At 52.6% G+C, this 230,686-nt stretch carries 211 protein-coding genes, 7 tRNA genes and 1 other RNA gene (2 of these 219 cut by a window edge); 151 read left to right on the plus strand and 68 right to left on the minus strand.

Annotation, left to right across the window (positions count from 1 at the left end; genetic code table 11):
- The 3 genes in view from D3A97_RS11500 to D3A97_RS11510 are tightly spaced (at most 48 nt apart) and all read left to right on the plus strand, a layout consistent with a single transcriptional unit that may run on beyond the window.
- On the plus strand, nucleotides 1-739 hold the 3' end of the coding sequence (locus tag D3A97_RS11500) for a tetratricopeptide repeat protein (RefSeq protein WP_119078656.1). Its footprint begins 749 nt before the window's first position; only the last 739 of its 1,488 coding nucleotides appear in the window; its start codon lies beyond the left edge, outside the window; the stop codon is at nucleotides 737-739.
- 9 nt (nucleotides 740-748) lie between these two features.
- A complete protein-coding gene (gene recN, locus D3A97_RS11505) occupies nucleotides 749-2,401 on the plus strand; it encodes a DNA repair protein RecN (RefSeq protein ID WP_119078657.1) in 1,653 nt (550 codons plus the stop codon).
- Nucleotides 2,402-2,449: 48 nt separating this feature from the next.
- Entirely contained in the window at nucleotides 2,450-3,262 is an 813-nt protein-coding gene (locus tag D3A97_RS11510) for an enoyl-ACP reductase FabI (protein WP_119078658.1), read from the plus strand.
- A gap of 117 nt (nucleotides 3,263-3,379) precedes the next feature.
- On the opposite strand, the gene D3A97_RS11515 is transcribed toward D3A97_RS11510, so the two are convergent.
- Nucleotides 3,380-3,601, minus strand: a complete 222-nt coding sequence (locus D3A97_RS11515) for a DUF2795 domain-containing protein (protein ID WP_012794455.1) — start codon at nucleotides 3,599-3,601, stop codon at nucleotides 3,380-3,382.
- A 99-nt stretch (nucleotides 3,602-3,700) separates the two neighbouring features.
- Between D3A97_RS11515 and D3A97_RS11520 the strand changes: the two genes are divergently transcribed.
- Nucleotides 3,701-4,354 (plus strand): ABC transporter ATP-binding protein, encoded by a 654-nt coding sequence (locus tag D3A97_RS11520; protein WP_119078659.1) that lies wholly within the window; start codon nucleotides 3,701-3,703, stop codon nucleotides 4,352-4,354.
- A 2-nt stretch (nucleotides 4,355-4,356) separates the two neighbouring features.
- Here the strand turns inward: D3A97_RS11520 and rfbD are convergent, their stop codons facing one another.
- From rfbD to D3A97_RS11550, 6 genes are read right to left on the minus strand one after another with little or no spacing between them, the layout of a single operon-like run.
- Nucleotides 4,357-5,208 carry a dTDP-4-dehydrorhamnose reductase gene (rfbD, locus tag D3A97_RS11525; RefSeq protein WP_119078660.1) on the minus strand — a complete coding sequence of 284 codons (852 nt, stop codon included), beginning with the start codon at nucleotides 5,206-5,208 and terminating at the stop codon, nucleotides 4,357-4,359.
- A 3-nt stretch (nucleotides 5,209-5,211) separates the two neighbouring features.
- Nucleotides 5,212-5,772, minus strand: coding sequence for a dTDP-4-dehydrorhamnose 3,5-epimerase (rfbC, locus tag D3A97_RS11530; RefSeq protein ID WP_119078661.1), 561 nt, complete (start codon nucleotides 5,770-5,772; stop codon nucleotides 5,212-5,214).
- Nucleotides 5,772-6,827, minus strand: coding sequence for a dTDP-glucose 4,6-dehydratase (rfbB, locus tag D3A97_RS11535; RefSeq protein WP_119078662.1), 1,056 nt, complete (start codon nucleotides 6,825-6,827; stop codon nucleotides 5,772-5,774). Before rfbB ends, rfbC begins: the two co-directional genes overlap by 1 nt.
- Before the next feature lie 26 nt (nucleotides 6,828-6,853).
- Nucleotides 6,854-7,798, minus strand: a complete 945-nt coding sequence (locus D3A97_RS11540; RefSeq protein ID WP_119078663.1) for a UDP-glucuronic acid decarboxylase family protein — start codon at nucleotides 7,796-7,798, stop codon at nucleotides 6,854-6,856.
- A gap of 13 nt (nucleotides 7,799-7,811) precedes the next feature.
- Entirely contained in the window at nucleotides 7,812-9,125 is a 1,314-nt protein-coding gene (locus D3A97_RS11545) for a UDP-glucose dehydrogenase family protein (protein ID WP_119078664.1), read from the minus strand.
- Between the two features lie 7 nt (nucleotides 9,126-9,132).
- Nucleotides 9,133-10,260 carry a DegT/DnrJ/EryC1/StrS family aminotransferase gene (locus D3A97_RS11550; protein WP_119078665.1) on the minus strand — a complete coding sequence of 376 codons (1,128 nt, stop codon included), beginning with the start codon at nucleotides 10,258-10,260 and terminating at the stop codon, nucleotides 9,133-9,135.
- A 101-nt stretch (nucleotides 10,261-10,361) separates the two neighbouring features.
- Here D3A97_RS11550 and D3A97_RS11555 point away from each other — a divergent pair, with 101 nt between their 5' ends.
- The gene (locus D3A97_RS11555) at nucleotides 10,362-11,624 is read left to right on the plus strand and encodes a 3-deoxy-D-manno-octulosonic acid transferase (RefSeq protein WP_119078666.1); all 1,263 of its coding nucleotides are present in this window, start codon (nucleotides 10,362-10,364) and stop codon (nucleotides 11,622-11,624) included.
- A 31-nt stretch (nucleotides 11,625-11,655) separates the two neighbouring features.
- Here D3A97_RS11555 and D3A97_RS11560 read toward each other — a convergent pair whose 3' ends face one another.
- Nucleotides 11,656-12,519, minus strand: coding sequence for a DUF8457 domain-containing protein (locus D3A97_RS11560; protein ID WP_119078667.1), 864 nt, complete (start codon nucleotides 12,517-12,519; stop codon nucleotides 11,656-11,658).
- 89 nt (nucleotides 12,520-12,608) lie between these two features.
- Here D3A97_RS11560 and D3A97_RS11565 point away from each other — a divergent pair, with 89 nt between their 5' ends.
- Together D3A97_RS11565 and D3A97_RS11570 are read left to right on the plus strand one after the other, a co-directional pair.
- Nucleotides 12,609-13,178 (plus strand): thymidine kinase, encoded by a 570-nt coding sequence (locus tag D3A97_RS11565; RefSeq protein ID WP_119078668.1) that lies wholly within the window; start codon nucleotides 12,609-12,611, stop codon nucleotides 13,176-13,178.
- A 156-nt stretch (nucleotides 13,179-13,334) separates the two neighbouring features.
- The gene (locus tag D3A97_RS11570) at nucleotides 13,335-13,757 is read left to right on the plus strand and encodes a GtrA family protein (protein WP_232825941.1); all 423 of its coding nucleotides are present in this window, start codon (nucleotides 13,335-13,337) and stop codon (nucleotides 13,755-13,757) included.
- 72 nt (nucleotides 13,758-13,829) lie between these two features.
- On the opposite strand, the gene accC (D3A97_RS11575) is transcribed toward D3A97_RS11570, so the two are convergent.
- Nucleotides 13,830-15,320, minus strand: coding sequence for an acetyl-CoA carboxylase biotin carboxylase subunit (gene accC, locus D3A97_RS11575; RefSeq protein WP_119079540.1), 1,491 nt, complete (start codon nucleotides 15,318-15,320; stop codon nucleotides 13,830-13,832).
- 37 nt (nucleotides 15,321-15,357) lie between these two features.
- Between accC (D3A97_RS11575) and D3A97_RS11580 the strand changes: the two genes are divergently transcribed.
- From D3A97_RS11580 to D3A97_RS11595, 4 genes are all read left to right on the plus strand, one after another.
- A complete protein-coding gene (locus tag D3A97_RS11580; RefSeq protein WP_119078670.1) occupies nucleotides 15,358-16,020 on the plus strand; it encodes a heme exporter protein CcmB in 663 nt (220 codons plus the stop codon).
- Between the two features lie 61 nt (nucleotides 16,021-16,081).
- Complete coding sequence (gene ccsA, locus D3A97_RS11585) at nucleotides 16,082-16,831, plus strand: cytochrome c biogenesis protein CcsA (RefSeq protein WP_498365910.1); 750 nt, start codon at nucleotides 16,082-16,084, stop codon at nucleotides 16,829-16,831.
- Complete coding sequence (locus D3A97_RS11590; RefSeq protein WP_157986491.1) at nucleotides 16,824-17,081, plus strand: CcmD family protein; 258 nt, start codon at nucleotides 16,824-16,826, stop codon at nucleotides 17,079-17,081. Before ccsA ends, D3A97_RS11590 begins: the two co-directional genes overlap by 8 nt.
- A gap of 68 nt (nucleotides 17,082-17,149) precedes the next feature.
- Entirely contained in the window at nucleotides 17,150-18,586 is a 1,437-nt protein-coding gene (locus D3A97_RS11595) for a Glu/Leu/Phe/Val family dehydrogenase (protein WP_119078673.1), read from the plus strand.
- A 158-nt stretch (nucleotides 18,587-18,744) separates the two neighbouring features.
- On the opposite strand, the gene D3A97_RS11600 is transcribed toward D3A97_RS11595, so the two are convergent.
- Nucleotides 18,745-19,218, minus strand: coding sequence for a type I restriction enzyme HsdR N-terminal domain-containing protein (locus tag D3A97_RS11600; protein ID WP_119078674.1), 474 nt, complete (start codon nucleotides 19,216-19,218; stop codon nucleotides 18,745-18,747).
- Nucleotides 19,219-19,282: 64 nt separating this feature from the next.
- Between D3A97_RS11600 and D3A97_RS11605 the strand changes: the two genes are divergently transcribed.
- From D3A97_RS11605 to D3A97_RS11620, 4 genes are all read left to right on the plus strand, one after another.
- Nucleotides 19,283-20,053 carry an AMP nucleosidase gene (locus tag D3A97_RS11605; RefSeq protein WP_119078675.1) on the plus strand — a complete coding sequence of 257 codons (771 nt, stop codon included), beginning with the start codon at nucleotides 19,283-19,285 and terminating at the stop codon, nucleotides 20,051-20,053.
- Nucleotides 20,050-21,780 (plus strand): ABC transporter ATP-binding protein, encoded by a 1,731-nt coding sequence (locus D3A97_RS11610; RefSeq protein WP_119078676.1) that lies wholly within the window; start codon nucleotides 20,050-20,052, stop codon nucleotides 21,778-21,780. Before D3A97_RS11605 ends, D3A97_RS11610 begins: the two co-directional genes overlap by 4 nt.
- 66 nt (nucleotides 21,781-21,846) lie before the next feature.
- The gene (gene queA, locus D3A97_RS11615) at nucleotides 21,847-22,896 is read left to right on the plus strand and encodes a tRNA preQ1(34) S-adenosylmethionine ribosyltransferase-isomerase QueA (RefSeq protein ID WP_119078677.1); all 1,050 of its coding nucleotides are present in this window, start codon (nucleotides 21,847-21,849) and stop codon (nucleotides 22,894-22,896) included.
- A 162-nt stretch (nucleotides 22,897-23,058) separates the two neighbouring features.
- Nucleotides 23,059-23,733: a 2-C-methyl-D-erythritol 4-phosphate cytidylyltransferase gene (locus D3A97_RS11620; protein ID WP_232825942.1), complete on the plus strand. Its 675-nt coding sequence runs from the start codon at nucleotides 23,059-23,061 to the stop codon at nucleotides 23,731-23,733.
- Nucleotides 23,734-23,764: 31 nt separating this feature from the next.
- Here the strand turns inward: D3A97_RS11620 and D3A97_RS11625 are convergent, their stop codons facing one another.
- Nucleotides 23,765-24,736 carry a Gfo/Idh/MocA family protein gene (locus D3A97_RS11625; protein ID WP_119078678.1) on the minus strand — a complete coding sequence of 324 codons (972 nt, stop codon included), beginning with the start codon at nucleotides 24,734-24,736 and terminating at the stop codon, nucleotides 23,765-23,767.
- 92 nt (nucleotides 24,737-24,828) lie between these two features.
- Between D3A97_RS11625 and D3A97_RS11630 the strand changes: the two genes are divergently transcribed.
- Nucleotides 24,829-26,844 carry a T9SS type B sorting domain-containing protein gene (locus D3A97_RS11630; RefSeq protein ID WP_119078679.1) on the plus strand — a complete coding sequence of 672 codons (2,016 nt, stop codon included), beginning with the start codon at nucleotides 24,829-24,831 and terminating at the stop codon, nucleotides 26,842-26,844.
- Between the two features lie 66 nt (nucleotides 26,845-26,910).
- Here the strand turns inward: D3A97_RS11630 and radC are convergent, their stop codons facing one another.
- Nucleotides 26,911-27,660 carry a RadC family protein gene (gene radC, locus D3A97_RS11635; RefSeq protein WP_232825943.1) on the minus strand — a complete coding sequence of 250 codons (750 nt, stop codon included), beginning with the start codon at nucleotides 27,658-27,660 and terminating at the stop codon, nucleotides 26,911-26,913.
- A 162-nt stretch (nucleotides 27,661-27,822) separates the two neighbouring features.
- On the opposite strand from radC, the gene D3A97_RS11640 reads away from it, so the two are divergent.
- The 4 genes from D3A97_RS11640 (at nucleotide 27,823) to D3A97_RS11655 (ending at nucleotide 30,864) form a co-directional block, all read left to right on the plus strand.
- Complete coding sequence (locus D3A97_RS11640) at nucleotides 27,823-28,770, plus strand: ribose-phosphate pyrophosphokinase (protein ID WP_119078680.1); 948 nt, start codon at nucleotides 27,823-27,825, stop codon at nucleotides 28,768-28,770.
- A 38-nt stretch (nucleotides 28,771-28,808) separates the two neighbouring features.
- On the plus strand, nucleotides 28,809-29,399 hold the full coding sequence (locus D3A97_RS11645; RefSeq protein ID WP_119078681.1) for a 50S ribosomal protein L25: 591 nt from the start codon (nucleotides 28,809-28,811) through the stop codon (nucleotides 29,397-29,399).
- Between the two features lie 84 nt (nucleotides 29,400-29,483).
- Entirely contained in the window at nucleotides 29,484-30,059 is a 576-nt protein-coding gene (gene pth, locus D3A97_RS11650) for an aminoacyl-tRNA hydrolase (RefSeq protein WP_119078682.1), read from the plus strand.
- A 193-nt stretch (nucleotides 30,060-30,252) separates the two neighbouring features.
- A complete protein-coding gene (locus D3A97_RS11655) occupies nucleotides 30,253-30,864 on the plus strand; it encodes a fumarylacetoacetate hydrolase family protein (protein ID WP_119078683.1) in 612 nt (203 codons plus the stop codon).
- Between the two features lie 59 nt (nucleotides 30,865-30,923).
- Here the strand turns inward: D3A97_RS11655 and D3A97_RS11660 are convergent, their stop codons facing one another.
- Complete coding sequence (locus D3A97_RS11660; protein WP_198673967.1) at nucleotides 30,924-31,358, minus strand: MarR family winged helix-turn-helix transcriptional regulator; 435 nt, start codon at nucleotides 31,356-31,358, stop codon at nucleotides 30,924-30,926.
- Nucleotides 31,359-31,427: 69 nt separating this feature from the next.
- Here D3A97_RS11660 and D3A97_RS11665 point away from each other — a divergent pair, with 69 nt between their 5' ends.
- Nucleotides 31,428-33,500 (plus strand): alpha-ketoacid dehydrogenase subunit alpha/beta, encoded by a 2,073-nt coding sequence (locus D3A97_RS11665; protein ID WP_232825944.1) that lies wholly within the window; start codon nucleotides 31,428-31,430, stop codon nucleotides 33,498-33,500.
- Between the two features lie 86 nt (nucleotides 33,501-33,586).
- On the opposite strand, the gene D3A97_RS11670 is transcribed toward D3A97_RS11665, so the two are convergent.
- Both D3A97_RS11670 and D3A97_RS11675 read right to left on the minus strand, forming a co-directional pair.
- The gene (locus tag D3A97_RS11670; RefSeq protein ID WP_119078684.1) at nucleotides 33,587-36,013 is read right to left on the minus strand and encodes a TonB-dependent receptor; all 2,427 of its coding nucleotides are present in this window, start codon (nucleotides 36,011-36,013) and stop codon (nucleotides 33,587-33,589) included.
- An 84-nt stretch (nucleotides 36,014-36,097) separates the two neighbouring features.
- Entirely contained in the window at nucleotides 36,098-36,310 is a 213-nt protein-coding gene (locus tag D3A97_RS11675) for a hypothetical protein (RefSeq protein WP_157986492.1), read from the minus strand.
- Between the two features lie 104 nt (nucleotides 36,311-36,414).
- On the opposite strand from D3A97_RS11675, the gene D3A97_RS11680 reads away from it, so the two are divergent.
- Nucleotides 36,415-36,978 (plus strand): hypothetical protein, encoded by a 564-nt coding sequence (locus D3A97_RS11680; protein ID WP_157986493.1) that lies wholly within the window; start codon nucleotides 36,415-36,417, stop codon nucleotides 36,976-36,978.
- Between the two features lie 41 nt (nucleotides 36,979-37,019).
- Here D3A97_RS11680 and D3A97_RS11685 read toward each other — a convergent pair whose 3' ends face one another.
- The gene (locus D3A97_RS11685) at nucleotides 37,020-37,793 is read right to left on the minus strand and encodes a MerR family transcriptional regulator (RefSeq protein WP_119078687.1); all 774 of its coding nucleotides are present in this window, start codon (nucleotides 37,791-37,793) and stop codon (nucleotides 37,020-37,022) included.
- A gap of 90 nt (nucleotides 37,794-37,883) precedes the next feature.
- Here D3A97_RS11685 and D3A97_RS11690 point away from each other — a divergent pair, with 90 nt between their 5' ends.
- The 4 genes from D3A97_RS11690 to D3A97_RS11705 all read left to right on the plus strand — a co-directional run bounded on the left by D3A97_RS11690 (nucleotide 37,884) and on the right by D3A97_RS11705 (nucleotide 41,659).
- On the plus strand, nucleotides 37,884-38,645 hold the full coding sequence (locus D3A97_RS11690; protein WP_119078688.1) for an NIPSNAP family protein: 762 nt from the start codon (nucleotides 37,884-37,886) through the stop codon (nucleotides 38,643-38,645).
- A 163-nt stretch (nucleotides 38,646-38,808) separates the two neighbouring features.
- Nucleotides 38,809-39,726, plus strand: a complete 918-nt coding sequence (locus D3A97_RS11695) for an ROK family protein (RefSeq protein ID WP_119078689.1) — start codon at nucleotides 38,809-38,811, stop codon at nucleotides 39,724-39,726.
- A gap of 13 nt (nucleotides 39,727-39,739) precedes the next feature.
- On the plus strand, nucleotides 39,740-40,885 hold the full coding sequence (locus D3A97_RS11700) for an MFS transporter (protein WP_119078690.1): 1,146 nt from the start codon (nucleotides 39,740-39,742) through the stop codon (nucleotides 40,883-40,885).
- A gap of 12 nt (nucleotides 40,886-40,897) precedes the next feature.
- The gene (locus D3A97_RS11705; RefSeq protein ID WP_119078691.1) at nucleotides 40,898-41,659 is read left to right on the plus strand and encodes a sugar isomerase domain-containing protein; all 762 of its coding nucleotides are present in this window, start codon (nucleotides 40,898-40,900) and stop codon (nucleotides 41,657-41,659) included.
- 57 nt (nucleotides 41,660-41,716) lie between these two features.
- On the opposite strand, the gene D3A97_RS11710 is transcribed toward D3A97_RS11705, so the two are convergent.
- On the minus strand, nucleotides 41,717-43,567 hold the full coding sequence (locus D3A97_RS11710; protein WP_119078692.1) for a M56 family metallopeptidase: 1,851 nt from the start codon (nucleotides 43,565-43,567) through the stop codon (nucleotides 41,717-41,719).
- A gap of 20 nt (nucleotides 43,568-43,587) precedes the next feature.
- Nucleotides 43,588-43,980, minus strand: coding sequence for a BlaI/MecI/CopY family transcriptional regulator (locus tag D3A97_RS11715; RefSeq protein ID WP_119078693.1), 393 nt, complete (start codon nucleotides 43,978-43,980; stop codon nucleotides 43,588-43,590).
- Nucleotides 43,981-44,170: 190 nt separating this feature from the next.
- Between D3A97_RS11715 and D3A97_RS11720 the strand changes: the two genes are divergently transcribed.
- The 9 genes from D3A97_RS11720 to D3A97_RS11765 all read left to right on the plus strand — a co-directional run bounded on the left by D3A97_RS11720 (nucleotide 44,171) and on the right by D3A97_RS11765 (nucleotide 57,042).
- Nucleotides 44,171-44,641 (plus strand): group II truncated hemoglobin, encoded by a 471-nt coding sequence (locus D3A97_RS11720; RefSeq protein ID WP_119078694.1) that lies wholly within the window; start codon nucleotides 44,171-44,173, stop codon nucleotides 44,639-44,641.
- Between the two features lie 104 nt (nucleotides 44,642-44,745).
- Nucleotides 44,746-44,819: transfer RNA gene (locus tag D3A97_RS11725), tRNA-Met, on the plus strand.
- A gap of 337 nt (nucleotides 44,820-45,156) precedes the next feature.
- Nucleotides 45,157-45,753 carry an RNA polymerase sigma factor gene (locus tag D3A97_RS11735; RefSeq protein WP_157986494.1) on the plus strand — a complete coding sequence of 199 codons (597 nt, stop codon included), beginning with the start codon at nucleotides 45,157-45,159 and terminating at the stop codon, nucleotides 45,751-45,753.
- A gap of 163 nt (nucleotides 45,754-45,916) precedes the next feature.
- Nucleotides 45,917-46,858: a FecR family protein gene (locus tag D3A97_RS11740; protein ID WP_198673968.1), complete on the plus strand. Its 942-nt coding sequence runs from the start codon at nucleotides 45,917-45,919 to the stop codon at nucleotides 46,856-46,858.
- A 258-nt stretch (nucleotides 46,859-47,116) separates the two neighbouring features.
- Nucleotides 47,117-50,380 carry a SusC/RagA family TonB-linked outer membrane protein gene (locus tag D3A97_RS11745; protein WP_157986495.1) on the plus strand — a complete coding sequence of 1,088 codons (3,264 nt, stop codon included), beginning with the start codon at nucleotides 47,117-47,119 and terminating at the stop codon, nucleotides 50,378-50,380.
- Nucleotides 50,381-50,526: 146 nt separating this feature from the next.
- Complete coding sequence (locus D3A97_RS11750; RefSeq protein WP_119078699.1) at nucleotides 50,527-51,027, plus strand: discoidin domain-containing protein; 501 nt, start codon at nucleotides 50,527-50,529, stop codon at nucleotides 51,025-51,027.
- 37 nt (nucleotides 51,028-51,064) lie between these two features.
- On the plus strand, nucleotides 51,065-52,168 hold the full coding sequence (locus D3A97_RS11755) for a PKD domain-containing protein (RefSeq protein WP_119078700.1): 1,104 nt from the start codon (nucleotides 51,065-51,067) through the stop codon (nucleotides 52,166-52,168).
- 42 nt (nucleotides 52,169-52,210) lie between these two features.
- Complete coding sequence (locus D3A97_RS11760) at nucleotides 52,211-55,315, plus strand: SusC/RagA family TonB-linked outer membrane protein (RefSeq protein ID WP_119078701.1); 3,105 nt, start codon at nucleotides 52,211-52,213, stop codon at nucleotides 55,313-55,315.
- An 11-nt stretch (nucleotides 55,316-55,326) separates the two neighbouring features.
- The gene (locus D3A97_RS11765) at nucleotides 55,327-57,042 is read left to right on the plus strand and encodes a RagB/SusD family nutrient uptake outer membrane protein (RefSeq protein WP_119078702.1); all 1,716 of its coding nucleotides are present in this window, start codon (nucleotides 55,327-55,329) and stop codon (nucleotides 57,040-57,042) included.
- 89 nt (nucleotides 57,043-57,131) lie between these two features.
- Here the strand turns inward: D3A97_RS11765 and D3A97_RS11770 are convergent, their stop codons facing one another.
- From D3A97_RS11770 to D3A97_RS11785, 4 genes are all read right to left on the minus strand, one after another.
- A complete protein-coding gene (locus D3A97_RS11770; protein WP_119078703.1) occupies nucleotides 57,132-58,283 on the minus strand; it encodes a serine hydrolase domain-containing protein in 1,152 nt (383 codons plus the stop codon).
- Nucleotides 58,284-58,406: 123 nt separating this feature from the next.
- Nucleotides 58,407-59,957 (minus strand): M61 family metallopeptidase, encoded by a 1,551-nt coding sequence (locus D3A97_RS11775; RefSeq protein WP_119078704.1) that lies wholly within the window; start codon nucleotides 59,955-59,957, stop codon nucleotides 58,407-58,409.
- Between the two features lie 126 nt (nucleotides 59,958-60,083).
- The gene (locus D3A97_RS11780) at nucleotides 60,084-61,034 is read right to left on the minus strand and encodes a right-handed parallel beta-helix repeat-containing protein (protein WP_157986496.1); all 951 of its coding nucleotides are present in this window, start codon (nucleotides 61,032-61,034) and stop codon (nucleotides 60,084-60,086) included.
- A gap of 295 nt (nucleotides 61,035-61,329) precedes the next feature.
- Nucleotides 61,330-61,728 (minus strand): hypothetical protein, encoded by a 399-nt coding sequence (locus D3A97_RS11785; RefSeq protein WP_157986497.1) that lies wholly within the window; start codon nucleotides 61,726-61,728, stop codon nucleotides 61,330-61,332.
- Between the two features lie 174 nt (nucleotides 61,729-61,902).
- Here D3A97_RS11785 and D3A97_RS11790 point away from each other — a divergent pair, with 174 nt between their 5' ends.
- Nucleotides 61,903-62,724 (plus strand): hypothetical protein, encoded by an 822-nt coding sequence (locus D3A97_RS11790; RefSeq protein ID WP_119078707.1) that lies wholly within the window; start codon nucleotides 61,903-61,905, stop codon nucleotides 62,722-62,724.
- On the opposite strand, the gene D3A97_RS11795 is transcribed toward D3A97_RS11790, so the two are convergent.
- The 3 genes from D3A97_RS11795 to D3A97_RS11805 all read right to left on the minus strand — a co-directional run bounded on the left by D3A97_RS11795 (nucleotide 62,721) and on the right by D3A97_RS11805 (nucleotide 67,365).
- Nucleotides 62,721-63,857 carry an FG-GAP repeat domain-containing protein gene (locus D3A97_RS11795; RefSeq protein WP_119078708.1) on the minus strand — a complete coding sequence of 379 codons (1,137 nt, stop codon included), beginning with the start codon at nucleotides 63,855-63,857 and terminating at the stop codon, nucleotides 62,721-62,723. The genes D3A97_RS11790 and D3A97_RS11795 overlap by 4 nt on opposite strands.
- Nucleotides 63,858-63,918: 61 nt before the next feature.
- Entirely contained in the window at nucleotides 63,919-64,392 is a 474-nt protein-coding gene (locus D3A97_RS11800) for a DUF4265 domain-containing protein (RefSeq protein WP_119078709.1), read from the minus strand.
- Between the two features lie 33 nt (nucleotides 64,393-64,425).
- Nucleotides 64,426-67,365, minus strand: a complete 2,940-nt coding sequence (locus tag D3A97_RS11805) for an endopygalactorunase (protein ID WP_157986498.1) — start codon at nucleotides 67,363-67,365, stop codon at nucleotides 64,426-64,428.
- A gap of 101 nt (nucleotides 67,366-67,466) precedes the next feature.
- Between D3A97_RS11805 and D3A97_RS11810 the strand changes: the two genes are divergently transcribed.
- A complete protein-coding gene (locus tag D3A97_RS11810; RefSeq protein WP_119078711.1) occupies nucleotides 67,467-68,492 on the plus strand; it encodes a phosphotriesterase family protein in 1,026 nt (341 codons plus the stop codon).
- An 8-nt stretch (nucleotides 68,493-68,500) separates the two neighbouring features.
- Here D3A97_RS11810 and fabF read toward each other — a convergent pair whose 3' ends face one another.
- On the minus strand, nucleotides 68,501-69,745 hold the full coding sequence (gene fabF / locus D3A97_RS11815; RefSeq protein WP_119078712.1) for a beta-ketoacyl-ACP synthase II: 1,245 nt from the start codon (nucleotides 69,743-69,745) through the stop codon (nucleotides 68,501-68,503).
- Nucleotides 69,746-69,812: 67 nt separating this feature from the next.
- Between fabF and D3A97_RS11820 the strand changes: the two genes are divergently transcribed.
- Nucleotides 69,813-70,415, plus strand: a complete 603-nt coding sequence (locus tag D3A97_RS11820; protein WP_119078713.1) for a TetR/AcrR family transcriptional regulator — start codon at nucleotides 69,813-69,815, stop codon at nucleotides 70,413-70,415.
- Here the strand turns inward: D3A97_RS11820 and D3A97_RS11825 are convergent.
- On the minus strand, nucleotides 70,410-71,072 hold the full coding sequence (locus D3A97_RS11825) for a DedA family protein (RefSeq protein ID WP_119078714.1): 663 nt from the start codon (nucleotides 71,070-71,072) through the stop codon (nucleotides 70,410-70,412). The two genes, D3A97_RS11820 and D3A97_RS11825, sit on opposite strands and share 6 nt — an antisense overlap.
- A gap of 109 nt (nucleotides 71,073-71,181) precedes the next feature.
- On the opposite strand from D3A97_RS11825, the gene D3A97_RS11830 reads away from it, so the two are divergent.
- Nucleotides 71,182-71,529, plus strand: coding sequence for a DUF488 domain-containing protein (locus tag D3A97_RS11830; RefSeq protein WP_119078715.1), 348 nt, complete (start codon nucleotides 71,182-71,184; stop codon nucleotides 71,527-71,529).
- 138 nt (nucleotides 71,530-71,667) lie between these two features.
- Here D3A97_RS11830 and D3A97_RS24830 read toward each other — a convergent pair whose 3' ends face one another.
- From D3A97_RS24830 to D3A97_RS11840, 3 genes are read right to left on the minus strand one after another with little or no spacing between them, the layout of a single operon-like run.
- Nucleotides 71,668-71,838: a hypothetical protein gene (locus tag D3A97_RS24830; protein WP_157986499.1), complete on the minus strand. Its 171-nt coding sequence runs from the start codon at nucleotides 71,836-71,838 to the stop codon at nucleotides 71,668-71,670.
- 54 nt (nucleotides 71,839-71,892) lie between these two features.
- Nucleotides 71,893-73,209 carry an ABC1 kinase family protein gene (locus D3A97_RS11835; RefSeq protein ID WP_119078716.1) on the minus strand — a complete coding sequence of 439 codons (1,317 nt, stop codon included), beginning with the start codon at nucleotides 73,207-73,209 and terminating at the stop codon, nucleotides 71,893-71,895.
- A gap of 8 nt (nucleotides 73,210-73,217) precedes the next feature.
- Nucleotides 73,218-73,844, minus strand: a complete 627-nt coding sequence (locus D3A97_RS11840) for a TetR/AcrR family transcriptional regulator (protein ID WP_119078717.1) — start codon at nucleotides 73,842-73,844, stop codon at nucleotides 73,218-73,220.
- A 187-nt stretch (nucleotides 73,845-74,031) separates the two neighbouring features.
- On the opposite strand from D3A97_RS11840, the gene D3A97_RS11845 reads away from it, so the two are divergent.
- On the plus strand, nucleotides 74,032-74,409 hold the full coding sequence (locus D3A97_RS11845; RefSeq protein WP_119078718.1) for a VOC family protein: 378 nt from the start codon (nucleotides 74,032-74,034) through the stop codon (nucleotides 74,407-74,409).
- Between the two features lie 46 nt (nucleotides 74,410-74,455).
- Here the strand turns inward: D3A97_RS11845 and D3A97_RS11850 are convergent, their stop codons facing one another.
- The 4 genes from D3A97_RS11850 to D3A97_RS11865 form a co-directional block, all read right to left on the minus strand.
- Nucleotides 74,456-75,715: an MFS transporter gene (locus tag D3A97_RS11850; RefSeq protein ID WP_119078719.1), complete on the minus strand. Its 1,260-nt coding sequence runs from the start codon at nucleotides 75,713-75,715 to the stop codon at nucleotides 74,456-74,458.
- A 46-nt stretch (nucleotides 75,716-75,761) separates the two neighbouring features.
- On the minus strand, nucleotides 75,762-76,007 hold the full coding sequence (locus tag D3A97_RS11855; RefSeq protein ID WP_119078720.1) for a hypothetical protein: 246 nt from the start codon (nucleotides 76,005-76,007) through the stop codon (nucleotides 75,762-75,764).
- A gap of 41 nt (nucleotides 76,008-76,048) precedes the next feature.
- Entirely contained in the window at nucleotides 76,049-76,639 is a 591-nt protein-coding gene (locus D3A97_RS11860) for a TetR/AcrR family transcriptional regulator (RefSeq protein ID WP_119078721.1), read from the minus strand.
- Between the two features lie 425 nt (nucleotides 76,640-77,064).
- The gene (locus D3A97_RS11865) at nucleotides 77,065-77,433 is read right to left on the minus strand and encodes a hypothetical protein (protein ID WP_157986500.1); all 369 of its coding nucleotides are present in this window, start codon (nucleotides 77,431-77,433) and stop codon (nucleotides 77,065-77,067) included.
- Between the two features lie 38 nt (nucleotides 77,434-77,471).
- On the opposite strand from D3A97_RS11865, the gene D3A97_RS11870 reads away from it, so the two are divergent.
- The 11 genes from D3A97_RS11870 (at nucleotide 77,472) to D3A97_RS11920 (ending at nucleotide 94,244) form a co-directional block, all read left to right on the plus strand.
- Nucleotides 77,472-77,978, plus strand: coding sequence for a cupin domain-containing protein (locus D3A97_RS11870; protein ID WP_119078723.1), 507 nt, complete (start codon nucleotides 77,472-77,474; stop codon nucleotides 77,976-77,978).
- Nucleotides 77,979-78,032: 54 nt separating this feature from the next.
- Entirely contained in the window at nucleotides 78,033-78,728 is a 696-nt protein-coding gene (locus tag D3A97_RS11875; RefSeq protein WP_119078724.1) for a FadR/GntR family transcriptional regulator, read from the plus strand.
- A gap of 563 nt (nucleotides 78,729-79,291) precedes the next feature.
- Nucleotides 79,292-82,651, plus strand: a complete 3,360-nt coding sequence (locus D3A97_RS11880) for a SusC/RagA family TonB-linked outer membrane protein (RefSeq protein ID WP_232825945.1) — start codon at nucleotides 79,292-79,294, stop codon at nucleotides 82,649-82,651.
- 11 nt (nucleotides 82,652-82,662) lie between these two features.
- The gene (locus tag D3A97_RS11885) at nucleotides 82,663-84,153 is read left to right on the plus strand and encodes a RagB/SusD family nutrient uptake outer membrane protein (RefSeq protein ID WP_119078726.1); all 1,491 of its coding nucleotides are present in this window, start codon (nucleotides 82,663-82,665) and stop codon (nucleotides 84,151-84,153) included.
- 17 nt (nucleotides 84,154-84,170) lie between these two features.
- The gene (locus D3A97_RS11890; protein WP_119078727.1) at nucleotides 84,171-85,097 is read left to right on the plus strand and encodes a dihydrodipicolinate synthase family protein; all 927 of its coding nucleotides are present in this window, start codon (nucleotides 84,171-84,173) and stop codon (nucleotides 85,095-85,097) included.
- A 10-nt stretch (nucleotides 85,098-85,107) separates the two neighbouring features.
- Complete coding sequence (locus tag D3A97_RS11895; RefSeq protein ID WP_157986501.1) at nucleotides 85,108-87,681, plus strand: sodium:solute symporter family protein; 2,574 nt, start codon at nucleotides 85,108-85,110, stop codon at nucleotides 87,679-87,681.
- Between the two features lie 141 nt (nucleotides 87,682-87,822).
- Nucleotides 87,823-88,956: a sialidase family protein gene (locus D3A97_RS11900; protein ID WP_119079545.1), complete on the plus strand. Its 1,134-nt coding sequence runs from the start codon at nucleotides 87,823-87,825 to the stop codon at nucleotides 88,954-88,956.
- Between the two features lie 126 nt (nucleotides 88,957-89,082).
- Complete coding sequence (locus tag D3A97_RS11905) at nucleotides 89,083-90,501, plus strand: glycoside hydrolase family 125 protein (protein WP_119078729.1); 1,419 nt, start codon at nucleotides 89,083-89,085, stop codon at nucleotides 90,499-90,501.
- A 55-nt stretch (nucleotides 90,502-90,556) separates the two neighbouring features.
- Nucleotides 90,557-90,907, plus strand: coding sequence for a PadR family transcriptional regulator (locus tag D3A97_RS11910; RefSeq protein ID WP_119078730.1), 351 nt, complete (start codon nucleotides 90,557-90,559; stop codon nucleotides 90,905-90,907).
- A 13-nt stretch (nucleotides 90,908-90,920) separates the two neighbouring features.
- Nucleotides 90,921-92,417 carry a glycerol kinase GlpK gene (gene glpK / locus D3A97_RS11915; protein WP_119078731.1) on the plus strand — a complete coding sequence of 499 codons (1,497 nt, stop codon included), beginning with the start codon at nucleotides 90,921-90,923 and terminating at the stop codon, nucleotides 92,415-92,417.
- Nucleotides 92,418-92,696: 279 nt separating this feature from the next.
- On the plus strand, nucleotides 92,697-94,244 hold the full coding sequence (locus D3A97_RS11920; protein WP_119078732.1) for a glycerol-3-phosphate dehydrogenase/oxidase: 1,548 nt from the start codon (nucleotides 92,697-92,699) through the stop codon (nucleotides 94,242-94,244).
- A 9-nt stretch (nucleotides 94,245-94,253) separates the two neighbouring features.
- Here D3A97_RS11920 and D3A97_RS11925 read toward each other — a convergent pair whose 3' ends face one another.
- The 4 genes from D3A97_RS11925 to D3A97_RS11940 are packed head-to-tail and all read right to left on the minus strand — an operon-like array spanning nucleotide 94,254 to nucleotide 96,351.
- The gene (locus D3A97_RS11925) at nucleotides 94,254-94,826 is read right to left on the minus strand and encodes a nitroreductase family protein (protein WP_198673970.1); all 573 of its coding nucleotides are present in this window, start codon (nucleotides 94,824-94,826) and stop codon (nucleotides 94,254-94,256) included.
- A 1-nt stretch (nucleotide 94,827) separates the two neighbouring features.
- A complete protein-coding gene (locus D3A97_RS11930) occupies nucleotides 94,828-95,259 on the minus strand; it encodes an acyl-CoA thioesterase (RefSeq protein ID WP_119078734.1) in 432 nt (143 codons plus the stop codon).
- The gene (rdgB, locus tag D3A97_RS11935; protein ID WP_119078735.1) at nucleotides 95,259-95,837 is read right to left on the minus strand and encodes an RdgB/HAM1 family non-canonical purine NTP pyrophosphatase; all 579 of its coding nucleotides are present in this window, start codon (nucleotides 95,835-95,837) and stop codon (nucleotides 95,259-95,261) included. Before rdgB ends, D3A97_RS11930 begins: the two co-directional genes overlap by 1 nt.
- Nucleotides 95,838-95,853: 16 nt before the next feature.
- Nucleotides 95,854-96,351, minus strand: a complete 498-nt coding sequence (locus D3A97_RS11940; protein WP_119078736.1) for a hypothetical protein — start codon at nucleotides 96,349-96,351, stop codon at nucleotides 95,854-95,856.
- Nucleotides 96,352-96,476: 125 nt separating this feature from the next.
- On the opposite strand from D3A97_RS11940, the gene D3A97_RS11945 reads away from it, so the two are divergent.
- The 4 genes from D3A97_RS11945 to rpsG all read left to right on the plus strand — a co-directional run bounded on the left by D3A97_RS11945 (nucleotide 96,477) and on the right by rpsG (nucleotide 99,363).
- Entirely contained in the window at nucleotides 96,477-97,583 is a 1,107-nt protein-coding gene (locus tag D3A97_RS11945; protein ID WP_232825946.1) for a branched-chain amino acid aminotransferase, read from the plus strand.
- Between the two features lie 462 nt (nucleotides 97,584-98,045).
- Nucleotides 98,046-98,345: a hypothetical protein gene (locus D3A97_RS11950; protein WP_119078737.1), complete on the plus strand. Its 300-nt coding sequence runs from the start codon at nucleotides 98,046-98,048 to the stop codon at nucleotides 98,343-98,345.
- A gap of 136 nt (nucleotides 98,346-98,481) precedes the next feature.
- Nucleotides 98,482-98,862, plus strand: coding sequence for a 30S ribosomal protein S12 (gene rpsL / locus D3A97_RS11955; RefSeq protein WP_026751391.1), 381 nt, complete (start codon nucleotides 98,482-98,484; stop codon nucleotides 98,860-98,862).
- 33 nt (nucleotides 98,863-98,895) lie between these two features.
- Nucleotides 98,896-99,363: a 30S ribosomal protein S7 gene (rpsG, locus tag D3A97_RS11960; protein WP_119078738.1), complete on the plus strand. Its 468-nt coding sequence runs from the start codon at nucleotides 98,896-98,898 to the stop codon at nucleotides 99,361-99,363.
- 171 nt (nucleotides 99,364-99,534) lie between these two features.
- Here rpsG and D3A97_RS11965 read toward each other — a convergent pair whose 3' ends face one another.
- The 7 genes from D3A97_RS11965 to D3A97_RS25250 all read right to left on the minus strand — a co-directional run bounded on the left by D3A97_RS11965 (nucleotide 99,535) and on the right by D3A97_RS25250 (nucleotide 109,192).
- Complete coding sequence (locus D3A97_RS11965; RefSeq protein ID WP_198673971.1) at nucleotides 99,535-102,411, minus strand: beta strand repeat-containing protein; 2,877 nt, start codon at nucleotides 102,409-102,411, stop codon at nucleotides 99,535-99,537.
- 11 nt (nucleotides 102,412-102,422) lie between these two features.
- Entirely contained in the window at nucleotides 102,423-102,815 is a 393-nt protein-coding gene (locus tag D3A97_RS11975) for a hypothetical protein (RefSeq protein WP_119078739.1), read from the minus strand.
- Between the two features lie 24 nt (nucleotides 102,816-102,839).
- Nucleotides 102,840-103,997, minus strand: a complete 1,158-nt coding sequence (gene porV, locus D3A97_RS11980; RefSeq protein WP_157986502.1) for a type IX secretion system outer membrane channel protein PorV — start codon at nucleotides 103,995-103,997, stop codon at nucleotides 102,840-102,842.
- Between the two features lie 32 nt (nucleotides 103,998-104,029).
- Nucleotides 104,030-104,536: a T9SS type A sorting domain-containing protein gene (locus tag D3A97_RS11985; RefSeq protein ID WP_157986503.1), complete on the minus strand. Its 507-nt coding sequence runs from the start codon at nucleotides 104,534-104,536 to the stop codon at nucleotides 104,030-104,032.
- Nucleotides 104,537-105,026: 490 nt separating this feature from the next.
- On the minus strand, nucleotides 105,027-106,184 hold the full coding sequence (gene porV, locus D3A97_RS11990; RefSeq protein WP_119078742.1) for a type IX secretion system outer membrane channel protein PorV: 1,158 nt from the start codon (nucleotides 106,182-106,184) through the stop codon (nucleotides 105,027-105,029).
- An 18-nt stretch (nucleotides 106,185-106,202) separates the two neighbouring features.
- Nucleotides 106,203-106,697, minus strand: a complete 495-nt coding sequence (locus tag D3A97_RS11995; RefSeq protein WP_119078743.1) for a T9SS type A sorting domain-containing protein — start codon at nucleotides 106,695-106,697, stop codon at nucleotides 106,203-106,205.
- Between the two features lie 5 nt (nucleotides 106,698-106,702).
- Nucleotides 106,703-109,192, minus strand: a complete 2,490-nt coding sequence (locus tag D3A97_RS25250) for a DUF8740 domain-containing protein (protein WP_157986504.1) — start codon at nucleotides 109,190-109,192, stop codon at nucleotides 106,703-106,705.
- 379 nt (nucleotides 109,193-109,571) lie between these two features.
- Between D3A97_RS25250 and fusA the strand changes: the two genes are divergently transcribed.
- Nucleotides 109,572-111,716 (plus strand): elongation factor G, encoded by a 2,145-nt coding sequence (gene fusA, locus D3A97_RS12015; RefSeq protein ID WP_119078746.1) that lies wholly within the window; start codon nucleotides 109,572-109,574, stop codon nucleotides 111,714-111,716.
- A gap of 57 nt (nucleotides 111,717-111,773) precedes the next feature.
- On the opposite strand, the gene D3A97_RS12020 is transcribed toward fusA, so the two are convergent.
- A complete protein-coding gene (locus tag D3A97_RS12020) occupies nucleotides 111,774-112,892 on the minus strand; it encodes a PQQ-dependent sugar dehydrogenase (RefSeq protein ID WP_119078747.1) in 1,119 nt (372 codons plus the stop codon).
- A gap of 227 nt (nucleotides 112,893-113,119) precedes the next feature.
- On the opposite strand from D3A97_RS12020, the gene D3A97_RS12025 reads away from it, so the two are divergent.
- Nucleotides 113,120-113,686: a hypothetical protein gene (locus D3A97_RS12025; protein ID WP_232825947.1), complete on the plus strand. Its 567-nt coding sequence runs from the start codon at nucleotides 113,120-113,122 to the stop codon at nucleotides 113,684-113,686.
- A gap of 208 nt (nucleotides 113,687-113,894) precedes the next feature.
- Here the strand turns inward: D3A97_RS12025 and D3A97_RS12030 are convergent, their stop codons facing one another.
- A complete protein-coding gene (locus D3A97_RS12030) occupies nucleotides 113,895-114,722 on the minus strand; it encodes an energy transducer TonB (protein WP_119078748.1) in 828 nt (275 codons plus the stop codon).
- A 189-nt stretch (nucleotides 114,723-114,911) separates the two neighbouring features.
- Here D3A97_RS12030 and rpsJ point away from each other — a divergent pair, with 189 nt between their 5' ends.
- The 32 genes from rpsJ to carA all read left to right on the plus strand — a co-directional run bounded on the left by rpsJ (nucleotide 114,912) and on the right by carA (nucleotide 134,123).
- Nucleotides 114,912-115,217, plus strand: a complete 306-nt coding sequence (gene rpsJ / locus D3A97_RS12035) for a 30S ribosomal protein S10 (RefSeq protein WP_012789286.1) — start codon at nucleotides 114,912-114,914, stop codon at nucleotides 115,215-115,217.
- Between the two features lie 170 nt (nucleotides 115,218-115,387).
- Nucleotides 115,388-116,011, plus strand: a complete 624-nt coding sequence (gene rplC, locus D3A97_RS12040; RefSeq protein WP_119078749.1) for a 50S ribosomal protein L3 — start codon at nucleotides 115,388-115,390, stop codon at nucleotides 116,009-116,011.
- 1 nt (nucleotide 116,012) lies between these two features.
- Nucleotides 116,013-116,660, plus strand: coding sequence for a 50S ribosomal protein L4 (gene rplD, locus D3A97_RS12045; protein ID WP_119078750.1), 648 nt, complete (start codon nucleotides 116,013-116,015; stop codon nucleotides 116,658-116,660).
- A 66-nt stretch (nucleotides 116,661-116,726) separates the two neighbouring features.
- Nucleotides 116,727-117,026: a 50S ribosomal protein L23 gene (gene rplW, locus D3A97_RS12050; RefSeq protein ID WP_119078751.1), complete on the plus strand. Its 300-nt coding sequence runs from the start codon at nucleotides 116,727-116,729 to the stop codon at nucleotides 117,024-117,026.
- A gap of 93 nt (nucleotides 117,027-117,119) precedes the next feature.
- Nucleotides 117,120-117,953: a 50S ribosomal protein L2 gene (gene rplB, locus D3A97_RS12055; protein WP_119078752.1), complete on the plus strand. Its 834-nt coding sequence runs from the start codon at nucleotides 117,120-117,122 to the stop codon at nucleotides 117,951-117,953.
- Between the two features lie 62 nt (nucleotides 117,954-118,015).
- Nucleotides 118,016-118,282, plus strand: a complete 267-nt coding sequence (gene rpsS / locus D3A97_RS12060; protein WP_119078753.1) for a 30S ribosomal protein S19 — start codon at nucleotides 118,016-118,018, stop codon at nucleotides 118,280-118,282.
- Nucleotides 118,283-118,398: 116 nt separating this feature from the next.
- A complete protein-coding gene (gene rplV / locus D3A97_RS12065; RefSeq protein ID WP_119078754.1) occupies nucleotides 118,399-118,749 on the plus strand; it encodes a 50S ribosomal protein L22 in 351 nt (116 codons plus the stop codon).
- Between the two features lie 55 nt (nucleotides 118,750-118,804).
- Nucleotides 118,805-119,599 (plus strand): 30S ribosomal protein S3, encoded by a 795-nt coding sequence (gene rpsC / locus D3A97_RS12070; protein WP_119078755.1) that lies wholly within the window; start codon nucleotides 118,805-118,807, stop codon nucleotides 119,597-119,599.
- Between the two features lie 52 nt (nucleotides 119,600-119,651).
- Nucleotides 119,652-120,071, plus strand: a complete 420-nt coding sequence (gene rplP, locus D3A97_RS12075) for a 50S ribosomal protein L16 (RefSeq protein WP_119078756.1) — start codon at nucleotides 119,652-119,654, stop codon at nucleotides 120,069-120,071.
- 54 nt (nucleotides 120,072-120,125) lie between these two features.
- Nucleotides 120,126-120,326 carry a 50S ribosomal protein L29 gene (gene rpmC, locus D3A97_RS12080; protein ID WP_119078757.1) on the plus strand — a complete coding sequence of 67 codons (201 nt, stop codon included), beginning with the start codon at nucleotides 120,126-120,128 and terminating at the stop codon, nucleotides 120,324-120,326.
- Nucleotides 120,327-120,426: 100 nt separating this feature from the next.
- Nucleotides 120,427-120,684 (plus strand): 30S ribosomal protein S17, encoded by a 258-nt coding sequence (gene rpsQ, locus D3A97_RS12085; protein ID WP_119078758.1) that lies wholly within the window; start codon nucleotides 120,427-120,429, stop codon nucleotides 120,682-120,684.
- A 76-nt stretch (nucleotides 120,685-120,760) separates the two neighbouring features.
- Nucleotides 120,761-121,129, plus strand: coding sequence for a 50S ribosomal protein L14 (rplN, locus tag D3A97_RS12090; protein WP_109698268.1), 369 nt, complete (start codon nucleotides 120,761-120,763; stop codon nucleotides 121,127-121,129).
- Nucleotides 121,130-121,326: 197 nt separating this feature from the next.
- Nucleotides 121,327-121,665 carry a 50S ribosomal protein L24 gene (gene rplX, locus D3A97_RS12095; RefSeq protein WP_119078759.1) on the plus strand — a complete coding sequence of 113 codons (339 nt, stop codon included), beginning with the start codon at nucleotides 121,327-121,329 and terminating at the stop codon, nucleotides 121,663-121,665.
- Nucleotides 121,665-122,240, plus strand: coding sequence for a 50S ribosomal protein L5 (rplE, locus tag D3A97_RS12100; RefSeq protein ID WP_119078760.1), 576 nt, complete (start codon nucleotides 121,665-121,667; stop codon nucleotides 122,238-122,240). Before rplX ends, rplE begins: the two co-directional genes overlap by 1 nt.
- A gap of 6 nt (nucleotides 122,241-122,246) precedes the next feature.
- Nucleotides 122,247-122,516 (plus strand): 30S ribosomal protein S14, encoded by a 270-nt coding sequence (rpsN, locus tag D3A97_RS12105; protein ID WP_119078761.1) that lies wholly within the window; start codon nucleotides 122,247-122,249, stop codon nucleotides 122,514-122,516.
- A 92-nt stretch (nucleotides 122,517-122,608) separates the two neighbouring features.
- The gene (gene rpsH / locus D3A97_RS12110) at nucleotides 122,609-123,007 is read left to right on the plus strand and encodes a 30S ribosomal protein S8 (RefSeq protein WP_119078762.1); all 399 of its coding nucleotides are present in this window, start codon (nucleotides 122,609-122,611) and stop codon (nucleotides 123,005-123,007) included.
- A gap of 118 nt (nucleotides 123,008-123,125) precedes the next feature.
- On the plus strand, nucleotides 123,126-123,680 hold the full coding sequence (rplF, locus tag D3A97_RS12115) for a 50S ribosomal protein L6 (RefSeq protein ID WP_119078763.1): 555 nt from the start codon (nucleotides 123,126-123,128) through the stop codon (nucleotides 123,678-123,680).
- Nucleotides 123,681-123,817: 137 nt separating this feature from the next.
- A complete protein-coding gene (gene rplR / locus D3A97_RS12120; protein WP_119078764.1) occupies nucleotides 123,818-124,174 on the plus strand; it encodes a 50S ribosomal protein L18 in 357 nt (118 codons plus the stop codon).
- 54 nt (nucleotides 124,175-124,228) lie between these two features.
- Nucleotides 124,229-124,747 carry a 30S ribosomal protein S5 gene (gene rpsE, locus D3A97_RS12125; RefSeq protein ID WP_119078765.1) on the plus strand — a complete coding sequence of 173 codons (519 nt, stop codon included), beginning with the start codon at nucleotides 124,229-124,231 and terminating at the stop codon, nucleotides 124,745-124,747.
- Nucleotides 124,748-124,825: 78 nt separating this feature from the next.
- Nucleotides 124,826-125,011 carry a 50S ribosomal protein L30 gene (gene rpmD / locus D3A97_RS12130; protein ID WP_119078766.1) on the plus strand — a complete coding sequence of 62 codons (186 nt, stop codon included), beginning with the start codon at nucleotides 124,826-124,828 and terminating at the stop codon, nucleotides 125,009-125,011.
- Between the two features lie 95 nt (nucleotides 125,012-125,106).
- Nucleotides 125,107-125,553, plus strand: a complete 447-nt coding sequence (gene rplO, locus D3A97_RS12135) for a 50S ribosomal protein L15 (protein ID WP_119078767.1) — start codon at nucleotides 125,107-125,109, stop codon at nucleotides 125,551-125,553.
- 80 nt (nucleotides 125,554-125,633) lie between these two features.
- Nucleotides 125,634-126,974 carry a preprotein translocase subunit SecY gene (gene secY, locus D3A97_RS12140; RefSeq protein ID WP_119078768.1) on the plus strand — a complete coding sequence of 447 codons (1,341 nt, stop codon included), beginning with the start codon at nucleotides 125,634-125,636 and terminating at the stop codon, nucleotides 126,972-126,974.
- A gap of 149 nt (nucleotides 126,975-127,123) precedes the next feature.
- Entirely contained in the window at nucleotides 127,124-127,933 is an 810-nt protein-coding gene (gene map, locus D3A97_RS12145; RefSeq protein ID WP_119078769.1) for a type I methionyl aminopeptidase, read from the plus strand.
- Between the two features lie 255 nt (nucleotides 127,934-128,188).
- Complete coding sequence (gene infA / locus D3A97_RS12150; protein ID WP_012789309.1) at nucleotides 128,189-128,407, plus strand: translation initiation factor IF-1; 219 nt, start codon at nucleotides 128,189-128,191, stop codon at nucleotides 128,405-128,407.
- Between the two features lie 31 nt (nucleotides 128,408-128,438).
- Nucleotides 128,439-128,555 carry a 50S ribosomal protein L36 gene (gene rpmJ / locus D3A97_RS12155; protein ID WP_072360626.1) on the plus strand — a complete coding sequence of 39 codons (117 nt, stop codon included), beginning with the start codon at nucleotides 128,439-128,441 and terminating at the stop codon, nucleotides 128,553-128,555.
- A gap of 46 nt (nucleotides 128,556-128,601) precedes the next feature.
- Nucleotides 128,602-128,982 carry a 30S ribosomal protein S13 gene (gene rpsM / locus D3A97_RS12160; protein ID WP_119078770.1) on the plus strand — a complete coding sequence of 127 codons (381 nt, stop codon included), beginning with the start codon at nucleotides 128,602-128,604 and terminating at the stop codon, nucleotides 128,980-128,982.
- A 108-nt stretch (nucleotides 128,983-129,090) separates the two neighbouring features.
- The gene (gene rpsK, locus D3A97_RS12165; RefSeq protein WP_119078771.1) at nucleotides 129,091-129,489 is read left to right on the plus strand and encodes a 30S ribosomal protein S11; all 399 of its coding nucleotides are present in this window, start codon (nucleotides 129,091-129,093) and stop codon (nucleotides 129,487-129,489) included.
- A 176-nt stretch (nucleotides 129,490-129,665) separates the two neighbouring features.
- Nucleotides 129,666-130,271: a 30S ribosomal protein S4 gene (rpsD, locus tag D3A97_RS12170; RefSeq protein WP_119078772.1), complete on the plus strand. Its 606-nt coding sequence runs from the start codon at nucleotides 129,666-129,668 to the stop codon at nucleotides 130,269-130,271.
- A 70-nt stretch (nucleotides 130,272-130,341) separates the two neighbouring features.
- The gene (locus tag D3A97_RS12175) at nucleotides 130,342-131,337 is read left to right on the plus strand and encodes a DNA-directed RNA polymerase subunit alpha (RefSeq protein WP_119078773.1); all 996 of its coding nucleotides are present in this window, start codon (nucleotides 130,342-130,344) and stop codon (nucleotides 131,335-131,337) included.
- Between the two features lie 110 nt (nucleotides 131,338-131,447).
- A complete protein-coding gene (rplQ, locus tag D3A97_RS12180) occupies nucleotides 131,448-131,957 on the plus strand; it encodes a 50S ribosomal protein L17 (protein ID WP_119078774.1) in 510 nt (169 codons plus the stop codon).
- Between the two features lie 147 nt (nucleotides 131,958-132,104).
- Nucleotides 132,105-132,911: a hypothetical protein gene (locus D3A97_RS12185; protein WP_119078775.1), complete on the plus strand. Its 807-nt coding sequence runs from the start codon at nucleotides 132,105-132,107 to the stop codon at nucleotides 132,909-132,911.
- Between the two features lie 132 nt (nucleotides 132,912-133,043).
- Nucleotides 133,044-134,123, plus strand: coding sequence for a glutamine-hydrolyzing carbamoyl-phosphate synthase small subunit (carA, locus tag D3A97_RS12190; RefSeq protein ID WP_232825990.1), 1,080 nt, complete (start codon nucleotides 133,044-133,046; stop codon nucleotides 134,121-134,123).
- Between the two features lie 751 nt (nucleotides 134,124-134,874).
- Here carA and D3A97_RS12195 read toward each other — a convergent pair.
- Nucleotides 134,875-136,068, minus strand: a complete 1,194-nt coding sequence (locus D3A97_RS12195; protein ID WP_119078776.1) for a pyridoxal phosphate-dependent aminotransferase — start codon at nucleotides 136,066-136,068, stop codon at nucleotides 134,875-134,877.
- A gap of 96 nt (nucleotides 136,069-136,164) precedes the next feature.
- Nucleotides 136,165-136,569 (minus strand): DUF1573 domain-containing protein, encoded by a 405-nt coding sequence (locus D3A97_RS12200; RefSeq protein WP_119078777.1) that lies wholly within the window; start codon nucleotides 136,567-136,569, stop codon nucleotides 136,165-136,167.
- Nucleotides 136,570-136,789: 220 nt separating this feature from the next.
- On the opposite strand from D3A97_RS12200, the gene D3A97_RS12205 reads away from it, so the two are divergent.
- From D3A97_RS12205 to D3A97_RS12225, 5 genes are all read left to right on the plus strand, one after another.
- On the plus strand, nucleotides 136,790-139,165 hold the full coding sequence (locus tag D3A97_RS12205) for an alpha-ketoacid dehydrogenase subunit alpha/beta (RefSeq protein ID WP_232825948.1): 2,376 nt from the start codon (nucleotides 136,790-136,792) through the stop codon (nucleotides 139,163-139,165).
- 115 nt (nucleotides 139,166-139,280) lie between these two features.
- On the plus strand, nucleotides 139,281-140,216 hold the full coding sequence (locus tag D3A97_RS12210; protein WP_119078779.1) for a DnaJ C-terminal domain-containing protein: 936 nt from the start codon (nucleotides 139,281-139,283) through the stop codon (nucleotides 140,214-140,216).
- A 100-nt stretch (nucleotides 140,217-140,316) separates the two neighbouring features.
- The gene (locus D3A97_RS12215; protein ID WP_157986505.1) at nucleotides 140,317-140,664 is read left to right on the plus strand and encodes a damage-inducible protein D; all 348 of its coding nucleotides are present in this window, start codon (nucleotides 140,317-140,319) and stop codon (nucleotides 140,662-140,664) included.
- A gap of 561 nt (nucleotides 140,665-141,225) precedes the next feature.
- Complete coding sequence (locus D3A97_RS12220; protein ID WP_119078781.1) at nucleotides 141,226-141,477, plus strand: hypothetical protein; 252 nt, start codon at nucleotides 141,226-141,228, stop codon at nucleotides 141,475-141,477.
- 37 nt (nucleotides 141,478-141,514) lie between these two features.
- Entirely contained in the window at nucleotides 141,515-142,468 is a 954-nt protein-coding gene (locus D3A97_RS12225; protein ID WP_119078782.1) for a D-2-hydroxyacid dehydrogenase, read from the plus strand.
- A 253-nt stretch (nucleotides 142,469-142,721) separates the two neighbouring features.
- Here D3A97_RS12225 and D3A97_RS12230 read toward each other — a convergent pair whose 3' ends face one another.
- Both D3A97_RS12230 and D3A97_RS12235 read right to left on the minus strand, forming a co-directional pair.
- Nucleotides 142,722-143,432, minus strand: a complete 711-nt coding sequence (locus tag D3A97_RS12230) for a YebC/PmpR family DNA-binding transcriptional regulator (protein ID WP_119078783.1) — start codon at nucleotides 143,430-143,432, stop codon at nucleotides 142,722-142,724.
- Nucleotides 143,433-143,550: 118 nt separating this feature from the next.
- Nucleotides 143,551-145,005 (minus strand): amino acid permease, encoded by a 1,455-nt coding sequence (locus D3A97_RS12235; RefSeq protein WP_119078784.1) that lies wholly within the window; start codon nucleotides 145,003-145,005, stop codon nucleotides 143,551-143,553.
- Between the two features lie 204 nt (nucleotides 145,006-145,209).
- Between D3A97_RS12235 and D3A97_RS12240 the strand changes: the two genes are divergently transcribed.
- From D3A97_RS12240 to D3A97_RS12250, 3 genes are all read left to right on the plus strand, one after another.
- Nucleotides 145,210-146,589: a dicarboxylate/amino acid:cation symporter gene (locus D3A97_RS12240; RefSeq protein ID WP_119078785.1), complete on the plus strand. Its 1,380-nt coding sequence runs from the start codon at nucleotides 145,210-145,212 to the stop codon at nucleotides 146,587-146,589.
- Nucleotides 146,590-146,788: 199 nt separating this feature from the next.
- A complete protein-coding gene (locus tag D3A97_RS12245; RefSeq protein ID WP_232825949.1) occupies nucleotides 146,789-147,385 on the plus strand; it encodes a DedA family protein in 597 nt (198 codons plus the stop codon).
- Between the two features lie 87 nt (nucleotides 147,386-147,472).
- Nucleotides 147,473-148,726: an MFS transporter gene (locus D3A97_RS12250; protein ID WP_119078787.1), complete on the plus strand. Its 1,254-nt coding sequence runs from the start codon at nucleotides 147,473-147,475 to the stop codon at nucleotides 148,724-148,726.
- On the opposite strand, the gene D3A97_RS12255 is transcribed toward D3A97_RS12250, so the two are convergent.
- The 4 genes from D3A97_RS12255 to D3A97_RS12270 all read right to left on the minus strand — a co-directional run bounded on the left by D3A97_RS12255 (nucleotide 148,723) and on the right by D3A97_RS12270 (nucleotide 151,592).
- Nucleotides 148,723-149,184: a MarR family winged helix-turn-helix transcriptional regulator gene (locus D3A97_RS12255; RefSeq protein WP_119078788.1), complete on the minus strand. Its 462-nt coding sequence runs from the start codon at nucleotides 149,182-149,184 to the stop codon at nucleotides 148,723-148,725. The two genes, D3A97_RS12250 and D3A97_RS12255, sit on opposite strands and share 4 nt — an antisense overlap.
- A gap of 85 nt (nucleotides 149,185-149,269) precedes the next feature.
- Nucleotides 149,270-149,851: a YceI family protein gene (locus D3A97_RS12260; protein ID WP_119078789.1), complete on the minus strand. Its 582-nt coding sequence runs from the start codon at nucleotides 149,849-149,851 to the stop codon at nucleotides 149,270-149,272.
- 214 nt (nucleotides 149,852-150,065) lie between these two features.
- Nucleotides 150,066-151,004, minus strand: coding sequence for a malate dehydrogenase (gene mdh / locus D3A97_RS12265; RefSeq protein ID WP_119078790.1), 939 nt, complete (start codon nucleotides 151,002-151,004; stop codon nucleotides 150,066-150,068).
- 90 nt (nucleotides 151,005-151,094) lie between these two features.
- The gene (locus D3A97_RS12270) at nucleotides 151,095-151,592 is read right to left on the minus strand and encodes a peroxiredoxin family protein (RefSeq protein ID WP_157986506.1); all 498 of its coding nucleotides are present in this window, start codon (nucleotides 151,590-151,592) and stop codon (nucleotides 151,095-151,097) included.
- A 165-nt stretch (nucleotides 151,593-151,757) separates the two neighbouring features.
- Here D3A97_RS12270 and efp point away from each other — a divergent pair, with 165 nt between their 5' ends.
- From efp to accC (D3A97_RS12285), 3 genes are all read left to right on the plus strand, one after another.
- Nucleotides 151,758-152,324: an elongation factor P gene (gene efp / locus D3A97_RS12275; protein ID WP_119078792.1), complete on the plus strand. Its 567-nt coding sequence runs from the start codon at nucleotides 151,758-151,760 to the stop codon at nucleotides 152,322-152,324.
- Between the two features lie 67 nt (nucleotides 152,325-152,391).
- Nucleotides 152,392-152,874 (plus strand): acetyl-CoA carboxylase biotin carboxyl carrier protein, encoded by a 483-nt coding sequence (gene accB / locus D3A97_RS12280; protein ID WP_119078793.1) that lies wholly within the window; start codon nucleotides 152,392-152,394, stop codon nucleotides 152,872-152,874.
- Nucleotides 152,875-152,955: 81 nt separating this feature from the next.
- Nucleotides 152,956-154,293, plus strand: a complete 1,338-nt coding sequence (gene accC / locus D3A97_RS12285; protein WP_119079549.1) for an acetyl-CoA carboxylase biotin carboxylase subunit — start codon at nucleotides 152,956-152,958, stop codon at nucleotides 154,291-154,293.
- 147 nt (nucleotides 154,294-154,440) lie between these two features.
- Here accC (D3A97_RS12285) and D3A97_RS12290 read toward each other — a convergent pair whose 3' ends face one another.
- Entirely contained in the window at nucleotides 154,441-155,130 is a 690-nt protein-coding gene (locus tag D3A97_RS12290; RefSeq protein ID WP_119078794.1) for a DUF4890 domain-containing protein, read from the minus strand.
- A 120-nt stretch (nucleotides 155,131-155,250) separates the two neighbouring features.
- A complete protein-coding gene (locus D3A97_RS12295; protein WP_119078795.1) occupies nucleotides 155,251-157,446 on the minus strand; it encodes a glutamine synthetase III family protein in 2,196 nt (731 codons plus the stop codon).
- A gap of 257 nt (nucleotides 157,447-157,703) precedes the next feature.
- Here D3A97_RS12295 and purL point away from each other — a divergent pair, with 257 nt between their 5' ends.
- Complete coding sequence (purL, locus tag D3A97_RS12300; RefSeq protein ID WP_119078796.1) at nucleotides 157,704-159,923, plus strand: phosphoribosylformylglycinamidine synthase subunit PurL; 2,220 nt, start codon at nucleotides 157,704-157,706, stop codon at nucleotides 159,921-159,923.
- Between the two features lie 723 nt (nucleotides 159,924-160,646).
- Here the strand turns inward: purL and D3A97_RS12305 are convergent.
- On the minus strand, nucleotides 160,647-161,888 hold the full coding sequence (locus D3A97_RS12305; protein WP_119078797.1) for an aminotransferase class I/II-fold pyridoxal phosphate-dependent enzyme: 1,242 nt from the start codon (nucleotides 161,886-161,888) through the stop codon (nucleotides 160,647-160,649).
- 139 nt (nucleotides 161,889-162,027) lie between these two features.
- Between D3A97_RS12305 and pafA the strand changes: the two genes are divergently transcribed.
- The 3 genes from pafA (at nucleotide 162,028) to D3A97_RS12320 (ending at nucleotide 165,374) form a co-directional block, all read left to right on the plus strand.
- Nucleotides 162,028-163,704: an alkaline phosphatase PafA gene (pafA, locus tag D3A97_RS12310; RefSeq protein WP_119078798.1), complete on the plus strand. Its 1,677-nt coding sequence runs from the start codon at nucleotides 162,028-162,030 to the stop codon at nucleotides 163,702-163,704.
- Between the two features lie 174 nt (nucleotides 163,705-163,878).
- The gene (locus D3A97_RS12315; RefSeq protein WP_119078799.1) at nucleotides 163,879-164,652 is read left to right on the plus strand and encodes an enoyl-CoA hydratase/isomerase family protein; all 774 of its coding nucleotides are present in this window, start codon (nucleotides 163,879-163,881) and stop codon (nucleotides 164,650-164,652) included.
- Between the two features lie 59 nt (nucleotides 164,653-164,711).
- A complete protein-coding gene (locus D3A97_RS12320) occupies nucleotides 164,712-165,374 on the plus strand; it encodes a hypothetical protein (RefSeq protein WP_157986507.1) in 663 nt (220 codons plus the stop codon).
- A gap of 250 nt (nucleotides 165,375-165,624) precedes the next feature.
- On the opposite strand, the gene D3A97_RS12325 is transcribed toward D3A97_RS12320, so the two are convergent.
- Nucleotides 165,625-165,957 (minus strand): hypothetical protein, encoded by a 333-nt coding sequence (locus tag D3A97_RS12325; protein WP_119078801.1) that lies wholly within the window; start codon nucleotides 165,955-165,957, stop codon nucleotides 165,625-165,627.
- 264 nt (nucleotides 165,958-166,221) lie between these two features.
- On the opposite strand from D3A97_RS12325, the gene D3A97_RS12330 reads away from it, so the two are divergent.
- From D3A97_RS12330 to D3A97_RS12340, 3 genes are all read left to right on the plus strand, one after another.
- Nucleotides 166,222-167,601: a tetratricopeptide repeat protein gene (locus D3A97_RS12330; protein ID WP_232825950.1), complete on the plus strand. Its 1,380-nt coding sequence runs from the start codon at nucleotides 166,222-166,224 to the stop codon at nucleotides 167,599-167,601.
- A 165-nt stretch (nucleotides 167,602-167,766) separates the two neighbouring features.
- A complete protein-coding gene (locus D3A97_RS12335; protein ID WP_119078803.1) occupies nucleotides 167,767-168,531 on the plus strand; it encodes a phosphosulfolactate synthase in 765 nt (254 codons plus the stop codon).
- Between the two features lie 59 nt (nucleotides 168,532-168,590).
- The gene (locus D3A97_RS12340; RefSeq protein WP_119078804.1) at nucleotides 168,591-169,322 is read left to right on the plus strand and encodes a shikimate dehydrogenase family protein; all 732 of its coding nucleotides are present in this window, start codon (nucleotides 168,591-168,593) and stop codon (nucleotides 169,320-169,322) included.
- 93 nt (nucleotides 169,323-169,415) lie between these two features.
- Here the strand turns inward: D3A97_RS12340 and D3A97_RS12345 are convergent, their stop codons facing one another.
- Nucleotides 169,416-170,216 (minus strand): class I SAM-dependent methyltransferase, encoded by an 801-nt coding sequence (locus tag D3A97_RS12345; RefSeq protein WP_119078805.1) that lies wholly within the window; start codon nucleotides 170,214-170,216, stop codon nucleotides 169,416-169,418.
- Nucleotides 170,217-170,279: 63 nt separating this feature from the next.
- Between D3A97_RS12345 and D3A97_RS12350 the strand changes: the two genes are divergently transcribed.
- The 13 genes from D3A97_RS12350 (at nucleotide 170,280) to D3A97_RS12410 (ending at nucleotide 189,193) form a co-directional block, all read left to right on the plus strand.
- On the plus strand, nucleotides 170,280-170,972 hold the full coding sequence (locus D3A97_RS12350; protein WP_157986508.1) for a hypothetical protein: 693 nt from the start codon (nucleotides 170,280-170,282) through the stop codon (nucleotides 170,970-170,972).
- A gap of 110 nt (nucleotides 170,973-171,082) precedes the next feature.
- An RNA gene (gene ffs, locus D3A97_RS12355) (signal recognition particle sRNA small type) lies at nucleotides 171,083-171,182 on the plus strand.
- A gap of 130 nt (nucleotides 171,183-171,312) precedes the next feature.
- On the plus strand, nucleotides 171,313-171,963 hold the full coding sequence (gene fsa / locus D3A97_RS12360; protein ID WP_119078807.1) for a fructose-6-phosphate aldolase: 651 nt from the start codon (nucleotides 171,313-171,315) through the stop codon (nucleotides 171,961-171,963).
- Between the two features lie 223 nt (nucleotides 171,964-172,186).
- Nucleotides 172,187-173,686: a glycerol kinase GlpK gene (glpK, locus tag D3A97_RS12365; protein ID WP_119078808.1), complete on the plus strand. Its 1,500-nt coding sequence runs from the start codon at nucleotides 172,187-172,189 to the stop codon at nucleotides 173,684-173,686.
- Nucleotides 173,687-173,718: 32 nt separating this feature from the next.
- Nucleotides 173,719-174,486, plus strand: a complete 768-nt coding sequence (locus D3A97_RS12370; protein WP_119078809.1) for an MIP/aquaporin family protein — start codon at nucleotides 173,719-173,721, stop codon at nucleotides 174,484-174,486.
- A gap of 100 nt (nucleotides 174,487-174,586) precedes the next feature.
- Nucleotides 174,587-175,153, plus strand: coding sequence for an RNA polymerase sigma factor (locus D3A97_RS12375; RefSeq protein WP_119078810.1), 567 nt, complete (start codon nucleotides 174,587-174,589; stop codon nucleotides 175,151-175,153).
- Nucleotides 175,154-175,219: 66 nt separating this feature from the next.
- A complete protein-coding gene (locus tag D3A97_RS12380; protein WP_119078811.1) occupies nucleotides 175,220-176,347 on the plus strand; it encodes a FecR family protein in 1,128 nt (375 codons plus the stop codon).
- 256 nt (nucleotides 176,348-176,603) lie between these two features.
- Nucleotides 176,604-179,960, plus strand: a complete 3,357-nt coding sequence (locus D3A97_RS12385) for a TonB-dependent receptor (protein ID WP_198673973.1) — start codon at nucleotides 176,604-176,606, stop codon at nucleotides 179,958-179,960.
- 32 nt (nucleotides 179,961-179,992) lie between these two features.
- Complete coding sequence (locus D3A97_RS12390; RefSeq protein WP_119078813.1) at nucleotides 179,993-181,747, plus strand: RagB/SusD family nutrient uptake outer membrane protein; 1,755 nt, start codon at nucleotides 179,993-179,995, stop codon at nucleotides 181,745-181,747.
- 33 nt (nucleotides 181,748-181,780) lie between these two features.
- Nucleotides 181,781-184,603, plus strand: a complete 2,823-nt coding sequence (locus D3A97_RS12395; protein WP_119078814.1) for a SusC/RagA family TonB-linked outer membrane protein — start codon at nucleotides 181,781-181,783, stop codon at nucleotides 184,601-184,603.
- A 10-nt stretch (nucleotides 184,604-184,613) separates the two neighbouring features.
- A complete protein-coding gene (locus D3A97_RS12400) occupies nucleotides 184,614-186,257 on the plus strand; it encodes a RagB/SusD family nutrient uptake outer membrane protein (RefSeq protein ID WP_119078815.1) in 1,644 nt (547 codons plus the stop codon).
- A gap of 10 nt (nucleotides 186,258-186,267) precedes the next feature.
- Nucleotides 186,268-187,677, plus strand: a complete 1,410-nt coding sequence (locus D3A97_RS12405) for an arylsulfatase (RefSeq protein WP_119078816.1) — start codon at nucleotides 186,268-186,270, stop codon at nucleotides 187,675-187,677.
- Nucleotides 187,678-187,852: 175 nt separating this feature from the next.
- Nucleotides 187,853-189,193 carry an NAD(P)/FAD-dependent oxidoreductase gene (locus tag D3A97_RS12410; RefSeq protein ID WP_119078817.1) on the plus strand — a complete coding sequence of 447 codons (1,341 nt, stop codon included), beginning with the start codon at nucleotides 187,853-187,855 and terminating at the stop codon, nucleotides 189,191-189,193.
- On the opposite strand, the gene D3A97_RS12415 is transcribed toward D3A97_RS12410, so the two are convergent.
- Complete coding sequence (locus D3A97_RS12415) at nucleotides 189,190-190,476, minus strand: type IX secretion system plug protein (RefSeq protein WP_119078818.1); 1,287 nt, start codon at nucleotides 190,474-190,476, stop codon at nucleotides 189,190-189,192. The two genes, D3A97_RS12410 and D3A97_RS12415, sit on opposite strands and share 4 nt — an antisense overlap.
- A 43-nt stretch (nucleotides 190,477-190,519) precedes the next feature.
- Between D3A97_RS12415 and D3A97_RS12420 the strand changes: the two genes are divergently transcribed.
- On the plus strand, nucleotides 190,520-191,740 hold the full coding sequence (locus D3A97_RS12420) for an ABC transporter permease (protein WP_119078819.1): 1,221 nt from the start codon (nucleotides 190,520-190,522) through the stop codon (nucleotides 191,738-191,740).
- A 54-nt stretch (nucleotides 191,741-191,794) separates the two neighbouring features.
- Here the strand turns inward: D3A97_RS12420 and D3A97_RS12425 are convergent, their stop codons facing one another.
- The gene (locus tag D3A97_RS12425; RefSeq protein WP_119078820.1) at nucleotides 191,795-192,526 is read right to left on the minus strand and encodes a TrmH family RNA methyltransferase; all 732 of its coding nucleotides are present in this window, start codon (nucleotides 192,524-192,526) and stop codon (nucleotides 191,795-191,797) included.
- Nucleotides 192,527-192,610: 84 nt separating this feature from the next.
- On the opposite strand from D3A97_RS12425, the gene tamL reads away from it, so the two are divergent.
- Nucleotides 192,611-195,034 (plus strand): translocation and assembly module lipoprotein TamL, encoded by a 2,424-nt coding sequence (gene tamL / locus D3A97_RS12430; RefSeq protein WP_157986510.1) that lies wholly within the window; start codon nucleotides 192,611-192,613, stop codon nucleotides 195,032-195,034.
- Here the strand turns inward: tamL and truB are convergent.
- From truB to D3A97_RS12445, 3 genes are read right to left on the minus strand one after another with little or no spacing between them, the layout of a single operon-like run.
- Nucleotides 195,022-195,708, minus strand: a complete 687-nt coding sequence (gene truB / locus D3A97_RS12435) for a tRNA pseudouridine(55) synthase TruB (RefSeq protein ID WP_119078822.1) — start codon at nucleotides 195,706-195,708, stop codon at nucleotides 195,022-195,024. The two genes, tamL and truB, sit on opposite strands and share 13 nt — an antisense overlap.
- 38 nt (nucleotides 195,709-195,746) lie before the next feature.
- Nucleotides 195,747-196,733, minus strand: coding sequence for an NAD(P)H-dependent flavin oxidoreductase (locus D3A97_RS12440; protein WP_232825951.1), 987 nt, complete (start codon nucleotides 196,731-196,733; stop codon nucleotides 195,747-195,749).
- The gene (locus D3A97_RS12445) at nucleotides 196,730-197,335 is read right to left on the minus strand and encodes a riboflavin synthase (RefSeq protein WP_119078824.1); all 606 of its coding nucleotides are present in this window, start codon (nucleotides 197,333-197,335) and stop codon (nucleotides 196,730-196,732) included. Before D3A97_RS12445 ends, D3A97_RS12440 begins: the two co-directional genes overlap by 4 nt.
- A 114-nt stretch (nucleotides 197,336-197,449) precedes the next feature.
- Here D3A97_RS12445 and rpsU point away from each other — a divergent pair, with 114 nt between their 5' ends.
- From rpsU to nusG, 11 genes are all read left to right on the plus strand, one after another.
- Nucleotides 197,450-197,647, plus strand: coding sequence for a 30S ribosomal protein S21 (rpsU, locus tag D3A97_RS12450; RefSeq protein WP_119078825.1), 198 nt, complete (start codon nucleotides 197,450-197,452; stop codon nucleotides 197,645-197,647).
- 86 nt (nucleotides 197,648-197,733) lie between these two features.
- A complete protein-coding gene (locus D3A97_RS12455; protein ID WP_119078826.1) occupies nucleotides 197,734-198,663 on the plus strand; it encodes a tyrosine-type recombinase/integrase in 930 nt (309 codons plus the stop codon).
- 261 nt (nucleotides 198,664-198,924) lie between these two features.
- On the plus strand, nucleotides 198,925-199,224 hold the full coding sequence (locus tag D3A97_RS12460; protein ID WP_119078827.1) for an HPF/RaiA family ribosome-associated protein: 300 nt from the start codon (nucleotides 198,925-198,927) through the stop codon (nucleotides 199,222-199,224).
- 289 nt (nucleotides 199,225-199,513) lie between these two features.
- Nucleotides 199,514-199,587 (plus strand) — tRNA-Thr (locus D3A97_RS12470).
- Between the two features lie 47 nt (nucleotides 199,588-199,634).
- Nucleotides 199,635-199,717, plus strand: a tRNA-Tyr gene (locus D3A97_RS12475).
- A 105-nt stretch (nucleotides 199,718-199,822) separates the two neighbouring features.
- Nucleotides 199,823-199,895: transfer RNA gene (locus D3A97_RS12480), tRNA-Gly, on the plus strand.
- Nucleotides 199,896-199,908: 13 nt separating this feature from the next.
- Nucleotides 199,909-199,980, plus strand: a tRNA-Thr gene (locus D3A97_RS12485).
- A 206-nt stretch (nucleotides 199,981-200,186) separates the two neighbouring features.
- A complete protein-coding gene (gene tuf / locus D3A97_RS12490) occupies nucleotides 200,187-201,374 on the plus strand; it encodes an elongation factor Tu (RefSeq protein WP_119078829.1) in 1,188 nt (395 codons plus the stop codon).
- A 105-nt stretch (nucleotides 201,375-201,479) separates the two neighbouring features.
- Nucleotides 201,480-201,553, plus strand: a tRNA-Trp gene (locus D3A97_RS12495).
- An 82-nt stretch (nucleotides 201,554-201,635) separates the two neighbouring features.
- The gene (secE, locus tag D3A97_RS12500; RefSeq protein ID WP_119078830.1) at nucleotides 201,636-201,830 is read left to right on the plus strand and encodes a preprotein translocase subunit SecE; all 195 of its coding nucleotides are present in this window, start codon (nucleotides 201,636-201,638) and stop codon (nucleotides 201,828-201,830) included.
- Nucleotides 201,830-202,396 (plus strand): transcription termination/antitermination protein NusG, encoded by a 567-nt coding sequence (nusG, locus tag D3A97_RS12505; RefSeq protein ID WP_119078831.1) that lies wholly within the window; start codon nucleotides 201,830-201,832, stop codon nucleotides 202,394-202,396. The genes secE and nusG overlap by 1 nt, the downstream gene beginning before the upstream one ends.
- 63 nt (nucleotides 202,397-202,459) lie before the next feature.
- On the opposite strand, the gene D3A97_RS12510 is transcribed toward nusG, so the two are convergent.
- Both D3A97_RS12510 and D3A97_RS12515 read right to left on the minus strand, forming a co-directional pair.
- A complete protein-coding gene (locus tag D3A97_RS12510; RefSeq protein ID WP_119078832.1) occupies nucleotides 202,460-203,023 on the minus strand; it encodes a DUF1579 domain-containing protein in 564 nt (187 codons plus the stop codon).
- Nucleotides 203,024-203,129: 106 nt separating this feature from the next.
- Nucleotides 203,130-204,209: a lactonase family protein gene (locus tag D3A97_RS12515; protein ID WP_157986511.1), complete on the minus strand. Its 1,080-nt coding sequence runs from the start codon at nucleotides 204,207-204,209 to the stop codon at nucleotides 203,130-203,132.
- Between the two features lie 491 nt (nucleotides 204,210-204,700).
- On the opposite strand from D3A97_RS12515, the gene rplK reads away from it, so the two are divergent.
- The 12 genes from rplK to D3A97_RS12575 all read left to right on the plus strand — a co-directional run bounded on the left by rplK (nucleotide 204,701) and on the right by D3A97_RS12575 (nucleotide 221,261).
- Entirely contained in the window at nucleotides 204,701-205,144 is a 444-nt protein-coding gene (gene rplK / locus D3A97_RS12520; RefSeq protein ID WP_119078834.1) for a 50S ribosomal protein L11, read from the plus strand.
- A gap of 45 nt (nucleotides 205,145-205,189) precedes the next feature.
- Nucleotides 205,190-205,879: a 50S ribosomal protein L1 gene (gene rplA, locus D3A97_RS12525; protein ID WP_119078835.1), complete on the plus strand. Its 690-nt coding sequence runs from the start codon at nucleotides 205,190-205,192 to the stop codon at nucleotides 205,877-205,879.
- Between the two features lie 48 nt (nucleotides 205,880-205,927).
- The gene (rplJ, locus tag D3A97_RS12530) at nucleotides 205,928-206,458 is read left to right on the plus strand and encodes a 50S ribosomal protein L10 (protein WP_119078836.1); all 531 of its coding nucleotides are present in this window, start codon (nucleotides 205,928-205,930) and stop codon (nucleotides 206,456-206,458) included.
- A 105-nt stretch (nucleotides 206,459-206,563) separates the two neighbouring features.
- Nucleotides 206,564-206,938: a 50S ribosomal protein L7/L12 gene (gene rplL, locus D3A97_RS12535; RefSeq protein ID WP_119078837.1), complete on the plus strand. Its 375-nt coding sequence runs from the start codon at nucleotides 206,564-206,566 to the stop codon at nucleotides 206,936-206,938.
- 222 nt (nucleotides 206,939-207,160) lie between these two features.
- The gene (gene rpoB / locus D3A97_RS12540) at nucleotides 207,161-210,970 is read left to right on the plus strand and encodes a DNA-directed RNA polymerase subunit beta (protein WP_119078838.1); all 3,810 of its coding nucleotides are present in this window, start codon (nucleotides 207,161-207,163) and stop codon (nucleotides 210,968-210,970) included.
- A 117-nt stretch (nucleotides 210,971-211,087) separates the two neighbouring features.
- Complete coding sequence (gene rpoC / locus D3A97_RS12545) at nucleotides 211,088-215,383, plus strand: DNA-directed RNA polymerase subunit beta' (RefSeq protein ID WP_119078839.1); 4,296 nt, start codon at nucleotides 211,088-211,090, stop codon at nucleotides 215,381-215,383.
- A 237-nt stretch (nucleotides 215,384-215,620) separates the two neighbouring features.
- A complete protein-coding gene (locus D3A97_RS12550; RefSeq protein ID WP_157986512.1) occupies nucleotides 215,621-216,658 on the plus strand; it encodes a glycerophosphodiester phosphodiesterase in 1,038 nt (345 codons plus the stop codon).
- Between the two features lie 176 nt (nucleotides 216,659-216,834).
- Nucleotides 216,835-217,437 (plus strand): OmpH/Skp family outer membrane protein, encoded by a 603-nt coding sequence (locus D3A97_RS12555; protein WP_119078841.1) that lies wholly within the window; start codon nucleotides 216,835-216,837, stop codon nucleotides 217,435-217,437.
- A gap of 83 nt (nucleotides 217,438-217,520) precedes the next feature.
- Complete coding sequence (locus D3A97_RS12560) at nucleotides 217,521-218,942, plus strand: APC family permease (protein WP_119078842.1); 1,422 nt, start codon at nucleotides 217,521-217,523, stop codon at nucleotides 218,940-218,942.
- 562 nt (nucleotides 218,943-219,504) lie between these two features.
- Nucleotides 219,505-220,110, plus strand: a complete 606-nt coding sequence (locus D3A97_RS12565; RefSeq protein WP_119078843.1) for a DUF4254 domain-containing protein — start codon at nucleotides 219,505-219,507, stop codon at nucleotides 220,108-220,110.
- Nucleotides 220,094-221,104 carry a glycosyltransferase family 9 protein gene (locus D3A97_RS12570; protein ID WP_119078844.1) on the plus strand — a complete coding sequence of 337 codons (1,011 nt, stop codon included), beginning with the start codon at nucleotides 220,094-220,096 and terminating at the stop codon, nucleotides 221,102-221,104. The genes D3A97_RS12565 and D3A97_RS12570 overlap by 17 nt, the downstream gene beginning before the upstream one ends.
- Before the next feature lie 86 nt (nucleotides 221,105-221,190).
- Nucleotides 221,191-221,261: transfer RNA gene (locus D3A97_RS12575), tRNA-Gln, on the plus strand.
- Between the two features lie 146 nt (nucleotides 221,262-221,407).
- Here the strand turns inward: D3A97_RS12575 and D3A97_RS12580 are convergent.
- Nucleotides 221,408-222,373: a DUF6438 domain-containing protein gene (locus D3A97_RS12580; RefSeq protein ID WP_157986513.1), complete on the minus strand. Its 966-nt coding sequence runs from the start codon at nucleotides 222,371-222,373 to the stop codon at nucleotides 221,408-221,410.
- Nucleotides 222,374-222,525: 152 nt separating this feature from the next.
- Here D3A97_RS12580 and D3A97_RS12585 point away from each other — a divergent pair, with 152 nt between their 5' ends.
- The 6 genes from D3A97_RS12585 to D3A97_RS12610 form a co-directional block, all read left to right on the plus strand.
- The gene (locus D3A97_RS12585) at nucleotides 222,526-223,590 is read left to right on the plus strand and encodes a LacI family DNA-binding transcriptional regulator (protein ID WP_119078846.1); all 1,065 of its coding nucleotides are present in this window, start codon (nucleotides 222,526-222,528) and stop codon (nucleotides 223,588-223,590) included.
- Nucleotides 223,591-223,936: 346 nt separating this feature from the next.
- Nucleotides 223,937-225,334: an aminotransferase class I/II-fold pyridoxal phosphate-dependent enzyme gene (locus D3A97_RS12590; RefSeq protein WP_119078847.1), complete on the plus strand. Its 1,398-nt coding sequence runs from the start codon at nucleotides 223,937-223,939 to the stop codon at nucleotides 225,332-225,334.
- Between the two features lie 67 nt (nucleotides 225,335-225,401).
- Nucleotides 225,402-226,748, plus strand: coding sequence for a neutral/alkaline non-lysosomal ceramidase N-terminal domain-containing protein (locus D3A97_RS12595; RefSeq protein ID WP_119078848.1), 1,347 nt, complete (start codon nucleotides 225,402-225,404; stop codon nucleotides 226,746-226,748).
- 19 nt (nucleotides 226,749-226,767) lie between these two features.
- On the plus strand, nucleotides 226,768-227,724 hold the full coding sequence (locus tag D3A97_RS12600; protein ID WP_119078849.1) for an amidohydrolase family protein: 957 nt from the start codon (nucleotides 226,768-226,770) through the stop codon (nucleotides 227,722-227,724).
- A 12-nt stretch (nucleotides 227,725-227,736) separates the two neighbouring features.
- Nucleotides 227,737-229,047: a ligand-binding sensor domain-containing protein gene (locus D3A97_RS12605; RefSeq protein ID WP_119078850.1), complete on the plus strand. Its 1,311-nt coding sequence runs from the start codon at nucleotides 227,737-227,739 to the stop codon at nucleotides 229,045-229,047.
- A gap of 7 nt (nucleotides 229,048-229,054) precedes the next feature.
- A protein-coding gene (locus D3A97_RS12610; RefSeq protein ID WP_119078851.1) for a PVC-type heme-binding CxxCH protein crosses the window boundary here: on the plus strand, nucleotides 229,055-230,686 show its 5' portion. It continues 519 nt past the right edge of the window; the window shows 1,632 of its 2,151 coding nt (coding positions 1-1,632); its start codon is at nucleotides 229,055-229,057; its stop codon lies beyond the right edge, outside the window.

Genomic DNA, 230,686 nt, shown 5'->3' on the forward strand with positions numbered 1-230,686 from the left:
GGCCAACCTGTCTATGAACACCCAGCAGGCCGCGCAGGGCATCAAGGTGCTGGAAGATTTTAACGATACGCCGGAATACGCTGAAGTGCATTATCATAACTATGTGATGGGCATCATGAAGCTGGAGCGCCAGGATGATGACGCCATTGCCTATCTGGAAAAGTTCGTGAACAATTTCAAGGGCAAGTTCTATGTGAAAGAAGCCCTGCAGCGCCTGAGCTGGGCCTATTACCTGAAAGGCAATATGGCCATGGCCAATAAATACCGCTCCCTTGTGACCAAACGCGGCAATACGGAAACCGACGCGGACAAACAGGCCCAGAAAGAAGCCAAAAGCGGCCAGTGGCCCAACCCTGTGCTGCTGAAGGCCCGCCTGATGAGTGACGGGGGGCAATACACCGCCGCGCGTGACCTGCTGTTGGCCAAACGCGCAGGAGACTTTGCCACCGTGGCGGAAAAACTGGAATATGCCTACCGCCTGGGCCGTATTTATGACGAAATGGGGCTGGATTCCAACGCCATGCGCCTCTATGAGACCACCATCAGGCTCGGCAGCAACCGGCCTGAATATTTTGCCGCCCGCTCTGCCCTGCAATTAGGCTATATTTATGAAAAAGCGGGAGATAAGGCCAAAGCCCGGCAAAGTTTCCAAACCTGCCTGGACATGCAGGGGCATGACTATAAAAACTCGCTGGACCAAAGGGCAAAAGCCGGGTTGCTCCGGCTAGACGGAAAATAAATTTGACATATGTTATTCCGCTTAATCATTCAGAATTACGCGATCATTGAGCAACTGGAAGTAGATCTTTCCGCTCACCTCAATGTGATCACCGGGGAAACGGGCGCCGGTAAATCCATCCTGCTGGGGGCGCTCAGCCTGATATTGGGAGAGCGGGCAGACCCTTCGGTGTTATTTGACAAAACCCGCAAATGCGTGATAGAGGGGCAGTTCAAAGTGAAGAAAGAACAGGTGCAGGGCTTTTTTGAGGCCCATGAGCTGGACATGGAAGAGAGCGTGATCATCCGCCGCGAAATATCATCCGCCGGCAAATCCCGCGCATTCATTAACGACACGCCGGTAAACCTGGGCCAGCTTCATGAACTGAGCGGCCTGCTGGTAGACCTGCACCAGCAGTTCGATACGCTGGAACTGGAAAAATCAGGTTTCCAGCGGGAAGTGATAGATGCGCTGGCGGGCCACCAGGAAGCCCTGCAGGCCTATGCCCGCTCCTTCAGGGAGTACGCGCGCCGGCAAAAGGAACTGAAAGACCTGCAGCAGCAGCGTGACCATGCCAATAAAGAATCCGACTACAACAAGTTCCTGCTGGACGAGCTGCTGGAAGCAGCCCTGCAGGAAGGCGAAATAGAGGCCCTGGAAGCCGAACAGCAGCTGTTAAGCCACGCGGAGGAGATCAAGGGCACCCTCAACCGCATCTGTTTTCAGCTGGGGGAAGACGAGCAGCCTATTTTGCAGCAGCTGCGGCAGTTGCAGGCTTCCCTGCAATCGCTGGCCGCCTACCATAAAGATGTGCCCGCCCTGGCGGAGCGCATGCAAAGCAGCTATGTGGAGCTGCAAGACATTGCCTCGGAAATAGAACAGCTCAATGACCACGTGCAGTTTGACGGGGAGCGGCTGGAGCAGTTGAACGAGCGCCTGAACCTGGCCAACCGCCTGCTGAAAAAGCACGCCGTGCAGAACACGGCCGCCCTGCTGGCCATACAGGCGGAGCTGGAGCAGAAGCTGGAAGGCATGCTCAACCTGGACGACCGCATGCAGGAGCTGGAAAAAAGCATAACAACATTACAGCAGCAACTGGAAAAGGAGGCCGCCGGTATCACCAAAGCCCGCCAGGCGCAGGTAGCGCCGTTTGAGCAAAAGGTGAACGCCCTGCTGGCACAGGTAGGCATGCCCAATGCGCGTATCAAAGTGGATATGCAACAGGGCCCGCTGCAGCCATACGGGCAGGATGCCATAGAGTTCCTGTTTGACGCCAACAAGAGCAACCAGTTCGGCCCCATCCGGAAGGTGGCTTCCGGCGGGGAACTGAGCAGGCTGATGCTTTGCATCAAATCACTGGTGGCCCGCTCTGTGGCGCTGCCCACCCTGATATTTGACGAAATAGATACCGGTATTTCCGGTGAGGCGGCCCGGCAGGTAGGCATTATCATGAAAGAACTGGCCCGCGGCCACCAGGTGGTGTGCATCACCCACCAGCCGCAGCTGGCCGGCAAGGCAGACGCACATTACTTTGTATACAAACAGCTGGAAGGGGAGCAGGTACGCACGCACGTGCGGCTGCTGACCCAGGAGGAACGCATCACCGCCATTGCCAAAATGCTGGGCGGGGAAAAGCCCACGGCCGCCGCTTTGGAGAACGCCCGGGAGATGGTTATGCAATAACATTTCAATTTTCGGTTTAAACGGCTAAATTTGCCCAAATTTTAATCAATGGCTCATAACTTATTACAAGGGAAGAAAGGTATCATCTTTGGAGCACTGGACTCAAATTCCATTGCGTGGAAAACCGCGGAGCGCTGCGTACAGGAAGGCGCGGAGATAGTGCTGACCAATGCCCCTATTGCGCTGCGTATGGGTGAGCTGAACAAGCTGGCCGAAGCCTGCAAGGCCCCGGTTATAGCGGCAGACGCCACCAGCATGGATGACCTCAACAACCTGTTTACCAAATCTATGGAGCACTTTGGCGGAAAGATCGACTTTGTGCTGCATTCCATTGGTATGAGTGTGAACGTTCGTAAAGGGAAACCCTATACTGACCTGGACTATGACTTTTTTCACAAAGGGCTTGACATTTCAGCGCTCTCCCTGCACCGCGTGCTGCAAACGGCCTATAAGCTGGATGCCATCAACGAATGGGGCTCTGTGGTAGCGCTCACCTATATTGCCGCGCAGCGGGTATTCCCTGACTATGGAGACATGGCAGACGCCAAATCCATGCTGGAGTCTATTTCCCGCAGCTTTGGCTACCACTATGGCGTGAAAAAGAAAGTGAGGATCAATACCATTTCACAATCTCCCACCCGCACTACGGCCGGCAGCGGCGTAAAAGGCTTTAATGATTTTATCAGCTATGCCGAAAAAACCAGCCCGCTGGGTAATGCCACGGCAGACCAGTGCGCGGATTACACCGTTACCCTGTTCTCAGACTACACCCGCATGGTGACCATGCAAAACCTCTTCCACGATGGCGGTTTCTCCTTTACCGGAGTTTCTGCGGCCGTTATTGAAGAAATGAACAAATAGATCTATTGCATTGACAATAAAAAAAGGAAAGCGTAAGAAGTGAATACTTTTTACACTTTCCTTTTAATTTTTTTCAGCATAGGTAAACGCTGAGGGCAGTTAAGGTACAGGTGGCGGCTAATATTCGTCTTCGTTGAAGAAGAAGTCGTCCTGAGACGGATAGTCAGACCATATATCCTCAATACCTTCATAAATTTCCCCCTCATCTTCCAGTTCCTGCAAGTTTTCGATAACTTCGATAGGTGCACCGGAACGGATGGCGTAGTCTATGAGTTCGTCTTTTGTAGCGGGCCATGGAGCGTCCTCCAGGTACGAAGCTAATTCTAGGGTCCAGTACATCGTATATAAATTTTTACTTTTCCAAATTTTCGCAAAAGTATTATTTAATTTGAAATAAACAACTATTACTATTTTAACGGTTAATTACTTCGTTCGGTTATGCTTGTTGCTCGCAATGTTACCAAAAATTATTCCAACCTTTCGGTTTTGAAGGGGGTGGATATTTCTGTCAGTAAGGGTGAAATAGTGACCATTGTAGGCTCTTCCGGGGCGGGCAAAAGCACGCTCCTGCATATTTTGGGCACGCTGGACGAGCCTTCCGGCGGGGAAATCCTCATAAACGGGGTATCAACGGGGGCTTTACAAGGTAAAAAGCTGGCAGACTTCCGGAACCGGCATATTGGCTTCATTTTCCAGTTCCACCACCTGCTGCCGGAGTTCAGCGCCCTGGAAAACGTGTGCATACCGGGTTTTATAGCCGGGGCTAAAAAGAGCGCGGTAAAGGAGCGGGCGGTGTACCTGCTGGAAACCCTGGGGCTGGGGGAGCGGCTGGAGCACCGCCCCAATGAGCTGTCTGGCGGCGAGCAGCAACGGGTGGCCGTAGCCAGGGCCCTCATTAACAACCCGGACGTGATCATGGCAGATGAGCCCACCGGCAACCTGGACTCCCGCAACGCCCGGGAACTGCACCAGCTTTTCCTGCAACTCCGCGACCAGTTCGGTCAAACCTTCATTATAGTGACCCATAACGAAGAACTGGCGACCCTGAGTGATCGCCAGTTAGTGATGAAAGACGGTAAAATAGTCAGTTAAGATTATTTTGCCAGGCAAACTGCCAAACTGTCTTTCCAGTAAGGTATGGTTAACCCGTATACCGATTTTATTTTCCCCTTGTTTAACACGCTGTAGGCAGGCCGTTGCGCCGCGGTAGGGAACTGGTCAGAGGTGACCGGCTGAATGGCGCAGGCGGCCCCCGTAAGGGCTTTAATGGCCACTGCAAAGTCGTACCAGCTGGCTACCCCCTCGTTGCTGTAGTGGTAAATTCCGCCGCGTTCTTCTGCCGGCTGCTGTAAAATGGTAAAAATGGCTGCGGCCAGGTCTGGCGCATAGGTGGGGGTGCCCGTTTGGTCAAAGACCACGTTCAGGCTTTCTTTTTCCTGCATCAGCTGCTGCATGCGGAGCACAAAATTGACGCCGTTGCGGGAATACAGCCAGGAGGTACGCAGTACAACGGCCTGGGGGTGAATGCCCAGCACGGTGGCTTCCCCGCGGAGCTTGGAGCTGCCGTAGATGCTCTGGGGAGACGTATCGTCCGTTTCCGTATATGGCCGGCTGCCGCGGCCGTCAAATACATAATCAGTTGAAATATGAATAAAGCCAGCGTTATGCTGCATAGCGGCCTCCGCCAGGATAAGCGGCGCCTGGAAGTTGAGCCGGAACGCCGCCTCTTCATCCTGTTCCGCTTTATCTACCGCCGTGTAGGCGGCGCAGTTCACTACCGCATGGATGGGCTGTTGTTCAAAAAACGCGTTCACAGCGGTGGCGTCCGTTATATCCAGTTCCTCTTTGTCCGTACACAGCAGGTGGAAGTCAGGGTACCCGCCGGCAATAGATTGCAGTGCCAGGCCCAGCTGGCCTTTCGCACCTGTAACCAGGATGTTCTTCATGCTTTATGATTTGTATACAAAATTATGTTCGCAATTGGCCAGCACCGGCAGCACCAGGTCTTTTTCAGACACTTTTGCAGCGGCGGAGGGAATGCCCCAGTCAATGGCCAGCGCCGGATCATTGTAAATAATACCGCCCTCGCTCGCCTTGTGATAGAACTGATCGCATTTGTACATCACTTCGGCTGTTTCGCTCAGTACGGAGTAACCGTGTGCAAAACCTTTGGGTACCAGCAACTGGCGTTTGTTTTCGGCGGAAAGTTCTATGGTGTATACTTTCCCGTAGGCCGGCGAGCCTTTGCGGAGGTCTACCACCACATCCAGTATGGCGCCTTCCAAAACCCGGATGAGCTTGGTCTGCGCATACGGCTCCCGCTGAAAATGAAGGCCCCGCAGTACGCCATAGCTGGAGCGGGCCTGGTTATCCTGCACAAATACAATGTTCACGCCGCCTTCGCGGAAGGTGTTGGCATTGTAACTTTCAAAAAAATATCCCCGGTGATCTCCATGCACAACAGGCTCGTAGATCAGCAGATCCGGTATACCGGTTTCAATAAATGGCATTAGCGCTGCTGGTATTGTGTTTCGTAATATTGTTGATAGGCCCCGCTGGTTACATGCTGCAGCCATTCTTCGTTGGCCAGGTACCAGTCTACCGTTTTTTCCAGCCCTTCTTCAAACTGCAGGCTGGGCGCCCAGCCCAGTTCCTTGTTGAGTTTGGTGGCGTCAATAGCATACCGGAGGTCGTGCCCGGCACGGTCTTTCACAAAGGTGATCAGTTGTGCGGAGGTACCTTCCGGCCGGCCCAGTTTGCGGTCCATAATGGTGCATAGGAGGCGGATAAGGTCAATGTTCTTCCACTCGTTGAAGCCGCCAATGTTGTAGGTCTCACCGGTGCGCCCTTCATGAAAAATGGTGTCAATGGCCCGGGCGTGGTCTTCCACAAACAGCCAGTCGCGTACGTTTTCGCCTTTCCCGTACACCGGTACGGGCTTATTGTTCCTGATATTATGAATGGCCAGCGGTATCAGCTTTTCAGGAAAGTGATGCGAGCCGTAGTTGTTGGAGCAGTTGCTCAGTACCACCGGCAGGTGATATGTATGGTAATACGCTTTCACAAAGTGGTCTGAACTGGCTTTGGAAGCGGAATACGGGCTGCGCGGATCGTAGGGGGTTTCTTCGGTGAAGAGGCCTTCTTCGCCCAGCGAGCCATACACTTCATCTGTAGACACATGGTAGAAGCGTTTGTTCTCCATATGGTCTTTCCAGTACTTTTTGCAGGCGTTCAGCAATACCGCGGTACCCAGCACATTGGTTTTGATAAATGCCAGCGGGTCAAGAATAGAGCGGTCTACATGGCTTTCTGCGGCCAGGTGTATAACGCCGTCAAACTGATATTTTTCAAAAAGAGCGTTCACGGCGTTCTCTTCCGTAATATCTACCTTCTCGAATACATAGTTAGGCTGGCGGCTAACGTCTGCCAGGTTTTCCAGGTTGCCCGCATACGTCAGCGCATCTCCGTTCACAATGCGGTAATCAGGGTATTTGTTAACAAACAGCCGTACCACATGAGAACCGATAAAGCCAGCTCCGCCGGTGATCAAAAGGTTTTTCTTCATAGTTCGAAGTTATCGGGAATTTGCAATTATTTTCCCAATGCCTGTTTAAAATATTCGAAAGTGATCTTCAGGCCGTCTTTCCTGTCTACTTTCGGCTCCCAGCCCAGCAGCTGTTTGGCCTTGGTAATATCCGGCTTGCGCTGCTTGGGATCATCCTTGGGCAGGGGCTGGAAGATGATCTTCTGTTTGGTGCCGGTGAGGGCAATAATTTCTTCCGCAAACTGCAGCAGGGATATTTCTGCCGGGTTGCCGATGTTCACGGGCAGGTGATAGTCGCTCATCAGCAGGCGGTAAATGCCTTCCACCAGGTCATCTACATAGCAGAAAGACCGGGTTTGAGAGCCATCTCCGAATACGGTGAGGTCCTGGCCGGTGAGGGCCTGGCTCATGAACGCCGGCAGGGCGCGGCCGTCATCCAGCCGCATGCGGGGGCCGTAAGTGTTGAAAATACGGATGATGCGGGTATCTACGCCGTGAAAATTATGATAGGCCATGGTAATGGACTCCATAAAACGTTTGGCCTCGTCGTACACGCCGCGCGGCCCTACAGGGTTCACATTGCCCCAGTATTCTTCCGGCTGGGGGTGAACATTGGGATCGCCATATACTTCCGAGGTAGACGCCACCAGGATGCGGGCCTTTTTTTCCTTGGCCAGCCCCAGCAGGTTATGCGTGCCCAATGAGCCTACCTTCAATGTCTGGATCGGCATTTTCAGATAGTCTATAGGGCTGGCGGGGGAGGCAAAGTGCAGGATGTAATCCAGTTCTCCCGGTACATGTACAAATTTGCTCACATCGTGATGGTAATATTCGAACTGTTTCAGGGGAAACAGGTGTTCAATATTCCGGATATTGCCCGTGAGCAGGTTGTCCATGCCTATTACATGGAACCCTTCTTTTATAAAACGGTCGCACAGGTGCGATCCGAGGAAACCGGCGGCGCCGGTGATCAATACACGTTTGTTTGTCATAACAGGCAAGGTTTTAAGGTTTAGCTGCCAGGCGGCCCACGCTTTCGTAATAGTATCCCAATTCTGCCATGCGCGGTACCTCAAAGAGGTTGCGGCCGTCAAAAATGGCTTTCTGTTTCAGGGTGGCGGCTATTTTATCAAAGTCAGGGGTGCGGAACACGCTCCATTCCGTAGCAATGATCAGCGCATCGGCATTTTCCAGCGCGGCATACTGGTTGTCTGCATACTGCACCTTGTCACCGATCAGTTGCTGTACATTACCGGCCGCCTCCGGGTCAAATACGCACAGCGTGGCGCCGGCGGCCACCAGTTGGTCAATGATATATAACGCGGGCGCTTCCCTGATATCGTCTGTATTGGGCTTGAAGGCCAGGCCCCACAGGGCGAAGTGTTTGCCTTTGAGATCGTTGTTGAAATACGCCTGTATTTTGGGCAGGAGGAAGAGTTTCTGTTTTTCGTTCACGTCCATAACGGCTTCCAGTATCCTGAAATCGTATTGCGCCTCCTGGGAGGACCTTACGAGGGCCTGCACATCTTTAGGGAAGCAGCTGCCGCCGTAGCCGATGCCTGGGAACAGGAAGCGTTTGCCAATACGGTCGTCGCTGCCAATGCCCCTGCGTACCATGTCTACGTCCGCCCCCAGTTTTTCGCAGAGGATGGCAATTTCATTCATGAATGAAATTTTGGTGGCGAGGAAGGAATTGGCGGCATACTTGGTCAGTTCCGCAGACTTTTCATCCATAAAAATAACCGGGTTGCCCTGGCGTACAAAGGGGCCGTACAGGTCTCCCATGAGCTTGCGCGCTCTTTCAGATTGCGTGCCTATCACCACGCGGTCAGGCTTCATAAAGTCTTCCACGGCTACCCCTTCCCGCAGGAACTCGGGGTTAGACACCACGTCAAACTCCACTTTGGCATTTTTAGCAATGGCCGCATGTACTTTTTCCGCGGTGCCCACGGGCACGGTGCTTTTGTCTACGATCACCTTGTAATCAGCCAGCAGGCTACCCAACTGGTCTGCCACCCTGAGTATGTAGGAGAGGTCTGCAGAGCCGTCTTCTCCCGGAGGGGTTGGCAGCGCCAGGAAGATCACCTGCGCGTCTTTAATGCCTTCGGCCAGCTGGGTGGTAAAATGCAGGCGCCCTTCTTTCAGGTTCCTTTCGAATAACTTTTCGAGGCCGGGCTCATAGATAGTGATCTGGCCGGCGGAGAGTTTGTTTACTTTGTTAATGTCAATGTCAACGCAGGTAACGTCATTGCCTGTTTCTGCAAAGCAGGTGCCGGTAACCAATCCTACGTAACCAGTGCCTACAACGGTAATTTTCATCTGGGGCTTAGTTTAAAAATGATTGAACTGAGGTTATTATGTGAGAAAGCTGATCCTCATCCATTTCGGTATGAATAGGCAGGGATATCACTTTTCCGGTCAGGGTGTCTGTAACCGGCAGGTGCTGATGCAGGTCAGCCATGCCCTCGAACATTTTCTGGCGGTGCGCCGGTACAGGGTAATATATCATGGAAGGCACCTGTTTTTCCTGCAGGTATGCCTGTAACTTGTTGCGGTCCGCGCCTTCCAGCTGCAGGGTATACTGGTGGTACACGTGTAACTGGTTAGGTGCTTCGTACGGTGTAACGATTTGCGGAATGCCGGCAAACGCTGTTGTGTACGCGTTCGCTACGGCGCGGCGGGCGGCAATGTACTCGTCCAGCAGCTGGAGCTTGATGCGCAGCACTACGGCCTGCAGGGTATCCAGGCGGCTGTTGACCCCCACCGTGTCGTGATAATACCTTTGAGATTGCCCGTGGTTGGCTACCATCCTGATCTTGTCCGCCAGCGCATCGTCATCCGTGAAAATGGCGCCGCCATCCCCGTAACAGCCCAGGTTTTTGGAAGGGAAAAAGGAGGTACAGCCGATGTGGCCGAAAGTGCCCGTTTTTTTAGTGAGCCCGCTTTGTGTAGTATAGTGGCTGCCAATAGCCTGGGCATTGTCTTCGATCACATACAGGCCATGACGGTCGGCAACGTCCATAATAGCTTCCATGTTAGCGCTGTGGCCGTACAGGTGTACCGGTACAATGGCCCTGGTTTTGGGCGTGATGGCTTTTTCAATAGCCTGCGGGTCTATGCAGTAGGTCTGCGGGTCTATATCTACAAATACCGGTTTGAGGCGCAGCAGGGCTATTACCTCGGCTGTGGCAATAAATGTAAAGGAAGGCGTGATCACCTCATCGCCCGGTTCCAGGCCCAGCGCCATCATGGCTATTTGCAGCGCATCCGTGCCGTTGGCGCAGTTGATCACATGTTTGGAGCCCAGGTATTGGCCCATCTCCCCGGCAAACTGCTGCACCGGGGCGCCGTTGATAAAAGCGGCGCTTTCCAGCACTTCCTGGATGGCAGCGTCAACCTGCGGCTTAATTTTGCTGTACTGGCGTTTCAAATCCACCATCTGAATAGGAACCATGAAGGATATCTTTTTTTGAGTCCGCAAATTTACAAATTTTGAGTTAGGCAGTAGGACTATCTTTGTGAGGTAACCGATTTATTGAGTTAAGGATCAATTCTGTGGATTTATCGCTTTTTTTATATAACACCGGTATCCGCCTGTACAAGGCGGCCGTACGGCTTTCGGCTTCTCCCGGGAAGAACAGAAAGGCGCAACAGTGGCTGAATGGCCGTGAAAACAACTGGCCGTCCCTCAAAGCCGCCATGCAGGGCAGGCAGCCTGTTATATGGGTGCATGCCGCCTCGCTGGGGGAGTTTGAGCAGGGCCGGCCCATACTGGAGGCCATGCGCAAGGCCTACCCGGCCCATAAGATATTGCTGACCTTCTTTTCCCCCTCCGGCTACGAGGTGCGGAAAAACTACCCCGGGGCGGACCACGTCTGTTATCTCCCGCTGGATACCGCGGCCCATGCCGCCCGTTTCCTGGACATTGTACAGCCCCGGCTGGCGGTTTTCATCAAATATGAGTTCTGGTACCATTACCTCAGCACCCTGCACGCCCGGAAGGTGCCGGTGATGCTGATTTCCGGCATCTTTCGGCCGCAGCAGGTGTTCTTTAAGTGGTATGGCGGCCTGTTCCGCCGGCTGCTGCGGCAAATGGACCATCTTTTTGTGCAGAACGAGGCCTCGCTCACGCTGTTGCATAACATTGGCGTTCAGCAGGTAACGTTGGCGGGAGATACCCGCTTTGACCGCGTTTGGGCGTTGCGGCAGCACCCGGTGGCCCTCCCGGAAATAGAAAGGTTCATTACCGGCGCCAGGGTACTGGTGGCCGGCAGCACCTGGCCGGCAGACGAAGAGCTGCTGGCGCAATGGTGGTATGACGGCGGGCAGGGAGGCCGGCAACTGGTACTGGCCCCGCACGAAATTAATGAGGCCCACCTCCGGGATATTACCCGCCTCTTCCCGGATGCCGTGCTGTATTCTGCCTTTGCCGGCGGGAGCGGCGCGGGGGGAAAGGTGCTGGTGATAGACAATGTAGGCATGCTGTCCGCTCTTTACCGCTACAGCAGCATTTCCTATGTGGGCGGCGGTTTTGGGAAGGAGGGCATCCACAACATACTGGAACCGGCTACCTACAGCAAACCGGTGATCATCGGGCCCATCTACCACCAGTTCAATGAAGCGGAAATACTGGTACACCTGCGCGGGGCCATTGTGGTCAACGACGTGACCTCCTTGCGGGAGAGCATTGAAGCGCTCAATGATGCGTATTACTACCAGCAGGTGGCAGAAATAACGGGGCGTTTTGTGGAAGAACACCAGGGAGCTACAGAAAAGATCATGCGGTATATCCAGGAAAAACGTTTCCTGGAGGAGTAGGCAGCAAAGCGCTTCAGCAAGCGGTCTGCATTCAGGAGAACCGTTTCCTGACGAGCAAATAGAAGTGTTGCACCAGCTGGTCATTTTCATTCCAGCCCAGTTTGATCTTCAGTTCCCGCTCGATCCAGTATACGGCTTCCTGCAGGGAAGTACTTTCATTGATGGTTTTAATAGAACGCTCGTACATAGTTTTGTCTCCCCGGAAAAGCTCCTGTATGAACTGGAATTTGTCGTTAATGCCAATGGCGTTTTTCAGGTCGTTCACGCCCAGGCCGCCCAGTTTTTCTCCCAGTTCCACATTGCCGGCGCTACGCAGCGAATCGTTAAGGGAAGGGGCGTGTTTGCCCACCAGCTCATTCAGCTCCTGGCGGATGTTACCATTGTCATGACCGGTTTTTTGCGGCGGAGGCGGATCAAAAAGGGTGGCGGCTACCGGTTTTTCCTTTACAGGCACCCGGTCTGGCGCGTAACCGTTACCATGGCCGTTTGAGGCCGGTGAAGGCGGGGCTGCCACGGGTGTTTTCTCCGGGGGCACTACCTGCGTGGTTGCCGCGGGCGCGGAAAATGTTCTTTCCGGCGGCGTTGCGGCGGGAGAGAAAGGTGCCTGTTCAGGCGCGGGCTGCGGTGTTTCCGGCGGCGCTGTTTCCGTAGCGGGGGCCGCTACGTCTGCTGCCGGAGGAGGAGGTGCGGGCGCCGGTTTTTCCAGCACTGGCGCATGCGCGGGCATTATGACCGCTACATGGCCATTTCCCCTCAGTTCCTGCTGCTTCTGCACATTGCGCTGGTGGAGTATTTCCGCCTGCAGCAATTGTGTATAGTAGGATATGGTTTGCAAACCTGCATTGGAGTTTTTTAATTCCTGCAGTTTGTCAATTAATGCACTTATCTTTTCCATGCCTTAATTGTTAACGCCATCTGATAGAAATTATTTTATTTGCACTAAGTTATACTTTTTTAACCACTTAGTAATCAAAATACTATAATATGTTTATTGAACCTTCTCTTACAGGAGGTCGCCGGGGATGGATAGAAGTGATCTGCGGGTCTATGTTTTCCGGTAAAACGGAAGAGCTGATACGCCGCCTCAAACGGGCGCGCATCGCCAACCTGTCTGTAGAGATCTTCAAGCCGGCCATGGATACACGGTATGATGAGCAAAACATCGTTTCGCACGATGAATCGAAGATATTGTCCACCCCGGTAGAAAGCTCCCAGCAAATATTGCTGCTGGGGCAGGGGGTAGACGTGGTAGGCATAGACGAGGCGCAATTTTTTGACATGGAGCTGCCCGCCGTGTGTGACCAGCTGGCGCTCAGCGGCATCAGGGTGATCGTGGCGGGGCTTGACATGAACTTCCAGGGCGCCCCCTTTGGCCCCGTGCCTGCGTTGCTGGCCCAGGCGGAATACATCACCAAGCTGCACGCCATTTGCGTGCAATGCGGCAATATTGCCACGCACTCTTTTCGTAAAAGCGCAAACACCAGTACGGTGCTGCTGGGAGAAAAAGACCTGTACGAGCCGCGCTGCCGGTATTGTTACCATCATGTGCCCTGAGCCGGGCTGAATTTTACGATGCGGCCGGTCATATTGTTAAAATCTGCCTGCAATACCCTTTATTTAGCAATTCATTTGTAGCTTTGCCGCGTTTTCAGCATGAAGCAGTTGATCATCAATATCCTGGCTTTTTTTTATAGGCCTTTTGCGAAAATTATGCCTTTCCAGACCTTCCGCTACCTGGCCTGCGGGGGCGGTAACACCCTGCTGGATATTTTCCTGTTCTTTATCTGCTACAACTTCATCCTGGACAAGGAAATGGTGCATTTGCCCTTCATTACGATCAGCGCGCATATTGCGGCCGTGCTGATGGCTTTTTTTGTGAGTTTCCCTACCGGTTTCCTGCTGAACAAGTACATTGTGTTCTCCGAATCCAACCTCCGCGGGCGTACGCAGCTCGTGCGCTACTTCATACTGGTGGGCGTTTGCCTGCTGTTTAACTACGTGTTTATGAAGTTGTTTGTGGAATACTGCCGGTTTTACCCTACCATCGCCAAAATCCTCACCACTATACTGGTGGTGTGTTTCAGCTACATTACACAAAAGAAGTTTACGTTCAAGGTGAAGGCGGAGCCTTAACGCCCATTCAAGTTTTGATGCAAACAGGAGGCGCTGTTCCTGCCGGCTCGTTCTCCCGTTGTTCAATGGTGTTTATCGCAGTCTCCTCCGCTGTTTCCATCGGGAGAGGCCGTTCTGGCCGCCATTTGCTACAGGTGTTTGCGGTTTTACGGCCTTTTGCCACAGTTGCGCCGCCAGTATGGCCGCTGCTTTTTCTTCCTCCTCATTCTGCCCGTTGAGCGCCTGGGGGGTGAAGTATTTGCCGATGAAATTGGTGTCGAACCGGCCGTTAATGAAAGCGGGCTGCTGCAGCGCCCATTTGCCGAAAGGAAGGGTAGTGCGGATGCCGGTAACGTGATATTCGTCTATGGCCCGCAGCAGCCGCAGCCTCGCTTCTTCGCGGGTGGCGCCCCAGGCAATGAGCTTGGCGATCATGGGGTCATAAAAAATAGGGATGTCCATGCCCTGCTCGTACCCGTCATCTACCCGTACGCCGTAACCCTGCGGGCGGATGTAAATTTCCAGGCGGCCGGTGTCTGGCAGGAAGTTGTTGGCGGGGTCTTCCGCACAGAGGCGCAGCTCTATGGCATGGCCGCTGATCCGCAGCTGCTCCTGGGTAATAGAGAGCTTTTCGCCGCGCGCTATCCGGATCTGCTCTTTTACAAGGTCCAGGCCGGTGATCATTTCCGTAACGGGGTGCTCTACCTGCAGGCGGGTGTTCATTTCGAGGAAATAGAAGTTCAACTGCTCGTCTACCAGGAACTCTACCGTACCGGCGCCGTAATAGTCACAGGCGCGGGCCACGTCTACCGCGCATTTTCCCATGGCCTCGCGGATGGCAGGGGTGAGCACGGACGACGGGGCTTCTTCTATCAGCTTCTGGTGGCGCCGCTGAATGGAGCATTCCCTTTCAAACAGGTGTACGCAATTGCCATGCTGGTCTCCCAGCACCTGTATCTCAATATGGCGCGGGGCGCCCACGTATTTTTCAATGAACACGGCATCGTCTCCAAAGGCGCTGAGGGCTTCGCTTTTGGCAAGGCGCACCTGCTCTTCCAGCTCGGCCTCCTGCTGCACCACCCGCATGCCCTTGCCGCCGCCGCCGGCGGAAGCCTTGATCAGGATGGGGAAGCCGGTCTTTTTCACTACTTCCCGGGCCTCGTCAATACTGCGGAGCGGGGTTTCCGTGCCGGGCACCATGGGTACGCCAAAACGCTGGGCGGCTTGTTTGGCGGCCAGTTTGCTGCCCATTACCTCTATGGAAGAGGGGGAGGGGCCTATAAATATCAGTCCTGCGTCTTTTACGGCCTGCGCAAATTTTGCGTTCTCACTGAGAAAACCGTAGCCCGGGTGTATGGCATCCGCGCCGGTATCCCTGGCGGCGGCTATGATCTTGTCTCCCAGCAGGTAGCTCTGGCTGCTGGGGGCGGGGCCTATGCACACCGCTTCGTCTGCATATTGCACAAAAGGCATGTTCCGGTCTGCTTCTGAAAACACCGCTACAGTGGCTATTCCCATTTCCCTGGCTGAACGCATCACCCGCAGCGCTATTTCTCCGCGGTTGGCAACTACAATTTTTTGCATACGCGAATATAAACCAAACGAGGTTATCTTTGCCGGCGTGAAAAGTTCTCTTTCCCGCATAGTGGCCCTCGTCAAAAAAGACCTCCTGCTGGAGTGGCGGCAGCGCCACGCCCTGTTTGGCATACTCCTGTACGTATTTTCCACCGTGTTCGTGATCAACCTGATGGTGGGCCAGCCGGAAGAGCGGATATGGAACGCCCTGTTTTGGGTGGTACAGCTGTTTGTATGCGTGAATGCCGTGGCCAAGAGCTTTCTGCAGGAAAACCGGGGGCGCCTGCTATATTACTATTCGTTGGTACATCCCCGTTATTTTATTACGGCGAAGCTGATCTATAACCTGTTGCTGATGACGGTCATGAGCCTGGTATCTTACGTGTGCTGCATCATTTTCCTGGGCAACCCGCTCATTCACCCCCTGTATTTCCTGGGAGTGGTGGTACTGGGCGGCGTCAGCCTGTCCCTGCTTTTCACCATGTTGGCCGCCATTGCCGCCCAGGCCAGCCAGAACGCGGCCCTCATGGCCATCATGGGTTTTCCCCTCATCATGCCGGTGCTGATGCTGCTGGCCAACATTTCGCGCAGCGCCTTTATTCCCGTGGTACAGCCGGGCCTGCCGGGCATGTTCCTCCTGCTGGGGGGCATGGACGTGCTGGTAATAGCCCTGGCCCTGATCCTTTTCCCGTATCTCTGGAAGGAATAACCATGCTTTTTTTAACAAAACGGCCCCGGCAGTAAAGGTTTTTCAAGCATTCCGCTTTCTGCTGCACCAAACATCAAAATCCCTTTTTCGCTTTGCGGTTAACGCTAAAACCTGTAGGTTTGCCTCCACATATTTCTTTAGAACAATGGCTAAACATTGGTGGAAAATTTTGGCGGTGGTACTGCTGCTGTACGTTATCATCGGCGGTTTTCTGATAAAAGTGCCTTCCATCGGCAACAACCAGCAGGCGGCACGCAGTATTTTCTTTCACTTGCCCATGTGGATGAGCATGTACACGCTCTTCTCTATTTCGGTGGTCAACTCCATCTGGTACCTCTCTACAAATGACCTGCGGCGGGATATCCGCGCTTCCAGCGCCGCCAGTGTGGGCGTGCTGTTTGGCGTTATGGGCTTCCTGACCGGCATGCTGTGGTCTACCTACACCTGGGGCGGCACCATCGTGAACGATCCCAAACAGATGACCACGGCTATTGCCCTGGCCATTTACATGGCCTACCTGGTGCTCCGGCTTTCTTTTACAGACCTTGACAAAAGGGCCCGCGTATCTGCCATTTTCAACGTATTTGCCTTTGCCCTGCTGATACCGCTTACCTATATCATCCCGAGAATGGTGGAGTCTTTACACCCCGGCAGCGCCAGCAGCCCGGGTTTCAGCTCCCAGGATACGGCCGGCACCATCAAAATGGTACTGTGGCCCGCCTTCATCGGGTGGACGCTGCTCGGCATCTGGATCTATACCTTACGGAACCGTTATAAAAGACTCGAATTAAAAAATATTCTTCATGGCTAACAGATTTAGCTTTTTACTTTTGGCCGGCCTCATGTTTCTCTGTACCGCCGTTCTCGGCCAGGACACCGCCACCCGCGTAATAGACGGCGCTACCCAGCAACAGAACACCGAAACCGGCCCCGTCAACGAATTTTTCAGGAGCAACTCAAAAATTTATGTGGCCGTGGGCCTGCTGGTGATCATTTTCATTTGCCTCGTGTTATACCTGGTGAGGCTGGACAGGCGCCTTACCAGGCTGGAAAAAGAATAAGCAAGCCCATAGCCATACCATACAGCAAAGCACCAAAACACCAAAACAACATATCTAAACCGTTTTTTATGGCTAAAGCAAAAGCGCTGGCGCAAGAACAGCACTATAACTTTTTCCACAGCGTGGAAATGAGTTTCGACAAAGCTGCGCAGTTTACCAAATGGAGAAACGGGATACTGGAACAGATCAAGGCCTGTAACGCAGTATACCGCATCAAATTCCCGGTACGGGTAGGAGAGAATATCGAAGTAATTGAGGCCTACCGCGTACAGCATTCCCACCACAAACTCCCCTGTAAAGGCGGCATCCGTTTCAGCGAAGAAGTGAACCAGGACGAAGTGATGGCCCTGGCCGCCCTCATGACCTACAAATGCGCCATTGTAAATGTGCCGTTCGGTGGCGCAAAGGGCGGTATCAAGATCAACCCCCGCAACTACAGCCCCTTTCAGCTGGAAAACATTACCCGCCGCTATACCGCTGAACTGGTGAAAAAGAACTTCATTGGCCCCGGCATAGACGTACCGGCGCCTGACTATGGTACGGGAGAAAGGGAGATGAGCTGGATACTGGATACCTATATGAGCCTGCGGCCCGGTGAAATAGACGGCTATGGCTGCGTAACCGGCAAACCCGTATCCCAGGGCGGGGTAAGGGGCCGCAAGGAAGCTACCGGCCTGGGCGTATTTTACGGCCTGCGGGAGTTGTGCAATGTGAAGGAAGACATGAAGCGCCTGGGCCTGGAGCCCGGCCTGGATGGCAAAACCGTGATCGTTCAGGGGATGGGGAACGTGGGCTACCACGCGGCCAAGTACTTCCACGAAGCGGGCGCCAAAGTGATCTGCCTGATAGAATATGACGGCGCCATCTACAATTCCAAAGGCCTCAACCCTGACGCTGTGCTGAAGCACCGGAACGAAACCGGCTCTATTGTAGGGTTCCCCGGCGCCAAAAACCTCAAGAAAAATACGGACGGCCTGGAGCTGGAATGCGACATTCTCATACCCGCCGCGCTGGAAAACGTGATACATGAAGAAAATGCGCCCCGCGTAAAGGCAAAGATCATCGGCGAAGCGGCCAATGGCCCGCTCACGCCCGAGGCAGACGAGATACTGGCCAAAAAAGGCGTGATCGTGGTGCCGGACATGTTCCTGAATGCGGGCGGCGTTACCGTATCCTACTTTGAATGGCTGAAAAACCTGAGCCATGTGCGTTATGGCCGCCTGGGCAAACGGTTCGACGAAAACATGAACATTCACATCCTGGGCCAGATAGAGGAACTGACCGGCAAGAAGGTGTCTGAAAAGGAAAGAAAGTTCATTGCACACGGCGCCGATGAGGTAGACCTGGTGTATTCCGGCCTCGAAGAGACCATGATCACCGCGCTGCACGAAGTGCGCGAAAAATCACTGGAGCATAAAAAGATCAAGGACATGCGCACGGCCGCGTACGTTTGCGCCATAGATAAAGTGGGCGCGGCTTACGAACAGCTGGGCATTTTCCCCTGATGATAATATTCTTTCAGGAAGCGGGTATGGCGCAGTTGTGCGGCATGCCCGCTTTTTTTTCGGCGTGCGTGGCCCCATAACGCGGAGAGCAGTGGTATGCATTGGCCATGCAGGCCTGCCTGGGCTTTTGGTGAAATTGCCCACCGGGCATCCAGGTACTATAGCGCCTGTTCTTCCGGCGGCGCCAGCGCCGGATAGTCCGGCAGGTCCTCCACAAATTCCCAGCTGCCTCCCGCCGGGTTTAGCCGGCAGCACCAGGTATGCGTACCGTTGGTTATGACCAGGAAAGCGGCCGGCAACGCCATGTGATACCTGACGATCTGCTCCAGCACCGGCATGCCCAGCGGCACGCCCATCTCCTTGCATTCAACGATCATCCAGGGCTCCGCCTCGCGGGAATACACCACAATATCACAGCGTTTGCGCAACTCACCCAGGTTCATTTCCTTTTCGATGCTCATCAGCGCGCCGGGGTACTCGCGGCTTTTCACCAGGTAGTTGAGAAAGTTCTGGCGCACCCATTCTTCGGGCGTAAGCACCACGTACTTCTTGCGGAAAGGGTCAAAAATCATATCCTGCCCTTGCCGGGCTACAATGCGGAAATCAGGCGGGGGAAAACTGATGCTGATCATGCCGTAAAACTACTGAACGCTGGCTGATTCGTGAAAAAACATTACATTCACTTGTCAAAAGGCTATGAAGACGAAAGAAGAGATAGTAGCTAACTGGCTTCCCCGGTACACCGGTGAGAAGCTGGAGAACTTCGGTTCCCATATTCTCCTGACCAATTTTTCCAACTACGTTACCATGTTCGCCCAATGGAATAAAGCCCGCATCATTGGGACGGATAAACCTATGCAATGTTGCACGGCGGATGATATTACCATCATCAATTTCGGGATGGGCAGCCCCGGTGCGGCCACCGTTATGGACCTGTTGAGCGCCATTATGCCCAAGGCGGTGCTCTTTCTCGGGAAATGCGGGGGGCTGAAGAAGAAGAACAGCATTGGGGACCTCATCCTTCCCATTGCGGCCATCCGCGGGGAAGGTACGTCTAACGACTATTTTCCGCCAGAAGTGCCTGCCCTGCCTGCTTTTGCCCTGCAAAAGGCCATTTCAACCACCATCCGGGAATACGGATGTGACTACTGGACGGGTACCTGCTACAGCACCAACCGCCGGGTGTGGGAACACGACGGGGATTTCAAGAAATACCTGGAACGCATCCGCACCATGGCCATTGACATGGAAACGGCCACTATTTTTTCCGTAGGGTTTTATAACAAAATACCCACGGGCGCGCTGCTGCTGGTATCCGACCAACCCATGGTGCCCGAAGGTGTGAAAACGGAGGAGAGTGATAAAAAAGTAACGAACGAGTACGTAGAGCGCCACCTGAAAATTGGGGTAGATTCTCTCAAGAACCTCATCAACAGTCACCAAACCGTTAAACACCTGCGCTTTTGAGCCATTCCCAGCCTTTCATTTCTATCCGTGACCTGGCGGTTACCTTCCATTCCGAAGAGGAAACGGTTACGGCCGTCAATCATATTTCGCTGAACATCATGCCTGGTGAAATACTGGGTATTGTGGGAGAGTCCGGTTCCGGGAAGTCTGTTACGGCGCTCAGCCTCATGCGGCTGATACAGGCCCCTGGCCGCATCAGCTCCGGAGAGATCATCTACCAGCCGCCGGGGAAGCTCCCCGTTAACCTCCTGCAATTGCCGCCCGCTAAAATGCGGGCGTTCCGGGGCGCCGAAATTGCCATGATCTTCCAGGAACCGATGACCTCGCTGAACCCGCTGCACACCTGCGGCCACCAGGTAGCGGAAGCCATCCGCCTGCATAAACAGGTGCCGGCCGGCGAAGCGCGGCGCCAGGCCATTGCCCTGTTTGAAAGGGTGCGCATTCCCCACCCGGGGGAAGCCTATGAGAAATACCCGCATGAACTGTCAGGCGGCCAGAAACAAAGGGTCATGATCGCTATGGCCATCAGTTGTGGCCCGCGGCTGCTTATCGCAGACGAGCCCACCACCGCGCTGGACGTTACCGTACAGAAAACCATCCTGGAACTGCTGCGGGAGCTGCAGCAGGAAATGGGGATGAGTGTGGTGTTTATTACCCATGACCTGGGCGTGATAGCAGAAATAGCTACCCGGGTGGCGGTGATGTATAAAGGAAATGTGGTGGAGGAAGGAGCGGTGGCGGATATTTTCAGCCATCCCCAACATCCATATACCAAAGGCCTGCTGGCCTGTCGCCCGCCGCTGGAATTGCGCCTGCGGCGCCTGCCGGTGGTGGGAGACTTCCTGGAAGAAGGCCGCGCAGCCGATGTAGATGCTTTTGTACGCTCGCTTGTGCTGCCGGAAAAAGACCTTGCCGCCCGCGCCGCCATGCTGGAAGAACGCCCGCCGCTGCTGAAGGTAGAAGGCCTCAGCACCTGGTTCCCACGCCGGCGCAGCCTGTTGGGAAAAGTACGGCAGTGGACGAAAGCCGTAGACGATGTGAGCTTTGAAGTGCGGGAAGGGGAAACCCTGGGCCTGGTGGGTGAGTCCGGTTGCGGCAAAACCACCCTGAGCCGGACGCTGCTCAGGCTGATAGAGCCTACGCACGGGCAGATCATCTATAAAGGGCGGGACCTCCGCAGCCTTTCTCCCGCAGACATGCGGGAAATGAGGCGGCATGTGCAACTGATCTTTCAGGACCCGTATTCCTCCCTCAACCCGCGCATCACCGTAGGCCAGGCTATTATGGAGCCTATGCAGGTGCATGGTCTTTATGCCGGTGACCGTGCCCGCAAGGAAAAAGTGCTGGAACTGCTGGAAAAGGTAAACCTGCGCCCGGAACATTACCACCGCTACCCCCACGAGTTTTCGGGCGGGCAACGCCAGCGCATTGTGATAGCCAGGGCCCTGGCGCTAAACCCCGAGTTCATTATTTGTGACGAGTCCGTTTCCGCGCTGGATGTCAGCGTACAGGCGCAGGTGCTCAACCTGCTGGTACAACTGCAGCACGAGTTTAACTTTACATATATATTTATTTCACATAACCTATCTGTGGTACATTTTATGAGTGACCGCATGATGGTGATGAACAAAGGCAAAATTGAGGAAATGGGGCCGGCAGGGGAGGTGTATCACCGGCCGCGGTCTGCCTACACCCGGCAGTTAATTGCCGCCATACCCGGCCGGTAGACTTTTTTTGATGAAGTACGGTATATTCCGTACCTTTGCACACTTTAAATTCATTCATACCGTAATATGAAATTATCACAATTCAAGTTCGATCTCCCGTTAAACCTGATCGCACAGCATCCTTCCAAAACAAGAGACGAGAGCCGTTTGATGGTGGTGAACCGCGCCACCGGCAAGATAGAACACAAGGTTTTTAAAGACATTCTCGGTTATTTTAACGACAAAGACGTAATGGTGGTGAATAACACGAAGGTGTTCCCCGCCAGGCTCTATGGCCGTAAGGAAAAGACCGGCGCAAAAATCGAAGTGTTCCTGCTGCGTGAGCTGAACAAACAGAACCGCCTCTGGGACGTAATTGTTGACCCCGCCCGCAAGATCAGGGTAGGCAACAAGCTGTATTTCGGGGACGATGAAAGCCTGGTGGCCGAAGTGATAGACAATACCACTTCCCGCGGCCGTACCATCCGTTTCCTGTTTGAAGGCAATGACGAGGAGTTTAAAGCCGTGCTGGACAGCCTGGGTGAAACGCCGCTGCCCAAGTACATCAAACGCAAGCCCGAAGAAGAGGACAAGGAGCGCTACCAGACCGTGTACGCCAAGTACGAAGGCGCCGTGGCCGCACCTACCGCAGGCTTGCACTTCAGCCGCGAGCTGATCAAACGCCTGGAGATCAAAGGCGTGAAATTTGCGGAAGTAACCCTTCACACCGGCCTGGGCACCTTCCGCCCTATTGAAGTGGAAGACCTCAGCAAACATAAAATGGACGCGGAATATTTCCACATAGATGAGTATGCCGTGAAAATTGTGAACAAGGCGAAGGAAGACAACCGCAAGATCTGCGCTATTGGCACTACTACCGTAAGGGCCATAGAATCTTCCGTAACCGCGCAAAACCATCTGAAAGCGGCAGAAGGCTGGACGAACACCTTTATTCACCCGCCTTACGATTTTTCCATTCCCAACGCGCTGGTAACCAATTTCCACCTGCCTAAAACAAGCCTGCTCATCATGGTTTGCGCCTTTGCAGGGTATGACCTGATCATGGACGCCTACCAGCAGGCCATCAAGGAGAAATACCGCTTCTTCAGCTATGGCGACGCCATGCTGATCGTCTGAGGCAATACGGACCGACAATTTTTTGGGCAAATAGCAGCAATGCTGTTTGCCCTTTTCTTTTAAATATGCTTACTTCGTGCTGCGGTGCAGTGAAAGGTATGAGGTCATAGCCCCCATAAACCGCTGCCCCCTGATTCGTAATTCCTAATTCGTATTTCGTCATTGAAACAGAAGATAGCCGTTATTGTTGCCGGAGGCTCCGGCCAGCGCATGGGCAGCGCCACTCCCAAACAATTTCTTGCACTGGCTGGCAAACCCGTATTGTACCACACCATTGCGGCATTCAGGGCGGCATATGAAGATATGCACATTGTGCTGGTAGTGCCGGAGGCGCATCAGTCGCAAATAGCGCATGTACTGGCCGCGTTTGACCGGCCGCCGTCTGTTGCCCTGGTAACGGGGGGAGCAACCCGCTTTCATTCCGTACGCAACGGGTTGCAGGTAATAAAGAGCGAGGCGGTAGTGTTTGTGCATGATGGCGTGCGCCCGCTGGTATCCCCTTCGTTGATCCGTACCTGTTATGAACAGGCATTGGTGCAGGGGAGCGCGGTGCCGGCCATTGCGCTGAAAGACAGTATCAGGGAGGTAGACGAGGAGGGCAACATGGCGGTAGACCGCGCCCGCTTCCGGATCATCCAAACCCCGCAAACTTTTTTATCTGACCTGCTGATACCGGCTTTTGAGCAACCATATGATCCGTTGTTTACAGATGAGGCTACTGTGGTGGAAAGGACCGGGCACGCCATTCACCTGGTAGAAGGGGAAGAGCATAATATCAAAATAACCCGGCCGGCAGACCTGGCCATTGCGGCGGCGTTTTTACAGGGAATAGATTGAGTGCTGCCCGAGGCGGATACCTGTATACGGGTTACTCGGATTGCCCCTTGCTGATCTTTTGCAATATCTGGTGGGCTGCTTCCAGCGCCTGAAAGCCGTCTATCACATTCACCGTTACCGGTTTGTTTTCAAGAATACTGTCCCGGAACAGCTCCAGCTCCATGCGGATGGCATTGGATTGTTTGATTTCCGGGTTGTCTATGGCAATGGTCTTTTTGCCGGAGTTGGTGGCAATGTCCAGCGTAAAGAGCCCTTCGTCTTCCGGTGTTTTCAGCTTGATGATCTCGGTCTTTTTATCGAGGAAGTCTATACCGATGTATGCGTCTTTCTGGAAGAGGCGCATCTTGCGCATTTTTTTAAGGGAAATGCGGCTGGAGGTCAGGTTGGCAACACAGCCGTTGTGAAATTCTATGCGTACGTTGGCAATGTCCGGCGTATCGCTCATAACAGCCACGCCACTGGCGGAAATACGGCTGATGCTGGATTTGACGATACTGAGCACAATGTCTATGTCGTGTATCATCAGGTCCAGTATTACGCTCACATCTGTGCCGCGCGGGTTAAATTCCGCCAGGCGGTGCACCTCAATGAACATGGGTTTAAGGTCATATCCCTTCAGGGCCAGAAAAGCCGGGTTGAAGCGCTCTACATGCCCTACCTGGAACTTGATGCTGGCCTCGTCTACCAGTTTCACGAGCAGCTTGGCCTCTTCCATGGTATTGGTCATGGGCTTTTCCACAAAAACGTGCTTGCCGTTGCGGATAGCCATTTCACACAATGCAAAATGCTGGGTGGTAGGGGCCACAATGTCTATAGCATCAGATGCGTTGATGAGCGCTTCCGCCGAGGTAAAGCGTTTGATCTTGTATTGCTCCTGCACGCCATCCGCATGGGCATCATTCGGGTCAAAAAAGCCGGTTACCTCAACATCTTTCATGGTAGCCAACTGGGATAAGTGGATTTTGCCTAAATGCCCTACACCGAACAAGCCTATTTTGAGCATGAGTGATTTTTTTTGTGGAAAATTCCTGCAAATGTAACAAAAGCGACCATTATTACTTTATATAATAATTCTATATTGTCCTTCCGTTTTACATGTACCGTTTTGTTTTCACCATATTAACCCTTTTATGGGCTGCACAGCAGGCAGTTGGGCAATGCAATACGCTGGGACAGTCTCCGCAGAGCGCTTTCCCCGTTTGCGGCACCCGGGCGTTGCAGCAGGTGCAGGTGCCGCCCTGCGCCGGCCGCTCTATTCGTGTGCAGGGGTGCTCCAACCAGGTAGACTTCCGGGACGTGAACGCCTTCTGGTATAAATTTACCTGCTACGATGCCGGTACGCTGGGTTTCTCCATCAGGCCGGCAGATGCCAATGATGACTATGACTGGCAACTGTTTGACGTAACGGGTCGCAACCTCAACGATGTTTATACCAACGCGAACACCCAGGTGTCCGGCAACTGGAGCGCCATTCCCGGAGAAACAGGCGCTTCCGCCGCGGGTACCGTGCAGATAGCCTGTGAGGGCTATGGACAGCCCAAATGGAGCCGGATGCCCACACTCATTGCCGGCCACCAGTACCTGCTGATGGTCAGCAACTTTTCCGAGTCCCAAAGCGGCTATGCCCTGTCTTTCCAGGGCGGCACCGCCAATATTACCGATCCGCTGCCCGGCGCGTTCAAAGAAGCGGCGTACCGCTGCCTGAATAACCGCATCGGTATCAAGCTGAACAAACGCTTCCAGTGCTCCACGCTTACTGCCGCCGGCAGCGAATTTGAGATAGTGGGTGCCGCGGCCGTGGTAACAGGCGCTCAGGCAGTAGGCTGCGGCGCCGGCTTTGACATGGACTCCGTAGTGCTGGAACTTGACCGGCCTTTGCCTGCCGGCAATTATACGGTGCGTATGCGCAACGGTACTGACAATAACACCCTGCTGGACGCCTGCGATAATCCCATCGCCGTGGGCCGTGAGGTGGCTTTTACAGTACCGGTTCCGCAATATGTGCCTTTTGACGCGCAGAGCGTTCGCCCTCCGGGCTGCCGGCCTGATAAAATAATGGTGCGGCTGCCGGGGCCTGTACGCTGTGCTTCCGTAGCGGCAGATGGCAGTGATTTTGCATTGGGAGGAACGGGCCCGGCCGTGAGCATTGTGGCCGCCAATACCTTCTGCAACGGGCAGCTGACAGACAGTATAGAACTGATACTGAGCAATACCATATACGAAAACGGTAATTTCTCCATCAACCTTGTAAGGGGTATTGATGGCAATACCCTCATTAGTGAATGTGGTGTGGAAACACCGCCGGGCGCCAGCGTGCCCTATATTACCGCAGACACCGTCAACGCCCTGTTCTCTTACCGTACCCGGCTGGATTGTGTGTATGACACCATTTTCCTGCAGCACAACGGGGCCCATGGCGTGAATGACTGGCAATGGTCTTTTGAGGACGGTTCCACCATGACGGGGCCTGCACCCGAAAAAGTGTACACCGTGTTTGGCGCCAAAACCGTTACGCTGGCCGTCACCAATGGCGTTTGCCAGGATGAACATATGGAACAGGTCCTGCTGGACAACGAACTGAAAGCTGACTTTGCCGTTAACACCCCGGTGCTTTGCCCGCTGGACATGGCGTCTTTTACCAATAACAGCATCGGTAACATTGTTTCCCATCACTGGGACTTTGCATTCGGTTCCGGATCACGCATGGTAACGCCGCAGCCCTTCCGTTACCCGCTGGAAAGCCGTGAGCGCACTTACGAGATCAGGCTGATAGTGGAAGACAACCTCCAGTGCCGGGATACGGTGGTGCACACCCTCAAAACGGTACCCAGTTGCCGGGTAGCCGTACCTACCGCCTTTTCACCCAATAACGACGGCCTGAACGATTTTCTATACCCCATCAATGGCTACAAAACTGCTGACCTGTATTTCCGGGTTTTTGCCCGTAATGGCCAACTGGTATTTGAAACCCGCCAGTGGACGCAGAAGTGGGACGGTACGATCAATGGTACCCCCGCTGGTGTAGGTACCTATGCCTGGGTGCTGGAATATACGGATACCGAATTGGGCATTCGCGTATTCCAGAAAGGGGTGACCACACTGGTACGTTAGTTGCCCAGCCCGCTGCATGATCTCTCCCGGACTTTTGGCAGGGGCGCCCCTGGCTTTCCCCGCAGGTTATAACAGCCCGTCTTCCCGCAAACTGAAATACCCTGTAGGCGCTACGATCAGGTGGTCCATGATCTCAATGTCCAGCAGGCGGCCGGCCTCCTTCAGGCGTTGCGTCATGGTAATATCTGCTTGGCTGGGCCGCAGGTTGCCGGAAGGGTGGTTGTGGCAGAGCAACAGGCGGGTGGCCCGGTGAAGCAGCGCCGCCTCAAATACCAGGCGTGGGTCTACGGTGGTGGAAGTACGCCCGCCGGAGCTGAGGCAGCCGTAACCAAGCACTTTATTGGCGTGATTCAGGTATACGGCATAAAAACTCTCATGCTGCTCGTCTTCCAGCAGGGGTTTCAGGAGCGCCGCCGCGTCTGCGCTGGAGTACAATACCGTTCTGTTGCTGGTCAGCCCCGCCGTTTGCCGCCTGCGTGCCAGTTCCAGCGCTGCCAGTATGGTAACGGCCTTGGCATCGCCAATGCCCGGGAACTGTTTTAAATGGTGTGGCCCCAGCCGCCCCAATTCCGCAAGGTCATTGCCGCAAGACAGCAGGATGGACTGGGCCAGCTCCACCGCAGATTGGTCTTTATTGCCAGAATTGATCAGGATAGCCAGCAATTCTGCATGGCTGAGCGCACGGGGGCCCTTGCATAACAGCTTTTCCCGGGGCCTGTCATCCTCGGCCCACTTGCGGATAGACGGCAAGCTCCGCCCGGTACCGGTCAGGTACCTCGAGATAGGGGGTAAGAAAGTAGGGTTAACGTCCATCATCGTCCTTTTAATCCTAAGATACTAATATCTTTAGTAAATAGCCCCCATTATTCTTAGTATTTTATTCCAGTTGAGCTACTGTAAAGGGTTTGAAGGGACCGGTTGATTTTTTTTCTTCTTATCTCATATAAAGTCATAGTTTTGCAACCTCTTTTCTTCATCATGAATCCAAAGGTAAAAATCTTCACAGGTAACAGCAATCCCGAGCTGGCAGCGCGTATTGCAACCCGGTACGGCAACGGTCTCGGCAAGGTGAATATCCAGAAATTCAGCGACGGTGAATTTCAGCCGGTTTTTCTTGAGAGCATCCGCGGCGACTATGTTTTCCTGGTGCAGGGTACCAATGCCCCCACCGAGAACCTTATGGAGCTGCTGCTCATGATAGATGCCGCTAAAAGGGCCTCTGCCGGATATATTACGGCTGTAATCCCTTATTTCGGGTTTGCCCGGCAAGACAGAAAGGATAAGCCCCGCGTGGCCATCGGCTCCAAGCTGATTGCCAACCTGCTCACCGCGGCAGGAGCTAACAGGGTGATTACCATGGACTTGCATGCTCCGCAGATTCAAGGGTTCTTTGACATCCCGGTAGACCACCTGGACAGTTCGGCTATTTTTATCCCTTATATAGAGAATCTGAAGCTGAAAAACCTTACCTTTGCGTCCCCAGACGTGGGTTCTACCACCCGGGTGCGTGAAGTGGCCAGCTTTTTCAATGCGGAAATGGTGATCTGCGACAAGCACCGTAAAAGGGCGAACGAAATTGCGTCTATGGTGGTGATCGGTGATGTAAAGGACAGAGATATTGTACTGATAGATGATATCTGCGATACCGCCGGCACGCTCACCAAATCAGCCGCCCTGCTGGTGGAAAAAGGAGCAAGAAGCGTCAGGGCATTCTGTACGCACCCTGTATTCAGCGGTAAAGCGTACGAGAATATTGAAAATTCTGTGCTGGAGGAACTGGTGGTATGTGATACCATCCCGCTGAAGAAACAAAGCGCTAAAGTGAAAGTGATCAGCGTGGCAGACCTTTTTGCAGTGGCCATCCGCAACATGCACGAAAACAAATCAATCACAAGTTTGTTTGTGCACAGTCAGCGCAGGATGTAAGGAGTAGTATTTTTTTTATTTCTATAAATGTTTAAACAATGAAAACAATAACCATCGAAGGACAACTCAGGAGCGAATTCGGCAAACAAGCCACCCGCCTTCTCCGTTCTGAGGAAAAAGTGCCTTGCGTTATTTATGGGGGTGCGGAAACTATCAGCTTTTCTGCTGATGCCACTGCATTTAAACCACTGGTGTACACACCTGATTTCCAACTTGCTGAGATCAAGATCGACGGAAAAACTTACCGTTGCATTCTGAAAGACCTGCAGTTTGACACCGTTACAGACGAGCTGACGCACGTTGACTTCCTGGAGCTGACAGAAAACAAGAAAGTAGTGGCCACCCTGCCGCTGAAAGCCGTGGGTTCTTCCATTGGCGTTAAAAGCGGTGGTAAGCTGGTAGTGAAAATGAAAACGCTGAAAGTGAAAGCTTTACCGAAAGACCTGGTAGAGAGCCTGGAAGTAGACATCACTAACCTGGACCTGAACGAGAACATCCGCGTGGAAGATGTAAAGGCTCCCGGCATCGAGATCCTGAACTCTCCCCGTATCCCGGTTGCTTCTGTGGTAATGACACGTCAGTTGAAACAGGAAGAAGCTGCTGCCGAGAAGGAAGCCAAGAAAAAATAAATAGGCGAAATAATTATATTAGGAAGCCCGGCGGAATATCAGCCGGGCTTTTTATTTTTGGCATCCCGATCAATAGTTTATGTTATGAAGTATCTCATTGTTGGACTAGGAAACATTGGAGCGGAGTATCAGCATACCCGTCACAACATCGGTTTTGATGTGGCAGACGCACTGGCCCGTAAACACGGTGTGAGCTTCCGCAGTGACCGGCTGGCGGATGTGGCGGAGATCAGGTGGAAAGGCAGAGTACTGGTGGTGATCAAACCCACTACCTACATGAACCTCAGCGGCAAAGCCGTAAAATACTGGATGGACAAGGAAAAGATACCGGTAGAGAATGTGCTGGTAGTGCTGGATGAACTGGCCCTGCCGCTGGAAGTGCTGCGCCTGCGGCCCGGTGGCAGCGATGCGGGCCACAACGGCCTCAAAAGCATACAGGAAGCTATTGCCACCAACCAATACCCCCGGCTCCGTTTCGGTATCGGCAACGACTATCCGAAAGGCCGCCAGGTAGATTATGTGCTTGGAAAATGGAACAGCAGGGAAGAGCCCGTTGTGCTGCAAAAAACAGATAAATGTGTGGAGATCATTGAGAGTTTTGCGACCATCGGCCTGGAGCGCTCCATGAACAATTATAACAAGCTTACTTTTCCATTATAGAAGTAAATTGTATATTTCATGCCTAAAAGGTACCCCTACCTTTACCGCTATAGGTCATGATCCGTGTACCAACGATTCGCTATATCCTGCGGAATTACAGCAGTCATCCGGATGATAGTGCGTACGTTGGGCAATGTATTGTGGACTATGGGTCAAACCATAGGCTTTATTAACCTTACAAAATACACGCATTATGAAAATTATCTGCGTTGGAAGAAACTATGCCAAACATGCAGAAGAATTGAAAAACGAAGTGCCCTCCGATCCCGTGATTTTCATGAAACCGAAGAACGCCTTGCTGCAAAACAATCATCCCTTTTACTATCCGGAGTTTACGGACAACCTGCATTATGAATGTGAACTGGTGCTCCGGATTTCCAAAAACGGGAAACATATACAGGAACGCTTTGCTTCCAAGTATTATGACAGCATGTCTGTTGGCATAGATTTCACTGCCCGGGACCTGCAGGAAAAACAAAAAGCCAAAGGGCTACCCTGGGAAATAGCCAAATCGTTCGATAATTCTGCCGTAGTGGGAAAGTTTATTCCCATCACTGAAACAACAGACCTGAAAGACACCAATTTCGTTTTGTACAAGAATAAAGAACTGGTGCAGCATGGTAACACCAAAGACCTCCTGTTCAATTTCGATAAACTGATTGCCTATATCTCCCGCTTTTTTACGCTGAACATTGGGGACCTGGTGTTTACCGGTACCCCTGAAGGGGTGGGCGCCGTTGAAATTGGCGATACACTGGAGGCTTTTATTGAAAATGACAGTCTGTTGGAATTTATGGTGAAATAACCAACAAAAAGGCCGGCTGAAAAACGTCTCTTCTTTTCAGCCGGCCATTTTCCCGAGGCTCAGGGAATATTGCCGTAAATCACATCCAGGATGCGGGTCAGCTCCTGGTAATCCTTTTCTGTCAGGTCTTTCCAGCCCGTTTTCCGCATTTCCAGCACCATGGGCCGCACGTCTTTATATTTGTTCACCCCCGCCGGCGTTAGCTGCACGTACACCTTCCGCCGGTCGTCCGTAGACCCCTGCCGCTCCACCAGCTCCTTCTTCACCAGTAATTCAATGATGCGGGACACTGTAGTAATGTCTTTGGAGGTGAGCCTTGCCAACTCATTGTGAGTAATGCGTTTATGCTTGTAAAGGTTTTCCAGCAGCAGCCACTGGTCTACCGTAATGTCCTTTCCCTGCGCATCAAAATTCTTCTGCCAGTAGTTCCGTATTTTTTTCAAGGTAGCATCCAGCTTAAAAAAAGATGGATTACTCACAAAAGTGTCGTGCATATTAATTAATTTGCAGTAGCAATAGTTGTTATAGCAACTATTTGGTTTTGACCGCCAAAACAGTTTTACGTGCTTAAAGATAACATAAGCGTACCTACTTTGAAAGCCACCATTACACACAGGGAGCATGACGCTGACTTCCAGGCGTTACTGCAGCAGGCCTACCGGCTGATGTGCCTTGCGCGGAACATGGCTGTAAAGTACGAAGCCAACCGCGCTATCTGCAAATATGTTCACTCTACTTCAGCCGGCCATGAGGCCATACAGGTGGCGGCCGGCCTGCAACTGCAGCCGTGGGACTATGTAAGCCCCTATTACCGGGATGATGGTATGATGCTGGCCATGGGCTTTTCTCCCCTTACGCTGATGCTGCAGCTGCTGGCCAAAGGAGAAGACGTGTTCAGCGCCGGGCGTTCCTACTATTGTCATCCCTGCAGCAGGGAAGCGAACAAGCCCGTCATCCCCCACCAGAGCAGCGCCACCGGCATGCAGGTAATACCGGCCACCGGCATGGCGCAGGGCCTGCAATACCTTGAGCAAACGGGGTTGGCGGACGCCGCTAAACAGCCCGTGGTGCTTTGTTCGCTGGGAGACGGCAGCGTGACGGAAGGGGAGGTCAGCGAGGCCCTGCAGTTTGCGGTGCTGAAAAAGTTGCCCATTATTTACCTGGTACAGGATAATGACTGGGGTATATCCGTGAGCGCGGCGGAAGCCCGTGCCATGGATGCATATGAGTACGCCGGCGGTTTCAAGGGGCTGGAAAGAACGCGGGTGGACGGCAGCGATTTTGAGGCGGCCTACCAGGCCATGGCGTCCGCTATCCGGTATGTTCGCGCGGAAAGGATGCCTATACTTGTGCATGCCACCGTACCGCTGCTCGGGCATCATACTTCCGGTGTAAGGAAAGAATGGTACCGTACGGAAGAAGACCTGCAAAAACATGCGGACAGAGATCCCCTGCTGCTATTGAAAAACAGGCTGGCCCATACCGGTAAAATTGAAGAAGAGGCCGCCGCAGAAATAGACCTTGCTTTTGAAATGGCCTGCAACAGCCCGGAGCCTGACCCTGCCACCGTCAAAAACCATGTATTTGCGCCCACGCCGGTGAAAGAGGAAACCGGCACCCGCATGCCGGTTGACGGTAATAAAGTGGTGATGGTAGATGCGGCCCTGCATGCCATAGAAGAGATCATGCAGCAATTCCCGGAGGCCATCCTTTTCGGGCAGGATGTTGGCCGGCGCCTGGGCGGCGTATTCCGCGAAGCGGCCACCCTGGCGGAGAAGTTCGGGGACCACCGGGTATACAATACCGCCATACAGGAAGCATACATTATTGGCAGCACGGCAGGCCTCTCTGCGGTGGGCGTCAAACCCATCGTGGAAGTGCAGTTCGGCGATTATATCTATCCGGGCTTTAACCAGCTCGTGTCTGAAATTTCAAAAAGCTGTTACCTCACCGCCGGCAAATTTCCGGTTCAAACCCTTATCCGCGTGCCGGTAGGCGCTTATGGCGGGGGAGGGCCGTACCATTCCGGTTCCGTGGAAACTACTTTACTGAGCATTAAAGGTATCAAGATAGCTTTCCCTTCCAACGCGGCAGACCTGAAAGGCCTTATGAAAGCTGCTTTTCTTGACCCCAACCCCGTGGTGATGCTGGAGCATAAAGGCCTTTACTGGTCAAAAGTGCCGGGCACGCAGGCAGCTATGACCATTGAGCCTGCGGCAGATTATGTATTGCCTTTCGGCAAAGCCAGCATTGTACAGCCCGCGGAAGACGGCGTGTGCGTGGTGACTTACGGGATGGGGGTATACTGGGCAAAGGCCGCAGCGGAAAGTTTTCCCGGCAGGGTAGAGATCGTTGACCTGCGCACGTTATTCCCGCTGGATGAAGCGCTGGTATTTGATACGGTGCGTAAACACGGCAAATGCCTGGTGCTCACGGAAGAGCAGCTAAATAATTCCTTCGCCCAATCACTGGCCGCGCGCATTTCAGAAGCCTGCTTCCACTGGCTGGACGCCCCCGTGCAAACCATGGGCGCGCTAGACCTGCCGGCCGTACCACTGAATATGACGCTTGAAAAAGAAATGCTGCCTAATGCAGAAAAGGTGGCGGAAAAAATCAGCCGCCTGCTTGCCTACTGAAAAAGATTGATACCTGCCTTTTGAGAAAAAATAATCCCCGGCCGTAGCGGCCGGGGATTTGTATGCAGGGAAGAAGGTCGATCTTATCAGAACCGGAAAGCCGCGCTGGCGGAAAGCCGCCTGGGCAGTTGCTTTTCAACGGTGGTCCACCCGCCGAAGTACTCCTTATTGGCCAGATTATCCAGCTTTATGCCCAGGCGGTAAGATTTTGCCTGGTAGAAGATGGTAGCGTTGAGCACAGTGTAAGAGGGCAGGGTGAAAATGCCGGTAGCAGCATCGTTGGTGATCAGGTTCTCGCTGGCGTAGTTGCCGCCAAAACCTGCGCCCAGGCCTTGCAGCGGGCCGCCCGGTGTGGTGTAGCCGATCCAGAAGTTGGCAAGGTGCTCAGGGCCTGCGCTGGTGGGCCTTCTACCCTGGATGTTGGCGGCAGATTTTACCATTTTGCTGTCGTTATACCCGTAACCGGCTACAATGTTGAGGCCGGTTACCGGGGTGGCAGACAGGTCCAGCTCAATACCTTTACTTTTTTGTGTACCGTCTTGTATGGTATAATTATAATCTACACCATCATCACCCTTGCCGGTTACCTGGCGCGTCATGTTAGACACCAGTATGTCGTAGTAGCTGGCAGTGAAGTTCAGTTTATGGTTGAGGAGGTCCAGCTTCACGCCGCCTTCTATCTGGTTGGCCTGTTGTGGTTTGTATTTGATATCCAGGCCCAGGGCAGGGTTCGGCTGCGCGGCGGTTACGTTCCTGAAACCGTTCATATAGTTGGCAAATACGCCTACTTTATCTTTCACGATCTGGTACACAAGGCCGAATTTCGGAGACACGGCGGTTTGGCTGTAATTTCCGGTGAGCGCGCCGTTCAGGAAGTTTTTGGTGCCTTTGTTGTCAAAATGGTCTACCCGTACGCTCATCATGGCAGAGAGCGCTTCCGTGATATTCAGTACATCTGAAATATAGGCACTGTAAGTATAGTTGGTAGCGGAGTTTTTCGTGTAGCCGCTTGTGAGCGCGCCTAGTTTGGCGTCTACCGCCGGGCGGGTCAACTGGCCGTAACGCGGGTCATTTTTGTTGACCGCGTTTACATTGTCAAACATGGCATAGGGAGAATAATTGTTGGTGGCCTGCTGGCTGAGGAAGTCAATCCCGACTACCACCCTGTTCCGCAGGCTGCCTATCCTGAAATCGCCGATGAAGTTCTGCTGGATGTCTGTAGTGATGGCCTGGGAATATTGTGTGTACACGTAGCGGTTGAATAATGTATCGTTCGGGGCAACGCCGGCGTCGAGGAACATTACATAGGAATAATAACCGTCACTTTTGCGGATGCTGTGGGCGGCCACGGTTTGGGATGTCCACTGGTCAGACAGTTTGTAATTGATCTGGCCGGTGAGGTTAATGGTGGGTGTTTTGTAGCTGATATCGTTGCTGGTGAATGAACGGTTAAAGTCGATGCCCAATTCAGCCGGTGTTCTGGCAATCAGCTGGCGGCTGCGGTTGAGGAACACCATCAGCGTGTTGGTGCTTTCTGCGTTGTAGATCTCGGTATTGATATCGAACGTAAGCCTGTCACTCGCCTTGTAGGTGAAGCTGGGAGCAAAGAAGAAAGACTTTTTAAAACCTGCGTCCTGGAAGCTGCCTTCGTTATGGTAGGCAGCATTTACCCGCAACAGCGCTGTTTTATCTTCGTTCAGCGGGGTGTTCACATCCGCCGTTACGCGGTTCAGCCCAAATCCGCCGCCGGTGTAGCTGATGTCTCCGCCAAAATGATCGTACGGTTTTTTGGTAACAATGTTGATGAGCCCGCCGAAGGAGATGAGGCTACTGCCGAAGAGCGTACCGGAGGGGCCTTTGATGGTCTCAATGCGTTCTATATTGGCGGGGTCTACACCACCATTGGTAAGGCCGGCAATACCGTCAATAACGGTAGGCTGCACGCTGAAGCCCCTCATGGTAAAATACCCTGCGCCATCGCCGGGGCGGCCCGTAGATGACCAGAGGCGGCTTACGCCCGGGGCGTTTTTCAGGGCGTCATCAAACGTAACAATACCCTGTTCGCGCAGCAGCTCTTTGTTCACCACGTTGTATACCTGCGGGTTTTCAATGTTTTTGATGGGAAGGCGGGCCACAAAATCGCTTTCTTTTTTACCTGTACGCGCCTGGTTACCCTTGATAATCACCTCCTTCAGCTGGGTGTCAGACACTTCCAACCGGATGTTGACAGTGGAGGTTTCCGAGCCGTTGACCCTTACTTCCTGCTCCGCGGTCTGATACCCTACCAGCGATATCTGTACGGTGTAAGTGCCCGGTTGCAGGCGGCGGAAGGTAAATTCTCCTTTCAGGTCGGTTACAACGCCCCGGTTGTTATCCTTGATCAATACACTTACAAAAGGCGCCGGTTGCCCGTCACTTGTGTGAACGGTACCCTTGATAACACCTGTAATATTTTGAGCTGCAATACTTTGTGCGCAGAACAGCAGCAATATGAACGGTATGAGTTTTTTCATGGCGCAAAATTCGCGCGAAAGCGGGGCTACCGTTTACTCAAACGGGAAAATTATTTACGAAATCGGGAAAAAGATGGCTTTTACCTACCGTGCCAGCAGAAAAAGCGCAAATAGGCCTATGCCCACTGTGCCGCCCAGGATGCTGGCAATGGCGTCCTTTATTTCATAATGCCCTTTGCCGGTAACCAGGGAAACCAGTTCAAATCCATAACTGATGGCGCAAACGGCCGAAAAAGCCAGCAGGTACATAAGCGGCGGGTACAGGTACCAGGCCACCGCCTGCAATACCATCCCCATAGGGATGCCTGTTAAAAAATGTTTCCATTTATCAGGAGCAATATTGAGCATATCTGCAATAATACTAAGTTTCGGCTGGTATGGTAATTGCATTTCAGAAATTGATGAAAAAGTTGATATATGTACTGGCATGCTGCTCCCTGCTGGCCTGCGGAAACAACAACAGGGAAAAACAGCCGCAGCAAACGGCCGTACCTCCCATGGAAGATTCCGCCATACAGACCACCGGCGCCAACCCGCCGCCGGTAAGTACAGACGAGCAGCAGTTCAGAACGTTCTTCGGCTCGTTCCAGCATGCGGTAACCGGCACGCATGACACGCTTTTGCAGAGCATGATCCGCTTTCCCCTGCCGGTAGACAATGCGGGCACGGAACTGAAACGCGCCGAGTTCAGGAGCCGGGAGGCCCAGATATTCAACGGAGATGTAATAAGACTGCTCCCCACGGCAGGCGATGCGAATATTACCGAAATTGACGGGAACAATGCCACCGCTTACTATAAAAAGCTGCGGGCCGGTACAGACCCTGGTACGGCCATGTATGAAGTACATATGGAATACCCTGACCAGAACAGCAGCAAACAGGGTTTCTTCACTTTTGTGTTTGGCAAGGTAGGCGGTCAATATAAGTTGATAGGGTACCACCGGAACATGCCGGTGAAAGCGTAACGGGACTGCCCTCTCCTGAAGGGAGAAGGCAGCCCGTTCCTTTATTTTGCAATGTGGGTGGCGTACCATTGCATACCCTCGCTGATGAAAGCGGCGTATGCGGGATCAGCCTTACCATCCGGCGTTTGCGTGTACCGTTCATCGTCTACATACAACTGCGCCAGGCCCTTGTAAGCCGCCAGCCGTTCTTCTTCCGGTACTGCATTCCCCCAAAATTGCGTGATGAGCTCAAAATGCGTGTGTATCACTTTCTGCACTTTGGGGTGGGAAGGGGGCAGGTGCATTACCTCCTGCAAGGCTATGCGGATGTTCACAAACTCGTCTTTCAGTTTCAGAAAAGCTGCTTTGTCCATTTTACGAAGATTGTTTTCACTGTTTTCCACCGCCTGGCTGCCCCATTTGGCAATAGCTTCCTCACGGTAGGTGTTTCCCTGCGGGAAACCTTCATATAGCTCTTTATCTGTTAACATAACTGGTCCTCCTTTTAAAGTTGAAAGTGTGTTATCAATTGTTTTGATCAAGGTGGAAATACGCTTGCGCCGTGCCTGCAGGGCTTTTTTATGCGCTTCAAGGGCTGCGGCCGGCTCAAAGCCCGGGTCGTCAAGTATGGCCGCAATGCTTTCCAGTGAAAGGTCAAGCTCCTTGTAGAACATAATTTGCTGCAACCGGTACAGTTCATAAGCGCCGTATACGCGGTACCCCGCCGGGGTACGTTTTCCGGGCATCAGTAAACCGCAGGCGTCGTAGTGGTGCAGTGTGCGCACACTCACCCCGGCCAACGCCGCCAGTTGCTTAACGGTATAAGTTTTTCCCATGAGGCAAAGGTAGGGTATGACGTTACGTAAGGGTCAAGAGGGTTTGATTCTTTCGCAATCCTTTTTATCTTGTTCATTATATTCACGACCATGAAAAATTCCACTTTGTCTCTTTGTTTACTGCTGTTATGCAGCTTTTCTTCTTTTGCCGGGGAGTTTTACCAGGTAAAGATCTACCACCTGAAAACGGAAGCCCAGGTGGCGCGGGTAGACAGTTTTTTAAGCGCGGCGTTCCTGCCTGCCCTGCACCGTGCGGGCATCGGGCAGGTAGGGGTGTTCAAGCCGATTGAGCAGGATACGGCAGACCTGAAGGTGTATGTGCTCATCCCCTTCAAATCACTCGAACAGTTTGAAAAGCTGCCGGCGGCGCTGGAGAAAGATGCGGCGTACAAAAGAAATGGCGGCAGCTACATGAATGCGGATCATACCGACGTGCCCTTTGCGCGCCTGGAATCTATTTTGCTGAAAGCCTTCCGGGATATGCCCAGGCTGGAGGCGCCCAACCTCACCGGGCCGCGGAAAGACCGGGTGTACGAGCTGCGGAGCTATGAAGGCCCCACTGAAAAATACTTTGTAAACAAGGTGAAGATGTTTAACGATGGGGATGAAATAGGGATTTTCAGGAAACTGGGCTTCAACGCCGTGTTTTATGGGGAGGTGATTGCCGGCAGCCGGATGCCCAACCTGATGTACATGACCACCTTTAAAGACCAGGCAGACCGGGATGCGCACTGGAAGGCATTTTCAGCAGACCCGGATTGGAAAAGGCTGTCAGCCATGGAAGAATATAAAAACAATGTGTCCCGGTCAGACAAATTTTTCCTGCGGCCTACGGAGTATTCTGATCTTTGATCAGACCATATATTATAATGCATGTGCAGGGCTGGCCGAATGTAAGGGCCGGCCCTGTTTCATTCATGAGCCGCCAAAGAGGCTTCAGGCAGTGGGCCATTCCCCTTTTTTTGTGCCGGATAACGGAGTGACCTTTTTTATTTGTCATATATAGAGACATGTTATGAAAGCATTAGCGATAGATGTAGGCGGTACTAAAATGGCGGCAGCCGTTTTTTTGCAGGATGGCACCATCCTGGAAAGGTACGTACAACCCCTTGGCTCCCGCAGTGGCGAGGCTGTAGGCGCCATGGTTGCCGAGGCTGTACTGCACATGCAAAAACACCAGTTCAATGCTGTGGGCATAGCGGTGCCGGGCATCAGCCGCCGGCAAACAGGCACCGTTTGGGCGCCCAATATTCCCGGCTGGGAAAACTACCCCCTGTTGCAGGAAGTTAGTGCCGTAGCGGGTCAGGCGCCGGTGCGCATTGAAGGAGACCGTTCCTGTTATATTATGGGAGAAACTTGGCAGGGCCGCGCCCAGGGTTGCAAGAATGCCATTTACCTGGCAGTGGGCACCGGTATAGGCGCCGGCATCATGGCAGACGGACGTTTGCTGCACGGCGCGGCAGACATCAGTGGCGCTATTGGCTGGATGGCGCTGCAGCGGCCTTTCCGGGAAGAATATATATCATGTGGTTGTTTTGAAAGCATGGCCTCCGGGGAGGGCATTGCCAAAGTAGCCAAAGCCCTGGCCAACAGGGATACCGGCTACACCGGGCCATTGACGAAAGACGGGCTGCAGGCAAAAGAAGTATTTGATGCTTATCATAAAAAAGATCGTATAGCCATTTCAGTTATTAACCAATGTATTGAACTGTGGGGGATGGCGGCCGCCAACCTGGTGAGCCTGTTCAACCCGGAGAAGATCATATTTGGCGGGGGCGTATTTGGCCCTGCCGCACAGTTTTTGCCGGCTATTACAACTGAAGCGGCGCGATGGGCGCAACCTGTAAGCATGGGGCAGGTGCGGTTCGAGGCTTCGGCACTGCATAGTGATGCCGGCCTGTACGGCGCAGCGTACCTCGCGTTTCATGCATAACCTGTTAACACGTATGTACAACAAACGGATCGTATTCTTGGCCGCCTGTCTGGGGCTGTTGCTTTTTGGCGTTACGCTCATTACGCTGGGCGCAGTAGTGCTTGATTTGCGGGAGAAGTTCAGCCTGGACGGTATTGCGGCGGGTACCCTGTTTTCCATCATGCCTGTTGGCATACTTGCCGGGTCCCTGTTTTTTGGGCCTGTGAGTGACCGGTACGGTTACAAGCTGTTGCTGGTGTTTTCCTGCCTGGGGCTTTGTGCGGGCTTCCAGGGCATTGCACATGCCGCATCGCCAGATATACTGAAGGGCTGCATTTTTGTGTTCGGCCTTTCCGGCGGGGTGGTAAACGGCGCCACTAATGCAGTGGTGGCAGACATTACCGTTCGGGGCAAGGGTGCTTCCCTGAGCCTGCTGGGTGTTTCATTCGGCATTGGCGCCCTGGGCATGCCGCAGGTGCTTGCAGCATTGCGCCAGCATTACGCCTGGAACGAAATTGTATCCGCTGTGGGCTGGCTCACGCTTGCCATGGCCGTTCTGTATGCCGCTATTAAATTTCCGCCGCCCAAGCATCTGCAAGGCTTTCCGCTGAAACAGAGCGGCCGTATGTTTGGTGATATTACCTTGCTGCTGATCGGTTTTTTTCTCTTTTGCCAAAGCAGCTTTGAGGCCATCATCAACAACTGGACCACCACCTACCTCACTGCCGGAGACCATATGGAAGAAAGCAAGGCGCTCTATGCCCTGTCTTTATACATTGCCGGTTTCACTGTAATGCGGCTGCTCACCGGCAGCGTATTCCGCACCGTCTCTCCGCGGCATATGCTGATCGTCTCTTTGCTGCTGATGCCTGCCGGTATTTTGCTGTTGCAGGCCGGCAGTACGTTTACCGTGTCCGCGGCGGGCCTTATTTTGCTGGGGGCTGGACTCGCCGGTGGTTTCCCCATCATGCTGGGTTTTGTAGGAGAGCGGTATGCCGCACATTCCGGTACCGCGTTCAGTTTTGTATTGGTCATTGCCCTAATTGGCAATATGCTGGTAAATTATATGATGGGACTGGTGGTACAGCATTATGGCGTTCAGCACCTTACTACCGTGGCGCTGGCGGAGTGGCTGGCCATGCTGTTGCTGTGCAGCACCATCGTAAGAAGATTACAATAAACCCTTTTTCATATGCTTGCAAAACAATGGCTCACCAATGCCAGGAGCGTAATGGCACAGATCGAAGACACGCAGCTGGACAACATCCGGAAAGCCGCGGAAGTAATGGCAGACAGTATTGCCGCCGGCCGATGGGTACATACTTTCGGTTGCGGGCATGCTACCATTCCCATTGAAGAAATGTATCCCCGCATTGGCGGTTTTGTTGGGTTCCACCCTATGATAGAGCTGCCGCTGACCTTCTTCACCCGTATCACCGGAGAAATGGGCGTACACCAGTTTGTGTTCCTGGAAAGGGTAGAGGGATATGGGGTAGAGATCATGAAAGGCTACAACTTTGACCCCCGTGATACCATGTGGCTCTTTTCACATTCTGGCATTAATAACGTGAACATCGATGTAGCCCTGGAAGCCAAAAAGCGGGGCATGAAAGTGATCGCTTTCGGTTCCGCCGCTGCCGCACAGGGTAAACAGACACGCCACTCCAGCGGCAAAACCATTTTTGAAGTGGCGGATATTGTGGTAGACTCCTGCGCTCCCATAGAAGACGCATCTGTACCGCTTAAAAATCACCAGGATAAAATAGGCCCCGTTTCCACCATGGCGTTTGTTACCTGCGTATGGATGACGGTGACCACCGTAGCGGAAATTCTGGCGGACCGGGGAGTGCAGCTGCACATTCATCCCTCACACAACGTACCGGGAGACGGCACAGCTAGGCAGCGGTTGGAGGCGGCGCTGGCGGCCTATAAAGAAAGGATTGCCGGGGTATAGGAATAATATAAAAGGCCCGTTGTATGACGGGCCTTTGTTTACTGCTGAGAATTGAGACTAGCAATCTATTTGTTTAGGTAGAATTAAACTGTTGTAAAAACTGGCCGGCAGCTTTTCTTCAAGCGGCCTGGGTGCAGGTTTCTGGACCTTCGGCTGCGGCTTGGTGCCGGAATCTGCCGGTGCCGTTTTATATTTACGGGGAACGGGTTTGGCTTCCCACCCGGCAGGCGCTTTTTTATATTTTATTGCGGGTTTTTGGTAGTAGACCTTGTCTAACTTATAACTCTTCCGGTCAATCTTGTAGGCCAGTTTGGGGCGGGAGGAATCTGAAGGGTATGATTTCCAGTTGCCTTTCTTGGGGTATTGGTCTGTTACTTGCCGGTAATATATCTGAGCCCCTTTTTGCCTGCTTGAGTCCGTCAGATCGCCTTTCCCTTTTGAGGGTTTGCGCTGGTCTTTTTTGAGTACGGGTTGAGTAGTGTCAAGATTAAAATTAAAGTTTTTACTGAATTGAGTAGAATCCAGCTGGTATTCGTATTTGAATGAGTAGTCGAACTGCTTGTCTTCTTTGAGGTTGAACATGCTGCTAGAATCGATCTTCAACTGCACGGTTGCATCTGTTTCTGTGAAGAAGACGGTGTTGGCGTGGTAATTCAGTTCATATTGTTTTAGCTGATTGCCGGGTGTGTAGTTAAATACTGCATTTATGGGCATGGAGTCTTGAAGCAGGCTCATGTCAAAGTGCAGCGTAGTATCCAGCTGATAGGAGTAGTTCAACTGTGAGGTGGATACCTGCTTGCCTGGTACTACGGTGTCTCTGTTTTGTACGGTGGCAAGTGGCGGCAGCACTTTATCCGCAACAGGTTTGTAAATCACGAAAGGCTGGCCGGTAGCTTCCTGTGCCGGTGGCACTGCCGGTAGCTCCGATATCATGCTGAAGGCGGAAATTGCCACCAGCCCGATGATCAGTATTGATTTTTCCATAATGCCCAGTTTTTGATTTTCCCTTGTCAACATTCGTTTAACACGGTTCAGTAAATGATGTTTTTTGTGAGTGATGGCCATCTCCAGCCGGCCGGCCGGCGTGTGGGCGGCAAAGGCCACGAGGGCCTGCAGGTAGCTGCCCTGGTGCGGTGTATGCGCCAGCGCTATATCGTCACAGCAGGCTTCTCTTTCTTCCCGCAGTCTTGCCGATATCCAGAGCAATGCGGGGTTGAAAAAGAAAATACTCTCTACAAAGCTCTGTACAATATTTACCAGATAATCCTTTCTGCGGATGTGCGCCAGTTCGTGCAGCAGCACCGCTTCTACCTGGTCTGCCGGTAACCGGGCCAACAGGCCGAGCGGTATAAAAATACAGGGTTTGAGGAAACCCGCAGTGAGGGGCACCTGCACCAGGCCGGATTCTACCATTTTTACCGCCCTGCGGATGCCCAGCAGTGTTGCGAGTTCTCCCATGCGGGCCTTCCAGCTTTCATCAGGCTCATATACCTGGTGGCGGCGGATATGATGAATGTGGTAAAAGCCCATGCCCATCCTGAAACATTTGAAAAGGAATACAATCCCCCACACAAGCATAATAAAAGGCGCATGCGTATTGAGGTAGTTCACCAGTATGTCCCAATAACCGGCCGTTGCAAGCGTTGCCGGCGCAGCGGCGGAAACATTGGCCGCGGATGCCGGTATAGATACCGGTTCCTGTACCGAACGCAATTCTGTTGCCAACGTGGCAAAAGCCGCCAGTACACAAAGCACCAAAATGCCTCCCAGCAGGTTGTAACGGCGCCGGGCCGAAGAGCGGCGGGTAAGGGCCAGTACAGCCCCGGCTATAATGGCCGCCAGCAGTCCCTGCCAGATGGAGTGAAGAAAAGTGCGGCAAATAGCCGGCAGTATTTCGGAGGTGAACATGAGGTACTGATTTGAAGTGATTATTTATCCATCTTCTTCAACAATTCCCGGATAGCATCCAGTTCCTTTTTGGACGTTTTTTTATTTCCCAGCAGCTGCATCATCAGGCTGCTGGCAGAGCCGTTATAAAGTGTGTCTACAAAACGTTCCAGCAAGTGGCCTTTGGTGGAATGCTCTTCTACCGCCGCGCTGTAAATATGCTTCATCTGGCTTTCGTCCCGTTTCAACCAGCCTTTTTCCACCATTATTTGCATCAGCTTCAGGGTGGAGGTGTACTGTACTTCCCTTTTCTGCTCGTTCAGCACATCATTTACCGTACGCACCGTAGCAGGCCCCTGCTGCCATAGTACCTGGAGGATTTCCAGTTCAGATTTGGTGGGCTCCGTACCATTTTCCTTTTTGTTCGGCTTCATAATTTAAAGGTAGGAAAAATTTCGTACGAAACAAATATTACCTGCCCCTGTTTCGTTTTTTAAACCTTTGGAGATCTCGGTGGGTGATATCCTGTTTTGATATGCTGTATTGACTATCAATTTATTACATATCGGCGTGGCTGTCAGCTTATCCAGCTCAAAAAGCCTTAAAATTACTTACATTCAGTGCATGAAAAATACGCCATCGTTATACGAATGGGTAGGCGGCCAGCTTGTTTTTGAGCGGCTTACGGAGGTGTTTTATGCCAAGGTGCTGAAAGACGATCTGCTGGAACCCGTTTTCCGCCATATGAGCCCGGACCACAGCCGGCATGTAGCCCATTTTATTGCTGAAGTTTTTGGCGGCCCGCCCGTTTATACAACGGAAGACGGCGGTAGCCATGCCGCCATGGTACGCCATCACCTGGCCAGAAAGCTCACCGAAGCGCAACGCCGCCAATGGATCAGCTTGCTGCTGGACAGTGCTGACGAGATAGGCCTGCCTGACGACCCTGAGTTCCGGTCTGCACTGGTGGGTTACCTGGAGTGGGGGAGCCGCATCGCTGTCATCAACTCACAAACCACCGATAACCCTGTGAATGAAAGTGAGCCCATGCCGCGGTGGGGCTGGGGCGAAACCGGTGGCCCTTATCAGCCGTAATGCATGGCCACAGGAGCTATGAAAACTTTTTTGCCTTAACTTTTGACTTTTAAAAGTTTAGCCTGTATCTTTGCACTCCCGATTTAGAAATAAGCGGGATTTTTGGCGAGGTAGCTCAGGTGGTTAGAGCGTTGGATTCATAACCCAAAGGTCTCGGGTTCAACTCCCGATCTCGCTACAGAAAGGGAATTTTCAGCAAAATGTTGGAAACTCCCTTTTTCTTTTCCCTCGGAACCATCACTCTTTCAGCAGATACACGGATGAACTCATTTATTTCATTTGTTGGATATTGGTGATTTTCCGCATCGTAATAAATTCCGTCCGGAAACGGCGTTTTCTGTATTCTCCTTTTGTTGTTCAAGTCGCTGAAGCCTATACTCAATTGATGTTTACCAGTTTTCCAAGTGATTAGGGAAGCAATTTTTTTAAGGTCAGATATTTTGGGCGTCACCTTTATTCTCTTGTTTTTCTCCCCAAATTGCTACTTTTGATACATATCAATCAAAATTAGACACTTGTCATCCCATGCTGCCGATATCGAAAAAAGCCTCTTGTCGCAGATCGCCGAGGGAAACGAACGCGCGTTCAGGCAACTTTATGACCTGTATTGGGCAAAGTTGTACAATTACCTGATCCGGATCATCAAGTCTCCGGAGATCACGGAAGAGATCGTGATAGATATTTTCCTGAAATTATGGACCGGCAGGGAACTGCTGCACAATATTCAGCATCTGGACGGCTTCCTGCGAAAGGTAGCCTACAATAAAGCCATGGATTTTTTCAAGATAGCCAGTCGTGACGAGCAGCTGAAGAGGATCGTTGCCCGTGAAATGGAAGCGGAAGAAACCTGCGGTGCCGATCACCGGCTGCTGGATGGCGAGTCGAGGGATATACTCCAGCAGGCCATTCTTCAGTTGTCTCCCCAGCGCCGTCTTATTTTCACGCTTAGCAGGGAGAAAGGATTAACGCATGAACAGATTGCCCGGCAACTGAACTTATCCCGCAATACCGTCCGCAATAGCATGGCAGAAGCCCTTAAATCCATTCGCCATTACCTCAAAAGCAATGATATTGAACCGCTTATAGCCCTTGGCGTGTTCTTTTCCTCCTGATCTACATTTTCTCAAAAAAAATCCGGGCTACCGGATAGTACTACCTTCATTATTTAGCCGTCTTATATTTATGTCATCCAATCCCATCAGGTTAAAATATCTGTTCGAAAAGTATTTGCAGAACAATTGCAGCAAAAGCGAATTGGACGAATTCTGGCAATTGATGTCTCAGCTTTCGGAGAACGACCTGGTCAGCGAGGAAATGACGGCGTTATGGGATAAGATACCTCCGGAACGTCAACCATCCGGAAAGGCAGATCAGGAAAAGATCTATGCAAGCATCCGGGAGAGGGCGGTTGCGCAGCAGATAGACTATAACAGGCTGCATCACAAAAAGCACAATAAACCGCTGATACGAACTTTAAAAATAGCGGCGGTACTATTGGCCTGTATGGCGCTGGCCTGGTGGCAATGGGGCAGCAAGGAGCAGCATGCCGCGCCACCGCTCGCGGCAGACCATGCTCCTTCGCCGGTGCGCCAGGTGATCAGTTTGCCGGATGGCACCACCGCTATATTGAATAGCAACAGCAAGCTGGATTATCCGCCTGTATTTTCCGGGAACAGCCGCGATGTATACCTGACAGGGGAAGCCTATTTTGATGTGCAGCAGCAGTCCGGGCGGCCTTTTATAGTGCATACCGGGCAGTTTGCCACCACGGTATTGGGCACCCGGTTCAATATCCGTAACTACCCCGGAGAGCAGGACGTGGTTGTGACCGTTGCCAGCGGCAAGGTGAAAGTGTCTGGAAAGGAAAAGATGCTGGGCATACTTACCCGCAACGGCCAGATCATTGCGAACAAAACATCGGGAACGGCCTTACGGCGGGAAGTGGATGTACGGCAGGTGACGGCATGGAAGCGACAGCACCTTTTCTTCAAGAACATGACACTGGGAGAGGCGGTGGCTGTTCTTAACGATCATTATGATGTGACCATCCGGTTCCGTAACAGTGAGCTGCGCCATTGCAGGTTTACAGGCACATTTTTGAGCGATAACAAGCTGGAGCAGGTGCTGGACGTGATCACCTCGGTAACGGACATCAGGTGGCAAAAGGAAAAAGATACCATCTGGCTGGATGGCAACGGATGTACAGGAAAAGAATAAAGCATATACCGAAAAAAGGGGCTACACTGACTTGGGATCAGCGCAGCCCGGCGTTTTAAAGTGTTTCGAGTACTTGAAAACTTCTCCAAGTTATGAAATTATTCATTATGGAGTTGTATGGCGATGCCGTGCTCCGCCAGGATGTCTCCTGAAAATGTGTATCTAATGCGCCTCGGTCCTCTATTACCTGTATTACTCTTTTTTTTCGTCAATTTTTTATTGGCGATGCCTGTGAATGGTCAAAATATGAAAAGTACAATGGTTACGATCAGCTTAAAGAACGAGCCGCTGGTAGCAGGTTTTCAGCAGATAGAACAGCAGACCGGTTTCAGGTTTGCGTATGTGGACGCGCTTGTAAGCCCGTACCAATACTGGAACCTTCCCGCTGGTACACGTTCCGTGGAAGAAACGCTCGATCTGCTGCTGAACAATACCTCGCTCGTTTACAAAGTGAACCAGAACAGTATTGCCATACTACAGAGAAAAAATAGAACAGACAGCAGCTGCACCATACGCGGCAGGGTTTTTAACGAAGAGGGAACGCCGTTACCGGGCGCAACGATCATTGTAAAGAACACCGGCCGCGGCGCCACAACGGATACAACAGGGTCGTTCGTACTGGAACAGGTAACGCTGCCTGCCCGGTTGCAGGTGCGCATGATAGGCTATGTTGCGCAGGAAGTGGAGCTAAAGGAAAAACGACCGGCTCCTTTTTATATCTCCCTCAAAAACGATACAAGATCTCTCGACCAGGTAGTGGTAGTGGGTTATAGTGTGCAGAAGAAAAGGAATATTATCAGCGCTATCACCACTGTACCGGGCACGGAAATACAAAAAGCACCAACTTTAAATATCTCCAACGCCTTTGCGGGAAGAGTGCCGGGCGTACTTGCTACCACTACAAGCGGCCGGCCGGGCATTGGCGCATATTTCAGGATCAGGGGGAAGGTGTCGCTCAATGAGCCGGGCCCGCTGGTGGTGATAGACGGGATTGTGCGGAACGACGAATATGGCAACATCAATCCGTATGAGGTGGAAACGGTCTCGGTATTGAAAGATGCGGCCGCTGCGGCAGTATATGGCGCCAGAGCGGCGGGAGGCGTGGTGCTGATCACTACAAAACGGGGAACGGCGGGTAAGCCGGCAGTTACCTGGAACGGTTCCGCCGGCACCGAGAGCCCTACGCAATATCCGCGCCTGATGAATGCATATGAGTATGCTGCTTTGTGGAACCAGGCCAGCCTGAATGCCGGCTACGATCCCGATAACCCTGTTCATGCCAGCAGGTTCTATTCCGTGCAGCAGCTGGAAGATTTTAAATCCGGCAAAGCAGGTACCGACTGGTGGAAGACCGTTTTTTCAGAGAAAGGCGCTTTATCACAGCAGAATATTTCCATCAGGGGCGGCGCTGAAAATATCCGGTATTTTGGTATGCTGGGAACCGCGTACCAGCAGGGATTATGGGATTCCTACAATTTCAGGCGCATCAACCTGCGATCTAATGTAGATGTGCGCATCAACGCAACGCTCACCGCTGGGCTCAACCTGGAAGCAAGGCGCAGCACCACCCGCGCTGCTGGTCTGGATGCGTACAATATTTTTGAACATACCGTTCAATCACCGCCCACCATCCCCGCATATACGGTCAGCGGAAGATTTTATGACGCCATGATCCCTCATCCCCTGGCGGATATCAAAGAAAGCGGAAAGAATATACAGCGCGATGAAGTGTTTCAGGGAACGATATTCTTTGAGCAGCAGCTGCCTTTCATTACAAAAGGATTGTCGGTAAAAGGCACCGCGGCCGTGGTAAGACGGCAGTATTTTCAGAAGTGGTGGAGAACGCCTTACCTGTTGTACCGCGAAGACAGCCAGGGGAATGTCACCGGTGTACGGTCCATCGGCATTGGTGACCAGGTGAGTACCTCTTTGTTCGAGGAGTCGCGGCAGTTTATCAACAACACATACAACATCTCGCTGAATTATGCTAAAACAGCCGGGAAGAGCGAGATCAGCGGGCTTGCCTTATATGAGCAGATCGGGCAGAACAGCGATTACTTTAACGCCAGCCGGCGGCAGTTCCCTACCAACTGGCAAGATTATTTTTTTGCCAGCGGCCCGGATCAGCAAACCATAGATGGAAGATCGGCCATCGATGATGCCAGGCGCTCTCTGGTAGGCATCGTGAATTTTACGTATAACAACCGGTACCTGGTAAACGCTACTGTACGTTACGATGGTTCTTACCGTTTCCCTCCCGGTAAAAGATGGGGGCTTTTTCCTTCTGTTTCGGCGGGATGGCGTTTATCCGAAGAGCCATTTTTACGCAATGCCGGTTTTTTCAGTGATCTGAAGTTGAGAACCTCTGCGGGTATTACCGGCAATGATAATGTTGGCGCGTTCCAGTACCTCGATGAATACTTTTTTTCACAGGGGCAGGTACCCGGAAGTTTCCCGCCGTTCTATGCGCCAGTGCTGGATAATGAGCCTGCCATCGTATTATACAACGGTGTATACGCCAACCGGAATATCACCTGGGAAAAGCTGCGTACGGCCAATATAGGGGTAGACGCTACAGTGCTCAAGGGCAGGCTGGAGCTGAATTTCGATTATTATTTCCGCACAACCATCAATATGTTGTGGGACAGGGCGCGTTCCGTTCCGGCAACATTTGGCAGAAGACTGCCCAAGGAGAACTATGCGGAAATGAAAAGCAACGGATGGGAGCTGGTATTGCATTATAACGGCCAGACACGGGCACTGCAGTACAATCTGGGCGTACAGGGCACTTTTGCCACCAATGAAATTACAAGGATAGACGATCCGGTAAATGGCCCTTCCTGGGAAAAACGGCTGGGCAGGCCAATAGGCTTTCAGATAGGTTACCGGGCGGCAGGTATTTTCCAGTCGGAGGCGGAAGTGGAGAAATGGTATGGCGGAATGCAATTTGGCCAGAAGCAGGCGCCGGGAGATATCCGGTATGAGGATGTGAACGGTGATGGCCAGATCACGGACCAGGACCAGGATGTGATCAGCCCATATGATGTACTGCCCCAGCTCACTTATGGCATTTCAGGCGGTCTGCGATGGAAAAATTTTGACATGGATTTTTTATTCCAGGGCGCGGCCAGGCGGTCATTGATGCTGAGCATGGAAGCGATCACGCTTTTCCGCGGCGGTAAATACAATTCATTTGCATACCTGATGAACGCATGGACGCCTGAAAACCAGGATGCAAAGTACCCGCGCGCCACTATAGACGCCAGTTTTAACAATAACCGGCACTCCACTTTCTGGCTGAGGGACGCATCGTACCTAAGATTAAAAACGATCAATATCGGCTATACATTCAATTGGAACTGGCTGAAGAAAAATAACAGGAAGCTGCGTGCATACGTTGCCGGAGCAAACCTCTTTACCTGGAGCCCTTTGAAGGAGTTTGATCCGGAAGCGGAGAACGGGATGGGATATTATTATCCGCAAATGAAAAATTTAACGGTGGGCGCAGGGTTTTCATTTTAGGCGGCACGGAAACGCCGGCAACAATACACTAAAATTCAGGATCATTTTACCAGTGCAGATCATCATGTGGTCTGCGCCTGGCCATCTATTGCGCATACTTTTTTAATCAGACATGTTAAACAACCAAATATTAATTCGCACCAGTTATGAAAAAGAAATTGTTCTACGTACCAGGGATCATCCTGTGTTCCCTTTTTACCAACTCATTGCTAGCGCAGGTAACAGACATTACCGGTAAAGGCGGCATAAAAAAGGCTCAGTTTGTTCCGGAAAAAACGGAAGAAGATATAGACAAGCTGTTCGACAATGATAAGAACACCAAGTATTGTTATGGCTTCTCCAGCAATCTGTGGATGCAGTACCAGTTGCCCGAACCGGCCATCGTAAACCAGTATGCTTTGTCGTCTGCAAACGATGTGCCCGAAAGAGACCCCAGGAACTGGAAGCTGCTTGGGTCCGCGGATGGTAAAAAGTGGGTAAAGCTGGATAGCCAGGCCAAAGAACGCTTTGAAGAAAGGATGCAAACAAAAGTATACTCCTTTGAGAATACAACGCCATACGCTTACTACCGGCTTCAAATTACGTCCAACAATGGGGATCAGGCCACGCAGCTATCTGAATGGCGATTGTTTTACGAAAAAAAATAAACGGTGACCGATCACCACTTACCTAAATAACAACAGTATGAAAAAGATCTTTACTGCAATATCCCTGCTTTTGCTTGTTACGGGAGTATTGGAATCCTGCACCCGGGGGATAGATGTTGCTCCTTTTACGCGGGTGGTTGCCGTTGCGGATTTTACGGCCACTATTCAGGCTCCCAACAACCTCACGGTGAAGGTGGCAAACAAATCGAAGAACGCTAAAAGTGTCACCTGGGATTTTGGCGACGGCAGCCCCGTTTCCAACGAGGCGGACCCCACGTATACTTACGCCGCTCCCGGTGACTATATGATCACATTGAAGGTAACAAGTATTACCGGCATTGAGTCTACCAAAGAACAGATCGTCACTACCAAGCCGGTAGACATTATTCCGCAGATCAATTTCTCCTATGCGGAAGACCCGGCAAACCCGCTGAAAATAAAGTTCACCAATCAATCCGTGAACGGCATATCCTTTACCTGGGATTTTGGCGACGGGAGCCCTGTTTCCACGGAAGAATCACCGGAGCACCTGTATGCGGCGAATGGCAGATATAATGTGGTGCTGACCGCTAAAAGCATTACGGGTAATGAGAACACAAGAACGATCAGCATCAGGGCGCCCAAACTAACGGCGCCGGAAATGATCACGATTGCTAATCCGGGTTTTGAAATGGACCCCAAAGACAGCTATGTGGTTACAGGCTGGGAACCTGTAAAGGTAAGTTATCCCGGCAGCCCGGGATGGGGCGGTTTTTTTATTGCGGAAAGCCCGAAGTCAGGCACCCGTTGCCTGCTTTTCTGGACGCCGTCTGCAGATGCAGGGAACGGCCACAAGTATGAGCTGGCTTATGTAGGCTCCGTTACCCAGCAGATCACAGGGCTGGAAGATGGCAAATACACGTTTAAAGTATGGATCAGCTCTACCGATATGGAAGGCATGTACCTGATTGCCAACGGCGGCGGAGCGGAGGTGAAAAAAGCTGTAGGCAGTAACAACGGGTATACCCAGCTAAGCATTGACTTTAACGTAGTGGGCGGAACGGCCAGGATCGGTTTTATGATGGACAGGCCGAATGATGTAGGAGATAACTGGAGCCCGAATTTCCAGGCAGATGATGCAGAGCTTTGGATCAATCCTTAACCAACCCGGTAAAACATTTTTCGCATTCATCAAAAAACAATTATGAAAAACAGATTAGCCGCATTTATATTTTTCCTTCTTGTTATGGCTGGCTATAGCCAGGCGCTTGCGGGCGCAGGGGAAGTGCTTCCGGCAGCCGCCGCAACGGTGGCAGATATTGCCGTGAAAGGCACGGTCACCGATAAATCAGGGCGGGTGCCAGGCGTTACAGTATTGATAGAAGGTTCCAATAAACATACCATTACGGATGAAAACGGTAACTACACCATTACTATTCCCGCCAACGGCGTACTGGTGTTTTCCATTGTGGGTTATAAAACCCAGCGGATACCCGTAAATAGCCGGGAAAGGGTAGATGTTACCATGACCGAAGAGGTCCGCGGGCTGGATGAAGTAGTTATCAAAGGATATACTTCGCAAACGCGGGCAAACCTTACCAGCGCTATTGCTACCGTTTCGGGAGAGGAGCTGAAACAGACCGCTACCGCCAACATAACGAACGCATTGGCGGGGCGCGTTACCGGCGTGCTGGCCACCACACAATCCGGCCGGCCGGGTATCGGCGCCTGGATACAGATACGGGGCAGAAGCTCTGTGAATGAACCGGGACCATTGATCCTTGTTGACGGTGTGGTAAGGGAAGATTTTGGTAATATAGACGCGAACGATGTAGCCACCATTTCCATTCTGAAAGACGCATCGGCCACGGCCGTATACGGCGCCAGGGCGGTTGGCGGCGTGATACTGATAACCACCAAACGTGGGCAGATCGGTAAACCGTCTATCACCTACAACGCTTCCACCGGTATTGAAAGGCCTACCAAATACCCGGATATGATGACTGCCTACGAGTATGGCGTTACACGCAACCAAGCGCAGCTGAACGGAGGGTTTGACCCCACCAATCCATCGCAGGCAAGCAAATTTTTTACAGCGGAGCAGCTGGAAAGCTTCAGGACAAACAGTACAGACTGGTTTAAGGAAACCTTTAAAGGCAACAGCATGTTGAGCCAGCACAACATATCTGTAAACGGCGGCACGGAAGCCGTGAGCTACTTTGCGTCTTTGGGGTATACGGACCAGAAAGGTATGTGGGATCAGTATAATTATCAAAGATATAACCTTCGAAGCAATGTAGACGCGCGCATCAGCAGCACGCTGAAAGTAGGGCTAAGCATAGATGCGAGCAGGGCCAATACCAACGCCGCAGGCCTGGACGCTTACCCGATCTTTATGCACGCCATACAAGCCGCCCCGATCTATAACCCATACAACTCTTCCGGACAGTTTAACTACATCAACGGCCAGCCTAACCCTGTGGCTGAAACCAGCGAGACGGGCTACGACAGGAACCGCATTGAAACATTTGGCGCTACGCTCAACGCCGAACAAAAACTGGATGTTCTCACAACAGGCCTCAGCCTGAAAGGCACGGTTTCCATCATCAGAAATTCCACCTTGCATAAAGTTTTCAACACGCCTTACATGGTATATAAAGACAACGGCGAGGCAAGCCTGATCAACGTCAACAACCTGAATAAAACGCAGCTGGACCAGAATATGAGCGAAGCCAACCAGCTTACTTTAAATGCGTCGTTGAACTATGCGCGGCAATTCGGCAAACATAACGTTTCGGTAATTGCATTGTACGAACAGCTTGAAAATAAAGGTTTCATAATGGGCGGACTGAAGCGAGATTTCGTGTCTTCCATAAAAGATGAATTGAACGCCAGCGGCCCGCTGGAGCAGACCCTTTCCGGCACCTCCACCATTGGCGACGCGCGAAGGTCTTTTGTAGGGATACTGAACTATGGCTATGACAACAGGTACCTGCTGGAGGCAGCTGCCAGGAGAGACGGCTCTTACCGGTTTGCCCAATCCCAGAGATGGGGGTTGTTCCCCGCGGTGTCGGCTGGCTGGAGAATATCGGAAGAATCTTTCTTTAAGGAAACAAAAGCCTTCGATTTTATCGATAACCTGAAGATCCGCGCTTCCGTGGGCGAAACGGGGAATGACAAGATATCTTCATTCCAGTTTATGGATTCCTATAACTACATGCAGGGAAAATATCCTAACATCTGGCCGGATTTCTTTCCGCCGGTGATAGAGAACGAATCGCAGATCAACCTTGTTTCCGGCGTTTTCCCTAATTATAACCTTACCTGGGAAAAACTGGTCTCAAAAAATATAGGCCTGGATGCAACGCTCTTCAATAATCACCTGGGCATAGAGGCGGATTATTTTTTCCGGACCACCAGGGATATGCTTCGGCCGCGCATCTTGTCAACCCCCGCTACATTCGGCCGCAGGCTGCCGGATGAGAACTATGCCGAAATGAAAAGCAAGGGCGTGGAGGTAACGCTTTCATACCGTGGAAATATCAATTCCTTCGGGTACAATTTCCGGCTCAATTTTTCATACGCCACCAACAAGCTCACCAAACTGGATGTTCCCGAAGGTATTGCCGATTATCAGAACAGCCTGGGCCGCCCGCTGAACGCCATGGTGGGATATGTAGACATGGGCCTGTTCCAGAGCCAGAAGGAGGTAGATGACTGGGTAAACCAGTTTGGTTCCAAACCCAGCGTGGGCGATATCAGGTATGCGGATATCAGCGGCGACGGTGAAGTGACTGAAGCGGACCAGATGCAGATCAGCGATAATTCCGGCGCGCCGCTGATGGTGTTCGGCTTTTCTTCGGAGCTGCGCTGGAAAAACTTTGATGCCAACATTTTCTTACAGGGAGCAGGCAAACGGACCATTATGCTGGGCGAAGAAGCAATGGTATTTTTCAGAGCGGAAATAAACAATAGTTTTGCTTATCTTAAAGATTACTGGACGCCGGAAAACCCGGACGCAAAATATCCCAGGCCAACGATAGATTACAGCAACAACAACTCGCGCAGTTCTACTTTCTGGATGAGGGATGGTGCTTACCTGAGGCTGAAATCGGTAAACATCGGCTATTCTTTAAGCACGCTTCCGTGGATGAGAAAGCGCGGCATGAAACTTAGGGTATATGCTGCCGGTGCCAATCTGCTTACCTGGAGCCCATTTAAGGAGTTTGATCCTGAACTGGGTGACGGTACAGGCAGATCTTATCCGCAGCAACGCAACCTTTCATTGGGCCTTAATTTTTCATTCTAAAGACTGTTTTTATGAAACGTATATCACTGAATATATTGCTCCTGGCCTGTGCATCCATGCTTTTCAGCGCATGCGACAAGAATCTGCTGGACCAGAACAATCCGGATGCCATCACATCAATAGACCTGTGGAAAGACCCCAAGCTCATTGGCTTGTACCTGAATACGATCTACGGCGACCGGCCAGGCTGGAATTATAACTTTTACGACAACATAGCCGACGACTCCCGTAGCAACTGGACCGGCAATGAGCCCAATAATCACATCTATGATCAGTGGATGGACGGAGATGTTGGCGGTTACACCGCTTACTGGAAATACGAGGAAGTGGTGAGGATCAACGACTTCCTGGCCAACATCGATGCCGCGCAGATGGACGACGCCACTAAAACCCGTTACAAAGGGGAGGCCCGGTTCATGAGAGCCTTTCTTTACTTTGAAATGGTACAGCGTTACGGCGGTGTGCCGGTCATTACCAAAGTACAGCATATTACAGACGACTTGAGCGTTCCGCGGAACAGCCTGAACGATTGTTTTAAGTTCATCATTGAAGAACTGGACCAGGCTGCCACAGAGCTGCCGCCGGATGCGCCGCGGGGAAGGGTAAGCAAAGGCGCGGCAATGGCTTTGAAAGGAAGAGTGGCATTGTATTGGGCAAGTCCGCAATATCTTACCACAGATGATAACGCCCTGTACAAAGATGTGGAGACCATCAATTCCAATACGCAGGGCGCTGGAGCGGCCGAACGCTGGAAAGCCGCGGCAGATGCCAGCCAGGCAGTAATAGCGCTGGGGGCGTATGACCTCAATCCCGATCTGAAAGCGCTCTGGCTGGACAAATCCGCCAATAATAAAGAGGCCATATTTGAGGTGCAGTACAAAAAAGGATTCAAGTCCCATGGCCTGGATGCGCTGGTGAAGCCGCCTTATCTCGGCGCCGGAGACGGTGGGCAACGTTTCCCGTTACAGGAGCTGGTAGACGCTTTCCCCATGAAAAATGGAAGGCTGATCGGGGAATCCGGCTCCGGTTACACGGCAAGCGATCCCTACACCGGCCGGGATGATCGTTTTTATGCCGCCATCGGTTATAACGGCGCCAAAACCTGGGGGAACAAAGGAGGCGTACTCACCCAGATCGCACTTGAAACTTTCGAGGGTGGCCGTGATTACGGGAATATGGATGCAGGCAACACCCTCACAGGATACTATACATTAAAAGCGCTCGATACCCAAAACATCAATTACTCTTACCGCGCCGGCTCAGACCAGCCATGGCTTGAAATAAGATATGCGGAGGTGCTGCTTAACTACGCGGAAGCAGCCAATGAATACATGGCCGTGCCGGACCAGTCGGTGTACGATGCCGTAAACAAGGTAAGGACCAGGGCAGGTATCACTACAGTGCTAACGCCCGGTAGTCTTACAAAAGACCAGATGCGCAGCCTGATCAGGAACGAACGTTACGTAGAGTTCTGCCTCGTTGAGCAAAAGCGGTACTGGGACCTCAAACGCTGGGGAGTGGCGCACGAGAAGCTGAACAATGTAAAACATCACAGTGTATACATCACCCAAACCGGCAGTACCTTTACCTATGATTATCCGGAACGCGACCCGCGACCGCTCAGGTTTGATAAAAGAATGTACTGGTTCCCCATCCCCGGTTCCGAACTTACCAAGAATCTCAAACTGATGCAAAATCAAGACTGGCCGCTGCCTCCAGGCCGTTGATATATCCGTATATCTATGTTGAATAAATATCCCCGTGCGTTATGCCCGGGGATATTCATTTAAACTATTTCAATTGGAGGAGGGACTAATTACCTCCACGCAGCGTCATACGCATTCTTGATCACAGTCTCCGGGTCGCCGATAACCGTTTTCCGGGCGTTGGTATGCCAGGCCACCTGTACATTATTGGGGAAATGCATAATAACGGTGTAGATGCCACGGTCCTGCTCATCTGCCCATAGCCCGTTCTTCCAGTAATATTCTCCGTGCTTCCCAACAATCTTGTTGTCAAAGCCCATCAATTTATCTTTCATGCGTTTCAGCATTGCTTTGGATACCAGTTTGCCAGCTTCCGCAGACAGCAGCACCTGCGCCATTTCCGGCGTATTCATGTACCATCCGCCAGCGCCGGCCTCCAGGTATGAGGTGTATTTCATCATGCCGTTCAATGTGGGCTGGGAATAGTTGTAGTAAAGCGTCATGGTGCGGTCAGGGCTCTTTTGCGTAATGGGGCCTGCATCGTTCCAGGGGCCAATGTCTATTTTAGCATAGTTCGGCAATCCTGATGTTTTGAATATCTCTTCGCGGATGTAAGTGCGGTAGGTCTGCGCCGTTTCGCCGGCAGCCAATCCAGGCAACCATGAAAAGGAATCTTTCCCCTTTACAACACAGGGAATCAATACGCGGCACAACAGGTAGTTCACATTATCATAGTCATAAAACGCCTGATTGTCGCCAAAGCCCGTGGTTGCGGTTTGCATAGTCTGGACCAAATCACCGTAGCTGTTGCCAAAAAAAGTAAGGCCAGACTTGTGCGCCAGCAGATGGGAGACCCTGATCTTTTTGTTGGCCGGGTTAACGGTCCAAATAGTTGGCAGCAGGTCTGCCACGAAAGCATTTTCATCCAGCCCTTTCGCTTCCAACACCCTTAACAGGGCCAGCGCTGAGATAGTTTTGGTACAGCTGCCGGTTGCCTGCCGGGTAGTTACCAGGTAGTCTGTTTCAGGCATGTCAATATCTTTTCTGGCAAGCCCTCCTTTGTCATACTTTACGATCTTTCCATCTTGCGCAATGGCGAAAGAGAAACCTACGGTTTTGCCTTCGAAGCTTTCTTTGAGGTTCTTGGAGAAGAGGGCAACGTCAAATCCTTTGTTAACAAAATCATCAGGTTTTTCACAAGCTGTGAGCAGGGTGCCTGTAAGCGCCAGGAAGAGGCCTGCGGTTTTAAGTAAAGTTTTCATTTTTTTAAGTGTTTTTGAGGTTCGGAGGCAAAGATGGGGCGGAAGAATGGGGTATCCGTAGCAAGTTTAACGAATATGGATTCCGGATTAACGAAATGGGGGAACGGGCATAGGATGCCTGCGCTATTTTTCTCCCAGCCAGGTTTTCAAAATAGAAGCCTGTAACGCATCAGGGTGTTGCATGCGGGTTAGTTGATAGCCGGAATCCATTGCCAGACCGGCATATGCAAGGTATTTCCGGTAATTGATTTCTCTGGTGGTGTAGATGTATTCAAACAGTTCATCCAGCTTGGTACCGGCAGTGCTTTCAACAACTTCCCGCAGCTCCTCTTCAGTAAACCCTCTTTTCTTCTGCTGGTAAAACTCCCGGTACAGCCGTCGCATTACGTCGTCCAGGGACTTTTGGTTGTTTGTTTCATGACGTATGGCAAAATCGAACAGCATCCCTACAACAGGGCCTTTGTCGTAATAGGAGATGGTTTTGTTCACACTGTCTCCGGTGCGGCCAAAGGGGCCATCGCGCCAGGTTTCGTAGCTGGCTTCCGCCAGGGACTGGTGTAATTTACCGGTTTTGGTTTCAAAGGCGGTGATATTCGACCGGATGTTCCTGAAGAGATCTTCTTCTGCTGCAATGCCGGCACGCTTCAGAATGAGGTATTCATAATAGACCGTCAACCCTTCTGAAACCCACAGCATTTTTGTTCTGTTGCCATTATCATAGTCAAATGGCCCCAATTCTATGGGGCGTATACGTTTTACGTTATAGTGATGAAAATATTCATGTGCAATAAAATTTAGCAGGCGCAACCTTCCTTCGGGGGAATGCAGGGCCGCTCCGTTGAAGCTGATGGTGGTGGAATTGGCATGTTCAATGCCACCGGCGCCGGGGCCAATGGCTATAAATGTGTACTGTTTGTAAGGAATATGCCCGATGATGGCGGAGGCTGTTTTCACGATCTTCTTCAGGTCATTCGTAAACTGCGCCTTGTCAAAATTACCGGGGTTGTACGCGATGAACCGGTGCGGAATGCCGGATACCGTGAAAGGCGGCAGCTCCTCGAGGTTGCCGGTCAAGATGGGGCAATCATAGAGCATATCGTAGTCTGATGCGGCATAGGTGAATGGTTTGCCTGCAACGGTATCAAGCCCTGTAGCCACGTTTTTCCATGCCCGAAAAGGTTGGATGATCACCTGAACGGGTTGATGCAATTGGCCCGCCGGATGCAGGAAAACACCTGCGGGTGAAATGTAGCCGCGGGTACTGTCCAGGAAGGGAGTTGCTACAAAGGCCCGCCTTGTGTTGATGATATAGGCAACAGTAAGGGTAGCGGCATCATTGCTGTGAACCCGCCAGGTGTTATCGTCCGTTTTTTCCCATGCAAGCGCGCGGCCGTTTTCGCCGGTTACGGCAAAACTATCCAGGTTGCGGGCAAAATTGAGCCGCTGGTAATAGCCCGGGGTCCATACGGGCATTTTAAGGTCTATGGTCTTCCCTGCCAGGTTATGGCATTGCATGACCACGCGGAAGTAATGTGCCGCGGGGTTGTCCATAGACACGGTAAAGGAGATAGGCTGCGCGGCCATAGTGAGGGATAACAGCAGGCAGAGCAGTGCCAGGTAATTTGTTTTTACCAGAAATGAGAATTGAATACCACAAACTGATAACCGGGGCATAATCCGTCATTTTGATATTAGATAGCAGGCGTTTACAAAGGGAATTTACTGTTTTCAGGGCAATTATCTGCAGAAAAGTATGGCCAGGACAGCACAAAAAGTCCCGCCTGGCCAGCAAAGCGTCAATTAATTATAAGTATTTGGAACAAAGATGCAATTGGACGTATCCTTGGCATATATCCTGTCACGAACAATGTTGTCTACCATCCGGTTAAAATTGATGGTGGAATGCTGGACATGGAGGATGTAAGCGCCATACGCATTGTGATGCATATAGTTATTGGTCACGAATATGTTCCTTATTTTGGCGGTAGTTTCGGTTTTGGCATTCATCTCTATCCCATTTCCTACGTTATATGCCAATTCACAGTTCGTGATATATACATTTTGCGCGGTATCCGCGTCTGGCTCAATGTCAATCCCATCCTGTGGTTTTGTTCCATTCGTGTAAGTGAATATACAACTGTCTACTTCCAACCCGTTCACGCCTCCAATGGTCAGGGCCTGCCGCCGGTTGTTGGTGCTGGTCACTCTTTTTACGATCACATCGCGGCTCACGATCCGGGCGCCGCCATCTGTTGTACGGCCTCCCACTACTATGCCGTCTCCCCAGCAGTTGGAGATGTGTGTGCGGTTGACCTTAACGTTCGTGCTGCCGTATATGGCAATCCCCATGCCCCATTCTCCCGTGGTGCCTGTATGCTGGTCACGGTCTCCTACTATTTTGCCGCCGAATATGTTCACGTTATCTGCAAATGCCACTAAAATGGCATGATTACGACTGCTAGCTGTGGGCCTTACTATTAACCTGCGCGTGGTATCATACATGTATAAGGTCACATTGTTTTTCATATTGATGGCGGTGTCTGCGTCAATGTAATAGCTGCCTGTCCGCACCCGCACTACGCCCCCTCCCAGGCCTGCCATGGAGTCAATGGCTTTCTGGAACGCCCAGGTGTCGTTAAGGGCATCGGTACCGTTGGCCCCTACATCGTTCACATATATTTCCGGCAGCGCCAGCGTTTGATTGCCGCTACTAATGGCTGACAGTTCATCTGTAGCAATTGAAGTTCCCATTTTGTAGCAGCCGGCTGCAAGACAAGTTAACAGGGCTCCTGAGAGGAAGAAAAAAAATGTTGCTTTTGAGACAGCAGAGGTATTCATTTTCGGGCTCATAACAAATTGTTTTGATTTTATGAATAGGTGATACAAAAACCTGGTTACTTGGGAATTTTTTCAACAAGCAAAAGGCGGCCCGCCACTTTTCAGCTATGGAAGCGGCAACGCGGAATATGGCCGTTTAATGATAGACAATCAAAAAAGGGGAAGGGAGTATCCGGGTAAAAAAGAAGGTGATTATTACATTTTTGTCTTATTCGTCTGATCGCTGTACGGTGGTATCTGCGGGGCGGGGCAGGGCAGTGTCTGCGGGCATGGTTTGGGTGCTGTCTGTATGTATGGTTTGGGTGGTATCCCTGGTTTTACCGGTGAGGATGCTGTCTGCCTGCATGGAAGTGATACGGGTATTCGGGGCATCGCGCTCCTGCCGGGTGAGAGTGCCCATTTTTTCCATTCCCTTCCTTTCTTTTTTGCTGAACAGGTGCTGTGGGTTTTTTTGCTTCCGGAGGCCTTCTTCAAAGCGGTACTCAGCACCCAGCCGCGGGGGCTGGTATATACGTTCCTTCCGCTGAAAGGCGCCCCTGAACCCGGAACAGCTATACAGCAGCAGTATCAAACAAAAAGCGGTCACTATCTGCAGGGGGAAACGCATGCTAACATGATATGGTTATGACTCTGGAAGTTTAACGTAAGGAAGGGCCGGTTTATTGCCCGCCTGGCTTTCCGGCGCCCTCCAACGTATTACCTGAGCTTCAGCCTAAAGTAGAATGGAACTATCGGTATTATACCGGTACAAAGTGATACTTTCCTGTTAATTTTGTAACTGATGCTCAACTTCCTGAAAGTACCAACGCTGGCATTGCTCTGCATGCTGACCGCATCCTGCGGTACGGCTTATCGCTTGCAATTGCCGCCCCGCCCGGACAACGCCGTTACCGGCAACGGTTTTTACAAAGTGGTGGATTCCATGAAATGGCATACGCGGGAACCGCTGGCCATGCGGGAAATACTTTCCGGCAACGTGCCGGGTTTTCTCAGGAAGTTTGTACCTGTGCATACTTCCATCACTACCGGCGGCGGTAAAAAGATCTCCGCTACTTTTTTTGTGGCGCCGGACTACCTGTCTATTGGCAGCAACAATGATTTTGCGCGGGTGCCGCTTACGCCAATTACCGGCCAGCGTATTGCAGACAGCCTGCAATGCTTTTTGCCCACGCGTAAAATGGTGGACGATATTTACCGGCAGGCCAATGTAAAACTGGAACCTGTGCCGCTGTATGGCTTTCGTGACAGTGCTATTATCTTCTGGCATCATCACTTGATCATTGAAGGCCAGCGTAAAGGGAGAGCAGGCCTGATTGGAGGTATCAAGAAGGATGTGGTGATCAGTGAAAAGGTGGCGCGAGACAGCAGGCCCAACAGGGTGGCCATTTACGGATGGCACCAACCGGACGGGAAACCCATTCAGCCATTATACACCGGGCATGTTGACTGGTATGTTGATTACAGCCATGGTATACGCCTGGTATACCGGAAAATAAAAGTGAACGGGCAATGGATGGACTACACGGAAGTGCTGCAGCACCCGGAGTACAAGGCGCTGCTATGCGACGAGGATGCTTGTGATTTTTTCAGGTACCCGTACTAACGTTTTACCTGCTCAAAGAAGAAAACACCCTTTTTGTTGGACACTACAATGTCTTTCAGCCCGTCTTTATTCATGTCCTGCACTACAAAGTTGTTGCCTACGCCTGAATTGTTGTCTATTTCATGCGCCGTCCAGGTGGGTGTTTTACCTGGCTTGAAGGCGAACCAGTACAGCATGGCGGGCTCATGCGCGCCGGGGTCTTTGCCGTTGTGCGCGTAATAGCGCTTGCCGGTAATGATGTCCTGGTGGCCGTCTCCGTCAAGGTCTTCCAGCGCCAGGGCATGGGTTTGGGAAAACTGTTTGCTGATCTCATGCGTTGTCCATTGGCCGTTACGTTGCTCATGCCACCAGATGCCGTAATTGTGGGCGGAAGAACTGATAATGTCTGCCTCTCCGTCACGGTTGGCATCAAGCACTACCATGTTGGCGCAGTCTTGCCCGAGGTTGGCGGCGTGAAATGTCCAGTTGGAACGGGTTACATCCGCGGGGCATTCCCACCAGCCGCTTTTGATGATCACATCTTTTCTACCGTCTTTATTCAGGTCTCCCCAGCCCAGGCCGTGTGTATACCTGTGCGTGCCGCGGAGGCTATCTGTGCTGATCACGTAGTGCTGCCATTGTGTATTGCCTTTGCCGGACGGGGATTTCAGCCATACCACCTGACGGGCTTCCGTATCGTTGCAGATAATATCGTTTCTGCCGTCTCCGTCTACATCTACAAACAGCGGCGTTTCATTGCCGGCCGTTTTCAGGATGATGTGCTGCCGCCAGGGCTTGCCCGTTGTTTGGGGGTTTTCATACCATGTACAGGCCGCGCCGGGCTGATCAAAGCGGATGAGGTCCTGCCAGCCGTCGTTGTTCACGTCTATGCAATAATTCAGGAAGGTAGTGCTGTAACCGCGTATGGCATCCGTGGTGTCTGCGTGCAGCAGGTGGCGCGTCCAGGTAGGGGCCTCATACCACCAGGGGCCGGCCAGTATGTCTGTTTGGCCGTCGTTGTTCAGATCTCCCACGGCTACGCCTTCAGACACAAATACATGGCTTATGACATGTTTCTTGAAAGATATGGGCGCACCGGCCGAAAAAATGGCTACAAACAGGGTGGCGGCGGCGTAGTAAAAAAAGTGCTTCATGATGTTTTCGTGGAATCTGGTGAAAAGAACAGGTCTTAAAATAGCAAAATAATCGGGTATCTCACAGTACAAAATAGCGGGGACGGTGGTTGTCAGACAGCAGTGCCTCTGCGTAATCCAGCACGCCGTTCCCGGAAAGCTGTTCCAGCTTCGGTTTTACAGGCCCGTAGTCCAGGTTTGCGGGAACGTCCAGCACAAAATAGCCGCTGCCTGCGGATACAGAGCCGCAGCCCATGTCCCGGAAAAGCCCGCGCAGCGCTTCCTCGTTTTTTGTTGTTTGCATTAACATCACCTGCACGGTAGAATGACCGGAGGGGGCAATGATTTCCAGGCAGGTGAAACAGTTCCCGTCTGCGTTGTGCTCCGCCCGTACAATATCTCCCCAGGCCACCCCGAGTACGTACAGTGGAATGCGCTTTATTTTATACTGCCCTCCCTTTCCGTTTATGGCTTCGGCCGGCAGAATTTCTGTGGTTTCTTCCCCGAGCACGCTGCTGTGAAAGCGGAAGGTTATATTTACCGGATCGTTCGTCATATCCGGCAAAATACAAAAAGCCCGCGCAATGCCTCAGAAATTGAAAGAGGAGCCTTGCCGGGAGGGCAGCGCGGCGGGTGATTGGCCCCAGCTTGACCGGTAATACTGCGTATTGTCTACATCCACACCGGTAGCATTTTTCAGCCTGATGGTGATGTTATTGCCAGCGGCCCTGACCGTTTTTACACTGGAAATGCGGGCGCCGTGCACATCGTCCAGCATTATAGCATACCGGCCGTCTGGCTCTTCTACATTAAAACTGCTGTTGGTAACGGTCAGGCCCTGCACGTGCCGTGCCCATAAACCGAAAGAGGGCTGCACCTTGAGGTTGGAGGCGTTATACTGGCCCACGCCCAGCTCGGGCGGCGTGGCGGTTGTGTCTGATAAAGGATTGCCGCCTTTTGCAAGTATGTGTACATCGTTCAGCACCATGTTCCGGATATAGCCGGTATGTTGGCCGTTGGGCAGTCTGAAATTGAGGCCGCCTTCCGTAACGCTATTGTCTGGCAGGCTGTAACCGGCTATAATGGGGCTTGCGCGCCGTTGGGAGCCGTTATAGGGCTTCCAGCGCTGGCCGCTGAAGGAGCTGCCGGCATATACTTCGTAAATGTCTATCCCGTTCAGGATGATGTTTTCCACACGCCCTATATTCATGTTTTTGGCCAGCAGCTCATGGTGCGGAACACCGTTGTCTGTAAAGGCATATTTGCCCACTTCGGCGCCCAGTATGCGTGCCCTGTTGGAGATGGAGATGAAAAAGGGAGTGAAGGTGCGGTACATTTTGGAGCGGGAATGCAGCGGGCCGGTGTGCCCGCAGTTGAGGTGGATGTCTTTAATATGCGCACCGTCGTTGGTGGAAATGGAGAAGCCGGCTTTGTTGGCGCCCAGCACGTAAATATTGTCTACGCAGATGTCCATAATATCGTCTGCCGTTTCCGAGCCTATCTGGAAAAGATTGCAGTTGGTGTCTCCAATTACATTGCGTACGCGGTGGCGGCTTGCGGGGCGGGTGAAGCCCAGAGAGCAGTCTGAGCCCGGCTTTACAATGTCGTCTGAACTTACTTTCGAGTAAATATTGGTCACGGTTACATCATTACATGCCATGAAATCATAGATGTCGCGGGCATTGGAAGTATGATGTTTGCCGAAATAGGTATTGTGTACGTTGATGTGGTCGCTGCCGGTGGCCAGCAGTACAAAATGCCCGGCGCGGTCTATCTGCAGCATGTTATCGGTGCCTGTTATCTTTTCGCCGTTTTTGCCGATATAATAGGGTGCGTCTTTTACTTCATCATACCAAAGGTCCTCCTGCCGGTAAATGCCGCCTATCTCAATATTGGTGCAGAGTTTCAGCGTGAACATCTTGTCTGCCCGGCTGTCCGGCGCATTGTTCATTACCTTGTCACTGGTGGCCAGGTTGCCGTTACCGGTAATGCGGCCGTTGCCAATGATCTTGATGTTGTGGAGGCGCTCTCCGAAGAACATGGTATTGCGGAAGTAATGATGGCCCACGTCCTGCTTGGTGAGATAGTTCTCGGGGTCTTCGTAGGGACCGGTGTCTGTGGGGGAAAGGCCGGAGCGGTACTTTTTGTCGCTGAACCAGGTGGTTTCCGGAGCGTCTGCGCCTTTGAGGGCCTTGATGGTGGCATCTTTGTCTACGTAGAGGTAAACATTGCTTTGCAGATGTACCGTGCGCACGCAATAGGTGCCCGCGCTGAAAAGCAGCGTACCGCCGCCGCTTTGATGCAGGTAGGCAATAGCTTCGTTTACCTGGGTGGTGCAATCTTCTCCGTCAGTCCCTTTTACGCCGAATGTTTTGATGTCCATTTTGCCGGAATAAAAGCGGGCGGTATTGGAAAAGCCTTTGTGCGCGCCGCTTTTAACAGACAGGCGGAACAGGTAACGCCGGTTGGGCCGCAACCCGCTGATAGTAGCGGTACCGTGTTGCAGGTCAATGGCGGCATTGGTGCGGGCCCATGTTTTGCCGCCGTTGAGGGACTGCATCAGCTCCAGGCCCGCGGCACCTTTAAAAGGGCTCCAGGCGAAGCGGGCAGTGGTATAAGTACCTGCTGTTTCCCGGTATGGCAGGTCCTGGTCAGTCACCCGCTCCAGGTCTGCAATCTGCGGCGTAACGGTCAGCACCGCTACTTCGCTGCCGGTACCGGCGCTGCGGAGCACTTCCGGTTGCGCTGTTGTATAGGAGGCTTTAAAATGATATCGGCCTGCTTTGGAGAGTTGTACATCACTGATCACCAGTTTTACGTCGGCGCCGTTGGCGGGCCGCAGGTCAAGCCCGTGGAGGCTAAGCAGCGTGCCGGTGGCCGCGGGGCCGATGCTGAACGTGCCTACCTGCGAATAGCTGTACCGGGAGCCAGCGCGGCCAATGGATTGGGCGGGCAGGTCTTTCAGTTTTACGTCACCACGGCCAATAATGTTGACGGTAACGTTATCTGGCGTGATGGCAATGCCCCGCGGGATGTGGATATGGACGGTAACGGCAGGGCTTCTCTGGCCGGCAGTGAAATAAAGTGTGAGGTCCCTTCGGGTATGCAGGGTAAAGGCCTCCTGCGCCAGTTGCAACCGGCCGCCAATAGCCATAGGGCTGAGGCGGATGTAATAGGTCCGGGTGTTTTTGCCGCCGGGTGCGGTTACCACAAGCTGATCCCCGGTTTCGAGGCTGCCTGCGGTTTTGGGAGCGCTGTTTTTCCCTATAACAGCACCGTTTTTGGCGGCCAGTTGGGATAGCAACTGTTGAACGCTGGTAGTGGTGGAAATGAGGCCCTGGTCTTCAGGCGTATCTACCGTAAAGGCATAAGTGCTGCCGGTGGCCACCACAATAGTGTCTCCGGTAATGCGGGCAATATGGGTGGCATGGGAGCCAATGCTTACGCCTGCGCCGGCAGCGGTGTTCTGCGCGGTAACGGGCAGTGAAAAGCAAGCTAAGGCGCAATGCGCCAAAGACAGTAGTTTCATAATCGTGGACTTAGCAGTATGTTATGTTCCGGCCTGCGGCGGCCGGCAAATTGTTCTCCCAAGATAATAAATCTGCCATGGTTTTGCGCTAACTTTAAGATATGCTCACGCGCAGAACTTTTCTCCGGCAAAGCGGCACCGTATTGATGGGCGGGCTGCTGCTCCCGGGGCGCAAACCTGGCCCCGGAGCTTCGGTGATGACGGTGAACGGCCCGCTCGGCGCCGGCCAGCTGGGTTTTACACTTACGCATGAACATGTGATGGTGGATTTTATTGGGGCTGATAAAACGAGCCCTGACCGCTACCAGGCTGAAGACGTTTTCAACACGGCTTTACCGGTACTGCGCAGTGCCAAAGAGCGTGGCTGCGCAGCATTTGTTGATTGCACGCCCGCTTATCTGGGCCGCAATGTACAATTGCTGCAGCGGCTGGCTGCGGCTTCAGGTCTGCACATACTGAGTAACACGGGTTATTACGGGGCGGCTAAAGAAAAATACCTTCCGGCGCATGTGTACACGGAAACTGCGGAGCAGCTGGCTGCCCGCTGGGTAGCGGAGTGGGAGCAAGGTATAGAAGGTACCGGCATCCGCCCCGGTTTCATCAAAACGGGTACAGACAAGGCGCCGCTTACGCCTGCCCAGCAGAAGATAATAGCAGCGGCCGCTATCGCGCACCTGGCTACGGGACTGACCATTGGCGTACATACCGGCAACGGTGCGGCGGCGGTGGAGCAGCTGGAGATCATACAAAAGCATGGGGCATTGCCATCCGCAAAGATCTGGATACATGCGCAAAGCGAGCCGGACGCTGCGTATCACGTGGCCGCCGCGCGGGCAGGAGGATGGGTGTCTTTTGACGGCGTAAGCCCATCGTCTATTACCACTCACATTACCTGCCTGCAGAACATGAAGCGGGAAGGCCTGCTGAAGCAGGTACTTGTTTCTCATGACGCGGGCTGGTACCACGTGGGAGAGCCGCAAGGCGGGCATTTCAGGGACTACAACTGTATTTTTGATACGTTCATGCCCGCCATGCGGCAGCATGGGTTCACGCAGCAGGAGATCAACACCGTGTTTGTGGAAAACCCGGCACGGGCGTTTGCAACAGGGGTGAGGAAGTCATCATAGCCTGCTTCCTACACTTTCCCGAATACCACAATACCATTATGCCCGCCAAAACCGAAAGTATTGCTCATGGCAATATTTACAGGATGTTCAATAGCCTGGCCGGTAACTATGTTGAGGCTGGCCGGCACGGCAGGGTCCAGCACAGTGGTATTGATAGTGGGCGGTACAATGTTGTGCTGCATGGCGCAAAGGCATATAATGGCTTCAATGGCGCCTGCCGCGCCCAGCAGGTGGCCCGTCATGGACTTGGTGGCACTGATCTGCATCTTGCCGGGCTGATCTTTGGTGAGCCGGAGTAATGCTTTCAGCTCGGAGAGGTCGCCAACGGGGGTGGAGGTAGCATGTACGTTCAGGTAATCTACCGCTGTAATGTCAATACCCGCTTCTTCCAGCGCCAGTTCCATGGCTTTTGCGGCGCCCAGGCCTTCGGGGTGGGTGGCCGTCATATGGTAAGCGTCTGCCGTCATGGCCGCGCCTTTCAGTTCTCCGTAGATGTGCGCGCCCCTTTTTACCGCATGTTCATATTCTTCCAGCACCAGTGCGCCGGCCCCTTCGCCCATTACAAAACCGTCTCTCTCCACATCAAAGGGGCGGGAAGCATGTTGGGGGTCATCGTTGCGGGCAGACATGGCTTTCATGGAACTGAAGCCACCCAGCGAGGCCGGCGTAACCGGCGCTTCGGAACCGCCGGTGATGATCACTTTGGCCTTGCCCAGCCTGATGTAATTGAAAGCATCCATAATGGCCGTATTGGACGTAGCGCAGGCAGACACGGTGGTGTAGTTGATGCCCATGTACCCGTTACGCATGGATATCATGCCGGAGGCCATGTTGGCTATCAGCTTGGGTACAAAGAAAGGGCTGAAACGGGGCGTACCGTCTCCCAGCACATATTCTTTCACCTGTTCCTCAAAAGTTTCCATGCCGCCCTGGCCGCTTCCCCAGATCACGCCTACATCAAACGGGCTCATGCTGCCGATGTTGATGCCGGCGTCTTTAATGGCCTCATCTGTAGCCACCAGTGCGTATTGGGTAAAAGCGTCCGTTCTTTTGATATCAGCCTTGTCAAGGTAATCCGCCGCATTGAAACCTTTCAGCTCGCAGGCAAACTGCGTGCGGAACAGGGACGCGTCAAAGCGGGTAACCCTGGCGGCCCCGCTGGTGCCGGCCGCAATGTTGCGCCAGAATGTTTTTGTGTCATTCCCCAAAGGGGTTAAGGCGCCCAGGCCTGTAACAACAACCCTCTTTAACATAGTGCTCTTTTATAGCAAATATAAACATAAATAATACCAACCGGTATAATTTATTATCTTCGCCGGTATGGAAAGCGCATCTTCCAAGGCTGAACGTACCCGCCGCTATATTATCGAAAAAACAGCGGGTGTTTTTAACACAAAGGGCTTTGCCGGTACTTCGTTATCAGACATCACGGAGGCTACGGGCCTTACAAAAGGCAGTATTTACGGCAATTTTGAAAGCAAGGAAGCGGTAGCCGTGGCCGTATTTGACCACAACCATGCGCAGGTGGTCAAAGAGGTTACCCGGCAGATGGAAAAAGCGGCCGGCTACTATGAGAAGCTGATGGTATATGCGCAGACCTACAGCCGCTTTGTTCGCAACAATTACCCGGAAGGCGGCTGCCCTATATTGAATACGGCCGTTGAGGCGGATGATACCAACGGGTTGCTGAAGCAGCGTGCGGCCGCCGCAGTGCTCGGCTGGAAGAAAAATATCGAGCTGCTGATCCGGGGCGGCGTGACCGCGGGAGAGTTCAAACAGGGCATAGATGCGGCGCAGCTGGCGCTTTCCATCATAGCACTGATTGAGGGTGGCATCATGATAGCCAGGGTAACGGACTCGCCGCGGCATCTCCACAAAGTGTTAAAAACGGTAGAATGGATACTGAACGGTATCAGGCTATAGGGTTTCCCGCTCTTTTTGCTGCCAGTCCCGCAGGCCTTTAACAATGCGCAACACTACCGGCACGGTTACACAAACAATAATACCCGCTACAACATAGTTCAGCACCGGCTGTAATGCGGGCCAGCTGCCGATCAGGTACCCCGCCAGCACAATAGCGCTTACCCACAGCAGGGAACCAGCCAGCGCGGGCAATATAAACTTCCGCAGGGGCATGCTGATCATGCCGGCAATAATGGGGGCAAAGGTGCGGATAATGGGCAGGAAGGGGGCTGCAATGAGGGTCAGCTTGCCCCGTTTATCATAAAACTCTTCCGCTGCTTTCAGGTATTGCACGCGGAAAAAGCGGGAATCTTTCCGCCGGTAGAGCGCAGGGCCGGTCTTTTTCCCGAACCAGTAACCGGTGAGGCTGCCCAGGAGGGAAACCAGGCCCAGCAACCCGCAAATGGCAAATACATTGTACGGCAGCACCCCGGTAGCCATAAACACCCCGCCGGTGAACAGGAAAGCGCCCGTAGGGATAAAAAACAGCAGGAACAGGGCATTGCCTGCAAAAAGGATGAGGCAGACGAGGGGCAGGCCACCGTACCGGATGAGCGCCTCCGCATCAAAAACGGCCAGCAGGGAATGGAGAAGGTATATGCTGTGGTTCGTTAACATTCGGCAAAGGTACAGTAAAGGGGCAAATTGCCGGAACGGAATGCCCGTTGCCGGAGTTGGCGGGAATCAGTAAACTGAAACAATTACCCTTCATCGTTGTTCTTCTAATATGATACACATTAAACGAATATACGAAGCTTATGCCCCCGCAGATGGTTATCGTATACTGGTAGACCGCCTTTGGCCGCGGGGCATCAAAAAAGAAAACGCCCATATAGACCTTTGGGCAAAAGAAGTGGCCCCGTCTGACGAACTACGGAAATGGTTCCATCACGAAGTGCCCAACTGGAAAGAATTTGAGAAGCGCTATAAAGCTGAACTGAAGGAGTCTGATGCACTGGCAACCCTGCTGCCGGACATCAAAAAACATAAAACCGTTACATTGCTGTACGGCGCAAAAGACGAAGAGCACAACCAGGCGGTTGTACTGAAAGAGCTGCTGGCAGCACGCCTGTAAATGCAAGATCAACCTTTGCGATATCCCCTGTCTGCTTTGCCTGTTTTCATCCGCGTAAGGTTTGGCATGGCTGCATACCGCTTTCAAAACAGCCATGATCAGCCATACGGGTCTGGGCGGCGCCCACCTGAAACGCGGCTATTCCGTATCAGCCGCCCCGGCCTTGGCAGTATCCGTTTCATAAGGAGGAACGCTGCGGTTGATCAGCTTTTCGTTACCCTTGTCCCGCGTTTTTTTACTGGATTGAAGTACCACATATACAATGATCAGCAATAACACGGCTGCAAGAGCGAGCAATGATAATAGCATAACGGTGAGTTTATAGAATCACCGCATATTGTGTGCCTGAATGCTACGGCCGTATTATTGCATGAACGACCGTATGCGCGCCTGCCCGGTGATGATATCCGCCTTCAGGTCACTCAGCATGGAGTACAGCCCGAAGTACGTACGGTTGATATACAGGGAATGGCGGCTGCCGCGTGCCACCTTGGATTCGCGTACTTCTTTCAGGTTAGCCACGTAGTCCATGTAGGCATAGATCTCGTTGAAATAGTTTTCGTTGCCGAAATCAAACCGTTCTACCGTAAAGGGATGGGTAAGCAGGCGGATCATTTCCTGGAACAGGCCGGAAAAGAAAACGATCTCTTTTTCCGTATCTGTTGGGTGTATCATTTCCAGGTTGGTGTAAATTTCCCTGCGCCGGGCTTCGTCTTTCAGCACTTCCTTATCTGTAAGGAGAAAATAGTTCACATAAAAATCTTCCGGCACTTCTTTCACGCAGCCAAAATCAAAAATACCCACCGTACCGTCTGCCCGCAGCAAAAAATTGCCGGGGTGCGGGTCTGCATGCACTTTTTTGAGCTGGTGTACCTGGAACTGGTAGAAATCCCACAGCGCCTGCCCTATTTTATTGCGCACCTCCTGGGAAGGGTTGGTGGCCAGGAACTCCTTCAGATGCAGGCCGTCCAGCCAGTCCATGGTAATGATACGGTCAGAAGACAGCTCCGGGTAATATGCCGGGAACACCAGGTTGGGGATGTGGGCGCACCGGGCAGACAGCTCTTTGGAGCGGTGCAGCTCCAGCGCATAATCTGTTTCCTCCAGCAGCTTGGATTCGATCTCGTCAAAATATTTGTCCATATCCACTTCGTTCATACCCACAATGCGGATGGCGAAGGGTTTCACAATGCGAAGGTCTGACCGTACGCTGTTGGCCACGCCCGGGTACTGTATTTTTACTGCCAGCTCTTTGCCGTTTTTGGCGGCTTTGTGTACCTGACCAATAGATGCGGCGTTGCTGGCTTTCATATCAAAGCGGTCATACAGCTGCGCGGGCGTTTTGCCCAATGTTTTTACAAAGGTGTTCACCACCAGCGGTCCGGAAAGAGGCGGGGCGCTGTACTGGCTCATGGCAAAACGTTCAGAATAGGCCCTGGGCAGCATGCCCCTGTCCATGCTCAACATTTGCGCCACTTTCAGGGCGCTGCCTTTCAGGTTGCTGAGCGTGGCGTATATGTCTTCCGCGTTCTCCTGGTGAAGTGCGTCCCGGGTAATAGTGGGGTCTATGAGCTTGCGGGTATAGTGTTTGATATAATTGGTGCCTACTTTCAGTCCGGTGGTTACAAACCTGCCGGCCCTTTCCACTTTGCCGGTAGGGATGTTGGTCTGTTCTTTCATCCGTTATGTTATTTCCTTGTCAGTATGAATTTTCCAAAATCCAGCAGGCTGTCCAGCGTATTGGACTGTATCAGCTGGAAGCTGAGGTGTACGGCCTTTTCAATGGCCGCGTCTGTCATTTCAAAGTTCAGGCTGCTGTCTTCTATCCAGTATTTGAGCACAAACAGCGCCTGCATCCAGAAGCCGTGTACGTACTGGTCTGAAATATATTTCCGTTCTTTTATTTCCGTGGTGAGATAACCTTCTTTGATGAGGCCGGCGGCATAGTCGTAAAAGGCCTTTTTGAAATCAGACAGCTGCCGCAGCTGTCCGCCGGGTAATTGGGAGCGCTGGTGTTGCTGCAGCACGTAGCTGCGGTCTTCCTTCAGTTTTTGCACCCAGAGGAAATAGAACGCCAGCAGTTTTTCCTGCGCGGTGTATTGCTGATAGGTGGGGTCGTCCTTTAGCTGGTCAACAGTACGCTGGAAGAAGTCCAGCCAGATGTCTCGCTCTACGCCTTCCATGGCGCTGTAATATTCATAGAATGTTGATTCAGGGATATCGAGGACCTTACAGAGGGCGAAAACAGATACCGGCCTTTTGCCGTTTTCGAGCCAGTAGCGTTTATATGCTTCGCGGATGGTATTTTTTTCCATAATCGGTACCTTTTAGATGATAAGAACTTGAGGGGGACATTACAAATTTACGGCGTGCGCGCTTACAACAATCGGCATGCCGGCGCCGTGGTAGCGGATAACGGTTGTATTCAGCCACAGTGGCCTGTTTCCAGCAATTGTTAAATATTTGCCAATTGCCTACTTTTAGGTATAAAACCAAGGCACGATGAAAAAACATTTTTTGGGGCTGAGAACGGCTATTTACAAGGTGCCCGATGTGGCGGCGGGGAAAGAATGGTACACCAGGGCATTTAATGCCGCACCTTATTTTGACGAGCCTTTTTATGTGGGCTTTGAGATTGGCGGTTTTGAACTGGGCCTTCAGCCGCTGGCGGCAGGAGAGGCGCATCCCGGTCCGGGAGGAGTGGAAGTGTATTGGGGAGTGGAAGATATGGATGCGGAATATCAGCGCCTGCTTTCCCTGGGCGCCACACCGCACTTTGAGCCCAGGAATGTGGGCGGCCCCATTATGGTGGCCGTGGTAAAGGACCCCTGGAACAATTTGCTGGGCCTTATCTACAATCCGCTCTTTGAGGCAAAATAGATACAGTAACGGCTGTTCCGCCTGGAGGGGAACAGCCGTTACCGGTTCAGGAAGCGATGGCTACTTCATCTGGCGTAACTACAGGCGCCATTTGCCGCTGCACTTGTTTGTTCAGGTAATACATCATAACGGCCGTAAAGGCAAAAGCACCCAGGATCACATATCCCAGTATTTCATAATGGAGCAGTACCCCGCTGCTGGTCTGGTATACGATGAGGCCTGCCACAATGGAGGCTATGCCGCCGGATATCTGCTGCACGGAAGCGTTAATGCTCATGAACGCGCCCCTGTCCTGGATGTTGGGCAGGGAGGTCATGATAGCCTGGGCGGGAATGATCCTGCCAAATACCCCTATCATCATCAGCGCATTAATGGTAATGGCCATATACAGCGGGGTAATGCCCAGGTTGGTGAAGATCACCACCATCACGCTTGTGAGCAGGGTGGCGCCCAGGAATACCTTCATCTTTCCCAGCTTGTCACTTAACCGGCCCAGTATAGGGGCGCCTATGAACGTGGCAATACCGGTGGCTATATAGAGCAGGGTAATGTCTGATTGCGCCAGCCCCATGTTATGCCGGCTGAAGGTGCTGCCGAACGGCATCAGCATGAAACCGCCGGTAGACAGCAGGATGGTGGTGCAGAAAGCCAGGGAATAGTGTTTGTTCTGCAACGTGTGTTTGAGGTGCGCAAAGGCGTTCTTTTCCACTTTCTGCTGCAGGTGTGCGGTAACCGGCTTCATGTAAACGGCCATTACGATCCCCATGATGGTACCAAAGGCGCCTATCATCCAGAAGGGCGCATGCCAGTGTATCCTGTTGGCCAGTTCCCAGCCCATGGGCACGCCGATGATCTGGCTGAGGGCAAAGGCCATTTGCACAAAACCCATCACCCGGCCTCTTACTTCCGGCCTGAAAAGGTCGGCTATAATGGCCATGCCGATGGCACTGATCACCCCGCCAAACAGGCCGGTGATCACCCTGGCCGCCAGCAGGAACTCGTAGTTGGGGGCCAGCGCGCAAAGAAACGTGCCGGTGACGAAGCCGGTGTAAAATACCAGCAGCATTTTTTTACGGTCAAACTTATCTGCAAAGCCGGCAGCCAGCACGCCTGAAATGCCCGCGCTGAAAGCGTAGGCAGATACCACCAGCCCAAATTGCCGGGTGGTAATGTGCAGCTTGCCGAGCAAGATCTCGCCTAGCGGGCTTAATACCATAAAGTCCAGCACCACCGTAAACTGCAGCAGGGCAAGCATGGCAATGATGAATACCTGGTATCTTGAAAAGACCCGTTCTGTTGTTTTCATATAATTGTAGTGTGTGTTGTTAGAAAAACCGCAATAGCCGGGCCGTTTATTCCGGCAGCTCCTCGCAGTCAAAACCGGCCCGGGTTACAAGCCGGATAACGTCTTGCGCACGGAGCGCGCGGGACTCGATGCGAAGCACTTTGTCGCTATCTTCCCGGTCTACCGTCCAGCGTTGTATGCCGGGCTGTTTGTCCAGTACGGGGCCTATCAGCCGGAGATCTTTTTTAAAGCGGATATTGGTACGGAATACCAATACCTCCAGTCCTGTGTCTACCATGTAACCTGTGTGCATAGTGAGCGCTCATTTAGTTAGGTGGATAAAATTTTTTCACGTCAGGGTTTCAGGGCTTTCAGCACCAGTTGCAGCGCCTGTTCCATGAAGTCTTCCGTGAGGGTGAACTTTTTATGGCCGAAGGCCTTTTCCTGTGTATGGAATTTGATCAGCTGGTACAGCGGGGCAAAAGCCACGGCCCAGTATACTTCAAATGGCAGCGGTATCAGCTCCTTGCGGCTTACGGCGCCGTTGTAAAACCTGCCCATCACCTCCTTGAAAGAGGTGTACAGGTGTACCGCCACTTTATCGTACAGGTGGGAGTAACGCATTTTTTCAATAAACTCCACATCCAGCGGGTGATTCAGAAAATACTGGGCGCGGTTGTGCCATTGTTTGCGCAGCCCTTCCTCAAAGCCCATGTCCGGGTCAAAATCTTTCAGGCTTTCCTCCAGCATTACATTGGATACCCGAAGGGTGGTCTGGATAATGAGGTCTTCCCGGTCTTTGTAATAAATGTAAATGGTGGCGGGAGAAACGCCGGCCGCTTTGGCCAGTTTGTTGATCCCGAACCCGTCCAGCCCTTCCTTCACGATCATTTCTATCGTTTTCTGGTGAAGCTGGCACATCTTCTTTTCGTCCCTTGTCCGCATGATGGGTACAAAGATAAGTGAGCGTCCGCTTATTTATGAAATATATTTATGGGCTTGATAAAAAAAGGACGCCCCTGTTAGGGGGCATCCTTTCGCTTTGCGGCCGCACTCTCTTTTATAACTATTTATTTTTCAATGACTTGCTGGTGGTGCCGCAGTGAAGCGGAGCGGCCGGGGCGTACTTTCCGGACGTTTTCCGGCCCGTGAGCAACACCGGCACCGCAACGCTTTCCGCATGCTGGCCAGGCAAGGGAAAGCAGCGCAACAACCGGCATCCCGCCAGCCACATGGCAAGCGCTGATGAATGGCATGCAAACGCATCCATATGCATTTATCACATACGCGTCTGCATCACGGCAGTAGTGATGTCTTGGAAACTGGTACAACTATACGCAATAACAAACCGCGGTGAATAAATACGTTGGTTAGATCATAAAAAGGGAGGTAGTTATGCAGGGAGGGCGGAAAACATCCGTGAGCGCCCTGTAGCTGTAATGGCCGGGGGCCATCAGCGGCGGGGCGGAAGCGGGGGCAGGCAAGGCTGCCAGTGCCGGTGAGGCATGCGCGGGCACATAATCCTGCAGTTTCAGCACCGGGGCGGAAGCCTGCAACTGGTTATTGTTCCCCTGACCGTCAAATGCCTGGGCAATGTAGTGCGTACATCCGCAATCTTCGGCAAAAGCCTTGTGGTTGACGAAGTAAGCTGTGACCATGCAATTGACGTACCCGCTGAGGCGGGCGCCAAACTGCAGGCCTAACGCTGCAAACAGGCATATGGCGAGTAAAGGTCGCAAAGCATAATAAATATAGGGAAAAAATGTAAGTTTAGCCCATGAAAACAACAGCGGAGCATTGGAGAAAAAACCTGCAACTGACACAGCATGTAGAAGGCGGCTCTTTCCGGGAAACTTACCGTTCACCATTGACCATTGAGCGTGAAGCGCTGCCGGAAGGTTTTGCGGGTGCACGCAATGCTTCCACGGGCATTTATTTTTTACTGGAGGACGGCGATTTTTCCGCGTTTCACCGCATTGCCGCGGACGAGATGTGGCATTTTTACGATGGCCAGCCCCTGCATATTTACGAGATCAAGCCAAACGGCTCTCTGCACGTGCACCGCCTGGGCCGTGACATAGCCCAGGGCGAACAGTTGCAGCTGGTGATCCCGGCCGGCAGCTGGTTTGCGTCCAGTGTGGAAGAAACGGGCGGTTTTGCCCTGGTGGGCTGTACGGTGGCGCCGGGTTTCGATTTTGCCGATTTTGAACTGGCGGAAAGAGGTGCTTTGTGCAGGTTGTTTCCGCAACATGCCGGCCTCATTGCGTTGCTGACCCGGTCATAAAAAACGGTGGATTACTGAATTTGTTCTACATTTATACAAAATTGTCTTTTTTATATGGCAAAGAACGATCTGATAAAAGATCTGGGCCCCATTGCGCAGCGTACTATGGCAGACGTGGTGGAAAAGGAGCTGCGGGAGTATCTTAAGAAAAAGTCCTTCAAACCCGGGGACGCGTTACCTTCTGAAAATGAACTGGCGGAAGCCCTGGGCGTAAGCCGCAACGTGGTAAGAGAAGCCCTGAGCCGCCTGCGGATGCTGGGAATGATTGAGACCAAAAAGCGGAGGGGCATGATCTTGTCCACGCCGGACATACTGGGCTCGTTTGAACGTGTGCTGGACCCGCTCATTATTGATGACAGCACCCTGCAGGATATTTTTGAGCTGCGGCTCACGCTTGAAATGGGCCTGGCAGACATCCTGTATCTCCGCAAAACCAAGAAAGATATCGAAGAGCTGGAAGCCATTGCCAAAAGCCAGGACCCCCGCGGAAAAGGCCAGGCCTTCCGCATCAACAACGAGATCGCCTTTCACGGTAAAATATACCGGATGACCGGAAACGAAACGCTGACGCGCTTCCAGAATATGCTGCTCCCCATTTTCGGGTATGTGATCAGCTTGGAGAAGGTGCCGCAAATAGGCAAGGTATCTCACATAGACCTCGTCAATATCCTGAAAGACGGTACCAAAGAAGAGTTCAGGCAGGGAATGCTGGAGCACCTGAAACCGCATTTTAACCGGCTGAAGAAATAAGGGGGGAGCAGGACCGGGGATTCGATTGATCAGACCGAAAGGAAATGCGGCATGAGCGGTTAATAGAACAACTGCTTTTCGCAGAACGATACGTGGCGGTACAATCAGTCAAATCCCTTGTCAATGCAGCGAGGCCCTGTTGTTTTCTGTTCCCTGCAGTTTCCCGTTCATCAGTCTGCTCCGTTCTTTACATCTTCCCGAAAAAACTATCCCGCACAGGCGGAACGTTATTTCTTCTTCCCGTTCTTTACATCTTCCCGAAAAAACTATCCCGCACACGCGGAACGTTATTTCTTCTTCCTGTTCTTCACATCTTCCCGGAAAACAATCCCGCACAGGCGGAACGTTATTTCTTCTTCCTGTTCTTCACACCTCCCCCCAAAACCACCCGCGCACCCGAAACGCTCATCCCAATCCACCCCGTCCGCACACCATTCCCGCACATATTTCCCCCCGCAAAAATTTTTATTTGGAAAAATGCTACTTTTTAGCCTACATTTGATATGTACTACATAAATACAATAGTAACTAATATTCCATTTTATCGCTAACAGTGATCCGTTATGAATCTGAATCTTCTCACCTCCAAATGGAGAGTTCTCCTGGTAATGACTGTGCTTTCGCTGCAGGGCATCAACGCCCTGGCACAGCAAACTGTTACCGGCAAGGTAACAGACTCCACCGGCAAAGCGCTTGAGTTTGTCAGCGTACAGGTAAAAGGCACTACCAAAGGCGCTTTTACCGGAACAGACGGCCGCTTTTCGCTCAGCTCGCCGGCCAACGCCACGCTCGTGTTCTCCAACATGGGCTATACCACGCAGGAAGTGGCCTTAGGCGGCCAGACAGCGCTTAACATTGTGCTGGCCGCGTCTAACAGAACGCTGGAAGATGTAGTGGTGGTAGGGTATGTGCAGCAATCGCGCGCCAAAACCACCGCTTCCATTTCCAAGCTCAACGCGGCGGAACTGAAAAACACTTCCAACCCCAACCCCATCCAGGCCATGCAGGGTAAAATTGCCGGGGTATCTATCCCGATCCAATCCGGCCAGCCGGGGGAAGGGGCTACCAACATCATTATCCGCGGCAGCACCAAGCTCAACGCCTACGGCACCGGCTCGGGCACCAGCGGCGGCAACGTGGCCAATACGTCCGGCAATGTCAGCCCCCTGGTGATCATAGACGGGGTATTCCGCTCCATGAGCGATGTAAACCCTGATAATATCGAGTCTATCCAGGTAATGAAAGATGCGGCGTCCACCGCCATTTACGGGGCCCGCGGCGCCAACGGCGTAATTGTGATCAAAACCAAAGGCGGCAAGGCCAGCGGTAAAATGAACCTTAACATCAACCACCGCACCACCTGGGAAACGCCCGCCAGGGATTACAAATACCTTTCGGCTACGGAATACCTCAAGCTGGCCCGCACCACCGTGCAGAACACGGCAGACAAGCTGGACAAGAACAACCTGCTCAACAACGGCGGCTTCTCCGCCGGTACCCGCGTATACACGGCCAAAGGGCAGTACGGCAACAACATCAACCTCACGGCCTTGTACGATAATATTGTGGCCGTTGAAGGGCAGGCATATGTAGACAACCTGCTGGCCAGGGGATGGATGGTGATGGACGACCCGATCAACCCGGGTACCAAACTCCTGTATGCAGATAACAACTATGAAAACCTCATCTGGAAAACGGGTCTCTCCAACAATACCAACGTGTCTGTAGACGGCGGTTCGGAAAAGGCCAATTACAATGTGGCGCTGGGTTATACAGACCAGCAGGGCGCCTTTGTGGGCACCAACTACAAACGGTACGACGCATTGGGCAACTTTGGTTTCCAGGCGGCAGACAACTTCAGGCTGGATGCCATGCTCAACTACCAGCACGTTTTGCCCAACTACGTGGAAAACTTCCAGAACGAACTGACACGCGGTACGCGCATCACCCCGCTGATACGCATTTTCAAGGACGATGGCAACCCCACGCCGGGAGAGCTGTACACCGTGCGCAACCGCCTGCATACCCTGAAGTATGACGATGTAAGGGTCTCTACGGAACGCCTCGTGTCCCGCCTGGCGGGAGACTGGACCATCCTGGAAGGGCTGCATTACCGGCCCTCCATTTCTTACCTGCTGCAGGACTACCGTTATATGTTCATGCGCAAGGCCACGCCGCCTAACGAGGTGCAGCCGTCCACGCAACGGCAGAAGACCCAGAACACCAACAACTCCCGCCAGCTGATGATAGACCAGGTGCTGCAGTATGATTTCAGCTTCCTGAAAGATCATCATGTAACGGTGCTGGGCGGCTTCAACTTCACCCGCAATACCAACAGCAGCATAGACATTGGCTCTCAAAGGGCCAACAACGATTATATCTTTACCATCAACGAACCTTCTACCGCCATTGTAGACGGCAAGGTGGTAACGAACGTAACGGAATGGGGCACCAGCCTGGGAGAATCCCGCTCCGCCAGCTACTTCGGCCAGTTCAGCTATGACTACAACGGCAAGTACCTGGCCAGCGCCGCCCTGCGGTACGACGGTTTTTCCAACTTTGCGATTCAGAACAAATACGCGCTGTTCCCTTCTGCTTCCGTTGGCTGGAACATTCACAGGGAAGATTTCTGGCGCCTGCGGCCCGCGGCCGTCAGCAGCCTGAAACTGCGCGCCAGCTGGGGCGAAGCGGGCACCAGCGACCTGGCCATTACAGATACTTATGGCCGGTACAACGCCGTGTCTTACGCGCAGGGCTCCGGCATATACCGCGCCAACCTGGCCAATCCCGGCCTGGTGTGGGAAACCACTACCTCCATGGATGTTGGGGTAGACGCGGCTTTCCTCAACAACCGCCTCAACTTTACGGTAGACCTGTACCGCAAGCTCACAAAAGACCGTATCGATTCAAAACCCCTGCCGTCTGAAGCACCCTTTGGTTCCATTGTGTTCAACAACGGTGTGTTGCAGAACAGCGGTGTGGAAGTGGAAATTGGCGGTACGGTGCTGCAAACGCCTGCCTTCTCCTGGCAAACCAACTTTTCCTTTGCCTACAACAAACAGCTGATCAAACAACTTCCGTCTAACGGGCGTGCCAAAAACAGGCAGGGCGGCGATGTGATCTTTGACCCGGCCAGCAAATCCAACATGGAGGCGGGCGGGCTGGCTGAAGGGGAACGCCCCTTCGGGCTTTGGGCCTACCAGGTGCTGGGTGTTTTTGCTACGGACGAAGAGGCCGCGGCCTGGAACCAGACGCACAAAGACAATCTGGCCTCCGCATCCGGCCAGCAAGTGGGCAAACGCGCGGGAGACTTCATATTCGCAGACGTTAACAACGACGGCATCATAGATTCCAAAGACCAGGTATTCCAGGGCTACCGCACGCCGGACAAGATCGGCGGCTGGCAGAACAATTTTTCTTACAAGGGCATCAACCTGAAAATTTCGGTAGACTATGCCATGGGCCATATGATCAGCAACGGTGCGCTGGCCCGCTCATTGGGCCAGGGCCGCGCCTTTAACGAAGGCGCGCCGGAGCAGGCGCTGGGGCCGGACATTTGGCAGAAACCGGGAGACGCAGGCAAGAAGTATGCGCGTTTCTCTTTTGCGGATTACGACTTCGGCCAGCGTAATTATCTGCGCGGGGCCACGCTGGGCGTAAACAACAGCTATTCTTCAGACGTGTCTGTGATGTATGATAAAGGAGATTTCCTGGCCCTGCGGGAGATCACGCTTTCATACGATGTACCGCGCCATATCATGAAAAAGATACGCGCCACCGGCATGAACATTTTTGCCAGTGTGTACAATGTGGGCTACCTCACGGCGTACAAAGGTATCAACCCGGAGTCTTACACCGGCTTTGACGCCATTGGCTACCCGCGCCCGCGGCAGTTTTCATTAGGTGCAACTCTCAAGTTCTAAAAATTAAAAGGATGAAAAAGATACTCCTGTTCAGCCTGCTGCTGGCTTCCCTCGCCGGTTGCAAGAGCATACTCGATATAAAACCGCAGTCCAGCATCACGGACGAAAACTATTTTTCCAACGAAGGGGATTTTGAGCCGTACGTAACCGGCATCTATCCTTTCATGCGCTTTTTTGCCAACAACGTTACCTATGGCACGGAAAGAGGGGAGGAGCTGGTACCCGCCCTCAACTCCCGCTTCGGTACGGCCTGGAACCAGATACTCAGTCCTACTACGGGCGCTATCAATTACAATGACTGGTACAAGGCCATCGGCAACTGCAACCTGCTGCTGGAAAAAATAGCGCCGTTCCCCTTCACCTCCAACCCTGACCAGCGGAAGAAGATATTGGCGGAAACATACAGCCTGCGGGCCTATTTTTACTTTCACCTGTCCCGCGTTATCGGAGATGTGCCGCTGATGCTGCAAGCCGTGGTGGGAGACAATGTGCCCCTGCTGCCCCGCAGCAGCACTACGGCGGTGTTCAAACAGATCAACGCGGACCTGGATACGGCCATCAGCCTTTTCCGGTCTGTGAGCAACTTCAATGCCGCTACCTATGTTTCCAAATACCGCTTTACCTACGGCGCTGCGCAGGCGCTGAAAGCGGATGTAAAGCTGTGGAGCGCCAAGGTGCTGGGCGGCGGCGCGGCTGACCTCAACGCCGCCATTGCGGCCATTGATGAAGTAGAAAAAACCGGCGTGGCGCTGAACGCGGATTTCAAGAACGTGACCACCGTGCGCGCCGCCACCAACCCGGAAGTGATACTGGCGGCTTTCTTCCTGAGAGACGAACCTGCTACCGGCATCAGCGGCATTCCCAACACCACGCACTACGTGATGAACGCATTGCCTTATAAGACGGGGGTGCAGGGAGCGCTCAACCTGGATAGCCTGCCTTATTGCGAAACCACGTCTAACGGCCAGGGCGCCTACCAGATCAGCCCGGCCTCCCGCGCGCTGTTTGCCCAATACCCGAACGACAAGCGCATTCCCTTCACCTGGGTAACAGAGCGGCAGGCCAGCGGCCCCAAAATTTCCTGGATCACCAAATACCCCGGTACCCGTTATGTAGATGACCGCGTGCCGGACAACGATATCATCATGTACCGCCTGGCAGACCTCTTCCTGCTGAAGGCGGAGGCCTACGCCGCCCTTGACCAGACCGGCCCCGCCATTGAGTACCTGGACAAGGTGAGGGTACGCACCGGCAACGGCCCGTACACCGGCGCTACAGACAAAGCCGCTGTTGAAAAAGAATTGTTGGACGAACGCGGCCGGGAGTTGTATTTTGAGAATAAGCGCTGGTACGACCTGGTGCGTTTCCACAAAGGCGGAACGCTGGATATTTATCAATACATACCTAACCTGGCGGGTAAGACCACCCCCATTTACTGGCCGCTGAACATTACCGTGCTGGCCAATAATGATCAGATCGATCAAACCGAAGGATACAATTAATAACACATTTGCGAAATATGGAAAAAGTACAAGGATTAATTGCTGCTGCATTCACACCTTTTCATGAAGACGGGTCTATCAACTACGGACTTATTCCCGCTTTGACAGACAAACTGGTAGCAGACGGGCTACGGGGTATTTTTGTTTGCGGCAGCAATGGTGAAGGCCCGAACATGACCACAGCTGAAAGAATGGAAGTAGCGGCGGCGTTTACGAAGGCCGCCAATAAACGGTTGCTCATTTTTGTGCACGTAGGCCACAGCAGCATTGCGGAGGCCAGAACGCTGGCCGCGCATGCGCAGCAGATAGGCGCGGATGCCATTTCCGCCGTGGCCGCTTTTTATTTCAAGCCCACTTCAGTACAGAACCTGGCAGACAGCATGGCGCAGATTGCCGCCGCCGCACCGGAGCTGCCGTTCTACTACTACCACATCCCGCACCTCACCGGCGTGGGCATGGACATGGTGCAGTTCCTGGAAATTGCAGGCCCCGCCATCCCTAACCTGGCGGGCATCAAATACACCGCTACCACGCTGCAGGAGTACCAGGCCTGCCTGCAGTACGAGGGCGGTAAATACGATATTCTTTACGGGCTGGATGAAATGCTGCTGCCCGCCATGGCCGTGGGCGCACAAGGCGCTATTGGCAGCACCTACACCTTTGCCGCACCGCTCTACCTGCAAACCATGGAAGCCTTCCGCAAGGGAGACATGGAGCGCGCACGTACCCTGCATGCCTATATGGTGGAAGTGGTCCGCATACTGGTAAAATATCCGCCCATCCCGGGTCAGAAGGCCATTATGCGGATGTTGGGCTGGGACCTTGGGCCTTGCCGCCTGCCGCTGACCACTTTCTCCGAGGCGGCCTCCCTGCAATTCAGGAATGAGCTGGCTGCGTTGTCTTTTTTTGACAAAGCGCCTGCGCGCAAGGTTATTCATACTTAAAATGCATGGCATGCAAATGATAAAAAGAATGCTGGTGCTGATGCTGTGTTTGCTGGCCATGAAGGCCGGCGCGCAACACACCGCCGGCGAGGTTTTTTTTAACTGGAAAGAAATTGCGCCGTTGCCGGGAGCGGACGGGCTGGCCGGCAGTTATGCCGGCGTAAGCAACGGGGCGCTCATAGTGGCCGGTGGCGCCAACTTTCCCGGCAATACCCGGCCCTGGGCCGGCGGCATCAAAACCTGGTACGACACTATCTGGGTATTGGAAAATGAAAGCAGCGAATGGAAAGCAGCCGGCAAACTGCCGCGCCCCATGGGCTACGGCGTATCCCTCACCACGCCCAACGGCCTGCTGTGCATTGGCGGGGGCAATGCGGAAGGGAATTACATGGATGTTTTCCTGCTGAAATATGTAAACGGAAAAATTGAAACGGAAAACCTGCCGGCATTGCCGGAACCGCTGGCCAACGCCTGCGGCGTGTTGCTGAACGGCAGGGTATATGTGACGGGCGGACAAACGTCTCCCACCGGCGGTACTACCCGCCATTGCCGGGTGCTGGGGCCCGGCGGCGGGCAGTGGCAGCCGTTGCCTGATCTGCCCGGCCCCGGCAGAATGCTGGCCATGGCCGGCGCTATGGACGGGAAAGTGTACATCTTCGGCGGCGTAGACCTGCAGCAAGGTCAGCGAAAGTATCTGCAGGATGCCTGGGTTTACCAGCCGGGCGGCGCCTGGAAGCAGGTAGCTAACCTGCCGTACCCGCTGGCCGCGGCGCCTACGCCGGCCTATGAGGCCGGCCAGTCCCACTTGTTGCTGTTTGGCGGGGACGATGGCGTGAATGCCGTAAAGGCGGGTGATCTGAAAGACGCCCATCCCGGTTTCAGCAACAAGGTGCTGGCTTATAACACGCTCACAGATGCCTGGTCGGTAACAGGCAGCATGCCTTCCAATATGCTGCCGGATGCCGCTCTCAACCCCCATGCCAGCACGTACGCCCCCGTTACCACCCCGCTGGTGGTATGGAATAACAACGTGGTGCTGCCCGGCGGCGAAGCCCGCCCGGCGGTGAGAAGCAAAAAAGTACTGGTGGCCGCGCCGCGGCAGCCGGAAGGCCGCTTTGGCGGGCTTGACTGGACGGTGATAGGCGCATACTTCCTGCTGGTAATAGCCATCAGCGTTACCGTATCCAGGAAAATGGGCAACAGCACCAGCGACTTCTTCCTGGGCGGTCAGAAGATACCCTGGTGGGCCGCGGGGCTCAGCATTTTCGGCTCCAAGCTCAGCGCCCTTACTTTTATTGCCATTCCTGCCAAGGCGTATGCAACAGACTGGGTGTACATTCTCAACAACCTCATGATCATTGTGGTGGCGCCTATTGTCACCATGTTCTACCTGCCTTACTTCCGCAAGCTGAAGCTCACCAGCGTGTACGAATACCTGCAGATCAGGTTCAACACGCGGGTGAAACTGCTGGGCAGCCTTACTTTCGTGCTGTTCCAGCTCAGCCGCCTCGGTGTGGTGATCTACCTGCCGGCATTGGTACTGAGCACGGTAACGGGCACCAATATTTTTGCCTGTATTCTGCTCACCACCGTGGTGACCACCGCGTACAGCGTGCTGGGCGGTATTGAGGCCGTAGTGTGGACGGAAGTGATGCAGGTGTTCGTATTGCTGGGCGGCGCCCTGGTGAGCTTTTTCTTCATGGCCGCCAATACGGACGGCGGCCTGTCCGGCATGATGAACGAGGCCTGGCAGCAAGACAAGCTGCGGGTGGCCAACCTGGGCTGGAGCATTTCAGAACCGGTGCTGTGGGTGGTAGTGGTAGGTGCGTTCCTGACCAACCTCGTTACCTACACCTCAGACCAGGTGGTGGTACAACGTTATCTCACCACCTCTACAGAAAAAGAGGCCCGCCGCTCCATCTACACCAACGCCCTCATGGTTATACCCGCCACGTTCATATTTTTTGGCGTGGGCACGGCGCTCTGGTTCTTTTACCGCCGTCACCCCGGTTCGCTGAACCCGCATGGCCGTGTAGACGATGTGTTCCCCTGGTTCATTTCACAGCAGCTGCCGGCCGGTTTGAGCGGGCTGGTGATTGCGGGGCTGTTTGCGGCTACCATGTCTACCATCAGCTCCAGCATGAACTCCATTGCTACCGTGGTGACCACGGACTTTTACAAAACCTTCCGCAAACAGGCCACAGATCTGCAAAGCCTGCGGTTTGCCAAAATAGTGACGGTGTTCCTCGGTATTATTGGCTGCGGCATTGCCATGTACCTGGTGTACCTGCAGAACGCGTCCATATGGGACCAGTACCTCAAGATCATCGGGCTGTTCGGCGGTTGCCTGGCCGGGATGTTTGCCGCGGGCATCTTCTTCCCGCGTATTAACGGCCGCGGCATATTTGCGGGTTTTATACTCAGCAGCATCGGCCTTTATTTTGTTCAGCAATCTTCCGCCATCAGCTTTTTTCTGTACCCGCTGTTTGCAGTGGTGGGATGTGTGGTGATGGGATATATTTTCAGCTGGGTGTTGCCGGAAAAACCGGGAGCGCAGCAGGTAATACAAATGAATGATGAATAAAGATCACGGCTGAAGCGGGCGTACCGCGTTGCCGTAAAGAAATATCCGGTGGATGGAACGGGCCTGTGAAGATTCCCATATGGGAAAAACAGGCAGGCGGCAAGCCTTTCGCGCATGCTCCGCCGGGCAAAAAACAAACACATGAAAAAATGGATCACCACAACGGCCTGCCTGCTGGCGGCATTCTTCGCCACGGCGCAGGTAACCGTTTTTGAATCAGGCACGGAAGGGTACAAGTCCTTCCGCATCCCTACCATTATCCGTTTACCCGATGGCCACCTGCTGGCCTTTGCAGAAGGCAGGGTGGGCAACGCCAGCGATTTCGGGGATATTGATATTGTGATGAAACGCAGTACGGACAAAGGCAATACCTGGAGCGCGCTGCAGGTGGTGGCGGAAAATAAAGACCTGCAGGCCGGCAACCCCGCGCCTGTACTGGATATGTCAGACCCTGCCCATCCCGGTGGCCGCATTTTTCTTTTTTACAATGCCGGCAACAATCATGAAAGTGAAGTGCGGAAAGGCAATGGCCTCCGCGAAGCCATGTACGTAGCCTCCGCAGATGGCGGCAAAACCTGGTCTGAGCCGGTGAACATCACCCGGCAGGTACACCGCCCCCAACAACTGGGCTTTACCGAAGACTGGCGTTGCTTTTTCAACACGCCCGGCCATGCCATGCAGTTTGTGACAGGCCCGTACAAGGGCCGCATTTTTGTGGCCACCAATCACTCCGCCGGAGATCCGCAGCCCAAACACCGGGAGTACCGCGCCGGCGGATATTATTCGGATGATCATGGCAAAACTTTCCATATCAGCGAAGATGTGAACATCCCCGGCAGCAATGAGGCCATTGCCACGGAAATAAGCGGTGGCCGGCTCATGATGAACGTGCGCAACCAGCAGGGCAACATCAAGGCGCGCATTGTGGCCCTCAGCAGCAACGGCGGCGCCAGCTGGGATACCGCCTACTTTGACATGGCGCTGCCGGACCCCGTTTGCCAGGGCAGCATACTGACCGTGGGCCGGCACAAAGGCAAAGCCATTGTAGCGTTCAGCAACGCGGCGGATACTTCCAAAAGGGACAACCTCACCCTGCGCATCAGCAACAATGATGGCCTTACCTGGAAAAGAAGCTACAAAATTGACCAGACCGGCCAGGCCGGCAATGCGGCTTATTCAGACCTGGTGGTAACAGGCAAGCGGGAAATAGGGGTGCTGTACGAAAAAGACAGGTATAAGAAAATACTCTTCACAAAAGTGAAGTGGAAGAAATGAATTGTTTAAGTTTCACTGTATACAAGCCGGTCTATATCCATAGGCCGGTATTTTTTTAATTAGCAAATTTTAGCAGGATGAGTTGGCGCAGAAGTTCCTATTTTCCGTTTTTAATTGAGAGAAAATATGAGCCGTAGAAAATTCCTCCAGCAATCCGCTATCCTGTCTTCCGCATTGCTTTTCCGCCCCGCCCTTACATGGGCCGCCGGGCAGGATTTTCCTGTAGTCCGCATTCCCGAAGCGCAGCGGAAGTTCCGCAGCGAGGCCGTTGAAAAGGCCATAGCGGCCGTAAAAGCAAAAAGCGGCAATGCGGAGCTGGCGTGGTTGTTTGAGAACTGCTTTCCCAACACGCTTGACACCACGGTGGAGTTTGACATGAAGAACGGCCGGCCGGATACCTATGTGATCACGGGCGATATAGATGCCATGTGGCTGCGTGACAGTACGGCCCAGGTGTCTCCCTACCTGCAGTTGGTGCAGGAAGACAAGGAGCTGCAGCACCTCATTGCCGGGGTGATCAACCACCAGGTGAAATGCATATTGAAAGACCCTTACGCCAACGCGTTTTATAAAGACGAGAATAAACAGGGCGAGTGGAAGTCTGACCTGACAGACATGAAGCCCGGCATCCATGAGCGCAAATGGGAAATAGACTCGCTCTGCTACCCCATCCGCCTGGCATACCTGTACTGGAAAAAAACGGGAGACACGGCGCCTTTTGATGATACCTGGAAGTCTGCCATTGCCCTCACGGTAAAGACCTTTAAGGAACAGCAGCGGAAGAACGGGCCGGGACCTTACCACTTCCAGCGCAAAACTTCCTGGGCTACGGACGGGGTGCCGCTCAGCGGCTACGGATACCCGGTAAAACCGGTGGGCCTCATCTGCTCCACGTTCAGGCCGAGTGACGATGCCACCATCTTCAGCTTTTTAGTGCCTTCCAATTTCTTTGCCGTGGTAAGTTTGCGCCAGGCCGCGGAAATGGTGCAGGCGCTGCATAAAGATGCCGCGCTGGCGGCAGACTGCCGGGCGCTGGCCGCGGAAGTGGAACAGGCGCTGAAAAAATACGCCGTGGTCAGCCATCCGCAATTTGGCAAGGTATACGCTTTTGAAGTGAACGGCTTTGGCAGCTTCAACCTGATGGACGATGCCAATGTACCCAGCCTGCTGTCTCTCCCGTACCTGGGCGCCATCAAACCTGTGGACCCGGTATACGCCAACACCCGCAAGCTCATTCTTTCTTCAGAAAATCCCTTCTTCTTCTCCGGCAAGGCCGGCAAAGGCATTGGCAGCCCGCATACCGGCCTGCACCGCATCTGGCCCATCAGTCTTGTTATGCAGGGCCTCACCAGCAACAACGACGCGGAAATACGCCAGTGCCTGCAAACCCTGCAGAAATGCCACGCCGGCAAAGGTTTCATGCATGAATCCTTTCAGCAAGACGATCCCGCGCAGTTCACCCGCTCCTGGTTTGCCTGGGCCAATACCATCTTTGGCGAACTGATCTGGAAAGTTTACAAGGAAAGGCCGCACCTGCTTAAATAGTGCCCAAAGAATAAGCAATTGCTTATTTTTAGCCCCTAATGCACTTAATTCCCTTATGGAAAATAAGCAAAACGCCTATTTCATAACACGCTGGCAATCCCAGATCAAAAAAGGACTGTTCGAATATATCATTATGCTCCTCCTGCAGAAGAAGGAGCGGTACGGATATGAGCTGATCAGCGAGATCAAGAAGCTGGCGGACATGGACATTGCGGAAGGTACTATTTACCCCCTGCTCAGCCGCCTCAAAAAAGAGAAGCTGGTAGATTCCCGCTGGGTGGAAATGGACGAGGGAGTGCCGAGAAAATATTACAAACTGACCGAGCAGGGCAATACTTACCTGGAAACCATGTACCAGTACCTGGGTGAGCTGATGCAGGCCATCACCGATCTGAAGAACGTTTAAACTTGTTGCGCTAATGAACGCCCAAAAGAAATACATCCTGTCTCTAGACCTTGGCTCCAGTGCGGCCGGCGCCGTATTGTTCTCCCGCCAGGGGCAGGTGGTGAAACAGTTGCAGAAAGAATATGAAAAATATTACCCGCAACCTGGCTGGATAGAGGTAGACCCGAACGAGATATGGTTTACCATGCTGTCTGTTATGGAAGAGCTGGTAGCCAGTACGGGCATTGGCGCGCAAGAGATTGCCGGCATCGGCATTGCCACCCAGCGGGAAACCACCGTGATCTGGGACCGGCAGAAAGGAGAGCCGGTGTACAACGCCATTGCCTGGCAAGACAGGCGTACGTCCAAGCTCTGTGACGAGTTCCGCTACCAGGGGTTTTCGGAACTGATCCGCCAGAAGACGGGCCTCATCCTGGACGCGTATTTCTCCGCCAGCAAAATATCCTGGATACTGGACCATGTGCCGGACGGCCGCATCCGCGCGGAACAGGGGCAGCTGGCTTTTGGCACTATAGACGCCTGGCTGGTGTGGAAACTCACCGGCGGCAAAAAACATGTAACGGATATCACCAACGCCTCCCGTACCATGCTGTTCAATATTCATGATCAGAATTGGGACGAGGAACTGCTGCGGTTGTTCAATATTCCCCACAAGCTGCTGCCGGAAGTTTGTTCCAACAGCGAAGTGGTGGCCCATACCGCGCCCGGCATACTGGACGCGGAAATTCCCATTGCCGGCATGGCGGGAGACCAGCAGGCCGCCCTCTTCGGGCAAATGTGCCTGGAGCCGGGCATGGTAAAGAATACTTACGGCAGCGGTTGTTTTGCGCTGATGAATACCGGTTCCACCCCCATTGTGTCTGACCATCACCTGCTTACCACCATTGCCTGGCGTATAGGCAACCAGGTTACGTATGCGCTGGAAGGCAGCGTGTTCGGCGGCAGTTCCGTGTTCCGCTGGATCAGGGACGGCCTGGGGCTTATTGAGTCTACCGCTGAAATTGAGGCCCTTGCCCAAACGGAGCCAGACAATGGAGGCGTGCTGTTCGTGCCCGCCCTCTCCGGCCTGGGCACGCCCTACTGGGACCCCTACGCCCGGGGCATGATCATCGGCATCACCCGCGGCACTTCTTCCGGCCATATTGCCCGCGCCGCCCTGGAAGGGGTGGCCCTTGGCATTGCAGACGCCCTGGAGGCCATGGAAAAAGACAGCGGCCGCGCCATTACCGAACTGCGGGTAGACGGTACTTCCGCGTTGTACGACTTCTTCATGCAAATGCAGACGAACATATTGCAGTACCCCGTTATGCGGCCGCGGGTAATGCCGGCCGGCGCTACCGGGGTGGCATACCTTGCCGGCCTCGCCACCGGCTTCTGGACGCTGGACGAGGTGAAGGCCCAATACACCATTGCCCGCGTTTTTTCTCCTGAAACACCCCCGCCCGGCCAGGCCCGGCTCCGGGAAAAATGGCAGAAGGCCATTGCCAGGGTGAAGAACTGGGATTTCTGACCTGCAAGGTCAGGAACGGCAGGCCGCCGGCGGGCCAATTTCCTATGTCCGGCGGCGGGCGGCCCCGGCAGAACAAATGTCCCCGGCCGTTATTCCGGCACCCTTTATGTGGCACAATCCGGGCGTTCACCTGATCGTATAAGCCCTTTAATATCAATTATATGGAAAGATCCTGGCGCATTTGTTCAAAAAGTCTGGAAAGAGCCGTTTAAATCGTATAATTTTGCCAGTATCGGATTACGATGTATATTGTATAATAATGCTTGAACCAATCGATCAATGAACCGTTTAGAACAATTGAAAGCAATCGGGAATGATGAAGAGTGGGATGTGCTGGTGATAGGGGGTGGGGCTACAGGGCTGGGCGCAGCGCTGGAAGCAGCCGCCAGGGGGTACAAAACGTTGCTGCTTGAACAGTCTGATTTTGCCAAATCCACGTCTAGTAAAGCCACCAAACTCCTGCACGGAGGCGTTCGTTACCTTGCCCAGGGAGATGTTGCGCTGGTGCGGGAAGCGAGCATAGAAAGGGGCCTGCTGCTGAAAAACGCACAACACCTCGCCAAAAATCTTTCTTTTATCATCCCCGCCTATAGCTGGTGGGAAGGCATTTATTATACCATTGGCCTGAAGTTGTATGACTGGATGGCCGGCCGCCTCAGCCTGGGCCGCTCCGTACATATCTCCCGCCGCGAAACGCTGGAGAAACTGCCCGGCCTGAAAGCGGCGCATCTTTCCGCAGGCATTCTTTATCACGACGGGCAGTTTGACGACGCCCGCCTGGCCATCAACCTGGCGCAGACCATTTACGAGCAGGGCGGGGTAGCGCTCAACTACATGCGGGTAAAGGGGCTGGAGAAAAACGGCCACGGCGAACTGTCTTACGTAACGGTTGAAGATACCGAAACGGGCCAGCTGTACCGGATCAAGACCAAGGGCATCATCAACGCCACCGGCGTGTTCGTAGATGACATCCTCGAAATGGACGACCCCGGCATTAAACGCAAAATTGTGGCCAGCCAGGGCGTTCACCTGGTGCTGGCCCCGGAGTTCCTGCCGGGCGCCAACGCCCTCATGATCCCCAAAACCAGCGATGGCCGCGTGCTGTTTGCCGTGCCCTGGCACAACAAAGTGGTGGTAGGCACTACAGACAACCCGGTGAACGAGATCAGCCTTGACCCCGTGGCCATGGAAAAAGAGATCAATTTTATTCTCCAGACGGCCGGCCAGTACCTGGCCAAAGTGCCTGCCCGGGCGGATGTAAAAAGCGTATGGGCGGGCCTGCGCCCGCTGGCCAAACCTGAAAAGAGCGAAAAGACCAAGGAGATTTCCCGCAATCATAAAATAATGGTATCCGCCTCCGGCCTTGTGACCATCCTGGGCGGCAAATGGACCACGTACCGCAAAATGGGGGAAGATGTGGTAGACCGGCTGGAAAAAGTGAAGCAGTGGCAACACGTGGCCTCCGCCACCCGGGAGCTGCCCATTCACGGCTCCGCCCAAAAACTGGGCGAAGAAGACCCCTTGTATTACTACGGCGCCGATGCGGCGGCGGTGAAAAACCTGCCGGGCGGCGAAGCAGTGCTCAGCGCTCCGCTGGGCATCATCAAAGCGCAGGTGATATGGGCCGTGCGGAAAGAAATGGCGCATGCGGTAGAAGATGTGCTGGCCCGCCGTACCAGGGCACTGTTCCTGGATGCGGAAGAAGCGGTGCGCATTGCCCCGCAGGTGGCAGACATCATGGCCGCGGAACTGGGAAAAGACGAACAATGGAAAACGCAACAGGTACGTTCTTTTGAGGCCCTGGCCAAAACATACCGGTTGCAATAAAGAACATACCTATACCCACTTAATTTTTTCTTCAAGAGGCTTCACGCGCCGCCCGGGCCGTGGGGCCTCTGCTGTATACCCCAGGTAGAGAAAGCCCATCACCTTGTCATCATCTCCAAGCCCCAGGTAGTCTTGCATGGCGGGGTGGTACGTCATCCCCCCGGAGCCCCAGTACATGGCAATGTTCTGTGCCGTGGCGGCCAGCCAGATGTTTTCCACCGCGCAGGCCGTGGCGGCAATTTCTTCTATTTCCGGGATTTTGGGGTTATTGCCTCTTTTCATGCATACGGCCACCAGGTGGGAGGCCAGGTCTCCCTGCGTGCTCAGCTTGTCATAGTTGCCGGGTATGTAAGCGGCGGCGGGAGTGTAGGTCTTATACATGTCCGCGTGCTCGCGGCAAAACTCTTGCACCTTGTCCCCGCTGTACACTACAAAGTACCAGGGCTCGGTAAGCCCGTGGGTAGGCGCCCAGTCTGCCAGCTCCAGCAGTTCCCGTATGGTTTCATCTGCTATCTTTTTTCCGTTCATGCTGGTGGGTTTCACCGTCCGGCGTTGCCGGATCACTGTTGCTATTTGCTCCATGCTATTCATTGGTTTTTTCCTTAAATGCCTCCGGCAGCCTGGCCACCTTGCGGCTGTTATAATCAAAACACACCATGCCTGTTTTGGCTTCGGTGATCAGTACTGTTTTTTCGTTGCGGACGGTGGTGATGCGGTAAAAAAGGTCAAAGCCCGCGCTGCCCAGTTCGGCGGCGCCCACTTCCACGTTCAGCACATCTCCGTAGAACGCTTCTCCCTTGTAGGTAACGGCCAGGTCCGCCATGATGAGGCCGGCGCCGAAAAAGTCCAGCTCCGTGCAGCCCAGGGAAGCCAGGTATTGCAGCCGGCAATCGTGCAGGATGGACACCATAGCGTCGTTACCCACATGGTTGCCGTAGTTCACGTCCCCGATCCGTACCGCCACCTGCGTGGAGAAGGGCAGGCGCGCCGGCATCTCTATCTTCACTTTTGCCATCAGGAAACCTGTTGAAGAAAGGCGATCAGCTGTTTGAAAGCCTTGCCCCGGTGACTGAACTGGTTTTTTTCCGGCAGGTCCATTTCCGCAAAGGACTTGCTGCTGCCTTCGGGCCGGAAAATGGGGTCATAGCCGAAGCCTTTGCCCCCTTGCCGCTCCGGCAGTATGGCGCCTTCGGCCACCCCTTCAAACTGGTGCTCCACGCCGTTCAGGATGAGGGAGATAACGGTGCGGAAGCGGGCGCTGCGGGCGGTTTGGCCGGCCAGCTCCCGCAATACCTTGTCCATATTGTCTTCAGCGCTCTTCTGCTCTCCAGCATACCGGGCGGAGAGCACGCCGGGAGCGCCGTGGAGGGCGTCAATTTCCAGGCCGGTGTCTTCCGAAAAAGAATTTTGGCCGGTCAGCCTGAAAATGGTCCCGGATTTTTCCCGGGCGTTGGCTTCCAGGGTATCGTGCGGTTCGGGAATGTCCATGTCTATGCCCGCTTCTTTCATCGTAATAATGGAAAAGCTGCTGTTCAGCATGGAGCGGATCTCCTTTACTTTGTTCTCGTTGTTGGTGGCAAACACTAAGGTCATTGAATATAAGGTGTTATCAGATTCCGAAAAGTTGTTGGAGGCCCTGCCACAGCCGCCCCTTCAGGGCCTTGTCTGTTGCAATTTGTTGCAGGTTGCCGGAGTACAGCACCATGGCCTGGAAATGGCTTTCCGGCAGGTAGGGGGCCATCTCCGGAAGGCCCAGCCTGGCGGGCGGTATGTCAAAAACGATGCACTGGCGGAAGCCCAGCGCCGTATGGTAGTCCTGCAGCGTTAAACCGGGGGGGGCTGCAACATTGAGCAATGCAACATCCTGCATTCCCAGTTTGCATGCATTCAATATATTGGTGAGGAGATTGAATAATTCTTCGTTCAAATAGGCTTCGCTTTCATTTTGTATGAGCAGGAGGATGTTTTTTTGATTTTCACCTAAATATTTGAGTTTGGGCAATACCTTGGCGGTTGCCGGAACGGCCGTTTGCACCTCCGGGATGATAGGCTGGTGGTACATTTGGGCCAGCAGATAAGGGTCCAGTTGTAATTGCTCAAGGCTCATAAATATCTTATTAAAATTTAATGTGAACGCCCCATGTTGGGGAAATAACGTTTATTTGCTGATCGTTCGGGGAACGATGGCCTGCTTTAGAAAGTGTAAAAATATTGAGATAAAATTGATTAACCATGATGGCAGTTGAGTTTACCGGCGCTACATCCCCCCTGATGGAAGAAGCAGCCAGGAAGATTAAGGTTACAAAAACAGCTAAGAGCCGCCTGGCCGAAGTGGATTTTAACAACCTGGTATTCGGGAAAAAATATGCAGACCACATGCTGGTGGCTGATTTTGACGGCAAGGAATGGAAAAATGCGGAAATACTCCCGTTCCAGCACCTGAGCGTGAGCCCTTCCAACGCCGCCTGGCATTATGGCCAGGCCATTTTTGAAGGCATCAAGGCGTATAATGACCAGGAAGGCAACCCCATGATCTTCCGCCCTTATGACAATTATGCCCGCTTCAACAAAAGCGCGGAAAGGATGGGCATGCCCGATGTGCCGGAATGGCTCTTTATTGGCGGCATGGCCATGCTGATAGACCTGGACCGGAAATGGGTGCCTTCCAATGAAGGCTGCTCCCTCTACCTGCGGCCTTTCATGATAGCGGTAGACGAGTTCATTGGCGTGCGCCCGTCAGATACCTACAAGTTCGTGATCATCAATTCCCCTTCCGGGCCTTATTTCAATAAACCCATCCACCTGCTGGTACAGGACAAGTATATCAGGGCCTTCCCCGGCGGGGTAGGGTACGCCAAGGCCGCGGGCAACTACGGCGGGGCCATGTACCCCACCATGCAGGCGCGCAAGCAGGGGTATGACCAGATACTCTGGGTAGACGGGCAAGACCACAAATGGCTGCAGGAATGCGGTACCATGAACGTATTTGTGATCATCGGCAACCGCGCCCTCACGCCAGACCTCACCAACGGCACCATCCTGGCCGGGGTTACCCGTACCAGCGTAATGGCGGTACTGGAGGAAATGGGCTTTGAGGTGGAAGAACGCCCGGTATCTATAGACGAAGTGGTGGCCGCCCATCAGAACGGCACCCTGCGCGAGGTGTTCGGTACCGGTACCGCTGCCAGCGTGGCCTATGTGGAGCAGCTGGACTATAAAGACCACAAGATATCGCTTGATACCACTAAGTACGAAGTAGGCGCTGAAGTGATCAGCCGCCTGGACGCCATCCGCACCGGCAAGGTACCGGATGACAAGGGCTGGAATTACAAAATATAACCAACGGTTCTATAGAGAAGCCTCCGGGAAACCGGGGGCTTTTTTTGTACGCGAAAGGGCAGGTACAGAGGGCTGGTTCTTTTCTTGTTGATTTTCAATCTATTATATACCATAGTGTGTTAAAATAAGGGTCGTTTTCTGAAAAAACGGGCCATAAGTAATTGATAACGTGATGATTGAGAAGACAAGGCCCTGTGTAATATAGGTCTGATATAGGTAGGAACTAGGTCTGATATAGGTAGGATATAGGTAGGATATAGGTCTAATATAGGTAGGAACTAGGTCTGATATAGGTAGGATATAGGTAGGATATAGGTCTAATATAGGTAGGAACTAGGTCTAGCTTAGGCCTAACCTAGGTCTTGTTTAGGTCTTGACTAGGTGGGATTGTCTCTGCCGCCTCTCCGTTGCCGCTTCGGCTTTCTCCCAATACTGTAGCAATATTCACTATCTTTGCCGCCCATGACCTTTGATCAGTTCAAAAACAGCCTGCGGCAGCCGGCGCCTCCCGCGGGGCTGAGCCCGGTGCTGGAAGCCATGTGGTGGGATGGCCGGGGAGACTGGGAGCGCAGCCATAACATAGCCCAGGAAGTGCATTCCGCTGACGGCTCCTGGGTGCATGCCTACCTGCACCGCAAGGAGGGAGACCCGGGGAACGCCGGTTACTGGTACGCCCGGGCCGGGAAAAGGATGCCTGCCGTGCCGCTGGAGGCGGAATGGGAGCAGATGGTAACGGTGTTGTTAGAGGAAAATGCCCGGTAATGCGGCTTTTTGAAAAATTAATTCGGTCACAATTTTGTATTCTAAATAGGAAGTGATACCTTTGCCCTCCCAAATTCTCATAATGGGCTATTTGGATGTCATTGTAAACTAGCAGAAAAATATAAAATAGGTAAGAATGCCTACAATACAACAATTAGTAAGAAAAGGAAGAGAAATTATCCGGGCCAAATCAAAGTCAAGAGCTTTGGATGCATGCCCTCAGCGTCGTGGCGTATGTACCCGTGTGTACACTACCACCCCTAAGAAGCCGAACTCTGCATTGCGTAAGGTTGCTAAAGTGCGTCTGACCAATAAAGTAGAGGTGATCGCCTATATTCCGGGTGAAGGTCACAACCTGCAGGAGCACTCCATTGTGCTGATCCGCGGCGGCAGGGTAAAAGATCTGCCGGGTGTTCGTTACCACATTGTACGTGGTTCCCTGGATACTGCTGGTGTGAAGGACAGGAAGCAGAGCCGTTCCAAGTATGGTACCAAAAAGGAAAAGGCTAAAAAATAATCATTCAGTAAATAGTTGAAATTTTTCAAATAAATGAGAAAGCAAGCTGCAAAAAAATTACCCCTGGCGCCCGATCCCAGGTTCCAGGATAAACTGGTAACCCGTTTCGTGAACAACGTCATGGAACAAGGGAAAAAGAGCATTGCCTATAAAATTTTTTATGACGCTATAGACCGCGTTAGCCAGATAACCAACGAAAATGGTTACGAGATCTGGAAAAAAGCATTATCTAACGTAACACCCGCAGTAGAAGTTCGCAGCCGCCGTATTGGTGGCGCCACCTTCCAGATCCCCGCCGAGGTGCGTGCAGACAGGAAAGTGTCCCTGAGCATCAAATGGCTGGTACGCTACGCTGGTGAAAGGAACGGTAAGAGCATGGCCGAAAAACTGGCTAACGAGATCGTTGCCGCCAGCAAAGGTGAAGGCGCCGCTTTCAAGAAGAAAGAAGATACCCACCGTATGGCTGAAGCTAACAAAGCTTTCTCCCACTTCAAAATATAGTACATCCCCGCCCAGGCGGAATGCATATAATTGGAACACCTTCCGGATCCGGGAGGTGTTCTTTTTTTGCCCGCCCGCAGATACCATAAAAAAAGCCGGCCCCAGCGGGCCGGCCCTTCGCCACAAAACCAGACATAAACCTCTAAAGTGTTCAGACTGGTACCTGTGTTACTATTTTACGTTTACCAGTACCTTGATCTTCCCTTCCCCGGCGGCCAGCTCCTGCAATGCCTTGCCGATCACCTGGCCGGGTCTCACCTTGTCAGGGTCTGCTTTCATGGCATAACCGGGCTTGCTGGAGGTAACCAGCAGGTCTCCCCGTTTGATAGCGCCGCCTTCGTCACATACCTTGGTGGGAATAACCCCTATCACCCCCATCGGCACCTGGTCGGTAATATCTTCCACACCTTCCTGCTCTGTGAGCAATACGCCGGGTTTGGTGGCATATACACCGGCTACCAGGCTGGAGTAAGGGGCGGCGGATTTTTCCATGGTGCGGTCCTGGCTGGTGGAGATCACCATCACATCTCCGGGCTCGTAGGCGGAGAGCGCGCCGGTCACGTCAAATGCTTCCGCTACGTCTGCCCCGCTGTTCTGCGTGCCGCCGTTGAAGAAACCGCGGCCGGCCGAATTGATCCTGGCCACGTTCACCGTACCCGGGTTGCCGCTTTTGAACACGGCAATAGAGCCGTTGCTGTGCTGTTCTACCGTCAGCACCGGGTTGGTATTGCCGGTGTTATAGTTCACCAGCCTGCCCGCGCGGCCCTGGCCGAAGTTGGGCACCCAGGCATAGATGGCGGCGCCCGTACCATCTGCGGTGGTTTCCACCCCGTCTCCCGTATTAGAGGCATTGGCGGTAATACCGTTGCCGTTGCCGTCTGCAATGGCAATCAGCGCCGGGCCGTTGCCGGCCGGGTTAGATGCATGGAACAGGCCCGCGTAACCGCCGGTACCGGAAGAGATCCCATAAATGCCCGCTGTACCGAAGTTGGCGAACTGTGAGTTCACTTCTCCTCTTACCGCCGCTTTGGTGCCGGTTACCCTGTCTACCTTGAAATTGCCGGCTATGCCGTTCCCCACGGTGGTAACAGTGATCACATCGCTGGTGTTGTTCTCATTGAAAATATTGAAGCGCCCGGCGCGGCCGGTGGCAAAACTGGGCACCCAGGCATACAGGGCATTACCGCCTCCGTCAATATTGGCTTCCACCGCATTGCCGTCTTTTGAGGCATTGGCGGTAATAGCGTTGCCGTTCCCATCCTGGATGGCTACCAGTGCGGGGCCGTTGCCGCTGGTGTTGGAGGAATGAAAGAGGCCTGCAAAACCGCCTGTGCCGGAGGAGATACCGAATATGCCCGCCGCGCCGAAGTTGCCGAAAATGGTCTTTACTTCAGAACGCACGCCCGCGGCCACGCTGTTGGCATTGTCTACCAGGAACGAGGCGGCGTTGCCCTGGGTGTTGTCAGGAATGTTACCATTGCCGTTGGTGGCCACCTCCAGGGTGTTACCCATGGTATTGGTACTGTTAAAGTTCTCGAAACGCCCGGCGCGCCCGGTACTGTTATTGAGCCCCACTTGCCCCAGTACGCCAATGGCCGTGCCGCTGCTATTGGTGGCCACAAACCCGCGTACGCCATAGCCGCCGCCATCGTTGCGGCCTACCACGGCGCCCGCAATATCGCTGGTGGTACGGCCTACTACCGCTTCGCCGCCGCCGTTGTTATCACCTACCACACCGGCTGAAGTTTGTGCGCTGGTAATACCATGCACACCGAAACCGGCGCTGGTAGAGCTGCGTACACCGGCGCCATTGCCGGTGGTGGTAACGTTCACTACCGTACCGTTGCCTACTGTATTGGCGGTGAGCGCACTATTGTTATTGGCATTGTTAAAAATGCTGATGCTGGCGGGAATACCGTTGTTGCTGGTAGCCGTAAGGCCGGTGCCGGTGTTGCTGTTGGCATAGACGCCCGTGCCGTTGGCGCTGGCATTGCCATAAACGCCCAGGCCGTTGGGGGTACTGCCGTATACACCCCAGCCACTGCCGTTTTGCGACCCCCAGACCCCAACGCCCAGGCCGCCGGTACCTGAGTTGATACCGCGTACGCCGGCCGAGAAGCCGCCGGGAGAGGCGCTGCTTACTATGCCGCGGACAGCGGCAATGCTGCTGGTAGTGGTGTTGTTGACGCCTTCCAGGGACGTACCGTCTCCGTTATTGGTGATGGAGAACAGTGTGGCGGCGTTGTTCTCAACGGCATTGTATGGCAGGGTAAAGGCGCCCACTACGGAACCCGGCGCCCATTCCACGCCGTTGAATTTCAGCACGTCGTTGGCAGCGGGCGCCGCCGCGGCTACCGGCCGCGTCTGGATCTTTGCTACTACCGGGTCAGGGTAGTTGCCGGTCAGGTCTCCCCCGGCCGGTGCGTTGGCAATGGAACCAGCGGGCCCGGCGGGACCAACAGGGCCGGCAGGCCCAACAGGGCCAAGGGGGCCGGCGGGCCCAACAGGTCCGGCGGGGCCAGCAGGGCCACCAGGCCCGGCAGGGCCCACAGGGCCGGGTACGCCGGGAGCGCCAACGGGGCCGGCTGGGCCGGCAGGCCCGGCGGGGCCATCAGGACCGGCAGGACCAGCGGGGCCGGGTGTGCCGCCGTTAACGGCAAACAGCGCATAAGGCACCGCCATCAACTGGCTGTTGCCCAGTACATTGAAACCGCTGCCGGTATTCACTTCCACCCGAACATACTGGTTGGCGTCCGCCCAGGGTACAGTGGCAAAAGTACCGGTAACCGGTGTGCCGCGCCCTATCTGCAGGCTGAAAAGCCCCAGTTGATTGGTGTTGGTGGTGTGCGTTTCCTGGTATTGCACCGGGCCGTCCGCAGCGCCTCCCAAAATGGAGAACCGCACGGTAACAGGTGCGTTAGATAAAATGGTACCATTGCTGTTGCGCGCCACGGCCTGGTAGTTGGTGCCGGTCAGGCCGCTCTGGGCCATTGCCTGCGGCAGGCATGCAACAAGAGAGAAAATAATAAGGTTAAATATCTTTTTCATTGCGGATGCTTTTATTGTTTAGGCGCCTGGCTTTCTTGTGAAGGGGCTGGGGTTGCTTTTACGGGTTGTGCCGCCGCTGCTTTCTCTTTGGCCAGGTCTGCCGGGGTGGCTTCAGACGGCAGCTTCAAGCCGGCCCCCTTGCGGGCGGTCTCCCGTGCGGCGGGTTTGGCCGCGGCCTGCTGGGGCTGGTAGTTGGTGAAGATCAGCTCGCGTACATTGCGGGTGTTCTTCCGCTTGTTGTCAACATCCGCCGTTGCATCCTGTTTCAACTTCGCCATGTCCGCGTCATAATCCGGGAACAGCACGTATTTGGTTGACCGGCCGGCCTTGGGAGACTGGCTTTGGGCCATCAGGGCGCCTGCAGATAACAGCAGCAGGCAGGTGAAAAGAAATATAGCTTTCATGTTTTCGAGGTTTAAAGTGAGGGTTTATTTCTGTGGTGAAATATTGTACATCAGGGTGAACACGAGGCTTCTGCGCTGTATCAGACTGGTGCCGGTGGGCATGAGGTAGGCCATGTCTATCTGCACGCCGGAGATATTTACACCAATGCCGGCCGTAAAATGCTGCCGGTTGCCTTTGTTGGGGTGTTCATAAAAATAGCCGGTGCGTACAAAGAACTTGTGCTGGTAGTCATACTCCAGTCCGCCCGCCAGCGAGAACTCGCGCAGCTCTTCATTAAACCCGCCGGGCGCATCACCGAAGGAGCTGAAAATGGCTTCGGCCACGCCGCGGTTGGGATCTTTCCCTTTCTCTATCTCGCCGGTGGGGTTGCCGTTGGGGTCCAGCTTGTAGATGGGCGGGGTGGGCACCAGCAGCTTGTTCACGTCAGCGGCAACGGTAAACTGGTGGTCTTGCGTGTGTACAAAAGAATACGCGCCGCCAATGCGCATGTTCATGGGCAGGAAAGACTTGCGGTTATTATCGTCCGTATACTTCAGCCGCGAGCCCAGGTTGGTAAAGCTGATGCCCCAGGCGTAGCGGTTCCCGTAATCCAGGTTGTCCGCATAGTTCTGGTAATACAGCCCCACATCGCCGGCTACGGCGGATGCCGGCTTTTGCAGCTGCCCGTTGTAGGTGCCGCTGCCCAGCTCGCTGCGGATGTACCGCAGCGTTACCGCCAGGGAAAATTTGTTGCCCAGCTTGCGGGCGTAAGCGGCATCTATGGCAAACTCGCGCGGGCGGTACTGCTGCAGCTCCATACCGTTATCGTCACGAAAGGTCACATCACCGTAATTGAAGTATTTAACGGACACGCCTATGCTTTGCTGTTCTGCCCAGGTCTTGAAACCAGATACATAGGCCATGTGCGTTTTATGATCATTGAGGTCCCACATCCAGGGGGAGTAGGAGGCGCTTACGCCCCAGCTGCCGGCAAAGGGCAGTTTGGCCGCATTGCCGAACATGGCATTGGCATCAGGCTCTGTACCTGTTACGGCATCGCCCATGCCGCTGCTGCGGGCATCGGGGTTTACCAGCAGGAAAGCGCCGCCTATATTCAGTGGTTGTTGTTGCGATTTTTGGGCTAGCAGGGGATGTACAACCAGCACGCAACAAAGCACCAGCAGCATTTTTAATTGCTTCATAAAAAAACTTTTCAGGCTTTTGCGAATGATGATTATTGTACAATGAGCTTTTCTGTATATACCTGGCCCTGTACCTTGAACACCACGGTGTAGATGCCCGCCGCCAGCCTGTCTACCGGCGTGGGTATCACAATTTTACCGGGGCCGTACATGCGCACGTCCTGGTAAATGACCTGCCCGGTGGTATTCACCAGCAGGAAAACTACCGTAGCGTCCGTCAGCAGGTCAAAGCTGATCTTCACCGTAGTGAGCGCGGGGTTAGGGTATAACATAAAGTCCATCACGGCAGGGGAGCCGGGGGCCAGCGGTGGGAGTACCTCCGGCTGATGGAAGCCCTGCGTGAGCAGTATGCCGCCTGCGCCGAAAGTTTCCACCACCGCTTCTCCAATGGTGTAATCGAGCGTAATGCCGCCGGCGGCTCCGCTGCCGCCGCTGTTGGCCACTACTTCCCGCACCAGTGTCAGCTGCGCCTTTGCGGGCAGCCAGGCCATGGCCAGGAAAATTGCCAGTAACAGATACCGGGTAGAAAAATGTTTCATAGTGATTGAGGTTATGTTGGAATTTGGAAATACTGCATAACAGGAGAGATCTGCAGGGGCTGCCTGCATTACATGTATCAGAATGGTCCGGCTTCTGGAATACCGGGCCCCACATACGTCCACATACTGCTCGTTGTGTGCCGTGAAGTGCTCTACTTCCGGGCTTCCGGGCGTAACAATAAAAACCTCTTCCGCATCGGGAAGCAATGACTCAAGGGTTCCCGGTGCATTTTAATCTATGCTGTTTTATTTGCTTGCTGGGGTTTCTTCAGGCTGAGAACAATGTAAAGGTAGTTAAAAAATGATCTGTTGCAAGACGTGTACACCGTCATTTCATTTTTGGCCGGTTTAGGGTGATGACTGGTAGATTTTGGAAAGCAGGTGGAGTGGACAAAAGCGGGAACGAACAACAATAGGGGCCGGCCCGCAGTAATGGCCAGCCCCTGTATATTCGCATGCACAATGGGGACGTGTTGTTTTCCCGGTATGATCAAAGGCCCCTGAAAGGGGTATACATGATGGTGAATACCATGCTCTTTCGCTGAATGAGGCTGCTGCCGGTGGGAGACAGGTAGGCCATGTCTATGGAAATGCCGGAAAAATTAACACCGGCGCCCATGGTAAAATGCTGTCGGTAGCCTTTATGGGGGTGCTCATAAAAATATCCTGCGCGCACAAAGAATTTATGCTGGTAGGTATATTCAATACCTGAGGCAATGGAGAACTCGCGCAGCTCTTCATTAAACCCGCCGGGCGCGTCCGCAAAGGAATGGAAGATAGCGCTCACAACGCCGCGGTCAGGGTCTTTCCCTTTTTCTATTTCGCCGGTGGGGTTGCCGAGGCCGTCTGTTTTATAAACAGGGGGTGTGGGTACCAGCAGTTTGTTGATATCTGCCGCCAGCGTAAACTGGTGGTCTTCCGTATGCACAAAAGAATACCCGCCGCCAATGCGCAGGTTCATGGGCAGAAAGGATTTGCGGCCGGCGTCATCTGAATACTTCAGCCTGGAGCCGAGGTTGGTGATGCTGATGCCCCAGCAATAGCGGTTGCCGTAATCCAGGTTGTCCGCATACCCCTGGGAATACAGCCCCACATCTCCCGCAACGGCGGAAGCCGGTTTTTGTACCTGCCCGTTATAGGTGCCGTTGCCCAGCTCGCTGCGGATGTAGCGGAGCGTTACGGAAAGGGCGAACTGATCGCTCAGTTTTCTGGCATATGCGGCGTCAATGGCAAATTCACGCGGCGTATAGTTGTGCAGCGCCATGCCGTTATCGTCCCGGAAAGTGACCTCTCCGTAGTTGAAATATTTGATGGACATACCTGCGCTTTCCCTGCCGTTCCATGTTTTAAAAGCAGATACGTAGGCGGTGTTAGTTTGATGGTTGTTCAGGTCCCACATCAGTGGAGAATAAGAAGCGCTTACGCCCCACTCCCCGGCAAAGGGCAGTTTGGCCGCGTTGGCAAAAATGGCGTTGGCGTCCGGCTCCAGGCCGGTAACGGCATCGCCGGTGCCGCTGCTTTTGGCATCGGGGTTTACGAGCAGGAACGCGCCGCCTATATTGATAGGCTTTTGCTGCGTTTTCTGTCCGTAAGATGTATTTACCGCCAGCAGGCAGCAAAGTATCGCAAACAGTTGCCTGGGTTGCATGATGATTTGTTTTGAAGGTTATTGCACAATGAGTTTTTCTGTATAGACCTGTCCCTGCACTTTCAGCACTACGGTGTAGATGCCTGCCGCCAGCCGGTCTACGGGGGTGGAGATGAGTATTTTACCAGCGCCGTAATACTGCACGTTCTGGTACATCAGCTGGCCCGTAGTGTTCACGATCAACAATACCACGGAAGCGTCCGTTACCAGGTTGAAAGCTACCTTTACCGTGGTTACCGCGGGGTTGGGATAGAGGAGGAAGTCGAAAAGCGGCGTGCCGCCCGGCGGCAGCGCCGGCACTATTTCCGGCTGCTGGAAACCCTGGGTGAGCAAAAGGCCGCCGGCCGCCAGGCTTTCCACCACCGGTTCACCTACCGTGTAGTCAATGGTGAGCGGGCCTGCATGGCCGCTGCCGCCGGTGCTGGCGGCTACTTGCCGCACCAGCACCAGCTGCGCATCTGCCGCATGCCCGGCAGCTGTCAGGAGTATTAACAGGATGAATATTTTTTTCATGGGGCCTATTTTACATTTACCAGTACATTGATCTTTCCGCTGCCGGCCGCGTGTTCCTGCAATGCCTTGCCGATGACCTGGCCCGGTTGCACTTTGGCGGGGTCTGCCTTCATGGCCGTACCGGGCTGGCTGGAAGATACCAGCAGGTCCCCGCGTTTGATAGGCCCGCCTTCGTCACATACCTTGGTGGGTATCACGCCTACCACGCCCAGGGGGACCTTATCAGTGATCTCCTGCAGGGCGTCTCCGCCGGTCAGCAGCAGGCCGGGTTTGGTAGCGTATACGCCCGCCACCAGCGCAGAGTAGGGGCCGCTGCTTTTTTCCATGGTGCGGTCCGCACTGGTAGAGATCACCATTACGTCTCCCGGCTCATAACTGTTCTTGCTGCCGGTCACATCAAATGCTTCCGCCACGTCTGCGCCGCTGGCCTGTATATCACCGTTGAAATATCCCCTGCCTGATTTGTTGATGCGGGCCACATTGCCGCCCTGGTTCTTGAAAACCGCCAGGTTGCCGGTGGCGCCGGTGTGGTTGATCTCCAGCGCGGTCTGGGTGCCGGCGTTGGAGATCATCACCGTGGATTTGTCGTTAGCCGCATTGGTGTTATTGAACATACCGGCCACGCCGGTGCCGCCGTTGGCGCCTACAGTGGCCAGCAGCGCCCTGGCCGTGCCGCTCTGGTCGTTCGTAGCGGAAGCCCAGATGCTGGTGCCCGCTCCGGTGGCAAAACTCCTGATGCCTACCTGCGCACCCGGCACATTCACATCTATGCCCGTGCCGTTGCCGTCATTCACCACGCTGACCGCCGGGCCGCTGCCATGGTTAATGGCATAGAGGCCGGGCGCATTGTCTGCCTCCGCGCGTATGGCGGGGCCCTGGCCTTGGCTGTAAGCCTCCACCGCTCCCTTGCCGGCTGGGTTGTTGGTTGACCGGAACCTGCCCGCCACGCCTGTGTTGGCCTCGCTGACAAGGGCATTCCCCGAACCTTTATGATCTACCTGCAGCGCATGCTGGGTATTGGCCACGTTGGTGACCTGGAAGTGACCGGCCTTGCCGTTCTGGCTGGAGGCGTACACGCCGGAGCCATTAACGGAGGTAGCATGCAGGCCGTTACTCGCCTCGCTCTTTGCCCGTACACCCGTGTGCTGAACAGAGCTGCCTTCCACCCCGATGCCCTGGGTGGAATGGCCGGACACGCCCCAGCCGCTTCCTTCCGTATAGCCGCGTACGGCATGGCCGGCAGCGTTGCCGCCCAGGTTTTCTCCCAGTATGGCAATGGAAGAGGCGCCGGTGCCCTGGGTGGTTACCTGGCCGTGGATGGCCATGGCGCCGGTTTTTTGCGAGCTGGTGAAAGCCGCCACGGCAGGCGCTTTGGCGGCGGTGGTGGCCTGTACTACAGGGTTGGTGCCCTCCGTGCCGATCACCTGGAACTTACCGGCTATACCGGAGAGGCTGGAGCCGGATACGGCCGTGCCGGTACCCGTGTTGCCTTGTACGGCCGTGCCTTCACTACTGTTGCCATGAACGGCTATGCCCTTGGGGGCCGTGCCCAGCACGCCTGTGCCAAAACCTTCGTGAGAGCCGTGTACCCCCACGCCCTGAGTGCCGGTGCCGTTGTTGATGCCTCTTACGGCAACGGCGTTACCGGCGGGGGCATTGCCGGCTATGACGCCTTTTACCGCCACGGCATCCGCCTGTACGCCGTTATTGGTGCCTTCCAGCGAGGTACCGGCGCCGTTGTTGGTAATGCTGAATACTGTTTCGGGAATGTCTACCGTAGTAGCGTAGGGGATGGCAAACGCAGGTCCCTCCGGGCCAGCGGGTCCCGCGGGGCCGGCCGGGCCTTGCGGCCCGGTGGCGCCTTGTGTTCCCTGCGGCCCTGCAGGCCCTGCAGACCCTGCCGGTCCGGCGTTACCGGCCGGCCCCGCTATACCCTGCGGCCCGGGAATACCGGCGGGCCCTTGCGGCCCCACCGGGCCAGCCACGCCTTCAACACCGGCGGGCCCGGGAACGCCCTGTTGACCCTGTGGCCCGGCGGGCCCCACTGGTCCGGCCGGCCCTGCAGGCCCCGGAACACCCTGTGCTCCCTGCGGCCCGTTAGCAGCGAACTGCGCAAACGGAACGCTCATGAACTGGCTGGTGCCCAGCAAGGTGTAACCTTGCCCGGCGTCTGCTTCCACCCGCAAGAACTGGTTGGCGGCGGCCCAGGGCACGGCGGCAAAAGTGCCGGTTACCGGCGTGCCGCGGCCTATCCGCAGGGTAAACAGCCCCTGGTTGTTGGTAGCGGTGTTATGTGTTTCCTGGTACTGTACGGCGCCATCAGGGCCGCCGGCCAGCACAGAGAAGCGTACGGTGAGGGGTTGGCCCGCCTGTACGGTGCCGTTGGCATTGCGGGCCACGGCCTGGTAGTTGATGCCGCTGAGGCCGTTCTGGGCATGCAGCCCCGGCAACGATGCGATTAATAAGAAGAACAGGAGGTAAAAGATCTTTTTCATGATGTGCGGGGTTTGTTTGTTTCCAATTCCGGGCAATACAAGGTCATTACGAGGTATAAGCCATTCGTTCTAATTGGTAATCAATTTGTTTGAAGAATGAAATTTTTGGTTGTCATCCCAGGGGAACAACAGAACAGGATCATTAGATTTGGGATTCCATTCAAATAAAATGATTTGCGGAATAAAAGTAGAAAAATGACGCTTTGAGGCTTTTGCCGGTTAATTTTTGTTAAGGCCGGATTAACGGACAAGGTATTCTGGTTAATACATCCCCGCCCCGCGGGAATTAACATTTTCACAAAGAATCGGGTTTTATTAATTAAGATAAATAGTTTACCTTTGCCCCCCAAATTGCATTACTTATAGTCATTTTACTTTTATGGCAGACTTAAGATTTCAAAGAAACTTTGGTATTGCGGCGCACATTGATGCCGGTAAAACCACTACCACAGAGCGTATCCTGTATTATACAGGGAAGACCCACAAAATCGGTGAGGTTCACGAAGGGGCAGCTACCATGGACTGGATGGCCCAGGAGCAGGAGAGAGGTATTACCATCACATCTGCTGCTACCACCTGTTTCTGGAACTTCCCTACCGACCAGGGAAAAAGTACGCCTGATACCAAACAGTATAAATTCAATATCATCGATACTCCGGGCCACGTGGACTTTACCGTAGAGGTAGAGCGTTCCCTGCGTGTGCTGGACGGGCTGGTTGCATTGTTCTGCGCCGTATCCGGTGTTGAGCCCCAATCCGAGACCGTTTGGCGCCAGGCTAACAAATACCGCGTACCCCGTATCGGTTTTGTGAATAAAATGGACCGTTCCGGCGCTGACTTCCTGAACGTGGTTAAACAGGTAAGGGAAATGCTGGGCGCCAACCCCGTTCCCCTGGTACTGCCCATTGGCGCTGAAGATAACTTCAAAGGCGTGGTAGACCTGATCACCATGAAAGGTATCATCTGGGACGAAGCCGGTAAAGGCGCTACCTTCGAAGAGATAGAGATCCCCGCGGATATGAAAGAAGAAGCGGAAGAATGGAGAGGCAAGCTCGTGGAAGCGGTAGCTGACTACGATGATAAACTGCTGGAGAAATTCTTCGACGACCCGAACTCCATCTCTGAAGCCGAGATCCACGAAGCGATCCGCAAAGCCACCATCGATATGGCCATCATTCCGATGATGTGCGGTTCCTCCTTCAAAAACAAAGGTGTTCAGAAAATGCTGGACGGTGTTTGCCGTTACCTGCCTTCTCCGATGGACATCGAAGCGGTGAAAGGTACCAACCCTGACAATGGTGAGGAAATTGAACGTAAGCCCGACGCAAAAGAACCTTTTGCAGCACTGGCGTTCAAGATCATGACAGACCCCTTCGTAGGCCGTCTGGCATTCTTCCGGGCTTATTCCGGCCACCTGGACGCGGGTTCTTATGTACTGAACACCCGTACCGGCAAAAACGAGCGTATCAGCCGTATCATGCAGATGCACGCTAACAAGCAGAACCCCATCGAGTTTATCGAAGCTGGTGACATTGGTGCTGCTGTTGGTTTTAAAGATATCAAAACCGGTGACACCCTTTGCGCGGAAGATCATCCCATTGTACTGGAATCTATGACCTTCCCCGACCCCGTGATCCACATTGCCATTGAGCCTAAAACGCAGGCAGACGTAGATAAAATGGGTATGGCCATTGCCAAGCTGGTGGAAGAAGACCCCACCCTGAAGGCAAAGACCGATGAGGAAACCGGCCAGACCGTATTGAGCGGTATGGGCGAGCTGCACCTCGAGATCATTGTTGACCGTATGCGCCGCGAGTTTAAAGTGGAAGTGAACCAGGGTGCTCCCCAGGTTGCTTACAAAGAAGCTTTCACGCAGAAAGTGGAACACCGCGAAGTATTCAAGAAACAAACCGGTGGCCGCGGTAAATTCGCAGACATCCAGATAGAGATCGGCCCTGCTGATGCAGAATGGCTGAAAGAGAACGACGGCAAATTCTTCCAGTTCGTGAACGATATCTTCGGTGGTTCTATCCCCAAAGAGTTCATTCCCGCGGTACAGAAAGGCTTTGAGCAATCCATGAACAATGGCGTGCTGGCCAACTTCCCGATGACGAGCCTGAAAGTACGCCTGTTCGATGGTTCTTTCCACGCGGTAGACTCCGATGCCATGTCTTTCGAGCTTTGCGCCAAGTCTGCTTTCCGTGAAGCCGGCCGTAAAGCGAAACCCGTTCTGCTGGAACCTATCATGAAAGTAGAAGTAACCACGCCTGACCAGTACATGGGTGACGTTACCGGTGACCTGAACCGCCGCCGTGGTATGCTGGAAGGTATGGAATCCCGCAATGGCGCACAGGTGATCAAAGCCAAAGTGCCCCTGAGCGAAATGTTCGGTTACGTAACGCAGCTGCGTTCACTGTCTTCCGGCCGCGCTACCTCCATCATGGAGTTCTCTCACTACAACCCTGCACCCAACAACATTGCTGAAGAAGTAGTGGCCAAGGTGAAAGGTAAAGTGAACGCCTAAGCACAAGTTGATAGATAGAAATAAAAGAGCCCTCCGTACGCGGGGGGCTTTTTTTTATTACTCCGGCTTGCTCACCTCAATGATCTTTCCCGGGCTTTCATCTGTACAGATGTACACCCGCCCGTTGGGCGATACGCAAACATCCCGCAGCCGGCCGAACTTGCCGGTAAAGTAGGTTTTGCTGCCTGTTACCGTTTTACCGTCTGCGCTGAGCTGGAGCTGGTACAGGGTGGTATTTTTCAGGCTGGTGACCAGCAGCGAGTTCTTCCACTGGGGAATGCGCTCGTGGTTGTAATAATCCAGCCCGCAGAGGGCAAAAGTGCTGCCGCCGGTTGACCAGATCGGCTCCCTGACGTTATTGGCCGTACAAAAGGCCGTTTCAGACCCCGTATTGCAGGGGCCTTCCACGGTGGGCCAGCCGTAATTCCTTTGTTTTTCAATGATGTTCACTTCATCTTCTATGCCGGCCCCATGCTCGGCCGCGTAGAGGGTGTTATTGACCATTACCAGTCCCTGCGGGTTGCGGTGGCCGTAGCTCCACAGGGGATTGCCGGGAATGGGGTTGTCTGCCGGAACGGAGCCGTCCAGGTTCAGCCGCAGCACCTTTCCGCTGAGGGAGGTAGTGAGCTGTGCGTTGCCGCTGGCCGCCGCATCGCCGGTGGTAATAAAGAGCTTGTCTCCGCTGATCAGCAGGCGGGAGCCGTTGTGAATGCCCGCTGCCGGTATGTTCTCGATAATGGTGGCAGGGGAGGCCAGGGTATTGTTCTCATAACGGTACCGCACTACTTTTTCCCGGTAAGGGTTGCCGTAGTTGTACACCAGGTATACAAAAGGCTGCTGCGTAAAGGAGGGGTGCAGCACCATGCCCAGCAGGCCGCCTTCGCCGTTGGCCACTACCTCCGGAATAGTGAGCAGGGGTTTCAGCTCGCCGGTTTTGGGGTCTACACGGCTCACTTTTCCGCCCCTTTCCGTCATCCAGATATGATCATCAGGCCCCCAGAGAATTTCCCATGGGCGGGAAATACCCTGTTGTACCACCACGCGCACACTGTCTTTCGGCCAGTCTGGATCTTCGCCGTTTGGCGGCGGGGCGGACTTTTTATGACAGGAGGCGGCAAAGAAAGAGCCGGCGCATAACAGCACCAGCAGCACGGCAAATATGGGGGCAGGTTTCATAGCATTTTAGTTTAGAACAACTATTTAGGCGAACAAATTGTCTGCCAGCTTAAAAAAAATAAAGTTTTTATAAAACCTTTTTCGCATTCGAGTGTTTAAAATATGTTTATTGTATTCATAATCAATCACACCGGTTCTGATTTGTCCCCATTCCATGAATGTTCAAGAAGCAGCAATTTCATCAAAACACAAATCATATGAGAAAAATTGGTTACTTAACCCTCCTCATGTCCACAGTTTTTTTTGCGGCCACCGGTTTTGCCCAAACCCAGAAAGGAAATGTTATGGTAGGCGCGCAACTTGCCAATATCGGGGGTACCTTCCAGAATGGAGGCAGTGTATTTAACTTAAACCTGACGCCTAAAGCAGGCTGGTTTATACAAGACAATGTGGCCATTGGCGTGGACGTTAACCTGGGGCTGACCACCGGTAACGATCAAACGGACTTCCTGTACGGTATAGGTGCTTTTGGCAGATATTATGTGGCAGACAAAAAGGTGGAGATAGACAAAAAGGCCCGCTGGTTCTTTGAAGCAAGCGCCGGTTTTAATGGCGTGAACCGCAAGGTAGGGGACGCCAGCACTAATACGAACGGTCTTGGTCTGGGCATTGGCCCCGGCCTGGCTTATTTCATCACGCCCAATATTGGTTTGGAAGGCCTGGTGAAGTATGACCTGACGGTGGGCTTCGGCAGCTCTACCACGGCCCACAGGGTGAGCTTTAACCTCGGCTTCCAGATCTACCTGCCTTCGGCCAAGGCCCGGCAAACGATCAGGGAAGTAGGGGACAAATAACAGGAGAACCCCTCTTAAGTCGATCAATACACAAACTGAAAATGAGAACGGGTTGTTTTCCGCCGGCAGTGCGGGGAACGGCCCGTTTTTCTTTGGGGCCGGCTCTCCGGGGCCAGCGGAGGGCCGCACCGGATTGCAGCGCCGTATTCCGTATTGCTTTCCTGCCGGCGGCGCTTCGGGTTTACGCTGAAGTTTTGGGCGCCGGGAGTTACTTCACTGCCGGCGTTTCCCCCTGTTTGCCCGGCAGCTCAAACCTGATCACCACCTGGTGTTTGGAGGCCACCGCCCTGCCATCCAGCCGGGCCGGTATCCATTTCGGCATTTTTTCCACAACGCGCATGGCCTCTTCTTCCAGGCCATAGCCAATTACATGGCCTACGGTGGCGGGGTTGCCTACGCGGCCGTTGGCCAGTATCAGGAACTCAACGGTAACGGCGCCCCCAACGCCGGCGGCTTTGGCCTCTTTAGGGTATTGCAGGGTCTTTTTCACAAAATACCGGAGGGCCTGCCCGCCTCCATTGAACTGCGGGAGGCTGTTCACGGAAGGCGTGGTTACGTCTGCCGGTTTGCGGAGGGAGTTGGGAATGGTTACCCGCAGGGGGAGGGTCATCCGGAGGTCTACCGGTTTGCCGTTCAGCAGGCCCGGTTTCCAGCGGGGCATGCCGGAAAAGAGCGTCACTACTTCCTTATCCAGCTGCCGGATGCCCGGATGTTTGATCTTGACGTCTGTGACGTACCCTGTGCGTTCTACCAGGAAGTCTACATAAACCATTACAACTGAATCGTTTCGGAGCGCTACATAGGGTATCTTGAGATGGGCCGCTATCCAGTCATGCATATATTCTTCACCCTGGGGGAATTGGGGCATTACGTCCGCTTTGAGGGATTCCAGCTCCCGGGCCAGTTCGGCCCGCATTTCCGCCTCCGAAAGCGGGGTGGAGGCAGGTTCCTGGGCGGCGGCGCGGCTTCCGGCGGCAAAAAAAAGCGCCAGCAGCAGGATGTGCGGAAAACAAGCAGGAGGAAGCCGGTAAAACATTGGGAATAAAAAGGTTAGGTATTTTTTATAACTTGCGGGCGATCACCCTGTACCAATAAAACTAACAGAAATGCGGCAAAAAGTCAATAATCTCCTGAAATATTACCCCTGAAATATTTGTCGCAATAAAAAAAACACTTACCTTTGCCCTCCCAAATTGAGGGGTAAATTAGAAGAAGTTCATTGCATATGTCTCAGAGAATTAGAATCAAGCTGAAGTCCTACGATCACAATCTGGTAGATAAATCTGCCGAGAAGATCGTTAAAACCGTGCGTAACACCGGTGCCGTGGTAACAGGTCCTATTCCTTTGCCAACAGAGAAGAAAATCTTTACGGTACTGCGTTCTCCGCACGTGAACAAAAAAGCGCGTGAGCAATTCCAACTGTGTACGCATAAGCGTTTGTTGGACATTTACACATCTTCTTCCAGGACCGTAGACGCGCTGAGCAAGCTCGATCTGCCTTCTGGTGTGGAAGTGGAAATTAAAGCGTAGTTAAGAGAGGACCTCAGCAAAGGTGGGCGCAAGGCCCGCCTGAGGTATTTTGTGACAACAGCATTTAAACCAGGTCACGCCTTCCGGGTGGCCGCCCAATAAAGCATTTAAACCGCTCATCCTGAGGATAGCTAGAGATCCCTCAGGCGCTGGGCTAAATTATATAACACATGAAAGGTATTATTGGTAAAAAGATTGGCATGACCAGCATCTTCGAGGCCAATGGCAAACAAACTGCCGTTACCATTATCGAAGCCGGTCCAAACGTGGTTACCCAGGTGAAATCCCAACTCACCGACGGGTACGACGCCGTTCAGGTAGCTTTTGGTGAGAAAAAGGAAAAGAACACTCCCAAAGCAGAGAAAAATCACTTCGCGAAAGCTCAGACCTCCCCTAAACGTTACGTAAAAGAATTCCGCAACCCTGACGCAGCCGTGGCTAAGGCCCTCGGTGAGTCCATTACTGTAGACATTTTCACCGAAGGTGAAACTGTTGACGTTGTGGGTACCTCTAAAGGCAAGGGTTTCCAGGGCGTTGTAAAACGTCATGGTTTCAGCGGTGTGGGCGAAGCGTCCCATGGTCAGCACGACCGTCAGAGAGCGCCCGGTTCCGTTGGTGGTTCTTCTTATCCTTCCCGCGTTTTCAAGGGTATGCGCATGGCAGGCCAGATGGGCAACGAAAGAGTGAAAGTGAAAGGGCTGAAAATCGTGAAGATCTTCCCTGAAAAGAATTATATCCTGGTAAGTGGTTCCGTTCCCGGCCACATTGGTTCAATCGTTTTAATCCAGAAGTAATATGCAACTAGATATTTTAAATATAGAAGGTAAGAAGACCGGCAGGACCATTGAGCTTCCTGAAGAGATCTTTGGTGTTGAGCCGAACAATCACACAATTTACCTGGCTGTAAAACAATACCTGGCTGCACAGCGCCAGGGTACGCACAAGGTGAAGACCCGTGCTGAAGTAAAAGGTGCTTCCCGCAAGCTCCACAAACAAAAAGGCACCGGCGGTTCCCGTAAAGGTAACATCCGTAACCCGTTGTATAAAGGCGGTGGTACCATTTTCGGTCCCAAACCGCATGGTTATGACATCAAGCTGAACCGCAAGGTGAAAGATGTGGCCAAGATCTCCGCGCTGTCTGTAAAGGCGAAAGAGAACGCCATCATCGTGGTGGAAGACATCAACTTTGAGGCGCCCAAGACCAAACAGTTCGAAGCGGTCCTTAAAGCCCTGAATATCAACGTAGCCGGTAAAAAGACCCTGGTGGTACTGCCGGAGTATAATGATAACGTATACCTGTCACTGCGCAACATCCCCACTGTGGGCAGCACCGTGCTGAGCGACGTGAACACCTACGACATCATGAACAGCAACTACCTGGTAATCACGGAGAGCGCAGCCAAGATCTTCACAGAAGAGCCGGCTGACGTAGTGGAAGCATAATAAAATTCAGTAAACAAGCGCCGCGCCTGATGGAATATCGGGTACAGGCACAAAAAATAAGAACTGATGAAACTGTCTGATGTTTTAATCAAACCGGTGATCTCTGAGAAAGTGAACAAGGCTACCGAAAAGTTCAACCGCTTTTACTTCATTGTTGACAAAAAAGCCAACAAACTGGAGATCAAAAAAGCAGTGGAAGATTTCTACGGCGTAACGGTTGCCGAAGTGAACACCCTGGTGATGCCCGGTAAGAACAAGACCCGCTTTACCAAAGCCGGCTTTATTTCCGGCCGCAAGCCTTCTTACAAGAAAGCAGTGGTAACGCTGGCAGAAGGAGAATCCATAGATCTGTATGCTAACATATAATATACCAGTGCCGTTAACGGCGTAAGCCGCTAACCTGGATGTATATACAGATCAACTATAAATAGTCTATTAAATCATTGAATTAAGTAGAAAATGGCACTGAAAAAGTACAAACCGATTACAGCCGGTACCCGTTGGAAAATAGGCAATGCATTTGCAGAGCTGACTACCGACACTCCCGAGAAGAGCCTGCTGGCTCCCGCAAAACGTACCGGCGGTAGGAACGCACAGGGCAGAAGGTCCATGCGTTACATCGGTGGCGGGCACAAAAAACAATACCGTATCGTTGACTTCAAGCGCGATAAGGCCAATGTACCTGCAACCGTAAAGTCAATTGAATACGATCCGAACCGTACCGCGTTCATCGCCCTGCTGCATTATGCAGACGGTGAAAAGCGCTACATCCTGGCCCCCCAGGGCCTGCAGGTAGGCGCTACCGTGGTAAGCGGAGCAGACGTTGCCCCTGAACTGGGTAATGCCCTGCCGCTGAAAAACATGCCCCTGGGTACTGTGGTACACAACATTGAGCTGCAGCCCGGTAAAGGCGGCGCCATTGCACGCAGTGCAGGTACCTACGCCCAGCTGAGCAACAAGGAAGAAAAATATGCCGTGCTGAAAATGCCTTCCGGCGAGCTGCGTAAAGTGCTGAGCACCTGCGCTGCCACCGTAGGTACAGTGTCTAACTCAGACCATGCGCTGCAGTCCATCGGTAAAGCCGGTGCCAACCGTTGGAGAGGTATCAAGCCGCGTAACCGTGGTGTTGCCATGAACCCTGTAGATCACCCGATGGGGGGTGGTGAAGGTAAATCTTCAGGCGGTCACCCGAGGTCCAGAACAGGTAAATATGCGAAAGGCCTGAAAACCAGGAAACCGCATAAGAGCTCTGATAAACTGATCATCAGCCGCAAAAACGGTAAGAAATTATAATCACGCTTAACAAGTTTCAATCCCGGTAAGGGCCGGGGTTGAAATCTTAAATAAAGAATAACATGGGTCGTTCCATTAAAAAAGGTCCTTACGTAGACTTTAAATTAGAGAAGAAGGTAGTAAAGCAGAATGAAGGCACCAAGCGTACGGTTATCAAAACCTGGAGCCGTCGTTCTACCATCACTCCGGACTTTGTGGGCCACACTTTTGCCGTTCACAACGGTAACAAGTTCATCCCGGTGTACGTAACCGAGTTTATGGTGGGTCATAAGCTGGGTGAATTTGCACCTACCCGCAACTTTAAAGGGCACGCTAACAAGAAAATGTAGTAACGGTTTGAAGTTTCCCGTTTTCGGTTCCGGTAAAGAGAACAACAGAAAGGCGATGGAAACAGCATGACCGGAAGCTGAAACAAGAAACTAATATAACACAGAAATCAATAACAATGGAAGCAGTAGCTAAGCTGAACAATAATCCTACATCTACCCGCAAAATGCGTTTGCTGGCAGACCTGATCCGTGGTCTGGATGTAGAGAAAGCTTTGAATATTTTGAAATTCCATCCCAAACACCCGAGCACCCCGCTGGAGAAACTGTTGCTCTCCGCTGTGGCTAACTGGAAAGTGAAGAACGAAGGCGCCAGGGTAGAAGATGCCAACCTGTTCGTGAAAACCGTTTTTGTAGACGGTGGCCGCGTGCTCAAAAGGATGCGCCCCGCGCCGCAAGGCCGTGGTTACCGTATCCGCAAGAGAAGCAATCACGTAACTATTGTTGTAGACGGCCGCGCCGCCCAATAATTGGCAAACTGTAGGAAAATATATATTTAAACTCATAGACAAATAAAACCAGAACATGGGTCAGAAAACAAATCCTATTGGTAACAGGTTAGGTATCATCAGAGGATGGGACTCTAATTGGTATGGCAGCAAAAAAGATTATGCTACCAAGCTGATCGAAGATAACAAGATCAGGACTTACCTGAATGCCCGTATCAACAAAGGCGGTATTTCCCGCGTAGTGATCGAGCGCACGCTGGGTAAGCTCATCATCACCATTCATACCTCTAAACCTGGTATCATCATAGGTAAAGGCGGTAACGAAGTGGATCGCATCAAGGAAGAGCTGAAGAAGCTGACAGGGAAAGAAGACGTGCAGATCAACATCCTGGAGATCCGCCGCCCTGAAATAGATGCCACCATTGTTGCTGAAACGATTGCTAAACAGATCGAAAGCCGCATCAACTATAAACGCGCCATCAAAATGGCGATTGCTACCGCGCTGCGCATGGGTGCAGAAGGTATCAAGGTGAAAGTAGGCGGCCGTTTGGGCGGCGCTGAAATTGCCCGTTCCGAAGAAATGAAACAAGGCCGTGTGCCCCTGCACACTTACCGCATGGATATAGACTACGCTTCCCTGTTCGCGCTGACCGTTTACGGCAAGATCGGCATCAAAGTGTGGATCTGTAAAGGTGAAGTGCTGGGTAAACGCGATCTGAACCCGAACGCAGTTTCCGGTAAGGAAGGCGAAGGCCGTATGGGTGGCGATCACCACCGCGGTGGAGACCGTGGCGGCCGTGGCGGTGACAGAAGGGATAACCGCGGTGGCGGAGAGAGAAGAGGTGGTGGAGACCGTGGTCCCCGCAAATAATTCACTCAGCCGTTAGAAATATCATTTAAACAACTTTTTAACAACATAAACGATGTTACAGCCCAAGAGAACGAAACACAGGAAGATGCACAAAGGCCGCATCAAAGGTAACGCTAAGAGGGGCGCAGCCCTTTCTTTCGGTTCATTCGGCCTCAAAGCATTGGAACCTAAGTGGATCACAGACCGCCAGATAGAAGCTGCGCGTGTCGCTCTGACCAGGCATATGAAGCGTGAAGGTAACGTGTGGATCCGTATTTTCCCCGACAAGCCGATCACCGCCAAGCCGCTGGAAGTGAGGATGGGTAAAGGTAAAGGTGCTCCAGACCATTGGGCGGCCGTTGTAAAGCCCGGTCGCATCCTGTTCGAAGCAGACGGCGTGCCGCTGCAGGTAGCAAAAGAAGCTATGGAGCTGGCCGCGCAAAAACTGCCGATCAAGGTGAAATTTGTAGTGCGCCGTGACTTTGTTGCCTAATCGCAACGGGTCCCTTTTAAACAAACCTGATAACCAGAAACAAAATTTAATACAATGCCTAAAGCAAAACTGGATCTGAAAAGCCTGAGTGACCAGGACCTGAAGGAGAAACTGTCTGAAGAGTCCCTGCGCCTGAAAAAGGTTGCGTTCAGCCATGCGGTAACACCCATCGAAAATCCCATGAGCATCCGCTTCATGAGAAGGGAGATTGCCCGCATCCAGACGGAGATCCGTAGAAGAGAATTGGGCTTCTAGTCCCAATCAGGGCCAGGAATAGTGATAGCTATTGACCAGCAAAACAATTAACAAATTTATAGCCGCGTAACAGCGGTTTGGAGGTAAAATAACTTTCAAAATGACCGAAAGAAAATTAAGAAAAACCAGGATCGGCGTAGTATCCAGCAATAAAATGGATAAGACCGTAACCGTGAGCGTTGAACGTAAAGTGAAACACCCGATCTATGGTAAGTTCGTAAAGAAGACCACCAAGTTCATGGCACACGATGAAAAGAACGAGTGCAGCATTGGTGATACCGTACGGATCATGGAAACACGCCCGCTGAGCAAAAACAAATGCTGGCGCATGGTGGAAGTGATCGAAAAAGTAAAGTAATTAATCATTTGTTTCAAGCTGCCGGTTTTACTGCAAACTTGCAGCCGCTGCTAAAACAATTAACAAACGTATTACGATGATACAACAAGAATCAAGGCTGAACGTAGCTGATAACAGTGGTGCCAAGGAAGTGCTCTGCATCCGCGTGCTCGGCAACTCCGGCCAGGACTATGCAGGAGTAGGTGACAAGATTGTAGTAACGGTAAAAGACGCCATCCCCGGTGGCGGTATGAAAAAAGGCACCGTAACCAAAGCTGTTATTGTAAGGACCAAAAAGAAACTGCGCCGCCGCGACGGTTCTTACATCCGCTTCGACGACAATGCCGTTGTATTGCTGAACAACTCCGACGAGCCCCGCGGTACCCGTATTTTCGGTCCGGTTGCCCGTGAGCTTCGTGACAAAGGATATATGAAGATCATCTCCCTGGCGCCCGAGGTGCTTTAAGGAGTCGGTATAAGGATTTCGGGTTTAGGATTCAAGCGATTATTAATTAAGGGTATATGTATTGAAAATACCTTTATCTGAAGGCTGGAATCCAGGATCCGAAATCTTTGCATATCTTTGCAGCCCGTTTTAAAAACGACATAAATATTAATCAAGCGAAGCCAGTGTTTCGCTTGGCGTTTAAATAAACAAACAGAATGAAAACTAGATTTAAGCCTAAGTTCAACATTAAGAAAGGCGACCTGGTTGTGGTAGTTACCGGTGACGACAAGGACCGGACCAAACCCCGCAAGGTGTTGGAGGTGATTACCGACAAAGCTCGTGTGCTGGTAGAGGGTGTGAACATCATCACCAAACACACCAAACCTTCTGCCCAGAATACCAAAGGCGGTATTGTTAAGCAGGAAGCGCCTATCGCTATTTCCAACGTAATGTTGTGGGATGCTAAGGCTGGCAAGCCCACCCGTGTGGCTCGCCAAAGGGAAAACGGTAAAGTAGTTCGTATCGCTAAAAAATCAGGGGAGGTAATTAAATAATGGCAAACACATCATATCAACCCAGGCTGCAGACAAAATATCGTAGTGAAGTGGTGTCTGCTTTGCATAAGAAATTCAACTACAAAAGCGTGATGCAGGTTCCCCGCCTCACCAAGATCTGCCTGAACCAGGGCATTAACGGTGCGGTAGGTGACAAAAAGTTGGTAGATATCGCAGTAGACGAAATGACCCGCATCGCCGGTCAGAAAGCTATTGCTACTTTGTCTAAAAAGGACATCTCCAACTTTAAACTGCGTAAACACATGCCCATTGGCGCACGTGTTACCCTGCGCGGCGTAAATATGTACGAGTTCCTGGACAGGCTGATCGCTGTATCCCTGCCCCGCGTACGTGACTTCAAAGGTGTGAGCGAAAAGTCTTTCGACGGCCGCGGTAACTATACCATGGGCGTTACCGAACAGATCATCTTCCCCGAGATCGATATCGACAAGGTGAACAAGATCACCGGTATGGACATCACTTTCGTGACCACTGCCCAAACCAACGAAGAAGCTTACGAGCTGCTGAAAGAACTGGGCATGCCGTTCAAGAACATCAAAAAAGACAATCAATAATATAATATGGCAAAAGAATCCGTAAAAGCCAGACAAAGAAAGAGAGAAGCCCTGGTGGCCAAGTTTGCAGAGAAACGCGCTGCCCTCAAAGCAGAAGGCAACTATGCTGAACTGGACAAACTGCCCAAGAACGCTTCTCCCGTTCGCCTGCACAACCGGTGTCAACTGTCAGGTCGCCCCAAAGGCTATATCCGTCAGTTCGGCATCTGCCGTAACATGTTCCGCGACATGGCGCTGGCAGGTAAGATCCCTGGTGTAAGAAAAGCAAGCTGGTAATACAAGGTTACCAGCAGAACAGACATTCAGATTCCTTTCTATATCGATTGGATATCGCATTGTGAACACATTTGTAAACTTTTATTAGAACAATGGTTACTGATCCAATAGCAGATTTTTTAACACGCATCCGCAATGCCCAGATGGCGAATCACAGGATCGTGGAAATTCCGGCTTCAAAACTGAAGAAACGTATTACCGAAATTCTGTACGACAAAGGGTACATCCTGAAGTACAAATTCGAAGAAGACAACAAACAGGGCCTTATCAAGATAGCCTTGAAATACGACCCGCAAACCAAGGTACCTGCCATCCAGGACCTGCAAAGGATCTCCCGTCCCGGTCTGCGCCAGTATTCCAAGCCCGGTGACTTTACCCGTATCAAGAACGGCCTGGGCATTGCTATCATCTCTACTTCCAAAGGTGTAATGACCGACAAGGAAGCGAAAGTGCAAAACGTAGGTGGCGAAGTAGTTTGCTACGTATATTAATATATTCCGGTCCCGCTTTGTGCAAACAGGGCGGGACTAACGGCATATCTGACAATTAAGCCTTCTATACGGGCTGAACACGGAATGCCGGTTCACAACAACAATAAACTGACTGATTATGTCACGTATAGGCAGAAGTCCTATTAAATTGGCCAGCGGTGTAACAGTAAACGTTTCCGCTGCTAACGAGATCACGGTAAAAGGCCCTAAAGGCGAACTGAAACAGGCCGTTGACCGCGATATTAAAGTGGAAGTGAAAGACGGAGAGATCCTGATCACCCGCCCCACAGACCAGATCCGCCACCGTTCCCTGCACGGGCTGTACCGCGCACTGATCGCCAACATGGTGACCGGCGTAACGGACGGTTTCAAAAAACAGCTGGAGCTGGTAGGTGTAGGTTACAAAGCTGCGAACGCAGGTCAGTTGCTGGACTTATCTTTGGGCTATTCCCACAACATTATCTTCGAAGTTCCCAAGGAACTGAAGGTGTCTACCCTCACTGAAAAGGGCCAGAACCCGAAGATCATGCTGGAAGGTACGGACAACCAGCTGCTGGGCCAGGTTGCCGCCAAGATCCGCAGCCTGCGCAAACCCGAGCCGTATAAAGGTAAAGGTGTTCGCTACAGCGATGAGGTTGTTCGCAAGAAAGCAGGTAAATCTGCCGGCAAGTAATGACCTGATGCGCCGTGCTGCATAAGGCAGCCGGCAGAAACCGAATTATTAAAACTTATACAAGTAAAGACCGGCAAAAGACGGTCTTTACTGAACAATCAGCTCCGGCAGCATCGGGGCTGCAAATACACTGAGTAATGAGCATCACAAAAACAAACAGGAGACAGAACATCCGCTACAGGATCCGTAAAAAGATCAGCGGTACTGCACAAAAACCGAGACTGGCTGTTTTCCGCAGCAACGCTGAAATTTATGTGCAACTGATTGACGATACCAACGGTACTACCCTGGCATCCGCTTCATCTCTCGATAAAGCCATTGCTTCCCAGAGCGTTCCGAAAACCGAGAAATCCAAACTGGTAGGCGCTGCGCTGGCTGCCAAAGCTACTGCGCTGGGTATCACTACCTGCGTGTTCGACAGAAGTGGTTACCTCTACCATGGCCGTGTGAAGTCAGTTGGTGACGGAGCGCGTGAAGGAGGCCTGCAATTCTAATCTGAAGGACCAGGAGTTAAAACAATCTGATATCGTAATTCTTATTAAATAAAAATGGCAAAGAATTCATTCAATAAAGTAAAAGCTGGCGATCTGGAACTGAAAGAAAAGGTTGTAGCTATTAACAGGGTTACCAAAACTACCAAAGGCGGCCGTACTTTCAGTTTCTCCGCGCTGGTGGTGGTAGGTAACGAGAATGGCGTGGTAGGTCACGGCCTTGGTAAAGCCAAGGAAGTGCAGGAAGCGATCACCAAAGGGATAGATGACGCTAAGAAGAACCTGATCAAGGTCCCGATACATCACGGTACTATTCCTCATGACCAGCTGGCCAAGGAAGGTGCTGCGAAAGTGCTGATCAAACCGGCCGCTCACGGTACCGGTGTGATTGCGGGCGGCTCTATGCGTGCCGTACTGGAAAGCGCCGGTATTACGGACGTTCTGGCAAAATCCCTGGGTTCCGCTAACCCCCACAACGTGGTAAAAGCCACCTTCAAGGCACTGGCCCTGTTGCGCGAGCCGATGGCTATCGCAAAACAGCGCAGCGTGTCCCTGAAGAAAGTATTCAACGGTTAAGCATAAGGTTCCAACACCTGGCACGCTCCTTCAGGGAGATGATGCACCGGTCACTTTAATTGGAAATATTTAAATAAAATGGCAAAGATTAAGATCACCCAGGTTAAAAGCGGTATTGACCGTCCCGAACGTCAGAAACTGACGCTGAAGGCTCTCGGGCTGAAGAAGCTGAACAACACTGTAGAAGTGGAAGCTACTCCCCAGATCCTTGGCATGGTTCGCGCCGTAAACCACCTGGTAAAGGTTGAGCAAGTGAATGCATAATGTAAAATTTTCATTTTTACATTTGGCTTCTTGTTTTTTTGAACTATCATTGTAAAAGCGAGCGGTTGATTTCCGCGTAAGTAAAACAATTAATTATGAGCTTACAGAACTTAAGGCCCGCAAAAGGCGCAGTACATAAAGAAAAACGTTTAGGCCGCGGTGAGGCTTCCGGTAAAGGCGGTACCTCTACAAAAGGTAACAAAGGTGCCCAGTCCAACACCGGCTACTCCAGCAAAAGAGGTCATGAAGGTGGCCAGATGCCCATCCAGCGCCGTCTGCCCAAACGTGGTTTTATTCCCATCACCCGCACCGAATACAAAGTATTCAACATTGGCGAACTGGAACAGATTGTTGAAAAATACGGCCTGCAGGAATTTTCTCTCGAGAACCTGTACATGAACGGCCTGATCAGCAAAACTGCGAAAGTAAAAGTACTCGGCCAGGGGGAACTGAAAAGCAAAGTAACGCTGAAAGTGAACGCGATCAGCGAGAAAGCCAAGTCTGCCGTTGAAGCTGCCGGCGGATCAGTTGAGCTGGTTTAAGAAAATTACGATAGAGAAGGCGCCTACGGAGTAGTGCGTCTTTTCGAATTTAACACGCGTTATTAAACTCTTATCTTCCTGTGAAGAAATTTATCGAAACCATAAAGAACATCTGGAGCATAGAGGACCTGCGTAAACGCATCCTCACCACCTTGCTCCTGGTACTGGTATACCGTGTGGGTTCCTATATCACCCTTCCCGGTCTCGATCCGAACGAGCTGGCCAAATTCTCCGAGACTTCCCAGAAAGGTATCCTTGGGCTCTTTAATATGTTTGCCGGCGGGTCTTTCTCCCGGGCGTCCATCTTTGCCCTCGGCATCATGCCCTATATCTCGGCGTCCATCGCCATCCAGTTGCTCACCATAGCAGTGCCTCATTTCCAGAAACTGCAGAAAGAAGGTGACAGCGGAAGGAAAAAAATTAACCAGTATACCCGCCTGCTGACCGTTGTGGTAACGGCTTTCCAGGCCAGCGCATATGTAGCTTACCTGAGAACGCAGTCCGGCGGCGCCCTCATTCCGGAATACGGCACCTTCCTGTTCTGGCTGTCTACCACCGTGGTGCTCACCGCAGGTACGCTGTTCATCATGTGGCTCGGTGAAAAGATCACGGATAAAGGTATTGGTAACGGTACTTCCATCATCATCATGATGGGCATCCTGGCCCGCCTGCCCGAGGCGCTCCTGCAGGAGCTGTCTCTGAAAACAACCGGCTCCGGCGGTGGCCTGCTGCTGTTCCTGATAGAAATAGCCATGTTCATCCTGATCACCGTAGGCCTCATCCTGCTGGTGCAAGGTACCCGCAAAATACCGGTGAACTATGCCAAACGCATTGTAGGCAACAAACAATATGGCGGGGTGCGCCAGTTCATTCCCCTCAAGGTGAACGCTGCCGGCGTAATGCCCATCATCTTTGCCCAGGCCATCATGTTCATCCCGGCAACCGCCATCGGCTTTGCCACGTCAGACAACGCCTCCGCATTCATCCGCATATTCAGCGACCATACCAATCCCTGGTATAACGTGATCTATGCAGTGCTGGTAGTGGTGTTTACCTTCTTCTATACGGCGCTTATTTTCAACCCCACGCAAATGGCGGATGAAATGAAACGTAACAACGGTTTCATTCCCGGTGTAAAACCCGGCAAGGCCACCGCAGATTACATTGGCGCGGTAATGGACCGTATCACCCTGCCTGGCGCCTTCTTCCTGGCACTGGTAGGTATCCTCCCCGGCATCGCCGCCGCCGCTAACATCAACAGCCTGTTTGCCACCTTCTTTGGTGGTACCTCCCTGCTGATCATGGTAGGCGTTATCCTGGATACCCTGCAGCAGATAGAAAGCCAGTTGCTCATGCGCCACTACGATGGCCTGATGAGCTCCGGCCGCATCAAGGGCAGGACCTCGCCGGCCAATGCCTGATCCATCGGAACAAACGAACAACACATATAACAGCCACCGGGAGCATTAAAACTCCCGGTGGTTTTTTTATAGCCCGCATATTGAACAGTGGCCCGCTTCCGGCTGTTTTGAAGGGTACAAATCATAATAATTCCATAATTTCGCGTGTTATGATCCATTATAAGACAAAAGAAGAAATAGAACTGATCCGCCAAAGTGCCCAGCTGGTAAGCGCAACGCTGGCAGAAGTGGCCGCAAGGCTGAAACCGGGCATGAGTACGCTGGAGGTAGACGCCATTGCGGAGCAATTCATCCGTGACCATGGCGCGGTGCCTTCGTTCAAAAACTACAAGGGTTTCCCGAATACCTGCTGCATTTCCGTAAATGAGGCCGTGGTACACGGCATTCCCAACGGTCATATTATAAAGGAAGGTGATGTAGTGTCTGTAGACGTGGGAGTGTACAGCAACGGTTTTCATGGAGACAGTGCCTATACATTTGCCGTAGGCGAGGTGCCGCCCCATGTGCAGAAGCTGATGGCCGCTACTAAAGCCGCCCTGGCCAGGGGGATCGAGAAAGCGGTGGCGGGCAACCGGGTGGGTGATATTGCATATGCCATACAGGAATACGTGGAGAAGGAGCGGAGCTACGGCGTAGTACGGGAGCTGGTAGGCCATGGCCTGGGCCGCAACCTGCATGAAGACCCGCAGGTGCCTAACTACGGCCGCCGGGGAAGCGGCGCGGTGCTGAAAGAAGGGCTGGTGATTGCCATTGAGCCGATGGTGAACCTGGGCACCAGGGAGGTAGAATACCTGGAAGACGGCTGGACGGTGGTGACGCGGGACCGCAAGGTGTCTGTTCACTACGAACATACCGTGGCCGTTATGAAAGGGAAGGCCGATGTACTGTCTACTTTTGAGCACATTGAGGCCGCTGAAAAACAGAACCCGGCATTGAATTCTGCTTATATCAGCGCCTGAGGCACTGTGTAATCTGGTTTCAAATCTGTATCTTTGCTTGCTTTTTGAGCGTTTGGCCGCCGTTGAAGGCGGTATTCCCTAAAAGGTATTATAGCATTTAAAACTATATAATTAATTGATATAGAGTAGCTTTAGAGAGATATTACGATATTTTTTAAAAGTTATCCACATAACGCGGCTTTTTCATTAATTATTTCCGGTATTTTTTTCGGTTTAAGAAACTTTTGTGGTATCTTTGCATTCCTAAAAATTTTTATGGCGAAACAGGCACTCATTAAACAGGATGGTATTATTCTCGAAGCCTTATCTAATGCGATGTTCCGGGTAAAACTGGAGAATGGACATGAGATTCTGGCTACCATTTCTGGCAAAATGAGAATGCACTATATCCGCATCCTGCCGGGTGATAAAGTTGGCGTTGAGATGAGCCCTTACGATTTGAGCAGGGGTCGTATAATTTTCAGGTACAAATAGTAACAACTGGTAGATTTATAACAATTGACTCATGAAAGTAAGAGCTTCCATCAAGAAAAGAAGTGCAGACTGCAAGATCGTTCGCCGCAAAGGCAAATTGCTGGTGATCAACAAGAAAAATCCCCGTTTTAAACAACGTCAGGGTTAATCAGCATCTGTATACATTTAAACGAACTATAAATTAAACAATTAATATGGCACGTATAGCCGGTATTGATCTTCCTAAAAACAAAAGAGGCGAAATTGGCCTGACCTATATCTATGGTATTGGCCACTCTACCGCCCAGTATATCCTGAGCAAAGCAGGCATTGATTTTAACAAGAAAGTGAAGGATTGGAACGATGATGAGCAATCTGCCATCCGTAACATCATTCTCCAGGAGCTGAAGGTAGAAGGTCAGCTGCGTTCTGAGGTGCAGATGAACATCAAGCGTTTGCTGGATATTGCCTGCTACCGTGGGCTGCGTCACAGGAAAGGTCTGCCGGTTAGAGGTCAGCGTACCCGTACCAACAGCCGCACCAGGAAAGGTAAACGTAAAACCGTTGCTGGTAAAAAGAAGGCACCGAAAAAATAGTAAGATCCCTTGGCCGGTGTCCCTTTTTCCAAGTCCGGGAGCTGGCGGCATAAAGGGTTTTTATATAAACAGGGATTTGGAATTTCATCGTTGGAATTATAACGAATTATGGCAAAAGCAACTAATACAAAAGCTGCCGCTAAAAAGAGGGTAGTAAAGGTGGATAACTTCGGGGATGTACATATCTCTGCAAGTTTCAACAACATCATTGTAAGCATTACCAACAAACAGGGTCAGGTGATCTCCTGGTCTTCTGCCGGTAAAATGGGTTTCAAGGGTTCTAAAAAGAACACCCCGTATGCTGCCCAGCTTGCTGCTTCCGATGCTGCCAAAACCGCCTTTGACGCCGGTTTGAAGAGAGCGGACGTATTTGTAAAAGGCCCCGGTGCCGGTCGTGAGAGCGCTATCCGTGCTATCTCTAACTCCGGTATTGAGGTAACCCTCATCAAGGATGTGACCCCGCTGCCCCACAACGGCTGCCGTCCTCCCAAGAAGAGAAGGGTATAGCATATTCTGTTGCGAATTACGAATAGCGAATTACGGGTCAAGATCATGAACGTAATGCGCGGTTCGTAATTCGTAATTTTTATTTGTATATTTATTTATCACAGTGGGTGCAAGATCGGGTTTTAAGATTTTTTAAATGAGCTTGCACCGTAACTAAAAAATCTGAACAACAAAACATGGCAAGGTACACAGGACCAAAGACCAAGATCTCCAGGATTTTTGGAGAGCCTATTTTAGGCAATGGCAAGTATTTAGGCAAGAACAGCAACCCTCCCGGCCAACACGGCGCACAGCGCAAACGTAAGCAACTGGGCGAGTATGCATTGCAGCTGAGAGAGAAACAAAAGGCAAAATACACTTACGGCGTGCTCGAAAAACAATTCCGTAACCTGTTTGAAGAAGCCAACCGCAGAAAAGGCGTTACCGGTGAGGTATTGATCAAACTGCTGGAAGCCCGCCTGGACAATACCGTGTTCCGCATGGGTATTGCCCCCTCCCGTCCCGCTGCACGCCAGCTTGTTTCACACAAACATGTAACCGTGAACGGTGTGGTAGTGAACGTACCCTCTTACCAGTTGAAACCTGGTGACGTGGTTGGCCTGAAAGATAAAGCCGCCGGCAACACCGCCCTCACCAGCGCTATTCGCGGTAAAAACCCGAAATTCAGCTGGCTGGACTGGAATGAGAAAGACCTGAAAGGTACATTCATTGCGTATCCGGAGAGAGAAAGCGTTCCCGAGAACATCAAGGAACAACTGATCGTAGAATTGTACTCCAAGTAATAAGTTATAGCCACCAGCCGGTGGCTATAGCCGTATAACATAAGTTAAAACTCATAAATCAAGCATATCAATGGCAATTCTTAATTTCCAAAAGCCTGACAAGATCGTTTTGCAGAAGTCTACGGACTTTGAAGCTCAATTCGAATTCCGTCCGTTAGAACCGGGTTATGGTGTGACAATCGGGAATGCGCTCCGCCGTGTACTGTTGTCTTCATTGGAGGGCTATGCCATTGTGGGAATCAAGATTGAAGGAGCTGATCACGAGTTTGCCACCCTGAAAGGGATCACGGAAGACGTTACCGAAATCATCCTCAACCTGAAACAGGTCCGTTTCAAAAAGATCGTTGAGAACGAAGTAGGCAGCGAAAAGATCCAGATCTCCATCAAAGGCAAAACCGAGTTCCGTGCGGACATGATCGAGAAAGCCACCAATTCTTTCCAGATCATGAACCCCGAGCTGCTGATCTGCACCCTGGACCCTTCTGCCAAGCTGGACATTGAACTGACCATCGGCAAAGGCCGCGGTTACGTACCGGCTGAAGAGAACAGGCCCAAAGATGCAATCTTTGGTTACATCGCAATCGACTCTGTATTCACGCCTATCAAAAACGTGAAATACAGCATCGAGAACACCCGTGTGGAACAAAAAACGGACTACGAAAAGCTGATCATGGAAGTGATCACTGATGGTACCATCCACCCGGAAGAAGCCGTTAAACAGGCTTCCCGCATCCTGATCCAACACCTGATGATCATCACCGATGAAAACATCAGCTTCGATACCAAAGACACTGAGAAGGAAGATGTAGTGGACGAACAGACCCTGCAGCTCCGCAAGATCCTGAAAACGCCGCTGGAAGACCTGGACCTGAGCGTTCGCGCGTTCAACTGTCTGAAAGCCGCCAAGATCAACTCCCTGAGCGAACTGGTACAGTACGAACAGGAAGAACTGATGAAGTTCAGGAACTTCGGCCAGAAATCCCTCAGCGAGATCGAACAGGTACTGGGCGAAAGAGGCCTGCACTTCGGTATGGACCTGTCCAAACTGAAACTGGACGAAGAATAGTATTCGTATAACACAAATCACGGAACCGGAAGGCATCCGTGATTTGTATTTTATAACAAGTACCTTATAATTCCTGACACGGTATAAGGGAACACAAACAAACAAAAGTCATGCGTCACGGAGTAAAATTGAACAGGCTGAGCCGTACTTCCGCTCACCGTAAAGCGCTGATGAGCAACCTCGCTTGCGAGCTGATCAGCCACAAACGTATTCAAACCACCTTAGCGAAAGCAAAAGCGCTGCGCGTTTACATTGAACCAATGCTGACCCGCGCTAAAACCGACAGCACCCACAACCGTCGTATTGTTTTCAGCTACCTGCAGGATAAAGAAGCCATCACAGAACTGTTTGGCACTATCAGCGAAAAAATCGCCAATCGCCCCGGCGGTTACACCCGCATCATCAAACTCGGTAAGAGGATCGGTGACAACGCGGAAGTAGCCCTGATCGAACTGGTTGACTTTAACGAAATATACGGTAAATCTGCCGAGGCTGAAAAAGCACCGGCCAAGAAAACCCGTCGTGCCGGTGGCGCTAAAAAGAAAGCAGATGAGAAAGCCGCAGAACCTGCCGCTCCCGCTGCTGAAGCACCCGCAACTGAAGAAAAAGCTGCTGAATAGTTTTTTTTAACGATACAGGAAAAGCTGCCCTGGTGAGAGGGCAGCTTTTTTTATAGATAAAGGTCACCCGGTTACCCGGGAACATTTCCCGCCTTTGTGGATGTTATATGTAAAAATTTATTAATTTAGCTAAAACATCCCATACCTATGCGCTACCTCCAATGTGGTCATTGTGCCCGGCACAGTGCCCTCAAATCCGGATACATCACCTTCTGCGATCATTGCGGCAAAAAATTCCCGCTTACTTTTGCTGCCTGGCAGGCCCATCACCCACAGGGCAGCTTTGAGGAGTTTGCGGAAGAAACGGGTATTTCCGAGGAAGCCCGGCAGGCCGCTGAAAGAAAATCACAGCACTGGATATTCACCATCCGTCAGAAAGCGGCACTGATCACCGGTATAGTGGTGCTGGTGGCCTGCAGTACGCTGGGTGCCTGGTACGGCCCGGGACTGGTAAAGATGTTCAGCAAACCCACGGTACCGGCCGCCATGCTGGAAACCGGTAACTGGCGTACTTTCAGGGGCAATGTGCTGCGTCTCCAGACGCCCTTGTCCCTTTCTCCGGCAGACCGGAAAGATATGCCCAACCTGCGTTTTAAGGCATTCACAGGCGGCGGCAGGGCAGAAGGGCTGGAAATAACCATGGAAGAAGCCATTTTCCTGTCTCACTCGCAGGTAGACCTGGAGCCGTCTGCCAGAAAGGCGGCAGACGTGCTGGCAAGGCAAAAGGGCGTTTCACAGTTCAGTTACAGCGAAAAGCGGGTGCAGCTTAACGGCGCGCCGGCCATGTGGCAGCAGGGCAGCTACGTGCAGGATCATTCCGCCCCCATGGAGTTCAGCAGCCTGGTGGTAGTGAAAGGCGGCATCAGTGTACAAGTACTGGTCATCCACCCCGGAAATGACTCCACAGGCAGGCGCGTGGCGGAAGAAGTGTTAAAATCCGCCCAAATGAACTGAACGGCCGTAAATTAGCTGCTCAAAATTCAAAATCATGCCCTAACTTTGCAAAGTTTTAACCGTTCCGTTCCGGAACATAAAAAAGAAAGGGTAAGCAGAATGCCGCAAACTACCAGATCCACACAGCCCGCCATGCTGTTGTTAGAAGATGGCACCGTTTTTCATGGTAAAGCGTTCGGAAAAGTTGGGACCGCATCCGGCGAACTTTGTTTTAATACAGGTATGACCGGTTACCAGGAAGTTTTCACAGATCCTTCCTACAAAGGGCAGGTGCTGATTATGAACAACTGTTACGTGGGTAACTATGGTACCAAAAATGAGGATGTGGAAAGCAGCAGTGTGAAAATCAGCGGGTTGATCTGTAAAAATATTGCGCATAACTACTCCCGCAAAATGGCGGACGAATCCCTGGCTAAATTCCTGGAAGATAACAACCTGGTAGCCATTCATGAAGTAGATACCCGCGCCCTGGTATCTCACATCCGCAGCAAAGGCGCCATGAACTGCATTATTTCCTCTGAAATACTGGATGAAAAGAAGCTGAAGGAAGAGTTGAGTAAAGTGCCTTCCATGGAAGGGCTGGCGCTCTGCGCGGAAGTGTCTACCCAAGAGCCTTATTTTGTAGGAGACCCGAATGCAGAGATCCGCATAGCTGTGCTGGACAATGGGGTAAAACGCAACATGCTCAAATGCCTGTCCGAAAAAGGGGCCTACCTGAAGGTGCATCCCACGCAAACCAGCTTTGAGGAATGCGAGACCTTCCAGCCGCATGCTTATTTTATATCCAACGGCCCTGGTGACCCGGCGCCGCTCGCATACGCGGTAGAGACCATCAAAAAAGTGCTGGCGGCCAACCGCCCGCTGTTCGGTATCTGCCTGGGCCACCAATTGCTGGCCATGGCCAATGGCATCCCTACGTACAAAATGCACCACGGCCACAGGGGGCTCAACCACCCGGTAAAGAACCTGCTCACCGGCAAGTGTGAGATCACCACCCAGAACCATGGTTTTGCCATAGACGCAAAAGCGGTGGCAGCCTCTGACAATGTGGAAGTTACGCACGTGAACCTGAACGATCAGTCTGTAGAAGGCATCCGCATCAAGAACAAACCCGCCTTTTCTGTGCAATATCACCCGGAGTCCACCCCCGGCCCGCACGATTCCCGCTACCTGTTTGACGACTTTTTCACAATGATCCGCGCAAACATGTAAGGAAATCCCTTCGCATTGTACATTACTGGAAAAAATATAAACGGTCCTGAGGAATCAGGACCGTTGCATTTTAAAATTCCACGTTATGAAAACTAGCGAAAGGTACTGCGCGGTTAAGCACAATACCCACCTTGTCTTTTCATTACATGACAATATTATGAAAAAATCAGGAGCTTATGGCGGCAAATTGGGCTGAAATTTCCTTGAAATAGAGGAATTTAAATTGCAATCGGTTGGAAAAAGATAAATATGGGAATTAAGGATAAAAAAATACGGCTCTGTGAACAGAGCCGTTTGCCTTTATAAATTCCACGTTATGAAAAACTGATACAAAAATATGATTAATTAGCTAAAACGTTTTAGTTTGTCGCCGACTTTTTACATAATGTTGATAATGCAAAGGTCGCGCCATTTTCCCATTTGTCAAAATTATACAAGTTAAATTTTTGCTAAGGAGGTTCCGTATTTTCGTCCACATAGATTTAACTTTTTATTATTTGTTATATTAACCCTTTGTGTCTTGATTACACAGTAAAAGTAGGCAATAAATTTAAATTTCAAAATTCATTTTCCGAAAATTTTACTCTTTTTAGCCTAAAAATTAAATATGTAATTATTTATAATGTAAATATTCAATGTTCATAAGCATTGCAGCCGATAATTTGGGAAACATGATTTTTGTCATGTTTTGAAATGGTAATGTTTTTTTAACATTAAGCTGCTGGATTTTACCGGTCTGTGGTGAATGGTTTTACTGGCGGCCTGGATATACTTCCAATGCTTTAGCCAGGCAATCCATGGCTTTGGCAATATCTTCCAGGTTCAATACATATGCCAGCCGCACTTCCTGCCTGCCAAGGCCGGGAGTGGCGTAAAAACCGGTGGCGGGAGACAGCATGACCGTCTGTTGCTCGTGGGCAAAAGACTCTAGCAACCACTGGCAGAACTTGTCGGCGTCATCAATAGGCAAGCGGGCCATGGCGTAAAAAGCACCGCCCGGGTTGGGGCAGAATACGCCGGGTATGGCATTCAGCCGCGCCACCAGCAAATCCCGCCGGCCCTGGTATTCCGCCTTGATGCTGTCAAAATAATTATCCGGCAGGTCTACCGCAGCTTCTGCAGCAATCTGCGCAAAGCTGGGCGGGCTCAGGCGGGCCTGGGCAAACTTCATCACCGCGTCAAGCAGGCCGCGGTTATGCGTTACTACGGCGCCAATACGGGCCCCGCAGGCACTATAACGTTTGGAAATGGTATCAAATACTACTACATGCTGCTCCAGGCCGGCAATATGCAGGGCGGAAATATTTTCGCCGTCGTAGCTGAATTCCCGGTAAGCCTCGTCAGAGAACAAAAACAGGTTGTGTTTCAGGCAAAGGGCTTTCAAAACCTCCATTTCCGCGCGGCTGTACAGGTAGCCGGTGGGGTTGTTGGGGTTGCAGATGAGGATGGCCTTTGTTTTAGGCGTTATCATCTTCTCGAAATCCTCAATGGGGGGGAGGGCAAAGCCTGTGTCTATGGTAGATGTAACGGGTACTATGTTCACCTCCGCCTCTACGGCAAACCCGTTGTAGTTAGCGTAAAACGGCTCCGGAACAATCACTTCATCACCGGGGTCCAGGCAGGCCATAAAACCGAAAATAATAGCCTCGGAACCGCCTGTGGTCACAATGATCTCCGTATGGTCTACCGTAATGCCGAATTTGCTGTAATAACCGGTCAGTTTCCGGCGGTAGCTCTCGTTACCCGCGCTGTGGCTGTATTCCAGTATCTTGAAGTCAGATTTCCGTACGGCTTCCAGTATGGGTGCCGGCGTTTCAATATCCGGTTGGCCGATGTTCAGGTGATAAACTTTGGTCCCTCTTTTTTTAGCTGCTTCTGCAAAGGGTACCAGCTTGCGGATGGGCGAGGGCGGCATGATCTGCCCCCGTTGACTGATCTTAGGCATTTGGTGTCTGATTTTAGCGATGCAAAGTTAAGGGAAGCATATAATAAAAAAGCCCCCGTTATGAACGGGGGCCGATATCAGTGAGCTTTTACGCTTTTAGTTCTCTACTGTGCCGGTGATCACCAGTTCTTTTTCCTGATCTACTCCCTTGAGCTTCAGATACACGGTTTTGGTGGGCTTGCCTGTTGCGTTGGCGCTGTAGGTGGCGGTTATTTTACCGCTTTTGCCCGGCAGGATCGGTTCTACGGTCCAGTTAGGCACCGTACAACCGCAACTGGCCTTTGCCGTTTCGATCAGCACGGGCGCTGTGGAAATATTGGTAAATTCGAACGTAACAGTTACCGGTTTGTTCAGCTTGGTTACGCCAAAATCAACAGTTTCCTTCTTGAACTTCAGTTTCGCATCTACGGCATTGGCCGCGCCTGAACCGTTCTGGGCCTGTGCCCACGCACCGGTGGCCAGCAGCATGCTCGCAAATAGGGATAAGATAAATTTTTTCATGTCAAGTTTGGTTTTAAACGATTGGTTAAAACGATATAGTTCACACCAGTTTCCAGATCAAATTTACGGCCAAAAATTGAACCGCAGGTAGCAAGATATTAAAAATTTCTTAAAAATTTAATTATTCACAGGGAGCAACAGGGATATTACCCATTCACCATTTTTCCTTTACATTTGTGTTTTAACCAAGGTTGGCATGATCGAAAACAACGAATTAGCTATGAATATGCAGAGCCAGTTGTCGTTTGAGGAATTCCGCAAGGAAGTGTTGAATGATTTCCGGCTCGCTTGCATCAGCAGGGAGGTAAGCCTGCTGGGCCGCCGGGAGGTGCTGACCGGCAAAGCGAAATTTGGCATTTTTGGGGACGGCAAGGAAGTGGCGCAGATAGCCATGACAAAATATTTCAAACCGGGCGATTTCCGCTCCGGTTATTACCGTGACCAGACCATTGCCTTTGCCAGCGGCATTGCCACCGTGGAGCAGTTCTTTTCACAGTTGTATGCAGATCCGGACATTAATAATGACCCCTTTTCTGCCGGGCGCCAGATGAACTCCCATTTTGCCACGCCCAATATAGATGCGGAAGGCAACTGGCTGAACCTGGCCGCCATGAAGAATACTGCCGCAGACATGGCGCCTACCGCTGCCCAGATGCCACGTGCGCTGGGGCTGGCCTATGCCAGCAAACTGTTCCGCGAAGTGCCGGAACTGCAGCAGTACGATCATCTTTCCCGCAACGGCAACGAAGTATGCTTTGCTACTATCGGTGACGCCTCTACGAGCGAAGGCCACTTCTGGGAAACCGTCAACGCCGCCGGCGTATTGCAGGTGCCCCTGGTGATCTTTGTATGGGACGATGGTTACGGCATTTCCGTTCCCCGCAAGTACCAGACTACTAAAGGTTCTATCAGCATAGCCATGGAAGGTTTCCGCAAAAGCGGCAACTCCAACGGGCTGGAAATATATAACGTAAAAGGATGGGACTATGCAGGCATGTGCGAAACCTTCGAAGAAGGCATTCGCAAAGCCCGCGAAACCCACGTGCCCGTGCTCTTTCATGTGGAAGAGATCACGCAGCCGCAGGGCCACTCCACTTCGGGCAGCCATGAGCGGTATAAAAGCAAAGAGCGGCTGGCGTGGGAAAAAGAATTTGACTGCAACTTGAAAATGCGGCAGTGGCTGTTGGGAAATGCACTGGCAGACGAGGCGCTGCTGCAGCAAATAGAAGCGGAAGCCAAAACTATTGCGCAAGACAGTCGCCGTGCCGCCTGGGAAAAATACATTGCGCCCATCAAGGCGCAGGTGCAGGAGTTGCTCAGCCTGTGCGAAGCATTGCTGGGAGAGGGCCTTGGAGATACCGCCTATATTACGAAGGTAATGCAGGAACTGGCCTCCAACCGCGAGCCGCAACGCAGGGACGTCTTGAAAACGGCCGCAGGCATACTTTTCAAACACCCCCGCAACTTTTCCGCCGCGCTGGAGGACCTGCAGCAGTTCTATGACCGCCAACTGGCCGTCGAAAAAGAAAATTACAATACCTACCTCTATGCCACCGGGCCCAATTCCGTGCTCAATGTACCGGAGGTGCCGGCGCAATATGCGGAAGACGCACCGCTGATCAACGGCTACGAAATACTGAACCGGTACTTTGACCAGTTGTTCAGCCACCACCCGCTGGTATTTGCCTTTGGGGAAGACGTTGGCAAAATTGGCGATGTGAACCAGGGCTTTGCCGGCCTGCAGCAAAAACACGGCAAAACACGCATTGCAGACACCGGCATCCGTGAACTGACCATCATGGGCCAGGGCATTGGCATGGCGTTGCGCGGCCTGCGCCCCATTGCGGAGATCCAGTACCTGGATTACCTGCTGTATGGCCTGCAGCCGCTGAGCGATGATGTGGCATCGCTGCAATACAGAACAAGAGGCACGCAGTTCTGCCCGATCATTGTACGTACCCGTGGCCACCGCCTGGAGGGCATCTGGCACTCCGGCTCGCCGATGGGTATGATCGTGAACTCGCTGCGCGGCATACATGTATGCGTACCCCGCAACATGGTACAGGCCGCCGGCATGTACAACACGCTGCTGAAAGCCAACGAGCCGGCCATTATGATAGAGGCGCTGAACGGCTACCGCCTCAAGGAGCGCCTGCCGGAAAACCTGCAGGATTTCACCGTGCCGCTGGGCGTAACGGAAATACTGCACCCCGGTACAGACATCACCATCGTATCTTACGGCTCTACCCTGAGGGTGATCGAAGACGCTATGCAGGTGCTGGAACAACAGGATATTTCCTGTGAGCTGATAGACGTGCAGACCTTGTTGCCGTTTGATATTCACCAGTCTATCCTGGCATCGCTGAAAAAAACGAACCGCATACTGTTTGTGGATGAAGACGTGCCCGGCGGCGGCACCGCTTACATGTTCCAGCAGGTAATGGAAGTACAGGGCGGCTACCGCTGGCTGGATGTGGCGCCCAGAACGCTGGCCGCCCAGGCACACCGCCCGGCTTACGGATCGGATGGGGATTATTTCTCCAAACCCAATGCGGAAGATGTGGTGAAAATTGTAATGGACATGATCAGGGAGTAGTTCCTGCAAACATAACTGACGCAGCAACGCACCCCCTGTACCTTGCAGGGGGTGCGCCTGTTTTAAGCCCGGTTGCAAACAAGCGCCGGCATAATTTGTTATTATTCTTACAAGTATGGAGTACAAAGACTATTATAAAATTCTTGGCGTAGAAAAAAAGGCCAGCGCGGAAGACATCAAAAAGGCTTACCGGAAACTGGCGGTGAAATACCACCCGGATAAGAACCCGGACGATAAGCTGGCGGAGGAAAAGTTCAAGGAGCTGAATGAGGCGTACGAGGTGCTGGAAGACGTGGAAAAACGGAAGAAATACGACGAGTTCGGCGAAAACTGGAAGTACTACGAGCAGCATGGCAACGCCGGCGGCGGAGGGTTTGACTGGGGCAAGTGGCAGGCGCAACAAGGCGGCGGCCGGCAGCAGTATGAAGATGTGGAAAGCATGTTTGGAGAGGGGGGCCAGTTTTCCGATTTCTTTGAACACCTGTTTGGCGGTGGCTTCCGGAGCCGCGCGCAGCAGGGCCGGAGCAGAACGCGCCGTGGCGGGGACCTGCATGCCTCCATGAAAGTAGACGTGCAGGACGTATACACCGGCGCCACGCGGCAAATAGAAGTGAACGGACAAAAGCTCAACCTGAAAATAAAACAGGGCACCTACAACGGCCAGGTACTGCGGTTAAAAGGCAAAGGCCAGCCAGGGCGTAACGGGGGCGAACCGGGAGATCTGCTGATAGAAGTGGAACTGGCCGCAAACGGGCAGTATGAATTGCAGGGGAAAGATGTGCACATGGAAGTGCCGGTAGACCTGTATACCGCCGTGCTGGGAGGGAAAGTGCCGGTAGCGGTGCCCGGCACGCCGCTGCAACTGAGTATCCCCGCGGGAACGGACAGCGGCCGGCTGTTCCGGCTGAAAGGGAAAGGCATCCCCCCGCTGGAGGGGAGCAGCGAAGCAGCGGGGGACTTATATGTGAAAGTGAAGATCGCTGTACCTAAACAACTGACGGAGGAGGAAAAGGAGCTTTTTACGCGGCTGATGCAGATGAGACAGGGTTGACGGGGCAACGCGGTTGATGACCTGTCCTGACGTTGGCAACCCCTTTTTATAAAGAAGCCGGAACGCAGCAGCCTCCTTGTTTCATGTAAAAACAGATACCATGATACTGCAGCCATTTGATTACCTGGACGAGATACTGGAAAACCAGCACCGGCATGAGCAGGAAACAGCGGTAGCGTATTACGCCAGCGAGGTGCTGGAGGCCCTCGGCTATGAGCCTGGACAAGGGGAGGATGCCCTCCGGCGCGCCATGCGTGCCTGCGCGGCCTTACATGTGCCGGTGGAACTGAATTTCCGGAAAACGTATTGTTCCTATGCGGGGCAAATGGAGCCCGACTGGCAGTTGAGCCCGCTGGCCAGTTATTTCCTCATTGTAAACTGTGACCCCAGCCATCCCCAAGTGGCCCGCGCTCAATTATTATTTCTTAAAAAGCATCGTTCATTTTAACGTATAAACAACTTACGTTCAATTTTTTATACGTTCATTCCGATACAATTATTCATTCCCTGTTCATTGTTTTCAGCCTGGTACACGCGTAGTGGAAAACTATAAATTAGCAGTGTATTACAGAAAACAAACATTGCTTAGACGGTTCAAATAGGCTGAAAATGGGGGCCGTTCTCTTTTGAACGGCCTTCCTCAGTTTTCTGGTAACAGCAATGAATACTTTTTCCTTTGTAATTGATTTCGTAACTTAGGTAAGCAGAAAAATTCGAACTAACCATCATCCTTTGATAAATTAAAATGAGAACCTGGCCTGGTTTTTACAAAATTGTTTAACCATCATCCTCTGATCGCTGGTAAGGATTGCCAGAAAAAACAGGTCCAGGTTTACCTTACATGACGGAAGAACCTTTTCTTATTTTCTCCTTTTAGCATACCGGCATATTGTTGTTTGTTGTAGCCACCGGCAACGCCACTTTGCGTATATGCATACATTGATGACATCTGACAAAACAAACTTTACAGCCAAAGTCTGTTGAATTTTTGTACCCAAACAAGCGTAACATGGAAGCTAGATGTATCAGATGCAGCAATATTGTGCATTCCCACAAGAAGATCTCCGAAACCAAATGCAAATGCGGCGGCCAACTGCAGCGTATGCGTTTTGTCAGGTTGATGGAAGGTATGCACCCGCTGGGTAAAGAGCACAACATACAGTTGAACGGCAAGTTATGTTACGGTACCTACCGCTCTGTTTACGGAAACTTTGTTATAGACAAGGTGAACAACACCTTTGCACGCGTAGATGTTTTTTAACCGGTAATTTTTCAGCTAATCCCGTACTTTTATTCTCATGAATATAGTTGTACTGGATGGCTATGCCCTCAACCCTGGTGACCTGAGCTGGGACGCGCTGAAAACCCTCGGAAAGGTAACTGTATATGACCGTACCCCGCCGGAACTGGTAGCCGGGCGGGCCAAAGACGCAGACATCATTCTTACCAACAAGGCATTTGTGCCGGCAGACACCATTTTGCAACTGCCGGCCCTGCGGTATATTGGGGTAATGGCCACCGGCTACAATATTGTTGACGTTAAAGCAGCACGGGAACGGGGCATTACCGTCAGCAACGTGCCCGCTTACAGTACCGCCTCCGTGGCGCAACTCACCTTTGCCCTGCTGCTGGAACTGGTGCAGGGCGTGGCTCTGCATGCAGACAGTGTGCGCAAAGGAGAATGGGCGCAAAATCCTGATTTCAGCTATTGGAAACAACCATTGTGGGAACTGCAGCATAAAACCCTGGCTATTATCGGCTTCGGGCAAATAGGGCAGGCCGTGGCCAGAATAGCCCTGGCTTTTGGCATGCGCGTTATAGTGAGCCACAAGCACCCGGAAAGGGATAAAATGAACGGGGTTGCCTTTACGGACCAAGCCACCTGTTTCCGGGAGGCAGACGCCGTAAGCCTGCACTGCCCGCTGAACGCCGAAAATAAGGGTTTTGTCAACGCAGCCCTGCTCGCCACTATGAAACCATCCGCTTTTCTGATCAATACCAGCCGCGGCCCCCTCGTTAACGAAGAAGACCTGGCTGCCGCATTGAACGCCGGCCTGCTGGCCGGCGCGGGGCTTGACGTGCTGGGCACAGAGCCGCCGCCCGCGGGCCACCCGCTGTTCAAGGCAAAAAACTGCCTGGTAACGCCTCACATAGCGTGGGCTACGGTAGAGGCCCGTAAAAGATTGATGGACAAGGTGGTGAGCAATGTGAAAGCATTTCAGAGCGGCCGGCCGGAGCATGTAGTGGGGTAAAAGGGGAGCTTGCTTTTGGCGCACCCGGCCAGACTGTTGCCGTGAGCCGCAACTGCAAAAAACGCCCTGACCTTAGTAGCCTGTATGCGTTGCCGGACTGCTGCCATTAACAGCTGAACGCTCTCACCGCCTGCGAAAATTGAGTGGTAACGCTTTAGTATAACAGGTCCCTGCACATCCGAACCTACTATAAGCTACAATACAAAGGGCTGACCCGTTACCAGGTCAGCCCTTTAACTATTTAATGCATGAACTATTTCAGGTTGTGAAACACCTGCTGTACATCTTCATCCTGCTCCAACCGGTCAATCAGCTCCAGTACTTCCTTCGCTTGTTCTTCTCCCAATTCCACAGTAGTGGTAGGTATCCTTTTCAATTCGGCACTGATGATGTTGATGCCTTTTTCTTCCAGCGCCTTGGCCATGTTGCCAAATTCGTTGAAAGCGGCGCGGATAATGATGTTGTCTTCGCTGTCTTCCCCGATCTCTTCCAGTCCGAAATCTATCAGTTCCAGTTCCAGCTCTTCCAGGTCCTGCCCTTCATTTTTGATCTTGAACTCACCCAGGCGGTTGAACAGGAAGCCTACCGAACCGCTGTTGCCCAGACTGCCGCCGCCGCGGTTGAAGTGCATGCGCACATTGGCAACGGTACGGGTGGTATTGTCTGTAGCGGTTTCTACCATTACGGCAACGCCGTGCGGCGCATACCCTTCATATACAACTTCTTCATAATCAGTTTTGTCTTTCCCCATGGCGCGTTTGATGGCGGCCTCCACGCGGTCTTTCGGCATGTTCACGCCCTTGGCGTTCTGAAAGCAGCGGCGCAGGGCGGGGTTATTGTCCGGGTCAGGGCCGCCTTGTTTTACGGCAATGGCAATTTCCTTTCCGATGCGGGTAAATTGTTTGGCCATGCGGTCCCAGCGGGCAAACATGGTATGTTTTCTTACTTCGAATATACGTCCCATAGTAAAATACAGTTCCTTGAATGTGGCTGCAAAAATATTAAATTCTGACAGAATAGCGTGAAATAAAAGACCCGCGGCGGAGTGCGGCGGGCCTTTGAAATATGATCTGTGGGTCAGGTTATGACTTTTCTTTTCCCAGTTTGCTGTTGTGCCTGCTGTAGAAGAAATAGATGGCCAGGCCCAGCGCCAGCCATATGCCCAGCCTCATCCAGCTCTCTTTGGGCAGCGAATACATGAGGTAACCGCATACCAGCACGCCCATAATGGGTACAAAGGGCACCAGCGGGGTTTTGAACGCCCGGGGTATTTCCGGCATTTTTTTCCGCATAATGATCACGCCAATGCATACCAGGGAGAAGGCGAAGAGGGTACCGATGCTTACCATGTGCCCCAGGTCGCTTACCGGCACCAGGCCGGCAAACAGGCTCACAAATATCATGAAGAAGGCATTGGTTTTCCAGGGAGTCCTGAACTTCGGGTGAACGTCGCTGAAAAACTTGGGCAGCAGCCCGTCCCGGCTCATGGAGTAGAACACGCGGCTCTGCCCCAGCAGCATCACCAGTATCACGGAGGTATAACCGGCCAGGATGGCTACGATCAGGCCGGTCTGCAAAAAGTCGTACCCCGTTTGTGCAAAGGCGGTGGCAGCGGGTTTGGCATCGCCGGCAAAGAGCTTATAGTTCAGCAGCCCCGTCATCACGTGGGCGAACAATACGTAGAGAATGGTACAAATGACCAGGGACCCCAGGATGCCTATGGGCATGCCTTTCTGCGGGTTTTTGGCCTCCTGCGCGGCGGTAGACACGGCGTCAAAGCCTATAAAGGCAAAGAACACCACGGCCGCCCCGGTGGCAATGCCCGTCCAGCCGAAGTTTTCGTACTTGCCGGTATTAGCGGGGATGTACGGGTCATAGTTGGCGGGGTCTATATGGCTCCAGCCCAGTACAATGAAAACGATCACCACGGACACTTTCAAAATTACCAGGAAGTTGTTCATGCCGGCAGACTCGCGCGTGCCTTTGATGAGCAGCAGGGAGAGCAGCAGCACAATGATCACCGCGGGCAGGTTAAACAGGCCGCCTTCGATCAGGGTACCATCGCTCATTTTGACTGTTTCCCAGGGAGATACCGCCAGCTGGTGGGGAATATGAATGCCGAACTTGTGGAGGAACTCCAGCAGGTAGCGGCTCCAGCTTACCGCCACGGTAGCCGCGCCCAGTGCGTATTCCAGCACAAGGTCCCAGCCAATGATCCAGGCAACAAACTCACCCATGGTGGCATAAGAGTAAGTGTAGGCGCTGCCGGCAACGGGTATCATGGAGGCAAACTCTGCATAGCACAGGCCGGCAAAAGCGCAGCCTACGGCGGCCAGCACAAAAGAAATAGTAACGGCAGGCCCTGCGTTCTCCGCAGCGGCAATGCCGGTAAGGGAAAACAGTCCCGCCCCTATAATGGCGCCAATGCCCAGCGCCACAAGCGCCCAGGAACTAAGTGTTCTTTTTAATCCTTTTTCTGACTCTGAAGCTTCTGCTAGTAATATTGGAAGAGATTTCTTGGCAAAAAGTCTACTCATACAGTAAAGATGTGAGGTTGATTTAGAGCTTGTTTAGATTTTACAGATCGTCAAATATAGTATCTAAAATCATAAAGCGGTATTTTATTTTATGTGCGTTCAGGCCGCAGCACGGCCGCTTTCTGTCAACATTTGTGGGGATTTTCAGCCGAGAACCTTATTTTTGGACAATTTTTGATAAAAACCTTGAACTAAATCACCTCTATGAATAAAAAGCTGGCGGCTCTTGTTGCGTTGATCACTTTTACGATAGTTTCCTTTGTACATACGTTCGATCATTTTGGTTGGGTGGAAGTGCCGCTGGTGGTGTTGATGGTGCTCCGCTGGCTGACGGTGGCCACTGTTGTGTGGTTTGCCGTTACCAAAAGGTCCCTCACTACCTGGATACTGGTGAGCATGATCATAGGGGCGGAGCTGGGCCATGATTATCCGGCCATAGCCGTCAACTTCCAGGTACTCAGCAAGGTTTTTCTCCAGTTGATCAAGACGGTTATTGCCCCCCTGTTATTTGCCACGCTGGTGGTGGGCATTGCCGGGCATTCGGATATCAAGCAGGTAGGGCGTATGGGCTGGAAGTCCCTGGTCTACTTTGAAATAGTGACCACCATTGCCTTGTTCATAGGCCTGGCCGCCATCAACATCAGCCAGGCCGGGGTAGGCATCAAAATGCCCCCGGAGTCGCTGCATGAAAAGCTGCCGGAAACCAAGCCCCAGAACTGGCAAGACGTGATCCTCCACGTATTCCCGGAAAACATTGCCAAATCCATCTACCACGGGGAAATTCTGCCCATTGTGGTGTTCAGCGTAATATTCGGCATTTCGCTCCTGCTGGTGAAAGACAAATTCCGCGGCCCCATGCTGGGCTTTTGCGAGAGCTTGTCTGAGGTCATGTTCAAGTTCACCAATATAGTGATGTACTTTGCCCCGGTAGGGGTAGGGGCGGCCATTGCCTACACGGTGGGGCATGGCGGGCTTTCCGTGCTCGGCAACCTGCTGCAGCTGCTGCTCACCCTGTATGTAGCCCTCACTGTTTTTATCCTGGTGGTATTTATACCTGTTGCGCTTATTATCAAACTGCCCATAGGCCGGTTTATCAGGGAAATATCCGAACCCGTGTCTATCGCCTTTGCCACTACCAGCTCCGAGTCTGCCTTGCCCAAGGCCATGGAGGCCATGGAAAGAATGGGCGTACCCCGCAAGGTGATCGCCTTTGTAATGCCCACCGGCTATAGTTTCAACCTGGACGGGTCTACCCTGTACCTGGCGCTGGCCTCCGTATTTGTAGCGCAGGCCGCCGGCCATCACCTGAGCTGGGGGCAGCAGATACTGATGGTATTTACCCTGATGCTTACCAGCAAAGGCGTAGCTGGCGTTCCCCGTGCCACTTTGGTGATCATCCTCGGCACCGTGGCGTCTTTCCACCTGCCGGTATGGCCCGTGTTCCTCATCCTGGGCATAGACGAGCTGATGGACATGGCCCGCACCTCCGTAAACGTTATTGGCAACTGCCTGGCCACAGCCGTCATCGGGAAATGGGAAGGGGAGGTGGATTTCCGGCAACTGCCGCCTGAAACGAAGGCCTAGCTTGCCTTTCATAAAATATTAACTTCCTCTTGACATATTATGATGTATTTTCGGGCGTCCTAACTAATTCTAATTTTTAAACAACAGCATGGATCAGATTATCGAGTTTTTTAAACATTTAATTAACCCCGAGTGGATTATTCAGAATGGAGGATTTTACCTGATTCTGGCTATCATTTTTGCAGAAACCGGGTTGTTTGTGGGATTTTTCCTGCCAGGAGATTCTTTACTTTTTATAGCCGGCATTTATGGTGAAATGCTGGGCCAGAGCTTTTTCAACATGCCGCTGGTAGTGATCATGACCCTGATCGCCATCACGGGCGTGCTGGGCAATATTGTGGGTTACTGGTTCGGCCGCAAGTCCGGCCCCATCCTGTTCAAAAGAAAAGACACATTCTTTTTCAAGAAAAAGCACCTCTGGCAAGCCAAGGAGGTATATGACAAATATGGCGGCGGCGCTATTTTCGTGGCCCGTTTCCTGCCGGTGGTACGTACGTTTGCGCCCATTGTGGCCGGTATAGTGGGCATGGAAAGAAAAAAGTTCATGTTCTGGAACATTGTGGGCTCCTTTTCCTGGGTGTTTTCCATGATGCTGGCAGGGCATTATCTTGACAAGGCTTTCCCCACCCTGAAAGACCACCTGGAATGGATCATCATCATTATAGTGGTCATTACCACCCTGCCGGTGGCCATCAAGTTCATTTTCGGGAAATCTACCATACACTCCCACTTCGATGAGTTTGGCAACCCTATAGAGGCGCCGGCCAAAAAGGAGGAAGAAGAAATAAAATCGTAAAATTCTTGTATATCTGGAGAGACGCAATTACTTTGCGTCTCTTTTATTTATGGGCTAACACATCAACCTTCTAAATATTCAGACAGTATGAATTCCACGCAGAAACCGGTCAAGTTATTGAACGCGGCAGTAATTGTGGCCTCCCTGGGCTACTTTGTAGACATCTACGATCTTCTCCTTTTCGGTATTATTCGTATTAAAAGCCTTACAGACCTGGGTTTGCAGGGTGAGGAAATTGACAATGTGGGCATGTGGCTCATCAACATACAGATGGTGGGCATGCTGATAGGCGGCATCATCTGGGGGGTGCTGGGCGACAAGCGCGGCCGCCTTTCCGTATTGTTCGGCTCCATCCTGCTGTATTCCGTGGCCAACGTAGCCAACGGCATGGTAAGCGGCGAGCATGCCATTACCTGGTACATGATATGGCGGTTTGTAGCCGGCCTGGGCCTGGCGGGCGAACTGGGCGCCGGTATTACCCTGGTATCTGAAGTGCTACCCAAGGAAAAACGTGGGCTGGGCACCATGATTGTGGCCAGTGTGGGCATTTCCGGCGCGGTGGTGGCCTATTTTGTATCTGAGTACTTTGGAGACAACTGGCGCATCTGTTATTACATTGGCGGCGGCCTGGGCCTGGCCCTGCTCATTTTGCGGGTCAGTGTGGTAGAGTCCGGCATGTTCAACAGCGTGAAGGAAAAAGGCGGGGTGAGCCGGGGCAACTATTTCAAGTTCTTTACTAACCGGGAACGCTTTCTGCGGTATCTCAAATGTATACTGGTAGGCCTTCCTACCTGGTATGTAGTAGGTATATTGATGACATTTTCGAATGCTTTTGCGGAAAAAATGGATGTGCAGGGAGATATAGACCCGGGCAAGGTGATCATGATCGGGTACGCCGCGCTCACGCTGGGAGACTTTGCCAGCGGTTACCTGAGCCAGCTGATCCGGAGCCGCAAAAAGGTGCTCTACATCTTTTATGCCCTGGTGATGGCTTGCGTGGTGCTGTATTTCAACATGCACGGGGCGTCTGCCGCGCTTTTTTATACGGTTTGCGGCTTACTGGGTTTCAGCGTGGGCTTCTGGGCCATTTTCGTAACGGTGGCGGCGGAGCAGTTCGGCACCAACCTGCGGGCCACGGCGGCCACTACGGCTCCCAACTACGCGCGGGGGCTGTTACCGGTTATTTCCATGGTGTTTACCGGGTTGCAGGGCAGCTTTGGTTTCTCCTACCTGCAAAGCGGGCTCATCACCGGCATTATCTGTATTGCGCTTGCTTTGGTGGCGGCTTTTACCATGCGGGAAACTTTCGGGATAGACCTGGATTACGTGGAGGAAAACTAATACGTGCTTAACAATTTATCCAGCAGCTTATTGAGCTGCACTACTTCTTTTTCAGTGAGGGATGCCTTCAGGGTATCTTCCAGGGCGCCAATTTCTTCGTCAATGGTTTTCAGCAACTGAAGGCCTTTGACGGAGATCTTGACATCTACCGCCCGCCGGTCCAGCTCACAGCTCTTGCGCTCTACCAGTTCGGCCTTGCGCAGCCGTTCCACCAGGCGTGATACGTCGCTCATTTTGTCCAGCATCCTTTCTTTCAGGGTATTGATGCTGGCGCTTTTGGGGTGCTGGCCCCGCAGTATGCGCAGTATATTGAACTGCTGCATGGTAATGTCATATTGTTTGAAAAACGCCTGGTGCCTGGAAATGATCCAGTTCCCTACAAAAATGAGGCTCACTAGGCCTTTATGGTGCTCACTGGTAAAATTCCTGATAGAAATAAGCTTTTCAATATTAGACATACGCGGAAAAAATATAGCGCAATTTAAAGGATAAGGGAATACAAAGCGCAATTGCTAACACTTTCATCCTCTTGCTCTTATGAAATCATTGCCGCACAAATTCCAGCTTTAGCTCAATATTCACCATTTTGTCTACCACCATGCCCCCCGCTTCCGTCAGTTTGTCCCATTTGAGGTTGTAGTCAAAGCGGTTGAGGTAGGTGTTGGCCTTGAAAACAGCCCGCTGTTTGCCGGAAGCGTCTTGTGTGGTACCATTGTAGGCCACGTTGAGCTTCACCGGTTTGGTAACGTCCCGGATGGTCAGTTGGCCGGCCAGCAGGTATTTACCGTTGGTAACCCTGGTAAGGGAGCTGCTTTTGAAAGTCATGGACGGGTACTTTTCTGCATGGAAGAAATCGTCTGATTTGAGGTGACTGTCCCTCGGGGCATCGCCGGTATTAATGCTGAATACGTCCACGGTGAAGGTGATGGCCGCATCTGAAAAATCCTGGCCGGTGGTGGTCATATCCCCTTCAAAATTCTTAAAGATGCCGTCTACTTTGGAAATAACAAGGTGATTAACGGAGAACTTCACGGTAGAACGCTCCTTGTCAGCTTTCCATGTAACAGTTTGTCCCCATGCCCATACAGGGCCGCAAAGCAGTGCGGCTAGCAGTAGCTTGATCATGATCTGGTTGCCGGAAAAATTGTGGTCTGGATTCGTTTTCCCTGTCTGGTGTTATACAGTTACGCGCTGGAGCCCTCGAACAGGCTAAAGGTACGAATATCCTTGTTACAACAACCAAAACGGGCGTGAATTATGGCGGTTAACGTGGCGCTGCAACAAAAAAAGCACCTGTGCTTTTCAGTACAGGTGCTTTCTCATATATGGCCTACCGGCCTCAGGCGGGTGTTTTCATGTTGTCCAGCACGTCCATTACCTCTTTTACGTGTTTGGCGGAGGTATTGAGCAGTGCCTGCTCGGCTGTGTCCAGTTGCAGCTCAATGATCTTTTCGATACCGTTTTTGCCGAGTACCACAGGTACGCCCAGGTAAATGTCTTTCAGACCGTACTCGCCGGTGAGCCATGCGCAAACGGGGAAGATGCGTTTTTCATCTTTCAGGATGGCCTCTACCATTTGTGCTGCCGCAGCGCCGGGAGCGTACCAGGCGGAAGTGCCCAGCAGGTTCACGATTTCGCCGCCGCCTACTTTGGTGCGCTGGATGATGGCTTCCAGTTTATCTGCCGCTACCAGCTCTGTAACGGGGATGCCGCCTACGGTGGTGTAACGGGGCAGGGGCACCATGGTATCTCCGTGGCCGCCCATCAGGATGGCCTGAATGTCTTTGGGAGAGCAGCCGATCTCGTCTGCCAGGAAGGCGCGGTAACGGGCAGTGTCCAGGATGCCGGCCATGCCGAATACCTTGCTGCTGTCTTTTTTAGCGTTCAGGTAAGCGCAGTAGGTCATTACGTCAAGCGGGTTGGACACTACTATGATAATGGCGTCAGGTGAATGTTTGATCACATTCTCGGTAACAGATTTAACGATGTTGGCGTTGGTTGAAATCAGGTCATCGCGGCTCATACCGGGTTTGCGGGGCAGGCCGGAGGTGATTACCACCACATCGCTGTTGGCGGTTTTGGCGTAATCATTGGTAACACCGGTCACTTTGGTGCTGTAATAGTCAATGGGAGCTTGCTGCCATGTATCCAGTGCCTTGCCTTCTGCGGTGCCTTCCTTGATATCAAGCAAAACAACTTCCTGCAGAAAATCTCTGTGGGCCAGCACGTTAGCGCAGGTTGCCCCCACATTGCCAGCTCCTACAACAGTAACTTTCATCGTATCTGAGTATTTTAAAAAGGTGAAGAATTATTTGGGAAACAAAAATAGCATATCGGAGCCGGAATTTGGGTACCCCGGGAAAGAATTTTACAAGTGCTTTAACAAAGTGTCCAGTTTAACGGTACCTTCGTAGTCTGCCACAAGCCGGTGCTTCTTGTCGTATATGTAAATACCCGGGAAATTCTTCAGGTCGTAATAGTACGCGATCTGGCGGGTGGGCTCGGCAGCCATGATAATATTCGGGTAGTTCCTGATGTGGTACTGGTCATACCAGGTTTGCATCCGCTCCAGTTTAAAGGGAGTGACCATTAATATGGTAGATTTTCCGAATTTACTGATGTTTTTGAGGATATCTTCCGTCATGTGCGCGCAGTGGTCGCATTCCACGCTGAAGAGGAATACCATTACGGGTTTGTTCTTCGGCAGGTCATTTTTAGTGAATACCTGGCCGTTGTAGAGGGTAAGCGGAACGGGAGATATGATATTGTGTTGTTTATAGGGCGGTACATGTGCCGCAGAAGGCGTAACAGACTGGGCTTTTAGCATTACCGGCAGGCATAAGAACAGGAATAGCCATCTTCTCATAATCATATTTTTAAAAATAGTAAAGTGATAATTAACTTCGCGTGAATTTGTACCAAAACTATACCGCTTTTGTGTGAAATCCGGCAAGTTTTGTTTGTTCATATGCGAAAATTTTTACTTTTGCAATCCTAATGTAAATTTTTAACTTTAAATCAGTGACCTTTTATGGCTACCACCGCAGATATCAGAACAGGATTGATCATTAAGCTGGATAACAGCTTGTATTCTGTTGTAGAGTTTGGTCAGAACAAAACAGCCCGTGCCGCTGCAAAGGTATGGGCAAAATTGAAGGGGGTTGACAATAGCCGTTCAATTGAGCATACCTGGAACTCCGGCGACACTATTTACCCGGTGCGCGTGGAGAAAAAAGCTTTCCAATACCTGTACCAGGACGAGAGCGGGTACAATTTCATGGATAAAGAGACCTTTGAACAGATAGTAGTGAGCGAGCAACTGGTAGACGCGCCGCAGTTCCTCAAAGACGGGGACGAGGTATCCATTGCCATCAATACCGAAACGGAACAGCCCATGGGCGTGGAGCTGCCTGACAAAATTGTGCTGAAAGTGACCTACTCAGAGCCGGGCATGAAGGGAGACACCGCCACCCGTACCCTGAAACCCGCTACCGTTGAAGGCGGCGCAACCGTAATGGTGCCCCTGTTCGTAAATGAAGGCGAGTTGATCCGCGTAAATACCAAAACAGGTGAATACATTGAGCGTGTAAAAGAATAGCCATATACTTTTTTTCAATTCTATTATCAGAGAACCAGCATTTAACTAAAAACCAAAAACTGTCTACATGGACTTTAAACAGATTCAGGAGCTGATAAAAATGGTCAACAAATCAAATATCAGCGAACTGAGCATTGAGCAGGACAAGTTCAAGATCACAATAAAGCAGAAGGAAAGCGAAGTACAACAGATCGTAACAGTACCGGCCGTAACGGCGGTGCAGCCTGTAGCAGTGGCTCCCCAGGCAGTGGCGCCCGCTCCGGCCCCGGCAGCCGCCCCTCCGGCAGCAGCGGCGCCCGCGGCCAGCAGCAACCTGATCACCATCAAATCTCCCATGATCGGCACTTTTTACCGCAGCGCCGGCCCTGACAAGCCCGCGTTCGTGAACGTGGGGGACGATGTGGCGCCGGGCAAGGTAGTTTGTATCATTGAAGCCATGAAACTGTTCAACGAAATTGAAAGCGAAGTAGGCGGCAAGATCGTAAAGGTGCTGGTGGATGACGCCTCTCCTGTAGAGTACGATCAGCCTTTGTTCCTGGTAGAACCATAAACGCTTTGATAACGTGAGAAGGTTGTAAGGTTGCTTGCAACCTTTTCCCTTTTTAGTTTTTATATCACCTATAAGAAAAACATGTTCAAAAAGATATTGATCGCCAACCGTGGCGAGATTGCCCTGCGGATCATCCGTACCTGTAAGGAAATGGGGATCAAAACGGTGGCGGTATATTCAACCGCGGACAAAGACAGCCTGCACGTCAGGTTTGCAGATGAGGCCGTATGTATTGGAAAACCACAGAGCAGCGATTCTTACCTGAATATCCCTCACCTGATGGCCGCCGCAGAGATCACCAATGCGGACGCCATTCACCCCGGTTATGGCTTTTTGGCCGAAAACGCCCGGTTTGCGGAGATCTGCGGGGAGCATGGCATCAAGTTCATTGGCCCCACCCCGGAAATGATCCGCAAAATGGGAGACAAGATGACGGCCAAGGAAACCATGATCAGGGCCGGCGTACCCGTTATACCCGGTTCCGAAGGTTTGCTGGAAAGTGTGGAGCAGGCCAGGGCGCTTGCAAAAGAAATGGGGCTGCCGGTGATCATGAAAGCTACCGCCGGCGGTGGTGGCAAAGGCATGCGCGTGGTGTGGGACGAGAACGAGATCGAAAATGCCTATACCATGGCCAAAACAGAAGCCAAAGCCGCTTTTAGCAACGATGGCATTTACATGGAGAAATTTGTGGAAGAGCCGCGCCACATCGAGATACAGATTGCAGGGGACCAGTATGGAAAAGTGTGCCACCTCAGTGAACGCGATTGTTCCATTCAGCGCCGCCACCAGAAGCTGGTAGAAGAATCTCCCTCTCCCTTCATGACGCCCGAGCTGCGTGAAAAAATGGGCGATGCCGCCATCAAGGCCGCCAGCGCCATCAATTACGAGAGCGTGGGCACCATTGAGTTTCTGGTAGACAAACACCGCAATTTCTATTTCATGGAAATGAACACCCGCATACAGGTGGAGCATGGTGTTACGGAAGAAGTGATCAATTTTGACCTGATCAAGGAACAGATCAAGATTGCCGCGGGCATCCCCATTTCAGGCAAGAACTACACCCCGCAGATGCACGCCATTGAGTGCCGCATCAACGCGGAAGATCCCTACAACGATTTCCGCCCCTCCCCGGGCCGCATTACCGTGCTGCATACGCCGGGCGGCCATGGCGTGCGGGTAGATTCCCATATTTATGCAGGGTACGTGATCCCGCCTTATTATGACTCCATGGTATCTAAAGTGATAGCCGTAGCGCAAACCCGCGAAGAGGCCATCAATACCATGGAAAGGGCCCTGAGCGAGTTTGTGATAGAGGGGGTAAAAACCACCATTCCCTTCCACCAGCAGCTCATGCAGGACGAGAACTTTCGCAAAGGCAACTTCACCACCAAGTTTACAGAAACTTTCAAGCTGCAGTAGGGTAGCGGAGAAGATAATGGAAAGCTCCCCGGTAATGGCCGGGGAGCTTTTTTATCGGGCAAAAAAAACAGGCTGCCTGAAAAAGCAGCCCGTTTAAACCTTAAAAACCTTTTAAAATGTAATGCTCAGATTTGCATGAAAAGCGTGCTACAGATTGTCAGTAGCTTCTTTTTTCTTCATTTTCGTTTCCATCCCCGCTTTTTTACGCATGGATTTATAGTGGTCCCTTTCTTTTTTTCTCCACTCGTCGTATTTCTGGTATTGCTCATTGCCCAGCGCCAGTTTTATTTTCTCCAGCCGTGCGCTGTTCAATGATTTCATCTGTTCGTGGCGCTGTTCCCTGCTGAGTGAGGAGTTCTTCCGCAGCTCGCCGGCTTTGGCCATAAAATCCTTGTTGATGTTTTTCAACTCCTGCCCCTGCGCGTCGGTCAGGCCCAGGGCCTTTACCATGTCTTCGCCGCGTTCACCGTGCTTCCGGCCGTCTTTTTTATACCTTTTTGCCTTGTAGGCTTCGGCGCGGGCCATGGTCCTTTCGCGGTTGTTTTGCCATTTTTCAAACTGATCGGCATTGAGCACGGATTTGATCTTGTCTTCACGTGCGGCGCCGAGGGCCTCCAGTTGTTTTGTCTTTTCTTCCTTGCTTAAGGCGGTGTTGGTCCGGACTTCCTGTGAGCTTTTTATGTAAGATTTGTTGATCTGCTGCAGTTCTTTGTTCTGCTTTTCGTCCAGCTTCAAATCTGCCACCTGCTTACTTTTCAGTTTCGTCCTCAACGAGTCCTGCGCATAGCTCATCGTAGTTACGCCGGCCAGGAACATGAATAATAAGATCTTCTTCATATTTATGACGATTTTATAGATAGACCGGTAAAAAAGTAAAAGGTTTAACGGGCAGGTATAAAAAAGAAACCCCCGGTGAATACCGGGGGCCATCATACACCAAAACAATCTTACGGTTTTTTATCGCAAGAAAAGCAGCTCTCTGTATTTGGGGAGACCCCAGATCTTGTCATCTACCAGGAACTCCAGCTTATCCGAGTGGTAACGGATAACGTCAAAGTACTGTTGCTTGATCTTCTCACAGTAATCGATAGCTTTCTGACGGCTGTCTTCCAGCTTGTTAGCCACTTTGCGGGCTTCGATCATGGCCTGTACATTTTCGCTGATGACATTGATGTGTTCAGATATTTTCGTTGCAATTTGCTTCTGTGCTTTGTAGGAATCTTCACCAAATCCGGCTTCCTTCAGGCCTTTGATATTGGCCAGCAGCTCATTCAGGTATTTGATGGCAGCGGGCAATATGTTGTTGGTGGCCAGGTCGCCGATCACGCGGGCTTCGATCTGCACTTTCTTCACGTAGTCTTCCAGGAGGATCTCGTGACGGGCATGCAGTTCTTTTTCGTTGTAAACGCCGGTTTCGGTATACAGCTTGGTAGCTTGCGGCGTCACCATGGCGTCCAGCGCTTTGGGCGTGGTTTTGATGTTGGGCAGGCCGCGTTTTTCGGCTTCCTTGGCCCAGTCGTCGCTATAACCGTCGCCTTCGAAGAGGATCTTCTCGGAATCAACGATGTATTTGCGCAGGGTCTGCATAATGGCGATCTCTTTCTTTTCGCCTTTTTCGATCAGGCTGTCTACTTCTTTCTTGAAGTCTGCCAGTGTTTTGGCCATGATGGAGTTCAGCACGGTCATGGCGGAAGCGCAGTTGGCGGAAGAACCTACGGCGCGGAACTCGAACTTGTTGCCGGTGAAGGCGAACGGAGACGTACGGTTACGGTCGGTGTTGTCCAGCAGCAGCTCCGGAATGTGGCGGTGCAGGTCCAGTTTCAGGATGGCCTCATCCTGCTCGTCAAATTTATTATTTACGCGGCTTTTTACTTCCTGCAGTACTTCAAACAGGTATTTGCCGGTGAATACGGAAATGATGGCCGGGGGAGCTTCGTTGGCGCCCAGGCGGAAGTCGTTGCTCGGAGAGGCAATGGAAGCGCGCAGCAGGTCAGCATAGTCATGCACGGCCTTGATGGTGTTCACAAAGAACGTGAGGAACATCAGGTTGGTCTTCGGCGTTTTGCCGGGAGCCAGCAGGTTTACGCCGGTGTCCGTGGCCAGTGACCAGTTGTTGTGCTTGCCTGAACCGTTGATGCCGGCAAAGGGTTTTTCATGCAGCAGCACTTTCAGCCTGTGGCGTTTGGCCACTTTGCTCATCACGTCCATCAGCAGGGAGTTGTGGTCCACCGCAATGTTCACTTCTTCGAAGATGGGGGCGCACTCGAACTGTGCGGGAGCCACCTCGTTGTGACGGGTGCGCAGGGGAATGCCCAGTTTGTAAGACTCTTCTTCAAAATCGCGCATGAAAGCGTATACACGCTCGGGAATGGCGCCGAAGTAATGGTCTTCCAGCTGCTGGCCTTTGGCGGGCGCGTGGCCTACTACGGTGCGGCCGGCCAGTACCAGGTCAGGACGGGCATTGGCCAGGCCTTCGTCGATCATGAAATATTCCTGCTCCCAACCGAGGGTGGCAGTTACTTTGGTTACGTTCTTGTCGAAATAGTTGCATACGTCTACAGCAGCCTTGTCAAGGGCAGACAGCGCTTTCAGCAGCGGCGCCTTGTAATCCAGCGATTCGCCGGTGTAAGCTACAAATATGGTAGGGATGCAAAGGGTTTTACCTGTACCTTGCTCAATAATGAAAGCAGGGGAGGAGGGGTCCCATGCGGTATAGCCGCGGGCTTCAAAAGTAGCGCGGATGCCGCCGTTGGGGAAGCTGGACGCGTCAGGCTCCTGTTGTACCAGGGCGTCGCCGTCAAAAGTTTCAATGCTGGAACCGTCTCCTTTAATAGTAAAGAAGGAGTCGTGCTTCTCTGCGGTGGTGCCGGTAAGGGGCTGGAACCAGTGGGTATAGTGGGTTACGCCCTTTTTCATGGCCCAGGCTTTCAGGCCAGAGGCAATCTGATCAGCCATTTTACGCTCGATCTTGTTGCCACCTTTGATAGAGTTCATCAGGCTTTTATAAGCCTCATCACTCAGGTGTTCCCGTACTGCTTTGCCGGTAAACACGTTGCTGCCGAACACGTCTGTGATTTTGCCATTCAGTTCGGGCTTTACTTTAAAATCAACGCCGGTGAGATTTTCCAGCGCCTGAAAGCGTAACGATTGCATGATGTGAAATATTTTTTACAAAAGAACGCTAGTTTGGCCTAATATGCAAGATGTTTCCACTTTTTTCACCAAAAAATTGCATTTGTCCCGTAAAAACCTTATATTTTTAATTTTTAAGTAAATATTCGAGGGTATGAGGTCTTAAAACTGATATATTTAAAATAATATAATATATATAGCGGGCTTCCTAGTGTTTCTTGTCAATTGAATTAAAACTATGTAGTTTTGCATCTTCCTTTTTAAATCTTCATCAATACATGCAAACCACAGTAGAAACCGCCGAACAGTTAGGACTCACCGCAGACGAATTTGAACGTATCAAAGCCACCCTGGGCCGCGTTCCCAATTTTACGGAACTCAGCATGTACTCTGTGATGTGGAGCGAGCATTGCAGCTACAAAAACTCCATTGTATGGCTCAAGAGCCTGCCCCGCGAAGGCGGCCGCCTGCTGGTAAAGGCCGGTGAGGAAAATGCCGGCCTGGTAGATATTGGAGATGGCTGGGCTTGCGTGTTCAAAATAGAGTCTCACAACCACCCCTCCGCGCTGGAGCCCTTCCAGGGCGCCGCTACCGGCGTGGGCGGTATTCACCGGGATATATTTACCATGGGCGCACGCCCCATTGCCGCGCTCAACTCCCTGCGCTTCGGCAACATTGCCGATCCCAAAACGCAGCACCTGCTGAAAGGCGTGGTAGACGGCATTGGCCATTACGGCAACTGCTTTGGCGTACCCACCGTGGGCGGCGAAGTGTATTTTGAAGATTGTTACGGCACCAACCCCCTCGTAAACGCCATGAGCGTGGGGGTACTGAAAGTAGGCACCATGGTGTCTGCCACCTCTCACGGAGAAGGCAACCCTGTATTTATAGTAGGTTCCGCCACCGGTAAAGACGGTATAGGCGGCGCATCTTTTGCTTCCGCAGACATTACGGAAGAAAGCGCTAAAGACCTCCCTGCCGTACAGGTAGGTGACCCCTTCCAGGAAAAGAAACTGCTGGAGGCCTGCCTGGAAGTGGTTAAAACCAATGCCCTGGTAGGTATGCAGGATATGGGCGCCGCGGGCATCACCTGCTCCACCGCTGAAATGAGCGCCAAAGGCGAACATGGCATGATCATCCACCTGGATAAAGTGCCCACCCGCCAAAAAAATATGAAAGGCTGGGAAATGCTGCTGTCTGAAAGCCAGGAGCGCATGCTGATAGTAGTAGAGAAAGGCCGCGAAAAAGAAGTGTTGGACATTTTCGATAAATGGGACCTCCACTGCGTACAGATCGGTGAAGTGACCAAAGACCCCATACTCCGTTTCTATATGAACGGCGTACTGGAAGCGGAAGTGCCGGCGGAAAGCCTGGTGCTGGGCGGCGGCGCTCCCCAATACCACCGCGCTTACGTGGAGCCGAAATATTTTGAAAAGGTAAAAGCCTTTGATATCCAGAACATCCCTGACATTACCCACCCCAAAGCAGTAGCGGAAAAAATAGCCCAACTGCCCAACATAGCCTCCAAACGCTGGGTATACACGCAGTATGACAGTATGGTAGGCACCGCCAACGCCAGCACCAACGCGCCCAGCGATGCGGCCATTGTACTGGTCAAAGGCACGGCAAAAGCCCTGGCCGTTACCACAGACTGTAACAGCCGCTATGTGTATGCAGACCCGCATGCCGGTGGCCAGATAGCCGTGGCCGAAGCAGCCCGCAATATTGTGTGCAGCGGCGGCGAGCCGGTGGCTATCACCAACTGCCTCAACTTCGGCAACCCCTACGATCCGGAGGTATATTACCAGTTCGTTCATGCCATCAAAGGCATGGGTGAGGCCTGCCGCAAATTCAATACGCCCGTTACCGGCGGTAACGTAAGTTTCTATAACCAGTCGCCAGACGGCCCCGTATACCCTACGCCCACCATCGGCATGCTGGGGGTGCTGGACAGTATGGACCAGCGCATGACGCTCGGTTTCAAAGAGGCGGGCGATCTGATCTATATTGTAGGCCGCAGCTATAACGACATCAGCAGTTCAGAGTACCTGCACAAGCTCATAGGCGTGGAATACAGTCCCGCTCCCCATTTCAACCTGGAAGAAGAGCACAAGTTGCAGCAGGCCATCACCAAGCTGATCAGCGGCGGCCTCATCCGGTCCGCGCACGACGTAAGCGAGGGCGGCCTCTTCATCACCCTGCTGGAAAGCGCCATGGCCGGTAAACTGGGCTTTGAAGTGCATACCAACAAAGATTTCCGAAAAGACGCCTACCTCTTCGGCGAAGCGCAAAGCCGCGTGGTAGTGAGCGTAAGCCCGGCCAACAAGGAAAAATTCGAGGCTTTGCTCCACGGCCTGGTAGATACCTCTGACCACTCTGTACGGTACGAAAAAATTGGTACCGTAAAAAGAGAGAGCATGGTGGTAGACGGTGAAGCCTGGGGACTGCTGGAAGAATGGAAAAGCAAGTACGATACAGCGTTGGAAAACAACCTGTGAACATCATAACGCAGTGAGAAGGCGGCCCGCTGAGGCCGCCTTTTTTATGGCCGGCCAATTGTTAATACCGCCCGTTCCCGCTATTCGTAATTGTTAAGGGGGCCGCCGCCGTTACTACCCCCTGCAATGTGTATTTTTTACAAATTAACGGGCCGTTCCGCCCAAACCCTTCCTCATGGAGGAAAACCCTTTATTGTGCGGGATACTCCTTTTACAACTGTTTTAACATCGCGTTAACAAAATACCACATTCGTGTTATGGATATACCGGAGAACTACGTTATTTTTGGTTAACGTTGTAAAGCAACGATCATTGTTCGAGCAGCGCCCTGAGCCAGCGCTAATATATTAGACAGAAATCCCCTAAAGACATTTAACAAAAAGTATTTGATCATAAATCATTCTATGGTTTACCCAACAGTAAATCATATTCTATGATGACCTTAACTTTTTTTTATTACCATGTCCTCATGAACGATCGATTCTTAAGATCATGTATTACACCTAGTGAAAGAACGATTTGTTTCAGGGCTGACTAACCATCAGCCCTCTTTTTTTGCCCATACTTTACGATGTTTAAACAGGGGGGTACCGGCAGCCGGTACGCTATGGGGCCGCCGTTGTGTCACTCCCTTCAGCGGCAGGGGGCGTGCCGGGCGGGAAAATAAAAAGGAGCGCTCCGCAGAGCGCCCCATCGTTGTATGTAACGTACTTACTTTTCCGGTTATACCACGGGAATTTCCGCCACGGCGTACACCTTCTGGTCCAGCTTGGCTTTGGTTTCCGTGAAAGCCTTCAGCGTCAGTTCAATGTCTTCGTCTGAATGCGCCGCCGTGGGTATGAGGCGGTAAATGATCTGCCCTTTCGGGATCACGGGGTATACCACTATAGAGCAGAAAATATGGTAGTTCTCGCGGAGGTCAAGGCACATGGCGGTAGCTTCCGGAATGTCTCCCTGCAGGTAAATGGGCGTAACGGGAGAATTGGTGCGGCCAATATTGAAGCCCCTGTCTTTCAGGCCCTGCTGCAGTTTGTTCACATTGCTCCAGAGCTTTTCTTTCAGTTCAGGTTTTTGGCGCATCAGCTGCACTCTTTTCAGGTGGCCGATCACGATGGGCAGGGGAACGGATTTGGCAAAGATCTGCGAGCGCATGTTGTAGCGCAGGTAGCTGATGATGTTTTTATCACCGCTCATAAAAGCGCCAATAGACGCGCCTGATTTGGCGAAGGTGTTGAACAGCAGGTCTATCTTGTCCTGTACGCCCTGCTCTTCTCCCGTACCGGCGCCGGTTTTGCCCATGGTGCCGAAGCCGTGCGCATCGTCTACCATAAAGCGGAACTCGTATTTATCTTTCAGTGCGGCAATTTCTTTCAGCTTGCCCTGGTCACCCGCCATGCCAAACACGCCTTCGGTCACCACCAAAATGCCGCCGCCGGTTGTTTTGCACAGTTCCACCGCTCGTTTCAGCTGCTTTTCGCAGTCTTCAATATCATTGTGTTTGAATACATAACGGTGCCCCTGGTGCAGGCGCAAACCGTCTATAATGGAAGCATGGCACTCCGCATCGTACACGATCACATCGCGTCTGTTACAGATAGCATCGATAGCGCTCATAATGCCCTGGTAGCCGTAGTTGAGCAGGGTGGTATCTTCTTTGCCCATGTACTCGCTCAGCTCTTTCTCCAGTTGCTCATGGTAGTTGGTGTTGCCGCTCATCATACGCGCTCCCATAGGAGCCGCAAGGCCAAAATCAGCCGCCGCCTGCGCGTCTGTGGCACGAACTTCCGGGTGGTTGGCCAGGCCCAGGTAGTTGTTGAGGCTCCATACTATCTTGTCCTTCCCCCGGAACTTCATCCGGGGCCCTATTTCACCTTCCAGCTTGGGAAAGGCGAAGTAACCATGGGCTCTTTCGGAGTGCTCACCGATAGGGCCTTTATGCTTCAGCAGTTTCTCGAATATATCCATATGATTATTAAAATGAAATTAAAATTCGCTCACAAAGGTATTAAAATATTATTTTTTGTAAACTTAGGTTACTTTTATGCCTTAATTTTTTCCACGTATATCAGTCACGGAGCAAGTTAGGAATAAATCAATGTTTTATATGAGCCGTATTAAATTATTGGCCGTCATTTGCATGCTGACGGCGCCGGTAGCCTTGGGTCAGAAAGCTACGTCACCCACCACCGGTTTCCCTCCGAACTATGGAAAAAAAGTGCAGAAAGAAGTGCCCCGGCCCAAGCTGGTGGTTGGTATGGTAGTAGACCAGATGCGCTGGGACTATTTATACCGTTATTATGACCGTTATACCGAAAATGGCTTCAAACGTCTGCTGAACGAAGGTTTCTCCTGCGAGAACACCCTGGTGCCCTATACGCCCACCATTACCGCCTGCGGCCATACCTGTGTGTATACCGGCTCTGTGCCCGCCATTCACGGCATCATCGGCAACGCCTGGTACAATAAAGCGCTGAAACGCAGTGTATATTGCACGGAAGATAGTACGGCCAGCGCCGTTGGCGGCAGCGAAGCGGCAGGCAAAATGAGCCCCCGCAACATGCTCACCACCACCATTACGGACGAGCTGCGCCTGGCTACCAACTTCCGCAGCAAAGTGGTAGGCGTGGCCATCAAAGACCGTGGCGCCATTCTTCCCGCCGGCCATAGCGCTAACGCCGCTTACTGGTACGATGGTGTAACCGGCAATTTCATGACCAGCAACTTTTACATGAACAGCCTGCCCGCCTGGGCGGAAGCCTTCAATAATCAGAAGTGGCCGGCCAAATACCTGTCACAGCCCTGGAACACGCTATACCCCATTGAAACGTACGTGCAGAGCACCGAAGACGACAAGCCGTACGAAGGCCGCTTCAAAGGCCAGAAAAACTCCGCCTTCCCGCATGAGCTGGCCGGTATGATGGGCAACAGCTTCGGTATCCTGTCTTCCACCCCGTTCGGCAACACCTTTACCCTGGAGTTTGCCAAAAAGGCCCTGGAAGGCCACCAGATGGGCAAAGGCCCCATCACGGACTTCCTGGCCGTGAGCCTTTCCTCTACAGACTATGTGGGCCACCAGCATGGCCCCAACTCCATAGAAATTGAAGACACTTACCTGCGCCTGGATAAAGACCTGGGCGAATTCTTCAAGTATCTTGACAGAACGGTGGGCAAAGGCCAGTGGCTGTTCTTCATCACCGCAGACCATGCCGTGGCGCATGTGCCGGGCTTTTTGGAAGAGCACCGCATCCCTGGCGGCGCCTGGGACGACGGGGCCATGGTGAAATCCCTCAACGCCGCTGCTGAAAAGGAATTTGGCCTGAAGAAAGTGATCCTTTCCGCTTATAACTACCAGCTGAGCCTGGATAATGAAGCGCTTGAAAAAGCCGGCAAGGCGGAAGAAGTAAAACAGTTCCTCATCCGCGAAACCCTGAAATGGCCGGGCATTGCCAACGCTTTTGACCTCCACAAAATGGGCTCCACCGCACTGCCTGAACCGCAGAAGTCCATGATGACCAACGGCTATAATGTACAACGCAGCGGGGATATTATGGTAGTACTGCAGCCCGGCTGGCTGGATGGCGGTAAAACCGGCACCACCCATGGCCTCTGGAACCCTTACGATGCCCACATTCCCCTGGTGTGGATGGGCTGGGGCGTACGCCAGGGCAAAACCAACCGTACCACGCATATGACAGACATTGCGCCCACCGTGGCCGCCATGCTGCGCATCCAGATGCCCAATGGCAACGTAGGGCACGTTATTGAAGAGATCACGAAGTAAGTATAAGTATAGACAGATATGCTGCGGAACGCCTTTGAGGCAACCGCAAAATAACATGGAACAGGCAGTACAACTGCAACACGCCTTTGCCGGAATTTCCGACAAAGGCGTTTGTTTTACAGGCAGTTACGTATACCGTTTATTCGGTAAAAATAAATCACTTACATTTGGCAGATGTCCGGATTAACCTATCATATTGCTGACCGGGTAGCCACCATTACCCTCAACCGCCCTGAGAAGCGCAATGCGCTCAATGGCGCGCTGGTAAAGGAATTGCGGCAGGCTTTTGCCCGCGCTGAAGAAGATGGCAACGTGAAAGTGATCATACTGGCCGGCAATGGCAAAGCGTTTTGCGCCGGGGCGGACCTTGATTACCTGCAGCAGCTGCAGCAAAACAACTATGAAGAGAACCTGGCAGACTCCCGGGAGCTGATGCTGCTCATGCAGGAGATCTATTCCCTGCAAAAGGTAGTGATAGCGCAGATAGAGGGAGATGCCATTGCCGGCGGCTGCGGCCTGGCCTCCGTGGCAGACCTCAGTTTTGCCGTGCCGGAAGCCCGTTTCGGGTATACGGAAGTGCGCATCGGGTTTGTGCCTGCGCTGGTCAGCGTGTTCCTGGTCAGAAAAACGGGGGAAGGCAAAGCCCGTGAACTGCTGCTCACCGGGGAGCTGATCTCGGCCGGGGAAGCGGCGGCTTGCGGCATTATCAATAAAGTAGTGCCGGCGGCAGATATCCGGGGGCATGTAGCCTCGCTGGCGCAGCGCCTTTGTAATGAAACCTCTGCTAACTCATTGAAAGTCACCAAGCAACTGGTGCGTACGGCGTTAGACCAGCCGCTGCCGGAAGCGCTGGAAAATGCCGCCCGCCTCAATGCGGAAACCCGGCAGCACCCTGACTGCAAAAAGGGAATAGGCGCCTTCTTGAATAAGGAAAAGCCAGTGTGGTAGCGGGTTTGAAGCATTTGGCACAGATTTTTCACACATACCTATGTACTAAAGGACCAATTATGCGAAAATTGTTACAGATAGGGGGATTGCTGGCAGGCCTCACGGCTGGCCTGGCAACGCCGCTCCTGGCCCAACGTACCATATCGGACGCCAGGATCACCTATAAAGTAGAAATGCCGCAGGAACAATTGCAGATGGAGGCCATGTTTGCCAACAGCTCCATGATGCAATACATCCGTGGCAACCAGAGCCGCATAGACATGAACTTTAACGTGGTGAACTACACCTACCTCATCAATGCCCAGGAAGAAACGGTGGTAACGCTGATGGACAACCACGGTGATAAGTACCTGATCCGTACAGACAAGAAAGGCTATGAGCAAGACACCAAGAAGTATCAGAACACCCAGTTCACCGATCAGTCCGAAACCCGCGAGATAGCCGGTTACAAATGCCGGAAGGCCATCGGGAAGATGGAAGACGGCAGCACGTTCGATGTGTATTACACGCTGGAGATCATCCCGGAAAACAAATACTACAACCGCCGTTTCATGAACCTCCGGGGTATTCCCCTGGAGTTTGAGATCGTGACCAAATCCGGCTCTAAAATGAGGGTTACCGCCACCAAGGTAGACCTGAGCCCTGTGCCCGCCTCCGTATTTGATGTACCGCGCGGCTACCGGGAAATTACCGCGGAAGAGCTGAAGAAGATCAGGGGGTAAGAGCCTGATGATGCGGGGCTTCTTATGGCACATTGCTCTCAAGTGTCAATATCAAGGCGATAACAAGGCGATAAGAAGGCGATAAGCCCGGGGTCCCAAGGCGATAACAAGGCGATAAGAAGGCGATTGTGGCTGTCCCCAAGCCCAAGGTACTGCCCGCCATACTATTCGCTACGGCAGTTTCCCCTCAACGCAAAAAAGGCCGTTCTTCCGAACAGCCTTTCTGCAAAATCTCTTTCAAAAATGGTCCTTAATTCTTCCTGAACGGAAGGTTGAACTGTACCTGGTGGTACCGCATGCCATTGGCAGGCAGCGCCTGTACAGTATAGGGAACTATATAGGTCACATTTCCCTTTTTATAGGTTACCACAGACTTAACATTGACAGTACTGTTGTCAGAACTGAGATTGAAATTCGTTTTCAGTATGCCACTGGCCTTAAAGCCCGCGTCAAGGCTCAGATTCGTTTTAGGCATGGCGGTGAGGTTGTAGCGGGTCTCTGTCTTTTTTACAACCTTGTCCTTTTCGCTTTCGCTATCCAAATTACCGCCCAGATCATTGGCTTGTACACGCAGTGCAACCATGAACAAAGCACTTACCATGAGGCAAGACAATGAAAATCTTTGGATTATGTTAGTTTTCGGCTTCATTGTGATGCAAATATACTAAAAAGTCATCTATCATAACGGAATCTTAAAGCAATTTACCCAATTATCTTAAAAAAATGTTAAAAAATACATAAGCGGTAAGCGCCAACTTGTTTGGTGACAGCTGCAAAATCACATATATTTACATCAATGAATCACGATTTCCCATCATTTAATGAGTTTAACGAGGATTTTGAAGATTTGAGGGACTTGCTTCAGCAATTTGAAAATCTAAAGGAGGGCAGGTCTCACGCCTTCCTGGATGAGGATTCTTTCGAACAGATCATCGACTACTATGATGAGCATGACGAGCTTAACAACGCCCTCCAGGCCGTTGAGATCGCCATTGAGCAGTTCCCCTTCTCTTCCACGCTCTTACTCAAAAAATCAGCCCTTCTCATAGAAACCAAAAAATACCGTGAAGCCCTGGCATTGCTGGAAAAAGCGGCCGTGCTGGACAGTAACGATATTAACCTTTATATTCTCAAAACAGACGTGTACCTGGCCATGAACCAGCACGAAAAAGCGGCCGCCCTGCTGGAAGAACAGATCTCCCACTTTGACGGCGAAGACCGTACGGACCTGCTGCTGGAGTTGGCTGACGTGTATGACGACTGGGAAGAGTTCGAGAAGGTGTTCGACTGCCTCAAAATGTTGCTGGAATACGACCCCAACAACGAGGAAGCCCTGCACAAGATCTGCTTCTGGACGGAATTTACCGGCCGCAATGAAGAAAGTATCCGCCTCCACACCAATATCATCAACGAGCACCCTTACAACCAGCTGGCCTGGTTCAACCTGGGCACGGCTTACCAGGGCCTGAAGCTCTATGAAAAAGCCATAGACGCTTACCAATACGCCGTGGTAATAGACGAACGGTTTGACTACGCGTACCGCAATATGGGCGATGCGTTTATCCACCTCCGTAAGTTCAACGAAGCTATTGAAGTGCTGCAAAAGCACCTGGAAGTAGCCAAGCCGGAAGATGTGATCTACGAGGCCATTGGCCACTGTTACGAAAAAATGCGCAAGTTCACGCAGGCCCGCTACTACTACCGCAAGGCCTCGCACCTCAGCCCTAATGACGACAAGCTGTATCTCAAAATAGCCAAGGCGTACATGACGGAAGAGAACTGGGAGAACGCCATCAAGTCCCTCCAGTCCGCCCTGCGCATCAACAAACACAGCGCCGAGTACAACATCACCCTGGGCCAATGCTACCTGCAGTTGGGTAGCGACAAGGAGGCCCTGGTGCATTTCCTCAACGCTGTGCGCATACGGCCCAACAGCGCGCAGGCCTGGAAAGAGTTTGTACGCGGCCTCTATGCCTCCGGGCATGTGGAGGAAGCGCTCACCCAGCTGGATGCCGCCGAAGGCCGCCTCGGCCGCAAGCCCGTTTTCCTCTTTTACCGGGCCGCCATGCTCATTGCCACCGGAAAGACCAAGGAAGGCCTGCTGCAACTGGAAACCGCCCTGCAGCTGCATCCGCGCCAGGTCAAAAAGATGGTGGAGCTGGACCCCTCCATCCTCCAGCATACCGCCGTGGTAGACCTTGTTGCCCGCTACAGGCGTAAACGTTAAGTCATTTTTTGCTTCTTCTATTAGATTACTTCTTATTTTTGCCGCGGTTTTCTAAATTGTATACCGTTTGAAAAGCCAACAAAACCAATCCAATTACAAGGTAGGCATAGCTTAGTATGACAGTTTGGTGGGAAAAGACCATTAAGAAGAATAAAATCGTGCAAAATGAATTTTAATCTGACGCAAATTCCTGAAAGAACCGGCAAACCCCGGAGCTATGGGTTAACTATGGTGATGGACAAAGGCCTGAGCGTTGAAGAAGCAAAAAACTTTCTGTCTGCCGCCTCCCCGCATGTAGACATTGTTAAACTGGGATTTGGCACCTCTTTCGTAACACCCAACCTTCGAGAAAAAATTGCCCTGTACCAGGCTGCGAACATCCCTGTCTATTTTGGCGGCACCCTGTTTGAAGCGTTCCTCATCCGCAACCAGTTTGATGAGTATGTGAACGTGATCAAGGATTATGGGATCTCTTACATGGAAGTGTCTGACGGTTCCATCACCATCCCTCACGCGGAAAAATGCGGCTATATAGAAAAGCTCACCAAACATGGCCTGGTACTCAGCGAAGTGGGCTCCAAAGATGCCGAGCACATTATTCCCCCTTATAAATGGATCGAACTGATGCGAGCCGAATTGTCGGCCGGCGCCTCTTATGTAATTGCGGAAGCGCGCGAAGGCGGCAACGTAGGCATTTACCGCGGCAGCGGCGAAGTGCGCGAAGGCCTGGTGCAGGAAATACTTACCCAGATACCCGCTGAAAAGATCATCTGGGAAGCCCCGCAGAAAGACCAGCAGCTATATTTCCTGGAGCTGGTGGGCTGCAATGCCAACCTCGGCAACCTGGCCCCTCATGAGGTCATTCCCCTGGAAGCCATGCGTGTTGGCCTCCGCGGAGATACCTTCCACCTCTTTTTAGACAAAGAATAACAGCCGTTGCGGACCACGGGCCGCCCGCGTCCGGGGCCCGCAACTTCCAACTGAATACAATGCGCTTGTTCGGCCTCATCGGTTTCCCGCTTTCACATTCATTTTCCAAAGGATTTTTTACAGAAAAATTCCAGCGGGAAGGCATTACAGACTGCCGTTACGAAAACTTTCCCATTCCCGCTATCTCGCATTTCACGGAGCTTTGGGACCAGTACCCGGAGCTGGAAGGCATGAACGTGACCATCCCTTACAAACAGGAGGTGATCCCTTTCCTGCACCACTTCAGCGATGCGGCAAAAGCCATTGGCGCCATTAACTGCATCCGCCGCAAAGGCGCGGAGCTGACCGGGCACAATACGGACGTGATCGGTTTTGGCCGCTCCCTGCGCCCGCTGTTGCAGCCCCATCATGCAAAAGCCCTCATACTCGGCGCGGGCGGAGCCGCCAAAGCGGTAAAGTATGCCTTGCAGGAGATGGGCATTGCCTATACGGAAGTAAGCCGCAAATATTTTGACGGCACTATTCCTTACGAGGCCATAACGCCGGCGGTGATGGAAGAGCATACAGTGATCGTGAACACCACCCCGCTGGGCATGTACCCTCACGTAAACGATGCGCCGCCCATCCCGTATGAACAGCTCACCAGCCGGCATTTGCTGTATGACCTGGTATATAACCCGGCCGAAACCCTCTTCATGAAAAAAGGCGCGGAACGCGGGGCTGCCGTGAAGAATGGCCATGAAATGCTGATCCTGCAGGCGGAAGCGTCCTGGGAGATATGGAACGCCTGATGACCTCACCGGGTCTCGCCAGCGGCGCTATCAAAACATGCAGGTGGTGAAAAAGTTCCTGACAAAAGGAATGCCCTCAACCGGCTACATCACTCAATTTACCGGTTTGATCATATAATACATACAGGTGGTGAAAAAGTTCCTGACAAAGGGAATGCCCTTCAGCCAGCCAAACTGCTCACGGGGCGTAAGATTGAACTTGTATTTGTAAATAGGGTTGATGAGGTAGTATTTCCGTTGGGTGATGACATACCCGGTATCTGCCGCAATCCTTTCAAACCGCTCTATGGAAATGCCGGTGTCTACCAGTTCCATCAGCTCCTTCACCGTGCCGTCAGATTCCCCGAAAGCCTTTAGCAGCCCGCGGTAGAGTGGCCTGGGCAGCAGGTGTACATAGGGCAGAAAGCTCAATACCTTGCTGTGGCAGATCTGCTGGTGGCCGCCGTGGGGCATGTACCAGGGCGGAAAGCCGAAATATACCTGGCCGCGCACGCTCAGCAGGTTTTTCAGGTAGGCTACCAGCTTGTGCTGGTCAGGGATGTGCTCAATAGCATCTTTCAGGATGATGATGTCGAACGCATGTTCGAACTCCCCGAAAAAATCAACGTCGTAAATATTTTTGGCGATCAGCTGCAGTTGCCCGTTGTCCGTATACCGCCCCAGGAAGCCTTTGGCCAGCGCTATCCTTTCCGGGAAAAGGTCTACGCCCACACACCGGCAGCCCGCTTCCAGGAAGGGCGTCAGCACCCCGCCTTCCCCACAGCCTATTTCCATTACCCGCAACCCCTTCAGCTCCGGGAACTCCTGCTGTATGAAGGGCATCACATAGTTCCTCGAATTATCTACCTGCTGCTGGTACCGTAATGTGGCGTCCGAATGTTGTGGTAATGACATGCTGTTTAAAAATTGCGTGAAAATAGGACTAATTTTGGAATGGTTTTAGCAAATAAACGCATGTTGAGAACGTTACTACTGATATTGATCGCCCTCCCTGCCTTTGCCCAGCACAAGGAGGTAACCGGCATCAGGGCCGAGTATGATTCCGGCGCCGTGGCAGAGTTGTACAGCACTACGCCCATTGGCCTTGTGGTGACCTATGCGGACGGGAGCGAGCGCAAAACGGCCGGCCTGCTGAAGGGAGACCTGCGCTGGAGCCAGGTAATAGTAGAAACGCCCTACGGAGAATGCAGCAACGGCGTGTTGCGCTTTAACCGCAACCAGGTACGGCCAGACAATTACCGCATACGGCTGTTGGTCAAATTCAGGGAACAGCCTTCCAAACAGCACGAAGTGATGCTGCAACTGCCGTACCTCACCAGTATCCGCTTTCACCATTATGCAGACAGCCTGAAGCGCGGCATCCATTTCTACCTGAACGTGGAAGGGATCTACAACAGCGGTAAAATTTACCCGCTGGATACCACCCGCATCCGCTTCAGCGCCAGCGCCGGCAAGCTGATAGGGCAGGACCTCCTGCTGCCCGCGGCAGACAGCCTTACCCGCAGCATTTCCGTTAATGCCGTATACCGGGGTGACCACCGGGTGACCGCCGCCACGGAAATACCCGTAAAACAGGCGCCGGAAGATGAGTCTCTGATCATCAAAAATGAAAAAGACCTCTTCGGCAAACCGAAAAAAAAGCGGAATTAACCGGAACGGCATGCGGTATGAAACCCGCTACCAATGGGGTTTTAGATGAAAGCTGCGCGAATTGGCCGTTAAATATTTGCATTATATGCAGCTTTGATTTACCTTTGCAACGGCAAGTCTTATACGACCAGCTCCTGCTGAACTCCCCCAGGACAGGAATGTAGCAAGGGTAGGCGGTTGAAGCGGTGCGATATAAGTAACTTGCCATTTTTTTTTATTCCACATGGCCAGGTTCCTTCCTAACAATTCCGGAAAAATGTTGCTGCTTTGATTAAATTGCCCGGGATAGCGGAACGGGAACAAACGCCCGTATTTATTCAAACATAAATGATCTCTTCATATGAAATTCTTTATTGATACAGCAAACCTTTCGCAGATCCAGGAAGCGCATGACCTGGGCATCCTGGACGGCGTAACCACCAACCCTTCGCTCATGGCCAAGGAAGGTATCAAAGGGGAAGCTGCCATCATGAAACACTACGAGACCATCTGCGAAATGGTGGAAGGCGATGTAAGCGCCGAAGTACTCTCTACAGACTTTGCTTCCATTGTGGAAGAAGGCAAAAAACTGGCCGCCATTCACCCCAATATTGTGGTGAAAGTGCCCATGATCAAAGACGGCGTAAAAGCCATCAAATGGTTCACGGAAAACGGCATCCGTACCAACTGTACGCTGGTGTTCTCCGCCGGTCAGGCCATCCTGGCCGCCAAGGCAGGCGCCGCCTACGTATCTCCCTTCATTGGCCGTATTGATGACAGCAACTGGGACGGTATTGAACTGATTGCCCAGATTGCCCAGATCTACAGCATCCAGGGCTTTAAGACCGAAGTGCTGGCCGCTTCTATCCGCACCCCTCTCCACATCGTAAAATGTGCTGAAAACGGGGCTGACGTGTGTACCTGCCCCCTGGATTCCATCCTGGGCCTGCTGAAGCACCCCCTCACGGACATTGGCCTGGCCAAATTCCTGGAAGACGCCAAAAAGATGTAATAGCACCATCATAAAATGTATGGAAGGGAGCAACCACCGGTTGCTCCCTTTTTTTATCCCCCGCCGGTTGCCCCGCCAGCCTTCACCTGCCGCCCCAAACTTTCATTTCCCTCCAGATATTTTTTTTTACTTTTAATTTATTACGACTATCTTACTACCTCGTAAAACTATGTACCACGTTAAACAATACTAATAACTTTAAAAAATAGCCAGAATACAAGCAATGGAAGCAAAATTCATCATGGCCCTGGACCAGGGGACCACCAGCTCTCGCGCTATCATCTTTGACAAATCAGGGAACATTGTTGCAGTGGCCCAGAAAGAATTCAGGCAGATCTACCCGCAACCGGGCTGGGTGGAGCATGACCCGAACGAGATCTGGTCTACCCAGGCCGGCGTGGCCGCCGAGGTAATTGTGAAAGCGGGCACCACGGGAGACAACATAGCCGCCATGGGTATCACCAACCAGCGTGAAACTACCATTGTATGGGACCGTAAAACCGGTAAACCCTTGTATAATGCCATTGTGTGGCAAGACCGGCGTACCGCCGCCTATTGTGACGAGCTGCGCAGCAAGGGCCTGGCGGAAGACATTCGCAGCAAGACCGGCCTCATTGTAGACGCCTACTTTTCCGGTACCAAAGTGAAATGGATACTGGACAATGTAGAAGGCGCCCGGGCAAAGGCCGAGGCCGGAGAACTGGCTTTCGGCACGGTAGATACCTGGCTCATCTGGAACTTCACCAAAGGCAAACTCCATGTAACAGACGTGAGCAACGCCTCGCGCACCATGCTGTTCAACATCCATACGCAGCAGTGGGACGAGAGCCTGCTCAAGCTCATGAACATCCCCGCCTCCATGCTCCCGGAAGTACGTGCTTCCAGCGAGGTGTACGGCCATACCGAAGCTACCCTCACCCCTTACGAAATTCCCATTGCCGGCATTGCGGGAGACCAGCAGGCCGCGCTTTTCGGCCAGATGTGTACCGAGCCCGGCATGGTGAAAAATACATACGGCACCGGCTGTTTTATGATGCTTAACACCGGCGAAAAGGCCATCACCTCGGGCAACAACCTGCTCACCACCATTGCCTGGCGCATTGGCGGCAAAACGCAGTACGCGCTGGAGGGAAGCATTTTTATTGGCGGCGCCGTGGTGCAATGGCTGCGGGACGGCCTGGGCATCATCCGCCACTCAGCAGACGTGGAAGCGCTGGCATTGTCTGTAAAAGATACAGACGGCGTATACCTGGTGCCTGCTTTTGCGGGCCTCGGTGCGCCCCACTGGAACCAGTACGCCCGCGGTACCATCGTAGGCATGACGAGGGGCACCAAAGACGCGCATATTGCCAGGGCGGCGCTGGACAGTGTTGCCTACCAGACCATGGACGTACTGAAGGCCATGGAAGCGGACGCGGGCATGAACATAGCAGAATTGCGGGTAGACGGCGGCGCAACGGCCAACAACCTGCTGATGCAGTTCCAGGCGGATATTATGGATACCAATGTAGTGCGCCCGAAGGTGACGGAAACAACCGCCCTCGGCGCGGCTTACCTGGCCGGCCTGGCTACCGGCTTCTGGGACAGTATTGAGACCATCCGCAGCCAGTGGAAGGAAGACGCGCGTTTCACGCCGGAAATGGAAAACGCGCAACGCCAGCAGATGACAAAAGGCTGGGACCGTGCCGTACGCGCTGCCAAAGTTTGGGCGGAAGAACAATAACCACAAATTCTACTAAAAAAACTGATATAACAATGTCCACATTCCTGGCAGAACTGATTGGTACCGCGCTGCTCATCCTCCTGGGGGATGGCGTGGTGGCCAATTGTGTACTTAACAAAAGCAAAGGGCAGAACGGCGGATGGATCGTGATCACAATGGGTTGGGCCATGGCCGTATTTGTAGGCGTATTTGCCGTGGGCGCATACAGCGGCGCGCACCTCAATTCTGCGGTAACCCTGGCGCTGGCCGTAACCGGCGGTATTGAATGGGCGCAGGTACCCGGCTACCTGGTGGCGCAGCTGATAGGCGCTATCCTGGGCGCATGCCTGGTATGGGTAGCCTACAAGCAGCAGTTTGACGCAACAGACGATGCGGACGGCAAACTGGCCGTTTTCTGCACCGCTCCAGCCGTACGCGGCACGGTCAACAACCTGCTGACGGAGATCATCGGCACCTTTGTGCTCATCTTCGGTGTGTTTTACATAGCAAAGGGCGAAGTGAACCTCGCCAAGCTGGAGGGGCTGCCCTCCGGAATGGGAACGCTGCCTTCCATACCGGTTGGCCTGGGCGCGGTAGACGCCCTGCCGGTAGCGCTGCTGGTATTGGCCATCGGCCTTTCTCTCGGCGGGCCCACCGGTTATGCCATCAACCCTGCCCGCGACCTCGGCCCGCGCATTGCGCATTTTATTCTTCCCATCAAAGGGAAACGGGACAGTGATTGGGGATACGCCTGGATACCCATTGTTGGCCCTGTGATCGGCGCCTTGCTGGCAGCGGCTTTGCACCTGGCATTGAAATAAATATGCCGTTTGGCTAAGATAAAGGCAGTCTTTCGCGGTAAAGACTGCCTTTTTTATTTTTTTTTATTTTTATCTTCATGCGTTCCTTCCACTGTATGAAATGACGGGCTACTCTACATATACTGATACAGTATTGCTGGACCTGATGAAGGCCGGAGACCATCGTGCTTTTGACGAGTTGTACAACCGTCACTGGAAAGCCCTCTATCAAACCGCCTACGCCATGCTCCGGGATGAGAATGCCTGTATGGACATTCTGCAGGACATTTTTGTGTGGTTATGGGAACATCATGCGCACCTGGTGCTCTCCACCGTACGCGGCTACCTCACTATGGCCGTCAAATACAAGGCCTCCAATTACATCCGCCGCCTGAACCGGCAGCGGCTTTTCTCCGGCCAGCTGGCCATGCCCGAACCGGCGCCGGCCAACGGTGAGCTGTCTGTAGAGCTGAAGGAGCTGAAAGCCCTCGTTGTTCATTTTACGGAAGACCTGCCGGGCCGCTGCAGGGAAGTGTTCCTGCTGAGCAGGAACGAGTACCTCTCCAACCGCGAAATTGCCCAAAGGCTGGGCATTTCCGAGAAAACGGTGGAAAACCAGATCACCACTGCCCTGAAACGCCTGCGCGTGAAACTGGGCAACCTTTCTTCACTCCTGATCTTTTTCTGAAATTTTTTTTGACAACGTATAGGGGGTAGCGCCTTCCGGCGTGCCTTATATACACATACCCGGTACATGAACGAAGCGGAATTTATTAAACTGGCTGGCAAGATCAGTGATGGCACGGCTTCCGATGAGGAAATCGCAAGGTATAACGCCTATTTTGACACCATTGCCGCCGGGGCGGATGAGGTAGCAGTACCGGAAAATACCGGCCGGGAGATCAAATACAGGATAGATGAACGGCTTTCCGGCCGCCGCCGCCGCAAAAGGCCCCTGACCTCATGGCTGGCCGCGGCCGTATTACTGGGGGGCATTGTACTGGCCTGGACGCTGTTCAACGGCGGCGGGGAAAAGGCCCCTTCATCGCAAATAGCGGTGGTGGTAGAAAACAAGGCGCCGGGCGGCAACAGGGCGGTGCTCACACTGGCCAACGGGCACAAGATAGCGCTGGATGACGCCGCGGCCGGCAATCTTGCCACGCAGGCGGGCGCCCGCATCACCAAATCTGCCGGGGATGAAGTGATCTACGAGTCCGCGGCGCCGGGTACAGGCAAAGAAACCGGGGAAATGGTGTTCAATGTGATCAGCACGCCCCGTGGCGGCCAGTTCCAGGTACGCCTGCCGGATGGCACCAGGGTGTGGCTGAACGCCGCTTCCTCCCTGCGGTTCCCTACCTATTTTGAAGGCCCCGTCAGAAAAGTGGAGTTGACCGGCGAAGGGTATTTTGAAGTGGCGAAAGACGCGGCACATCCGTTTATTGTAGGATCGTCGGGGCAGCATATACAGGTGCTCGGTACGCATTTCAATGTGAACGCCTATGGAGATGACGGGCTGGTGCGCACCACCCTGACGGAGGGGAGCGTTCAGGTAAACGGCCAGCGCGAAAGCAATACGCTGGTACCGGGAGAACAGTCGCAGCTCAACATCCGCTCCGGTTCCATGCGGAAAGTAAAAGCAGATGTTGAGCAGGTGATGGCGTGGAAGAACGGGAATTTTCTTTTTAACGATACTTATTTGCCTGACATCATGCGGCAATTGTCTCGCTGGTATGATGTGGAGGTGGCGCAGGATTTTCCGCGCATCCGTTACAATGGCGGCATACCCCGCTCCATGCAACTGTCAGATGTGCTGAAAATGCTGGAGGAAACCGGGAACGTGAAATTTCAACTGGTGAACAATACAATTACAATAAAACACTGAGAACTAGCAAACATTCAACCAAATAGTGAACAACACGATACCATGAAACACTGAAAACGAACAGACACGTTCAACCAAAAAAAGTAACCGGCTACGGGGCAACGTAACCGGTTCTATCAGGTCATTTTTCGGTTATCAAAACAGGCCGTTCGGATAACTTATTTCTTAAACCTAATTGTGCAAATGTATGAATTTCGGTATTCTATGCAAGGGAATCCCGTACCCCTACCAGAATCTAACTAAAATCATCAGGGTTATGAAGCTGACAGCGATGCTACTTACGGTATTTCTTGTTCAGGTCTCTAGCGCAGCCTATCCCCAGCAGGTCAGTCTTGATATGGAAAACGCCTCGCTGCGCCAGGTATTTTCAGAGATCAGGAAGCAGACCGGTTACCAGGTGCTGTACAGCACCGAAATACTGGAAGGCACTTCACCGGTAACGCTCCGTGTGCAGAACGTCAGTATAGACCATGCGCTGAAAACGGCGCTGGAAGGCCAGCCGCTGAGCTACCGCCTGGAGAACAAGATCATTCTCATCACCGCCAGGCGGCAGCCGCCTGCGCCCGCACCGGCGCCAGAGCCTCCACCACAGAAAACAGTTAAAGGCAAGGTGGCCAACGCCCAGGGCGAAGCGCTGCCGGGCGTAACGGTGAGGGTAAAAGGCACTACGCTGGGCACTACCACAGATGAGAACGGGAATTTCACGCTGAACGTTCCAGACCATGCAGACACGCTACTCTTCAATTATATCGGTTACTCCCCACAGGAACTGCGGTTGGGCGGGCGCTCCACGCTGAACGTCGTATTGCAGGAGCAAAGCTCCGGGCTGGACGAAGTGGTGGTGGTAGGGTATGGCACCCAGAAAAAGGCGGTCGTAACGGCCGCCATCAGTACGGTTGACCAGAAAACCATCCGGGAAACGCCCGGCGCCAGCCTGCAGAACCTGCTCACGGGTAAGGTAAGCGGGTATTTTTCGCAGCAGCGCAGCGGCCAGCCGGGCAGTGACGCCGCTGAAATGACCATCCGCGGCGTGGCCACCTACAACGGCGGCGTATCTCCCCTGATACTGGTAGATGACGTGGAATACAACCTGGGCCAGTTCCAGTTCATCAACGTAGATGAAGTAGCGTCCATCTCCATCCTGAAAGATGCGGAAGCCACCGCTATCTATGGGGTAAAAGGCGCTAACGGCGTAATACTCGTTACCACCAAACGCGGCAAGACCGGCAAGCCTTCTATTGAGATCCGCTCTGAAGCCGGCGTACAGGTACCGGTGAGAACATTGCGTACCCTCCGCGCGTACGACGCGGCGGTGCTGACCAATGAGGCGCTGGTGAACGATGGCCTTGCGCCGCTGTTTGACGATCAGGACCTGGAGCTGTACCGCAACGGCACAGATCCTTACGGGCACCCGGACGTGGACTGGTACAATACCATTTACCGCCAGCTGGCGCCCATGACGCAAACCAACCTGAACTTTTCCGGCGGCGCCAAACGGGTACGGTACTTTCTCTCAATGGGTTACCTGAACCAGGGCGGCCTGCTGAAAGACATTCCCTATAAAGGCAAAGAGCCGGAACCGAACACCAGCAAGATCAACAATAATTATTACCTGCACCGGTACAAGTTCCGCTCCAACCTGGACATTGACGTGACCAACTCACTGAAGGTAAAGCTGGACCTCACGGGTACGCTGGCAGAAACCAATCAGCCTACGCCCAACGTAGCGTTCCAGATATTCCAGTATGACTACACCCGGCCTTACGGTTACCCGGTGTACAACCCTGACGGCAGCTTTGGCTATCCGGACGCGGGCCTGTACCAGCCCAGGGACAAGTTCAATAACATTGCGGCGCTCATGTCTCTTGGCGGATACTCCCGTTCCTATAACAACTTCATGAACGCCGGTTTCACCGCGGACCAGCAGCTGGATGCCGTGCTCAAAGGGTTGTCTGTAAAAGGGATGGCCACCTATTCCTACGCCAATACGGCCACCCGCTCGCAAACGCGCAGCGGTATTCCCGCCTATTACTACAACCCGGAAGATGGTTCCTATACGCCGCGCGATGTGAATATTTACCGTATTGCGCCTTACACGCTGGGGTATGGCGGCGGTACGCCCAACCACCGCCTGAACCTGCAGGCCAGCCTGAACTACAGCGGCAACTACGCCGGCGGGCACAACGTGAACATGCTGCTGCTCTATAACCAGACCAGTTATTTTGAGGGAGCGGCGCTGCCTTTCAATTTCCGCGGCTACACTTACCGTTTCGGCTACAACTACAAGGAGCGCTATATCTTCAGCGCGTCAGGCGCCTACAACGGTTCAGACCGTTTTATTACCCAGAAGAGATTTAACCTCTTCCCGGCGTTTGCATTGGCCTGGAACCTGCACAACGAGCGCTTTTTCCAGGACAGGCTGCCGTTTGTGCAGCAACTGAAGCTGCGCGGCTCCGTAGGGGTAGTGGGCAACGATAACATCGGCAATGTCAATCAATACTTTTTTGAAGAGAAATACGTGCGCAGCGGCGGGTATGCATTCGGTGAAACGCCCAACCCTGTAGCCGCCATCATTGAAAGTGACCAGGGTAATAACGATGTGAGCTGGGAAACGGAAAGGAAATGGAATTTCGGGATAGACCTGGCGCTCTTCAACAACAAGGTCAGCGTTACCGCAGATTACTTCCACAACTACCGTTACGATATCCTTACCAGGCGGCAGACCATTCCCCGCTCCTTTGGCGTGCAAACGGCCACGTTGCCGTATGTGAACCTCGGAGAAGTGCAGAACGCGGGGTATGAGCTGAACATCCGGCACAACGGCACCATGGGCAAGGTAGGCTACAACATTGGCGGCATGATGACCTTTGCAAAGAACAAAGTGTTGTTCCGGGACGATCCGCCGGCGCTCTATCCCTGGCAAGACCGTACGGGCATGCCCATCGGCACCAACCGCCAGTACATCTGGGAAGGCTCCTTCTATACCGCGGAAGACCTCACCAAGCCCGATGTGCCCAAACCCGCCGGTACCGTGCGCGAAGGGTTCCTGCGGTACAGGGACCTGAACGGCGACGGCATTATCAACGTAGACGACATGGCCTACACCGGCCGGCCCAACCTGCCCAGCACCGTACTGGGTATTACGCTTGGTATCAACTACAAGGGTTTCAACATATCCGCATTGTTCCAGTCCAACCTTGGCGCGGATTCACATACCAGCTTTGACATGGCGGTGCCTTTCAAAGCGGCGCTGCAACCGCTGCACATGAAACGGTGGACGCCCGAAACCGCTGCCACCGCACAGTTCCCGGCACTCACTTCCAACTTTGTGGGTACGTACATGAACCCGAACGGCAACCTGTCTACCTTCTGGACGCAAAGCACGGACTACATCCGCCTGCGTTCCGTGGAGATGGGCTACACCTTCCCGCAGCAGTTCTCGCGGCGGCTGAAGCTCTCTTCGCTCAGGCTCTTTGCCAACGGGTACAACCTGTTCACCTGGTCAAAGTTCTTCGACAAATACCAGTATGATCCTGAAGTGGCTGCCAACATCGGTACCTACGTATACCCTGTTACCAGGATATTCAACGCGGGCCTCAACATCAGCCTTTGATACCAGTTATCTACCTTAATTATCAACCAGCTATGTACAAGTACACCATCATATTATACATCCTGCCCGCCATCCTGCTGACCGGCCTGTTCAGTTGCCGGGACGCCAAGGATTTCCTGGACCCGAAGTCTACGAATGAACTGAATGAGGCGGCGGTTTTTGCAGACAGCGCCCGTACCATGGACTTTCTGGCAGGCATTTACAGTCGCCTGGAGTTCGGCAACAACGCGGGCAAGGAAGTGAACACCGTAGGCGCGGGTTTCAGTGAATGTACCGATGAAGCGGAAACCCGCTGGCCGGGAGCGCACAACGTGCCCAACCAGATATTCGGCGGCACCTTCGGGCCTAACTTTTATGCCAAAACAGATAATTCCTGGAGCTACCTCTATACCGGCATCCGGCATGTGAACATCTACCTCAAGAACCTGCCGAACATGCCGCTTTCTCCGCAGCTCAAAGCCAGAACGGCGCTGGAAGCCCGTTTCCTGCGGGCGTATTTCTATCACAACCTGATAAAATACTGGGGCGGCGTAATACTGGTGGGAGACGAGGTGTTCAGCCTCAACGCGCCCAACGAGGCTGGCAGAAACACCTACGCCGAGTGTGTAGACTATATTGTTGCGGAAGTGGATGCCATTGCGCCCGCGTTGCCCTTGAGCTACAGCGGTATCAATTACGGCAGGATCACCCGCGGCGCCGCACTGGCGCTCAAGGCCAGGGTACTGCTGTATGCCGCCAGCCCGCTGTTCAACGGCGGCAGCTTTGCAACGGACGCGGAGGTGATACCGCTCACCGCTTATCCGTCTGCAGACCCCAGCCGCTGGAACAAGGCATTGCAGGCCGCGCAGGAAGTGGTGGACATGAACAGGTATTCGCTCTATACAGATAACACTACCCGCCCGGGCAACGGCTTTTATCAGCTTTTCCTGGAAAGGGTGAACAACGAATACATCCTCGCGGAAATGGTGGGCGCCAACAAGATCGTGGAGGCCGCCACCAATCCTCCTTCCCGCAACGGCTCCTTTCTCCGTTATCCCTCCCAGCAACTGGTAGACGCCTTCCCCATGAAAAACGGCAAAGCTATTACGGAGGCCGGTTCCGGGTACGATGAGGATGACATGTACACCGGCCGCGACCCGCGTTTCTATTTTACCATCATCTACAACGGCGCGCCCTTTTTCGATCACCGCACCAATTCCTTTACACCTGTTTTTACGTACGAAGGCGCCAACCTGGACGGTCTCAAGCCGGCATCCAACAATACCGGCACCAGCACTGGTTACTACGCAAGAAAGTCTGCAGACGAGACCATCAGCGCCGGCAGCTCCGCCAATACGCTGCGTTGCCCGCCTATTATCCGGTATGCGGAAGTACTGTTGAACCTGGCGGAGGCCGCCAACGAAACGGGAGACTGGCCAAAGGCAAGAACGCAACTGGTTGAATTGCGCAAGCGCGCCGGTATTGACCCGGGGGCGGACGATCTTTACGGCCTCCCTGCCAACCCCTCCCCGGAAGCAGCGCGTGAGCTGATCCGCAACGAGCGCTTCATTGAGCTGGCGTTTGAAGAGCACCGCTACTGGGATGTTCGCCGCTGGCGCATCGGGGAACGGTACGATCAAAAGTCTATAGAGGGCATACGCGTAAAACGCAATACAGACGGATCTTTCACCCAGGCGAGGTTTAACGTGAGAAGCCCCCGTTACTTCAAGGTCAACAGTTACCTGTTCCCCGTTCCGCAAACGGAGATTGCGGTAAACCGTAACATCAGGCAAAATCCCGGATGGTAATCCTTTATCCAAGGAGTAAAAAAACAGAGAAGCATGAACAACTATATAAAGATCATATTCAGCCTGTTCTTCCTGGCGCCCTCCGCTGTTCCGGCGGCGGCGCATGCGTACGCGGCAGGCGTGCTCTTCCAGGACACCGCCAGGCAAGCTGCGCGGCAAGACAGTATTTATCCCTTGTTCTTCACAACAAAACAGAAAGACCAGCTGGTGTCTGCCGTGGGTTTTGCAGACGGAGCGGCGCTACGGGCCGTACCGCTCACCGGCATAGGCAATGCGCTTACCGGTAGAATAGCCGGCCTGGCCACTATACAAGACGCCGGAGAGCCGGGCAACGACCAGCCGCTTTTTTTACTGCGGGGAAGAACACCGCTGGTACTGGTAGACGGCATTCCCCGTAACATCTACACCATTTTACCCGAACAGGTAGCGTCCGTTACCGTGCTGAAAGACGCCCTGTCTGCCGCCGCCCTGGGGCTGAGAGGAGCAGACGGAGTGATCCTGATCACTACGCGCAAGGAGGCAAAACAGCGGGGCCATAACATGGACTTTTCCATCAATACCGGTATTGCGCAGCCGCTGAAACAACGGGAGCTGTTGTCTGCCGCCGCATACGCCGAGCTGTACAACGAAGCGCTGCAGAACGACGGAAGGCCCGCGCTGTATACCGCGGACGATATTGTCAAGTATCGCAACGGCAGCGCGCCTTATACGCACCCTGACAACAACTGGTACGCACGCGTGATGGAAAAGCAGGCGCCTTACCAGCGGTATGTGCTGAGCGCAAACGGCAAAACGGACGCTATGGGCTATTTCCTTTCAATAGACTACCTGGAGCAGGATGGCCTCCTGAACCAAAGCTCCCTCAACAGTTACAGCACCAATGTTGATTACAAACGCTTCGGCTTCCGCGGGAACGTTAGCATAGACCTTTCCCCGCGCACCAAATTATCCCTGAACATACACGGCTCCAGCCGCCGGCGTAACGCGCCCGGAGGCGCCGCTTCACTGAGCTTTGCGCCCAACACAGGCCGGCTGGATATTTCAACAGGAAGCATATCAGGGCTGTTCAACAGCATCCTCAATACGCCGGCAAATGCTTATCCCGTATACAACCCGGACGGCTCTTTCGGCGGCAATCAGCTGTTCTCCAACAACATCTGGGGGCAGGCTACCGGTGCCGGCTACTCGCAGATCAATATGAACGACGGGTTGGCAGACCTGGTGCTGGAGCGGGATATGAGCGATGTCTGGAAAGGATGGTGGGTGAAAGGCACCGCTTCCTACACCATGGAGATCATTCACAATATTATCCGCAACAAGAGCTTTGCCACCTATGAAATGAAAGTAACAGGCGCCAATGATACCATTTACCGGCAGTTCGGCAGCATCGGCGAGCAGGCCAACACCTCCGGCGTGAGCGTGCGTAACGGCTCGCTGTTCATGGACTTTTCTACCGGCGTTTCCCGGAGCTGGAATGAACATCATCTGGACGTTGCCCTGCAATACCAGCGCAGCAGCGCGCGTTATGGCAACCAGCTGCCTTTTGTGATCAAGAACGGCATCTTCCGGGCGGAATACCGCATGGGCAACCGCTACATCCTGGACGTGGTCACCTCCTACAGCGGCAATAACTGGTACAAGCCCGGCCACCAGTATAATTTCTATCCCGCGGCAGGTTTGGGCTGGAATGTGCATAACGAGAACTTCTTTCCGCAGAACAGTTTTTTTGACCAGCTGAAGTTGCGCACCAACTATGGCCTTGTAGGCCGCATAGATGCCAATTATTTCAGCTACCTGTATACCTATTCCAACTACGGTTCCGCGTATTATATCGGTACCGGCGCGGGTGGCGTGCAGGGCACTGAAGAAAGCCAGCTGCCTTATGTGCGCACCACGGAAAAAGCATTGAAATGGAACATCGGCGCAGACCTCGGCATGCTGAACAACCGCGCCACGCTGTCAGTAGACTATTACCGCAACAGGTTCTATGACCTGCTGCAGCAAAGAGGGCGCAACACCGCGTTGCTGGGCGCGCCCTACCCGGCGGAGAACATCGGCAAGAGCCAATACAGCGGCCTGGAAGCCACCGCAGGCTGGTCAGACAAGGTGAACGCTTTTGAGTATGAGATTGCCGCCAACCTGGCCATACAAAGAGGCCGCATTATTTACAACGACCAGCCTCCGCAGGCACACCCCTGGATGGAAACGGCGGGAGATCGCATTGGCCAGCAGTACGGCTACATTGCAGACGGGTTTGTGACCACTGCCGGTGAAGGCCCGGTAGTGGAGGGCTACCGCTCCGTGCCCGGAGACCTGAAGTACCGTGACCTGAACGGGGACGGCGTCATCAATTTTTACGATGTAACGAAGATAGGGCCAGACAAGCCGGAGATCTATTACGGCATCAGCGCCGGTTTCAGGTTCAAAGGCTTTGACGTTTCGTTGCAGCTGGCTGGCCTGGCCAACCGCATGATGAACCTCACCGGCCTGGGCGAGTGGGAGTTCCAGAACGAAGGGAGGGGCCCCGCCTTCCCGCACCACTACAACCGCTGGACGCCTGAAACGGCCGCTACCGCCACCTACCCGCGGCTCACCGCGGGGTTCAATCCCAACAACCATGTTAATTCTTCGTTCTGGCTGTCATCAGCAGATTTTCTGCGGCTGAAAACAGTAGCGCTCGGTTACACGTTCCGCGGCGGCGTGCTGGACCGCCTGAAGATCAAGGGCTGCCGGGTATTTGCCAGCGGTTACAACCTGCTCACCTTTAGCGGGCAAGACCGGTTCGACCCCGAGAACGGCAGCCTCGGCTACCCGCTGCAACGCATTTTAAACGGCGGTATTTCGATCAAATTTTAATTGCAAGCTCATGAACATCAAAACATATATGCTGGCGGCGGTGACCTTTATTTTTGTGTTCTCCTGCCGGAAATACGAAACCTACCCGGTTGAGCGGATCACGGATAACATCGTGTACGATTCGCTTGACAAGAACGCTACCTACGCGGAATGGGTGGTGAACGGCATCTACGCTTTTCTGCCCAACGGGTATAACCGGATAGATAACGTGGTGCTGGATGCCGCCACAGATGATGCCGTTGCGTCCAACTTCGGCAACAACATTGAAGTGCTCGGAAAGTCAAGGCTATCGGCCGTGAACAATCCTGACGATAAATGGGCCCTGGCCTATGAGGCCATCCGCCGGGCCAATCTTTTTCTGGCCAACATCCATGTAGTACCGCGCGATGAGACCACCAAAACCTACTGGAAAGCGGAAGTGCGGTTTATCAGGGCCATGAATTATTTTGAGCTGCTCCGCCGCTACGGGGGCGTGCCGCTGCTGGGAGACAAAGCCTACTCGCTGGAAGAGAACATCCAACTGGGCAGGAACACGTTTAACGAAGTGGTATCCTACATTGTACAGGAATGCGATGCTATTTACCCCTCGCTGCGCACAGATCCCATAGACAATACCAACCTTGGCCGCATTACACAGGCGGCGGCGCTGGCGCTGAAAAGCAGAACGCTGCTGCTGGCGGCGAGCCCGCTCAACAACCCGGCAGACGATCCCGCCAGGTGGCTGGCCGCCGCCACCGCCGCAAAAGATGTGATCAACCTCGGGAAGTATTCGCTGGCAGGCAATTTCAGGGAGATATTCACCAACCGCAAAAGCCCTGAAGTGATACTGGCCTACCAGGCCGCGCAGCATTCCAACCTTGAACGGCAGAACGCGCCGGTAGGATACGTGGAGCCTAACGTGAGCCAGGGCTACGTGAGCCCCACGCAGGAGCTGGTGAATGCTTTTCCCATGCAGAACGGCCTGCCTGTTACCGATGCGGCTTCCGGCTATGACCCGGCCAACCCTTACACAGGGCGTGACCCGCGCCTGGCCGCCACGGTGTTCTATAACGGCATGATGTGGCTGCGCCGGCCGGTGGAAACCTTTGAAGGCGGGCTGGACAATCCCTCGGCAGCAGTGCGCGTTTCGCGCCGTACGCGCACCGGATATTACTTGCGCAAGTTTCTCGGGGACTTTGGCAACGCCACTGACTATTCCAACCAAAACCATAATTTTCCTATCTTCCGCTATGCGGAAATATTGCTCAACTACGCCGAAGCGGCCAATGAAACGGATGATCAGGCAGCGGCATACACGCAGCTGAAAGAGATCCGCAAGAGAGCCGGGCTGCAGGCCGGGGCAGACGATCTGTACGGCCTGAAAGCCAACATGGGCAAAACGGACATGCGGGAGGCCATAAGGCTGGAACGGCGGCTGGAACTGGCTTTTGAAGAACACCGTTACTGGGACCTCCGCCGCTGGAAAACAGCAGAACAAATGCTGAACAAACAGCTGACCGGCGTAAAGATCATCCGGAACACAGACGGAACGTTCACCTACAGCTATCAGCCTGTAGATTATGTGTCCTTTGCCGCCAAACAGTATGCATACCCGGTGCCCTATAAGGAAGTTACCGCCAGCGGCGGCGGCATTACGCAAAACAAAGACTGGTAATCATAAACACATGAAACAACTGCTTATTCTCTTCTGCTGCTGCACCGCGTTTACCGCCCTGCAGGCACAGCAAAAACCGAACATTGTGTTCATTCTTGCAGATGACCTCGGTTATGGGGACATTGGCCCGTACGGGCAGCAAAAGATCAAAACACCCAACCTGGACCGCCTGGCGCAACAGGGGATGTGTTTTACCTCCTTCTATTCCGGCACCTCCGTTTGCGCGCCCTCCCGTTCCTCGCTGCTGACCGGTTTGCATACCGGGCATACCTACATCCGCGGCAATAAGGAAATACAGCCGGAAGGGCAGGAGCCCCTGGCGGATTCCGTACAGAGCTACGCCCGCATGCTGCAGCAGGCGGGCTATGCAACAGGCGCTTTCGGCAAGTGGGGGCTGGGCATGGTAGGCACCAGCGGCGCGCCAGACAAAAAAGGGTTTGATACGTTCTTTGGTTATAATTGCCAGCGGCAGTCTCACCGGTATTACCCCACCCACCTCTGGGATAACAACCGGAAAGTAGTGCTGGAAGGCAACGACCTGAAAGAGAAAAAGGTGTACGCGCCGGCATTGATACAGGAGAAAACGCTGGCTTTTATTGAAGCGAACAAAAGCAGGCCGTTCTTCCTGTTCATTCCCACCGTGCTGCCGCACGCGGAGCTGCAGGGGCCTGAAGATGCCTACTACCGGCAGTATGAGCACAGCTTCAGCGAAACGCCTCACCGCGGTAACGACTACGGCCCGCAGGCCTCCCTGGGCGGCTACGCTTCCGTAGCCAAACCCAAAGCCACCTTTGCGGCCATGGTAACACGCCTGGATGCCTACGTAGGGCAGGTGCTGAACAAACTGGAAGAATTGGGGCTGACCCGCAACACTATTGTGATATTCAGCAGTGACAACGGCCCCCATACAGAAGGCGGCGCAGACCCCGCTTTCTTCAACAGCAATGGCGGTTTCCGCGGCGTAAAGCGGGACCTGTACGAAGGAGGCATCCGGGTGCCTTTCATTGTGAAATGGCCGGGCAAGGTGAAAGCCGGCGCCCGTACCGCACAGCCTGCCGCGTTCTGGGACCTGATGCCCACTTTCCTTCAAGTGGCGGGCGCTCCGGCGGCCCAGGCAACAGACGGTATTTCCATTCTGCCCACCTGGCTGGGCAAAGGCCGGCAGAAAGAACATCCGTATTTCTACTGGGAATTTCATGAAGGCGGCGGCCGCCAGGCAGTGCGCGCGGGCAAGTGGAAAGCCGTTCGCCTGCAGGTGAAAAAAGACCCCAACGGTCCGCTGGAGCTGTACGACCTGCAGCAAGATCCCGGTGAAAAAAACAACGTGGCCGCCCAGCACCCGGATATTATAAAGAAAATGGATGGATATATGCGTGCAGCGCATGTGGAAAGCCCCATTTTCCCGCTTATCACGCAGTAAAAATTCTGTTCTGAAAGCCCCTGTACAGGCGGCCGGTTCCCGGAAAAAAGGGAATGGCCGCCTATTCTTTTCCACTTATCTTTCATTTTGTACTGAAAGTTTTGTACTTTTGATAAAAATTAACAATGGTATGGCATTTGTGGCCAATTTGCTGTAGCATTTTAAATCACAAATCATGATACAACCGAACATACCGGAAACAGACCGGCCCAGGGTAGTGATCGTTGGAGGAGGATTTGGAGGCATTAACCTGGCTAAAGCGCTCAAGCGCGTACCCGTACAGGTAGTATTGCTGGACAGGAACAATTATCATCTTTTTCAACCCCTTTTGTACCAGGTAGCTACCGCCGGCCTGGAGCCGGACAGCATAGCCTTTCCGCTGCGCGGCATTTTCAAGCACCAGAAAAATTTCCACTTCCGGATGGCGGAGGTGAAAAGCGTGAACACGGCAGACAATGTGCTGGTTACCAATATTGGCGATATCAAATACAACTATCTCGTTATTGCCACCGGCAGCAATACCAACTTTTTCGGCAACAAACTGATAGAAGAGCATGCCATTGGCATGAAGTCTTTGATAGAAGCAGTGCAGATCCGCAACTATGTACTGAAACAGTTTGAGGAATGTTTGCTGTTGAAAGACGAAGCGGAAGTGAAGCCGAAGCTCAATTTTGTGATGGTGGGCGGCGGGCCTACCGGCGTGGAGCTGGCCGGCGCCTTTGCCGAGCTGCGCAAATACATCCTTCCAAAAGATTACCCGGAGCTGCCGCTGCACCTGATGAACATTTACCTGATAGAGGCCGGCCCGCGTGTGCTGGCAAGCATGACAACCGCCAGCAGCCAGAAAACTTTCGAAAGCCTGGAGCACATTGGCGTAAAAGTAATGACCAATGTGGCGGTGAAAGACTATGATGGCCTTAACCTCCTGCTCAGCAACGGGGAAACCATCCAAACCCAGTCCCTGCTCTGGTCTGCCGGCGTTAAAGGCATGCCCGTTGCCGGTTTGCCGGAAGGGGAGGTGCTGCCCAACGGGCGGGTGAACGTGAACGAGTTTAACCTGGTGAAAGGCTGCAATAATGTGTATGCAATAGGAGATATTGCCATGATGGTGAATGACGAAAGGTTCCCGAAAGGCTACCCTATGGTGGCGCAGGTGGCCATGCAGCAGGGCAAGCAGCTGGGCAGGAACATCCAGGCGTCTTTGAGAGGATATACGCAGCAACCGTTCAAATACAAAGACCTTGGCAGTATGGCCACCATTGGCCGCAACCGGGCGGTGGCGGAGTTTGCGGGCATCCGCCTCAGCGGTTACCTGGCCTGGATAGCCTGGATGGTGGTGCACCTCCTGAACTTGCTGGGCTTCCGTAACAAACTGGTAGTGTTCATCAACTGGTTTTACCGGTACTTCACGTATGACCGCGGTACCCGTATCATCATCAAACGGGGGGCGGCCAATATTGTGAAACTGCGGCAGTCTGTTTACCAGACAGACCCCATTACGCCTGTTACGGGTTAACGGCTGCGGTTCAGCAGGGAGTTGAGCCGCAACTGGCCCACCAGCTCATCGTACCGCCCGCCCAATGAACGGAAATATACCAGCACGGTGTAGGCGTTCTCGGTTTCCCACCAGTTGCCTTCGGTAAATTCCGTGCTGAACTGGTTGTTGGTCCTGTCAAGCAGCCCGTATACGTAATTGTAGTAGCCCTGTTTCAGGTACAAGGCCCCTTCATAGGCCTGCCGCGGGCCATTGTAGGTCATTTTGTTGAGGGTGTTCAGCTCATAGTTGGTCATTTCCCCGAAAATATACATATCGTACCCCGCGTAAGGTTCTTTGGCCGGAAAGGTAAAGTTCACCCGGGCATAATCTCCTTCAAAGCTGGGGTCATAATCTTCTATGATAGCGGGGTAAAACATGCCGTTGATATCTTTCAGGTATTGATATACCACGTTGTCTCGCGGAAAGTCAGGCAGCACGGTCACTTCCGTACTGCTTTTGCGGTAATCCGTTTTCTGGACACGCTCCGTTTGCAGGCGGAAGCTGCGGAGGTCTACCCAGCGCCACTCCTTCATGGCGGGAAAAATACAGTCCTGCTCCGCATTGTACTCTATCACGTCTCCCTTGATGAACATCGGTTTCAGGTTGGTGATGGCATTGTCCCAGCGGTTGTTCTGCTGTATCACCAGCTTCACCTGGTCAAAGGGGTTCTGTACATTCAGGCCTTTGGTATTAACGGCTACATTGATCTTTTGAGAGGTACGGAAGAGCTTGGGGTTGGTGGGCTGGGAAATGAAGCCCGTTACGCCCGCCCGGTTGTTGAACACCATCAGCCTGCGGGTAAAGGCCAGCTTGGACGTATCACTGTCCAGGTACACCTTCAGCAGGTAGTTGCCGGCTTTGGTGGGCATGCAGTTGGAGTTGGGTATCTGCACGCTGTAGTGTACATATTTTTGCAGGGCAATGCTGGAGAATCTGAAGTTCCTGATCTGGTTTTCCGTAAAGCCCCGCAGGTACTCGATGGGGTTGAGCCTGGCCGGTTTCCAGTCTGCATCGCAAAGCACCAGCGTATAGTAGTACGTGCGCATTTCATTGAGCAGGTCGTCAAAGCTCAGCTCCAGCGTTTCATTAGAATTCAGCGCTACCACGGGCATTCCCAGGGGCTCGCCCGGCGGGTTCAGCTTGACCGTGGCAATGTTGCGGTGGTAAATGTGGTCTGGCGTAATGGCATTTTCCTGTGCCTTCAGGGCCAGGGAACAGGACAATACGATTACGGTAAAGCATGCTTGTGCTACTTTCCTCATAGCCGTAATTTACAATGAATTTCTAAATTGTATAAATTGCGGCATGCGCGTGTCCCTGTTTATTGCCGGAAGAATAGCCTTTAACCGCTTCTCTTCCTTTTCCAAGTTCATCATCAACATAGCCATGATAGCCACGGCCTTCAGCGTGGCCGTGATGATAATGGCCACTGCACTGATCAACGGCTTTCAGCAGGTCATTTCTGACAAGATCTTCAGCTTCTGGGGGCATATGCACATCACGCAGTATCAGGTAAATGCGGGGCCGCTGGCGGAACAGGTGCCTTTTATGGCAGACAGCGCCCTGGAGGCGGGCATCCGCGCATTGCCCGGGGTAAAAAAGGTGGATGAATTTGCCACCAAAAGCGTGATCGTAAAAAAAGACAAGGAAACAGAAGGCATGATATTCAAGGGCATTGCCCCGGGGAATGAGCCTGCCTTTCTGGAAGAGGGCCGCCCTATCCGGTTTACGGACAGCGGTTATTCCTCCGAGATCATTGTGTCTGCCAATACGGCCGCGCTGCTGCAGCTGCAGCTCAATGACGCGGTGGTGGTATACTTTGTACGTGGAGACGGGCTGCCGCCCCGCGCGCGTAAGCTCACCGTTTGCGGTATTTACAAGACCGGCATTGAAGAATATGATAAGGCCTACCTGATAGGGGATATAGGGCTTGTTCGCCGGCTGAACGACTGGGAGCCGGGAGAGATAGGTGGGTACGAGGTGTTCCTGGACAACTACCGGCTGATAGACAGCGCCCGCAGCGGCATCGGGGACCTGTTGCCGGATGAGCTGGCCCTGCGCAGCATGCAGGAGGTATACCCCAATATTTTTGACTGGCTGGGCCTGCAGAATAAAAACGAGACCATCATACTGGTGATCATGACCATTGTTGCGGTGATCAACATGATCACGGCCATTCTCATCCTCATACTGGAAAGGACTAACATGGTGGGCATTCTCAAGGCCCTGGGCATGCGCAACGGCGCTATACAGGGTATTTTTATTTACCAGGCGGGTTACATTGTGCTGGCCGGCATCCTGATAGGCAACGTGCTTGGCATTGGCCTGGCCCTGCTGCAGCAGTACACCGGTTTTTTCAAATTGCCTGAAGAATCTTATTACATGACAGTGGCACCCATTGCCATCCAGTGGTGGAAAGTGTTGCTTATCAACGGCGGCACGCTGCTCATATGCGTGCTGATCCTGCTCATACCTTCTTTGCTGGTACGCCGCATTGTGCCGGTAAGAGCTATCCAGTTCAAATAAGCAACCGGCCGGGTATGCCGATGGCCATGCGGGAAATCATGTAGCGCTTGTTGTTCAGATAAGCAACCTGCCGCAGATGATGCCGGTGGCCACGGCCGCGTTCAGGGATTCCGCTTCTCCTAGCCGCGGTATGGTGATGCGGCGGCTGCACAGCTCCAGCACCGCGGCGCTCAGCCCGCGGGATTCATTGCCGATAAGAATGATGCCTTCCCTGAGGGGCGGTACGTTCACGATGTTCTCTCCATGAAGCGTGGCGGCATAGGAGGGAATATGCGGGTGGGCCTGCAGCAGCCCGGTGAGGGACTGCACGTATACAGGCACGCGCATCAGGCTGCCCATGGTGGCTTGTATGGTTTTGGCGTTGTAAGCGTCCGCGCTGTCTGGCGAGCAGATCACCTGGCGGATGCCAAACCAGTCGGCTATACGAATAATGGTGCCCAGGTTGCCGGGATCTTGCAGGGTATCCAGCGCAATGGATACCGCGCCCTCCAGCCGCAGCGGCGGCTGGGCGGGCAGGTCTGCCAGGGCCAGCGCCTGGTTGGGGGTGGAAAGCGAAGAGAGTAGCTTCAATACCGCCGGTGTTACGGCTTCTGCCGTGATGCCCTCCGGTACCGGGTGGCCTTCCAGCCACTGCGCGGTAGCATATACGGACTTTACCGCGGCGGCGCTGCCGGTGATCAGTTCCTGCACTATCTTGTCACCCTCAGCCACAAACTGGCCGGATTTTTGCCTGTTTTTTTTGTGCTGTAATGATTGAATATATTTAATTTGCGCCTTTGATAACATGGGGTCAAACCTACAGGAAATCCGGCATTCAGCCAACAGCCCCTCTCAAACAGGGATGTGTAAGTACCCAAATGCAAACTACCAGTGAAGAAAAAGACATATGCACCATCAATCCATCTGCCGGTACCGGCGCTGCTGATGTTGCTGTGCCTTTTGCTGAACGCCTGCTCCAACACCAAATACCTGCAGCAGGACCAGAGCCTGCTGACCGGCACCAGCATGAATATTGAAGGCCAGCTCTCTTCCACTGAAAAAAAGAACCTGAAGAGCGACCTTACCTCTTCTTCCCTCATGCTGCAGAAGCCTAACCAGAAAGTGCTGGGTACCCGGCTCAAGGTATGGCTCTACAATAAAAAAACGTACGATAAAAAAAGCAACTGGTTCTGGAACCTTATGCTGGCCGAAAGGAACCTGCAGGCGCCGGTGATACTGGATTCCTCCAAAACCGCCGAGTCTGCCGCCCGCATGGTGTCTTACCTCAACAACCAGGGCTATTTCTACGCCACGGCCTCATTTACGGCAGACGTCAAGTCGCAGAAAGCAGAGGTGACCTACCAGGTGAACACCGGCAAAAACTTCGTGATCAGGAAGGTGCTGTACGATATACCGGACACGGCCATCGCCAACATTGTGAAAAACGGCGAAAACCTGTCCCTGCTAAAAGTGAATGACGCCTACAAGGCTGGCAACCTGCGGGACGAGCGGGAGCGCCTTACCCGCATGATCAGGGACGCAGGTTATTACAAGTTCAACCGTGACCTGGTGTCTTTCACCGTGGATACGCTCAACAAATCCCTGTTCCTGGACCCGCTGAACCCTTTTGAAAGCATGCCCACCGTGCTGAGCGCAGACCAGAAACCTACAATGGACATAGAGGTTAGCATCCGCCAGCCGGAAGATTCCGCCAGTGACCTGACCAAGGTGTTTTACCTGAACAAGATCTACGCCTTCCCGGACTTCAAGCTGCAGGACAATGTGAACGACACTTCTTTCAATACCACGGAAAGCCGCCACCTCATTGTAAAGTATCACGAAAACCTGATCCGCCCGCGGGTGCTGTCCCGCACGGTGCAGCTGCGGAGCAACGAGAAGTATTCCACCACCAACTACAACAATACGGTGAACCGGCTGTACGATCTGAACCTCTGGCAGTTCGTGACCGTGCAGTTCCGGGAGAACAAAGACAGTGCGCAGAAGCTGGACGCTTTCATTCAGCTCACCCCACGCAAAAAGCAGGAGCTGAGCGCCAACATAGACCTCACTACCAGCAGCGATTATTTTATAGGCAGCGGCGTATCACTGGGGTACCGGCATTTTAACGTGAACCGCGCCGCCAATGAGCTGCATGTTACGCTGAAGGGCGGGGTGGAAGTAGTGCGCAACGCCAGCCGGTTCGATATGCAGGCCACGGAATACGGCATCAATGCAGACTTCATCCTGCCGCGTTTTATCACCCCCTTCCGTGTGCGCCAGAGCAACCGTTCCACCGCCAAAACGAGGATCTCCGCCGGTTTCAACAACCTGCGCAGGATAGACAAGTTCAACATCCGCAATGTGACCGGCGCTTTCGGCTATGAGTGGAACGAGTCCATTTACAAACGGTGGACGGTCAAGCCCATTACCCTCAACTACGTGGGCGTGGTGCTTACCCCCGGCTTCAAGGATACGGTGGTAGACCCCAATCCCTACCTGCGGCGCAGCTTTGAGCCTGCGTTCATTGGCGGCGAAGCCGTTTCCTACACGTTTGCCAACAACGATATTTTCCATAAAAGGCAGAACTCCTATTTTCGCGCCACCATTGAAGAATCAGGCCTGTGGCTGAAAGGGGTGAACGGGCTGATACATGTGATCAGCAGCCGCAGCGAGAACCTGGAAACGCTGGCACGGGTGAACATCTCGCAGTTTGTGCGGGGGGAGGTAGATTACCGTCATTACTGGAATTATAATAAATCTGCCGTGGCCACCCGCGCCTATGCCGGCGTAGGGATCCCTTACGGGCAAAGCGATGTGTTGCCCTACATCCGCCAGTTTACCGCCGGCGGCCCCAACAGCATCCGCGCCTGGCGCCTGCGTACGCTGGGCCCGGGGTCTTATACGGACACGTCGTCCATTGCCACTATTTTCCCTGACCAGACGGGCGATCTGAAGCTGGAAGGGAACGTGGAGTACCGTTTTGACATGCTGCGCCTGTTTGGCGGCACCATCAACCTGAAAGGCGCTACCTTTCTGGACTTTGGCAATATCTGGATGCTGCGGAAAGACACATTGCGCCCCGGGGGAGAGTTCCAGATCAAGAACCTGTACAAACAACTGGCCATTGGCACCGGTTTGGGCGCCAGGCTAGATTTCAGCTATTTCGTGATCCGGTTCGACTGGGGTATTCCCCTTAAAAAGCCTTATCCCACCCAGAACAACAGCGGGTGGTACATTGGGGAATGGGCGCTGGGAGACGCCCGCTGGCGCCGGGATAATGTGATCTGGAACATTGCCATCGGCTACCCGTTCTGATGCGCCTGTTTGTACTGCTCAATAAAATCCGTTACTTCTACCGCATCTTCCAGCCTGAACGCTCCTATGCGGGTGCGGCACAAGCTGCTCAGGTACGCGCCGCAGCCAACGGCCGCGCCAAAATCCTGCGCCAGTGAGCGGATGTAGGTGCCCGTGCTGCATTGTACCCTGAAATGCACTACCGGCCCGTCTACCGCCGTAATTTCAAAAGCATGTATCACAATGGCCCTTGGCTCCACTTTCACGTCCACGCCTTTGCGGGCCAGGTGGTAAATGGGCTTGCCGTTCTGTTTGATAGCGGAATGAATGGGCGGTAATTGCTGCTGCGGGCCGGTGAAGCGGTTGGCATATGCCTGCAGCTCCTCCTGGCTGAGGGCCGGTACAGGCTGGTGGTTCTCCGGTTCAGATTCCAGGTCAAAGGTAGGAGTGGTGGCGCCCAGCGTAAAAGTGCCGGTGTATTCCTTTTCCTGCGCCTGGTACTCATTGATCTTCTTCGTCATTTTACCGGTGCAGCAAATGAGCAGGCCGGTGGCCAGCGGGTCAAGCGTGCCGGCATGGCCTATTTTGGCCTTGGTGGTATTGCGGATTTTACGTACAACGTCAAAAGAGGTCCAGGTTAACGGCTTGTTGATCAGCAGCACGGTCCCTTCCTGGTAGTTTGGTGATTCAGACATTTTGCAAAGATAGATTTAATTTATGGCCTGTTCCGCCGTTACACGAACGTTTTCAGGCTCTGCTGGTACTCCTGCATGAGGCGGCGTACAATTTCATCTACCCCTGTTATGTCATCCACCATTTCAACGCTCTGGCCGGCGCTCCACAACTGGTTGTAATAATTGGGTTTGATGGCCCTTTGCAGTTTTTTCATGCCTTTCATCTGCACCATCATTTTGAAATACTTGCGGGTACGCGGGTTGCGTGACAGCCATTTTTCCCACGATGTTTGTTTGTACCCCAGTTTTTGCGCCGCAGGCGTATTGATGATGTTGCAAGGGGTGCCGGAAAGGCGCTCCGTGAGCACAATATCTTCCATGCCGTGGCTGATGATGGCCTGCTTGTACTCGTCACTCACGCCGGCCTCCGTGCTGGCAATGAAACGGGTGCCAATAGATACGGCATCTGCCCCCAGTACCATGGCGCTGGCCATTTGCTGCCCTGTGGCAATGCCGCCCGCGGCTATTACCGGCACGTTGGGGAAGGCCTTTTTCAGCGCCGGCACCAGCACGTGCATAGGGTAGGGGCCTGCATGGCCGCCCGCGCCCGCACAAACGGCAATAAGCCCGTCTGCCCCGTTCTGTACGGCCTTGGCCGCGTGCTCCAGGTTGGTAATGTCGCACAGTACCTTGGCGCCGTAGCTGTGAGCGCCGTCTATCACCTCCCGCGGGTTGCCCAGGGACGTGATATAGAAGGGCACGCGGGCCGCCACGCAGGCGTCCAGGTGCTTTTTATAGAGTGGGTTCGTTTTCTGAACAATAAGGTTCACGCCGTATGAGCCTTGCTGCGCCCCGGCTTTGGTCTCGTTCAGCCTTTCCAGGAGGGCCGGCAGCTCTCCTTCGGCCCGGTAGTTAAGGGAAGGGAAGGTGCCCGCAATGCCGCTGCGGATAGCCGCTTTCACCATGGCCTCATTGCTCACCAGGAACATGGGGGCCATAATCAGCGGGTATTGTAAACCCAGCGTTTGAGAGAATGAATGGTTCAATTGTTTTCGTTTTTAGCAGCGCGGTCCAGTTGACGGGCCACATATTTGCCCAGGATGTCAAACTCCAGGTTAACAACGTCTCCCGGCCGCAGGTATTGGATATTGGTGTGCTGGTGGGTATAGGGAATAATGGCCACTGTAAAGGCGGTGTCAGTAATATCAAATACCGTCAGGCTGATGCCGTTGAGGCAGATAGACCCTTTTTCCACAATAAGAGGGGCAAAACCCTCATCAAAACCGATACGGTACAGCCAGCTGCCTTCCGCTTCCTGTACAGACTCGCAGGTACCGGTGCCGTCTACATGCCCCTGCACAATATGCCCGTCTATACGGCTGTTGAAGATCATGGCCCGCTCCAGGTTAACGGCCTGGCCCGGCCGTATGCCGCCAAGGTTGCTTTTTTGCAGTGTTTCCGCCACTGCCACGGTTTTGTACCGGTCTGCCTCCACCGCGGTAACTGTGAGGCAAACGCCATTGTGAGACACGCTCTGGTCTACCTTCAGCTCCGGCGCTATGGATGATTGTATGGTGATCTCGAGATTTCCGCCTTCCTGCACTGCGGAGGCCACAGTACCCATTGTTTCAATAATGCCAGTGAACATAAAAATCGTAATATTGGACCCCGAAATTAGGCAATTAAAATTGCGTGTGAATAACTTTGAAAGTTGAAAAATACTCCGTATCTTTGCCGTCCGTAAAAATTATAAAGGAGATTTATGTTAATTATCGATTCCAAAGATTGCGAAAACATAGACAAAGCGCTTAAAAAGTATAAAAAGAAATTTGAGAAGGCAAAAATACTGCTGCAACTCAGAGAGCGCCAGTCATTTACAAAACCTTCCATCCGCCGCCGTACGCAGGTGCTGAAAGCTGTTTACAAACAACAGCTCTCTACCGGAAAGTTTGACGCATAAGAACGATCCAACTTATTAGTAATACATAGATTGATGATTGTAAGGTTTTCTATAACTTTACAGTCATTAATTTTTTTGTATTGGTTATGACCGGATTACCCACACTGGCCGAACAGTTCCTCTCTTATCTTGCGCTGCAGAAACGCTATTCGCAGCATACTACGGCCAGCTACCGGCTTGACCTTCAGCAGTTTTTCGAGTACATGCAGGCCGTATACGGCCCCACCCCGCTGGGAGAGATAGACGCTTTCCAGGTACAGTCATGGCTGGCCACCGGGCTGCGGGGCAGGGGTGAGAAGGAAGACGTTTCCGCCGTCACCATCCGCCGGAAAATATCCACTTTGAAGTCATTTTTCAAATTCGCAGTGCGCGAGGGCGCTATTGCCCAAAGCCCCATGTTCAAGGTAGTAAGCCCCAAAATGCGCAAACGCCTGCCCTTGTTCGTGGAAGAAAAGGGCATGCAGCAGATGGAACGGAACGAGGCCGGCGGGCAGCCCCTGTTTGCGGACGATTTTGACGGCGCCACCCGGCAGCTGGTGCTCGATATATTGTACCAGACCGGCATCCGCCGCGCGGAGCTGATAGGCCTGCGGCACAGCGGTATCAGCCTTCCCAACAGCCACATCAAGGTATTGGGCAAGGGCGGCAAAGAGCGCATCATCCCCATCAGCAACCATCTGGTGGCCAGCATCAGGGCGTATACGGAGCGCAAGGGGAAAGAGCTGGAAAACCCCGACCAGGAGTACCTGCTGGTAAAAAAGGACGGCCGGCGGGTAAATGAGGGGTATGTGTACCGCACCGTAAAAGCCGCTCTGGGCCAGGTGACCACCCTTTCCAAGAAAAGCCCCCACGTACTCCGCCATACCTTTGCCACGCACCTGGTCAACAACGGGGCAGACATCAATGCCGTAAAAGAGCTGCTGGGCCATGCCTCACTGGCCAGCACGCAGGTGTATACCCACAATACCATAGAGAAGCTGAAGAACGTATACAAGCAGGCCCACCCCAAGGCCTGAGCAGGGTATGTCAACAAAAAAATTAACAAAATACTTTACGCATGCAAAACAGTGCAACGATTGACGGCTGTCAGTTGTTATATAGCTGACCCGTCTTAACATTGCATAAAAGCCATTTTAACAAAATTTTTCACGAAGAAAATGGAATAAGATGGAAAGTTCAGTAAATTAGTAACAAGTTCTTTACCATAAACAAAAGCGCCTATGAAAAGATGATTTACGTGCTTAAAATCAGATTGTTAAATGTAAAATTTTAGTGTTATGAATGTTCAAATTCAGACGGTGCGTTTTGATGCGGACGCCAAATTAATTGATCATGTGAACAAACGGGTCCAGAAACTCTCCACCTTTTATGACCGGATTGTATCAGTGGAAGTTTTTTTGAAGTTAGACCAGTTAGCCCATCAGATCAAGGATAAGATAGCTGAAATAAAAGTGCACATACCCCGACACGATTTTTTTGTAAAACATGAGTCCAAATCTTTCGAGGAATCCTTCGACCTTGCCTTTGATTCGCTTGTAACCCAGATCAAGCGCCAGAAGGAGAAGAATTTACATTAATTTTCTAAAAATATTTTGGAATTAAATATCTCTTTACTACCTTTGCCATCCCGATTCAAAAAGGGGTCGGCGAAGGTAGTAAAGTTCTTTACTGTAGGGCGTTTAAGCCAACTTAAACCGGTGTTGTAAGCTCCTTTAAACGGATGGTTTTTTACAGCGGCGGGGAAAGTTTTGTACAGAAAAATGTGCCTTGCGGAGGTGAAAAAAAAGATTTGGTTCTTAATAAGATTCACATTTATTTTGCGCTTCCTTTAAACAGGGTGTTAAGTTTTTTCTTGACAAAAAATTTGCCAGCATAGCTCAGTTGGCCAGAGCTACTGATTTGTAATCAGTGGGTCGGGGGTTCGAATCCCTCTGCTGGCTCGGAAGAGTTACGGGGCTGTAAAGTTCCGGGCAAAAAAAAATAAGTTGGGCAGGTTCCAGAGCGGCCAAATGGGGCGGACTGTAAATCCGCTGTCTTTCGACTTCACAGGTTCGAATCCTGTCCTGCCCACGAAATCAGTTACGAATTGGCGTTACGGATTACGAAGGAAAAAGTGTCGTAATTCGTAATTGTGCAGATAGGGGAGAGGTAGTTCGTGATGCGCAATTCATAATTGCGGGAGTAGCTCAGTTGGTAGAGCGACAGCCTTCCAAGCTGTAGGTCGCGGGTTCGAACCTCGTCTCCCGCTCTTTGTCACAACTGCTGTTGTAGCTCAGGGGTAGAGCACTTCCTTGGTAAGGAAGAGGTCGTGAGTTCAATTCTCATCAACAGCTCAAAACGTTTCGGATACAGGAAACTGGAGAACGGTTGACGGTGTCCGAAATTTGAAGTTTAACTAAGCCGGTAAGCTCAATGGATGAGCGGCCCTGACCGTAATCGGGGGAGGTGCAGGTTCAATTCCTGCGATTGGCTCCAGTTTGTAAAACGTTTTTAAACAACTATAATACAATCTTTACAAACCATCTTAAAAAAAAATACAATGGCAAAAGAAACCTTTAAGCGGGATAAACCCCACGTTAACATTGGTACCATCGGTCACGTGGACCACGGTAAAACTACCTTGACTGCTGCCATTACTACAATTCTGGCAAACAAGGGCTTGGCTGAGAAAAGAGGATATGACGAGATCGATGCGGCTCCTGAAGAAAAAGAAAGAGGTATTACCATCAATACAGCACACGTTGAGTATCAGACAGCCAACCGTCACTATGCTCACGTAGACTGTCCGGGCCACGCCGACTATGTGAAGAACATGATCACTGGTGCAGCTCAGATGGACGGTGCTATCCTGGTGGTTGCCGCTACAGATGGTCCGATGCCGCAAACGAAGGAGCACATCCTCCTGGCCCGCCAGGTAGGTGTACCCCGTATTGTTGTATTCATGAACAAAGTTGACCTGGTAGACGATCCGGAACTGCTGGAACTGGTAGAGATCGAGATCCGCGATCTGCTGTCTTCTTATGGCTTTGATGGCGACAATGTGCCCATCATCCAGGGTTCTGCTACCGGCGCTCTCGCTGGCGACGAAAAATGGGTGGCTAAAATCGACGAGCTGATGGAAGCTGTGGATACTTACATCCCGCTGCCTCCCCGTCCGGTTGACCAACCGTTCCTGATGTCTGTGGAAGACGTATTCTCTATCACCGGTCGTGGTACTGTTGCTACCGGTCGTATCGAGCGCGGTCGCATCAAAGTTGGTGAGAACGTTGAGATCGTAGGTCTGCAAACGGAATCACTGAAATCCACCTGCACTGGCGTGGAAATGTTCAAAAAACTGCTGGACGAAGGTGAAGCTGGTGACAACGCCGGTCTGCTGCTGCGCGGTATTGAGAAAACCCAGATCCGCCGCGGTATGGTTATCTGCGCTCCCGGTTCTATCACTCCGCACACTGACTTCAAATGCGAAGTATACGTACTGAGCAAAGAAGAAGGTGGCCGTCACACGCCGTTCTTCCAGAAATACCGTCCCCAGTTCTACTTCCGTACTACTGACGTTACCGGTGAAGTTGAACTGCCTGCAGGTGTGGAAATGGTAATGCCTGGTGATAACATCGGCCTGACCGTTAAACTGATCCAGCCCATCGCTATGGAAAAAGGTCTGAAATTCGCTATCCGCGAAGGTGGCCGTACCGTAGGTGCTGGTCAGGTAACTGAGATCCTGAAATAATCAGTAGCAATACTGTAAATAAAAAGCCATTAGCCTTAGCGGTTTAATCAATAGGGATTATATTTGCTATAGGTCAAAACGCAACAGCTAATGGCTTTTACACACACGGGTATGGTGCAACGGTAGCATACGGGTCTCCAAAACCTTTGATCTGGGTTCGAATCCTAGTACCCGTGCCAAGAATTAAATTGCCGGACAGTAAAATTCAAAGATTTTACTCCACGGCAATTTTTATCGTTCATATCAGGATAACTTATTACCATGAACAAAATCACCAATTACTTCAGAGAATCATATCACGAACTGGTTCATAAAGTATCCTGGCCCACCTGGCGGGAACTGCAGTCCTCTACCATGATCGTTCTGATCGCCACCATCATCATCACGCTGCTGGTGTGGGGTATGGACTCTGCCTCTCACCTGGTTTTATCGCAATACTATAAACTGTTTCAATAATGGACGAAGCCCAAATCCCCACTCAGGAAACCAAATGGTACGTGCTGCGCGTGGTGAGTGGCAAAGAGAAGAAAGTAAAAGAATACCTGGACATTGAAGTTCGCCGCAGTGACTGGGGCAACGTGATCACCCAGGTGTTCCTGCCTGTGGAAAAAGTTTATAAAGTGCAGGCTGGTAAGAAAGTGATGCGCGAAAAGAACTTCTACCCCGGTTATGTGATGATCGAAGCCATCGACGGTAAAATGAACGACGAAGTGATCCAGGCCATCCGCAACGTTTCCGGCGTGATCCACTTCCTCGGTAAAGAAAAACCCATTGCGCTCCGCAAATCCGAAGTAAACAAAATGCTCGGTAAAGTAGACGAGATCTCCGACCAGGGCCTCACCATGAGCGAGCCTTACATTGTTGGAGAAACCATCAAGATCATTGACGGGCCGTTCAACGACTTTAACGGTGTGATAGAAGAAGTGCTGGAAGACAAAAAGAAGCTGAAAGTGACCGTAAAGATCTTTGGCCGCGCTACACCCGTGGAGCTGAACTTTATGCAGGTAGAAAAGATCAGCTAAGGCCGATCTGCGCAGATATTCAAAAAAGGTTGCCGTTGCAGACGGCAACCTTTTTTTATGTCCTTACTGGCGGGTCAGTGTGATCTCCATATTCTTAAATTCGGTGCCGTTCTGCATCATGTACATTTCCATGGTCTGCGTATTGTCATCTACCCATTTCACTACCTCCCGGATATTGAGGTCTTTTCCGGTAACGGGGTCCGTAGACTTGCCGGTGAAGGTGATGCTGCGCGTGGCATCGTCCCACTTGCCTTCCAGGTACATGACGCCGGTGCCCATGTTGTCTACCCAGGTAGAAAAGAACATCTTTTTGGCGTTGTCATAACCCATTACACCGATGCCTTCAAAGGGCTGGCCGCCCATGTCTCCGGTGTGGCGGCTTTCCTGGTAGCGGCCGCCCAGGATCATCTTGTTGGTACAGGCGCCTGCCTGCTTTGACGGCGGGGCGCCGGGAGCCATCCAGAAGGTAATGTCCGTTTTCCAGTTGCCGTCTGCCATGGCCATCATTTTGTGCATGGGGCCGGGAGTGGCATATTCCATCCAGGCTTTTTCCATAGCGGCATCTTGTGCGTGTGTGAGGAGCTGCGTTGCGCAGACGAGTGCGAGCGTTAAACAAATGCGTTTCATATTCGGGGTATTTTGTGCCTGTGAAGGTACATAATACTTGCATTAGCAACGTTTTATGCGGTGCCACATGCAATTGGGGGCGGCGCTGCGGCCGCTCTCCGGCCCCTTACTCGAGCGTGAGCATTTTCAGGCAAACGGGGTTGGGCACCTGTATTTCCTGGCCGGTGGGGCTGAGCAGGCCGGTAGCCGCATCCCGCTTGAATATCACAATGTTATTGCCGTTCTGGTTGGCCGCCAGCAGGTAGTTGCCGGAAGGGTCTATCATAAAATTGCGCGGGTGTTTGCCGCCGGAGGCCTGGTGGCCCAGGAGCTGCAGCATACCCGTTTCAGGGTGAATGGAAAAAATGGAAATATTGTTCAGGTCTCCCCGGTTGGACATGTACAGGTGTTTCCCGTCTGGCGAAACGTGGATGTCCGCGCTGCTAAAGTTGCTGCCGGTATACTCCGCCGGCGCGCCTGAAATGGTCTGCAGGGGGCGGAGGGCGCCGTTTTCATAGCGGAAGGCCGTTACCTTGCCCGAGATCTCATGCACCACGTAGGCGAACCGGCCGTTGGGGCTGAAGGTGAAATGCCTGGGCCCGCCGCCGGGCTCAACGCTGACAAACGGGGTGGCCGCTGCGCGGAGGGGCGCTATGGCGTGGGCGGCATTGAAGTCGTACACCATGATCTTGTCAATGCCCAGGTCCGGCACAAACACCTGTTTGCCATCAGGGGAGAAGTTAATGGAATGCACATGGGGTGCCTTCTGGCGGGAGGCTACAATGCTGGAACCGTTATGGATAAGGGTTTGGGCAGCCGTTCCCACTGTACCGTCTGGCTGTATGGGCATTACGGAAATGCTGCCCCCGGCGTAATTACCGGTAATGGCGAATTTGCCGGCCTTGTCCATATTGATATGGCATGGGCCGTTGCCCACGCCATCCTGCTGGTTAAGGAGGGTAAGGCGGCCGGAGGCGGTGTTAAATGAAAAGGCGTATACGCTGCCGGTGCGGTTTTTACCGGATTCGCTGACAGCGTATACGTGCCGCTGATCAGGCGCAATTACCAGGAAGGAGGGGTTGCTAAGGCCTTCTGCCGTGCTAACGTGGAGGAACTGGCCGGTGGCAGGGTCTTTTTTATACACATAAATGCCCTTGCTTTCGCCAGCCGTGTAGGTGCCTACGAATAGAAACTGTGTTTTTTGCATGGGTGGATGAATGTTTGCAAAAAGAGGTATCAGAAAAAGGAGGAATTTCATACAGTGGAAACGAGGTTTGGAGAATAATAATACAAAAAATTCCGGGTGTTCCCCCCCTGTGAATGAATAAAATGACCGGAAGGGGGAGGAGAAGGTAGAGGCTTGGGGGAAAGAAACCGGCAGCAGCCAGCGAACTACGCACAGTGGATAAGTAACTTGTCCGGGGGTGTAAAATTGCGGGAAAAGTGCAGAAGATGACGTATCTTTGACTATTGATCAGGGCTACTATTTTATTGATTTATAGCTCTTTAGCTATTAAAGCTAATCCCAATTCCCGGATAATAGCAAAAAAAATGCCGAACTCCAAACAATTTTTGCTAATAATTTAATTAATACCTACCTTTGCATCCCCCTTAAAATGTCTTTTTCGGGACTTTTGAGTTTTGGGAGTTTTCTGCGGTTTACCGTGGGGGACGTTTAACCAAATTAAAAACAACATAATGGCAAAAGAAATCGCAACGTACGTGAAATTGCAGGTGAAGGGCGGCCAAGCCAACCCTGCGCCTCCGATTGGTCCCGCTTTGGGTTCCAAGGGTGTGAACATCATGGAGTTCTGCAAACAGTTCAATGCCCGTACCCAGGATAAAATGGGTAAGGTATTGCCGGTTCTGCTGACGGTGTACACAGACAAATCATTCGACTTTGTAATCAAGACACCTCCGGCCCCCGTGCAACTGATGGAGGCTGCCAAAATACAAGGTGGTTCTAAAGAACCTAACCGTAACAAGGTGGGTAAAGTATCCTGGACGCAGGTTGAGGCTATTGCAAAAGACAAAATGCCTGACCTGAACTGCTTCACCCTGGAAAGCGCCATGAAAATGGTAGCCGGTACAGCGCGCAGCATGGGTATTACCGTTGATGGTAAAGCTCCCTGGGAAAACTAAATTGTTCACCCTGTGCAAGCAGGTTAATTTAAATCATTTTAAGAAATGGCAACCAAGAAAAGAAAAGTGGCTGACACTAAGGTGGACAAAAACAAGATATACAGCCTGAAAGAGGCCTCCACCCTTGTTAAAGACATTAACTGTACTAAATTCGACTCTTCTGTCGATTTACATATCCGCTTAGGCGTTGATCCTAAGAAGGCCGACCAGGCTATCCGTGGTTCCGTAACGCTTCCCCACGGTACTGGTAAGACCAAGAAAGTTCTTGTACTGTGCACTCCGGACAAAGAGGCTGCTGCCAAAGAAGCCGGGGCTGATTTTGTGGGCCTGGACGAGTTCATTACCAAAATTGAAGGCGGCTGGACCGAGATCGACGTGATCATCGCTACTCCTGCTGTAATGCCTAAGATCGGTAAGCTCGGTAAGATCCTGGGTCCCCGTAACCTGATGCCCAACCCGAAAACCGGTACTGTTACCAACGATGTAGCAGCCGCGGTGAACGAGGTGAAAGGCGGTAAAATTACCTTTAAAGTAGATAAAGCGGGTATCATACACGCTTCTATCGGCCGTGTGTCTTTCGCATCCGAGAAGATCGAGCAGAACTCACAGGAGCTGATCAACGCGATCATCAAGCTGAAACCGGTTACTGCAAAAGGTACTTACCTGAAAGGTTTGTCTATGGCCAGCACTATGAGCCCGGGTATTGTAATTGACACTAAATCTGTTCAAAACTAATTGATAACCAGGTAAAAAGTACCTGTTGTCAATGCCAAACACAAAGCAATGAACAAAGATCAAAAAAACGAGGTTATTGAGCTGCTGAAAGGTAAGTTCTCTCAATACAGCAATTTTTATATCACCAATACGGAGTCTCTGACGGTAGCGCAGGTGAACCACCTGAGAAAGGTTTGTTTCGACAAGAACGTGGAAATGAAGGTGGCCAAGAACACCCTGATCAAAAAGGCCCTCGAAAGCCTGAACAGCGAGAAGTACTCCGCTGTTTACGAGGCGCTGCACGGCGTAACCGCCCTGCTGTTCTCTGACAGCCCGAAAGAACCGGCGCTGATCATCTCCGATTTCCGCAAGGAAAACGCCAAACTGGAAAAGCCCGTACTGAAAGCCGCTTTTGTAGGCGAGGAAGTATACCTGGGCGATAACCAGCTGGCTACCCTGGTGAAGATCAAGACCAAAAACGAGCTTATCGGCGAAGTTATCGGTCTGCTGCAATCTCCTGCAAAACGCGTTATCGCTGCCCTGCTGGAAAAAGCAAACAAAGAAGGTGGCGAAGTGGCAGAAGCTCCTGCGGCCGAGTAACCTTTACCACCGGGCCTGGCCCGGCAACCATCATGGCTTCCAAGTCAAAATATAAACAAACATCTGTTTAACAACATTTTAAAAAACATTACAAAACATTATACAATGGCAGACGTAAAAGCATTAGCTGAACAATTAGTAGGTCTTACTGTTAAGGAAGTACAAGAACTGGCAGACGTTCTGAAGAACGAATACGGTATCGAACCTGCTGCTGCTGCAGTTGTTGTAGCTGCTGACGGTGGTGGCGGAGCCGCTGCTGCTGAAGAGAAAACTGCATTTAACGTAATCCTGAAATCTGCTGGCGCCAGCAAACTGAACGTGGTGAAAGTGGTAAAAGACCTGACCGGTCTGGGCCTGAAAGAAGCCAAAGAACTGGTTGACGGTGCTCCTAAAGCAGTGAAAGAAAACGTAAGCAAGGCTGAAGCAGAAGACCTGAAGGCGAAGCTGACTGAAGCAGGCGCTGACGTTGAGATTCAGTAATTCTTTGCATAATTATACATCTTTTTGAGGTCAAAAAGTGCTCCGGCACTTTTTGGCCTTATTCCCTTTGGGAACGTGTGTTTCGGGATGGGCTGCAATTGGGGAAATCACTGCAAGGTGTGCAGGTCATCGGGGTTGAAACACAATTATTTGGGTGTATTTGCCAAAGAATCATTAATTTCCCTTATTTAGTACAAGTCATATTAACTGCTAACTTCGAATATGTCTCTAAAAAAAGCCCAAACTAACGAAAGAGTAAATTTTGGAAAGATCAAACAAGTTGCTGAGACACCGGATCTGTTGGCTATCCAAATCCAATCTTTCAAGGATTTCTTCCAATTAGAAACCACACCAGACAAGCGAAACAACGAAGGCCTTTTTAAAGTATTCAAGGAGAACTTCCCTATTACGGACACCCGTAATATCTTCAACTTGGAGTTCCTGGACTACTTCGTAGACCCTCCGCGTTATACCATCGAAGAATGTATTGAGCGTGGGCTGACGTACTCCGTGCCGCTCAAGGCAAAACTCCGGTTGAGCTGTAACGACGAGGAACACGTAGATTTCCAGACTATTGTGCAGGACGTGTTCCTGGGCAATATTCCCTATATGACCCCCAGAGGCACTTTCGTGATCAACGGCGCTGAGCGTGTAGTTGTTTCCCAACTGCACCGGTCCCCGGGTGTTTTCTTTGGTCAATCCGTGCATCCTAACGGCACCAAGATCTACTCCGCAAGGGTGATCCCCTTCAAAGGAGCCTGGATGGAGTTTGCGACGGACATCAACAACGTGATGTACGCCTACATCGACCGTAAGAAGAAGTTCCCGGTTACCACCCTGTTACGTGCCATCGGCTACGAAACAGACAAGGACATCCTGGAGCTGTTTGGCATGGCTGACGAAGTAAAAGCAGACCGCAAGAACCTGGAAAAATACGCCGGCAAAAAGCTGGCTGCCCGCGTTTTGCGCAGCTGGGTAGAAGATTTCGTAGACGAAGATACCGGTGAGGTGGTGAGCATCGAAAGGAACGAGATCGTGCTGGAGCGCGACAGTATCCTGGACGAGGCCAACATCGAAATGATCACCGATATGGGCGTGAAATCCGTATTTGTGCAGAAGGAAGAGGTGAGCGGCGACTTTGCCATCATCTATAACACCCTCAACAAAGATACTTCCAACTCCGAGCTGGAAGCCGTTCAGCACATCTACCGCCAGTTGCGCGGTGCCGATGCGCCGGATGATGAAACAGCAAGGGGCATCATTGATAAATTATTCTTCTCCGACAAACGGTATGACCTCGGGGACGTAGGCCGCTACAAGATCAACCGTAAGCTGGGCCTCTCCACCCCGCTGGATATGAAGGTGCTGACCAAGGCAGACATCATCTCCATCATCAAATACCTGGTGCAGCTCACCAACGGTAAAGCGGAGATAGATGATATTGACCACCTCAGCAACCGCCGTGTACGTACCGTGGGAGAACAACTGTACGCCCAGTTCGGCGTGGGCCTGGCCCGTATGGCCCGTACCATCCGCGAGCGTATGAACGTAAGGGATAACGAGGTGTTTACGCCGGTAGACCTGATCAACGCAAGAACGCTGTCTTCCGTGATCAACTCCTTCTTCGGCACCTCCCAGCTTTCCCAGTTCCTGGACCAGACCAACCCGCTGTCCGAGATCACGCACAAACGCCGTATCTCCGCACTCGGTCCCGGTGGTCTGAGCCGCGAGCGCGCAGGCTTTGAGGTACGTGACGTACACTATTCCCACTACGGCCGCCTCTGCACCATCGAAACGCCTGAAGGGCCGAACATCGGTCTGATCTCCACCCTGTGCGTACACGCCATGGTGAACGAAATGGGCTTCATTGAAACGCCTTACCGCAAAGTAAAAGACGGTAAAGTGGATATGAACAAGGTGGAATACCTGAGCGCCGAAGAAGAAGATTCTGTAAAAATTGCACAGGCAAACGCTCCGCTGGATGACAAGGGGCAGTTTGTGAACGATAAGGTGAAATCCCGCGAAACCGGCGATTTCCCGATCCTGGAACCGGCAGAAGTGGAATACATGGACGTGGCCCCGAACCAGATCGTTGGTTTGAGCGCTTCCCTGATCCCCTTCCTGGAGCACGATGACGCCAACCGTGCGCTGATGGGATCAAACATGCAACGCCAGGCAGTGCCCCTGATCAACCCGCAGGTACCTATTGTAGGTACCGGGCTGGAAGGTAAGGCCGCACGTGACTCCCGCCTGCAGATCACCGCTAACGGCAAAGGCGTGGTGGAGTTTGTAGATGCAAACGAGATCCACGTACGTTACGAGCGCGATGAAATGCAGAAGCTGGTGAGCTTTGAAGATGACCTGATCATCTATCAGCTGACCAAATTCGTTAAGACCAACCAGAGCACCTGCATCAACCTTCGCCCCGCGGTGAAGAAAGGGCAGCGTGTGGTGGAGGGAGACTTCCTCACGGAAGGCTACGCTACCCGCGCCGGTGAGCTGGCCCTCGGCCGTAACCTGAAAGTGGCGTTCATGCCGTGGAAAGGGTACAACTTCGAGGATGCCATCGTGATTTCCGAGCGTGTAGCCAAAGAAGACTGGTTCACCTCCATTCACATTGACGAATACGAGCTGGAAGTACGTGACACCAAGCTGGGTGAAGAAGAGTTGACCCCGGATATCCCCAACGTGAGCGAAGAGGCTACTAAAGACCTCGACCAGAACGGTATCATCCGTGTGGGCGCCCACATCAAGGAAGGCGATATCCTGATCGGCAAGATCACGCCCCGTGGTGAATCTGATCCTTCTCCTGAAGAAAAACTGCTGAGAGCCATCTTCGGAGACAAGGCTTCAGACGCGAAAGACGCTTCCCTGAAAGCACCCCCGTCTACAGAAGGGGTGGTGATAGACAAGAAGCTGTTCTCCCGCGCCAAGAAAGATAAAAACTCCAAGACCCGCGAAAAAACAGCGCTGGAGAAACTGGAGAAAATACACCAGAAGAACGAGGAAGACCTGATGGAAGTGCTGATGAGCAAGCTGTTGACGCTGCTGAAAGACAAAACGTCTGCCGGCATCACCAACACCTACGGTGAAGTACTGATCTCCAAAGGTTCCAAGTTCTCCAATAAGAACCTGGCCAACGTTGATTTCCAGAACGTGAACCCGCTCGGCTGGACCACAGACCAGGATACCAACGACCAGATCAATACCCTGCTCCACAACTACAACATCAAGTACAATGAGGAGCTGGGCCGCTACAAACGCGAGAAGTTCAACATCTCCATTGGGGACGAGCTGCCCGCGGGCGTGCTGAAACTGGCCAAAGTATACCTGGCCAGCAAACGCAAGCTGAAAGTGGGTGATAAGATGGCGGGCCGCCACGGTAACAAGGGTATTGTGGCCAAGATAGTACGTGACGAAGACATGCCTTTCCTGGCAGACGGCACTCCGGTAGACATTGTGCTGAACCCGCTGGGCGTACCTTCCCGTATGAACCTCGGCCAGATCTACGAAACCGTACTGGGCTGGGCCGGGCAGAAACTGGGTGTAAGGTTTGCTACGCCGATCTTTGACGGTGCCAGCACCGAAGAGATCGCTCAATACATCACAGACGCCAACCTGCCGAGCTTCGGGCACACTTACCTGCACGATGGCGAAACAGGCGAGCGCTTCCACCAGAAAGCAACCGTGGGGATCATCTACATGCTCAAACTGAGCCACATGGTAGACGACAAGATGCACGCCCGTTCCATTGGACCGTACTCTCTCATTACGCAACAGCCGTTGGGTGGTAAAGCCCAGTTCGGTGGCCAGCGTTTTGGTGAGATGGAGGTATGGGCACTGGAAGCGTATGGCGCCGCCAACATCCTGCAGGAGCTGCTCACCATCAAGTCTGATGACATTGTGGGCCGTGCCAAAGCATATGAATCCATCGTGAAGGGAGACAACATACCGAAAGCCGGTGTGCCGGAATCCTTCAACGTATTGATCCATGAGCTGCGCGGTCTGGGTCTGGACCTGAAGTTCGATTAAGATAATTTATAACGGCTCCCGGCAGCTCTGCCGGGATGCCGTATAATATCATGTGAAGACACAGGCCATGGCAAGACCATGCATCATTTCCAATGAATTTTCTTTAAATAACATACAATGGCCATCAAAAAAGAAAATCGTCCTAAATCAAATTTTAGCAGCATTACCATCAGTCTTGCTTCACCGGACACCATCCTGGAGCGTTCTTATGGCGAAGTGCTGAAACCCGAAACCATCAACTACCGTACTTACAAACCGGAACGTGATGGTTTGTTCTGCGAAAGGATATTCGGTCCTGTAAAGGATTACGAATGCTATTGCGGAAAATACAAACGTATCCGTTATAAAGGCATTGTGTGCGACCGCTGTGGGGTAGAGGTTACAGAGAAGAAGGTGCGTCGTGAAAGAATGGGCCACATCCGCCTGGTTGTGCCCGTTGTACATATTTGGTATTTCAAATCATTACCCAATAAAATCGGTTACCTCCTGGGCATGTCGTCCAAAAAACTGGAAACCATCGTATACTACGAAAGGTATGTGGTGATCCAGAGCGGCATCAAACAGGAAAAGGGACTGAACTACGGCGATCTGCTGACGGAAGAAGAGTACCTGGACATCCTTGACACGCTTCCGAAAGACAACCAGCTGCTGCCTGACGAAGACCCGAACAAGTTCATTGCCAAAATGGGCGCTGAAGCGGTAGAGATGATGCTGGCCCGCATAGACCTGGACGGCCTCTCTTACCAGCTCCGCAACCAGGCGGCCACTGAAACTTCCCAGCAACGTAAGGCGGAAGCGTTGAAGCGTTTGAGCGTGGTGGAAGCGTTCCGTGACGCCAATGGCCGTGTAGACAACCGCCCGGAATGGATGGTGATGCAATACATCCCCGTTGTTCCGCCGGAACTGCGCCCGCTGGTGCCCCTGGACGGCGGCCGTTTTGCGTCTTCCGACCTGAACGACCTGTACCGCCGGGTAATTATCCGTAACAACCGTCTGAAACGCCTGATAGAGATCAAGGCGCCCGAAGTGATCTTGCGTAACGAAAAACGTATGCTGCAGGAAGCGGTGGATTCCCTGTTCGACAACTCCAGGAAATCCAATGCCGTGAAAGCGGAAGGCGGCCGTGCGCTGAAATCGCTCTCCGACGTGCTGAAAGGTAAACAAGGCCGTTTCCGTCAGAACCTGCTCGGTAAACGTGTGGACTATTCCGGCCGTTCCGTAATTGTGGTAGGCCCCGAGCTGAAACTGCACGAATGCGGTCTGCCGAAAGACATGGCGGCGGAGCTGTTCAAACCGTTCATTATCCGTAAACTCATAGAAAGAGGCATCGTTAAGACGGTGAAATCAGCCAAAAAGCTGGTAGACCGGAAAGAAGCCGTGGTATGGGACATCCTGGAAAACGTACTGAAAGGGCACCCCGTGATGCTCAACCGTGCTCCTACGCTGCACCGTCTCTCCATCCAGGCGTTCCAGCCCAAACTGGTGGAAGGTAAGGCCATCCAGCTGCACCCGCTGGTGTGCTCCGCGTTCAACGCCGACTTTGACGGTGACCAGATGGCGGTACACGTACCGCTGAGCAACGCGGCCATACTGGAAGCACAGCTGCTGATGCTGTCTTCACACAACATCCTCAACCCGCAGAACGGTACGCCCATCACCCTGCCTTCACAAGACATGGTACTCGGCCTGTACTACATTTCCAAGGGTAAAAAATCTACCGATACCGAAATCGTAAAAGGAGAGGGCAAAGCCTTCTACTCCGCGGAAGAGGTGATCATTGCGCATAACGAAGGCCGTGTAGACCTGCATGCCAACATCCGTGTTAAAGCTGATGTACGCCTGGCTAACGGTACCCTGGAGCGCAAACTGATCGAAACCACGGTAGGCCGCGTGATCTTCAACCAGTTCGTACCGCGTGAAGCAGGCTTCGTAAATGCCCTGCTCACCAAGAAATCACTGCGTGAGATCATTGGAGACATCATTAAAGCAACAGACATTCCGAAAACTGCGAAGTTCCTGGACGATATCAAGCAACTTGGTTTCCGTACGGCCTTCCGCGGCGGTCTGTCTTTCAATATCAATGACCTGATCATCCCTGACGCCAAGCAGCTCATGATTGACGGAGCTTCCGGCGAGGTGGATGAAGTGTGGGATAACTACAACATGGGTCTGATCACCAACAACGAGCGGTACAACCAGATCATCGACATCTGGAGCCGTGTGGACACGAAAGTGACCGAAACCCTGATCCGCGAGCTGGCAACAGACAAGCAAGGTTTCAACTCCGTGTACATGATGCTGGATTCCGGCGCCCGTGGTTCCAAACAGCAGATCAAGCAGCTGGCAGGGCTGAGAGGCCTGATGGCCAAACCGCGTAAGAGCGGTTCCACCGGCTCCGAGATCATTGAGAACCCGATCCTTTCCAACTTCAAAGACGGCCTGAACGTACTGGAATACTTCATCTCCACGCACGGTGCCCGTAAAGGTCTGGCGGATACGGCCCTGAAAACGGCCGATGCCGGTTACCTGACCCGCCGTCTGGTAGACGTGGCCCAGGACGTGGTGATCACCGAAGAAGATTGCGGTACCCTCCGCGGCATTGCTACCTCAGCGCTGAAAGACAATGAGGAGGTGGTAGAACCGCTGTACGACCGTATCCTCGGACGTACTTCCCTGCACGATGTGTTCGACCCCGTTTCTGAAGAAATGCTGGTGGCCGCGGGAGAGCAGATCACGGAAGAAATTGCCAAACGTATTGAAGACAGCACCATAGAAACCGTTGAGATCCGTTCCGTACTGACCTGCGAAAGCCGCAGAGGCGTGTGTGTAAGGTGCTACGGTAAAAACCTGGCAACCGGTTATACCGCACAGCGTGGGGATGCCGTGGGCATTATTGCCGCACAGTCTATTGGTGAGCCGGGTACCCAGCTTACACTGCGTACCTTCCACGTAGGTGGTGTGGCCGGTTCCGCTTCAGTAGAATCTACCCTCACCGCCAAGTTTGACGGTACCGTACAGTTTGACGGCCTGCGTACCACCACCTTCGAAAACGCCGAAGGCGAGAAAGTACAGGTGGTAATTGGCCGTACCGGCGAGCTGAGGATCATGGACGTGAAGAACGACCGCCTGCTGATCACCAACAACGTGCCTTACGGTTCTACCCTGAGCGTAAAAGACGGCCAGAAAGTGACCAAAGGCGACGTGATCTGCACATGGGACCCCTTCAACGCCGTTATCGTGTCCGAAATTTCCGGTACTACCCGCTTTGACAGCATTGTGGAAGGCATTACCTACCGCGAAGAAGCGGACGAACAGACCGGCCACCGCGAGAAAGTGGTGATCGAGACCAAAGACAAGAACAAGATCCCTTCTGTTATCGTAGATGGTAACAAGGAAGCCAAGTCATACAACCTGCCCGTTGGCTCTCACATCGTAATTGAAGAAGGAGACAGCGTAAGGGCCGGCCAGGTGATCGTGAAGATCCCCCGCGTGATCGGCAAGCTGAGAGACATTACCGGTGGTCTGCCGCGTGTAACGGAACTGTTTGAGGCCCGTAACCCGAGCAACCCCGCTATTGTGTCCGAAATTGACGGTGTAGTAGCCTTCGGTAATATCAAACGCGGTAACCGCGAGATCATCATCGAAAGCCGCGAAAGCCAGATCAAGAAATACCTGGTGCCGCTGACCCGCCACATCCTGGTACAGGACGGTGACTTTGTGAAAGCAGGTACCGCCTTGTCTGACGGTTCCATTACCCCGGCAGATATCCTCTCCATCAAAGGGCCGTTTGCCGTACAGGAATACCTGGTGAACGAGATCCAGGAGGTATACCGCCTGCAGGGTGTGAAGATCAACGACAAGCACATTGAAGTGATCGTTCGCCAGATGATGCGGAAAGTAACCATCGAAGATCCGGGAGATACCCGCTTCCTGGAAGGTGATACTACGGACAAGTTCGAGTTCTTTGAAGAGAACGACCAGATCTTTGACAAGAAAGTGGTTACAGAAGCCGGCGAATCTGCCAATATGAAAGCCGGTCAGATCGTGACCCTCCGCCAGGTGCGTGAAGAAAACTCCGTCCTGCGCCGTGCAGACAAAAAGCTCGTGGAATACCGCGATGCGGAGTCTGCTACGTCAAGCCCGCTGCTGCTGGGTATTACCAAAGCATCATTGGGTACGCACAGCTGGATCTCTGCCGCATCCTTCCAGGAAACCACCAAAGTACTGTCTTCCGCTGCCATCAACGGCAAGTCTGATGACATGCTGGGCCTGAAAGAGAACGTGATCACCGGCCACCTGATACCGGCCGGTACCGGTCTGAGGGAGTTCGAGAACATGATCGTAGGTTCCAAGGAAGAATACGACATCCTGGCGTCTTCCAAAGAGGTGTTCCAGTTTGACGAAGAAGAATAGGCATTATTTTGACCAATTGATAGGAAAAGGGGAGCGTAAAGCTCCCCTTTTTGTTTTGGGGAAGGGCCCCTCTTGCCGCTCCTCATTTTTTAATAAGAAATTAATCCCCGTGCCCCTGCTTCGATTTTGATTTTCTGAAGGAAGGCCGTATTTTGTAAGATTATGTAACCGATATGAAAGTTTATGAAAATAAACCGTAACATCTTCCCGTTAAAAAATATTAGAAAACATAATACCATGCGTCTACGTTATCGACTTACGAAAAGTCTCTTTATGATGCCCGCCATGCTGGTTGCAGTAGCAGCACATGCCCAGGTTGTACAACTGAACAACCATACCGTTCCCGTAGGCAAAACGGGCGCCCTTGTAGGGCAGCTTTTTGAGGGCGGCAAGCCCTCCAGGTCTGCCAGGCTGGTGGAAGACACCTCCGGGCTGTTTACCATCAGCAAAAAGGGCGAAATACGGCTGAAGAAGAAGGCTTCCCTGGTAAAGGAAGACCCGGCTTTCAAATATGCCATCACGGTATCTACCCCGGCAGGGCAGGAAGGGTTCATCCTGGTGAAGGACAACTTCAGCCGTAACAAGGTGGTGGCCCACCGCGGCGCCTGGAAACATCATGACGGCAGCCAGAACTCCCTCACTTCCTTCCGCGATGCCGTGCGCCTGGGCTGCCAGGGCTCCGAGTTTGACGTATGGCTCTCCTCTGACGGCGTGCCGGTACTCTCTCATGACCCGCACATCGGCGGTAAGGTGGTAGAAGAGACTACGCTGGCCGAACTGAAAAAGGTGGAGCTGAAAAACGGGGAAGTGGTGCCTACTTTTGAAGAATACATCCAGGAAGGCATGAAGCAGAATATCACCAAACTGGTGCTGGAGCTGAAACCCTCAAGAATAAGCAAGGAGCGGGGCCAGCAGCTGGCGCAGACCTGCATGGACCTGATCCGCAAGTACAAATGCGAAGGCTGGATGCTGTACATCAGCTTTGACTATGACATCTGCAAGAAAGTGGTGGCCATAGATCCTTTTGCCCAGGTAGCCTACCTGAACGGCGAAAAATCGCCCGCGGAGCTGGCGGCAGACAAGATCTGGGGTTTTGATTATAACTGGAAGATCATTGACAAAGACATGAATATCTTCAAGGAAGCCCGCAAACACAAGGTAACCGTGAATATCTGGACGGTGAACGATCCCAAGCAGATGGAGACCTACCTGGCTGCCGGGGCAGACTTCCTGACTACAGACGAGCCTGAAATAGCACTTGAAAAAGTGAAATAATTACCTGGGAGCGGGTGATGGTCCTTCCAACACCCGCTCTCATCCTTGTTTTCCCCTCCCGCCAACATTTTACCCCCATTTCCATTTTAACGTTTTTTTATATCCCAAAAACCTTATTTTAGCCGCCACAACTATTCATTTCTAATCATTCAGAGTTAAAAAATCTACCGATCAACATGTACACTCGTCAATTTTTTGTGAAAAACGGACTCATCCTGGCGGCGGTAGCCGGAATATTTGCTGCCTGCCAACAGGGTAATAAACCTGCCGCTGCAAATGGCGCTGACTCTTCAGCGCAGTCGGGCAACGGCATTGAACAACGGCTGGCATACGTAGATATTGACTCACTTGAAGCGCACTACGATTATTTCAAGGAAAAGAAAGCGGAACTGGAGAAAAAGAAAGAGGCCGCCCAGAACGAGATCAGCGGTCGTGAGCGCCAGTTGCAGAACGAACTGTACGCATTGCAGCAGAAGGCCCCCACCATGACGCAGGCCGAAGGCCAGGCAGCGGAAGCCAGCCTGCAGAAAAAGGCCCAGCAGCATGAGCTGGACCGCCAGAATAAATATGCGCAGTTGCAGACGCAGGAAGCGCAGTTCAATGAAGACCTGCAGAAGCGCCTGGACGAGAGCATCAAGAAATACAATGCAGACAAGCGTTATTCTTTCATTTTCTCCTACCGCGCCGGCGCCAGCAACATTTTATATAAAGACGAGGCGTACGATATTACCAAAGACGTGATCAAGGAACTGAACGCTGCCACTCCCGCTAAAAAATAGTGCAGGAATGCTGAAATATATTAAATTTAATCCCGGCCTGAACAGCCGGGATTTTTTTATCAACCACTATATCAACCGCTACCATGTCAGCTAACCAAGAAAACGCCTTTAAACCAAGCCTCAGCCTGGTGGACGCCACCATGATCGTTGCCGGGTCCATGATCGGGTCCGGTATTTTTATTGTTTCTGCGGAAGTAGCCCGTTCCATGGGCTCCGCCGGGTGGATGATGGCCATGTGGGTGTTGGCCGGTGTGGTAACGCTGATAGCTGCGCTCAGCTACGGTGAGCTGTCTGGCATGTTTCCCAAGGCCGGGGGCCAGTACGTATACCTCCGCGAAGCCTATAACCCGTTTATTGCCTTTCTTTTCGGCTGGACGCAGTTTGGTGTGATACAGACCGGTACCATTGCGGCTGTGGCCATGGCCTTTGCCAAATACGTTGGTTACCTGGCGCCGGAGCTGGGAGAAAATAACGTATTGTTGTCAATCGGGGCGTTCAAACTGTCTGTTGCGCAACTGGTAGCCATTGCTTCCATCATTGTGCTCACCTATATCAATACAAAAGGGGTGAAAAACGGGAAGATCATCCAGACCGTATTTACCTTTACCAAATTGTTTTCCCTCTTTGGCCTGATCATTTTCGGCCTGCTGGTGGGCGCAAAGGCGGAGATATGGAATGCCAACTGGGCCAGCGCCTGGGCTAGCTCCAGCCTTCACATGACAGACAACGGGGAAGTGATTTCCACCGCATTGACCAGTCTTGCTTTTTTCGGCGCCATAGCCGTATCCATGAAAGGCACGCTCTTTTCCAGCGATGCCTGGAACAACGTGACCTTCATTGCCGGCGAGATCAGGAACCCGCAAAAGAATATTGGCCGGGCGCTGTTCCTCGGTACTTTTATTGTAACCATTATTTACGTGGCCGCCAACCTCATGTACCTGGCGGTGCTGCCTTTCAATGAGATCGCTTTTGCCGCGCAGGACAGGGTGGGCGTAGCCGCCGCCGAACGCATATTTGGCGCGGGCATTGGCGCGGTGACCATTGCGGTGATGATCATTATTTCCACCTTTGGCTGCAATAACGGCCTTATTCTTTCCGGCGCGCGCATTTACTACACAATGGCAAAAGACGGCCTTTTCTTCAAAAAAGCCGGAGACCTGAACCAGTTCAACGTACCCGGTTATGGCCTGTGGGTACAGTGCGTATGGGCCAGCCTGCTTTGCCTGAGCGGCCGTTATAACGATCTGCTGGCCATGGTGATATTCGGTGTGCTGGTATTTTACGTGATCACCATACTGGGCATTTTTGTATTGCGCAGAACACGGCCTGAAATGCCCCGCAGTTACAAGGCCTTCGGTTACCCGGTGCTGCCGGCGCTGTATATACTGGTAGCTTCCGCGCTGGCGCTGCTGCTGCTGAAATATGAATGGCAGTACGCTATACCGGGCCTCGGCATTATTTTGCTGGGCATCCCCTTGTATTTCATTGCATTAAGAAAAAAATAACGGCAAAAGCCCCGGCAACGGGGCTTTTCTTATTCGTATGGCCGGTGGCGTTAGGCTGCTGAACGTTTAAATACCGGGTTTACAGGTGTTTGCAAAACCGGTTTTGAAATTTTTTAAAAAATGCCTCACTGCAAAACTGTGGCAGCAGCGCGTACTAACTTTATACAAGCCTCCGGGAAGTAAGGAGCGCAATGCCAATTTAGTCTTGACTAATGCATAACAGTGAAACTGCGGCGTGTAACCCGAAAAACAATACCTGTAGAGAAGATATAACCAGATAAGACACGGAAAATCTGCACCACGGTTTTCCAGAAAATTATATTGATCATGCTTTGTTATTGGCTTGTTGCTGTCGTCACCAACAAGCTGATAACAGGCATGTTCAAAAAATTAATTCAAGCTGCTAATGATTATGAAAAAGCCCACTTTTTAGAGGACCATTAAGAGCCTACACAATTGCATTCTCGAACATTCACATGATTTATGCCCGGCACATTGTATCTACGATGTGCTTTTTTTTGCCTTTCATGGATCAAAATGCTAAGTTGATTACATTTGCTGCATGTTTACCGCACTTTGCATCCGCATTTTTGACCAGAGCATCGCTGATTATCACCGCTATGATGATATTCACCGGGCTATTGAAAACCCGTATGAAAAAAACGCCATAGAGCATTTGCTGTATGCCAAGAACTGGATAGATACGGTGCAGTGGCACCTTGAAGACGTGATCCGCAACCCGGAGATAGACCCGGTAGCAGCCCTGGGGCTCAAACGCTGGATAGACCGCTCCAACCAGGAGCGTACCGACATGGTGGAGTATATAGACAGTTATTTCCTTGACAAATACAAAGATGTGACGCCCCAGCCTGGTGCCGCCATCAATACAGAAAGCCCGGCCTGGGCCATAGACCGCCTTTCTATCCTCAGCCTGAAAATTTACCACATGCGTGAGGAGGCCACCCGCAAGGATGCCACCGAAGAACACCGCCGTGCCTGCCAGGGTAAGCTGAATATTCTGCTGGAGCAGCAGCGGGACCTTTCTGCCGCTATTGAAGCGCTGCTGGAAGACATCCTCCAGGGCCGCAAATACATGAAAGTGTACAAGCAGATGAAGATGTACAACGATCCTTCGCTCAACCCGGTGTTATATGGCCAAAAGCCGTAATTCGCACACCATCCTGGCCATCCGCTTTTCGGCTATGGGAGACGTGGCCATGACCATTCCTGTGATGAAGGAAGTGCTGGCCGCCGACCCGGAGCTGACCATCGTTTTTGTAACCAATAAGAACTGGGGCGCCCTGTGTGAAGGCATTCCCCGGCTGATATTTTACCCGGCAGACCTGAAAGGCGCGCACAAGGGCGTACCTGGCCTCTACAAGCTCTTTGCGGCCCTGCGCAGGGATCATCCCGCCATCAGCGCCGTGGCTGACCTTCATCATGTATTGCGCTCCCGGATCGTACGTTCCTTTTACCGTTTTTTGGGCATTCCCGTGGCTGTTATAGACAAGGGGCGCAAAGGGAAGAAAGAACTGACCCGGAAGGAAAACAAGGTGCTGAAACCGCTGGAAACCACTATTTCCCGGTACCGCAGGGTATTTGCCGAGCTAGGCCTTCAAACGGCCGTTGCGGCACCTGTTCCCCGCCATTTGCCCGCCCGTAAACAGATAGGTATAGCACCCTTTGCAACATATAAAGAGAAAACATATCCATTGGCTAAAATGGAGGAGGTAATACGCCAGTTGCTGGAAAAAGAGGCGGCAGACATCCTCCTGTTCGGCGGCGGCCACCATGAGGTGGAGCAGCTGCAGCAGCTGGCTGAAAAATATCCCGCGCTCAGGGTTGTAGCCGGCCGCCATCACCTGCAGCAGGAGCTGGAGATCATCAGCCATCTTCATGTCATGGTGAGCATGGACTCCGCCAATATGCACCTGGCCTCGCTGTTCGGCGTGCCGGTGGTGTCCGTATGGGGCGCCACGCATCCCTTTGCAGGCTTCATGGGCTTTGGGCAGCCGGAAGAGAACGCGGTGCAGATAGACCTTTATTGCCGGCCCTGTTCTGTGTTCGGGAACAAGCCCTGTTTCCGCGGGGACCATGCCTGCATGGAACAGCTGGCCCCGGAACGCGTGGTGGAGCGCGTGCGTGAAATACTGGCGGGGTAAGGGATTGAGCCGGTTTTGGTAAAAAAAGAGCAAGATTTTTTTGCAGAAATGAAAAAAAGTATACTTTTGCAATCCCAACAAACGATTGCCCCATAGTATAATGGTAGTACGACAGATTTTGGTTCTGTTTGTCTTGGTTCGAATCCAGGTGGGGCAACAACACTCAGGCCCGCTGCAAACGAAAGTTACAGCGGGCTTTTTGATGCGGCAAATAGACTGGGTTGTAATATCTTGGATCAATATCTTTTCCTTGCGTTCATACAAAATGAGTGAAGAAAAAAACACCGTAATCACCATTAACAATTATTGTTTCACCTTACTTGTACTCACCAGTTCCCATTTAACAGCAGCCTTTAACGCAAGTATGCGCTTGTATAACATACGCAGGCCGTAGGTGCCTTCCATGCCGTAATCCGTGATGCTTTTGCTGCCGCCGTTGTTGAAATAAACCGTGGTGTGAGCTGTAGCCAGGTCATACACATTCTTCAGGCTGTATTGATCAGCCAACGTATGAAATGCCGCGGCGCGTAGCACCTGTTGCAGCTCTTCCACTTGCGCAGTGGTAAGGTGGGCGGAAAAAGCGTCTTGCACCATCACTGCCTGGTCTTTTTCTTTTACAATGCGCAGCATGGTGTATTGAAAGCGGCCATCGGCGTAAATGCGGATAAATGGTGTTCTGTTGCCCGTCCAGGAGGAAGAGGAGTGGTAGGTAACAGCGTCGAATTTCAAAGCATGGTCAGCCATAGGCCTGTACTCCATGAAATCGCCCAATTGAAAGGCGAGTGTATCCTTCATGTAACTTTCACGCCAGGATCTGCCTGGGTTATTCTCTATCTGCCCGTATTCGAGCAACTGCCGGCCATCTTTTTCCACTATGGCAATGCTATGAGGAAATATGCTGAACGCACCGCTAACGAGCGTGTGGGTCAGCGTGTCTCCGGTGCTGATGAATGCTACCACAGCATTTTGAAAGCGCATGAGGCGGCCGTTGAAAAGGAGGTCTTTTTTCCCGTCTCCGTTAAAATCATGCAGCAGCCATTTTGTGCGGGAAACGGTTTCGCCAAAAGCAAGATCTTCCGGGAGGTATCCCCTTTCCTTAAATACTGCAAGCTGGTCAAAGTCGATATTGTTCCAGTAAAGCCGCTGCCGGAGCGCTATGTCTTTCACATAAACAAGCACTTCTTCGTCCGTACTCAGTTTAGCCATGTCCGTTTGCGAAAAGGCGGGAAGCGTACTGCACAGGAAGCATAAAAGGAGTAAATGTCTCATAGGGAGTGCTGGTTTACATCGTTTGTTTAAATGTAAACAAAATTGACAACTTAGGCTGAAATGAGCATCCTTTATTGTGCTGCCCGCGCCTGCCAGGGCCACCCGTCATTTTTTCCGCAGATATGTTATATTATTGTAGCACAAATGCTGCTATGAATAAGAAAGATGCCGGTGAACTTTCCGGTGTAAAGGAAATTGCAAGAAGGGCCGGGGTGTCTGCCGCTACGGTAGACCGGGTGATCCATAAACGGAAAGGCGTTTCAAACAAAACGCGTGACAGGATCAATGCCATTATTGCGGAGCTGAATTACCAACCCAACCTGCATGCGCAACGGCTGGCCTCCCGCAAGGTGGTGCATATTGCCACGCTCGTTCCGGAAAGCTCTGATGAAACCAGCTTTTGGGTGGGGCCGCTGAAAGGCATTGAAGAAGCAGAATTGGAAGTGATGCAGTACAGCGTGAAGGTGCATAAGTATTTTTATAATCAGAATAACAAGAAGTCTTTTGTAAAACAGGCTAAAGCCATCCTGAAAGCAAGGCCTGATGGGGTTTTGCTGGCGCCTTCCTTTATGGAGGAGTCTGTGCATTTTGTAGAGGACTGCGAGGCGCAGGGCATACCTTACGTGCTGATGGACTCGGACATTCCCGGCCGCAGCAACCTGAGCTACATTGGGCCTGACCTTTACCAGAGCGGCCTGCTGGCGGCCCATCTCAGCAGTTACCTGTTGCAGGAGGGAGACAAGGTGCTGATCGTCAATATTTCAAAAGAGATAGATAACGATCACCACCTGTTGCGCAAGGAAGAAGGGTTCAGGGCGTATTATAAAGAGCATGGCCGCGAAGGCATTATCATCAAGCGGGATATTCACCAGTTGGACCATGCTTCCATTGAGGCCGGTATTTCCAGGGAGCTGCAGCGGAACAGGAGCATCCGCGTTATTTTTGTGACCAATTCCCGCGTATCGGCCGTGGCGGCTTATGTACAACGGCTGCCGCAAAAGGTGATACTGATCGGCTATGATTTTCTGAAGGAGAACATTGACTACCTGCATGACCGTACCATAGATTTCCTGATCTGCCAGAAACCCCAGCAGCAGGCTTACAAAGGCGTGATGGCGCTGTACCAGCACATTGCGTTCTCCGCCCCATTGGAAAAAGTCCACTATATGCCCATAGATATTATTACAAAAGAAAACTTCTCTTCCTACGAGAAGTAGGTGACCCTCCCTGGTACGAAATTTTTTTCCGGTGCCCTTGATGGCACTGAAACCGCCTGTGGTATTGTGTTTAAATCCAACGAAACAGGCTAAATATTGCCCTGGGTTCAGTCAAAAACAGAGAAAATTGAAAATTCTTTAAAATTTACGGGCACGTGCCCGTAAATTTGCGTACATTAGATTCCGGAAAGAACGATCAACCAGGATTGATATCCGCCGGCCCTGGCGGAGGTGACAATGGCATGTTCTATGCATCATTAGAGGTGGTGAAAAACTACAGTAAAAAGAAGGTGTTCGGCTAGGTGAATTTGCAACTCAATTCCTATCAATACTAAACCCGGTATACATGGAAAAAAATATTTCGCAAAACGGTGCTCCGAACCCGCGCCGCTCTTTCCTGAAATCTTCAGGCGCGCTCACGGCAGGCCTGCTGCTGGGCAGCACCCTCAAAGCCGCAGACACCTTCCACATCAACGGCAGCGCCGCCACGCCGGCCATATTGGGCGGTGACCCGGTGCGCCGCGCCGCCTGGACAAAATGGCCTATCTGGAAACCGGAAACAGATGAGCAGCGCGTGGTAGACGTGATCAGGAGCGGCATCTGGTCAAGGGCCAGCGTAGTCACAGAATTTGAAAAGGAATGGGCCGCCGCACTGGGTGTAAAAAGGAGCCTTGCCGTTGTGAATGGCACCAATGCCCTGGTAGTAGCGCTCAACCAGTTGCATATCAAAACCGGCGATGAAATTCTGGTACCGCCTTATACCTTCATTGCCACCATCACCGCGGTACTCTCCAACGGCGCTATGCCGGTCTTCGTGGATATAGACCCGGATACCTACCAGATAGATCCTGCCAAGCTGGAAGCAAAGATCACCCCGCGTACCAAAGCCATCATGCCCGTACACATCCTGGGCCTGCCGGCGGATATGGACCGTATTATGGCCATCGCAAAAAAGCATAACCTGGTAGTGGTAGAAGATGCTTGCCAGGCGCACCTTGCGGAATATGGCCATAAAAAAGTAGGCACCTTCGGCAACGCCGGCTGCTTCAGCTTCCAGAACTCAAAAAACCTGGCCATTGGAGAAGGCGGCGCCGTGGTGAGTGATGACGATGCCTTTATGGACCGTTGTTTTTCTTACCAGAACTATGGTTATCCATATGGTACCATGGCCGGTGTAGTAGGAGCGGGCAGCACCATGCAAGGCACCAAGGTGCGCCTCACGGAATACCAGGCGGCTATTGGCCTTTCGTTGCTGAAAAGGCTGGATGCGGAAACTACTGCCCGCAACAACAACGCGGCGTATCTGAAGTCGCAGCTCGGCGGCATCCCCGGCGTGCGCCCGTATAAACTGTATGATAAAGTTACAAGGGGAGCGTTTCACCTGTTTCCCTTCCGGTATAGTGAAGCGGCGTTCAAAGGCCTGCCGCGCGAAGCGTTCCTGAAAGCCATGCGCGCGGAAGGCATACCCTGTTCCGGCGGGTATACGGTGCTCAATAACCAGCTTTTCCTCAAAGATGCATTTGAGTCTAAAGCGTATCAGAACTCCTACCCGAAAGAACAGCTCAATTTCGAAAAATACGTGGCAGACAACCGCTGCCCGGAAAATGAAAAGTTGTGCAAAGAGGCCGTGTGGTTTACGCAAAACATGCTGCTGGGGCCTAAAACAGATATGGACGATATTGCCGCGGCCATTGCCCGCATTCAAAAGAACGCAGACAAAATAAAGCTGGCCGCAAAAACATAAACATCAGCCCGATATGAGTACGCATCACACATTTCAATTGAAAAAATTGAGAACAGGTCTCTTTTGCATGTTACTGCTTGTCTATCTCAACTGCCCCGCGCTGGCGCAAGGCGGGTGGAAGGCAGGCGCGGCCAGGGTAAATATCACGCCCACCGAAAACATGTGGATGGCAGGTTTTGCCATGCGTACCAAACCTGCTGAAGGGAAAATGCACGAGTTATGGGCCAAGGCCCTGGCCATGGAAGACGCGCAGGGCAAAAGGGTATTGCTGATCACCTCGGACCTGCTGGGTTTTCCCAAATCCATTTCAGACCGCATCCGCAACGCCATTCAGGCAAAATATAAACTGCAGCGCAGCCAGGTGATGCTTAACAGCTCCCACACGCATTCCGGGCCGGTAATTGGCGATGCGCTGTCAGACATCTATCTCTACGGCCCCGATCAGGCAAAACTTGTTGAGCAATATTCCGCCGAGCTGGAAACAAAAGTGACGGACCTGGCCGGTAAAGCGCTGGCAGACCTTGAGCCGGCTGAACTGTATGTACAGAACGGGGTCACGCGTTTCCAGGTGAACCGCCGCAACAATAATGCGGGCCTGCTGCCCTGGGTGTCAGACCTCAACGGCCCTAATGATTATGCTGTGCCGGTTATCAAAGTGCAAACACCGTCCGGAAAACTGAAAGCGGTGGCCTTCGGTTATGCCTGCCACCCAACGGTATTGAACGGGTATCAATATTCAGCAGACTACCCGGGTTTTGCTATGCTGGAACTGGAAAAAACGTATCCTGGTGCTACGGCGTTGTTTTTCCAGGGCGCCGGCGCTGACCAGAACCCGCTCCCCCGCGGCTCGGAAGCACTGGCCAAACAATACGGCAAAGAGCTGGCTGCGGCTGTAGAAAGGGTATTGGAGGAAGACATGAAGAAGCTGACGCCCGCTATCACCACGGCTTACGCAGAGGTGCGCCTGCCCTTTACCAACCTGCCGGATGAGGTCAGGCTTACCCAGCTGGCTACCGCCGGGCCGGAGGGCTACCCCCGGCGCTGGGCGGCCCGCATGCTGGCCAAAGTAAAAAGCAACGAACCGAGAGACAAAGATTATCCCTACCCGGTAGAAGTATGGAAGCTGGGAGACCAGCCGGTGATAGGGCTGGGCGGGGAACTGGTGGTAGACTACAGCATCAGGCTGAAAGAGATCTTCGGGCTGGATGTTTTTGTGATGGGTTATTGTAACGATGTGATGTCTTACATCCCGTCTTCGCGGATATTGCGGGAAGGCGGGTACGAAGGCTCCATGGCCTGCATGGTGTACGGCCTGCCCACCGCCTGGAGCCCCGAAACGGAAACCATCATTCTGCAGGAAGTGATAAAGCTGGCCAAAGAAGCGCAAATACCGCTCCGGCCGGTTGTTCTTTAAAAAAATACCGATCATCCATATGAGTACAATGCCATTATCACGCAGGGAATTTATTGCAGGTGCAGGCATACTGCTGGCCGGCACGGCCCTGAAGCTGCGCGGCGCTGGGCTGCCGGAGCCGGAAGCGGAACAGTTGATAGACATTCATCAGCACATCAGCTATATGGGCCGCACTGATGCGGACCTGATGCATCACCAGCGGGCGCTGGGCGTAACCCGCACCATTATGTTGCCTTCCGGCACACCGGTAAGCAGGCCTTCCACGCATGAGGGCAAGTCTAACGGGCTGCAAGCCAGGGCCGGTGGCAATGAGGCCTGCTACCAGTTGGTGCAGCAATACCCCAAAGAGCTGCTGTTTGGCGCTAACGAGGTACCTGACCTGCCTGGTGCTACCGCGGAAATTGAAAAGTACCTCAAGCTGGGCGCGGTGGTCATAGGCGAACTGAAATTCGGGGTGGACTGCGATTCAAAGGAAATGCAGCGCATCTATGAGCTGGCGCAGGCTTACAACGTACCGGTGCTGATGCACTGGCAGTTTAACATGTACAACTACGGCTTTGACCGCTTTCATAAAATGCTGGAAAAATACCCGAAGGTCAACTTCATTGGGCACGCACAAACATGGTGGGCCAATGTGGATAAAAGCTATACAGATAAGCTGGGCCTCTATCCTAAAGGGAAGATCACGCCCGGCGGCCTTACGGACCGCCTGCTGAGCAATTATCCCAATATGTATGCAGACCTTTCCGCCGGCTCGGGCCTTAACGCTGTTGCGCGGGATGAAGAGCACGCAAAAGCATTCCTGAAAAAGCATCAGAACAAGCTGATGTACGGCAGCGATTGCCTGGATGTTACAGCGGAGCTGAAAGACTGCTCCGGTGCGGGTATGCTGGCCGAGGTCAGGAAGCTGGCGCCGGATAAAAAGGCGTTGAACAAAATACTGTACAAGAATGCGAAACGAATATTCCGGTTATAGAAAAATCAAGCAATGATACCAGTAGAAACAGTTACAGACAAAGCACTGACAGCAAAGCCATATTTTTCCGGGTTCGGACTGGCCCATGACACCTACAACGCCATTACAGCAGCCAGCAATGGAAAAATTTATTACGTGCTCTCATCGGAGTCTTATGACAAGGGAGGGCAGATATATGTATACGATCCGGCTACAGACCGCTCGGAATTTCTGGCGGACCTTACGGAGATATGCGGGGAAAAAGACGCCGCCACTATTCCGCAAGGCAAAAGCCACGTGCGTTTTCATGAAAGCGGGGGTAAGCTGTATTTCGCCTCGCATGTAGGGGTGTATGAAATGATAGACGGTATGGAACGGCTGCACGTGCATGCGCCGGAAGGTTATAAACTGTACCCCGGCGGGCATTTTCTTTCATATGACCTGGATACAGGCCGGTTTGAAGACCTGGCTATTGCCCCCGAGGGCGAAGGCATTATTACCATGACCATGGACAAGGAAAGGAAACAATTGTACGCACTTACCTGGCCATTGGGTTATTTCATCCATTACAACATACAAACCGGGGAGTTGAAAAACCTCGGTCTGACCTGTGCCCGCAGTGAGGCCGGAACGGTGGGAGACGACTACCGCACTATCTGCCGTTCCATGTTCGTAGACCAGGAGAAGGGGAACGTGTATTTCTCCACCGCGGAAGGTTCCATCTTTACCTATCACCCTGCCGCCTCCGCACTGGAAAAGCTGGAGGGCATAGACCTGAAGATGGACTACTTCGGTACTTACGATGCCACACGCCCCGGCAGCATGGGCTATAACTGGCGTAAGATATTCTGGTACGCGCCTGAAAAGGTAGCATACGGCGTGCATGGCAACTCCGGTTACCTGTTCCGTTTTGATCCTGCTGAAAGGAAAGTGGAGATCGTGGACCGCATTGCGTCTTCGCTTTCCCAGAAAAGCGGGATGTATGACCAGTTTAGTTACGGTTACCTGGGGTTCATTCTCGGCCCTGACGGGGAAACCATCTATTACCTCACAGGCGGCCCGGTGTATGAGAACGGCAAAAGGGTAACAGGGGCCAGCCAGATAGCCAAGGGAGCCGCCAAAGGCATAGAGAACCTGCACGTGGTTACCTATCACCTGCCTACCGGCACGTATAAAGACCATGGCGCTGTGTTCTACCCGGACGGCGGCCGCCCCACATACGTCAATTCCATTGCTATTGGCGCGGACGGTAATATCTACACCCTGGCGCGGTTTAACTGGCGGGGCAACGAGATCCAAGACCTGGTGAAGATACCGAACCCTTTTCGCTTAAAAATTTCCTGAATCCACTATGAAAAAAATAATAACAGACTGCAACATGAAGAACAGGCGTATTTTTTTAGCTATTGGCGTGGCGCTGCTGGCCGCATGTAACGAGCCGCGGTACAAAGGCCCGCTGTCACCGGAAGAGTCCATTAAAACGTTTGATGTGGCGGAAGGTTTCAAGGTAGAGGTTTTTGCGGCGGAGCCTTACGTGAAAGATCCCGTTGAAATGGTGTTTGATGAAGAAGGGAACTGTTTTGTGATGGAAATGGGAGACTATCCGTACAAGCCGGAAAAGGGGCGCGGAACGGGCAAGATACGCCAACTGAAAGATATGGATGGGGATGGAAGGATAGATTCCGCCATCGTGTTTGCCGAAGGCCTGCCCAGCGGCACCAGTATGCTGCCCTGGCGGCAGGGCCTGCTGGTAACGGCGGCGCCTGACATATTGTTTATGAAAGATACGGATGGAGACGGGCGGGCAGACAGTACGGAAGTGCTGTTCACCGGTTTTTTTGAAGATAATTCCGAAGCCCAGATCACCAGCCTACGGTATGGGGTAGACAACTGGATCTACGCCAACAACAACGGGCAGAAAGGGCAGGTAAAATTCATGCGCAAGCCGGATGCGCCGCCGGTGTCTGTTGGCGGCGGAGACTTCCGTTTCCGGCTGGATAAAGGTTTGTTTGAAGTAGAGTCCGGCGTGGGCCAATTCGGCCTGGCTATGGACGACTACGGGCATCGCTTCTTCACCCAGAACACCTTGCATATACAAACGGCGCCTATTCCCTGGCGTTACCTGCACCGGCATAATTACCTGCCGGCCTACAGAGGCGTGGCCAATATTTATAAAGACACGCCGGTGGTATACCAGTTGAGCGAAACACCGTACTGGCGGCAGGAGCGTACGGACCGGCGGCAGCAGGCGTACGATGAGCAGGGCCTTGGCAGAAAAGAATACGCGCGGGAGCATTTTACCGGCGCATCGGGCGGTACGGATTATAACGGCGCGGGTTTCCCGCAGGAGTATTACGGCTCCGTGTTTACCGCGGAAGTGGCCTGCAACCTGATACACCGGGACCAGATAGACACCTTGCACAATGGGCCTTTCTTTGCGGCAAGGCGGCCTGAAAAGGAGCTGAAAAGAGAGTTCCTGGCCGCGTCAGACCCCTGGTTCCGCCCTGTGAACCTGGCCAATGCACCGGATGGCTGGCTTTACCTGATAGACATGTACCGCCAGCATATAGAAACACCGGTGTCCATCCCGGAAGACCTGAAAACGGATATGGACTTTATGTTGGGCAACCAGTACGGCCGCATTTACCGCATTGTGCCCACCGGCGCCACCGTGCGGCACAACGTAAAGCCGGGCCTCCGCGGCAAGTCAACGGAAGAGCTGGTGGCGCTGCTGGGTAACGGCAGCCGCTGGTGGCGTGTAAATGCGCAGCGCCTGCTGGTAGAACGGAAAGACCCCGCCGCCATTCCCATGCTCAACGCGCTCTATACTTCCGGCAACGCCGGCGAAAAAGCGCGGTTGCATGCATTGTACACCCTGGAAGGGCTGGATGCGCTTAACAGCGGGCTGGTAACGCAGGCCATGAATGACCAGGCGCCCGGCATCCGCGAACATGCCGCCATACTGGCGGAGCGCTACCCGGCG

Source organism: Chitinophaga alhagiae (assembly GCF_003568665.1).
Classification (GTDB): domain Bacteria; phylum Bacteroidota; class Bacteroidia; order Chitinophagales; family Chitinophagaceae; genus Chitinophaga; species Chitinophaga alhagiae.

Coding starts and splice junctions, on each gene's coding strand:
- D3A97_RS12230 (WP_119078783.1), bottom strand. CDS start 143,432: ATGGGACGTATATTCGAAGTAAGAAAACATACCATGTTTGCCCGCTGG.
- D3A97_RS11540 (WP_119078663.1), bottom strand. CDS start 7,798: ATGACAAACAAACGTGTATTGATCACCGGCGCCGCCGGTTTCCTCGGA.
- rplN (WP_109698268.1), top strand. CDS start 120,761: ATGATACAACAAGAATCAAGGCTGAACGTAGCTGATAACAGTGGTGCC.
- D3A97_RS25250 (WP_157986504.1), bottom strand. CDS start 109,192: ATGAAAAAGATCTTTTACCTCCTGTTCTTCTTATTAATCGCATCGTTG.
- D3A97_RS11840 (WP_119078717.1), bottom strand. CDS start 73,844: ATGGAAAAAAATACCATCCGCGAAGCATATAAACGCTACTGGCTCGAA.
- D3A97_RS11965 (WP_198673971.1), bottom strand. CDS start 102,411: ATGAAAAAGATATTTAACCTTATTATTTTCTCTCTTGTTGCATGCCTG.
- D3A97_RS11720 (WP_119078694.1), top strand. CDS start 44,171: ATGAAAAATACGCCATCGTTATACGAATGGGTAGGCGGCCAGCTTGTT.
- D3A97_RS11685 (WP_119078687.1), bottom strand. CDS start 37,793: ATGGGAAAAACTTATACCGTTAAGCAACTGGCGGCGTTGGCCGGGGTG.
- efp (WP_119078792.1), top strand. CDS start 151,758: ATGGCTACCACCGCAGATATCAGAACAGGATTGATCATTAAGCTGGAT.
- D3A97_RS11570 (WP_232825941.1), top strand. CDS start 13,335: ATGCCTTTCCAGACCTTCCGCTACCTGGCCTGCGGGGGCGGTAACACC.
- purL (WP_119078796.1), top strand. CDS start 157,704: ATGCAAACCACAGTAGAAACCGCCGAACAGTTAGGACTCACCGCAGAC.
- D3A97_RS11625 (WP_119078678.1), bottom strand. CDS start 24,736: ATGCTCAAAATAGGCTTGTTCGGTGTAGGGCATTTAGGCAAAATCCAC.
- porV (WP_119078742.1), bottom strand. CDS start 106,184: ATGCAACCCAGGCAACTGTTTGCGATACTTTGCTGCCTGCTGGCGGTA.
- D3A97_RS12235 (WP_119078784.1), bottom strand. CDS start 145,005: ATGAGTAGACTTTTTGCCAAGAAATCTCTTCCAATATTACTAGCAGAA.
- D3A97_RS11985 (WP_157986503.1), bottom strand. CDS start 104,536: ATGAAACATTTTTCTACCCGGTATCTGTTACTGGCAATTTTCCTGGCC.
- D3A97_RS11940 (WP_119078736.1), bottom strand. CDS start 96,351: ATGAGCCTTGAGCAATTACAACTGGACCCTTATCTGCTGGCCCAAATG.
- D3A97_RS11850 (WP_119078719.1), bottom strand. CDS start 75,715: ATGAAAACAACAGAACGGGTCTTTTCAAGATACCAGGTATTCATCATT.
- D3A97_RS12185 (WP_119078775.1), top strand. CDS start 132,105: ATGCGCTACCTCCAATGTGGTCATTGTGCCCGGCACAGTGCCCTCAAA.
- D3A97_RS12380 (WP_119078811.1), top strand. CDS start 175,220: ATGAACGAAGCGGAATTTATTAAACTGGCTGGCAAGATCAGTGATGGC.
- D3A97_RS12320 (WP_157986507.1), top strand. CDS start 164,712: ATGCGAAAATTGTTACAGATAGGGGGATTGCTGGCAGGCCTCACGGCT.
- D3A97_RS12390 (WP_119078813.1), top strand. CDS start 179,993: ATGTACAAGTACACCATCATATTATACATCCTGCCCGCCATCCTGCTG.
- D3A97_RS11855 (WP_119078720.1), bottom strand. CDS start 76,007: ATGCACACAGGTTACATGGTAGACACAGGACTGGAGGTATTGGTATTC.
- rpsL (WP_026751391.1), top strand. CDS start 98,482: ATGCCTACAATACAACAATTAGTAAGAAAAGGAAGAGAAATTATCCGG.
- D3A97_RS11885 (WP_119078726.1), top strand. CDS start 82,663: ATGAAAAAGATACTCCTGTTCAGCCTGCTGCTGGCTTCCCTCGCCGGT.
- D3A97_RS11870 (WP_119078723.1), top strand. CDS start 77,472: ATGAAAACAACAGCGGAGCATTGGAGAAAAAACCTGCAACTGACACAG.
- D3A97_RS11755 (WP_119078700.1), top strand. CDS start 51,065: ATGAAAAAGATCTTTACTGCAATATCCCTGCTTTTGCTTGTTACGGGA.
- rpmC (WP_119078757.1), top strand. CDS start 120,126: ATGCCTAAAGCAAAACTGGATCTGAAAAGCCTGAGTGACCAGGACCTG.
- D3A97_RS11880 (WP_232825945.1), top strand. CDS start 79,292: ATGAATCTGAATCTTCTCACCTCCAAATGGAGAGTTCTCCTGGTAATG.
- mdh (WP_119078790.1), bottom strand. CDS start 151,004: ATGAAAGTTACTGTTGTAGGAGCTGGCAATGTGGGGGCAACCTGCGCT.
- rpsM (WP_119078770.1), top strand. CDS start 128,602: ATGGCACGTATAGCCGGTATTGATCTTCCTAAAAACAAAAGAGGCGAA.
- D3A97_RS11770 (WP_119078703.1), bottom strand. CDS start 58,283: ATGAAAACTTTACTTAAAACCGCAGGCCTCTTCCTGGCGCTTACAGGC.
- rplW (WP_119078751.1), top strand. CDS start 116,727: ATGAAACTGTCTGATGTTTTAATCAAACCGGTGATCTCTGAGAAAGTG.
- rpsQ (WP_119078758.1), top strand. CDS start 120,427: ATGACCGAAAGAAAATTAAGAAAAACCAGGATCGGCGTAGTATCCAGC.
- D3A97_RS12415 (WP_119078818.1), bottom strand. CDS start 190,476: ATGAGGAAAGTAGCACAAGCATGCTTTACCGTAATCGTATTGTCCTGT.
- rpoC (WP_119078839.1), top strand. CDS start 211,088: ATGGCCATCAAAAAAGAAAATCGTCCTAAATCAAATTTTAGCAGCATT.
- D3A97_RS11945 (WP_232825946.1), top strand. CDS start 96,477: ATGATGGCAGTTGAGTTTACCGGCGCTACATCCCCCCTGATGGAAGAA.
- D3A97_RS11805 (WP_157986498.1), bottom strand. CDS start 67,365: ATGAAACTACTGTCTTTGGCGCATTGCGCCTTAGCTTGCTTTTCACTG.
- queA (WP_119078677.1), top strand. CDS start 21,847: ATGAAATTATCACAATTCAAGTTCGATCTCCCGTTAAACCTGATCGCA.
- infA (WP_012789309.1), top strand. CDS start 128,189: ATGGCGAAACAGGCACTCATTAAACAGGATGGTATTATTCTCGAAGCC.
- D3A97_RS11630 (WP_119078679.1), top strand. CDS start 24,829: ATGTACCGTTTTGTTTTCACCATATTAACCCTTTTATGGGCTGCACAG.
- D3A97_RS11695 (WP_119078689.1), top strand. CDS start 38,809: ATGAAAGCATTAGCGATAGATGTAGGCGGTACTAAAATGGCGGCAGCC.
- rpsN (WP_119078761.1), top strand. CDS start 122,247: ATGGCAAAAGAATCCGTAAAAGCCAGACAAAGAAAGAGAGAAGCCCTG.
- rpsH (WP_119078762.1), top strand. CDS start 122,609: ATGGTTACTGATCCAATAGCAGATTTTTTAACACGCATCCGCAATGCC.
- D3A97_RS11795 (WP_119078708.1), bottom strand. CDS start 63,857: ATGAAGCACTTTTTTTACTACGCCGCCGCCACCCTGTTTGTAGCCATT.
- D3A97_RS12385 (WP_198673973.1), top strand. CDS start 176,604: ATGAAGCTGACAGCGATGCTACTTACGGTATTTCTTGTTCAGGTCTCT.
- accB (WP_119078793.1), top strand. CDS start 152,392: ATGGACTTTAAACAGATTCAGGAGCTGATAAAAATGGTCAACAAATCA.
- D3A97_RS11715 (WP_119078693.1), bottom strand. CDS start 43,980: ATGAAGCCGAACAAAAAGGAAAATGGTACGGAGCCCACCAAATCTGAA.
- D3A97_RS12290 (WP_119078794.1), bottom strand. CDS start 155,130: ATGAAGAAGATCTTATTATTCATGTTCCTGGCCGGCGTAACTACGATG.
- pafA (WP_119078798.1), top strand. CDS start 162,028: ATGAGCCGTATTAAATTATTGGCCGTCATTTGCATGCTGACGGCGCCG.
- D3A97_RS12425 (WP_119078820.1), bottom strand. CDS start 192,526: ATGTTATCAAAGGCGCAAATTAAATATATTCAATCATTACAGCACAAA.
- D3A97_RS11765 (WP_119078702.1), top strand. CDS start 55,327: ATGAAACGTATATCACTGAATATATTGCTCCTGGCCTGTGCATCCATG.
- D3A97_RS11670 (WP_119078684.1), bottom strand. CDS start 36,013: ATGAAAAAACTCATACCGTTCATATTGCTGCTGTTCTGCGCACAAAGT.
- D3A97_RS11905 (WP_119078729.1), top strand. CDS start 89,083: ATGAGCCGTAGAAAATTCCTCCAGCAATCCGCTATCCTGTCTTCCGCA.
- D3A97_RS12580 (WP_157986513.1), bottom strand. CDS start 222,373: ATGAGACATTTACTCCTTTTATGCTTCCTGTGCAGTACGCTTCCCGCC.
- D3A97_RS11740 (WP_198673968.1), top strand. CDS start 45,917: ATGTCTCAGCTTTCGGAGAACGACCTGGTCAGCGAGGAAATGACGGCG.
- rpsC (WP_119078755.1), top strand. CDS start 118,805: ATGGGTCAGAAAACAAATCCTATTGGTAACAGGTTAGGTATCATCAGA.
- rpsJ (WP_012789286.1), top strand. CDS start 114,912: ATGTCTCAGAGAATTAGAATCAAGCTGAAGTCCTACGATCACAATCTG.
- D3A97_RS11925 (WP_198673970.1), bottom strand. CDS start 94,826: ATGGAGCAAATAGCAACAGTGATCCGGCAACGCCGGACGGTGAAACCC.
- D3A97_RS11775 (WP_119078704.1), bottom strand. CDS start 59,957: ATGCCCCGGTTATCAGTTTGTGGTATTCAATTCTCATTTCTGGTAAAA.
- D3A97_RS12550 (WP_157986512.1), top strand. CDS start 215,621: ATGCGTCTACGTTATCGACTTACGAAAAGTCTCTTTATGATGCCCGCC.
- rpmD (WP_119078766.1), top strand. CDS start 124,826: ATGGCAAAGATTAAGATCACCCAGGTTAAAAGCGGTATTGACCGTCCC.
- rplJ (WP_119078836.1), top strand. CDS start 205,928: ATGAACAAAGATCAAAAAAACGAGGTTATTGAGCTGCTGAAAGGTAAG.
- D3A97_RS12395 (WP_119078814.1), top strand. CDS start 181,781: ATGAACAACTATATAAAGATCATATTCAGCCTGTTCTTCCTGGCGCCC.
- D3A97_RS12335 (WP_119078803.1), top strand. CDS start 167,767: ATGAATTTTAATCTGACGCAAATTCCTGAAAGAACCGGCAAACCCCGG.
- D3A97_RS12595 (WP_119078848.1), top strand. CDS start 225,402: ATGTTACTGCTTGTCTATCTCAACTGCCCCGCGCTGGCGCAAGGCGGG.
- D3A97_RS12420 (WP_119078819.1), top strand. CDS start 190,520: ATGCGCGTGTCCCTGTTTATTGCCGGAAGAATAGCCTTTAACCGCTTC.
- D3A97_RS11600 (WP_119078674.1), bottom strand. CDS start 19,218: ATGATCAGCATCAGTTTTCCCCCGCCTGATTTCCGCATTGTAGCCCGG.
- rplQ (WP_119078774.1), top strand. CDS start 131,448: ATGCGTCACGGAGTAAAATTGAACAGGCTGAGCCGTACTTCCGCTCAC.
- glpK (WP_119078808.1), top strand. CDS start 172,187: ATGGAAGCAAAATTCATCATGGCCCTGGACCAGGGGACCACCAGCTCT.
- D3A97_RS11660 (WP_198673967.1), bottom strand. CDS start 31,358: ATGCACGACACTTTTGTGAGTAATCCATCTTTTTTTAAGCTGGATGCT.
- rpsK (WP_119078771.1), top strand. CDS start 129,091: ATGGCAAAAGCAACTAATACAAAAGCTGCCGCTAAAAAGAGGGTAGTA.
- rpmJ (WP_072360626.1), top strand. CDS start 128,439: ATGAAAGTAAGAGCTTCCATCAAGAAAAGAAGTGCAGACTGCAAGATC.
- D3A97_RS11705 (WP_119078691.1), top strand. CDS start 40,898: ATGCTTGCAAAACAATGGCTCACCAATGCCAGGAGCGTAATGGCACAG.
- D3A97_RS11565 (WP_119078668.1), top strand. CDS start 12,609: ATGTTTATTGAACCTTCTCTTACAGGAGGTCGCCGGGGATGGATAGAA.
- rpsG (WP_119078738.1), top strand. CDS start 98,896: ATGAGAAAGCAAGCTGCAAAAAAATTACCCCTGGCGCCCGATCCCAGG.
- D3A97_RS11845 (WP_119078718.1), top strand. CDS start 74,032: ATGAAAAAACATTTTTTGGGGCTGAGAACGGCTATTTACAAGGTGCCC.
- D3A97_RS12340 (WP_119078804.1), top strand. CDS start 168,591: ATGCGCTTGTTCGGCCTCATCGGTTTCCCGCTTTCACATTCATTTTCC.
- D3A97_RS12370 (WP_119078809.1), top strand. CDS start 173,719: ATGTCCACATTCCTGGCAGAACTGATTGGTACCGCGCTGCTCATCCTC.
- D3A97_RS11520 (WP_119078659.1), top strand. CDS start 3,701: ATGCTTGTTGCTCGCAATGTTACCAAAAATTATTCCAACCTTTCGGTT.
- rfbB (WP_119078662.1), bottom strand. CDS start 6,827: ATGAAGAAAAACCTTTTGATCACCGGCGGAGCTGGCTTTATCGGTTCT.
- D3A97_RS12315 (WP_119078799.1), top strand. CDS start 163,879: ATGTCCGGATTAACCTATCATATTGCTGACCGGGTAGCCACCATTACC.
- rplK (WP_119078834.1), top strand. CDS start 204,701: ATGGCAAAAGAAATCGCAACGTACGTGAAATTGCAGGTGAAGGGCGGC.
- rplO (WP_119078767.1), top strand. CDS start 125,107: ATGAGCTTACAGAACTTAAGGCCCGCAAAAGGCGCAGTACATAAAGAA.
- D3A97_RS11785 (WP_157986497.1), bottom strand. CDS start 61,728: ATGCGTTTCCCCCTGCAGATAGTGACCGCTTTTTGTTTGATACTGCTG.
- D3A97_RS12555 (WP_119078841.1), top strand. CDS start 216,835: ATGTACACTCGTCAATTTTTTGTGAAAAACGGACTCATCCTGGCGGCG.
- accC (WP_119079549.1), top strand. CDS start 152,956: ATGTTCAAAAAGATATTGATCGCCAACCGTGGCGAGATTGCCCTGCGG.
- D3A97_RS11545 (WP_119078664.1), bottom strand. CDS start 9,125: ATGAAAATTACCGTTGTAGGCACTGGTTACGTAGGATTGGTTACCGGC.
- D3A97_RS12400 (WP_119078815.1), top strand. CDS start 184,614: ATGAACATCAAAACATATATGCTGGCGGCGGTGACCTTTATTTTTGTG.
- D3A97_RS12325 (WP_119078801.1), bottom strand. CDS start 165,957: ATGGTTGCACTGCGTGTACAAGCCAATGATCTGGGCGGTAATTTGGAT.
- D3A97_RS11860 (WP_119078721.1), bottom strand. CDS start 76,639: ATGCGGACAAGGGACGAAAAGAAGATGTGCCAGCTTCACCAGAAAACG.
- recN (WP_119078657.1), top strand. CDS start 749: ATGTTATTCCGCTTAATCATTCAGAATTACGCGATCATTGAGCAACTG.
- truB (WP_119078822.1), bottom strand. CDS start 195,708: ATGTCTGAATCACCAAACTACCAGGAAGGGACCGTGCTGCTGATCAAC.
- rplF (WP_119078763.1), top strand. CDS start 123,126: ATGTCACGTATAGGCAGAAGTCCTATTAAATTGGCCAGCGGTGTAACA.
- secE (WP_119078830.1), top strand. CDS start 201,636: ATGAACAAAATCACCAATTACTTCAGAGAATCATATCACGAACTGGTT.
- D3A97_RS11875 (WP_119078724.1), top strand. CDS start 78,033: ATGGCAAAGAACGATCTGATAAAAGATCTGGGCCCCATTGCGCAGCGT.
- D3A97_RS12305 (WP_119078797.1), bottom strand. CDS start 161,888: ATGGATATATTCGAGAAACTGCTGAAGCATAAAGGCCCTATCGGTGAG.
- D3A97_RS12175 (WP_119078773.1), top strand. CDS start 130,342: ATGGCAATTCTTAATTTCCAAAAGCCTGACAAGATCGTTTTGCAGAAG.
- D3A97_RS12405 (WP_119078816.1), top strand. CDS start 186,268: ATGAAACAACTGCTTATTCTCTTCTGCTGCTGCACCGCGTTTACCGCC.
- D3A97_RS12030 (WP_119078748.1), bottom strand. CDS start 114,722: ATGTTTTACCGGCTTCCTCCTGCTTGTTTTCCGCACATCCTGCTGCTG.
- D3A97_RS12445 (WP_119078824.1), bottom strand. CDS start 197,335: ATGTTCACTGGCATTATTGAAACAATGGGTACTGTGGCCTCCGCAGTG.
- D3A97_RS11750 (WP_119078699.1), top strand. CDS start 50,527: ATGAAAAAGAAATTGTTCTACGTACCAGGGATCATCCTGTGTTCCCTT.
- D3A97_RS11780 (WP_157986496.1), bottom strand. CDS start 61,034: ATGGGAACTTCAATTGCTACAGATGAACTGTCAGCCATTAGTAGCGGC.
- tuf (WP_119078829.1), top strand. CDS start 200,187: ATGGCAAAAGAAACCTTTAAGCGGGATAAACCCCACGTTAACATTGGT.
- D3A97_RS11895 (WP_157986501.1), top strand. CDS start 85,108: ATGCAAATGATAAAAAGAATGCTGGTGCTGATGCTGTGTTTGCTGGCC.
- D3A97_RS12345 (WP_119078805.1), bottom strand. CDS start 170,216: ATGTCATTACCACAACATTCGGACGCCACATTACGGTACCAGCAGCAG.
- D3A97_RS12590 (WP_119078847.1), top strand. CDS start 223,937: ATGGAAAAAAATATTTCGCAAAACGGTGCTCCGAACCCGCGCCGCTCT.
- rpsE (WP_119078765.1), top strand. CDS start 124,229: ATGGCAAAGAATTCATTCAATAAAGTAAAAGCTGGCGATCTGGAACTG.
- D3A97_RS12200 (WP_119078777.1), bottom strand. CDS start 136,569: ATGAAAAAATTTATCTTATCCCTATTTGCGAGCATGCTGCTGGCCACC.
- rplB (WP_119078752.1), top strand. CDS start 117,120: ATGGCACTGAAAAAGTACAAACCGATTACAGCCGGTACCCGTTGGAAA.
- D3A97_RS12560 (WP_119078842.1), top strand. CDS start 217,521: ATGTCAGCTAACCAAGAAAACGCCTTTAAACCAAGCCTCAGCCTGGTG.
- D3A97_RS12020 (WP_119078747.1), bottom strand. CDS start 112,892: ATGAAACCTGCCCCCATATTTGCCGTGCTGCTGGTGCTGTTATGCGCC.
- rplL (WP_119078837.1), top strand. CDS start 206,564: ATGGCAGACGTAAAAGCATTAGCTGAACAATTAGTAGGTCTTACTGTT.
- rpoB (WP_119078838.1), top strand. CDS start 207,161: ATGTCTCTAAAAAAAGCCCAAACTAACGAAAGAGTAAATTTTGGAAAG.
- D3A97_RS12460 (WP_119078827.1), top strand. CDS start 198,925: ATGAATGTTCAAATTCAGACGGTGCGTTTTGATGCGGACGCCAAATTA.
- D3A97_RS12295 (WP_119078795.1), bottom strand. CDS start 157,446: ATGCAATCGTTACGCTTTCAGGCGCTGGAAAATCTCACCGGCGTTGAT.
- D3A97_RS11950 (WP_119078737.1), top strand. CDS start 98,046: ATGACCTTTGATCAGTTCAAAAACAGCCTGCGGCAGCCGGCGCCTCCC.
- fsa (WP_119078807.1), top strand. CDS start 171,313: ATGAAATTCTTTATTGATACAGCAAACCTTTCGCAGATCCAGGAAGCG.
- D3A97_RS11640 (WP_119078680.1), top strand. CDS start 27,823: ATGAATCCAAAGGTAAAAATCTTCACAGGTAACAGCAATCCCGAGCTG.
- rplC (WP_119078749.1), top strand. CDS start 115,388: ATGAAAGGTATTATTGGTAAAAAGATTGGCATGACCAGCATCTTCGAG.
- D3A97_RS12255 (WP_119078788.1), bottom strand. CDS start 149,184: ATGTCTAATATTGAAAAGCTTATTTCTATCAGGAATTTTACCAGTGAG.
- rplD (WP_119078750.1), top strand. CDS start 116,013: ATGCAACTAGATATTTTAAATATAGAAGGTAAGAAGACCGGCAGGACC.
- rpsU (WP_119078825.1), top strand. CDS start 197,450: ATGTTAATTATCGATTCCAAAGATTGCGAAAACATAGACAAAGCGCTT.
- rplP (WP_119078756.1), top strand. CDS start 119,652: ATGTTACAGCCCAAGAGAACGAAACACAGGAAGATGCACAAAGGCCGC.
- rfbD (WP_119078660.1), bottom strand. CDS start 5,208: ATGAAGAACATCCTGGTTACAGGTGCGAAAGGCCAGCTGGGCCTGGCA.
- D3A97_RS12515 (WP_157986511.1), bottom strand. CDS start 204,209: ATGCAAAAAACACAGTTTCTATTCGTAGGCACCTACACGGCTGGCGAA.
- D3A97_RS11710 (WP_119078692.1), bottom strand. CDS start 43,567: ATGTTCACCTCCGAAATACTGCCGGCTATTTGCCGCACTTTTCTTCAC.
- D3A97_RS11800 (WP_119078709.1), bottom strand. CDS start 64,392: ATGACGAACGATCCGGTAAATATAACCTTCCGCTTTCACAGCAGCGTG.
- D3A97_RS12455 (WP_119078826.1), top strand. CDS start 197,734: ATGACCGGATTACCCACACTGGCCGAACAGTTCCTCTCTTATCTTGCG.
- rplX (WP_119078759.1), top strand. CDS start 121,327: ATGAAAACTAGATTTAAGCCTAAGTTCAACATTAAGAAAGGCGACCTG.
- D3A97_RS11700 (WP_119078690.1), top strand. CDS start 39,740: ATGTACAACAAACGGATCGTATTCTTGGCCGCCTGTCTGGGGCTGTTG.
- D3A97_RS11810 (WP_119078711.1), top strand. CDS start 67,467: ATGCTCACGCGCAGAACTTTTCTCCGGCAAAGCGGCACCGTATTGATG.
- glpK (WP_119078731.1), top strand. CDS start 90,921: ATGAACGCCCAAAAGAAATACATCCTGTCTCTAGACCTTGGCTCCAGT.
- rplE (WP_119078760.1), top strand. CDS start 121,665: ATGGCAAACACATCATATCAACCCAGGCTGCAGACAAAATATCGTAGT.
- D3A97_RS11655 (WP_119078683.1), top strand. CDS start 30,253: ATGAAAATTATCTGCGTTGGAAGAAACTATGCCAAACATGCAGAAGAA.
- D3A97_RS12260 (WP_119078789.1), bottom strand. CDS start 149,851: ATGATCAAGCTACTGCTAGCCGCACTGCTTTGCGGCCCTGTATGGGCA.
- rfbC (WP_119078661.1), bottom strand. CDS start 5,772: ATGCCATTTATTGAAACCGGTATACCGGATCTGCTGATCTACGAGCCT.
- fusA (WP_119078746.1), top strand. CDS start 109,572: ATGGCAGACTTAAGATTTCAAAGAAACTTTGGTATTGCGGCGCACATT.
- porV (WP_157986502.1), bottom strand. CDS start 103,997: ATGAAGCAATTAAAAATGCTGCTGGTGCTTTGTTGCGTGCTGGTTGTA.
- D3A97_RS11835 (WP_119078716.1), bottom strand. CDS start 73,209: ATGAAAGAACAGACCAACATCCCTACCGGCAAAGTGGAAAGGGCCGGC.
- D3A97_RS12225 (WP_119078782.1), top strand. CDS start 141,515: ATGAATATAGTTGTACTGGATGGCTATGCCCTCAACCCTGGTGACCTG.
- rpsD (WP_119078772.1), top strand. CDS start 129,666: ATGGCAAGGTACACAGGACCAAAGACCAAGATCTCCAGGATTTTTGGA.
- D3A97_RS11820 (WP_119078713.1), top strand. CDS start 69,813: ATGGAAAGCGCATCTTCCAAGGCTGAACGTACCCGCCGCTATATTATC.
- accC (WP_119079540.1), bottom strand. CDS start 15,320: ATGCAAAAAATTGTAGTTGCCAACCGCGGAGAAATAGCGCTGCGGGTG.
- D3A97_RS12375 (WP_119078810.1), top strand. CDS start 174,587: ATGACGGGCTACTCTACATATACTGATACAGTATTGCTGGACCTGATG.
- D3A97_RS11595 (WP_119078673.1), top strand. CDS start 17,150: ATGGCTAAAGCAAAAGCGCTGGCGCAAGAACAGCACTATAACTTTTTC.
- D3A97_RS11550 (WP_119078665.1), bottom strand. CDS start 10,260: ATGGTTCCTATTCAGATGGTGGATTTGAAACGCCAGTACAGCAAAATT.
- D3A97_RS12220 (WP_119078781.1), top strand. CDS start 141,226: ATGGAAGCTAGATGTATCAGATGCAGCAATATTGTGCATTCCCACAAG.
- D3A97_RS11590 (WP_157986491.1), top strand. CDS start 16,824: ATGGCTAACAGATTTAGCTTTTTACTTTTGGCCGGCCTCATGTTTCTC.
- D3A97_RS12025 (WP_232825947.1), top strand. CDS start 113,120: ATGTCCACAGTTTTTTTTGCGGCCACCGGTTTTGCCCAAACCCAGAAA.
- carA (WP_232825990.1), top strand. CDS start 133,044: ATGCTGTTGTTAGAAGATGGCACCGTTTTTCATGGTAAAGCGTTCGGA.
- D3A97_RS12570 (WP_119078844.1), top strand. CDS start 220,094: ATGGCCAAAAGCCGTAATTCGCACACCATCCTGGCCATCCGCTTTTCG.
- D3A97_RS11930 (WP_119078734.1), bottom strand. CDS start 95,259: ATGGCAAAAGTGAAGATAGAGATGCCGGCGCGCCTGCCCTTCTCCACG.
- D3A97_RS11675 (WP_157986492.1), bottom strand. CDS start 36,310: ATGGGGATGGTATTGCAGGCGGTGGCCTGGTACCTGTACCCGCCGCTT.
- D3A97_RS11910 (WP_119078730.1), top strand. CDS start 90,557: ATGGAAAATAAGCAAAACGCCTATTTCATAACACGCTGGCAATCCCAG.
- D3A97_RS11510 (WP_119078658.1), top strand. CDS start 2,450: ATGGCTCATAACTTATTACAAGGGAAGAAAGGTATCATCTTTGGAGCA.
- D3A97_RS12270 (WP_157986506.1), bottom strand. CDS start 151,592: ATGAGAAGATGGCTATTCCTGTTCTTATGCCTGCCGGTAATGCTAAAA.
- pth (WP_119078682.1), top strand. CDS start 29,484: ATGAAGTATCTCATTGTTGGACTAGGAAACATTGGAGCGGAGTATCAG.
- D3A97_RS11745 (WP_157986495.1), top strand. CDS start 47,117: ATGGTTACGATCAGCTTAAAGAACGAGCCGCTGGTAGCAGGTTTTCAG.
- D3A97_RS12215 (WP_157986505.1), top strand. CDS start 140,317: ATGATACTGCAGCCATTTGATTACCTGGACGAGATACTGGAAAACCAG.
- D3A97_RS12210 (WP_119078779.1), top strand. CDS start 139,281: ATGGAGTACAAAGACTATTATAAAATTCTTGGCGTAGAAAAAAAGGCC.
- D3A97_RS11890 (WP_119078727.1), top strand. CDS start 84,171: ATGGAAAAAGTACAAGGATTAATTGCTGCTGCATTCACACCTTTTCAT.
- D3A97_RS11825 (WP_119078714.1), bottom strand. CDS start 71,072: ATGTTAACGAACCACAGCATATACCTTCTCCATTCCCTGCTGGCCGTT.
- D3A97_RS11605 (WP_119078675.1), top strand. CDS start 19,283: ATGAAGACGAAAGAAGAGATAGTAGCTAACTGGCTTCCCCGGTACACC.
- D3A97_RS11680 (WP_157986493.1), top strand. CDS start 36,415: ATGAAAAAGTTGATATATGTACTGGCATGCTGCTCCCTGCTGGCCTGC.
- D3A97_RS11975 (WP_119078739.1), bottom strand. CDS start 102,815: ATGAAAGCTATATTTCTTTTCACCTGCCTGCTGCTGTTATCTGCAGGC.
- D3A97_RS12585 (WP_119078846.1), top strand. CDS start 222,526: ATGAATAAGAAAGATGCCGGTGAACTTTCCGGTGTAAAGGAAATTGCA.
- map (WP_119078769.1), top strand. CDS start 127,124: ATGATCCATTATAAGACAAAAGAAGAAATAGAACTGATCCGCCAAAGT.
- radC (WP_232825943.1), bottom strand. CDS start 27,660: ATGATGGACGTTAACCCTACTTTCTTACCCCCTATCTCGAGGTACCTG.
- D3A97_RS12565 (WP_119078843.1), top strand. CDS start 219,505: ATGTTTACCGCACTTTGCATCCGCATTTTTGACCAGAGCATCGCTGAT.
- D3A97_RS12250 (WP_119078787.1), top strand. CDS start 147,473: ATGAATTCCACGCAGAAACCGGTCAAGTTATTGAACGCGGCAGTAATT.
- D3A97_RS11920 (WP_119078732.1), top strand. CDS start 92,697: ATGAACCGTTTAGAACAATTGAAAGCAATCGGGAATGATGAAGAGTGG.
- D3A97_RS11790 (WP_119078707.1), top strand. CDS start 61,903: ATGCTCAACTTCCTGAAAGTACCAACGCTGGCATTGCTCTGCATGCTG.
- D3A97_RS24830 (WP_157986499.1), bottom strand. CDS start 71,838: ATGCTATTATCATTGCTCGCTCTTGCAGCCGTGTTATTGCTGATCATT.
- rplV (WP_119078754.1), top strand. CDS start 118,399: ATGGAAGCAGTAGCTAAGCTGAACAATAATCCTACATCTACCCGCAAA.
- D3A97_RS11995 (WP_119078743.1), bottom strand. CDS start 106,697: ATGAAAAAAATATTCATCCTGTTAATACTCCTGACAGCTGCCGGGCAT.
- D3A97_RS11515 (WP_012794455.1), bottom strand. CDS start 3,601: ATGTACTGGACCCTAGAATTAGCTTCGTACCTGGAGGACGCTCCATGG.
- D3A97_RS11645 (WP_119078681.1), top strand. CDS start 28,809: ATGAAAACAATAACCATCGAAGGACAACTCAGGAGCGAATTCGGCAAA.
- D3A97_RS12410 (WP_119078817.1), top strand. CDS start 187,853: ATGATACAACCGAACATACCGGAAACAGACCGGCCCAGGGTAGTGATC.
- rpsS (WP_119078753.1), top strand. CDS start 118,016: ATGGGTCGTTCCATTAAAAAAGGTCCTTACGTAGACTTTAAATTAGAG.
- rdgB (WP_119078735.1), bottom strand. CDS start 95,837: ATGACCTTAGTGTTTGCCACCAACAACGAGAACAAAGTAAAGGAGATC.
- D3A97_RS11830 (WP_119078715.1), top strand. CDS start 71,182: ATGATACACATTAAACGAATATACGAAGCTTATGCCCCCGCAGATGGT.
- D3A97_RS12205 (WP_232825948.1), top strand. CDS start 136,790: ATGAATATGCAGAGCCAGTTGTCGTTTGAGGAATTCCGCAAGGAAGTG.
- D3A97_RS12195 (WP_119078776.1), bottom strand. CDS start 136,068: ATGCCTAAGATCAGTCAACGGGGGCAGATCATGCCGCCCTCGCCCATC.
- rplA (WP_119078835.1), top strand. CDS start 205,190: ATGGCAACCAAGAAAAGAAAAGTGGCTGACACTAAGGTGGACAAAAAC.
- D3A97_RS12510 (WP_119078832.1), bottom strand. CDS start 203,023: ATGAAACGCATTTGTTTAACGCTCGCACTCGTCTGCGCAACGCAGCTC.
- D3A97_RS12600 (WP_119078849.1), top strand. CDS start 226,768: ATGAGTACAATGCCATTATCACGCAGGGAATTTATTGCAGGTGCAGGC.
- D3A97_RS11560 (WP_119078667.1), bottom strand. CDS start 12,519: ATGGAAAAGATAAGTGCATTAATTGACAAACTGCAGGAATTAAAAAAC.
- D3A97_RS11690 (WP_119078688.1), top strand. CDS start 37,884: ATGAAAAATTCCACTTTGTCTCTTTGTTTACTGCTGTTATGCAGCTTT.
- fabF (WP_119078712.1), bottom strand. CDS start 69,745: ATGTTAAAGAGGGTTGTTGTTACAGGCCTGGGCGCCTTAACCCCTTTG.
- nusG (WP_119078831.1), top strand. CDS start 201,830: ATGGACGAAGCCCAAATCCCCACTCAGGAAACCAAATGGTACGTGCTG.
- D3A97_RS11760 (WP_119078701.1), top strand. CDS start 52,211: ATGAAAAACAGATTAGCCGCATTTATATTTTTCCTTCTTGTTATGGCT.
- D3A97_RS12240 (WP_119078785.1), top strand. CDS start 145,210: ATGAATAAAAAGCTGGCGGCTCTTGTTGCGTTGATCACTTTTACGATA.
- D3A97_RS11900 (WP_119079545.1), top strand. CDS start 87,823: ATGAAAAAATGGATCACCACAACGGCCTGCCTGCTGGCGGCATTCTTC.
- rplR (WP_119078764.1), top strand. CDS start 123,818: ATGAGCATCACAAAAACAAACAGGAGACAGAACATCCGCTACAGGATC.
- D3A97_RS12605 (WP_119078850.1), top strand. CDS start 227,737: ATGATACCAGTAGAAACAGTTACAGACAAAGCACTGACAGCAAAGCCA.